Source organism: Acidovorax sp. JHL-9 (assembly GCF_000426205.1).
Taxonomy (GTDB): Bacteria; Pseudomonadota; Gammaproteobacteria; order Burkholderiales; family Burkholderiaceae_C; genus Acidovorax; species Acidovorax soli.
In genome coordinates this window covers 1-164,999 of record NZ_AUEX01000009.1, presented here as the reverse complement: position 1 = coordinate 164,999, position 164,999 = coordinate 1, and the positions used below count along the sequence as shown (strand labels likewise).

Below are 164,999 nucleotides of genomic sequence, written 5' to 3'. Positions count from 1 at the left end.
TGCGGTGACCACGGCCGAGGTGACAGACCGCAAAGGAGCCCTGCAGGCACTGCAGCGCTGCAAACTGGCTTTGAGCCGAGTGCAAGCCTTGCTGTGTGACAGCGGCTATGTAGGCAAGCCGTTTGTCCAGGGCGTGCAAGACATACTGGGCGCACACGTCACCGTACAGATCGCCAAGCGCAGCGAGCTTCACACGTTCAAGGTAATGCCCCAGCGCTGGGTGGTGGAGCGCAGCTTTGCGTGGTTGGAGAAAAACCGAAGGTTGTGGAAGAACTGCGAGAGGTTGCTCAACACCAGCCTGCAGTTCGTCCATCTGGCATTCTTGGCGCTACTACTCAAAAGACTTTGAACAGGCTCTAAGAGGGTGTTGACGATCTCGCAGGGGATCGTCAACAGGCTCTAACGCACGGGGGCATCATCCCGGCACATCGATCCAGTCGCACCGCAAAGTGTGGCGCATGTGCGCGCGCTTGCGCCAGGTCACATACAGGCTGGGCATGTAAATGCCGACCAGGCACACCGGCTCGATCCACAACTCGCCAAAAGCGCAGATGGGAAACCAGCCCACCCAGCCCAGCACCCATAGCGTCAGCACCAGGTCCCAGAGGTGGTATTCCAGCGGGTGGTCTGCCTTGTGCGCAACATGCCACTGCTTGATGCGTTGCAGCTCGTTCAGGGTCACGGTGATCTCCCGAAAAACGGGAAAATCACTGTAAGTTTCCGGTAAGGATTCGTCAAGAAGTACCGATCACCCCCCTGCGCAGGAGTGGCCGTGCCCGGCGGTGGAGCGCAGCAGAATCAAAACAGCGGCGCGGTGTGCGGATCTGCCTTGCGCGCGGGGCGGGTGCTGGCGGAAACGGGCGCGCTGCCTGCCAGCGGGTGCTCGGACAGGCACACCAGCGTCCCCACCCGCACGCCCAGCAGCCGCAGACGCCGGTCCAGCGGCACGCGCTTGAGGCACAGCCCGGCCACGCGGCGGATGGTGGCCGCGTCGTGCGTGGGTTCCGCAATGGTCTGGTCGCGCGTGGCCATCCTGAAGTCGTCATAGCGCAGCTTGATGCCAATGGTTTTGCCCATGTAGCCCTTGCGCTGCAGGTCCTCGGCCACCCGCTGGCACAGGTCGGTGAAGATGCGCGAGAGTTCGGCCTTGTCGCGCACGGCATGCAGGTCGCGCTCGAACGTGGTCTCGCGGCTCATGCTCACGGGCTCGCTCTCGGTCACCACGGGGCTGTCGTCCTGGCCCCAGGCCACACGGTGCATCCAGGCGCCGGTCGATTTGCCGAAATGGCCCATCAGCCATTGCGCATCCTGTGCCGCCAGCTGGCCGATGGTCTCGATACCCAGCCGCGCCAGCTTCTCGCCCGCCTTGGGGCCGATGCCATTGATCTTGCGCACATGCAGTGGCCAGATGCGGGCTTGCAGGTCCTCTGCATAAACGACGGAGATGCCGTTGGGCTTGTTGAACTCGCTGGCCATCTTGGCCAGCAGGCGGTTGGGTGCCACGCCGATCGAGCAGGTCAGGCCCGTGGCGTCAAAAATGCTTTTCTGGATGAGGCGGGCCAGCACACGCCCGCCCTCGCGCTGGCCACCGGGCACATCGGTGAAGTCGATATAGACCTCGTCCACGCCCCGGTCCTGCATCACCGGCGCGATCTCGGTGATGGTGCGCTTGAACAGGCGCGAGTATTTGCGCACCTCGTCAAAGTCCACCGGCAGCACGATGGCCTGCGGGCACAGCCGTGCGGCCTTCATCATGCCCATGGCCGAGCCCACGCCAAACTGCCGCGCGGCATAGGTGGCAGTGGTGATCACACCCCGGCCCACGTAATCCTTGAGCAAGGGGAAATCGGCCACGGGAATAAAGCGCGGCTCACGCGGCCCCGTGCCATCGGGACTTTGCCGCATCCAATCGTCCACCTTGCGCCGACCGCCGCCAATCACCACCGGCAGGCCCTTGAGCTGCGGATAGCGCAGCAACTCGACGGATGCAAAGAAGGCATCCATGTCCAGGTGGGCTATGCGGCGCAGCTTGCCGCCTAAGGCAGGCTGTGCAGGCGGAAGGTCGGCGGGTAAATCGGTCTCGACGGCGGTCACACCCGGTATTGTGCGCGGCGGCTTGCCATCCAGGGGCTTGCGACCCGCCTACCGCCAGCTGCGCGCCATGCGCTCGCCCACCCCGATGGAGCCCAGCATCAGCAACACCCCCACCAGTTGCAAGGCACCCAGAGATTGCTGAAAGTAGGCCCAATCGACCACGATGGCGACCACGGGGTAGGCAAACTGCAGCACCGCCACCCGGGTCGTTGACATCCGTGCCATGCCGGCATACATCAGGGTGTAAGCAAGCCCGGTGTGGATCAGCCCCAGCCCGGCCAGCCATGCCCACGAGGCGCCCCAGGCGGGCCAACCTTGCTCCGCGGGTGCAACCCACAGCACCACCGAGCCCAGCGCGCACTGCCACCAGGCCAGGGTTCCCACGGGCAAGGCCTGCAGGCGTTTGGCCACCACCGTCACCACAGCGGTGCACAGCGCCCCCACCAGGCACAGGGCCACCCCCCGCCAGTAGCCGGGAACCTGCCCACCACCCGGCGCGGCCAGCCCCTCGGCCACACCCGTGGCCAGCACCAGGCCCACCATGGCGCCCAGCACCGACAGCACACGCTGGCGTGGCATGGATTCTTTCAACCACCAGGCGCCCAGCACCAGCACCCACAACGGCTGCACATGGAACAGCACCACCGCCACCCCGGTAGGTACCTGCGCGATGGCCGTGAAGAACAGCCACCAGCCCGTCAGCATGAGTCCGCTGAGCAGCAGCACCCAGGGCAACGCAATCCAGCCCACCCAGAGCCCGCGCCACCACCCGCGCCATCGTCCACGCGAAGGCCTGCGCCAGGCCATCCACAGCGTGAGCCCCAGCAGGCCGAAGGCGCACCGGAACCAGGTCACGGTCGACGGAGCTGCCTGGGCCTCATGCACGAACACGCCAATGCTGCCCAGCAGGGCATTGCCGAGGACAAAGGGCAAAACCCCTTGGTACGCGGGGGTGGCGGGGACAACGGCTGCGGGTGCGCCAGCAACGGAAGAAGACGGTTTGTGCATACCCGCAGTGTGGCTGTCAGCAATCACCACGAAAAGCGCATAATTCATTGATATAACATTCGATAATCAAATTTATCCAAGCCATGGGCTACCGCGACCTGCAACTCGATTGGCTCCAATGCCTGGTGGCCGTGGTGGATGCGGGGTCACTCTCGGGTGCCACGCTGGAGGTGCACCGCTCCCAGTCCGCCGTGAGCATGCAGCTCAAGAAACTCGAAGACGCCGTGGGCCACCGCTTGCTGGAGCGCGACGCGCGCAAGCAGCACCTCACGCCCGAGGGTGAAACCTTGCTGGGCTACGCGCGCCGCATCCTCGCGCTGCATGCCGAAGCGCACGACGCGCTGAACAACAATGCGCTCACAGGCCGCGTGCGGCTGGGGGTGCCTGATGATTACGCCGCCCGCTACCTCACGCCCGTGCTCAAACGCTTTGCGCCTCGGCACAGCGGGGTGGAGATCGAGCTCGATTGCGAGCAATCGACCGCGCTCATCCCGCGCGTGGCCAGCGGCGACCTGGACCTGGCCCTCATCTCGCGCGACCATGCACGCCGTGGCACGCTGCTGTTCCACGAGCCCATGGTGTGGGTGGGGTCGGCACAGTTCGAGTTGTGGCGGCGCGACCCGCTGCCCATTGCGGTGTACGAGTCGGCCAGCCTGGCGCGGCGCGGCGCCATCCACGCACTGGCACAACAGGGGCGCCGCTACAAGGTGGTCTATCACAGCTCCAGCCTGGCCGGACAGATTGCGGCGGTAGAAAGTGGCCTGGCCGTGGCCGCCCTCACTCAATGCAGCGTGCCACCGCAGCTGCAGGTGCTGGGCACCGAACATGGCCTGGGGCCGCTGGCGCCGATGGAGGTGGCCGTGTACCGCAGCCGCGCATCGCACGGTGCGAAGGCGGTGGACAGCCTGCAGAGCCTGCTGGTGCAGACCCTGCGGCAATCGGGTAGCGCCCGCGCCGCTCTGTAAAAGCCCGAGACCCTTAGCTCTTCGACAGCGCTGCGCTGCGCAGGCCCTGCAGCGTGCCCGTGGGCGTGATCGCCTCGGGGTCGATCAGGCAGTGCAGCACGCTGGGCAGGCCGCTGGCGCGGGCGCGGGCCAGGGCGGGGGCGAATTCTGCCGTGCGCTCCACACGCTCGCCGTGGCCGCCAAAGGCCTGGGCGTAGGCCTTGAAGTCGGGGTTCTGGAGCTGCGTGGCGCTGATCCGGCCGGGGTACTCGCGCTCCTGGTGCATGCGGATGGTGCCGTACATGGCGTTGTCGAGCAGCACCACGATGAGGGGCAAGCCGTATTGCACGGCGGTGGCGAACTCTTGCCCATGCATCAGAAAGTCGCCATCGCCCGCAAAGACCACCACCTCGCGCTGGGGCCACAGGCGCTTGGCGCCCACCGCCGCGGGCAGGCCGTAGCCCATGGAACCACTGGTGGGCGCGAGCTGGCTCGCGTAAGTGGTAAACGGCCAGAAGCGGTGCACCCAGGTGGCAAAGTTGCCCGCGCCGTTGCAAAAGATGGTGTCGGCGGGCAGCACCTCCTTGAGGTGCTGCATCACCTCGCCCATCTGCAGGTTGCCGGGGATGCGGATGGGCGCTGGGTCGCTCCAGGCCAGGTATTCGGCATGGGCTGCTTCGGCGTGTGCCTTCCAGGGTACGGCGGCCACGGGGCGCACCGCATGGAGCGCTGCGGCAAACGCCTGGGGCGTGGCATGGATGGCCTGCGTGGGGCGGTAGAGCTTGCCCAGTTCGTCCGCATCGGCATGCACATGCACCAAGGGCTGCGCGGGCGTGGGAATGTCGAACAGTTCGTAGCCCTGCGACGGCACTTCGGACAGCCGCCCGCCCACCACCAGCACCAGGTCGGACGCCTTGATGCGCGCCAGCAGCTTGGGATTGACGCCCAGGCCCAGGTCCCCGCCATAGCAGCGGTGCGTGGCCGGGAACAGCATCTGGCGGCGGAACGAGCAGTACACGGGAATCGACCACGCTTCGGCAAACGCCGTGAACTCGCGCACCGCCTGCTCGGACCAGCGGCTGCCGCCCACGATGGCCACTGGGCGTTGCGCACTCTGCAGGCGCTGGGCCAGCTCAGCCATCTGCGCGGCGCCAGGGTGCGTCTCCGCCACCCCGTAGGGCAGCGCATCCGCCACCGTGGCGGCTTCGGTCAGCATGTCTTCGGGCAGCGCCACCACCACGGGGCCGGGGCGGCCCGAGGTGGCCACATGGAAGGCGCGCGAGACCAGCTCGGGCACGCGGGCCGGGTCGTCGATCTGCACCACCCACTTGGCCATGGTGCCGAACACGGCGCTGTAGTCCAGCTCCTGGAACGCCTCGCGCCCCATCGCGCCGCGCGCCACCTGGCCCACGAACAGGATCATGGGGGTCGAGTCCTGGTGCGCAATGTGAATGCCTGCCGAAGCATTGGTGGCACCCGGACCGCGCGTCACAAAGCAGATACCGGGCTGGCCGGTCAGCTTGCCCTGGGCCTCGGCCATCATGGCCGCGCCGCCTTCCTGGCGGCACACGGTCACGCCAATGTCGGCATCGTGCAGGGCGTCGAGCACGGCCAGGTAGCTTTCGCCAGGCACGCAAAAGAGCTGCTTCACGCCGTGGGTGATGAGCTGCTGCACCAGGATCTGGCCGCCGGTGCGGGGAGTGAGGGACGTTGAGTTCATGGCTACGGTAAGGGATCAAAAAGTAATTCAGAACAGTGCCTGGCAGGCGCGCTGGATGCGCGCGCAGGCCTCTTGCAAATCGGCGGTAGCAGCAGCGTAGGAGATACGGAAGTATGGCGCCAACCCCAGCACGCCGCCAGGCACCACGGCCACATGGTGCTCGCGCAGCAGGTAGGCGCAGAAGTCGGCATCGGTGCGCAGCAGCATGCCGCCCGGTGTGGTGCGGCCCAGCACGCCTTCGCAGCTGGCAAAGGTGTAGAAGGCGCCTTCGGGCACGCGGCAGCGCAGGCCGGGTGATGCGTTCAGCGACGCCACCACCAGGTCGCGCCGCGCCTGAAACGCGCGGCAGCGCTCGGCCACCACGTCCTGCGGGCCGGTCAGCGCCGCCACGGCCGCCGCCTGGCTGATGGACGAGGGGCACGACGTGGCCTGGCTCTGCACCACGGCCATGGCCGCGATGAGCGCCTTGGGGCCTGCGCCATAACCCAGGCGCCAGCCGGTCATGGCATAGGCCTTGGAGACGCCGTTCACCGTCAGCGTGCGATCGCGCAGCGACGGCAGCACGGCGGCGGGCGTGGCAAACGCGCGGCCGTCGTACAGGATGTGTTCGTAGATGTCGTCGGCCAGCAGCCACACCTGTGGGTGGCGCTCCACCACCTCCAGCACGGGGCGCAGCTGCTCGGCGCTGTAGGCCGCGCCGCTGGGGTTGGAGGGCGAGTTGATGAACACCCAGCGCGTGCGCTCTGTGATGGCGGCCTCCAGCTGCTCGGACGTGATGCGAAAGCCGTTGGCCTCGGTGCCTGGCACCACCACGGGCACGCCGCCAGCGATCAGCACCATGTCGGCGTACGACGTCCAGTACGGCGCTGGCAGGATCACCTCGTCGCCGGGGTTTACCGAGGCCATGAGCGCGTTGTAGAGGATCTGCTTGGCGCCAGCGCCCGCAGTGATCTCGTTCAGCGCAAAGTCCAGGCCGTTGTCGTGCTGGAACTTGTGCTGGATGGCGGCCTTGAGTTCGGCCGTGCCATCCAGCACCGTGTAGTGCGTCTCCCCCCGCGCCATGGCCTGCTGCGCCGCCGCCAGGATGTGGGCCGGCGTGTCGAAGTCGGGCTCGCCCAGGCCCAGCACGATCACGGGCTGGCCCTGGCGCTTGAGCCGGTGGGCCTCTTGCGTCAGGCGCACGATTTCCGAGACACCGATGGCGCCCAGGCGATCGGCTGCACGGAAGGCCGTGGCGGGGAGGGGCGCGTTCATTGCAGGTAAGTCTCCAGGGGCTTGTCGTTGGGCGCGGCAAACAGCTGGCGCAGCGTGGTGCCCAGCGGCAGGTTGAGGCTCACGCTCTTGGGCGGGATCGGGTTCACGAACCACTTGGCGTAGATCTTTTCCATCTCGCCGCTTTGCATGAGCCGGGTGAGCACGCCGTCCACCGCCGCCTTGAAAGTGGGGTCGTCCTTGCGGAACAGCAGCGCAATCGGCTCGGCGCCCAGCGGCTCGCCCACGATGCGGTAGGCCGACGGGTCCTTGGAGTTGGCAATCATCCCGGCCAGCAGGTTGTCGTCGAGCACAAAGGCGTCGGCGCGGCCGGATTCCAGCAGCATGAAGCTCTCATGGTGGTCCTTGCCCAGCACCGTCTTGATGGGGGCGCCCAGCGTGCGCTCTTGCCTGCGCAGCAGCTGCACGGCGGTCGTCCCCGTGGAGGCCGCAATAGTGCGGTTGCCCAATTGGCTGATCGATTGGAGGTCCGAATCCTTGCGCACGGCCATGCGCACTTCACTCACATAGGTGGTCACGGCAAAGGCCACCTGCTGCTGGCGCGCGCTGTTGTTGGTGGTGGGGCCGCAGCCAATGTCCAGCGTGCCGTTCTGCACCAGGGGCAAGGTGTTCTGCGCGGTCACGGCCATGTATTCGAGCTTGGCCTGGGGCACGATTTCCTTGAGCACGCGCTCGCACAGCTCGACGTGGTAGCCCACGTACTTCTCGTTCGCGCCCAGCGCATAGGCCATGGGCGGCGAGGTCTCGCGCACGCCCAGCACCACCTTGCCCGATGCCTTGATCTTCTCGAGCGTGCTGGTGGCGGGGGCCTGGGCATGCGCGGGTGCCCATGCCGTGCAGGCGAAGGTCAGACCTGCGACCAGCGCGGTGAGCGTTGCCTTGCGGAAAGATGCCATGTCGTTGTCTCCTTTGTGTGGGGGATGGCAGGTTGAGAAAAGCGGAACTCAGATCACATTCCTTTCGAGCAGCGGCTGGTGGCGCGCCATGCGCTCGATGGACAGCGGCGACAAGTCCAGGCTCTGGTAGCGGCCGGCCAGCATCCATTCGGCCAGGCCGCGCCCCACGGCGGGGCATTGCTGCAGGCCGTGGCCCGAGAAGCCGTTGGCAAACACCAGGTTGTCGCAAGCGGTGTGCAGGCCCAGCAGCGCGTTGTGGTCCCAGGTGTTCATCTCGTAGTAGCCCGCCCAGGCGCCCTGCATGCGCAGGGCTTCAAAGCCGGGGATGCGCTCGGCCAGCGTGGGCCAGATGTGGGCCTCGAACGCCGCGTACTCGGGCTCCAGCGGGGCGAAGTCCGCGTCGTTGTCGGCCTCTGGCGCAAAGCCGCAGATGAAGCCCTTGCCCTCGGGCCGCAGCCAGATGCCGCTGGGGTCGATGAGCAGCGGGCAGCCGGGCAGCGCTGCGGGGCTGGCGAGGTGGAATACCGTGCGGCGCTTGCCGACCACGGGCAGGTCAATCCCCGCCCAGCCCGCAATGGCAGCCGCCCACGGGCCGCCCGCGTTCACGGCATAGCGGCAGGGCAGCACGGTGCCGCTGTGCAGGCGCACGGCGTTCACATGCTGCACGCCATCGCTGGCGGCCAGGTCGAGGCCCACCGCCTCATCGGCCACGTAGCGCACACCCTGGCGCTGCGCCTTCTTGCGCAATGCCGTGAGCAGCAGGTAGCCGTCAAACCAGCCCTCGCCCGACAGGCCCAGCGAGCCCAGCGCTACATCCTGCAGCGCCAGCCACGGAAAACGCTCGGCCAGCTGCTGCGGGCCCAGCAGCGCCACATCGGCGCCATGCCGCTTCTGCAGCGCATGGTTCTCGCGCAGCGTGGCCGCGCCCGCCTGGGTGGCCAGGTACAGGTAGCCGCCTTCGTGCAGGCCGATGTCGGGCGCGTCGCCATGGCAGGCCAGCAGCTGGCCCACGTTGCGCAGGAAGCCGATACCAAACGCCGAGATCTGGATGTTGATGTCGGTGGAGAACTGCTGGCGGATGGAACTGGCCGACAGCGCCGACGAGGCGCGCGCATAGGTCGGGTCGCGCTCGACCACCACCACCTCGCAGCCCGGTTGCTGCAACGTGAGGAAGTACGCAATGGCGCTGCCGATGGCGCCGCCGCCGATGATGACGATAGATGAGGAATCAGTGGTCATGAATACCATTCATACACTGCATGGAACTGAGCCTAGCGGGCTTCATCACTGGCGCTGTGCAAGCCAGCAGCCGCCGCGCAAGGGCCGCCCCGCCGCGCTGGCGGCGTCCCCCCTGGGGGAAGGCGCCGCAGGCGACTCAGGGGGTTACACATCAAACTTCACGCCCTGCGCCAGCGGCAGCGCAGTGGAGTAGTTGATGGTGTTGGTCGCCCGGCGCATGTAGGCCTTCCAGCTGTCCGAGCCCGCTTCGCGCCCACCGCCCGTTTCCTTCTCGCCACCAAACGCGCCGCCAATCTCGGCGCCGCTGGGGCCGATGTTGACGTTGGCAATGCCGCAGTCCGAGCCCGAGGCGGACATGAACTGCTCGGCCTCGCGCAGGTTGAGTGTGAAGATGGACGACGACAGCCCAGCCCCCGCCGCGTTGTTCATGGCAATGGCTTCATCCAGCGTGCTGTAGCGGGTGACATACAGGATGGGCGCAAAGGTCTCCTGCAGCGCGGGGCCTTCGTGCCTTGGCAGCTCCACCAGCGCAGGGCGCACGTAGTACGCATCCGCACCACCAAGGCCTTCCACACGGCCGCCGCCGTGCACCGTGGCGCCCAGCGTGCGGCTCTGCGCCAGGGCCTTCTGCATGCCGTCAAACGCCATGCGGTCGATCAGCGGGCCTACCAGCGTGCCGGGCGTGCGCGGGTCGCCCACCTGCACGTTGGCGTACACCTTGACCAGCTGTGGCACGAGCTGGTCGTAGATGCTCTCGTGCACAAACAGGCGGCGCAGCGTGGTGCAGCGCTGGCCCGCCGTGCCCATGGCGGCAAACGCAATGCCGCGCAGGGCCAAATCCAGGTCGGCCGTAGGTGCCACGATGGCCGCGTTGTTGCCACCCAGCTCCAGGATGCCGCGCGCAAAACGCGCTGCCAGGCGCGGGCCCACGGCACGGCCCATGGCGGTGGAGCCCGTGGCCGACAGCACGGGCACGCGGGCGTCATCCACCAGCACCTCGCCCATGTCGCGCCGGCCCACGATCAGTTCCAGCAGGCCCTCGGGTACGTCGCTGCCCGTCTCACGTTTGAAGCGGGCGATGGCACGCTGCGCAATCGCGTGCGTGGCCAGGGCCGTGAGCGGGGTTTTCTCGGACGGCTTCCACACCACCGAATCGCCACACACCAGCGCCAGCGCCGCGTTCCACGACCACACAGCCACCGGGAAGTTGAAGGCCGAGATCACGCCGCACACGCCCAGCGGGTGCCAGGTTTCCATCATGCGGTGGCCGGGGCGCTCGGTGGCAATCGTCAGGCCGTACAGCTGGCGCGACAGGCCCACGGCAAAGTCGCAGATGTCGATCATCTCCTGCACCTCGCCCAGACCTTCGGACGGGATCTTGCCCGCCTCGATGGTCACCAGCAGGCCCAGGTCGGCCTTGGCCGCGCGCAGCTCCTCGCCCAGCAGGCGCACCAGCTCGCCCCGGCGCGGTGCGGGCACATTGCGCCACGCCTGGAAGGCCGCATGCGCGCGGCCAATGGCAGCGATGGCATCCGCCGCGCTGTGCTGCGGCACCTGGGCCAGCACCTCACCCGTGATGGGGGAACGCGCAGCCAGCGTACCGCCCGTGCAGGCCGCACGGGGCACGCCCAGGCGCTGCAGCAGTGGATCGACTTCGGGCACAAGGGAAGCGGCGGCAAGGGTTGCAGGCATGGCGGCTCGCAAAAGTGAAAAGGGTACGGAAAAACAGCACAGCGCAAGAGAACCCACGCAATGAATGCGCCAATATCCGCCAATACCACTCCAATGGATAGCAAAAAAATGGAACTACTTGATCACAATTCAGAATGAAGTATCTGAAAATTGCAAAGCTGCCAACGCTGACTCCATAGGCGCTGCAACCCAAAACAGGGCACAGGCGGTCAACGCCCATCATTCCCCCAACGCATGATCCACGCATGACCCTGCTGCGCCGCACCTTCCTGCCCTCCACCGCCGACCTGCTGGCCTTTGAGGCCGCCGCCCGCCACCAGAGCGTGTCGCGCGCGGCCGAAGAGCTGCACCTCACGCAAAGCGCCGTGTCGCGCCAGATCCGCCAGCTCGAAGCACAGATCGGCACCGCCCTCTTCCACCGCGTGCGCCAGCGCGTGGTACTCACCGACGCGGGCCGCGTCTATGCTGCCGATGTGCAAAACCTGCTGCAGCAACTGTCGGCCAGCACGCAAAAAGCCATGGCGTTCTCCAGCACCGACGGCCTGCTCAACCTGGCTGTGCTGCCCACGCTGGGCACCCGCTGGCTCATCCCGCGCCTGGGCAGCTTCATGGCGCTGCACCCCGAGGCCATGGTCAACTTCTCGGCCCGCACCGAGCCGTTTGACTTTGCAGGTACGCCGTTCGACGCTGCCATCCACTTCGGCACCCCGCACTGGGCGGGCGCCGTGTGCGAATACCTGATGCACGAAGAAGCCGTGCCGGTGTGCAGCCCCGCCTACCGCGACCGCCACAACATCCACACCCCACAAGACCTGGCGCGCGTGGTGCTGCTGCAGCAAAGCACCCGCCCCACCCAGTGGGCCGAATGGTTTGAGCTGGTGGGCGCCCCCACGGCGCTGGCGCTGCGCGGCCCCCAGTCCGAACACTTCTCCATGATCGCCCAGGCCGCAGTCTCCCACCTGGGCGCGGCGCTGTTGCCGCGCTTTCTGATCGAGCAGGAACTGGCGGCAGAAAGTCTGGTGGAGCTGTCAGACCGGGTGCTGACAAGCACCGATGCGTATTACCTAGTCTATCCCGAGGCGCGGGCGCAGACGCCGTTGGTGAAAGCGTTCAGGGATTGGGTGGTGGGGGAGTGTGCGGGGCAGCGGCAGGGGTGACCCTGAAAACCTGTTGACGATCTCGCAGGGGGTCGTCAACAGGCTCTCACCACCCGCCATGCCCATGCCTTGTCCACTGCCCCGTACTCGTTGTGTTGCCGTGGCAGCCGCCCTGCCGTAGGCCCCCGGCGCAGCCCAGTCGATGGAACGTGGTGCAGCGCTGTACGCTGCGCATTGCAGCAGTTGCCACCGTGCAGACCAGCCTGGAGGCGGCCCCGCCCACCCAGGCGTGGTGGGGCGCCGCGCGGGGGCACTGAAGGGCTTTGACGATCCGCCCGCGCTGCGCGCGGGCAAGATCCTGTGGACGCGTGCCGCGTTCAAACACCTGCCGGCATCGGTGACGGCCACCCGGTGATGGGCCTGTCTGGACTCAGGCGATGGGATAGGTGCCCGGCAGCAGGATGCCACGGTCCACCGTCTGGATGTCCGTATGGCCGCAGAATGCCATGGTGATATCGAGCTCTTTTTGAATGATCTCCAGCGCCCGGGTCACGCCCGCCTCGCCATAGGCGCCCAGGCCATACAGAAAGCTGCGGCCGATCAGCGTGCCGCGCGCGCCCAGGGCGCGGGCCTTGAGCACGTCCTGGCCGCTGCGGATACCGCCGTCCATCCACACCTCGATGTCCTTGCCCACCGCCTCGGCGATGGCTGGCAGCGCGGCAATCGACGAGGGCGCTCCGTCGAGCTGGCGGCCGCCGTGGTTGCTGACGATGAGCGCATCGGCCCCGCTGTTGGCCGCTAGGCGCGCGTCTTCGGCGTCCATGATGCCCTTGAGGATCAGCTTGCCACCCCAGCGCTTCTTGATCCACTCCACGTCGCCCCAGTTGAGCTGCGGATCGAACTGCTCGGCCGTCCAGGACGACAGGGAAGACAGGTCACCCACGCCCTTGGCATGGCCCACGATGTTGCCAAAGCTGCGCCGCTTCGTGCCCAGCATGCCCAGGCACCAGTGCGGCTTGGTGGCCAGGTTGATGAGGTTCGTGAGCGTGGGCTTCGGCGGCGACGAGAGGCCGTTCTTGATGTCCTTGTGGCGCTGGCCCAGGATCTGCAGGTCCAGCGTGAGCTGCAGCGCCGAGCAGCCAGCGGCCTTGGCGCGGTCGATGAGGCGTTCGATGAAATCGCGGTCGCGCATGACATACAGCTGGAACCAGAAGCCGGGGCCGGCATGCTGGGCCACGTCTTCGATGGAGCAGATGCTCATGGTCGAGAGCGTGAACGGTATGCCGAACGCCTTGGCCGCGCGCGCGCCCAGGATCTCGCCATCGGCATGCTGCATGCCGGTGAGGCCCGTGGGCGCAATCGCCACCGGCATGGCCACGTCCTGGCCGATCATGGTGGTGCGGGTGCTGCGCCCTTCCATGTTCACGGCCACGCGCTGGCGCAGCTTGATGCCCTGGAAATCAGCGGTGTTGGAACGGTAGGTGCCCTCGGTGTACGAGCCGGAATCGGCATAGTCATAGAACATGCGCGGCACGCGGCGCTTGGCCACGACACGCAGGTCTTCGATGCAGGTAACTTTGGACAGATTGGGCACGCGGACACTCCAGGTAACAGATGGGTTGGCGTCGAATGGTAGGCCGCGGCGCAAGCCAGGGCCATCAAATTTATTTGTGCAGCCTTGCAACAAATTTCGCGCCAGCAAGCCAGCGGCACGGGATTTCCGCACAAAATTTCACTAAAACCGCCCTCCAGCGCTTGTGCTGCAAGCGCTAAAAGCTCTTATTTAAGGAGCAAACTGGTGCAGCGCCGCTTTCTTGCGCCACCCGCACAGGCTCGGCATCCGTGCCCGCATACAGGCGAAACTGCCGCCGGCCGGCCTGTTTGGCGGCATACATGGCGGCGTCGGCATGGCGCGACAGCGCTTTGAAGTTGTCGCCGTGCTGGGGAAACAGGGCAATGCCGCCGCTCAGCCCCACCGACAGCACCCGGCCGTTGAGCACATAGGGGGCGCTGCATGCCGCCTCGATCTTGCGCGCCACGTGGCAGACCTGCTCGGCAGCGTCGATGCCCGGCAGCAACACCACGAATTCGTCGCCGCCCTGGCGGCACACGGTATCAGAGGCCCGCACGACGCCCGTGAGGCGCTGCGCGATCTGCACCAGCAACTCGTCGCCCACGTCGTGGCCCAGCGTATCGTTGATCTGCTTGAAGCCGTCGAGATCGATGTACATCACGGCCAACGATGTCTGGTCGCGCTGCGCATGAATCAGCGCCTGGCTGGCCCGGTTCTGCAGCAGCACCCGGTTGGGCAGGTCGGTGAGCGCGTCGTATTGCGCCAGGTGGGCCATGCGCTCGGCCATGGCTACGGCGTCGGTCACATCGCGCAGCACGGTGACGGCACCGGTGATCTGGCCATGGCGGTCGGTGATGGGACTGGCCGTTTCCTCCACATCAAAGCGCTGGCCGCTGGTGCGGTGCAGCACCACGCCGCGCGTGGGCTCCACAGGCTTTTGCCCGTGCAGTGCCTGGCGCAGCGGACTGGGCTGGGGCACCTGCCCGTCGGAGGTGTGCAGATGGATCACATCGTCCACCGAGCGGCCGACGGCGTCAAACATCTGCCAGCCCGTGAGGCGCTGGGCCACGGGGTTCAGGTAGGTGACCAGGCCCTGCGCATCGGTGCAGACCACGGCATCGCCAATGGACTTGAGCGTCAGGTGCATGCGCTCTTTCTCTTCGAACAGCGCGTCTTCCATGCGCTTGCGCTCGGTGATGTCGGTCACCTGCACAAAGATGCCGCGCACCTGGTCACCATCCATGTCGGGCACATAGGAGGCGATGGCGTAGCGTGCGCCCCCCTTGGGGTCCACGATGGTGCGCTCAAACAACTGCGCATGCCCCTGCAGCGCCTGCTCCAGATACGGCCGGTTCTTCTCGTAAAGCGCCTCGCCCAGCAGCTCACGGATGTGCCGGCCACGCATCTGGTCGGGCGCCTGGCCAAACCACTCCACATAGGCATGGTTGGCAAAGCGGTTGTGCAGGCTGCTGTCCCAGTAGCCGATCATGGACGGCAGGTTGTTCAGGAGGGTGCGCAGGTCGTGCTCGGCCTGCGCCAGCTGGCCGCTGACCTGCTGGCGGCGGCGCAACTCGCGTGCGAACAGCCACGCCAGCCCCGCACAAGCCGCCATCAACACCAGGGTAAAGCCGCCCAGCAGCCAGGCGCTGCGGTACCAGCCGGCATAGATGGACTCCACCGACTGGGCCACACTCACCATCAGAGGGTAGTCGCCCACATGCTGGAAGGCGTAGAGACGCTCGACGTTGCCATGCGCTGCCCGCCCGGTGAAAACGCCGCTGCGGGCGGACTGAAAGACACGAATGTTGGGCATACCCGCCAGACTGCGGCCCACCGCGTCCTCACTGAAGGGGAAGCGCACGATCAGAACGCCATCGGACCGAAAGAGGTTCAGGCTGCCATCCGGCCCCAGGTTCAGCGCGTTGAACAGGTTCTGGAAGTGCCCCAGCTGGATGGTGCCCGCCACCACCCCCGCCAGCTGCCCCGCCGAGTCATAGAAGGCGCGGCTGACGGGCAGGCTGTACAGGCCGGACAGGCGCGCACGCACCGGCGCCCCCACAAACAGACCGGTGTGGGCCCCGCCGTCGAACACCTGCACATAGTCACGGTCGCCAAAATTGGCCTGGCGTGGCTTCTCGAATTCCGAGTCGATCACCACATTGCCCGCCCGGTCCAGCACCAGGATGGAGCCGATACCCTGCACGCGCAGCGAGTTGTCGAACAGCGCGCGTTGGCGCATTGCCGGGGGCAAAGCCATCACCTGGGGATCGGTCACGCCCTCCACCACCCCTTGCATCGACTGGTCAAAAGACTCCATCGTGCGGGCGATGTTCTCGCTCAGTGTGCGGGCCAGGTTGACATTGGTGCGCTGGGCGTTGCGCCAGGCTTCTTCGTGCAGCGCCCAGATACTGCGGGCAAACAGTCCGCCAATGCCCAGGGACAACAGCAGGGCCAACAGGATCAGACGGGAAGAGACAGACAGGCGCACAAGGGGTCTGCGAAATGAATTTTTACAATTGTATGCACTGGCCTGGCGCGGACGGGCGGACAAGCCGCAGCGTGCTGCCCCGGCACATACCCCGGCGCCCCGCACCTCGTCCAGCACGGTGCCCGCTGCGTCGGTCAGTCGTATCACACGGCAGTCCGGCTGCCTGGGGCCCGCTCCGCAGCGGCTTGCCATCCATGCGCCACGCCAGCGCGCTGCGAAACGGCACAAGGCTGGTTCCACAGGTTGCCCCAGACAGTGGCCGATGCGGCGCACCAATCGCGGCATTGCAGGCGCTTAGAGCCTGTTTACGATGTCGCAGGGGATCGCGTTGGAGCGCAATCGGGATGAGTGGATGCTTCGGATGCGCCGCATGGGCTGGTGCCCATGCCAGCAGCCGGGGCGTGCAATCGCCCGATTTCGCTCCAACCCTTCGGGCAGCGGTCTTGCGGGCGGTCTGCTGTGTTGCGGCGCTTGCCAATAGCGGGGCTATTGACCGCACACCGCGCCTTGCATCCCATCCCGCAAAGACCGCTGCGCGACCCCTGGGAGATCGCAAACAGGCTCTTACGAGAACCGCGGCACCTGCCTGCATCGCACGCCCGGGGCTTCCGGTACCTTGCGTGGGCCGATGATGGCGTGAAGGGCCGCGTTCGCGCCGCCTATTGCGGCACAAACCCGCTGGCCTTGATGATCTGGCGCCAGGTATCGGTGTAGGCGTGTTCGCGCGCGGCCAGTTGCGGCGGCGTCATGAAGCCCACCGTGAGGCCCATGGCGGTGAGGCGCTCGCGCACCTCGGGTTCGCCCACCACCGTGGCCAGCGCCGCGGCGAACTGGTTGAGGAATTTCTGCGATGTCCCGACCGGGGCATAGAAGCCGTAATACGGCAGGTCGGCAAAGCCCTTGAGGCCCAGTTCGTCCAACGTGGGCACCTGGGGCATGGCCGCCTGGCGCCTGGTGCCCAGCACTGCCACCACGCGCAGCTTGCCGGCCTTGTGGTTTTCCATGAAGTCCTGCACCGAGCCCACGCCCGCGCCAATCTGGTTGCCCAGCATGTCGGCCATCATGGGTGCCGCGCCCCGGTAGGGTGCCGACACCAGATCGAGCTGGAATTTCTCGCCCACCAGCTTCACCAGAAATTCTGGCGTGGAGGCCGGCGCCGGAATACCCACGGCGCCCTTGCCGCCCTGCTTACGCACCCATTGCACGTATTCGTCAAAGTTTTTGGCTGGCGTGCCGCCCGACACGGCGAAGGCATTCACAAAGGTGGCAAAGCCGGCCACGGGCACGAAGTCATGGTCGGGCTGGTAGCCGGGATTCTTCACCACCAGCGGCAGGATGGAGATGGTGTGGTCGTGCGTCAGAAACACCGTGGTGCCGTCGGGCGGCGAAGCCTTGAGCACCTGCGCGGCAATCTGCCCGCCTGCGCCAGGCCGGTTTTCCACCACCACCGGCACGCCCAGCGCGTCCTTGAGCCGTTCGGACAGCGTGCGCGCAATGGCATCGGTGCCGCCGCCCGGTGGAAAGCCCACCAGGATGCGCACCGGCTTGGCCGGCTGGGCCAGGGCGGTGGACAGGGCCAGCGCCGCCGCCAGGGCAGCCAGGCCGCGCAGGGCAAGCGACATCAGGGTGCGACGCAAAGTCATATCCCACTCCTCAGGAAAAAACCGGGCGGAGAACGCTGCAAGACGGCATGGAGCGCAGGATGCACCTGGCGTCACGCGCGCTCAAACGCTATTGAATGAAAAGCGTATTGCGCAATACCCCGGAGCGCCAGCGCCACGTTTCATTCAAAAACCGGTCATGCAGCCAGGCGTGCCTGGTGGCGGGCGATCTGCGCACGCACCTGGGCAGGCGCAGTGCCACCCAGCGTATTGCGTGCATTGAGCGAACCGCGCAGGCTCAGGCACTCGTACACATCCTTTTCGATCTGCGGGTGAAAGCCCTGCAGCACGGCCAGGGGCAGCTCCGACAGGTCGCAGGCGTGGGTGGTGGCGGCCTTCACGGCGTGGGCCACGGTTTCGTGTGCATCGCGGAACGGCAGGCCCTTCTTCACCAGGTAGTCGGCCAGATCGGTGGCGGTGGCGTAGCCCTTGAGCGCGGCCTGCTCCATGGCGGTCGCATTGACGGTGATGCCGCCCTCCTTCCGGCCCGTGGCGGGGTTGGGCTGGCCGCCCACCATTTCGGCAAAGATGCGCAGCGTGTCCTTCAGCGTGTCCACGGTGTCGAACAGCGGCTCCTTGTCTTCCTGGTTGTCCTTGTTGTAGGCCAGGGGCTGGCCCTTCATCAAGGTGATCAGGCCCATGAGGTGGCCCACCACGCGGCCTGTCTTGCCGCGCGCGAGTTCAGGCACGTCGGGGTTCTTCTTCTGCGGCATGATCGAGCTGCCGGTGGTGAAGCGGTCGGCGATTCGGATGAAGCCGAAGTTCTGGCTCATCCAGATGATGAGTTCCTCGGACAGGCGGCTCACGTGCACCATGCACAGGCTGGCGGCGGCGGTGAACTCGATGGCGAAGTCGCGGTCGCTCACGGCGTCCAGGCTGTTTTGGCAGACGCCGTCCATGCCCAGGGTACGCGCCACGCGCTCGCGGTCCAGCGGGTAGGTGGTGCCGGCCAGGGCCGCGCTGCCCAGCGGCAGCACGTTGGTGCGGCGGCGCACATCGGCCATGCGCTCGGCATCGCGCTGGAACATCTCCACATAGGCCAGCATGTGGTGGCCAAAGCTCACCGGCTGCGCCACCTGCAGGTGGGTGAAGCCGGGCAGGATCACCTCGACGTTCTGCGCGGCCACATCGACCAGCGCCACCTGCAGTTCTTTCAGCAGATCGCCAATCAGATCGATCTCGCCGCGCAGCCACAGGCGCACGTCGGTGGCCACCTGGTCGTTGCGGCTGCGGCCGGTGTGCAGGCGCTTGCCGGCATCGCCCACCAGCTGCGTCAGGCGCGCCTCGATGTTCAGGTGCACGTCTTCGAGGTCCAGCTTCCACTCGAAGGCGCCGGACTCGATTTCCTCTTTGATCTGCGCCATGCCGCGCTGGATGCTGGCGTGGTCGTCAGCGCTGATGATGCCCTGCGCGGCCAGCATCTCGGCGTGCGCCAGGCTGCCCGCGATGTCGGCCTGCCACAGGCGCTTGTCGAAGAACACGCTGGAGGTGTAGCGCTTGACCAGGTCGCTCATGGGCTCGGAAAACAGCGCCGACCAGGCCTGGGCCTTGGTGTCGAGCTGGTTGTGGGAGGGGGTCGTGGCTTGGCTGGTGGGCATGGCAGGGCAATAATCCGGTGGAACTGACACCCGGAACACCCGGATGCCGCAATGCAAAACACGCAAATTTTATCGACCCAGCCCCTGGACCTGGAATTGGCGCCCGCAAAGCCACGCCGGCTGGGCAAAGTGCAGCGGGCGCTGGTGTTCGATGCCTGCCATGTGGGCGTGGTGCTGCGCGCCGTGCTGTTTGTGGAAATCGTGCTCGGCGTGGGTGCCATGTATGGCGCCAGCACACCGCTGGAGTGGCTGGCCCGCGTGTCGCTGCTCACCGGCGGCGCCCTGCCCGCCACGCTGGTCTGGCTGATTGCCGCCTGCAGCCTCAAGACCCTGCTGCAGCGCCTGGGAACCAACGGCCAGTTTGCGGCGGGCGTGGCGCTCGGCGCCCTGGCGGGGCTGTATGCCTGCGCCATGCTGGCCCTGGTGGGCATGGCAGAGCCGCCACCCTGGCTGGCCAGCGCAGCCAGCGGCGCGCTGCTGTCGGCGGCGCTGGTGGCCGCCCTGGTGATGCGCGCGCGCGGGCGCACCCCGGCTGCCACCACGGCGCGCCTGACCGAGTTGCAGTCGCGCATCCGGCCGCACTTTCTGTTCAACACCCTCAACAGTGCCATCGCCCTGGTGCGCGAAGAACCGGCCAAGGCCGAATCGCTGCTCGAAGACCTGAGCGACCTGTTCCGCCATGCGCTGGTCGAGCAAAGCGAATCGGTCACGCTGGCCGAAGAAATCACGCTCGCGCGCCGCTACCTGGCCATCGAGGAAGTGCGCTTTGGCCAACGCCTGCAGGTGCAATGGAACCTGGACCCACGCACCGACAACGCCCACCTGCCCCCCCTGCTGCTGCAGCCGCTGGTGGAAAACGCCGTCAAGCACGGCGTGGAGCCCAGCGCCCGCGGCGGCAAGCTGCGCGTGCTGACCGAGCTGCGCGGCAGCCGGGTGGTGGTGCGCATCACCAACACCCTGCCCTCCAGGGAAGACAAAAACGGCGAGGGCGACGACACCGCCACCAGGGGCCACGGCATTGCGCTCGACAATGTGCGCGCCCGCCTGGCGCTGCTGCACGATGTGCAGGGCGCGTTCAGTGCAGGCGTGCAGGATGGCCTGTACCAGGTGCGCATCACCCTGCCGGCCCCCGGCGCGCCCCAGCGCACCGCGCCTGCCCACGCAGCCCGAACCCTCACCCCGCGCCGCTCCCATCCATGAACATCCTCATCGTTGACGACGAAGCCCTGGCCCGCGGCCGACTGCGCACCCTGCTGGGCGATTGCCGGGACACCGTGCCATGCACCGTGGACGAAGCAGCCAACACGGGTGAGGCCCTGGCGCAGCTCACCCCCACCGGCGGGCGGGCGTTCGATCTGGTGCTGCTGGACATCCACATGCCCGGCCAGGACGGCCTGTGCCTGGCCCACGCCCTGCGGGCGCTGGCGTACCCCCCGGCCGTGGTGTTCGTGACCGCCCACGCCGACCACGCCGTGAGCGCGTTCGAACTCGACGCCGTGGACTACCTCACCAAGCCCGTGCGGCGCGAACGCCTGCTGCAGGCCCTGGCCAAGGCCCAGCGCAACATCCGCAGCCCCGCACCGGTGGCAGCACCCGGCGTGCCAGAAGGCGAAACCCTGCTGATACAGGACCGGGGCCGCACCGAGCGCCTGTCGCTGGCCGAGGTGCTGTATTTCAAGGCCGAGCAGAAATATGTGACCGTGCGCACCGCCACGCGCAGCTACATCATGGATGGCTCGCTGAGCGAACTGGAGGCCAAGTTCGCCCCGCGCTACCTGCGCATCCACCGCAATGCGCTGGTGGCGCGCCGCGCCGTGCGTGCGCTGGAAAAGCACTACGACCCCGAGGAAGGCGAAGGCTGGGCCGTGCGCCTGCAGGGGCTGACCGAGCTGCTGATGGTGTCGCGCCGCCAGGTGGCGGCGGTGCGCGAGGAGCTGGCGGGCTGAGGCCTGCTGTCCATCCAGCATTTTTAGCCTTGAGCGCTTATACAGAATGCGTCAGATGCTATTTTTTCAATAGCAAAACACCTGTACTCAGTGCAAATGTGACGCACTGCTGACCAGCATGACCAGCCCCATGCCCACCAGCAGCCAGACGATCTGGGTCAGCGTTTCGGGCGCCGAGAGGCGCTTTTGCAGCTGCGGAATCAGATCGGCCAGGGCCACATAGACAAAGCTGCTCGACGCCACGACCAGGAAATACGGCAGCCAGTCGTGCAACTGCCCCACCAGAAAATACCCCACCAGACCGCCCAGGGCCGTGACGGCACCGGCCAGCGACACCTTGACCAGCGCCATGCGCCGGTTCGGGCTGGTCTGGCGCAGCACCACGAGGTCACCCATGTGGTGGGGCACCTCGTGGGCCAGCACGGAAAACGCGGCAATCACCCCCAGCCGCATATCGGCCATGAAGGCAGAGGCAATCAGGATGCCGTCGCCAAAGCAATGCACGCTGTCACCGGTGAGCACGGCCCAGCCCCCGGCCTTGGGGCCGTGGTGATGGGAATGGGGGTGGTCATGGTCATGCCCCTGTGCATGCGCATGGGCACGCCCCTGCTGCGCGGCCACCGCATGGTCGTGCCCTGTCGTGCCATGCCCGTTGGCAGGCAGTGCCCCATGGCTGTGCTCGTGGCCGTGGTGCCACAGCTCGGCCTTGTCGAGCAGAAAGAAGAACACCAGGCCCACCAGCAGCGTGGCGAACAGGTCGTGGGCGTCCACATGGCTTTCAAACGCCTCGGGCAGCAGGTGCATGAAGGCCGTGGCCAGCAAGGCGCCCGCCGCCAGGCTGAGCAGGCGCTGCGGCCCCACGCTGCCGCCACCGCCTCGCAGCCCTGCGCCCATGAGCAGCGCTGCCACCCATACGCTACCGATACCTGCCGCCAGGGTGACCAGAATGATTGCTACCAAAGTCATAGCTATTTGCGCTTTTTGTATATGCCCCAGGGGCATTTTTTGATCAAAGTCCGGTGCCGGCGGCAGTGCCGCCGGCCGGTGTGTTTTTCATCTTAGCAACCATGTCAAGAGGGATGCCGGTGTTTTTTCACCGGCACGGCGAGGATGGGCGAAACCCCGGGCAACGGATCAGCGCGGTTGCGCGCCCGCCGGCCGTGATGGCATGGCCTGGCGCCCCAGATTCAAGCGGTGGCCTGAAAAAAATCGCAAACCGGTCTATTGTCCAATTCTCCGCAGCTTTCCGGCACCGCACCATGCACATCCTTCTCACGGGCTCCACCGGCTTCATTGGCCACACCCTGCAGGCAGCACTGCAGCGCGCGGGCCACACCGTGCACGGTGGTGTATCGCCGCGCCAGCGCACGCTGCAGCCCGGTCAGGTGCCCATGGACTTTGCCCGCGACACCGCGGCCGCCGCCTGGTTGCCGCGCCTGGCGGGCATCGACGCCGTGGTCAATGCGGTGGGCGTGCTGCGCGACACGCGCGCGCGCCCCATCGACGCCGTGCACCGCGATACGCCCATCGCCCTGTTTGATGCCTGCGCCCAGGCCGGCGTGCAGCGCGTGGTGCAAATCTCTGCGCTGGGCATTGAAGGCAGCAGCACCCGCTACGCCCAGACCAAGCGGGCCGCCGAGGCGCACCTGCAGGCACTGGCAGCGCAAGGCAAGTTGCACCCCGCCATCCTGCGCCCCAGCGTGGTGTATGGCAAAGGTGGCGACAGCAGCGCCCTGTTCATGAACCTGGCGCGCCTGCCGGTGGCGCTGTTCCCCGGCCCGGTGCTGGAGGCGCGCGTGCAGCCGGTGTCAGTGCACGACCTGGCCGCCGCCGTGGTCGCCCTGCTGGGCCCGGCGCTTCAGCAAACCGGCACCATCGACTGCACCGGCCCCGAGGCGCTGACCATGGGCGCCTTCATTGCCAGCCTGCGCCAGCAATTGGGCCATCGGCCCGCCACGGTGCTGCGCCTGCCCCAGCCGCTCACCACCTTGAGCGCGAAGCTGGGCGACGCCGTGCCGCAGTCGCCCTGGTGCAGCGAAACCCTGGCCATGCTGGGCAGCGACAACGTGGGCAACCCGGCGCAGTTCGAGCAGCTGCTGGGGAGAAAAGGCGTGCACTACAGCCAGCTGGTGGCCACGGCCTGGCACTGAAGTGCGCCCTATAGATTCAAGAAAATCGACCTCTAGCGCTTGACGGACAAGCACAAACAGCTATTAACTCAATAGCACATCAGAACACGCCCAGCACCAACCCCGTCGCCAGCGCCTCGCCCAGCGCCCGGCAGCGCGCCAGGTCTTCCTCGCCAATCTGCTTGGGCGCCAGGATGGCCTCGGGCGTCTGCGCGTGGGTGCACACGATCAGCGGCTCGGCCACGGCCTTGAGGCGCCAGCCGGTGGCGATGCGCGCGATCTGGCGCGCCGCGTTGCTGCCGTCGCTGCCTGCACAGATCAGGCTGGCATAGGGACGGCCATTGACCTGGTCGAGCACCCCGTAATAGCTGCGGTCAAAAAAATCCTTGAGCTGCCCGCTCATCGCCGCCAGATTCTCGGGCGTGGCGAACACATAGCCCTGCGCCGCCAGCACATCGGCGGGCCCGGCCTGCGCGGCGTGCAGCAGGCGCACCTGGCAACCGCCCTCCAACGCTGCACCGGCCCGCACCGCCTCGGCCATCTGGCGCGTGCCGCCCGTCAGCGAGTGGTAAACGATCAGCAGGGTCTTGGGCACGCTCATGGGATCAAAGCGACATCGAAGGCCTGGCCGCCATGGCCGCGCGCCAGCGCAGCAGGTGCGGGTGCTGTTCGCCGGGCTTTTGCTTGACCACGCGCGCAAAGTCCACCGCCACCACGGCCGTGATGTCGGCCACGCTGAAGCGGTTGGCGGCCACAAAATCGCGGCCCTCCAGGCGCTCGTTCAGCAGCGAGAAAAACTGCGCCACGCGCAGCAGCCCGCGCTCGGCCAGCGCGGGGATCTGCGGGTAGTTCACCGTGCCCGCCAGCGCCCGGTTGGCCATCGCCGGCGAACCATTGCGAAAAGCCTCGGCAATCGCCAGCAGGCCCTCGAACTCCGCGCGCCAGTTCCAGCTGGCGATCTCGGCCTTTTCCGCGGGCGTCTCGCCTAGCAGCGGCGGGTGGGGGTAGCGCGCTTCCACATACGCGGTAATGGCCGCGTTGTCGGTCAGCAGCAAGCCATCCTCGGTGCGCAGGGCGGGCACCGTGCATTGCGGGTTGATGCGCCGATAGGCATCGCCCAGCTGTTCGCCGCTGCGCAGGTCCACCTGCACGGTGTCATGGGCAACGCCTTTTTCGGCCAGCAGGATGCGGGCCCGGCGCGGGCTGGGCGCCGTGGCGCAGTCGTACAGGGTGATCATGGCAACTTCTCCTTCAGTGTATTCCGACGGTTGTGCATTCAAGTGGATAACTAGGCGGGAAGCCGCAGACAGTGCTTTAGCACGGCAAGGCGAACCAACGAGTTATACGGTGGAAGGCAATCCGTATCAGGCGGCAGGCGCCAGCTTGTCCTGGGTCTTGGTGTCGAAATCGCTGGCGTCATGGCGCTCATGCAGCTGGCTGGCCGGGTCGCCCCAGGTGCGGTTGACCTTGCGGCCACGCTGCACGGCCGGGCGCTTGGCAATCTGCTCGGCCCAGCGCACCACATGGGTGTATTCCTGCACCTGCAAAAATTCGCCCGCCTCGTACAGCTGGCCCTTGGCCAGCGCGCCGTACCAGGGCCAGGCGGCGATGTCGGCCACCGTGTAATCGCTGCCCGCCAGGTATTCGTGCGCGGCCAGGCGCTGGTTGAGCACATCCATCTGGCGCTTGACCTCCATCGCGTAGCGGTCGATGGGGTACTCGTACTTCTCGGGCGCGTAGACATAAAAGTGTCCGAAGCCGCCCCCCAGAAACGGCGCACTGCCCATCTGCCAGAACAGCCACGACAGGCACTCGGCACGCTGGGAGAAATCCTTGGGCAGGAAGGCGCCAAACTTTTCCGCCAGGTACAGCAGGATGGCGCCGGATTCGAACACCCGCACCGGCTCGGGCCCGCTGCGGTCCATCAGCGCCGGAATCTTCGAGTTGGGGTTGACCGCCACGAAGCCGCTGCTGAACTGCGCGCCTTCACCGATCGGAATCAGCCAGGCATCGTATTCCGCACCGCCGTGGCCCAGGGCCAGCAGTTCTTCGAGCATGACCGTGACCTTGACGCCGTTGGGCGTGGCCAGCGAATACAGCTGCAGCGGGTGGCGGCCCACCGGCAGTTCCTTGTCGTGCGTGGCGCCGGCGATGGGCCGGTTGATGCTGGCGAACTTGCCGCCGCTTTCCTTGTTCCATTGCCAGATGGCAGGTGGGGTGTAGGGGGTGGTGTCAGGCATGCAGGGAGCTCCGGGGGCAAAGCGGGTGGGGAAGGTGGCTGGATGGCCAGTTGCTGGATGAGTTTACCGATGCGGTTTGCGATCCGCTTTCCCTGCATCCCTACTTTATCGTCCGAAAAGCTGCCTGGCGTGCGCCCACGCCTATGGCGTCCAGTGGAATGGCGGCTACTTCAGTCCTGTGATCAATGAACGCGGACGGGTGAGGTGATCTATTGGGTTGAGGCACTCCATCAATCACCCCCACCACCGCACCGCCCCCGCCACAGCCGCCCCCAGCACCACCACCAGCAAAAACGGCAGGCGCAGCCAAAGCGCCAGCGCGGCCACCGCCAATGCCGCCAACCGCGCATCAATCACCAGCACAGTGCCTGCGGCAAATGTATTCATCACCGTCAGCGCCGACAGCAGGGCCACGGTGATGGCGCCCGCCACGCGGGCCATGCGGGGGTTGCGCAGCCAGCGGGCGGGCACGGCGTAGCCCGCGAGTTTGGTGAGGTAGGTGGCTGCGCAGGCCAGCACGATGGCGGTCCAGAGCGTCATGGCGCGCCCTCCCCGCTGGTGGGCGGCGCATCAGGGCTGTGCACCCACCAGCCCCAGGCGGCACCCACCACAGCAGCCAGCAGAATGGGCAGGCCGGGCGGCAGCAGCGGCACGGCCAGGGCGGTGGCCACACCGCACAGCACGGCCAGCGCCACGGGTTCGCGCTGGCGCAGGCGCGGCCACAGCAGGGCCAGGAAGGCCGCCACGGCGGCGCCGTCCAGGCCCCAGCGGCGCGGGTCGCCCAGGGCATCGCCGAGCACGGCGCCGAGCAGGGTGAACAGGTTCCAGAGCACAAACACGCCGATGCCGGCTGTCCAGAAGCCGCGCCGCTGCTCCGCAGGTTCGGTTTGGCCCGAGGCCGTGGCGGCGGATTCGTCGATGGTGAGCTGCGCCGCCACGGCCTTGCGCCAGCCGGTGGGGGCAACCATGCCGTTCATCTGCATGCCATAGACGGCGTTGCGCACGCCCAGCAGCGCGGCGGCGCCCAGCGCGGCAGAACCCGCGCCGCCGCCCGCGATGACGCCGATGAAGGCGAACTGCGAGCCACCAGTGAACATGAGCAGGCTCAGCGCCATGGCTTGCCATACCGTGAGCCCGGCGGCCACGGCCAGGGCGCCGAAGGAGATGCCGTAGAGGCCGGTGGCGGCGGAGATGGACAGGCCCATGCGGATGGCGGGGGTCCAGGTGGATGGGTGCAGGGTGGGTGGGGGAGATTGCATCTGCTTCTGGTTTGGGCGCTGGTGGCGCTTTCTGATAAGCGCTGGAGGCTAAAAATTCTTAAAAATCTGCAGGACGAATGGTGAATGGTTGGATGTCTGGGGGCTTGGTAATGCTGCGCCTTGTGGTCCGGCAGGGGGTCAGAGCACGAGTTTCGCTGTGCGAAATCGTGATCTGACCCCCTGCCTGCGTCGTGACCTGACCCCTTTGCCTGCGCCGCTGGGGCTCAATGCGCCTTGTCCCAGTTGGGCCCCACGCCCACCTCGGCCAGCAGGGGTACCTTGAGGTCCGCCACGCCAGCCATCAGGCGCGGGATATGGCTTTTGAGCCAGTCCACCTCGCCCTCGGGCAACTCGAACACGAGTTCGTCGTGCACCTGCATGATCATTTTGATGGCGGGCTTTTCGGCGTCCAGCACCTGCTGCACCTTGACCATGGCCATCTTGATGAGGTCGGCCGCCGTGCCCTGCATGGGCGCGTTGATGGCGGCGCGCTCGGCGCCGGCGCGGCGCGGGCCGTTGGGCGAGTTGATTTCGGGGAGGTACAGTCGCCGGCCGAACACCGTCTCCACATACCCCATGGATTTGGCGGCGGCCTTGGTGTCGTCCATGTACTGCTTGACGCCGGGGTAACGCTGGAAGTAGCGGTCGATGTAGGCGGCGGCGGCCTTGGTCTCTATCCCTAAGTTCTTGGCCAGGCCGAAGCTGCTCATGCCGTAGATCAGGCCGAAGTTGATGACCTTGGCGTAGCGGCGCTGCTCGCTGGTGACCTGGCCTACCTCCACGCCGAACACCTCGGCCGCGGTGGCGCGGTGCACGTCCAGCCCGGCATGGAAGGCGTGCAGCAGCGCGTGATCGCCGCTGAGGTGGGCCATGATGCGCAGCTCGATCTGGCTGTAGTCGGCGCTGGCGATCACGCAGCCGGCGGGCGCCACGAAGGCTTCGCGGATGCGCCGGCCCTCGGCCGTGCGGATGGGGATGTTCTGCAGGTTGGGGTCGTTGCTCGACAGCCGTCCGGTCACCGCCACGGCCTGCGCGTAGTGCGTGTGCACGCGGCCGGTGCGCGGCAGGGCCAGTTGCGCCAGTTTGTCGGTGTAGGTGCCCTTGAGCTTGACCAGGCTGCGGTGCTCCAGCAGCTTGGCGGGCAGGGGGTAGTCCTCTGCGAGCTTTTCCAGCACCTCCTCGTCGGTGCTGCGCGCGCCGGTGGCGGTTTTCTTCACCACGGGCATGCCCAGCTTGTCGAAGAAGATTTCGCCCAGCTGCTTGGGGCTGCTGAGGTTGAAGGGCTGGCCCGCGATGGCGTAGGCCTCGGTCTCGAGCTGCACGATGCGCTGGCCCAGCTCGTGGCTTTGCGCGGCCAGCGTGGGGGCATCAATCAGTACGCCGTTGCGCTCGATGCGGTAGAGCGCCTCGCTGCTGGCGATTTCCAGTTCGTAGATGGCGCGCAGTTTGTCATCGGCCTGCAGCAGCGGCCACAGCGCGTGGTGCACGTCCAGCGTCTGGTCGGAGTCTTCGCACGAGTAGGCCGCGGCCTTGTCCACCGGCACCTGGGCAAACGGAATCTGGTGCGCGCCCTTGCCACACAGGTCTTCGTAGCTGATGCCGGTGCGGCCGGTGTGGCGCTCGGCCAGGCTGGTCAGGTTGTGCGGCTTGTGCACTTCGAGCACGTAGCTTTGCAGCATGGTGTCGTGCACATAGCCGTGCACCTCGATGCCGTGGTTGGCGAACACATGGCGGTCGTACTTGATGTGCTGGCCCAGCTTGTGGCGCTTGGGATCTTGCAGCCAGGGCCGGAGGCGCACCAGCACCTCGGCCAGCGGCAATTGCGCGGGCGCATCGGGCCCGGCATGGGCCAGCGGAATGTAGGCCGCCTCGCCGGGCTGCACGCTGAACGAGATGCCGACGATTTCTGCGCGCATTTCATCGAGCGAGGTGGTTTCGGTGTCCAGTGCCACCAGCTCGGCTTTCATCAGGCGCTGCAGCCAGTGGTCAAAGTCGGTCCAGTTGAGGATGGTGTCGTACACCACCGCGCGCTGCTGAGCGGCCTCGGCCACGGGGCTGGCGGAGTGGTCGGCGAACAGGTCGCCACTCTCGCCCGGCATGGCAACCACGGGAGCGGGGGCGGCGGCCGGTACATCGCCCCCCAGCGCGCGCGCCAGGCCCTTGAAGCCGTATTGTTCGTAGAAGTCCTTGAGCCGGGGCGTATCGGGCGTGCCGATGGTGATGGCATCCAGCCGGGGCAGGCCCTCGACCCAGCCGTCGAGGTCGCAATCGGTCTTGATGGTCAGCAGCTGGCGGCCCGTGGGCAGCCAGCCGAGCGCCTTGCGCAGGTTCTCGCCGGCCACGCCCTTGATCTTGTCGGCGCTCTGCACCACGGCATCGAGCGAGCCATATTCCTGCAGCCACTTGGCCGCCGTCTTGGGGCCGACCTTTTCCACGCCAGGCACGTTGTCCACCTGGTCGCCCACCAGGGTCTGAAAATCCACCATCAGCCGCGCGGGCACGCCAAACTCGGCCTCCACGCCGGCCAGGTCGCGGCGCTTGCCATTCATGGTGTCGATGATGGTGATGTGCTCATTCACCAGCTGCGCCAGGTCCTTGTCACCGCTGCTCACGATCACCTCGATACCCTGGCGCGCGGCCGTCACGGCCAGCGTGCCGATCACGTCGTCGGCCTCCACGCCGGGCACATCCAGCACCTTCCAGCCCAGCAGGCGCACCACCTCGTGGATGGGCGGGATCTGCGCACGCAGGTCGTCCGGCATGGGACTGCGCTGCTGCTTGTAGGCGGGGTAGATGGCGTCGCGGAAGGTGGGGCCCTTGGCGTCGAACACGCAGGCGGCGTAGTCGGCATGCACCTCCTTGCGCAGCGCCTGCATCATGTTGATCATGCCGCGGATGGCGCCCGTGGCCGGGCTGGCCGGGTCGCCCGGCACGGCGCGCAGGTCGGGCATGGCATGGAAGGCACGGTAGAGGTAGCTGGAGCCATCCACCAGCAGCAGGGTCTTTTTGTCGCTCATGCGGCGATTGTCACAGCAAGCCGCTGCCAGCGGGCGCCCACGCGCAACGGCATGCCCCGGCCCTCGGCCCAGGGCATGAAAACCGGCAAAATAGCCCCTTTTCCCAGGCACGGCGCCATGCCGCAAGGTGGCGGCGTCTCCATCGAAAAAGGTCAACCCATGAAAAAACTGCTGGCGTTGCTGGTCGGCGCGGCGTGCACGCTGGCGATGGCGGACACGGAGTTCAAGAACGTGCCAGTGCCGCTGCAAAAGGCACTGCGCGGGAACGCGCTCAAGACGGTGCAACTGGACAACGGCGTGCTGCGGCTGCAAATGGACAAGCCGGCCGTCACCGAACTGGTGTATGCGACCTTCGTCTTCCACAACATCTGCGCCGAGCAATGGCACAACCCGGAGCAGTTCGCCCAACTGGCGCTGAAGCGGGTGGAACTGCTCAACGCCAGCGGCGCCCAGGGCTTCGCCTTTGATGCCCGGGGCGATGTCTGCGAGCAGATGGGACGGCTGGGCAAGAACTTCCGCACCTTCATCGGCCAGCGCACTGTGCCATGCGAGGCCGGCACCTGCCCCAAACATCCCTGAGCGGTTTTTCAGGCAGCACTCCGGCGCGCTTGCCACGGGTTGGCCGCCGTGGGAAAACCAAAAGCTCCCCGCTGGGCGGCACCAGGCCATGCGCCGCCTTGCCGGCACGCCCCGCCTACAATAGCGCCATGCGCGCTGTTCACCTCTTTTTGCTGCTGGGCCTGACCGCCAGCCCCCTGCTGGCCCAGACCCCCCCTTCAATTGCCCCTCAAGGCAATGCAGACAAGCGCGAGCAACTCCCAAATCCAGAGAAACTGGACGGCCGCAAGAACCAGCGCACCGAACGCATTCGCGTGGAAGACGAGGGCAGCCGCGTGGACGAACTGCGCGTGGGCGGCCAGACCCAGAGCATCACCGTTCAACCCAAGACGGGCGACCTGCCCGAATACGAAGTGCAGTCCCCCGACGGAGCGCGCAGCCGGGCCGGCAGCCGCAACGGCGCCGAGACCAACACCGCCCCGCGCGTCTGGAACGTCATCAAGTTCTGACACGGCGCGCTGGCTGCCTTCCTTTTCTATTTTCTATCCCGTATCTGCGCTGAGCGATGGCCGTTTTTACCGAAGTCTCGACGAATGAGGCGCGCGAACTGCTGCGCCGTTTGCAACTGGGTGACCTGGTGGCGCTGCGCGGCATCGAGGGTGGCATCGAGAACACCAACTACTTTCTCACCAGCGACCAGGGCGAATTCGTGCTCACGCTGTTCGAGCGGCTCACCGCCGAACAGCTGCCGTTCTACCTGCACCTGATGAAGCACCTGGCCCACCACGGCATGCCGGTGCCCGATCCGCAAGCCGACCAGAACGGCGACATCCTGCACACCGTGTGTGGCAAGCCTGCGGCCGTGGTGAACAAGCTGCGCGGCAAGAGCCAGCTGACGCCGCAGCCCGTGCACTGCGCGGCCGTGGGCACCCTGCTGGCGCGCATGCACCTGGCGGGGCGCGATTTTGACCGGCACCAGCCCAACCTGCGCGGCCTGCCCTGGTGGAATGAAACCGTGCCCGTGGTGCTGCCCCACATCGGCCCGCAGCAGGCCGCCTTGCTGCGCTCCGAGCTCGCCTACCAGAACCATGTGGCCGCATCATCGGCCTACGCTGCGCTGCCGCGTGGTCCGGTGCATGCCGACCTGTTCCGCGACAACGTGATGTTCGATGGCGAAGAGCTCACGGGCTGCTTCGACTTTTATTTTGCTGGCGTGGACACCTGGCTGTTCGACCTGGCCGTCTGCCTGAACGACTGGTGCATCGACTTGGCACAGGGCACCCATGACGCCGACCGCGCCACCCACATGCTCGACGCCTACCAGGCCGTGCGCCCCCTGACGGCGGCCGAACGCGAGTTGCTGCCCGCCATGCTGAGGGCGGGCGCCCTGCGCTTCTGGATTTCGCGGCTGTGGGATTTCTACCTGCCCCGCGAGGCAGCGATGCTCACCCCGCACGACCCCACGCATTTCGAACGCGTTCTGCAAGGCCGCATTGCGCACCCGGTGCACGCCTGAATCCCTTCCACCCGGTGGCCTTTGGGAGCACTGGGTTAAATTCACCGGTGCTGCCCGCCACCCCGGGTGCTGAGCCCTCTCCTGATTGTCAAACCCTCCCCATGAAACTCCACATCGTCCCCGCACGCACCGGCCTGGAATGGGTCAAGCTTGGCATCCGGGCGTTCTGGCGGCAACCCATGGCGCTCGCGGCCCTGTTCTTCATGACCATGGCCGCCATGTCCCTGGCCACCATGATTCCGCTGGTCGGCCCCGCCGTGGCGCTGGCCCTGCTGCCCTCGGCCACGCTGGCCATGATGGTGGCCGCCGCCGAGGCCGTGCAGGGCCGCTTTCCCACGCCTGCCGTACTGCTGGTGGCCTTTCGCACCGGGCGCCAGCGCCTGCGCGACATGCTGGTGCTGGGGGCGCTGTATGCGGTGGGGTTTCTCGCAGTGATGGGCCTTTCAGCACTGATCGACGGCGGGCAGTTTGCCCAGGTATACCTGGGCGGCGCTCCCCTCACCCGCGAGATGGCCGAGACGCCCGCTTTCCAGGGCGCCATGTGGCTGTCCATGCTGCTGTACCTGCCCTTGTCCCTGCTGTTCTGGCATGCGCCGGGCCTGGTGCACTGGCATGGCGTGCCACCGGTCAAAAGCCTGTTCTTCAGCATCGTGGCCTGCCTGCGCAATTTCGGCGCCTTCATGGTCTATGGTCTGGCCTGGATGGGCGTGTTCCTGCTGAGTGGCCTGGTCATCAGCCTGCTGGCAGGCTTGCTGGCCGTGGGCGGCCTCACCGCCGTGGTGGGCGGCATCATGGTCGGCGCGGCCATGATGATGGCAGCCATGTTCTTCACGTCGGTGGTGTTCACGTTCCGCGACTGTTTTGAGCCGCCCGAAAAATCCGGGCCGCAGGCACTGCACAGCCAAGCGTCCGACCCCGCGCCAGGGCCTGACGGCACGGCGTGACAAGTACCGGGCAACGCAGCCTGCTGTCGTAGCGCCCATCTCTGCGGGGAACCCCGCGCTCCGTGACGGCCACGCGCGCGTGCCACCGCGCACCTCCGCCCCCCCTACCGGGCGCTTGCCAGCGCCCGCGCCGCAATAAAAAACCCGCCGACCCGGAGTTGCCAGCCATCTGGCAACCCCAGGCCGGCGGGCCGGCAGGGGATGGAGTTGCAATCGCTCAGGTGCCGATCTTGCCGCCGTCATTCTTGGTGATGACGATGGTGGCCGAGCGGGGGCGTTTGCCTGCACCATAGCCAGCGTTGGACGGCCACTGGCTGGTGTACTTGGTCGGATCGGCCACATCGGCCATCTTGGTGGTTTCGCCCGGGTGCTGGATGTTCACGAAGATCGCCTTGCCGTCCGGCGTTTCGGTCAGGCCGGTAATCTCGCAGCCCTTGGGGCCGACCAGGAAACGCTTGAGGGTGTTCTCCGTGGCGGCCTTGCCCACGGGCGTGACGATGTCGAGCTTGCTGCCATCGGCCTTGGTGTAGCTCAGCGTCTTCTTGGCGCCATCGCCCACGCTGCCGGGCACGGCGGCCAGCATCATGCAGTTCGTGACATCGGTGTAGGCGCCGTCGTCGGTCTGGATCCAGCAGATGCCGGTGGCCTTGCTGAACACCAGGCCGTCGGGGCTGGAGAAGTCCTGGTCGGCCGTCAGTGCCGAAATGTTGACCATGGCCTTGTCGGCACCGGCCTCGGCGCCGAACAGGTACACGTCCCAGCTGAAGCTGGAGACCGAAGCGCCTTCCTTCAGGCGCACCAGGTGGCCGTTGGGGTTGCCGTTCTGTGCGCTGGTGCCCTTCATGTCGGTGTAGACACGGGGATTGGCGGCGTCGGGCAGGTACTGGCCGCTGGTGGGGTTGATGCTGCGGTTGCTGTTGTTGGTCAGCGTGAAGTAGATCTCGCCGTTGGCGGGGTTCACGGCGTTCCACTCGGGGCGGTCCATCTTGGTGGCGCCCACGGCGTCGGCGGCCAGGCGGGTGTTGATGGCGATGTCTGCCGCATCGGCAAAGCTGTAGGTGGTGTAACCCGAAATCGCCGTATTGGTCAGCGCGAGTTCGATCCAGGTGCCCGTGCCATCGGCGTTGAACTTGGCCACATAGAGCTTGCCGCTGTCCATGTACTTGTCACCCACGGCCATGCGGTCGGCAGCGTTGGCATCGGCCGCGCTCCACAGCGCGGTGGAGACAAACTTGTAGATGTATTCGCCGCGCGAATCGTCGCCCATGTATACGGTCAGCGGCTTGCCGGCTTCCACCTTGCCAAACGCTGCGCTCTCGTGTGCGAAGCGGCCCAGCGCGGTGCGCTTCTTGGCCATGCGGGTCTTGTCGTAGGCGTCGATCTCGACGATGTAACCCATGCCGTTCATCTCGTTGCGATAGTCATCGCTGCCGTCCGTCGAAGCGCCCAGCTTGCTGTTGTTCCAGCGCTGGTACTTGTCGTCGATACCGCCCGTTTCCCAGCCATGGCGCGATGTGGCGCCCTGATTGCGGCCATAGCGCTTGAGCGCCGTGACGCTCTTGTCGCCACGGGCTGCGTCGTCGGTCGCGCCGCGGGTGAAGTAGCCAAACCAGTTTTCCTCGCCGGTCAGGAACGTGCCCCACGGCGTCTTGCCGGTGCCGCAGTTGTTCAGCGTGCCACGGGTCCTGGTGCCGTCGGTCGAGTACTTGGTGACCAGTTGCGCATGGCCACGGGCGGGGCCGGCAATTTCGATGGGACTCAGGGAAGTCAGGCGGAAATTCAGCGCAGAGGTGGACACATAGCCCCACTTGTCCGCCGTCTTGGCCACTTCGATCACGGCGATGCCGTGGATATCGGTTTCCTTGTCCACTTCGGCCGCAGGACGTGGCAGGGTCGAGGTGCCGCCATTGGCATGCAGGAAGAAGGACGACAGCTTTTCGTCCGTGGTGGCTTCGTGGTTGATGGCCAGCAGACCGCGCTCGGTGGCGCTGTCGTTGCGCTTGCCGTCGGCACCCAGGCCAAACCATTCCATGCCGTCATGGTGGTCGCCGGCACGCTTGTCGTAGTCGCCATCGGTTCCATCGTTCTTGTAGGCGGCAACGCCTGCGGCCAAGGGGTCGCCCAGTGCAAACAGCACGCTGACGCTATAGCCTGCGGGCACCACCACCGTGTCGGCCAGGCTCTTGGCCACGGCGCCGAAGCCCAGCAGCTTGGCTTCTGGAACGGGATTGGCGTCCGCAATGGGACCATCGCTGCCGCCACAGGCGGTCACGCCAAAACCGCCCAGCACGGCCGTGCCCACCGTGCCCACGCTGCCACGGAGCAGGCCACGGCGCGACAGACGTGCACCCAGCACGGAATCAAACGTAGGGTTGTTGGAGGTGTTGGAATTCTCGTTGTTGAAGTCAAGCGCCTGCTCGGGCGCATCCACGCGGTGGTTCATCGGGGTTCCTTGGGTTGTGGTTTGCAAAACCACTGGAGCGTATGAACCCATCGCGACAACTTCATGACGTTTGCAAGGCATTTTGATGGCAAGCCCACGTGCAGCGCTTGAGTGGCCGTTAGAGCCTGTTGACGATCTCCCAGGGTCGCGCAGCACCGTCGCCAGAAGGTACCGCACTGGGCCGACCCGCTTTGTGCGTCTGCCGCTATTGCCCTGAACACGGTGCTTTTTGTATTCAACGTCCCGCTTGGTGCGGCAATGCAGCCTCCGTCATCAACGCGCGGCTGTGTCCTTGCTGCGGTGCTCATGCAGGTGCACCCGGTCGTCCACGCTGGAGAAAATCACGGCAAACACGATGCCCAGCGCCGCGCCCAGAATGGTGTCCAGCACGCGCTCGACCGGCATGCTCGCGGCCACGGTGGGCGACGCCAGGTAGGTCATGAGCAGCGCCATGGGCGTCACCGTGATCTGGCCCAGGGCGTAGTTATAGCCAATGACCACCTCGGTCAAAAACTGGAACGCCACGATCGCGGCCACCACGACCCAGAACGATGGCTGTTGCGCGAGCATGGCCCAGACGATGAACGAGCCCACGATGGTGCCGGCCATGCGCTGCAGCGCGCGGTTCATGGTGATGTGCAGGTGCCCGCCCTGCAACACCGACACCGCACCGATCGCCGCCCACGCCGGATGCTGCCAGCCGGCCATGAAGGCAATCCAGGCGGCCAGTGCGGCGCAGGCCGTGATGCGCCCCGCTGCAATCCACTGGTGCGACCAGGGCGCCACATGCGCGGGCGGCAAGCGCAGGGCCTGGAGCTCGGTGGCACGCCACCGGTCCGTCACGAGGCAGGTCAGCACCGCCACCCCACCGCCGGCAAGGGTGGCCAGCACCCGGGCCAGCACCTCGGCGCCACTGCCCACGGGATGGTAGGCCGCCCCGGCGGCAAACACGATGATCACCGCCCCGGGCCCGCCCAGGCCCCACCACGACACCGCCACGGTGGCCGCGCCGGCCACCAGGGCCAGCGCGAACACCATCATCCACGGTAGCGCGCCCGCCCACGATGCGAGCGAAGGCACCAGCACCCCCAGCGCCAGCAGCAGCGCGCAGATCACAACGATGCGCATGCGCCGCTCCACCGTGGCAAAGCGCCCGAACAGGGCCGCCAGCGCGCCCAGCGAGGCAAAACCCACCAGCTGGGGCCAGGGCGAGAAATACGTGGCCACGATGGCTAGCAACACCGCCAGCGCGGCCTGAAAGCCGGCAATCGCAAAGATACGCGGCGAAGGCGGCGCGCCGATGGTCATGCTCTCCCGCCACTGCGCCGGGCTGACGAGGTGGCGCGCCGAGCTGCCGTGCGAGGCGCCGCGACGGCGTCGGGATCTCGTTGCAGATGCGTTTTTATCGATCATAGGTGCTCCATCGTGGGCAACGGGGTTCACTCCACCACCGTCAGCTTGGCCACCGACAGCGCCAGCCACTTGGTGCCGTGGCGCGGAAAATTGACCTGCGCGCGCGCGTCGTCGCCCTGGCCTTCGATGGCCAGCACCTTGCCTTCGCCGAACTTGGTGTGGAACACGTTGGTGCCCGCGCGCAGGCCATGCGAAGGCGCGGCTTTCTGCACCGGCACCGGTGGGCTGGCGAAGGTTTCTGGCTTGAAACCCAATGAGTTTCTGGCACTGGCTGGATAGGTGCCTCCAGCTCCTGAATTGGGAGCATACGAGCCAAAACCCTGCTGCCTGGGCGTGATCCACTTGAGGGCGCCCTCGGGCAGTTCGTCGAAAAAGCGGCTCTTGATGTTGTAGCGCGTCTGGCCATGCAGCATACGCGTCTGCGAGTGGCTCAGGTACAGGCGCTTGCGCGCGCGGGTGATGGCCACGTACATCAGGCGGCGCTCTTCCTCCAGGCCATCACGGTCACTGGCGGAGTTCTCGTGGGGGAACAGGCCCTCCTCCATGCCGCCGATGAACACGCCGTCAAACTCCAGGCCCTTGCTGGCGTGCACGGTCATGAGCTGCACGGCGTCCTGCCCGGCCTGGGCCTGGTTGTCGCCCGCTTCGAGAGCGGCATGGGTCAGGAACGCGGCCAGGGGCGAGAGGGTTTCGCCGGTGTCGGCATCCACCATGCCGGGCACGGGGGGTTTCAGGGGTTCGTCGAGCACTGGCGCATTCGGGTCCAGCCCTTGGCTCACGGCACTTTGGGTGAGCGGCGTGCCATGCTCGTCCAGCGGCAAGGCCACCGCATCGCGGCCAAAGCCTTCCTGCGTGACAAAGCTCTCGGCGGCGTTGACGAGTTCTTCCAGATTTTCGATGCGGTCCGCGCCTTCCTTCTCGGTGCGGAAGTGCTCCACCAGCCCCGTGGATTCGAGCATCTGCTCGATGATGCCGCGCAGGTTCAGGCCCTGGGTCTGCTCGCGCAGCACGTCCACCATGGCCACAAACGCGCCCAGGTTGGCGCCCGCCTTGCCGGGCACGGCGCTCACCGCGTCATGCAGCGAGCAGCCCGCGGCGCGGGCCGCGTCCTGCAGCACCTCGATGCTGCGCACACCAATGCCCCGCGGCGGAAAGTTGACCACGCGCGTGAAGCTGGTGTCGTCGTGCGGGTTCTCCAAGAGGCGCAGGTAGGCCAGCGCGTGTTTGATTTCGGCGCGCTCGAAGAATCGCAGGCCGCCGTACACGCGGTAGGGCACGCTGGCATTGAACAGCGCCGATTCGATCACCCGGCTTTGCGCATTGCTGCGGTAGAGCACGGCGATTTCCTTGCGCTCGAAGCCGTCGTTGCGCACCAGCTGCTTGATCTCATCCACCATCCACTGCGCCTCGGCCAGGTCGGAGCTGGCCTCGTACACGCGCACGGGCTCGCCCGCGCCCTGCGTGGTGCGCAGGTTCTTGCCCAGGCGGCGGCTGTTGTGGCTGATGAGGTGGTTGGCCGAGTCGAGGATGTTGCTGTAGCTGCGGTAGTTCTGCTCCAGCTTGATTTGCTGCTTGACATCAAACTCGCGCACGAAGTCGGTCATGTTGCCCACGCGCGCGCCACGGAAGGCGTAGATGCTCTGGTCGTCGTCGCCCACGGCGATCACGCTGCCCCGCGCCTCGTAGCGCCCATTCACCTCGTTGCCCGCCAGTTGCTTGAGCCAGGCGTACTGCAGCTTGTTGGTGTCCTGGAACTCATCGACCAGGATGTGCTGGAACCGGCGCTGGTAGTGCTCGCGGATGGGGTCGTTGTCGCGCAGCAGCTCGTAAGACCGCAGCATCAGCTCGCCAAAGTCCACCACGCCTTCGCGCTGGCATTGCTCTTCGTACAGCTGGTAGATCTCGACCTTCTTGCGGCTGTCGCTGTCGTGCGTGGGCACGTCGCCAGGGCGCATGCCCTCTTCCTTGCAGCTGGCGATGAAGTACGACAGCTGCTTGGGCGGAAAGCGCTCCTCGTCCACGTTGTGCTGCTTGCACAGGCGCTTGATGGCCGAGAGCTGGTCTTGCGTGTCGAGGATCTGGAACGACTGCGGCAGCCCCGCTGCCTTGTGGTGCGCGCGCAGCAGCCGGTTGCACAGGCCGTGGAAGGTGCCGATCCACATGCCACGCACGTTCACCGGCAGCATCGCCGACAGGCGGGCCACCATTTCCTTGGCGGCCTTGTTGGTGAAGGTGACGGCCAGGATGCCGCCAGGCGTGGCGTAGCCGTTTTGCAGCAGCCAGGCGATGCGGGTGGTCAGCACCCGGGTCTTGCCCGAGCCCGCCCCCGCCAGGATGAGCGCATGGCCTGCGGGCAGCGTGACGGCAGCCAGTTGCTCGTCGTTCAGGTTGGCCAGGAGGGGCGATGCGGCCGAGGCCGCACCGGCGTGTGGGGGCACCAGAGGTTCTGGCGCGCCGGAAAACGGGTCTTGTGGGAACATGGGGCCATTGTAGAAAGCACCCCGCCCATCCATGAGAAACCTGGCCGTCACCCTGACCGCCCTGCTGGCACTGCACAGCCCCCCGCTGGCGGCGCAGGCCAGTTGCAGCAGCGACGGCGCACCGCCCCCCGTGGCCTTGTTTGAACGCTTCATCAGCGCCGACTGCGAGGCCTGCTGGAGTGATCCCGCCACGCCGGCGCCCGGTTCGGGCGCGCTGGTGCTGGACTGGATCGTGCCCGGCACCCTGGGCGACGATGCACCGCTGTCGGCCGCCGCCAGCGCGGATGCCCTGGGCCGTTTGCAGGCGCTCGGGCGCCAGGTGCCTGCCACCACCGATGTGCACACCGCACCGGTAGCGGGCGCATCCTCTGGGCGGCTGCGTGTGGCGCATGGCATGGCCTTCAACGACTACCAGGGCACCTCCATCGCATTCACGCCGGTGCGGGCGGCGGCTGGGCGCGACGCGCCACCGGCCCCGTGGCACTTTTTCCTGCTGCTGGTGGAAACCGTGCCTGCAGGTACCGAGGGCTCGCCCGTGGCCCGGAATATTGCCCGTAACCTGCTCCAGGGCCTATGGAATCAGCGCGAGCAGCCATCACCAGCAGACCCAAAGCGCTGGATGGAGGCACGCCCCATGCGCATCCCCGAAGGCGCCCGGCCCGAACGCCTGCGCGTGGTGGGCTGGGTGCAGGATGCGCAAGGGCGGGTTGTGGCTGCTGCGCAGTCGCACTGCGGGGCGCAGCCGGGCGGCCAGCAGGGCCATGACGGAAATCCCGCGCGCGGGTAGAATCAATCACCGGGCCCAAGTTTCTTGCAGCCCGGTTTTTTGTGCCTGCGCACCGCAGGGCCCGGTGCAGCCACCACGCCAGCACCCACGAAGCCGGTTTTCAAGCCAAGCGCCCATCGCGCCGGAAATCCTTCCGCCGCGACCCTTTCACAGGAGCTTGGAATCTCATGGAAATCTTCGACTACGACAACGTTCTTTTGCTGCCGCGCAAATGCCGCGTGGAAAGCCGCTCGGAATGCGACGCCAGCGTGGAACTGGGCGGCCGCTCATTCCGCATCCCGGTGGTGCCGGCCAACATGAAGACGGTAGTGGACGAAAAGATCTGCACCTGGATGGCACAGAACGGCTACTTCTATGTCATGCACCGGTTTGATCTGGACAACCTGCAGTTTGTGCGCGACATGCACGCCAAGGGTTGCTACGCATCGATCTCGCTGGGCGTCAAAAAACCCGATTACGACACCGTGGACCAGCTGGTGGCCGAGGGGCTGTGCCCCGAATACATCACCATCGACATCGCCCACGGCCATGCCGACACGGTGAAGGCCATGATCGGCTACCTCAAGGAAAAGCTGCCCCGGGCCTTCGTGATTGCAGGCAACGTGGCCACGCCCGAAGCCATCATCGACCTGGAAAACTGGGGCGCCGATGCCACCAAGGTGGGGGTGGGCCCGGGCAAGGTGTGCATCACCAAGCTCAAGACGGGCTTTGGCACGGGCGGCTGGCAGCTGAGCGCGCTCAAGTGGTGCGCGCGCGTGGCCACCAAGCCCATCATCGCCGACGGCGGCATCCGCAGCCATGGCGACATCGCCAAGAGCATCCGTTTTGGCGCCACCATGGTGATGATCGGCTCGCTGTTCGCGGGCCACGAGGAGTCGCCCGGCAAGACCGTGGAGGTGGACGGCGAACTGTTCAAGGAGTACTACGGATCGGCCAGCGATTTCAACAAGGGTGAATACAAGCATGTGGAAGGCAAGCGCATCCTGGAGCCCATCAAGGGCAAGCTGGCCGAGACACTGATCGAGATGGAGCAGGACGTGCAAAGCTCCATCAGCTACGCGGGCGGCACCAAGCTGATGGACGTGCGCAAGGTCAACTACGTCATCCTGGGCGGCGACAACGCGGGCGAACACCTGCTGATGTAGGCCGCGCGCCCGGCGGCGGGCGCGTGCAATGCGGCACTGCAAGCTCGCTGACAGGGAGCGCCAGCGAAAAAGACCATGATGGCGGCATAAAAGTAGCTGCCAAGGATGCGCCCATGACCACCACACCGCTTCGCATTGCTGTTCTCGGCATTGGCATGATGGGTCTGCCCATGGCTCGGCGCCTGTGCGCGGCGGGCCACCAGGTGCACGCCTGGAACCGCACCCGCGCCAAGGCCGATCCGCTGGCATCCGCGGGCGCCACGGTGCATGACACCCCTGTGGATGCAGTCCGCAGCGCCGACTTCATCATCAGCCTGCTGGAAAACGGCCCCGCAGTGGACCAGGTGCTGTTCGAAATGGGCACGGCACGGGCCATGCGTGCGGGCGCCCTGTTCATCGACATGGCATCAATACAACCCCGGGAAGCCCGCGACCACGCGGCCCGCCTCGATGAACTGGGGCTGGCCCATCTCGATGCACCAGTGTCCGGCGGCACGGTGGGCGCCGAAAACGGCACGCTGGCCATCATGGCCGGCGGCCGGGCGCAGGATTTTGCGCGCGCACAGCCCCTCTTCGCCATTTTTGGCCGCGCCACCCATGTGGGGCCCCACGGCGCCGGCCAGTTGGCCAAGCTGGCCAACCAGATGATCGTGGGCATCACCATTGGCGCGGTGGCAGAAGCACTGCTGTTTGCCGCCAAGGGCGGTGCCGACATGGCCAAGGTGCGGGAAGCCATCGGCGGCGGCTTTGCCGACAGCCGGATTCTTCAGCTGCACGGCCAGCGCATGGTGGACCGCGACTTTGCACCACGCGGGCGCATGACGGTGCAACTCAAGGATCTGGACAACGCCCTGATCACCGCCCGTGAAATCGGTTTCGACGCCCCCATCACCACACTGTTCGAGGCGCTGTACAAGGACGGCATCGAGCACGGACTGGGCCAGCTGGACCACAGCGGCCTGTTTGTGGAGCTGGCGAGTCGCAACGCCATGCAATAATTTTTTCGTGATGCCTTGTCAGCACGAGAAAAAATGGTGCATAATTCGAGGCTCAGCAGCAACGCTGAAAGATTAAATAGTTTGGGTTCTTAGCTCAGTTGGTAGAGCAGCGGACTCTTAATCCGTAGGTCGAGTGTTCGAGTCACTCAGGACCCACCAAACTGGAAAGCCCCGCCTTCTTCAAGATGGCGGGGCTTTTTTATTTACCGGGCCTGCCAGGCCGACTGCATCGGCACGCGATGCGCCGGCACCTGCCCCATGGATCGACCCAGCTGCTGCGCCACCCCCAGGTGAAATCGCTCGTTGATAATGGACCGGCCCGGCACCGATCATGACGCCCCCGTCGTTTCCGGCCCCCTCTCGATCCATTGACTCCACCACTCCATGAACCCACAAGCCCGCCTGCTATGGCCTGCACCCCAATGGGCGCTGGCCGTGCTGCTGGCTGTGCTGGGCATGCTCGGACCCTTTTCGATCGATACCTACCTTCCCGCGTTCTCGGGCATTGCTTCTGCCCTGGGAGCCACGCCGGTGGAGATGCAGCAGACGCTGTCTGCCTATCTGTTCGGCTTTGCCTTCATGAATCTGTTTCATGGCGCGCTGGCGGATAGCTTTGGCCGCAGACCTGTCGTATTGACCGGTATTGCGATGTTCACGCTGGCATCGGCCGGCTGCGCGCTTTCTCAGACCATTGGACAACTGGTGGTCTTCCGCGCGCTGCAGGGCCTGTCTACCGGCGCCGGCATCGTGGTGTCGCGCGCTGTCATTCGCGACATGTTTCCGCCCGCCCAGGCGCAGAAGGTCATGAGCCAGGTCACCATCTACTTCGGTGTCGCGCCAGCCATTGCCCCGATCGTTGGCGGCTGGCTGTTTGTGCATCTGGGCTGGCACAGCATCTTCTGGTTCCTGACATTGGTGGGTGTGGCGCTCTGGATCGCCAACCTGCGCTTCCTGCCCGAAACCCTGCAAGCGGACCAGCGCCAGCCCTTCAACATACCGCACCTCCTGCGGGGATACTGGGAACTGGGTTCGAGCATGCGTTTTCTCCTGCTGGCCCTCGCCAGCGGTGTGCCATTCAATGGCATGTTTTTGTATGTGCTGTCGGCCCCCGCCTTTCTGAGCGGCCACCTGGGGCTGGCACCTACCCAGTTTTTCTGGTTCTTTGGCCTGACCATCTGCGGCATCATGGGCGGCGCATGGCTGAGCGGTCGGCTGGCAGGACGCATTGCGCCCAAGCGGCAGATACGGCATGGCTTCGCGATCATGTGCGTGGTTGCGGTTGCCAATGTGGTCGCGAATACCGTTTTTGCAGCGCATGCGAGCTGGGCACTCCTACCCGTCGCCCTGTTCGCTTTTGGCTGGGCACTGATGGTGCCGGTGGTCACCCTGCTGGTACTGGATCTGTACCCGCACCGACGTGGCATGGCATCGTCCTTGCAAGCATTTGTGGGCTCTGCCGCCAATGGCGTGGTGGCCGGCGTGGTGGCCCCATTGGTGATGCACTCCACGGTATGGCTGGCTGTGGCGTCGCTGATGATGATGGGCGTCGGCATGCTGGCCTGGATCTGCGTGCACCATCGCTGGCCCGAGATTGGACGCAGCACCCCCGGGCATGGTTGACGGCACTGGCATGCTCCACTGCCAGCTGCCCTTCCACAATCGACCGGAATATCCCGCCCCCTTGAACGACCCACGACACAGATGACGCACCCAACCGGGCTCGACACAGATCGATGAAATGGGATCGATGAAATAGCCCAGTTGCTGCGCACGACCGATGCGTTCATGGCGCGCATCGGCCGGACCACCGCCACCGATGGCGAACAAAAAAGGGCTGACTCCTTGCGGAGCCAGCCCTTTTGAACGCTTGTCAGGGCGTCTGGGCAGCCAAATCAGCGTGCAGGGCGCGCAGGGCGCTTGCGGGCATCATGGGGAGCAAAAGGCTTGCCACCACCAGCGCCGGCTGGCTTGGAGAAAGCAGGCTTGCGGGGAGCGAAATCACCGCGGGGTGCGCCGGCGTCGCCACGGGGGGCAAAGCCACCACGGCCCGCATCGCCAAAGCCGGGCTTGCGGCCGTAGCCCTCGCTGTCGCGACGGGGGGCGCCGAAGCCGCCACGGTCATCACGGCCGGCATAGCCGCCGTTGCCACCCTGGTAGCCATCCCGGGGAGCGGAAGCACCACGGTTGTCGCTGCCACGGCCAGCGAAACCGCCGCCAAAGCCACCCCCGAAACCGCCACGGTCATTGCCACCGCGTGCGGGACCGCCAAAGCGGCCACGCGACGGGTTGTCACGGTTGTCGTAAGAACGGCCCGGGGCGCCACGGCCACCACCGAAATCGCCACCGCGTGGCGCCTGGGGCGAGCGCTGCGAAGGCTCCATGCCGGCAATGACGTCCGACTTGAACTGCTGGCGGCTGTAGCTTTCGATGTCGAAGATCTTGCGGCGGTCGCGGAACTCGGCAAAGGTGATCGCCAGGCCATCGCGACCGGCACGGCCCGTGCGGCCAATGCGGTGGGTGTAATCCTCGGCCTTCATGGGCAGGCCGAAGTTGAACACGTGGGTGATGGTGGGCACGTCGATGCCGCGGGCCGCCACATCGGTGGCCACCAGGATCTGCACCTGGCCAGCGCGCAGCGCCATCAAGCGGCGGTTGCGCAAGCCCTGGCTCAGGGCGCCGTGCAGTGCCACGGCCGAGAAGCCTTCTTGCTGCAAGTCATTGGCCAGGCCGTCGCACTCCACCTGGGTGCTGGCAAACACGATGGCCTGGTTGATGGTGGTGTCGCGCAACCAGTGGTCCAGCAGCTTGCGCTTGTGCTGGGCGTTGTCGGCCCAGTACAGCACCTGCTTGATGTTGGCGTGCTTCTCTTGCGGAGAATCGATGGTCACCTTCTGCACGGACGAGCCGCCGTCGTGCATCACGCGCATGGCCAGTTGCTGGATGCGGGGTGCAAAGGTGGCACTGAACATCATGGTCTGCTTGCGCTGGCTGGTCAGCTGGTTCAGTTCGGCCAGGTCGTCCGAGAAGCCCAGGTCGAGCATGCGGTCAGCTTCGTCAACCACCAGGAACTGCACCTTGTCGAGCTTGATCTGCATCGAGCGCTGCAGGTCCAGCAGGCGGCCGGGGGTGGCGACCACGAGGTTGGCGTTCTGCAGCTTGGCGATCTGCAGCTGGTAAGGCATGCCACCCACCACGTTGGCCACGCGCAGGCCGCGGCAGTGCTTGACGAGGTCGATGGCGTCGTGCGCGACCTGCTGCGCCAGTTCACGCGTGGGGCACAGGATCAGGGCGCCAGGGGTGGCGGCCTTGAAATTGCGCGAGTTGGTGGGGTCCTTGCGCTTGGCGCGCTTGGGAGCGGGCTCGCCCCGGGCAGCGGCTTCGGCCACAGCACGCTCGAAGGCGGCGCGTTCTTCGGCTTCGGCCTCGGCCTGTTGCTGGATCAGCGTGTTCAGCACGGGCAGCAGGAAAGCAGCGGTCTTGCCGGAACCGGTCTGGCTGGAGACCATCAGGTCGATGAACTTGGTGGCGTCGTTGCCACCACCCATGGCCAGAGGAATGGCCTTGCGCTGCACGCTGGTAGGCTGGGTGTAGCCCAGATCGGCCACAGCTTGCACCAGTTCAGGCGCCAGTCCCAACTCGATGAAACCATTGGGCTCGGCAGTGACAGCCTCGCTGGTGGATTCCACAGAAGATTCAAGGGTAGGCTGCACGGCAATATCGGCAGCAATAGAAGTATCGGCAGGCGCGAAATCGCCCTGCACCAAAGAGGTGTCGGTCATGAATTTTTCTCTCACGAAGACGTTCGCAGGCGTAACCCGCGATGGCTTCGTCAATGGTTAAAAAACATCAACCATCAAACGAAACCTGCATGCGCTCTGGGCGGCATGCGGGTGGGCGTTGTTCGCCAGTCCTGCGCTGTCTGAGACAGCCGGCTGGCAAGCCCGGTGTGTGAGGGGAGATGCACAATCTGCGTACAGTTTCCTGCGCAGCCAGCGATTGTCGCACAGTTAAGGGTTTCCCCGCAAGCCCTCTTTGAATTGCACCCGCATGCCGGGCCATCAAACTGTCACTCGCCCGGCAATGCGGCGCCCGGCCGTCGTCAGACGGACAGCAGGTTCTTGCGATAGTGCGCCAGTTCGTCGATGCTCTCGTGCACATCGGCCAGCGCGGTGTGCTTTTGCGCCTTCTTGAAGCTGCTGTAGGCCTCGGGCTTCCAGCGCCTGGCCAGTTCCTTGAGGGTGCTCACGTCCACATTGCGGTAGTGAAAGAAGCGCTCCAGCTTTGGCATGTAGCGCACCAGAAAGCGCCGGTCCTGGCCGATGCTGTTGCCGCACATGGGCACCGTGCCCTTGGGCACGTAACGGGCCAGGAAATCCAGGATCTGCTGCTCGGCCTCGGCCTCGGTCACCGTAGAGGCCTTCACCTTGTCGATCAGGCCGCTACGGCCATGCGTGCCCTTGTTCCAGGCATCCATCCTGTTCAGCAGTTCATCCGCCTGGTGAATGGCCAGCACCGGGCCTTCGATGCGGGGCTCCAGCTGGGGGCCGGTCACGATCACGGCAATCTCCAGCAAGCGGTCGGTATCGGGCTCCAGGCCGGTCATTTCGCAGTCCAGCCAGACCAGGTTCTGGTCCGATTTGGAAAGCACGGGGGGTACGGGGTTGTTGGCTTCAGACATGGCGCGCATTGTCGCTGATGGCCTAAACTCGCCCCCTCATGCCCACGCCCGACGCTTTTTCGCCCTCCACCGCACTCACATTCGCCTTTGCTGCGATCGTCTGCGCTGGCCTGCTGCTCAAATTCTGGCTAGCCTCCCGCCAGATTCGCCATGTGGCCGAGCACCGGTCCAGCGTGCCCGAGGCCTTTGCCACGCGCATTGCGCTGGCCGCCCACCAGAAGGCCGCCGACTACACCATCACCAAGGCACGTTTTGGCCTGCTGGAGATGGCGCTCGGCGCCGCTGTCTTGCTGGGCTGGACGCTGCTGGGCGGCCTGGACGCCCTGAACCAGGCGCTGCTGGGCGCCCTGGGTGGCGGCATGGTGCAGCAACTGGCCCTGCTGGGGGCCTTCGTGGTCATCAGTGCCGCCATCGACCTGCCGGTAACGCTGTACCAGACCTTCGTGATCGAGCAGCGTTTCGGCTTCAACAAGATGACGCTGGCCCTGTGGCTGGCCGATCTGGCCAAATCGGCCCTCGTGGGCACCCTCATCGGTCTGCCCATTGCAGCGCTGATCCTGTGGCTGATGGGCGCTGCCGGGCCCTTGTGGTGGCTGTGGGCCTGGGGCCTGTGGATGGGCTTGAACCTGCTGCTGATGGTGCTGTACCCCACCTTCATCGCGCCGCTGTTCAACAAGTTCCAGCCGCTCGAAGATGAATCGCTCAAGGCCCGCGTCACGGCGCTGATGCAACGTTGCGGCTTTGCGGCCAAAGGGCTGTTCGTCATGGATGGCAGCCGCCGCAGCGCCCATGCCAATGCCTATTTCACCGGCTTTGGCGCCGCCAAGCGCGTCGTTTTCTATGACACCCTGCTGCGCCAGCTCTCCCCGGGCGAAGTCGAAGCCGTGCTGGCCCATGAGCTCGGGCACTTCAAGCACCGCCATATCCTCCAGCGCGTGGCGAGCCTGTTTGCCCTGAGCCTGGTCGGTTTTGCCCTGCTCGGCTGGCTGTCCACCCAGGTGTGGTTTTATACCGGGCTGGGCGTGCGCCCCAATATCTCGCTGGACCTGTCCGTGGCTGCCGCGCCCAACGATGCGCTGGCCCTGCTGCTGTTCCTGCTGGCGGTGCCTGTTTTCACGCTGTTCATTGCGCCCCTGTTTGCCCAGTTGTCGCGCCGCCACGAATTTGAAGCCGACGCGTATGCGGCATCCCAGGCCAGCGGTGCCGATCTTTCTTCGGCGCTGCTCAAACTTTACGAAGACAACGCCTCCACACTCACCCCCGACCCGGTGTATGTGAAGTTCTACTACTCGCATCCGCCCGCTTCCGAGCGGCTGGCCCGCATGCCCTCACCTGCCCGACCATGACATCGATGTTAAAGAAAAAAGACTGGTCAGCGCTTACCCGCCGTGCGCTGACAGCCACAGAAATTGTGGCCAATCTGGCCAAGATCGAGGGCTGGTCCCTGAGCGGCGATGGCGCCCAGGTGGCCATCGAAAAGACCTTTCATTTCGCCAACTACTACGAGACCATCTCGTTCGTGAATGCCGTGGCCTTCGTGGCCAACGCGCAAGACCACCACCCCGATCTGTCGGTGCACTACAACCGTTGTGTGGTGCGCCTCAACACCCACGACGTGCAGGGCATCTCCGCCACCGACTTCGATTGCGCAGCCCGATTCGACGCCCTGCTGGCATGAACCCTGCCAATCGTCCGCATGACTGAACGCAGCGCCCTGATGGAAGGTTTTGTGGTGGCCGGCCACGGGCGCCACTGCATGGTGGAAACCGCCGATGGGCAGCGCCGCATCTGCCATCCGCGGGGCAAGAAGAACCAGGCCGTGGTGGGCGACCGGGTGCTGTGGCAAGCCCCTCCACAGGGCCAGGGCGAGGAAGGCACCATCGAAAAGGTGCTGGAGCGGCGCAACCTGTTCTACCGCCAGGACGAGATCCGCACCAAGTCCTTCGCCGCCAATCTCGACCAGATCCTGATCCTGATCGCAGCCGAACCGGTGTTCTCGGAAAGCCAGTTGGCCCGCGCATTGATCGCCGCAGAAGCAGCTGGCATCAAGCCCCTGATCGCGCTCAACAAGAGCGATCTGGTGGAGCCCTTTGCCCGCGCCTGGGAGCGCCTGCTGCCTTACCGCCACATGGGGGGCGGGCACCACTATGGCGTGCTGCCGCTGTCGTTGTCGATGTCGGGCGACGTGGACCGCGCCTTGCTCATGCAACACCTGCAGGGCAAGACCACGCTGGTGCTGGGTCCCTCGGGGTCAGGCAAGAGCACGCTGATCAACCTGCTGGTGCCGGGCGCCAGCGTGCTGACAGGCGAGATTTCACAGGCACTGAACTCGGGCAAGCACACCACCACCAGCACCAACTGGTACTGGGTGGACAGCGCCCGCACCACCGCCCTAATTGATTCGCCGGGTTTTCAGGAGTTCGGCCTGCAGCACATCGCTCCCATGCAACTCGCATCCTGCATGCCCGACATCGCCGTCCACGCCACCGACTGCAAGTTCTACAACTGCAGCCATCTGCACGAACCGGGTTGCGGCGTGATTACAGCACTCGAAAAGAATGCCAGCGCAGAGGGAATCAGCGCAAATCGCTATAAGATTTATAGCGATTTATTCGCCGAATTGAGCCACACGCGCTACTGAATCACACCCCACACCTCGGCCACCTGGCCAGGGGACGGCCATCAGCCCAGCAAGCGCGCCAGGGTCAGCAGCGCCAGCAGCAGCATCCACACCACCACCGAGCGCCAGACCAGGCCCACCACGCTGCGCAGATGCACCACCTCCGGCTCGCGACCGGGGGTGCTGTCGCTGTCGCCCATGTCGGCCTCGATTTCCAGTCCCTGGGGTGTCTTCGGATCGGCGCGGGCAGGCAGGGCCTCGCCGCCCAGCTGCACATTGATGGCGCCTGCGGTGGCGGCCAGCACCACGCCGTCGTTGTCACTGGGAAAGCGCTGCGCATGAAAACGCCAACCCTCGATGGCCTCCTCAAAACTGCCCACCACCGCAAAGCTCAAGGCCGTCATGCGCACGGGCAACCAGTCCACCAGGGTCCAGGCCTGGGCCGAGGCTTGCTGCAATGCCGCGCTGGCGGGCTGGACGCCAGTACGTTCCTTGTACTGCCAATAGCGCGAGACAAATTCTGCCAGCCGGTACAGCACCGCACCCGTGGGCCCCAGACCCAGCGCTGCCAGCACGGAAAACCACGCCAGCACGCCGAACACATGGCGGTGCGCCGACAGTACCGAATATTCGATCACATGGCGCACGATCTCGCTGCGCGGGAGCGCGCCGACATCCACCTGCTGCCAGTCGGCCAGGCGCTCGCGCGCCCGGTCTTCATCGCCCTCCTCCAGCGCATCGCGGATGCCGGTGAAATGGTGGCTGAACTGGCGAAAGCCCAGCGTGACATACAGCACCGCCACACTCCACACCACCGCAAACGGCCAGCCCAACCCCAGCAGCAGCAACCAGTGGACAGCCAGTGTGACCAGCGCCGGCACCAGCACGGCCAGGCTCCAGGCCACCCAGCCGTGGTGAGGCTTGCCCGCGTCGAAATTGCGGCTGACCGACAGAGCCCACGCGCGCAGTCCCGCGTGGATGGGGTTGGTGCGGGCCAGAGGGCGGGCCTGCTCGATCAGCAGAGCGAACAGGATGGCAAAGAAACTCATGGAGGGCAATGATACTGGGGCTGCGCGCCTTTGGATCATGCGGGCGCCGGCCCCTCCATCACGCCTGCATGAATCGATAGAAATTGCGCAGCATGCCGGCAGTAGCGCCCCAGATAAACCGGTTTTTGGTGCCATCCTGGTAAGGCATGGAGAACCATTCCCGGTGCACGCCTTGCCACTCGAAAACATGGCGCTGGTGATGGGCAGGATTGAGCAGGAACGCCAGCGGCACCTCGAACACATCCGCCACCTCGTAGGGGTTGGGATGCAGCACGCAGTCCGGTTGCACCAGCGCCACCACCGGCGTGATGATGAATGAGGAGCCGGTGACATAGGTGGGCAGCACGCCCAGCACCTCGACAAAGCGCCGCGCCAGCCCGACCTCTTCCTCGGCCTCGCGCAAAGCCGTGTCGGACGTGGAGACATCTTCTGGATCTGCCCGCCCACCCGGAAAGGCCACCTGGCCCGAATGGGTGGAAAGATGGGCCGTGCGCTCCGTCAGCAGCACCATGGGCTGTTCGCGCAGCACGATGGGCACCAGCACGGACGCGTGGGCCGGCTCGCGATGCATGAACTTCTTTTCCAGCACCACCTCGGGCGTCCATACAGGCGGGTGGGCAAAACGCGCCCGCAGGGCCTGCGGCGTCTGCGCCTGCACCGGCACTGCGGGCAGGTGCCCATCCACGCCCACCACCGGGACGGCACGCGGGTCGAAATCAGGCAGCGCCGAAAGCGACGCCGGGTTGGCCGATGGAACAGGGGCGGATGAGGGATTCACGACAAGCCTGGAACGCAGACCCAAGGGGGCCGCAAAAAACAAAAAGCCGCTACAGGCGATGCTGTAGCGGCTCCGGTCAGGGATGGCCTGTGCCTTATGCGGCGACGGGTGCAGCCACCTTGGCGCGCGAAGGCAGCTTTTCCTTGATACGTGCCGACTTGCCGCTGCGTTCACGCAGGTAGTACAGCTTGGCGCGGCGCACGTCGCCACGGCGCTTGACTTCAATGCCGGCGATCAGCGGGCTGTAGGTCTGGAACGTACGCTCCACGCCTTCGCCGCTGGAGATCTTGCGCACGGTGAAGCCGCTGTTCAGGCCGCGATTGCGCTTGGCAATCACCACGCCTTCGTAGGCCTGCACGCGCTTGCGCGTGCCTTCGACCACGTTCACGCTCACGATGACCGTGTCGCCAGGGGCGAACACGGGAATGGTCTTGTTCAAGCGGGCGATTTCTTCCGCTTCCAGGGTCTGGATCAGGTTCATTTGGGTATCCAACGATCTTGTCCGCGCCAAAAATGGCAGCGTCGGGATTGACGATTCAGGGTTTCGCGGCAGGCTTTGCAAGCAAAGCCACTGGGCAAAACGGCCGGCCAGAGGATCGAAAAGCCTTTGATTATAGCAATTCAACCCAGCTTGGCCAAGACCGCCTCATCGGCGGGCGCCAGGCGCCCTGCCTTGCGTGCGACATCGATCAGGTCGGGACGGTGCTTTGCCGTGGTGGCCAGGCGCTGATCACGGCGCCAGCGCTCAATCTGCGCGTGGTGCCCGGACATCAGCGGCGCGGGCACCGGGCGACCCTGCCATTCGTCGGGGCGGGTGTAGTGGGGGCAATCGAGCAGGCCGTCGAGCGCCGGGTTGAAACTGTCGAGCTGGTGGCTGCCCTCGTCATGGAGCACCCCTGGCTGCAGCCGCGCCACGGCATCGAGCAAGGCCATGGCCGCAATTTCACCGCCCGAGAGCACGAAGTCACCCAAACTCATCTGCAGATCGACATGGGCGTCGACGAAGCGCTGGTCGATCCCTTCATAACGCCCGCACAGCAACACAGCGCCAGCGCTGGCAGACCAGCGCTCCACCGCGGCATGGTTGAGCGATTCGCCGATGGGCGAAAAAAGCACCAGCGGCGCCTGGCCGTCTTGCGGCTCGCCACGCTCCGCCCGGATGGCTGCAAGGCACCGCGCCAGCGGCTCGGCCAGCATCACCATGCCCGGGCCGCCGCCAAACGGGCGGTCGTCCACTCGCCGGTAGTTGCCCTCGGCATGGTCGCGCGGGTTCCACAGATGCACTGCGACCTGTCCGCTGGCATAGGCGCGGCGGGTCACGCCGCTCACCAGGAAAGGCGCAAACAGCTCGGGGAACAAGGTGATGATGTCAAAGCGCATGGTGCGCGGCGTGCCAGAGCGCAGGCCGGTCAGTAGTCAGGCTGCCAGTCGACCGTGATGCGCTTTTCGGGCAGATCCACCTTGTCGACAAACGCCGACACGAAGGGAATCATGCGCTCCCGGGCCTTGCCGTCCTGCTCGTAGGCCAGCACCAGCACGGTCTGCGGGCCGGTGGACATCAGCTCCTGCACCTGCCCCAGCGCCACGCCTTCACGGTTGAGGACCTGAAGGCCGATCAAGTCAACCCAGTAATACTCGTCCTGCGTGGTGACGGGAAAGCTCGACCGCGGCACGAAGATGCGCGCACCCCGCAAGGCCTCTGCGGCATCGCGGTCATCGATGCCCTGCGCCCAGGCCACCACCGTGTCGGAATGGTCCTTGGCCTGGCGGATCGGCAACAGCACCGTGCCAGAAAACGTCTTGGCACCGCGCTCGGACGGCTGCAGATACCAGTGCTTGGCGGCAAACAGCGCCTCGGGCGTGGTGCTGTGCGACACCACCTTGAACCAGCCCTTGACGCCCCAGGCATCGGCAATGCGCCCGACCTCGACGGCATCGGCAGGGAGTACGGCGGATTCGAGCGACAGGGGTGCAGCCATGGTGTGTCTCGTGCAAAAAGAAAAGGGCGGGTTCCGCCGGGCAAGCCCACGGAACCCGCCCTTTTCGGGGAGCTTTAAGCAGCCTTCTTGGCGGCTTGCTTGATCAGGCGGTCCACCGTGGGCGAGGACTGGGCGCCCACGCTCTGCCAGTAGGTCAGGCGGTCTTGCACGATGCGCAGACCTTCTTCGGTTTCCTTGGCGGTGGGGTTGTAGAAGCCGATGCGCTCGATGAAGCGGCCATCACGGCGCACGCGCTTGTCGGCAACGACGATGTTGAAGAAAGGACGGCCCTTGGAGCCGCCGCGGGAGAGTCGAATGACGACCATGATTTATCCTTCGGGTGGTGAACTCCGGCAACATTTGCCCGGAGCCACAGTGTTCGCAACCATATTCGCAACGCTTGAGACACGCGACATGGCCACCCGGCCAGCGACACGCTGCAAAGCCCGCGATTATATCTATTTGTTCCCATGTCCACCATCCGCCCCAGCACAGACCGCGATATTCCCGCCATCACCGCCATTTACCAGCACCATGTGCTGCACGGCACAGGCACGTTCGAGATCGATCCCCCCTCCGAAGCCGACATGGCAGGCCGCCGCGCCGACGTGCTGGCCAAGGGCCTGCCCTGGCTGGTGGCCGAGAAAGAGGGCCAGGTGCTGGGCTTCGCCTACGCCAACTGGTTCAAACCACGCCCGGCCTACCGTTTCTCGGCCGAAGACTCCATTTACGTGGCCGACAGCGCGCGCGGCATGGGCGTGGGGCGCAAGCTGCTGGCCGCACTGGCGATGCAGGCCGAGGCCGCCGGCGTGCGCAAGCTGCTGGCGGTGATCGGCGACTCGGCCAACGCCGGCTCCATTGGGGTGCACCGGGCGCTGGGGTTTACCGATGTGGGCACCATGCGCTCGGTGGGCTGGAAGTTCGGTGCCTGGCGCGACATCGTGCTCATGGAAAAAGCCCTGGGTGCCGGTGACACCACTTCGCCTGAATAATTGGGGCATGAAAAACAAAACCGTGGCGGCCTGGCTCGCCTTCGTAGGCGGGCCCCTGGGCCTGCACCGCTTCTATCTGCATGGCCTCTCCGACATGCTCGGCTGGCTGCTGCCCATTCCCACCGCCCTGGGCCTGTACGGCATCCAGCGCGTGCAGGCGCTGGGGCAGGACGATCACACCAGCTGGATACTGATACCGCTGCTCGGATTCACCATTGCAGGCTGCGCACTCCAGGCCATTCTGTATGGCCTGACGCCCCCCGAGAAATGGAATGCCCGCTTCAATGCGGCGGCCGCGCCGGATGCGCCTGCCGGCCGCACCCGCTGGGCCACCATTTTTGCCATCGGACTGGCGCTGATGATAGGCACCACCGTGCTGATGGCCAGCCTGGCCTTCAGCTTTCAGCGCTATTTCGAGTACCAGATCGAGGAAGCACGCAAGATCTCGCAGTAAGCACCGATTTCAAGCAAAAAGAGCTGCCAGCGCCTGATTGGGAAGCGCTGGCAGCTCTTTTTTAATAGCGTTTGCGACCTCAGTACAACTGCAGGCTGACCCAGTAAGCCATGGCAGCAACGAACGCACTGGCCGGAATGGTCAACACCCAGGCCCAGATGATGTTGCCCGCCACACCCCAGCGCACCGCGCTGGCGCGCTGCGTGGAGCCCACGCCGACAATCGCCCCGGTGATGGTGTGAGTGGTGGACACCGGAATCCCCAGCGCGGTCGCCAGGAACAGGGTCAAGGCCCCGCCGGTTTCGGCACAGAAACCGCCCACGGGCTTGAGCTTGGTGATTTTCTGCCCCATCGTTTTCACGATGCGCCAGCCGCCGAACATGGTCCCGAGGCCGATGGCCAGGTAACAGCTCACGATGGTCCAGGTGGGCGGAGAGGCATCCGCAGCCGACGCATAGCCGGTGGCGATCAGCAGCAGCCAGATGATACCGATGGTCTTTTGCGCGTCATTGCCGCCATGCCCCAGGCTGTAGGCGCCGGCGGACACCAGCTGCAGGCGACGGAACCACTTGTCCACTTTATTGGGACGGGTGCGCCGGAACAACCACGCCACCAGCACCATCATCGCCGAGCCGAGCAGAAACCCCAGCAGCGGCGACACAAAAATGAAGGCCACCGTCTTGAGGATGCCTGCGGACACCAGCGAGCCCGCCCCCGCCTTGGCAATGACCGCGCCCACGATACCGCCGATCAGCGCATGCGACGAACTGCTGGGAATGCCGTAATACCAAGTGACCACGTTCCAGGTGATGGCGCCCACCAGCGCGCCGAACACTACATGGGTATCGACCACACCCGGCTGGACGATGCCCTTGCCCACCGTGGCCGCCACGCTCAGGTGGAAGACAAAAATGGCCACCACGTTGAAAAACGCGGCAAACAGCACGGCCTGGGCCGGCTTGAGCACACCGGTGGAGACCACCGTGGCAATCGAATTGGCGGCGTCATGGAACCCGTTCATGAAGTCGAACAGGATGGCCAGCGCCACGAGCAAGACCACAACCCACAGGGCCGTCTGTACGGTTTGCATGGTGATGGGCCCTGCGGATCAGGAGTTTTCGAGGACGATGCCCTCGATGCAATTGGCCACGTCCTCGCACTTGTCGGTGATGGTCTCCAGCAGCTCGTAGATGGCCTTGAGCTTGATCACCTCGCGCACATCCGGCTCTTCACGGAACAGCTTGCTCATGGCGCTGCGCATCACGCGATCGGCATCGCTTTCGAGCCGGTCGATCTCTTCGCAGGTCTTGAGGGCGGCTTCGGCCACGGCCGGGTCGGCAATCGTGCCAAGCAGCTTGACCGCATCGCGCAGGCGTTCGCAGCATTTCACGCTGAGGTCGGTGAGGCGCGTGATTTCCTCGGTCATGTGGTGCACGTCATACAGCGCCATGGTCTCGGCCGAGTCCTGGATCAGATCGGCCACGTCGTCCATGGTGTTGATGAGCGTGTGAATCTGCTCACGGTCAATGGGCGTGATGAAGGTCTTGTGGATCAGGCGATTGACGTCCTGGGTAACGCGGTCGGCGGCACGCTCGGCGTTGTCCACATCCTCGTTGTACTTGTCGCGCAGGTGCAGATCGCTGTAGTTGGCCACCAGTTGCGAAAAGGCCCTGGCGGCCTCGACGATGCGATCCGCATGCTGGTTGAACATCTCGAAAAAATTGCCTTCGCGCGGCAACAGCTTGCCAAACAGCATGAGGGGGAGCTCCTGGTGCGGAATCGGAATAAAAAATGGTCATATACCGCCTGTTCATGACAGGCGAGTGACCTATTTGTGACTTTGAAAACCCGCGAAGTTTAACCGCCCGCCGCTTCTCGCCGGGCGCCCACCTCGCACCCAAGCGGCGCGAAGCGCCCCCAATCACCCGCTGCGGAAGATGAAATACACCGCGCCGACCATGCACAGACCTGCCCAAAGGTAGTCCCACTTGAGGGGCTGGTCGAGATAGAACACCGCAAACGGCACAAACACCGACAGCGTGATGACCTCTTGCAGGATCTTGAGCTGCCCCACATTGAACTGGGTGTAGCCAATGCGGTTGGCAGGCACCTGCAGCAGGTACTCGAACAGCGCAATGCCCCAGCTGACCAGCGCAGCCACGTACCAGGGCGATGTCGCCAGGTTCTTCAGGTGGCCATACCAGGCAAAGGTCATGAAGACGTTGCTGGCCACCAGCAACACGATGGTTTGCAGGCTGACGGGAAGCGATTGCAGAGAGTTCATGGACACCATGCCACAGAGCAGCCAACACGAAAACACAAGCCAGATATGGTTTTATCCCTTGCCGGATAAACGCCACGAGCTATCCATCGTGGAATATTCCACACCCGGCACAGGATCAACAAAAAAGGCACTGCAGCCAGTGCAGTGCCTTTGGAATAACGCCTGCACCCGCAGGCACCACGCTCACTCGCCCAGATAGGCGGCGCGCACGCGCGGGTCGCTCAGCAGTTCCTGGCCGGGGCCGGTCATGGTGATGAGGCCCGACTCCATGACGTAGCCACGGTCGGCAATGGCGAGGGCCCGGCTGGCGTTCTGCTCCACCAGCAAGATGGTCACTCCCAGGGCGTACACGTCGCGCACCACCTCGAAGATCTTGTCCACCATGATGGGCGACAGGCCCATGGAGGGCTCGTCGAGCAGCAGCACCTTGGGCTGGCTCATCAGCGCCCGGCCCATGGCCAGCATCTGCTGCTCACCACCGCTCATGGTGCCGGCCAGCTGGTCCTTGCGCTCACGCAGGCGCGGGAAGATGGAGAACATCTTCTCGATATCGGCCGCGATGCCCGCCTTGTCGTTGCGGATGTAGGCGCCCATCTGCAGGTTTTCGGTGATGGTCATGCGCGCAAACACGCCGCGGCCTTCCGGCACCATGACCAGGCCCTTCTTCACCAGGTCCCAGGCGCCCTTGCCCCTGATGCTCTCGCCCAGGTATTCGATGTCGCCATCGTTGATGGGCAACGTGCCGGTAATGGCCTTCATGGTGGTGGTCTTGCCGGCGCCGTTGGAGCCGATCAACGACACCAGCTCGCCCTCACGCACTTCGAAGTCCACGCCCTTGACGGCCTGGATACCGCCGTAGGCCACCTTCAGGCCCTTGACCTGCAGCAGTACCTTGTTGGATTTTTCGGCCATTCTCAGTGTCCTCCGGTGCCCAGATAGGCCTCAATCACTTTTTCGTTCTTCTGCACTTCGGCAGGGTTGCCTTCGGCGATCTGCTTGCCGTAGTCGAGCACCGTCACGCGGTCGCACAGGCCCATCACCAGCTTCACATCGTGCTCGATGAGCAGGATGGTGCGGTTGTCGTTGCGGATGCGGTCGATCAGCTCGCGCAGCTGCACCTTCTCGGTGGCATTCATGCCGGCGGCGGGCTCATCGAGCGCAATCAGCTGCGGGTCGGTGGCAAGCGCACGGGCAATCTCCAGGCGGCGCTGGTCGCCATACGAGAGCGTGCGCGCCTTGTAGTCGGCGAACTTGCCAATGCCCACGTAGTCGAGCAGCTCCTGTGCGCGCTTGGCGATGGCCGCCTCTTCCGCCTTGAAGCCCTTGGTGCGCAGCACGGCGCCCAGCAGGCCGGACCTGGTGCGGATGTGGCGGCCTACCATCACGTTCTCCAGGGCCGTCATCTCGGCGAACAGGCGGATGTTCTGGAAGGTGCGGGCGATGCCCGCCTTGGCCACTTCGTGCACGGCCGTGGGCTCGTAGGGCTTGCCGGCCAGCTCGAAGCTGCCGCTGTCGGGCGTGTACAGGCCGGTGATCACGTTGAAGAACGTGGTCTTGCCCGCGCCGTTGGGGCCGATCAGGCCATAGACCTGGCCGCGCTGGATGGTGATGCCCACGTCGGACAGGGCCTGCAGGCCGCCGAAACGCTTGGAAATGCCGGCGACCTTCAGCACCACATCATTGGATTTCTCTGTCATTGCGAACTTTCGGTGGAGTGCTTCAGGTCTTTTGCGTCAGGCTCTTGCCGTGCTCGGGCGTTGGCCACAGGCCGCGGGGGCGCAGCAGCATGATGATGATCATGGCCAGGGCAATCAGCAGCTGGCGCAGGATGGCGGAGTCGATGCGGCCGTCGGTCATGGCCTGCAGCGGGCCGGCCACGTAGCGCAGGACCTCGGGCAGGGCCGACAGCAGCACGGCGCCCAGGATCACGCCGGGGATGTGGCCAATACCGCCCAGCACCACCATGGCGACGATCATGACCGACTCCATCAGGCTGAACGACTCGGGCGACACGAAGCCCTGGAAGGCTCCGAACATGGAACCCGCCACACCACCAAACGAGGCGCCCATGCCAAAGGCGAGCAGCTTCATGTTGCGGGTGTTGATGCCCATGGCCTTGGCGGCAATTTCGTCTTCGCGGATCGCCATCCAGGCACGACCGATGCGCGAGTCCTGCAGGCGGTAGCAAATCACCACGCTGACGACCACCAGTACCAGGAACAGGTAGTAGTAGAGCGTGACGGAGTTGATGTCAAAGCCGAACAATTCGAGCCGCTTGCCCAGATCCAGTCCGAAGATCTTGACCGAGTCGATCTGGCCCATGCCCTTGGGGCCGTTGGTCAGGTTGACGGGATGGTCCAGGTTGTTCAGGAAGATGCGGATGATTTCACCGAAGCCCAGGGTCACGATGGCCAGGTAATCGCCGCGCAGCTTGAGCGTGGGCGCCCCGAGCAAGGCGCCGAAGAACGCCGCCACCAGCGCCGCCAGCGGTATCACCAGCCACAGCGAGGTGTGCAACCCGTTCGGGAACATGGCGGCAAACGCCGCGAAATTGTCTGCCAGGTGCGGCGACGCCATCAGGGCAAACAGGTAGGCACCCACGGCGTAGAACGCCACATAGCCCAGGTCGAGCAGGCCGGCGTAGCCCACCACGATGTTCAGGCCCAGCGCCAGCAGCACATACAGCAGGGCCAGGTCGGCAATGCGCACCCAGGCGTTGCCGAAGGATTGCAGGATCAGTGGCAGCACCAGCAGCGCCACGGCGCCGATGATCCAGTTGGTTTTGGTGTTCTTCATGGCAATAGGTCCTCAGGCGCGGTCGGCCACGCGTTCACCCAGCAGGCCCGAGGGGCGCAGCGTCAGGATGATGATGAGCACGATGAACGCAAAGATGTCGGTGTAGTGGCTGCCCAGCAGGCCGCCCGTGAGCGCGCCGATGTAGCCCGAGCCGATGGCCTCGATCAGGCCCAGCAGGATGCCGCCCACCACGGCACCGGCCAGGTTGCCGATGCCGCCGAACACCGCCGCCGTGAAGGCCTTGAGTCCCGGCAGGAAACCCATGGTGTGCTGCGCCGTGCCGTAGTTGGATGCATACATGATGCCGGCGATGGCCGCCAGAACGGCACCGATGATGAAGGTGGCCGAGATCACCATGTCAGGCTTCACGCCCATGAGCGAAGCCACACGGGGGTTTTCTGCCGTGGCGCGCATGGCACGGCCTAATTTGGTGTAGTTCACCAGGTACATCAGCGCAGCCAGGGCCACCACGGTCACGCCCAGAATCAGGATCTGGGTGGAGGTGATGACGGCCCCGCCCACCTGGAACGGCGTGGCCGGCAGCAAAGTGGGATAGGACTTGTAATTGGGCTTCCAGATGATCATGGCCAGCGTCTGCAGCAGGATCGACATGCCGATGGCCGTGATCAGCGGCGCCAGACGCGGGCTGCTGCGCAGCGGTTTGTAGGCCACCTTCTCGATCGTGAAATTGAGCGCGGCGGCCACCACGCAGGCAATGATGGTGGCCAGCAGCAGAATGAGCCAGCCCGGTGCTCCCGGCATGGCCTCCTGCATGAGTCCGATACAGCTCCAACTGGTGAGAGCGCCGACCATGAGCACTTCGCCATGGGCAAAATTGATCAGCTGAATAATGCCGTACACCATGGTGTAGCCCAAGGCTATCAAGGCGTACATGCTGCCGAGAACCAGACCGTTGATGATCTGCTGCAGCAAAATGTCCATAAGAGAAGTCCTTCGTTTGTGACGTACCCACCGCTTTGGCACCGAAATCGGTACAGCCTTGTGGGCCCGACTGCCATGTAGCAAAAAACCCGCCAGGAATGCAGCTGTGCGGGTTTGAGGACGCGATTGTAGCGAGTAGTTTTCGGCCGTCCGGGCCTTGTCTGGCGGGGTTTTCCCTTGGGTTTGGGATCCATCAGCCGGGGACGCAACGCATAAGAAAGATTGATGGATCTATCTCAAAAACGGAGTAAATGGATTGCCGGCGGCAGGCCGGGCCGGACGCACCGCTCGGCGGCCCGGTCGGTACTGTGACTCAGGGGTTTTCCGGGTCCGCGCTGGCAGCCGCATTGCGCACCCGCAGGTCCCGCAGCTTTTGCGCGATCTTGATTTCCAGGCCCCGCTCCACCGGCTGATAGAAGCCCGGTTCCGCCATGCCTTCGGGCAGGTAACGTTCGCCAGCGGCAAAACCGCCCTCCTCGTCATGGGCGTAGCGGTAACCCTTGCCGTAGTCGAGCGCCTTCATGAGCTGGGTGGGCGCATTGCGCAGGTGCATGGGCACGGGGCGCGTACCGTCTTGCTTCACATGGGCGCGCGCGGCGTTGTATGCCTTGTACACGGCGTTCGATTTGGGCGCCACGGCGAGGTAGATCACGCACTCGGCCAGCGCCAGCTCGCCCTCAGGGCTGCCCAGGCGCTCGTACACCTCGCTGGCGTCGAGCGCCAGGCGCAGCGCGCGCGGGTCGGCCAGGCCCACATCCTCGGCCGCCATGCGCACCAGGCGGCGCGCCAGGTAGCGCGGATCGGCGCCACCGTCGAGCATGCGCACCAGCCAGTACAGCGCGGCGTCGGGGTCGGAGCCGCGCACCGACTTGTGCAGCGCGCTGATGGTGTCGTAGAACTGCTCTCCGCCCTTGTCGTAGCGGCGCATGCGCTCGCCCAGCACGCGGACCACCCAGGCGTCGGTGATCTCGGCCAGCTGCTCCTGGGCGGCCGCCATGGACAGCGTCTCCAGCGTGTTGAGCAGGCGGCGGGCATCGCCATCGGCGTAGGCCACCAGCCGTTCTATTGCTTCGTTTTCAATAGCTGGAAGCGCTTGCTCCTTCTGCGCCAGAGCCACAATTTTTTTCAAATCCGCGATGGACAGCGGTTGCAGCACATACACCGCCGCACGCGACAGCAGGGCCGAGTTGACCTCGAACGACGGATTCTCGGTGGTGGCGCCGATGAAGGTGAACAGCCCGCTCTCGACATGCGGCAAAAACGCGTCCTGCTGGCTCTTGTTGAAGCGGTGCACCTCATCCACAAAGACGATGGTGCGCTGCTGCATGAGGCCGCCCTTGGCCGCCTCGGCACGCTCCACCGCCTCGCGGATGTCCTTGACCCCGCCCAGCACGGCACTGATGCTGATGAACTGCGCATCGAACGCGTCGGCCATCAGGCGCGCAATGGTCGTCTTGCCCACACCGGGCGGGCCCCAGAGGATGCAGCTGTGCGGCCGGCCCGACTCGAACGCCAGGCGCAGCGGCATGCCCGGCCCCAGCACATGCTGCTGGCCGATGACTTCGGAGAGCTGGTGCGGGCGCAGGCGCTCGGCCAGGGGCTGGTGGGAGACGGTGGGCGGTTTCACGTTAGGCGAGGGGCTGCCTTCAATGGTAGCCGGCAATCCAGCCAATGACCGCCGGCTTCTAGAATGGCCCGCATCGCGTCAGCAGCCCCGGAGGATTTCCATGCCCGTGCGCATCGTTCAACTCGGCAGTCCCCGTGCCCCCGGCGAGGGCACCCGCATCGGCACCGTGCGCCGCCCGCCGCGCGGTGTGCCCAAGGAGCAGTTCGCGGCGCAGGACTGGTACGACGTCTGGTACCCCAACCTGGCGCCGGGCCCCGAAACCGTCAAGCAGGCCCAGGCTGCCGCCACGCCCCGGGAATGGGCGGCCTTCGCGCGCAAGTACCGCGCCGAAATGGCCACGCCCGAGAACCGCCACACCCTGGCGCTCCTGGCCCGGATGTCGCGGGACGCGAATTTCTCCGTGGGTTGCTACTGCGAGGACGAGGCCCACTGCCATCGCTCGGTATTGCGCCAACTGCTGGCCGAGGCCGGAGCGCAGATATCCAATCCCCCCTGAGTCGCTTCGCACCTTCCCCCGGGACGCCGCCAACGCGGCGGGGCGGCCCTTGCGCGGCGTCTGCTGGCCTGGGCCGCACCGGTTTCGCATGCGGCGCCGTGCCATGAATCACTGAGAGCCTGTTTACGATCTCGCAGGGGATCGTAAACAGGCTCTGAGATGCACCCACACGACCAAGAACCGCTCGACGCCCTACTCACGCGCGTGCGTGCCTGCCAGCTTTGTGCGGCTCAGTTGCCGCTCGGGCCGCGCCCGGTGCTGCAGGCGCATGCAGATGCGCGCATCCTCATTGCGGGCCAGGCGCCGGGCCGCAGGGTGCATGCCTCGGGCGTGCCCTTCGACGACGCCAGCGGTGAACGCCTGCGCATGTGGATGGGCATCCCGCGCGAGACCTTCTACGACCCACGCCAAGTGGCCATCCTGCCCATGGGCTTTTGTTACCCTGGCCGGGGCACATCGGGCGACCTGCCGCCGCGCCCCGAATGCGCACCGGCCTGGCGCCAACCGCTGCTGGACCGTCTGCCGCAGGTGCGGCTCACTCTCGCGATCGGCCTGTACGCCCTGGCCTGGCACCTGCCCGCCCGCAAGGGCCAGCCGCTGGCGGAGGCAGTACAGAGCACCTGCGCACGGCCGGATGCGCCCGTCCTGGCCCTGCCCCATCCGAGCCCGCGCAACAATGGCTGGCTCCAGCGCCACCCGTGGTTCGAGATCGAGCTGCTGCCCCTGGCACGGGCACGCGTGGCGGCCGCGCTGCCCACCTTGCGCAAAAATGGATCCAGCGCCTGAAACCAGCAGCGATCGAAACTGAAGCGCTTACTGCTTGAGCACATCCGCCCCTGCTGGCGGCTTGAACTGGAAGGTGCCCGGCGGCAGCGCGGCATTGGTCTGCATGCCCGTGAAGCGGATGGCTGAACGCTGGCCAAAGCTGTCCAGGATGTCGAGCGCGGCCAGTTGCTCGCCCGAAAAACCCACGCGCACGCTCTGCAACTGGCCGTCCTTGGCCTTGGGGCGGGCCAGCACCCATTGCAGGCCATCCTGGTCAGGGGCCGCTTCGAGCGTGAACTCGGCCTTCAGCGCCGACAGGTCGGGCGCCGAGGCCACCAGGGCCGCGGGCGTGCTGCCCAGGGCCTGGGCCTGGGTGCGCTGTGTCACCTGGTTCAGGTCGGCGTCGTACAACCACAGCGTCTGCCCATCAGCCACGATGGTCTGCTCAAAAGGCTTCTTGTAGATGAACTTGAAGCGCCCCGGCCGCTGGAACTCGAAGCTGCCGCTGCTGGTTTTGGTGCGCGCGGCCTGGCCGTCCTTCGGGGGCGAGGTGACGACCTGGGTGAAATCGGCGCGACCCGTCTGGCTGCCCTTCATGAAGGACTCCAGGCTTTTCAGGCCGTCAGCGCTTGCCAGTTGTGCACCAGTAGCTATCAAGAAAGTAGCAATCAATTTCTTCAACGGAAACTCCTGTCAGGGGGCAGAAAGCCCGTTCGCGGTCACTCGCTGCGGGTCGGCACCAGCACTTCGCGCTGGCCGCTGGTGGTCAGTCCGCTCACCAGGCCCGCCTTTTCCATGTCTTCGAGCAGCCGCGCCGAACGGTTGTAGCCAATGCGCAGCTTGCGCTGCACGTAGGAGATGCTGGCCTTGCGGTCCTTGAGCACCACTTCGACGGCCTGGTCGTACATGGGGTCTTTCTCGCCCCCATCGCCGCCGCCGTCCCCTGACAGATCACCGTCGCCGTCCACAGTTCCGCCTTCGAGCACGCCATCGATGTAGTCCGGCTCCCCTTGTTGCTTGAGGTAACTGACGACACGGTGCACTTCCTCGTCCGATACGAAGGCCCCATGCACACGGATCGGCAGGCCGGTGCCGCTGGCCATGTAGAGCATGTCACCCATGCCCAGCAGGGCTTCGGCGCCCATCTGGTCGAGGATGGTGCGGCTGTCGATCTTGGAGCCTACCGAGAACGCGATGCGGGTGGGAATATTGGCCTTGATCAGGCCGGTGATCACATCCACGCTGGGGCGCTGCGTGGCCAGGATCAGGTGGATGCCGGCGGCGCGCGCCTTTTGCGCCAGGCGGGCGATCAGCTCTTCGATCTTCTTGCCCACCACCATCATCAGGTCGGCCAGCTCGTCGATGATGACCACGATGTGCGGCAGGCGCTGCAGCGGCTCGGGCTCCTCGGGCGTGAGGCTGAAAGGGTTGTAGATGAACTCCTCGCGCGCCATGGCCTCGTCGATCTTGGTGTTGTAACCGGCCAGGTTGCGCACACCCAGCTTGCTCATGAGCTTGTAGCGGCGCTCCATCTCGCCCACGCACCAGTTCAGGCCGTGCGCGGCCTGCTTCATGTCGGTGACCACGGGGGCCAGCAGGTGCGGAATGCCTTCGTACACCGACATTTCCAGCATCTTGGGGTCGATCATCAAGAGGCGCACATCGCGCGCCTCGGCCTTGTACAAAAGCGAAAGGATCATCGCGTTGATCCCCACCGACTTGCCCGAGCCCGTGGTACCGGCCACCAGCACGTGTGGCATCTTGGCCAGGTCGGCCACCACCGGGTTGCCCACGATGTCCTTGCCCAGGCCCATGGTGAGCATGCTCTTGGCCTCGTGGTAGACCTGCGAGCCCAGGATTTCGGACAGGCGGATGGATTGGCGCTTGGCGTTGGGCAGCTCCAGCGCCATGTAGTTCTTGCCCGGGATGGTCTCCACCACGCGGATCGAGACCAGGCTGAGGGAGCGCGCCAGGTCCTTGGCCAGGCCGACGATCTGCGAACCTTTCACGCCGGTGGCGGGCTCGATCTCGTAACGCGTGATCACGGGGCCGGGCATGGCCGCGACCACGCGCACTTCCACGCCGAAGTCCTTGAGCTTCTTCTCGATGAGGCGGCTGGTCATCTCCAGCGTCTCGGGCGCCACGGTTTCCTGGCGCTGCAATGCGCTGTCGAGCAGATCCACCAGCGGCAGCTTGCTGTCGGGCATTTCGGTGAACAGGGGTTTTTGCCGCTCTTTCACCACGCGGGCGCTCTGCGGCACATCCACCAGCACCGGCTCGATGATCTGCACCGGCTGCGGGTGGTGTTCTTCGCTTTCGGTGCGTTCCTCCAGCACCACCACCGCGCGCTCACGCGCAGCCTTGCGGCCCACGGCCACATCCTTGGCCACTTCGCGCTGGGCGCGGCGCGACTGAACCAGGGCATCAATCCGCGCACCCAGCACCTCGGCCACATGCCCCCAGGAAAAGCGGAACACCAGCGCCACCCCCAGCACCAGCAGCACGATGCCCAGCAGGCCCGAGCCGGTAAAGCCCAGCCATTTCACGCTGGCAGGCCCCACAAGGTAGCCCAGCACGCCACCGGCATGCCCCGGCAGCAAGGCTTCGAGCCGGTACAGGCGCGACCATTCGAGCGCGGTGCTGGCGCCCATCAGCAGCACCAGCCCCCCCCAGAACAGGGAGCGCCGCACGGCAGGGCTGACGGTGCCCGCCGCCGCTTCGCCACCACGCATCCACCGCGCCAGCGAGGCAATCCAGGCTCGCACCCCTGCCGCCACACACCACCACACCGAAAATCCCAGTGCGAAATAGCTGCCATCGGCCAGCCAGGCACCAAAACGCCCCGCCCAGTTGGCCACCAGTGGGTCGCCGCGCGTGCCCGAAGTGGACCAGGCAGCGTCCTGTGCGGAATAGCTGACCAGGGCCAGCAGCCAGAAAACCAGCGCCAAAAGGCCCACGACCAGGCCTATTTCGTGGCCAAAGCGGGCCGCACCGGTGCGAGGCGCAGACTTGGCCGAAGAAGATGCATTCAGGGTATTGAGGGAGTAGGTCATAAGCGTGCCGGACAAGCTTACCCCATGCACGGCGGGGCTTGCCCCACCCCCCGCCGCCACGCTGCCACACCGCCACGCACGCTCACACTCTGTAACGCAAGTGACGCTATCTTGCTGTTTTGCCGCGACCACATGGCAGCCAGGACCCCGTCCCCCTTGATCCGGCAAGCAGTATCACCAGGGCTTTTCCATGGGTTCTTACAATCGCGCTGATTGATAAGGCGTCACCAGAAAAAGCCGCGCGCGGTGGATACTTCATAGCTGATTCCGCATTTTTTCAACAGCAGCTGCCTTGAGGCAACTGCACCACACAGGTTTTGTCCATGTCCTCCACCCAACACGCGAAAGTTCTGATCCTCGGCTCCGGCCCTGCAGGCTACACGGCGGCCGTCTATGCGGCACGCGCCAACCTGAACCCGGTGCTCATCACCGGCATCGCGCAGGGCGGCCAGCTCATGACCACCACCGAGGTGGACAACTGGCCCGCCGATGTGCACGGCGTGCAGGGCCCCGACCTGATGCAGCGCTTTCTGGAGCACGCCGAGCGCTTCAAGACGCAGATCATCTTTGACCACATCAACAAGGTTGATTTCAGCCAGCGCCCCTTCACGCTCACGGGCGACAGCGGCACCTACACCTGCGACTCGCTGATCATCGCCACCGGCGCATCGGCCAAATACCTGGGCCTGCCCTCGGAAGAGGCCTTCATGGGCAAGGGCGTGTCAGGCTGCGCCACCTGCGACGGTTTCTTTTACCGTGACCAGGACGTGTGCGTGGTGGGCGGCGGCAACACGGCCGTGGAAGAAGCCCTGTACCTGTCCAACATCGCCCGCAAGGTGACGCTGGTGCACCGGCGCGACAAGTTCAAGGCCGAGCCCATCCTCGTGGACAAGCTCAACGAGAAAGTGGCGGCCGGCAAGATCGAACTCAAGGTGTTCCACACCCTGGACCAGGTGCTGGGTGACAACACCGGCGTGACCGGCATCCGCATCAAGAGCACGCTCGACGGCAGCACCCAGGACATCGCACTGCAGGGCTGCTTCATTGCCATCGGCCACGCGCCCAACACCGAGATCTTCCAGGGCCAGCTGACCATGGAAAACGGCTATATCGTCACGCAGGGCGGGCTCAAGGGCTTTGCCACCCAGACCAGCGTGCCCGGCATCTTTGCCGCGGGCGACGTGCAGGACCATGTCTACCGCCAGGCCATCACCAGCGCCGGCACGGGTTGCATGGCGGCACTCGATGCCCAGCGCTTCCTGGAACAGGAAGCTTGACGAGGCGAAGGCCCCCACGCTCCGCCGCCGCGCGGGCCGCTGCCCCCGGGGGCTTTTTTGTCTTGGGGCGGCCCGGCGACAAAAACTGGGCATCAGGCTATAATCTGCGGCTTTGCTGAATTCGGCCCGCTTTGCGGCACCCCGAAACAGCAAATCGGGTTACCGCCACCCTTTCTGGCGAGGTGAGGCCGCAAGCCATCCTGGGCAAACAAACAGCCCAGGGCTCAGCGAACGGCCGTTTATCAGTATCGGAGTGTCCTCATGGCACGCGTCTGCGACGTAACGGGCAAGAAGCCCATGACGGGGAACAATGTTTCCCACGCCAACAACAAAACCAAGCGCCGGTTCCTGCCGAACCTGCAATACCGCCGTTTCTGGGTCGAGACCGAAAACCGCTGGGTGCGCCTGCGTGTTTCGAGCGCTGCCCTGCGTTTGATCGACAAGAACGGTATCGACTCGGTGCTCGCAGACCTGCGTGCCCGTGGCCAGGCTTAAGGAGTAGCACCATGGCAAGCAAAGGCGGACGCGACAAGATCAAGCTGGAATCCACTGCGGGTACCGGCCACTTCTACACCACGACCAAGAACAAGAAGACCATGCCCGAGAAGATGCTGATCATGAAATTTGATCCCAAGGCTCGCAAGCATGTGGAATACAAGGAAATGAAGCTGAAGTAATCCAGCCTCAGGTCTTTCGGAAAAACCGCCCCGCCGCAAGCTTGGGCGGTTTTTTCATGCCCGCAGGCGGGTGCAGGCCACGGGCGTGGCAAGGAACCTGCATGCAGCTCAGGCGCTGGGCTGGCACTCAGGCCTGCGCCGCACGCAGGCGCATCGAAAAATCACGCAGCACGGCAATGCCGCTGTCCTCGGCCCGGCGGCACCAGGCCTGCAGGTCCGCCGTGAGCTGCTCGCGCGAGTGCGAAGTGTTGAGCCACAGCTGGCGCAGTTCTTCGCGCATGGAGATCATCTTGTCGAGCACCGGTGATGCGGCGCGCACCTGGGCCAATTGCGGCAGAACCACGGCAGGCACCTTCTCGACATCCCGGTGCAGCCAGCGCATGGCGACGTTCAGCACCGATGCATCGGCCTGGCGCGCCTGCAATGCGGCCATTTCGGCCTTGCAGGCCTGGCGCACACCGCGCGCATAGGCGGCCATGACCTCGTAGCGGTTGGCAATCAGGGCCTCCAGTGTCTTTGCATCGGCCACGGGTTTCACATCGCCCAGTTGCAATCGGGGTGGCACCTTCTTGACCGTGGCCCAGCCGATCGCCTGCATCAGGCGGATGTAGGCCCAGCCAATGTCCAACTCATAGGGCTTGATCGAGAACCTGGCCGACGTCGGATAGGTGTGGTGGTTGTTGTGCAGCTCCTCGCCACCAATGAGGATGCCCCAGGGCGAGAGATTGGTGCTGGCGTCCTGCGCCTCGAAGTTGCGGTAGCCCCAGTAGTGGCCCACGCCGTTGACCACGCCAGCCGCCCAGAAGGGAATCCAGGCCATCTGCACCGCCCACACGGCTGCGCCGAGCGCGCCAAACAGGGCCAGATCCAGGACCAGCATGAGCGCCACCCCCTGCCAGCGCAAGCGGCTGTATAGATTGCGCTCGATCCAGTCATTGGGCGTGCCGTGGCCGAACTTCTGGATCGTTTCCATATTCGTCGACTCGGCGCGGTACAGCTCGGCGCCACGCCACATCACGGTGCCAAGGCCGCGTGTCTGGGGGCTGTGGGGATCGTCCACGGTTTCGCATCTGGCGTGGTGCTTGCGGTGGATGGCCACCCATTCCCGGGTGACCATGCCCGTGGCTATCCACAGCCAGAAACGGAAAAAATGCGCTGGAATGGGATGCAGGTCCAGCGCACGGTGCGCCTGGGCGCGGTGCAGGAAAATCGTGACCGCGGCAATGGTGATGTGGGTGGTGGCCAGGGTGTACAGCACGATCTGCCACCAGGCCAGGCCCCACAAGCCATGGGCCAGCCAATCCATGGCGGCGTTCAGGGCCACCCCATCCGGCAACAGCATGTTCAAGACTCCTTGTTTCCCATACCCCATCCACCACGCCCCACGGCCGCTGGTGCGGAAATACCGCGTCCCGCTGCGGTTCAGCCCTTTTTGACCCAGACCGCCGCGAAAAATCCGTCGGTCTGGTGGACATGGGGCCACAAACGCAAATAACCACTGCCGGTATCACCACCGCTGCACAGCCCCCTGGCGCCCTCCACCTTGAGTTGCTCCAGCAATTCACCGGCGTCCAGCAGGCGGAAGTCCGTGTGCGCGGCGCTGAAAGCCTCGGCAATGGCCTCATTTTCCTGCGGCAGGATGCTGCAGGTGGCATACACCAGCCGTCCGCCCGGCTTGAGCAGGCGGGCGGCGCTGTCCAGAATGGCCGTTTGCTTGACCACCAGTTCGTCCACCGCCTTGGGCGACTGGCGCCACTTGAGATCGGGGTTGCGGCGCAGCGTGCCCAGGCCCGAGCAGGGTGCGTCCACCAGCACGCGGTCGATCTTGCCGGCCAGGCGCTTGATGCGCTCGTCCCGCTCGTGGGCGATGGCTGCCGGGTGCACATTCGACAGGCCGCTGCGCGCCAGCCGCGGCTTGAGCGCATCGAGCCGGTGGGCCGACACGTCAAACGCATACAGGCGGCCGGTGCTGCGCATGCTGGCGCCAATGGCCAGCGTCTTGCCGCCCGCGCCCGCGCAAAAATCCACCACCATCTCGCCGCGCTTGGCGTCCAGCAGCAGGGCCAGCAACTGCGAGCCCTCGTCCTGCACCTCGATGGCGCCGCGCGTGAACGCATCGAGCTTGGTCAGCGCAGGCTTGTCGTCCACGCGCAGGCCCCAGGGCGAATACGGCGCGGGATGCGCCTTGATACCGGCCTTGGCCAGCTCCTTTTGCACATCGGCGCGCTTGTCCTTGAGCGCATTGACACGCAGGTCCAGTGGCGCGCTCTGTGCCAGGCTCTCCACCAGCGGCCAGAAACCCTCCCCCAGCTGGTCCTTGAGGGGCTTGACCAGCCATTCGGGCAGGTTGTGGCGATGGCGCTCCATCAGGTCATCCACTGTGACCGCATCACACTGGTCCAGCCAGTTCTTCTCCTGATCGGTCAGCGCGCTCTTGAGAAAATCGCGCGGGCCATGAAAGCCGAGGATGGCCAGGCGGCGCTCCTTGGGGCCCGAGCCCGAGGGCGCCATGTGGTCGAACAGCAGCTTCTTGCGCAGCACGGTGTAAACCGTCTCGGCCAGCGTGGCACGTTCGCGGGGGCCCAGGCCCCGGTTATCGCGGAAGAATCGTGACACCACCGCGTCGGCGGGGTGTTCAAACGTAAGGGTGAGCCTGACAAGTTCGGCGCAGGCGTCGAGAAGGACTTTGGGATGCATGCCCCGATTGTCCCACCGACACCCTGATCGGTGCATGCACCTCACCCCGAGACGCAGCGGCACAGCGGCCCTTCTGCGTCAGCCGGCACTGCCGCAGCCGCCTGCGGGACGGCTCGTTGCGAGCGCACCAGGCGCGCACAATCTGCGCCTCCCCTCTGTACTGCTCTGATTCACCGCCCTTCCCCCATGACCGACGAAGACCTGCCCGCACTCATCCGCACGCCACCTGGCCTCTACCGCCACTACAAGGGAATGCTCTATCAGGTGATCGACACCGTGCGCCACAGCGAGACGCTGGAGCCCATGACGCTGTACCGCGCGCTTTACGGCCAGCGGGGCCTGTGGGTGCGCCCTGCAGCCATGTTTCTGGAAAACGTTTCGGTGGATGGGCAGTTGCGGCCCCGCTTTGAGCGCTGCAGCGATGCGACCCCTGACATGGAGAGCTGACCCTCCGTTGCGCCAACGCAGTTACAAGGCTTGCACCAGCGCCCGCACAGCGCGCGGGTAGATCACATGTTCCTGGGTGAGCACACGCGCCGCCAGCGTATCGGCCGTGTCCCCCGGCAGCACAGGCACCACGGCCTGGTCCAGGATCGGGCCCACGTCCAGTTCGGCCGTCACCTGGTGCACCGTCACACCGGCAAACCTGCAGCCCGCATCAATGGCGCGCTGGTGCGTGTGCAGCCCGGTGAAAGCCGGCAGCAGCGAGGGGTGGATGTTGATGAGCCGCCCCGCGTAATGCGCCACAAAACCCGGCGTGAGGATGCGCATGAACCCGGCCAGCACCACCAGGGCGGGCTGATGGCGGTCGATGGTGGCGGCCAGTTCGGCGTCAAAGGCCTCGCGGCTGGCAAAGGCCTTGTGGTCCAGCACCTCGGTGGCAATGCCCTGCGCGCGGGCAAAAACCAGCCCGCCGGCATCGGCTTTGTTGCTGACCACGGCGGCCACGCGCGCGCCATAGCGCTGCTCCCAGTTTTCCTGCTGCGCGGTTCGGACGATGGTGGCCATGTTGGAGCCGCCGCCAGAGATCAAAATCACAATGTTTTTCATTGCCTGCAATTATCCCCGCCATGCCGTTCGACCCTCGTACCCGCCCCCTCACACCCCAAGAAGCCCGCGTGCTCGCCACCCTGATGGAGAAGGCCCGCACCGTGCCCGACAGCTACCCCATGTCGCTCAACGGCCTGCTGACCGGCTGCAACCAGAAGACCAGCCGCGACCCGGTGATGCAGCTGAGCGATGCCCAGGCGCAGGAAGCGTTGGATTCGCTCAAGCTGCTGAGCCTGGCGTTCGAGAGCAGCGGCAACCGCACCACCCGCTGGGAGCACAACTTCCAGCGCGGCGTGGGCGTGCCCGAGCAGTCGGCGGTGCTGCTGGGCCTCTTGATGCTGCGCGGCCCGCAGACGGCGGGCGAGCTGCGCATCAACGCCGAGCGCTGGTACCGCTTTGCCGACATCTCCTCGGTAGAAGCCTTTCTGGACGAACTGCAGGAGCGCAGCGCCGAAAAAGGCGGCCCGCTGGTCGTGCAGCTGCCCCGCGCGCCCGGCGCCCGTGAGCAGCGCTGGGCGCATTTGATGTGCGGGCCCGTGGACACCACCCCCAGCCATGTGCCCGCAGGCAGTGTGGGCTCAGCCCCGTCGCCCGCCCTGCAGGCCCGTGTGGATGCCCTGGAGGCCGAAGTGGCCATCCTCCGAAATACCGTGCAGCGGCTGTGTTCCGAACTGGGCATTTCCCCTGACTTCAGTCCAATGTCGCCACCCGGACAGGAGTGAAACGAACGCCCGTGCTACAACAGCGGAATCATTTGGAGACAAACCGATGGATCTCGCATTCACACCCGAAGAACAGGCCTTCCGCGAAGAAGTTCGCGCATGGGTTCACGCCCACCTGCCCAAGGAAATTTCCCACAAGGTGCACAACGCCCTGCGCCTGACCCGCACCGACATGCAGGGTTGGGCCAAGATTTTGGGCCAAAAGGGCTGGCTCGGTTTTGGCTGGCCGAAGGAGTTTGGCGGCCCCGGCTGGACGGCCGTGCAAAAGCACCTGTTTGAAGAAGAATGCGCCCTCGCCGGCGCACCCCGCATCATCCCCTTCGGCCCCGTGATGGTAGCCCCGGTGATCATGGCGTTTGGCAATGCCGAGCAGCAAAAGCGCTTCTTGCCCGGCATCGCCAGCGGCGAAGTGTGGTGGAGCCAGGGCTACAGCGAACCGGGCTCGGGCTCGGACCTGGCCAGCGTCAAGACCCGCGCCGAGCGCGTGGGCGACAAATACATCGTCAACGGCCAGAAGACCTGGACCACGCTGGGCCAGCACGGCGACTGGATGTTCAACCTGGTGCGCACCAGTACCGAGGGCAAGCCGCAGACCGGCATCTCCTTCCTGCTGCTGGACATGAAGTCCAAGGGCGTGACCGTGCGCCCCATCAAGCTGCTGGACGGCGAGTGTGAAGTCAATGAAGTGTTCTTCGACAACGTCGAGGTGCCTGCCGAGAACCTGATCGGTGAAGAGAACAAGGGCTGGACCTACGCCAAGCACCTGCTGAGCCACGAGCGCACCAACATCGCCGACGTGAACCGCAGCAAGCGCGAGCTGGAGCGCCTGAAGCGCATCGCCCGGGCCGAAGGCGTGTGGGAGGACCAACGTTTCCGCGACCAGATCGCGCTGCTGGAAGTGGACATCGTGGCGCTGGAAATGCTGGTGCTGCGCGTGCTATCCAACGAGAAGTCGGGCAAGAACTCGCTCGACATCGCCGGCCTGCTCAAGATCAAGGGCAGCGAGATCCAGCAGCGCTACGCCGAGCTGATGATGCTGGCCGCAGGCCCCTTTGCCATGCCCTTCATCGAAGAAGCCATGGAAGCCGGCTGGCAGGGCAACTTCCCCGGCGGCGTCACCGCCAACGCGCCGCTGGCATCCACTTACTTCAACCTGCGCAAGACCACCATCTACGGTGGCTCGAACGAGGTCCAACGCAACATCGTGGCGCAGACCGTTCTGGGCTGACGCCCAGTACGGTCCGCGCCTTGCGCGACAGAACTGCTCCCCCGTGCCCCCTCCGGGAGGGGGTTCCCGATAGAGCTTCGCTGGTTGTTGAGGGCGCCACGGCGCCACAACCAGCACAAGGAGAGACACATGGATTTCGATTTTTCTGACGACCAGGAACAGCTGCGCGACGCCGTGCGCAAGTGGGTGGACAAGGGCTACACGTTCGAGCGCCGCCGCGCTGCCGTAGCCGCGGGTGGTTTTGACCGCGCCGCCTGGAACGAACTGGCCGAGCTGGGCCTGACCGCACTCACCGTGCCCGAAGCGCACGACGGCATGGGCCAGGGCGCGATCGACGCCATGGTGGTGGCCGAAGAACTGGGCCGCGGCATTGTGCTGGAGCCCATTGCCCAGGCCTTCATCGCCTGCAGCGTGCTGTCGCACTACGCACCGGCCGACATGCAATCGGCCTGGCTGCCCCGCGTGGCCAGCGGCGAGGCGCTGGTGGTACTGGCGCAGCAGGAGCGCAAGGCGCGCTACCGCCTGGATGTTTGCGAGGCCAAAGCGGCTCCGGCGCAATCAGGCTATGCGGTAACAGCTACTAAAAGCGTAGTACCCGCTGGCGACAAGGCGGACGCCTTCATCGTGCCCGCACAGCTCAACGGCAAGATCGCCCTCTTCCTGGTCGAGCGCACTGCGAGCGGCGTGACCACGCAGGGTTACGTCACGCAAGATGGCAGCCGCGCCGCCGAAGTGCAGCTGAGCAATGCCCCCGCCACGCTCATCACCACCGATGGCCTGGCCGCGCTGGAGCTGGCCGTGGACACCGGCATCGCCGCCACCTGCGCCGAAGCCGTGGGCGTGATGGGCAAGACCGTCGCCATCACCGTCGAATACATGAACCAGCGCAAGCAGTTCGGCGTGTTCATTGCCAGCTTCCAGGCGCTGCGCCACCGCGTGGCCGACATGAAGATGCAGCTGGAGCTGGCCCGCTCGATGAGCTACTACGCCAGCCTCAAGCTCGGCGCGCCCGCGGACGAACGCCGCCGCGCCATGGCCCGCGCCAAGGTGCAGCTGGGCCAGTCCATGCGCTTCGTGGGCCAGCAGGCCGTGCAACTGCATGGTGGCATCGGCGTGACGGACGAATACATCGTGAGCCACTACTTCAAGAAGCTCACCCAACTCGAAGTGGCTTTTGGCGACACGCTGCACCACCTGGGTGAAGTGTCGGCGCGCATGCAGGACACCGCGGGTGTGTTTGCCTGAGGCCAGGTTCCCGCCGCCCGAAAAACCGCCTTCGGGCCAATGCCAGTCAGTTAAGCTTGGCTTGATCTGATTGGCAGTAAAAAGGGAACGTGTTTCACGTTCCCTTTTTATTTTGTCGATCCTGCTGCAAAACACCTTGAATGAGACTCTGGCGGCCATGCCCGCCAGTGGGATGGCCGAGTTGGGATCGTTGATTGATCCTGCCTGGATAGAGCAAGCCTTGCACGCCACCGGCAAGGCCTCCATCCGTCGCCGCAAGCTGCCCGCCGAACACGCCGTCTGGCTGGTGATTGGCCTGGCCTTGTTTCGCCACATGCCGCTGTGGCAAGTCGTGCAGGAGATGGCGCTCACGCTCAATGGGCAAGACCTGCCCGTACCCAGCAGCAGCGTTCAGGCTCGCCAAAGACTGGGCTGCGAGCCCTTGGCACATCTGTTCGGCTTGCTCACCGATGCCTGGGGGCGATCCCACCCGGTGCATCCAGAGTCTTTGCGCGTCTTGGCAGTCGATGGCGTGGTCTGGTCTGCGCCCGACAGCCAGGACAACCGCCAAGTGCTGGGCAGTGGGATGACGCAATACGGCGCTCAGCCTTGGCCCATGGTGCGAGGCGTGTGCCTGCTCGATACCGACAGCCACGAGTTGCTTGATGCCAGACTGGGGGACTACCACTGCGGCGAGTTGACGCTGGCAGCCGATCTGCGCGGACTGGATCAGTCCATCACACTGTTTGACCGCGCGTACTTCTCAGCGGCATTCTTGTTGGACTGGCAGAACGCAGGGGCTCAGCGCCATTGGCTCATGCGCGCCAAGGACAATCTGCGCTATGAGATCGTTCAAACCTTGGGCGAAGGCGACTGGCTGATCCGCATGCCGGTGTCGCAACGCGCCAGGCAACTGCGCCCAGAGCTGCCCAGCCATTGGCTGGCCCGCTTGATCCAGGTGCATGCGGGTGGCAAGACCAGGCGCTTCATCACCTCGCTGAGTGACCCCTCGCGGTTTGCCGCACCCGAGTTGGCGCAGCTGTACCGTCAGCGTTGGGAGATCGAGCTGGGGTTTCGTGAAATCAAGCAGTCGCTGCAGCAAGGCCAGGGCGTGTTGCGCAGCAAGCAGCCCGAACTGGTGATGCAAGAGGTCTGGGGCGTATTGATTGCGCACACGCTGCTGCGGCGCTGGATGCGTCTGATGGCTCAGCATGTCGGTGTGGCACCCACCCGCATCAGCTTTCACACCGCGCAGCACGCGATCGTCGGTGCACTCAACACCATGCACCTGGCGCGCGCGGGCGCCTTGCCCCAGCATTTGCAGCGCCTTCTGGATCAGGCTCACTACTTCGTGCTCCCGCCTCGACGACCTGATCGAAGCTTCCCGCGCGAGGTCAAGCGATCGACACGCAGCAAGTACCCACCAAAAAAATGCCAGTCAGGGCTTAACTGACTGGCATTGGCCTTCGGGCGGTTTTTTCTTGCTGGCCTGTCGCTCAGGTCAGCTGGAAGTTCACCGGCTCCAGCGCGGGCGGCAGGTCTTTCTCGCCCAGCGATTCGCGCAAATGGATCTCGATGGCCCTGCACAGGGTGTCGAGCGGCAGATCGTTGCTTTCCAGGCCGAAGGGTTCCTCGATCTCGTCGCCCAGCGCGTCCAGACCGAAGAAGGTGTAGGCCACGATGCCCACCACAAAAGGCGTCATGAACCCCGTGGTGTCCACCAGACCGAAGGGCAGCAAAAAGCAGTACATGTAGGCCGTGCGGTGCAGCAGCAGCGTGTAGGAAAACGGCACGGGGGTGTTCTTGATGCGCTCGCACGAGGCGGCCGAGGCGGTCAGGGAGGACAGCGTGGCATCCACCGATGCCGCCAGGCAGGGCTCGATCTGGCCCTGGCGCACGCACTCGCCCAGGTCACGGCCCATGTGCAGCATGATGGCGTCGGCGGGGTTCGAGGTGCTGCGCGCTTTTTCAAACTCTGCCGTTGTCAGCCAGCGCTGCAGCACGGCGTCATCGCGCTGGTCGCGCAGCTGCAGCCGCAGCGCATGCACGAACGCGATGGCGCGGTGCACCATGCGCACCCGCACATCGTCGTCACGCTGGGCGGGGTTGAGCGGCGCAGACAGCTGGATCAGGCCTTGGCACTGGCGCGAAAGCGTGCGCGTGCGGTGCACGATCTCGCCCCAGAGCTTGCGGGCTTCCCAGTAGCGGTCGTAGGCGGTGGTGTTGCGAAAGCCCAGAAAAATCGCCAGCGGCAGACCGATCAGGGTAAAAGGAATGGCGGTGAGCGTGATCTTGAGCGTGAACAGGTTGCCATGCACCAGCGTCACCAGGGTCGCCAGCAAGATGTTGAGCAGCAAGGTGAGGCGAATGCGGTGCAACACCGAGCCGCGCAGGACCAGAAACAAGCGCAGCCCCGACGGACGCTCACGAACAATCATGCTGGAAAACCAAGGGAAAACCCTTATTTGACCACAGCCCACCCCGTGGCGCCAAGGCGGTGCATCCCCCGATGGGCCACGGGCGGGACGGCCCGATCAGACCAGCAACCGCGACGATTTGGGCACATGGGCCATCAAAAACTCCATCTGGTCGGCCAGGATGCGCCGGTTGCGCAGGATGAAGTCTTCCCACAGGCTGGGCACATAGGGCGCATACAGCAGGGGCATGTGGGCCTGCTCAGGCGTGCGTGGGCCCTTGCGGTGGTTGCAGGGTCGGCAGGCCGTGACCACGTTCATCCAGTGGTTCTGGCCGTTGCGCGCAAACGGCACGATGTGCTCGCGCGTGAGGTCTTCTTCGTGAAAATGGCCGCCGCAATAGGCGCACACATTGCGATCGCGCGCAAACAGCTTGCTGTTGGTGAGGCTGGGCTTGAGATCGAAAGGGTTGATGCCCGGCACGCCGCGGGTGCCGACGATGCTGTTGACGGCAATCACCGATTGCTCGCCCGTGATGGCGCTGTAGCCGCCCCGGAAACGGGCGATCTGTCCGCCCGACTCCCAGCGCACCTCCCCGGCGGCATAGTGAATCACCGCCTGCTCCAATGTGATCCACGATTGGGGCAGCCCTTGGGCCGACAGCTTCAAGACCTTCACAACACGCCTCCTGGAACAAAAGTACACAAGGATTCGGAACACGGATGGCACTGCGATCACAATATACTCCGTTTTCATGACAAATTGGCGTCTTGCGCTTGATACATCAGCGCAAGCTGCTATCAAAACAATATCAAACCGATGAAGATCTTTCGCGGCTTCCACCACCCGGACATCGCCCGCGCCTGCGCGCTGACCATTGGCAATTTCGACGGCGTGCACAGGGGCCACCAGGCCATGCTGGCCCTGCTGAACAGCGAGGCCGCCCACCGGGGCGTGGACAGCTGCGTGCTGACCTTCGAGCCCCATCCACGCGACTATTTCGCCGGTGCGCTGCGCAAGCCGGACCTGGCTCCGGCCCGCATCGGCACGCTGCGCGACAAGCTCACCGAGCTGCAGCGCTGCGGCGTGCAGCAGGCCGTGGTGCTGCCATTCGATGCGCGGTTGGCCGCCCAGCCGCCCCAGGCCTTCATCGACGAGGTGCTGGTGCGCGGCCTGGGCGCACGCTATGTACTGGTGGGCGACGATTTCCGCTTTGGTGCCCAGCGGGCGGGCGACTACACCATGCTGGACTCGGCGGGCCAGCATCTGGGTTTTGACGTGGCCCGCATGAACAGCTATGAGGTCCATGGGTTGCGCGTTTCCAGCTCGGCCGTGCGCGATGCGCTGCAGCGCGGCGACATGGCCGCCGCCGCCGGCCTGCTGGGCCGGCCCTACACCATCAGCGGCCATGTCGTGCACGGGCGCAAGCTCGGGCGTGCGCTGGGGGCCAGCAACGCTGGTGCCGACGACGGTTTTCGCACCCTGAACCTGCGCTTCGCGCACTGGAAGCCCGCCGCCAGCGGCATCTTTGCCGTGCTGGTGCATGGCCTGGGCCATGCGCCCCTGCCCGGGGTCGCCAACCTGGGCGTGCGGCCCTCGCTCGATCCAGCGGATGTGAACGGCGGCCGCGTGCTGCTCGAAACCCATTGCCTGGACTGGCCCGCCGATCTGGGGCCCGAGGGGGCGTACGGTAAAATCATCCGCGTGGAACTGCTGCACAAACTGCACGACGAGCTGAAATACGACGGTCTCGATGCCCTGACGGCGGGTATTGCCAAAGACTGCGCCGATGCACGTGCCTACTTTGCGTCGGCCCACGCCCCCTCCGATACCGAGACCCGGCGCCAGACCACGCGCGACCGAATTTGAGGTGGCTGCCCTGCGCAGCACCTGCACGGGCGACCCATTCGCCTCCCGTGCCCTCCTCCCGTTTTGACCCGGGCCCGCCCCGGAATGCCCTGTTTTAAGGCTTATCCATGTCCGACAACGCCAGTCCCGCACCCACCGACTACCGCAGCACACTGAACCTGCCCGACACGCCGTTCCCGATGCGCGGCGATCTGCCCAAGCGCGAGCCGGCCTGGGTCAAGGAGTGGGAAGACCAGGGCGTCTACAAGAAGCTGCGCGATGCGCGCTGCGGCAAGCCCAAGTTCATCCTGCACGACGGCCCGCCCTATGCCAACGGGCAACTGCACATCGGCCACGCGGTCAACAAGATCCTCAAGGACATGATCACCAAGGCGCGCCAGCTCGAAGGCTTTGACGCGCTGTATGTGCCCGGCTGGGACTGCCACGGCCTGCCCATCGAAAACGCCATCGAAAAACTGCATGGCCGCAACCTGCCGCGCGACGAGATGCAGGCCAAGAGCCGCGCCTTTGCCACCGAGCAGATCGCGCAGCAGATGCAGGATTTCAAGCGCCTCGGTGTGCTGGGCGAGTGGGACAACCCCTACAAGACCATGAACTACGCCAACGAGGCGGGCGAGCTGCGCGCCTTGAAGCGCGTGATGGAGCGCGGCTACGTGTACCGCGGCCTCAAGCCCGTGTACTGGTGCTTCGACTGCGGCTCGTCGCTGGCCGAGTTCGAGATCGAATACCAGGACAAGAAGAGCCAGACGCTGGACGTGGCCTTCAAGGCGCACGACCCAGCCCGGCTGGCTGCGGCCTTCGGTCTGCCAGGGCTGGAAGGCCCCTCCGGTAGCGTGCCCAAGGACGCCTTTGCCGTCATCTGGACCACCACCGCCTGGACCATCCCCGCCAACCAGGCGCTCAACCTCAACCCCGACCTGCCCTATGCGCTGGTGGACACCGAGCGTGGCCTGCTGATCGTGGCCGAAACGCTGGTGGAATCCTGCCTGCAGCGCTGGAACCTGCAAGGCCAGGTGCTGGCCGTGACCCAGGGCAAACAGCTCGCCGGCCTCGAATTCGAGCACCCGCTGCACGATGTGGATGCCGGCTACCGCCGCCTCTCGCCCGTGTACCTGGCCGAATACGCCACGGCCACCGACGGCACCGGCCTCGTGCACTCCTCGCCTGCATACGGCGTGGAAGACTTCAACTCGTGCGTGGCGCACGGCATGCAGTACGACGACATCCTGAACCCCGTGCTGGGCAACGGCCGCTACGACGAATCGCTGGCGCTGTTCGGCGGGCTCAACATCTGGAAGGCCTGCCCCATCATCATCGAGGCGCTGCAGGCCGCCGGGCGCCTGCTGGGCACCACCACCATCACCCACAGCTACCCGCACTGCTGGCGCCACAAGACGCCGGTGATCTACCGCGCCGCCGCCCAGTGGTTCGTGCGCATGGACGAGGGCGAGGGCGTGTTCACCACCGACAAGGCCCCCGGCACGCTGCGCCAGACCGCTCTGGCCGCCATCGAGCAGACCCACTTCTACCCCGAGAACGGCAAATCGCGCCTGCGCGACATGATCGCCGGCCGGCCCGACTGGTGCATCTCGCGCCAGCGCAGCTGGGGCGTGCCCCTGCCCTTTTTCCTGCACAAGGATTCGGGCGAGCTGCACCCGCGCACCATGGAAATCATCGACCAGGCCGCTTCCATCGTCGAGCAGGGCGGCATCGAGGCCTGGAGCCGCATGACGGCCGAAGAGGTGCTCGGCGCCGAGGACGCCGTGCACTACACCAAGAGCACCGACATCCTCGAAGTGTGGTTCGACTCGGGCTCCACCTTCTGGCATGTGATGCGCGGCACGCACGGCAGCATGCACCACGACGAAGGACCCGAGGCCGACCTCTACCTCGAAGGCCACGACCAGCACCGCGGCTGGTTCCACAGCTCGCTGCTGCTGGCCAGCGCCATCTTCGGCCGCGCGCCCTACCGCGGCCTGCTGACGCACGGCTTCACCGTGGACGGCCAGGGCAAGAAGATGAGCAAGTCGCTGGGCAACACCGTCTCGCCGCAGGAGGTAAGCGGCAAGCTGGGCGCCGAAATCATCCGCCTGTGGTGCGCCGCCACCGACTACTCGGGCGACCTGGCGATTGACGACAAGATCCTGGCGCGCGTGGTCGATGCCTACCGCCGCATCCGCAACACGCTGCGCTTTTTGCTGGCCAACGTGAGCGACTTCGACCCGGCCAAGGACGCCGTGCCGTTCGAGCAGATGCTGGAGATCGACCGCTACGCGCTGGTGCGCGCCGCGCAGTTCCAGGAAGACCTGCTGGCCCACTACCGGGTGTACGAGTTCCACCCCGTGGTGGCCAAGCTGCAGCTGTACTGCTCGGAAGACCTGGGCGGCTTTTACCTCGATGTACTCAAGGACCGCCTCTACACCACGGCCCCCAAGAGCCTGGCGCGGCGCAGCGCCCAGACCGCGCTGCACCAGATCACGCACGCCATGCTGCGCTGGATGGCGCCATTCCTGTCATTCACGGCCGAAGAAGCGTGGAAGATCTTTGGTCACTCCGAGTCGATCTTCATCGAGACCTTCTCGGCGCTGGGCCACAGCGACGACGGCCTGCTGGCCAAGTGGAGCCGCATCCGCGAGATCCGCGACGCCGTCAACAAGGACATCGAGGCGCTGCGCGCCGCCGGCCAGGTGGGCGCCTCGCTGCAGGCCTGCATCACGCTGACAGCGCCCCCCGAGGACCACGCGCTGCTCGCCAGCCTGGGCGATGACCTGAAGTTCGTTTTCATCACCTCCACTATTGAATTAATAGCTGGAAGCGCTTTAAAGGCAAACGCCAGGGCCAGTTCGGATGCCAAATGCGAGCGCTGCTGGCACTACCGCGACGACGTGGGCCACGACGCGGCCCATCCCACCCTGTGCGGGCGCTGCACCAGCAACCTCTTTGGCAGCGGCGAAGAACGGAAGGTGGCCTGATGGCCCGGGGCAGCACCTCATTCATGCGCAGCCCAGGCGCCAGCCTGTGGCCCTGGCTGGCCTGGGCGGTGGTCATTTTGCTGGCCGACCAGTTCACCAAGACGCTGATCCTGGGCTACTACCGGCTCGGCGATGCCACCACCATCACCAGCTTTTTCAACATCGTGCGCGCGCACAACACGGGTGCGGCCTTCTCGTTCCTATCCGACGCGGGCGGCTGGCAGCGCTGGCTGTTCACGGGCATCGGCGTGGCCGCCACGCTGTTCATCGTCTGGCAGCTGCGCGCACACCCGGGGCAAAAGCTGTTCTGCTTTGCGCTGTCGAGCATCCTGGGCGGCGCCGTGGGCAATGTGGTGGACCGGCTGATGCACGGCTACGTGGTCGATTTTCTCGACTTCCATCTGCGCGGCTGGCATTTTCCGGCGTTCAACATCGCCGACGCGGCCATCACCGTGGGGGCGGTCTGCCTGATCCTGGACGAGCTGCTGCGCGTCAGAAGCGCACGCTGATACGTTTTTGCCTTCCAGCGAATAACGGGGCGGAAAGCCGAAGGCAGTGCCGTGGCAGGCGGCGCGCGCCTGCCCCCGTCAATCACCCAGACGCCCCGCCACCAGCCGCACCACGCGGTCGCAGCGGGCGGCCAGAGATTCATCGTGCGTCACCATCACGAACGCCGTGCCCTGCTCGCGCGCCAGCTGCAGCATCAGCGCAAACACGCTGTTCGCCGTGCTGCGGTCCAGGTTGCCGGTGGGTTCGTCGGCCAGCACGCAGGCCGGCCGCGTCACCAGGGCGCGCGCAATCGCCACCCGCTGGCGCTCGCCGCCCGAAAGCTCTGCCGGGCGGTGGTGCAGGCGGTCTTTCAATCCGACGGAGGTGAGCACCCGCCCGGCCTCGGCATGGCACTGCGCCAGCGGCAGGCGCCGGATGCGCAGCGGCATGGCCACGTTGTCGAGCGCGCTGAACTCGGGCAGCAGGTGGTGGAACTGGTAGATGAAGCCCAGGTGCCGGTTGCGCAGCTGGCCCTGGCGTTCGGCCGACAGCGCTGACATCTCCTCGCCCTTGAGGCGCACCGTGCCCGTCGTGGGCGCATCCAGCCCGCCCAGCAGGTGCAGCAGCGTGCTCTTGCCGGAGCCCGAGGCGCCGACGATGGCCAGGGTTTCACCGGCATGGATCTGCAGGTCCACACCCTGGAGCACGGTCACATCCAGGCGGCCCTCGGTGAAGCGCTTGGTGAGGCCCCTGGCCTCCAGCACCACTTCGGCGTCCAATCCAGCGTGTGCAGGGTTCATGACCGAGCCGCCGCCGGGCCGCCCCAAGGCGGCGAGCGCCCCGGGATCGCGGGAACCCGGGAGCCCTTCCCCGGATGGGGGCAGCGAGGACACGCCAGTGCCAAGCGTGGGGGTGGTGTTACTCATAGCGCAATGCCTCGGCGGGATTCACACGGCTGGCACGCCAGCTGGGGTAGAGCGTGGCCACGAAGGCCAGCACGAGCGAGATGACGCCGATGGGCACGATGTCGCTGCTCTGCGGCTCGCTGGGCATCTTGCTGATGAGGTAGATGTCCTTGGGCAGGAAGCTCGCGTTCAAGGCCTTTTCAATCGCCGGCACGATCACGTCGATGTTGAGCGCGATGCCCAGGCCCAGCAGCAGGCCCACCGCCGTACCGATCACGCCCACCATGGCGCCCTGCACCACAAAAATGCCCATGATGCTTTTGGGGCTGGCGCCCAGCGTGCGCAGGATGGCGATGTCGGCGCGCTTGTCGGTCACCGTCATCACCAGCGTGCTCACCAGATTGAAGGCCGCCACGGCCACGATCAGCGTGAGGATGATGAACATCATGCGTTTTTCGAGCTGTACCGCGGCAAACCAGGTCTTGTTCTGCTGCGTCCAGTCGCGGATCAGCAGCTGGTCGCTCAGGCTGCCGGCCAGTTGCCGGGTCACCTCGCGCGCCTGGTGCAGGTCCTTGAGCTTGAGGCGGATGCCCGTGGGGCCTTCGAGGCGGAAGATGCGCTGCGCATCCTCGTGGTGCAGCAGCACCAGGGCCGAGTCGTATTCGTAGTGGCCCGAGTCGAATGTGCCCGCCACCGTCATCTGCTTGAGGCGCGGCACCACGCCCGCGGGTGTGACCTGCCCGGCTGGCGCGATCAGCGTCACCACATCGCCCGCACGCACGCCCAGGGTGCGGGCCAGCTCGCCACCCAGCACCACACGGAACTCGCCGGGCACCAGCAGCTTGAGTGTTTCCTCGTTGGTGGCAGCCAGGTCGGTCACCGCGCCTTCGAGCGCCGGGTCGATGCCGCGCACCAGCGTGCCCTTCATGTCCTCGCCGCGGGCCAGCAGGGCCTGCGCCCCCACGAAGGGCGCGGCGCCGATCACGTTGGGGTTTTGCCGGGCCTCGGCCAGCGTGCGCGCCACATCGGGCAGGGCCGCGCCCTGGGGCGCAAAGATCTCGATGTGCGAGACCACGCTGAGCATGCGGTCGCGCACCTCTTTCTGAAAGCCGTTCATCACACTGAGCACGATGATGAGCGCCGCCACACCGAGGGCAATGCCCAGCATGGACACGCCCGAGATGAACGAGATGAAACCATTGCGCCGCGTGGCGCGGCCAGCGCGCGTGTAGCGCCAGCCCAGGGCCAGTTCGTAGGGAATTTGCATAAGCTGGCGATTGTGGCACCGCACGCCAGCGCGCCCGGTCTTCAGCTGCTCGCGCGCAGCCCACGCCCGCCCCGGCGCCGGTCGGCCTTGGGCAGGTCGGCGCCGCACTGCATGGCATCGGCCTGGGACTGCAACACTGCCAGCAGCGCGTCCAGCTGGTCTGCCTCGACCGGGCTCAAGGGAGCCACCAACGCCTGGTGGATAGCCATCACCCGGGGCAGCACAGCCTCGTACAGGGCACGGCCCGCGTCGCTCAGGTGCAGGACCACTTGACGGCGGTCGTGCGGGCGGGGCACACGCACCACCAGTTGCCTGGCCACCAGCGCCGTGACGGCCCGCGAGGTGCGCGCCCGGTCCAGCTGCGCCGCGTCGGCCAGCTCGGACGACAAAATGCCGTCACGCTTGCCCAGTTGCGCCAGCACCCGCCATTCGCGCCGGGTGATGCCGAACTCACCCTCGCAGATGCGGGTGACCAGGCTGCCGGCCTTTCCCAGTACCCGACCCAGGCGGTACAGCAGCATGTCGTCGATGCTCTGGGGGTTGAGGGTTTTCACGGTAATGAATTGATTAGAACAATGATCCACATCAATCTTACAGTCGATGCAGCTTCTTCATTTTTGCGAGCGAGACACCAAGATGCGCACTGTTTTTCCCACCCGCCGCCTGGCCTTGCTGGCCCTCAGCACCTGCGCCCTGGCCCAGGCCCCGCTGCTGCACGCCCAAATCGCTGACTACCCCAGCAAGCCGGTGAAGTTCGTCAACGCCTTTACGCCGGGCGGCCCGACCGATGTGTTGGCCCGCTCACTGGGCGAAGCCCTGCAAACGCAGTTCAAGCAGCCCTTCATCGTCGAGAACAAGCCCGGCGCAGCAGGCAACATTGGTGCCGACATGGTGGCCAAGAGCCCGGCCGATGGCTACACCGTGATGATAGGCATAGACACCACCTTCACCGTCAACCCGCACATCTACCCCAGCATGCCCTTCAAACAGGGCGATCTGAAGCCGCTGATGGTGCTGGCCACCTCGGGAATGATGGTGGTGGCGCACCCATCCACCGGCTTTAAAAGTCTGGCCGACATGGTCACCGCCGGCAAGAGCAAGGGCGTGAACTTCAGTTCCGCCGGCAACGGCAGCCCGGGCCACCTGGCCGCCGAGGTGCTTGGCAACGCCACGGGCACGAAGATTCAGCACATTCCCTACAAAGGCAACGCACCCGCAGCCAATGCCGTGCTGGCCGGTGAGGTGGATGGCGGGGTGCTGGCGGCGCCCACGATGCTGCAACACATCAAGGCCGGCAAGATCACGGCCCTGGCCGTGACCAGCCGCCAGCGCTCCAAGGTAGCACCCGACGTGCCCACCGTGGCAGAGGCCGGTTACCCCCAGCTGGTGCAGGAAATTCTGTACGTGGCCATGGTGCCCGCCGCCATGCCCGAGCCCCTTATGCAAACCTTGCAGCGCGGCATGCTCGAAGCCCTGCGCAGCCCCGACATCCAGGCCCGCCTGACGGCGCTGGATTTGCAGGTCGATGGTTCCGTGGGGGCGGCTGCCAGCAAACGCCTGGCGGATTTGTCAGCGCAATATGGCCGCATCGCCAAAGCCACCAACATGAAGGTGGATTGAAAGCACCCACCATGCAAAAACCCAATCTGATCTTTATCGTGGCCGACGACCTGGGCTTTGCCGACCTGGGCTGCTACGGCGGCCGCGATGCCGCGTTCGGCCCGGTCTCGCCAGTGCTCGACGGTCTGGCCTCCCACGGCCTCAAGCTCACCCAGGGCTATTCCAACTCGCCGGTGTGCTCGCCCACCCGCTTTGCCATGATCACCGGGCGCTACCAATACCGCTTGCGCGGCGCGGCGGAAGAGCCCATCAACAGCCGCAGCAAGGGCAGCACGACGCTGGGCCTGCCGCCCGAGCACCCCACCCTGCCCTCGCTGCTCAAGGAGGCGGGCTACCGCACCGCGCTGATCGGCAAATGGCACCTCGGCTACCCGCCGGCCTTTGGGCCACTGCAGTCGGGGTATGAGGAATTCTTCGGCCCCATGTCGGGCGGGGTGGACTATTTCAGCCACCATAGCAGCGCGGGCCACCACGATCTGTACTTGGGCGAAGAAAGCCACACCGAAGAGGGCTACCTGACCGACCTGCTCTCGCAGCGCGCGGTGGACTGTGTGAACCGCATGGCCGGGCAGGATGTCCCCTTTCTGCTCAGCCTGCACTACACCGCGCCCCACTGGCCCTGGGAGACGCGCGACGACCAGGCGCTGTCCGAAGAGGTGAAATCCAACCTCTTTCACCTGCATGGCGGCAACATCCACCAGTACCGCCGCATGATCCACCACATGGACGAGGGCGTTGGCTGGCTGGTGGAGGCCCTGCGCACCAATGGTCAGCTGGACAACACGTTGATCGTGTTCACCAGCGACAACGGCGGCGAGCGTTTCTCGGACAACTGGCCGCTGGTAGGCGGCAAGATGGACCTGACCGAAGGCGGCATCCGCGTGCCCTGGATTGCCCACTGGCCCGCCGTGATCGCCCCAGGCCGCGAAAGCACCCAGCAGTGCCTGACCATGGACTGGACAGCCACCATGCTGGATGCCGCAGGCGTAACAGCGCACCCCGACTACCCGCTGGACGGCGTCTCGCTGCTGCCCGTGCTGCGCACGCCGGGACAAGAGTTTGACCGACCCGTACATTTCCGCATGAACCACCGTGGCCAGCGGGCGCTGCGCGATGGCGACTGGAAGTACCTGCGCGTCGATGGCAACGATTACCTGTTCAACATCCCGCAGGACGAGCGCGAGCGCGCCAACCTGGGCATGCGCCAACCCGAGCGCCTGGCCCAGATGCGCGCCAGCTGGGAAGCCTGGAACGCCACCATGCCCCCCATCCCGCAGGATGCCACGGTATCGCTGGGCTATTCGGCCAAGGACATGCCGCAGCGCTGACACGCCCATGCGCCTGTGGCAGGGCGCGCTTGAAGCCCCGGTCTTGGCGCAATGAAACAACTGCTTCCTTTTCTGCAATGGCCCCGGCCCGATGCCGCCCTGCTGCGCCAAGAGGCACTGGCCGGGCTGACGGTAGGCCTGATGGTCTTGCCCCAGGGCGTGGCCTACGCGGCACTGGCGGGCATGCCGCTGGTGACGGGCATTTACGCCTCGATCCTGCCCGCGCTGATCGCCGTACTGTTCAGCGCTTCCACGCGGCTGTCGGTGGGGCCGACGGCGCTCAGCTGCCTGCTGATCAGCGCATCCCTCAACGGCCTGGCCACGCCGGGCAGTGCGCAATGGGTCAACCTGGCGGTGTGGCTGGCGCTGCTCAGTGGCCTGCTGCAAACGGCGCTGGGGCTGCTGCGCTTTGGCTGGCTACTGAACCTGGTCAGCGCCCCGGTGCTGATGGCTTTTACCCAGGCGGCGGCGGTGCTGATCGTGGCCTCGCAATTGCCCGCGCTGCTGGGGCTGGGCAGCACGGGGCTGCGGGTGTGGGAAGGCGGCTGGCCCGACCTGTACGCCATGGGATTTGGTCTGGTCAGCCTGGCCCTGCTGGTGCTGGTGCGCCGCTGGCGGCCTGCGTTTCCTTCGGTGCTGCTGATCGTTGTGCTGAGCGCTGGGGCTTCGTTAGCCATCGGCTTTGAGGCGCTGGGTGGCAAGGTGGTGGGGGTGCTGCCGCACGGGCTGCCCTCGCTGTACCTGCCAAGCTGGCCGGGCTGGGAGACGCTGGGCCAACTGGTCTTGCCCACGCTGGTGATCACGCTGGTGAGCTTTCTGGAGACAGCCTCCAGCGCACGGGTGGACAGCGCGCGCGCGGGCAAGCCCTGGGACCAGAACCAGGACCTGATCGGCCAGGGGCTGGGCAAGCTCGCGGCGGGCCTCAGCGGGGCGTTTCCGACCAGCTCATCGTTTTCGCGCTCGGCACTCAATGTGTACGCCGGAGCACGCACCGGCTGGGCTACGGTGGCCTCGGTGCTGGTGGTGGTGTTGGCGCTGCTGGTGTTCATGCCGGTGCTGCAGCAGGTGCCCAGCGCTGTGCTGGCGGCGATTGTGGTGGTGGCGGTGATCGGACTGCTCAAGCCGCACGAGTTTGTGCGGCTGTGGCGCATCTCGCGCGTAGAAGCGGCCATTGCCGGCACCACCTTTGCCGTCACCCTGCTGGCAGCGCCGCGCCTGTACTGGGGCGTGCTGACCGGAATATTGATGGCACTGAGCCATTTTTTGTACCAGCGCCTGCACCCGCGCATCATTGAAGTGGGCCAGCACCCCGACGGCAGCCTGCGCGACCGCCACCTGTGGCATCTGCCGCCGCTGGCCCCGCACCTGTATGCGCTGCGCATGGATGCCGCACTGGACTTTGCCGCCGCCAGCAGTTTTGAGCGCACCATCGTCGAACACCTGGCACAGCACCCGGGCACGCAGCATGTGTGCCTGTTTGCCCAGCCCATCAATCGCATCGATGCCACCGGCATCGAGGCCATGGCCCAGCTCTGTGCCCAGTTGCACCGGCAAGGCACCACGCTGCACCTCAGCGGCCTGAAGCTGCCCGTGGAAACGCCCCTGCGCCGGGCGGGTGCCCTGCCCTCGGACCACTGGCTGCGCCTGTACCGCACCGATGCCGAGCTGCTGGCCGCGCTGGCCCGGCTGGACGGGGGGCCAGACGAGCTTGCGGTTTAAAACGGCATGCACAACTCGGCCATGCGATTCTGGCGCCGAGACAGTACAAGGAGATGGCAATACGCGGCAACGGCGTCAGGAGAGGTTTTTAGCCGCCCTGGGCCCATCCGGGACAATAGCGCCCCATGTCCGACCCGATCCATGTGCTTGTTCCCTACGCTGCCAGCCAACACCCCGGCTGCCAGCACGCGCTGCAAACGCTTTCCCTGCCCCACCTCGACTGGCTGCTGCGCCACCTGCAGCGCACCGGCAGCGACACCTTCGACGAAGACCACCCCGCCATGCCCCACGAGCGGGCGCTGGCGCGTGCCCTGGGCCTGCCGGGCGACGGCGTACAGGCCCCCTGGGCGGCCTGGCAGGTGCAGCGGCAAACACAGGCGACGGATGCGCAGGCCTGGGCCTTCGTCACGCCCTGCCACTGGCAGGTGGGCACCGACCACATCACGCTGCTCGACCCGCAAGCGCTGGCTCTGGACGAGGCGGCCTCGCGTGCCCTGCTGGACATCGTGGCGCCCTGGCTGCAAAGCGATGGCATCGCCCTGACCTACGACCAGCCCACGCGCTGGCTGGCCAGCGGCGCGCTGCTGGCCCACCTGGCTACGCCGTCGCTGGAGCGCGCACAAGGCAGCGATGTGCGCGGCTGGCTGCAGCACCAGGCACAAGCCAACGGCCGGCACAACGCGCAGGCGCAGGCTGCGCAAACCTGGCAGCGCCTGCACAGCGAGTTGCAAATGCTGCTCTACACCCATCCCTTCAACGACACCCGCAGCGCCCAGGGGCTGCTGCCGGTCAACGCCTTCTGGGTGCATGGCGCAGGCCGCCTCGATACCGCCCCGCAGCCCCGCGCAGTGCAGGTGCAAGACAACCTGCGCGCCAGCGCCCTGCGCCAAGACTGGGCTGCCTGGGCCAGCGCCTGGGCCGCACTGGACGCTGGCCCCCTGGCCCAGTTGCACGCCCAGGTGGCGCGCGGCGCCAGCGCACAGCTCACGCTGTGCGGCCTGCACAGCGCCCTTACCTGGCACACCAGCCAACGCAGTCTGCGGCACAAGTTTTCCAGTTTTTTTCGGCCCCAGAGATTTGTTGACGTACGCGAAGAGCTATGAAAATAATAGCTAGAGACATTCCCCCCCGCGCCGCCTGGGCGCTGGAACAGGCCGGTGTGCACCCGCTGCTGGCGCGCCTGTACGCCGCACGCGGCGTGCGCACCAAGGACGAGCTCGACGATGGCCTGGCGCGCCTGCTGCCACCCAGCGGCCTGAAAGGCATTGGGGAAGCAGCGCGGCTGCTGGCCGATGCCATGGCGCAGAACCAGCACCTGGTCATCGTGGCCGACTACGACTGCGACGGCGCCACCGCCTGCGCCGTGGGCGTGCGCGGCCTGCGCCTGCTGGGCGCAAAAAACGTGGATTACCTGGTGCCCGACCGCGTGACCGACGGCTACGGCCTCACGCCCCCCATCGCCCGCCGCGTGGCCGAGCGCGGCGCCGACGTGCTCATCACCGTGGACAACGGCATCGCCAGCGTGGACGGCGTGGCCGAGGCCAAGGCACTGGGCCTGCAGGTGCTGGTGACCGACCACCACCTGCCCGGCCCCGAGCTGCCTGCAGCCGACGCCATCGTCAACCCGAACCAGCCCGGCTGCCCGTTCGAGAGCAAATCCATGGCCGGGGTAGGCGTGATGTTCTACGTGCTGCTGGCCCTGCGCGCCGAGCTGCGCGCGCGCGGAGTCTTCGACGCCGCCAGCCAGCCCAAGCTCGACCCGCTGCTCACCCTGGTGGCGCTGGGCACCGTGGCCGACGTGGTCAAGCTCGACGCCAACAACCGCCGCCTGGTCGCCCAGGGCCTCAAGCGCATCCGCGCGGGCCAGATGCCCGCGGGCATCGCCGCCCTGTTCCATGCCGCCGGCCGCAAGGCACCCGTGGCCACCACCTTCGACTTTGGCTTTGCCCTGGGCCCGCGCATCAACGCCGCAGGCCGCCTGGCCGACATGACGCTGGGCATCGAATGCCTGCTGACCGACGACGCGGGCCGCGCCGCCGAGCTGGCCGCCACGCTGGACGCCATCAACCGCGAGCGCCGCGAGATCGAGGGCGGCATGCGCGACCAGGCCCTGCTGATGGCCGAGAGCCTGTTCCAGGAGGACGAAGAGCCGCCGCCCGCCATCAGCGTGTTCGACCCCGACTTCCACGAAGGCGTGGTGGGCATCGTGGCCAGCCGCATCAAGGACAAGCTGCACCGCCCCACCTTCGTGTTCGCAGCCAGCAGCGCGCCGGGCAAGGCGCATGAGCTCAAGGGCTCGGGCCGCTCCATCCCCGGTTTTCACCTGCGCGATGCACTCGACCTGGTGGCCAAGCGCCACCCGGGCGTGCTGCTGAAGTTTGGCGGCCACGCCATGGCGGCGGGCTGCACCGTGGCCGAAGAAGCCTTTGAGGTGTTTGAGCGCGCCCTGGCCCAGGTGGCGCAGGAATGGCTGGACGCCGCCACCCTCACCCGCCGCATCGAGACCGACGGCCCGCTCGCACCCGAATACTGCCGCGCCGACATCGTGGACACCCTGCACCGCGAGGTGTGGGGCCAGGGCTTTGCACCGCCCACGTTCAGCGAAGAAATGCAGGTGCTGAGCCAGCGCCTGGTGGGCGAGGCCAAGAACCACCTGTCGATCAAGCTGATGCACCAGGGCAACCCCATCGACGCCATCTGGTTCGGCCACACCGAGCAGCTGCCCGCCCGCGTTGTGCTGGCGTTCCGCCTGGATGTGAACGAGTGGAAGGGCGAGCGCAGGGTGCAGTTTCTGGTCGAGGGGGCCCAGGTTCCGACAGGAACGAGTTCATCCACTGGTGTATGAAGTCTTCACAGTCGTATAAAACTCTGCGGCATAACGCCCCTGTTCGCGCGGTCCATAGCTGGAGCCCTTTCGCCCACCAAATGGAACGTGATAATCCACACCCGCTGTAGGCAAGTTCACCATCACCATACCCGCTTGGCTGTGCCGCTTAAAGTGCGTTGCAAATTTGAGCGATGTCGTTGCGATGCCCGCCGACAACCCAAATTCAGTGTCATTCGCGAGCGCCAGCGCTTCATCGTAATCGCGCGCACGAATGACGCTCACCACCGGGCCGAATATCTCCTCTCGATTGATTCGCATGCTTGGCGAAGTTTCAGTGAAAAGCGCTGGCCGGAGGTAGTGGCCAGGAGCGCCATCTGGGTTCTTGCCAAATGCCTGGCCACCTGTAACAAGTTTCGCGCCTTCGGCCTTGCCAATCGCAATGTATTCAAGATCCTGTGCCAACTGCCTCTCATCGACCACTGGACCGATGTCGGTACCAGCTTTGCGGGCATCGTCAACCTTTAATGACTCGATCTTGCGGACAAGCTCAGTAACAAAGCGGTCATGGATGCCTTGCGTCACGATCAATCGGGAGGATGCCGTGCAACGCTGACCCGCAGAGAAGAAGCCGCTGTTTACAGCTGCTCCAACAGCCACGTCAAGCTCCGCATCATCCAACACGATCATCGGGTTTTTACCGCCCATTTCCAGCTGGAACTTGGCCCTCCGTGCAACACAAGCCTGCGCGATTCGTTGCCCGGTGGCGACGGACCCCGTGAAACTGATGGCTTGGACTCTTTTGTCTTCCACAAGGATCTGCCCGACTTCGGAGCCACGCCCCATCACCAGGTTGAAGACTCCCGCAGGCAATCCGGCACGATGAAGGATGTCGGCAAGCGCCCATGCGCTACCTGGCACCAGTTCCGCCGGTTTGAAAACGACCGTATTGCCGTACGCCAGTGCTGGCGCAATTTTCCAGGCGGGAATCGCAATCGGAAAATTCCAGGGAGTGATCAACCCGACGACACCCACCGGTTCGCGCGTCACTTCGACACCAACCCCGGGGCGTACGGAGGGCAAGGTCTCACCACCTGTGCGCAAAGCTTCTGCGGCAAAAAACTTGAAAATATTTCCTGCGCGAGCCACTTCGCCGATGGCTTCAGGCAGTGTCTTGCCTTCTTCCCGCGCAAGAAGATCTCCCAATTCGTTGCGACGGGCCAGGATTTCAGCGCCAGCCGCATCCAGGATGTCGAACCGTTGTTGCGGAGTGGACAGTCCCCATTTCTCTTGGATCTTCGCGGCTGCAGAGATCGCTTCCAGTACTTGGGAGGCATCCGCCAGCGCGTATTCACCTATCAAGTCCCGGGTGTCAGACGGGTTGATGTTGCGATAGATTTGGGAGCCGCCAACCCATTCGCCGTTGATATAGTTCTTGAACATGAAAATGGCCCGAAGCTTTAAGTAACTGCGCCCAGAGACCATGGGACAAATTCGTTTTGCCCGTAGCCATGCAGTTCGCTCTTGGTTTTCTCACCTGAAGCGACTCTCAGGATAGATTGAAAAATCTGCTCGCCCATCGCGTCCACCGTGACGTCACCGTCTGCGATGTTGCCGCAGTTGATATCGATGTCTGATGCTTGCCTGCGCCACAGAGCGGAGTTTGTCGCCAACTTCATCGACGGCGCAGGCGCACAGCCGTAGGCCGAACCGCGCCCTGTCGTAAAACAAATCAGGTTGGCACCACCGGCAACTTGTCCGGTCGCACTGACGGGGTCGTAGCCAGGAGTGTCCATAAACACCAAACCACGGCGCGTTACCCGTTGGGCGTACTCCACCACCTCGACCAGGTTGGTGCTCCCCCCTTTGGCAACGGCACCCAGCGACTTCTCAAGGATGGTGGTGAGCCCCCCCGCCTTGTTACCTGCGGAGGGATTGTTGTTGAGGTCTGCCCCCATGCGATCACAGTACGCCTCCCACCAACGAATGCGCTGAAGCAGCTTTTCAGCGATCTCCTGACTTTCTGCGCGACGCGTCAACAGATGCTCAGCCCCATAAATTTCCGGGGTTTCAGAGAGAATGGCTGTTCCACCGTGGCGAACAAGGCGATCCATCGCTGCACCCAACGCAGGATTGGCCGTGATGCCGGAATAGCCGTCAGAACCTCCGCACTGCAAACCGACCACGAGGTGACTGGCGGAAACGGGGATGCGCTCGACCGCATTGGCCCGCTCTAAAAGGCCACGCACCGCCTGCACGCCCCGTTCCACCGCAAGCGCAGTACCTCCACTGTCTTGAATGGTGAAGGTCTGCAAGTTCATACCGGTGGTCAAACCCTCGACTTCAACCCAACGTTCGATCTGATTGGTTTCACACCCCAAGCCAATGACCAATACCGCAGCGAAGTTCGCATGCAGTGCGTACCCGGCAAGTGTTCGGCGCAGGATCGCGAGCCCCTCCCCTTCGGCATCGACGGCACACCCTGAACCATGCGTCAAAGCGACGACTCCGTCGATGTTGGGGAAACCGTCCAACTCTTGAGGATGAATATCTCGCCGGAACCGGTCGGCGATGGCACGGGCGACGGTGGCGGAACAATTCACGGACGTCAGGACGCCGATATAGTTTCGCGTCGCAACGCTGCCATTCGGCCGTACGATTCCCCGGAATGTGGCAGCATGATCCACACCCACTGTGGGGCGCGCATCTGCACACGCCATGTCAGCGGCGCCGCGCTCGAAGACCCCCATGGCCAGGTTATGAACGTGCACATGCTCCCCGCAACGTATTGCCTGCGATGCAAAGCCGATGATCTGGCCATAACGCCGTACCGGCGCTCCGACGGCAATGTCACGGATTGCAATTTTGTGGCCAGGTGGCACCAGCCCTAGAACCCTCACCTGCTCGTCGGGCAAGACAGCGCCCGCGATCAGCTGTTGGCGTGCGATGAGCACATCGTCATCAACATGCAGCCGGATGGTGAAGGACATCAGAGCGCTCCATTTCCCAGCAACCCGCGAGCGGCCAGGTTGTTGATGAATGCTCGCAAGCCAAACTGCCAGGGTGCAGCCTGTTCGCTGTGCGCAACCCGGTTACACAACGCCCCAAGATGACTGCTGCGAATTGAAACCCTGTCACCCACCTTGTGTGTAAAGCCTGCACCAGGTTCGCCTCGGTCCTGTGTGGGCGCAAACAAGGTGCCCAGGAACAGCATGAAACCGTCCGGATACTGGTGGGCTGCGGTGGTTTGAGCGACAAGTTCTTGTGGATCACGGCTGATCTGAGACATCGAATTGATGCCATGGAGCGCAAAGCCATCCACGCCTTCCACGGTGAGATGAACAACCTCTTCGCGAACATCGTCGAGATTGAAGGTTTCATCAAAAAGGCGGATGAACGGGCCAATCGCACAGGAGGCGTTGTTGTCTTTGGCCTTGCCCAGCAACAAGGCACTGCGTCCTTCAATATCTCGAAGGTTGACATCGTTCCCTAAAGCTGCGCCAACAATGCGCCCCTGGCTATTGACTGCCAGCACCACCTCCGGTTCAGGATTGTTCCAACTGGAGTCAACGCGGATACCGACGTCAGCACCAGTACCCACACTCGCCAAAACCGGCGCTTTGGTAAAAACCTCGGCGTCGGGACCGATCCCCACCTCAAGATACTGCGACCAGATTCTTTGCTGCAACAGCAAGCGCTTGAGGGCCTGTGCTTGTTCCGAACCAGGTTTGATGGCCGACAAATCACTGCCGATTTGCGCCTGCACCGTCTCACGAACGGTCTGGGCTTTGGCGGGGTCCCCCCCAGCCTGCTCCTCAATGACGCGTTCAATGAGACTCGCAGCAAAAGTCACCCCGGCAGCCTTCACGACCTGAAGATCACACGGCGCGAGAAAGAATGGGGCTCGCAAGTCTCGCTGCGACTCGTCACTGTTGGCCAGAATATCTTCCACGCTTCCGATACGCTCACCAGCCACGGCACGCAGTGCCTGTACCGGATCCTCTCGCTCCAGCAGCGTACTGACAGTAACGAAGTCCGCAGTAACGTCATACACCCCATCACTTCGCACCACCACCACCGCCGGTCCTGCCTGGACGCCAGGGCGCCAGACACGCGCCACCAACGTACCGGCATATCCGTCATCCGGCAAGGCGCGCGTGAGACTCATATTCAGTGCCTGCATGCTCATTGCGCGATTACGCGGGCCTCGTCCGCGAGTTTCTTCATGTCAGGCAATGCAATGCCCATGTGCTTCTGGTAAATCTTGTTCAACTCACCATTGGCCGCATTCTTCTCTACCCAATCGTTGACCCACTTCATCAGCTCGGCATCGTTTTTGCGCAGACCGATAGCCAGCGGGGTGGCACTCAGCGCAAACTTGATCTCCAAATTTTTGGCAGGATTCTTTTGGACCAGCGTTTGCACAGTGAACGACGGCGTCGCGATGGCATCCACCTGACCAGCGATGAGCGCTGTATTCGCTGTGGCATCGTCCTCATAGCGAACCAAAGTGGCCCCCTTGGGGGCTTGCTTGGTCAGCACCAAATCTTGCAAATTTCCCCGAACAACGGCAACGCGCTTGCCATTGAGATCGTCCAGTTTTTCGATCGATGTGCCCTTGGATGCCCCCACGACGAGTTGATTCACGCTGTACGGTGCGGAGAAAGCGACCACCTTGGCACGCTCGGCCGTCACGGCAAACGAAGAGATAACAATGTCGGCCTTGCCTGTCATCAAAAATGGGATGCGGTTAGGTCCACTGACTTGAACGATTTCAAGTGGGACGCCCATGTCTTTTGCCAACGCACGTGCGACGTCAACGTCAGCCCCTTGGGGTTGCATCTGGGCATCGGTCATACCGTATGGGGGGACACTCAAGTCAATGGCCACAAGCAACTTTTTGCGTGCCTGGATTTCCTTGAGTGAGTCCGCGAAGGCCAACGGCGCCGTTCCTGCCAATGCCAAAGCCACAGTGGTCAAAGCAAAAGTTCGGCGGGAAATGAAGGTCATGTCTCTCTCCTTGAGGGTGGTGTGGTTCAAAGACCACTGCTGATGAATTGCGCGAATTCAGCGGTGCGCGGCCGCGTAAACAGCTCTTCCGGTGGGCCCATCTCCCACACCTGGCCCTTGTGCATGAACACCACGATGTCGGCGACACGCCGCGCGAAAGCCATCTCATGCGTCACGAGGACCATCGTCATTCCCTGACGCTTGAGGTCTTCCATGACTTTGAGAACTTCCCCGGTGAGCTCTGGATCAAGGGCAGAAGTCACTTCATCGAAGAGCATGAGTTGGGGCGCCATCGCGAGCGAACGGGCGATCGCCACACGCTGGGACTGTCCGCCCGACAATTGCTCCGGATAGCTCTGGGCTTTTTCGGACAATCCGACCAAAGCAAGCACCTTGTGAGCGACTTTTTGAGCCTCGTGCTTGGACAGCTTCTTCACAGAAGTGAGCGCAAGGGTGATGTTGCGCTCCACCGTGAGGTGTGGGAACAGGTTGTAGCTCTGGAAAACAATTCCCACGTCGCGTCGCAGTTCCCGCACCACCAGCCGATCACGAGAGCTGACATCGTGACCACAAACCTGTAGCGTCCCCTCATCAATGGTTTCCAGGGCATTCATGCATCGAAGCAAGGTACTTTTGCCCGAGCCAGAGCGCCCGACAATGGCCACCATCTGACCCCGCTGTATCTCCAGCGACACGCCGTCAAGAACCTTGAGGGTTCCGAAGCGCTTGACCAAGTCGCGCACGATAACGGCGGCACCCGCACTGGTTTTCGACATGGGTTTGGTCATGGACGTGGTCTGAATTGCGTCGGCGAGGGGGTAATCATTGGCGACCAACATGGAGTTTCCTTTCGAAATGGCGGCTGGCCAGCGAGAGTGGATAGCACAGAGCGAAGTACATCAGCGCAATCACAATGAAAACGGTGAATGGCTGAAAAGTGGAGTTATTCACAATTTGGCCGGCACGGGACAACTCCAAAAAACCAATCACAGAGGCCAGAGAAGTGTTTTTGACGACCTGCACCATGAAACCCACCGTAGGCGGAATCGCCATTCGGCCTGCTTGGGGAAGTACAACATGCAAGTACTGCCCGAATCGACCGATCCCCAGGCACTCTGCGGCCTCCCATTGAGTTTTTGCAACAGCCTGAATACAACCGCGCCAAATCTCACCGAGAAAAGCGCCGGTGTAGAGCGTCAGAGAAAAAGCGGCAGCCAATAATGGCGGCACATTGAACCCGACAATACTGATACCAAAATAGGCCAAAAACAAGAGAACCAGCAGTGGCGTACCCTGCACAACCTGAATATAAGCCCCCGCAGCAAATCGCAACGCGGAAATTCTAGAAACACGGGCCAAGGCGAGGGCCAGACCGAGAATAGCGCCTCCCACAAAAGCAAGGAGCGACAGAATCACCGTCCATTGCGCGGCAACCGCCAGGTAGCCTAAATGCGTCAAAGAAAAGGAGTTCATTTTTATTTCTCAGAGAGGCGTTCCGAGGCGGCGGCGGCGGACAAAAACCAGTTGACCAACCCCCCAGAATGCAATACGAAAGAGAAGAGACAAGATCAAGTAAATCACGGCAACAATCAGGTAAACCTCGAAACTCCTGAATGTTTCGGATTGCAAGACATTGGCAACTGCCGTCAACTCCTCTGCCGATATTTGCGAGGTGACGCTAGAAGCAAGCATCAGCAAGACATACTGGCTAGACAATGCGGGAAATACTCGCTCAACGGCGGGAAGCAGCACGATATGCCAATAGACCTGCAACCGCGATAATCCCAGACACTCTCCCGCCTCGATCTGGCTTCTTGCCACTGACTGAATTCCCGCCCTCAAAATTTCAGTTGAGTAGGCCCCTATATTGATGGTCAAAGCCAGCGCGGCAGATGCTTCTGCTGAAATCTTCAGGCCAAGACTTGCCAAACCGAAATACACCAAAAACACCTGCACGAGCAATGGCGTATTTCTGATCGTCTCAACGTAGCCTCCGACAATTCTTTTAATACCGGGGGAACCGCTGGTACGCCCCAGCGCGCAAACAGCCCCCAATATGAAGCCGAGCACAATAGCGGCGGTGGCCAGTTGCATCGTTAACCAGGCGCCATGCACAAAGCGCGGCCAGGTGTCCGCAAAAAATGAAAAATCGAATTGATATTGCATGATCCGCTGTTTGACTTGTTAGGACCAAGCTGTTGTACCGTTGGCCTTTTGGATGGGAGTGGCGGCCTCTTGCCCGGCAACATTTGCCAATTCCCAGCCCCGCTCCAGCGCTGCACGCACCGTATCCAGGTGGTGAACCATCGCCGCCCGCGCTACTTCAGGCTGGCGACTCTCAATTGCCTCGACCAACCTGCGATGCTCATCGATAGCTGCGGCATGCCGGTCGGGGCTGTCAAAGTGTTCGTCAAGCTTGCGAAACATCGCGCTGTAGCGGAAGCTCCACAACTGATGAACCAAGTGCACCAATGCGCTATTTCCAGATGCCTCGGCAATGCGCAGGTGAAACTGCGCATCGGCATTGAGTCCAACTCCGCTCGCATTAACCTCATCGGCCATCCACTGCAGCGTCTCGCGAATTCTGGTGTGCTGCGACTCCGTCCCGTTGCTCGCAGCCAGCGCAGCAGTTTCCCCTTCAATCAAGTACCGCGCGGAGAGCACCTCAAACGGGCCTGGCTCTCCTAACTCATCGGTCACCGAATTGGCTGCGGGTGCGGCATTCACAAAGACCCCTAGACCTACGCGGACGTCGATAAGACCATCAATTTCCATTGCTATCAAAGCCTCGCGTACCGAAGCACGGCTGACGCTGAGCTGAGCCGACAAATCACGCTCCGACGGCAACCGGTCACCTGGCCTGAACTCACCTTTCCGAATGAGATCGGCCAGCTGATCGGCGATTTGCCTGTATAGCCGCTGGGAAGAAATAGCTTGAATTGGCATATCGAGTTACCTAGTGTTCTAGTGGCCTGACCACATGAACGAAGGATAGATGAGCAGTTAAACCTGCACACCTAGCATTTACCCTAGAGATACCTCTTTTCGAAAACCACCGATGCCATTCACATAAAGGGGACAGACGTCTTTGGTGACGCTGGTTACCAAGGCGCACTCAAGCGCCCGGATGCCAGGAAGGACGCCACCTGGCATGGAGCGATGCGCCCAGGCAAGCGCACCTTCACCGAGCCGTCTTTCTTGAGCAACTGCAATGCCATGCGCCGCAGCAACGTCTGGTTGTGCGGACCCTGGTCCTTGTAAGACTGCGCAGCATCCTCGCGCATCGCCACGTCCAGGCTCCAGTGCAACTGGTTCTCCACCGCCCAGTGCGAGCGGATGCTGTGCACCAGCACATGCGCTGGCGTGTGACCTGCACCACGCTCGCCAGCCCCGGCCATTGGGCTGGCGCTCGCTGCAAGGCCTCGGGTACGGGGCTGACCCGGTAGCTGCGCAACTCCTCACGCCCATGGCCGCTTGAGCGCTCGGCATAGGTGTTGGCTCCTGGCTGCGGTGCTGCTGCCGGTGCCTCAAAGTGCTTTCGCACCACCGCATGCATGTGCCGCTGTTTGCCTTTGACCGACAGAACATAGCCCGCGCCATGCTCATGCAATTGCTGGGCGATGGCCTTTTGGCAACCTATGGCATCGATGGTGACGATGCAGCCCTTCAGGTGCAGCAAGCTCAGCAGCTCGGGGATGGCGGTGAACTCGTTGCTCTTGCCATCGACCTGGCACTGGCCCAGCAACAATCCCATGTCGGCGGCCCAGGCGCTGACCCTGTGCAGCGGCTTGCGGGCATCTCCCTTGCGGCTGCCGCGCACGCTTTTGCCGTCAATTGCCACCGTGCCATGCACCTGCCCAGCCACCTGCACCAGCCACCGCTGGCAGGCCAGCTGCAGTTGCCTGGCATCGAGCAAGCGAAACACCCGGGCAAAGGTGTCGTGCGAGGCGATACCCGAGGGCAGCGGGACGAAGCGAATGAACCCGTCGTGGTGCGGCGCGCCGAACGCGGCCACTTCCACCCAGTTGTCCGCGCCCGCAATGGTGGCGCATCGGGTGATCGAACGCTGTAGTTTCGCTGTGATGGAGGGCTGGATTGAGATGCGATCGCCCTGGCGCCTGACGCAGGCCCGGTGTGCGTCAACCCCAAGGCGGCTGCGTGGCTCTCCAACGCCAGCGCCCGACACGGCAAACCCGTAGAATCGATTGGTGACCACCTACCTCAATGCCGACCTGCACTGCCACTCCGTGGTATCGGACGGAACCATGGCGCCCGAGGACCTGGCGGCGCGGGCCAAGGCCAACGGGGTCGAGCTGTGGGCCCTGACCGACCATGACGAAATCGGTGGCCAGCACCGCGCCGCTGCCGCCGCCCGCAGCCTGGGCATGGCCTACCTCACCGGCACCGAAATCTCGGTCAGCTTTGCCGGCACCACGGTGCATATCGTGGGCCTGGGGTTCGACCCCGACAACCCGCAACTCGTGCAAGGCCTGGCCGCCACCCGGGGTGGCCGGGGTGCACGCGCCCGCGAAATGGCCACTCAGCTGGCGCAGGCAGGCATTCCCGGCGCCTATGAAGGTGCCCTGCAGTTCGTGGGCAACCCCGAACTGGTTTCACGCACCCACTTTGCGCGTTTTCTGGTGGACACCAAGGTCTGCCGGGACACCGCCGAGGTGTTTCGCAAATACCTGATCGAAGGCAAGCCCGGCTATGTGCCGCACCGCTGGGCGGCGCTGGGGGACGCGGTGCGCTGGATCACCGAGGCCGGCGGCGTGGCCGTCATCGCCCACCCGGCCCGTTACCCGCTCTCCGCCAACGAGGAATACGCGCTGTTTTCCGAGTTCAAGGCCCATGGCGGCCAGGGCGTGGAAGTGGTCACCGGCAGCCACAGCGCGGCCGAATACGTCACCTACGGGGCCATGGCCCACGAGTTTGGCCTGGCCGCCTCGCGCGGCAGCGACTTTCACAGCCCCGAAGAATCCCACACCGACCTGGGCGCCCTGCCCCTGCTGCCCGGCACCCTCACCCCCGTGTGGGAACTGCTGGCCGAGCGGGTGCGGCCCGCCACCTGACATTGACCTGGAGGCATTGACTGCCATGGCCCAGTATTTCGAAGTCCACCCCGACAACCCGCAACCCCGCCTGCTCAAACAGGCGGCGGCCCTGCTGCAAAAAGGCGGCATCGTGGCCGTGCCCACCGATTCGAGCTACGCGCTGGTCTGCCACCTCGACGACAAGGACGCCGTCGATCGCCTGCGCCGCATCCGCCAGGTGGACGACAAGCACCACCTGACCCTGCTGTGCCGCGACCTGTCGGAGCTGGCCAACTACGCCCGTGTGGACAACCGCCAGTACCGGCTGCTCAAGCTGGGCACGCCGGGGCCCTACACCTTCATTCTGGAAGCCACCAAAGAGGTGCCGCGCCGCGTGAGCCACCCTTCGCGCAAGACCATCGGCCTGCGCGTGCCCAACCGCAAGGGCCTGCAACTGCTGCTGGAGCTGCACGGCGCGCCGCTGCTGGCCACCACCCTGATTCCAGCCGGCGAAACCGAGCCCCTGAACGACCCGCAGGAAATCCGCGAACGCTACGAGAAGCTGATCGACGCCATCGTGGACGCGGGCGCCTGCCCCCTGGAGCCCACCACCGTGATCGACCTCACGCCCATGGGCAACGGTGGCGAGCCCGAGGTGCTGCGTGAAGGGCGCGGCAGCGTGCAGGCCCTGGGGCTCTGAGAGCCTGCCGTGCACGCCAAGGTTCAAAGCCCCGCGGGCGGGCGGCCCGCCGGCGTCTGAGACAATCTGGCCGGTGGACATCTCCAATCTCATCCAAACCGTTCTGATCTACGCCCTGCCGGTGCTGTTTGCCATCACCGTGCACGAGGCGGCCCACGGCTACACCGCGCGCCACTTTGGCGACAACACCGCGTACATGCTGGGGCGCATCACCCTCAACCCCCTCAAGCACATCGACCCGGTCGGCACCATCCTGATGCCGCTGCTGCTGTACTTCGCCACCTCGGGCGCCTTCCTGTTCGGCTATGCCAAACCGGTGCCGGTGAATTTCGGCAACCTGCGCAACCCCAAGCGCCACATGGTGTGGGTGGCCCTGGCGGGGCCGGCCTCCAACTTCATCCAGGCCGTGCTGTGGGCCATATTGCTGGTGGCCCTGGTGGGCACGGGCGTGGACGAGCGCTTCTTCATCGAGATGGCGCGCGCCGGCGTGCTGGTCAACCTGGTGATGTGGGCGTTCAACCTGTTTCCGCTGCCGCCGCTGGACGGTGGGCGCATTCTGGTGGGCCTGCTGCCCTGGAAGCAGGCGCACATGGTGTCGCGCATCGAGCCCTATGGCTTTTTCATCGTGATGGGCCTCGTCATCGCGGGCATCGTGGGCGCGCTGTGGCTGCGCCCGCTGATGTCGCTGGGCTACAGCGCCATCAACCTGCTGCTGACACCCCTCACCGCACTCCTGCGCTGACCCCCTCTCACTCTTTCTGCGGCATCGTTTCATGAGCACCACCCGCTTTCTCACCGGCATCACCACCACGGGCACGCCCCACCTGGGCAACTACGTCGGCTCCATCCGCCCCTCGGTGGCGGCCAGTCGCGCGCCCGGCGTGCAGAGCTTTTATTTTCTGGCCGACTACCACGCGCTCATCAAGTGCGAGGACCCGGCGCGCATCCAGCGCTCGACGCTGGAGATCGCCGCCAGCTGGCTGGCCGCCGGCCTGGACCCGGAGCGCGTCACCTTCTACCGCCAGTCCGACATCCCCGAGACCACCGAACTGACCTGGCTGCTCACCTGCGTCACCGGCAAGGGCCTGCTCAACCGCGCCCACGCCTACAAGGCCGCACAGGACAAGAACGCCGCCGCCGGCCGCGAGCCCGACGATGGCGTGACGGCGGGCCTGTTCATGTACCCCGTGCTGATGGGGGCCGACATCCTGATCTTCAACGCCCACAAGGTACCCGTGGGCCGCGACCAGATCCAGCACATCGAGATGGCGCGCGACATGGCGGCCAGCTTCAACCACCTGTATGGCGAGCATTTCACGCTGCCCGAAGCGGCGATCGACGAGCATGTGGCCACGCTGCCGGGGCTCGATGGCCGCAAGATGAGCAAGAGCTACGACAACACGATCCCGCTGTTCTCCTCGCGCGAGCAACTGCGCAAGCTGATCGGCGGCATCCTGACCGACTCGCGCGCGCCCGGCGAGCCCAAGGAGGCCGAGGGTTCGGCCCTGTTCCAGATCTACCAGGCCTTTGCCACGCCTGAAGAAACCGAGGCGCTGCGCAAGCACTATGCCGAGGGCATTGCCTGGGGCGATGCCAAGCAGATGCTGTTCGAGCGCATCGACCGCGACGTGGCCCCCCTGCGCGCGCGCTACGAGGACCTGATCGCCCACCCCGAGAAGATCGAGCAGACCCTGCTGGCGGGTGCCGAGCGCGCGCGCCAGATCGCCACGCCCTTTGTGCGCACGCTGCGCGCTGCAGTGGGCCTGCGCAGCCTGGCCCAGGGCGCCACCGCCCCCAAGACCGCCAAGACCACCAAGGCCGCCCTGCCCAGCTTCAAGCAATACCGCGAAGCCGACGGCCAGTTCTACTTCAAGTTCGTGGCCGCCGACGGCCGCCTGCTGCTGCAAAGCACGGGCTTTGCCGCACCCAAGGACGCAGGCCAGGCCATCGCCCGGCTGCAGCAGCAGGGTGAAGGCGCCCTGTCCGGCCTGCTGGCCCCCGTGGAGGGCGTGCTGCCACAGGACGTGGCCGCGGCCCTGCAGCAATTGGCCGAAGCCGCCAACAGCTGATGGACAGCACTGGATGCTATTATTTATATAGCAATTAGCGCTTGATGAATAAGCACCGGAGGCCAGAATGAGTGACAAGCCTGCCCTCCTCCTGCTTTGTGCGCTGGCGCCCGTGGCTTGCGCCGTGGCGGCGCCGCCCAAGGCGCCTGGCCCCCAGGTCTGGACCAATACACTCGGCATGGCCTTCGTGAAGGTGCCGGCCGGCAGCTTCTGGATGGGCAGCGATGATTCCCCCGACACGCTGGCCCAAGCCTTCCCCCAACTGGAGCGCAAGCGGTTCACCGAGATCACCGACGAAGGCCCGGCGCACCGCGTGCGCATCCGCCGCGCTTTTTACATGGGGCAGCATGAAGTCACCGTGGGGCAGTTCCGGCGCTTCATCGAGGCCTCGGGTTACCGCCCGCAAGCCGAGGCCGATGGCTCGGGCGGCTATGGCTACAACCCCGATTACGACCCCGCCACCACCACCCGCGGCGACGCCTTCGAAGGGCGCGACATGCGCTACTCCTGGCGCAACCCCGGCTTTGCCCAGGATGACGACCACCCCGTCGTCAATGTGACCTGGAACGACGCCCAGGCGCTGGCCGCCTGGCTCAGCCGCACCGAAGGCCAGCGCTACCGCCTGCCCACCGAAGCCGAATGGGAATACGCCTGCCGTGCCGGCACCCGCACCCGCTACCCGCACGGCGATGCGCCCGCAGGGCTGGAACGCGCGGCCAATGTCTTCGACCAGGCAGCCGCGCCCTATTGGCCGCGCTGGCGGCAGCACGCCCTGGCCGGCAGCGATGGCTACGCCTTCACGGCACCCGTAGGCCGCCTGGCGCCCAACGCGTTCGGGTTGCACGACATGCTGGGCAATGCCTGGGAGTGGGTGGCGGACTGGCATGATGACCACTACTACGCCCAGTCCCCCCGCACCGACCCGCAAGGCCCCGCCGATGGCAGCGTGCGGGTGCGCCGGGGCGGCTCCTGGCACACCTGGGCGTTTTATGCCCGCTGCGGCTACCGCAACTGGAACAGCTCCGCCACGCGCTACACGCTGGTGGGCATGCGCCTGGTGCGCGAAATCGGGCGGCCCTGATGGCTTGCAAGGATGCCTGCGCTGTTCTGCCCGCCGCCAGCGCAGGCGACAATGGCCTGCATGCCATGGGACTATCCACAACCGTTCACGCAGGCCGCGGCACCGCAGGCGCACGACATTGACGGCCTGAACCACACCAACAATGCCGTCTACGTGCAGTGGTGCGAAAAAACCGCCTGGGCACACTCGCAGGCCCTGGGGCTGGACCTTGCCGACTACCACCGCCTGGACCGGGCCATGGCCATCCGCCGCAGCACCTACGACTACCTGCTGCCCTCGGTGCTGGGTGACGAGCTCACCCTGGGCACCTGGCTGACGGCCAGCGACGGCAAGCTGACCATGGAGCGGCGCTTCCAGCTCATCCGCAACCGCGACCAGGCCACCATCTTGCGGGGCCACTGGGAACTGGTGTGCATCGAGCTGGGCGGCGGCAAACCGCGGCGCATGCCCGAGGAGTTTTGCCGCATCTACCTGCCCGCCCTGGCTGCACCAGCCGCCTGCTGAGCAGCGCAGGGGCCCCGCCACTGCCGGCGGTGTCGCCCACCCTGTCATCACCGTGCCATCCGCACGGGCGCTAATCCCCTTGAACTTGCGGAGACTCTACCGATGCTCAAGGAAAAAGCGGTGGCATCCCTGGGGCAGCCCTCGCTGCTGATGCCCGCGTGGATCCAATCCGCCCTGGCGGCCAATGACCGGCTCAAGCTGTACCTGACCCTGCTCCAATCGGCAGCGCAGCGCGCATCCACGCCCGATACGCCGACGGGGCCGTGGGAAAAAGGCCTCGCGCGCACAGAACTGCAGGACGCGCCCTGGGCCCGGGAGCTGGTGGGCGGCGCCTACTGCGACGACGACCTGCTAATCCTGCCGCACCTGGAGAACCTGCTGGAGGCGCTGTCCAACGACCTGACCACCATGGCCCGCCCCCTGTGCGACACCGGGCAGCCCAGCGCCTCGGCGCTGACCGTGCGGCGCGACCACTGGCTGCAGCAACTGCACGCCCTGGCCGACGACGAGGGCTTGCGCCATGCCGCCCTGACCGAACTCACCCACGGGGATCGCCAGCGGGGCGACAGCCTGCACCTGCTGGTGATGGACCTGCACAGGCAGATCAATGCGCTGTCAAGCGAACTCGCCACCGAAGACATCGATGGCGCCCACGCCTGGCAGGTGCAGGACGACGACCGGCCGCTGATCCGCGCCTTCATGCGCGGGCTGCACCGCACGGCCGCCCTAAAGTTCTTGCATCCCGGCCTGGACACCGCCGTGACGCGCAACGGCCAGCGGCTGCTGATCCAGAACGATATCGGCACCAACGACGTGCATGTGCTGGTGATCGCGGTGCAGGACAGCACCATCTCGCTCACCTACTCCGACCTGCATCCGGGCCGCTTCGGCTTTTTCCGGCAGATGCTCGAAGACATGGGCTTTGCCTGGCAGGTGTTCGACCCCCGGGTCTCCGACGGGCTCAACGCCGGCAAACCCTACCTGGTGGGCCAGGCCCGCCTGGAGGCGCAGGACAGCGCCCAGCTGCAAACCGGGCTGGACAACGTGGCCTCGCGCATCGTCTTCGTGATCGACTGGAACCGGGCACGCAAACGCCTGCAGCATTTCGTGAGCAAGGCCCGGGCCATCGAACTGCTCACGCAGGCGGCGCGCAACGACTGGGGGCACATGGCCTGGCTGCTGGCCGGCGCCGATCACCTGGTCTACAACGCCATGCAGGCCGTGGACAGCGAAGCCTTCCACGTTGGCGACCGGCTCGATGACGTGCTCGGCGAGGCCGCCGCCAGCGCCTACCTGCTGGAGTTGCTGCGCATCTCCAGCATGCTGCTGCGCCAGCAGCAGCCCGTGTCGCTGGTGGCCGATGAAGCCCGCCTGCTGCTGGCCCGCGTGCTGCGCCAGCGCACCTTCGAATTCGACCTGCTGGCCGAGCACGCCGCCTTCACGCACGCGCTGGCCGAGGGCCTGTGCGATGCCCTGGAAAACCCCGGCGATGCCGCCCAGACCCAGGCCCAGGTGCTGCGCGCAAAAAACTGGGAACGCCAGGCCGACCACCTGCTCATGGACGCCCGCCAGCGGGCCGAGCGCCGGCCCCGCTGGCTGCCGGTCGTGGACTGCCTGGCCCAGGCCGACGATGTGGCCGATGCGCTGGAAGAAGCCACCTTCATGCACTCGCTCACCCTCATCCATCCGGCGCCAGGCCTGCCCACCGAAGTGCGCGCCGCCCTGTGCCAGCTGGCGGCCACCACGCTGTCGGCCATCCAGGATCTGGTCAAGGCCATCGAAATTGCCCGCCAGGTCAGCCAGCGGGCCGACGGACCCGACAGCGAACTGTTCCTGCAGACGCTGTGGCGCATGCTGCGCGCCGAACGCCAGTGCGACGACCTGTTTCGCCAGGCCCGCACCACCATGGTCAAGAGCCTGCGCAGTGCCCCGGTGGACCTGATGCTGGCCAACGACCTGGCCGCCACGCTCGAAAAAGCCACCGACAAGCTGCTGCGGGTGGGCTACGCACTGCGCCAGATGGTGTTCAACAAAACCGGAATGTCGGCATGAAATCCAGCTCCAGTTTGCCAAAGCACCTGTACCTTCTTGCCACACCGGCCAGTACGCAACTGCACAAGCCCTCACCGGAAACCATGGGCTCCAAGGGTTTCAATCTGCACCGCATGACCCAGGCCGGGCTGAACGTGCCGGTGGCGCTGGTGATTGGCACGCGCTACACCCACGCCCCGCAGGACTGTTTTCTGCCGGTGTTCTCCGTGGGCCTGCACGCGCTCGAAGAGAGCACCGGCCTGCTGTTTGGCGACGAGCGCAACCCGCTGATCCTGTCGGTGCGCTCGGGTGCACCGGTATCGATGCCGGGCATGCTCGAAACCCTGCTCAACATCGGCCTGAACGACCACACCCTGCCCGGCCTGGTGCGCCAGACCGGCAACCCCCGCATGGCCTGGGACGCCTACCGGCGCCTGGTGGCCAGCTACGGCGAGGTGGTGCAGGGGCTGCCGGCCGCGCTTTTTGAAACCGAGATCGAACGCATCACCCAGGGCCAGGACGAGCGGCTGCTCGACTTCGGCCAGCTGCGCCAGCTCACACGCAGCTTTCTCGCCCTTTATGAAACCCATGCCGGCCGGCCCTTTCCACAGGACGCGCGGGAACAGCTCTCCGGCGCCATCGGGGCGGTGTTTGCCTCGTGGCATGCCGACAAGGCAGCGGCCTACCGGCGCATCCACCAGATCGACCATGGCATGGGCACCGCCGTGATCCTGCAGCGCATGGTGTTCGGCAACACCGGCGGGCATTCCGGTGCTGGCGTGGGCTTCACGCGCGACCCCAGCACCGGTGAAAGCCGCCTGTGGGTCGACTTTCTGGCCAACGCGCAAGGCGAAGACGTGGTTTCGGGCCGGCGCAACGCGCACGGCCACGCCACCCTGGCGGCCGTGGCGCCCGAGGCCTGGCAGCAGCTGCAAGCCTCAGCCCAGGCACTGGAGCAGCATTTCAAGGACATGCAGGATTTCGAGTTCACCGTGCAGGACGGCGTGCTGCACCTGCTGCAAACGCGCGCAGGCAAGCGCACACCGCTGGCCGCCGTACGCATTGCCCTGGACCTGCTGGACGAAGGCCTGATCGACAGCACCGAGGCCTTGCGCCGCACCGAATCCATGCACGAAGACGCGCTGGGCACCGTGCGCATGGTTGCCAGCGACGACGCCGACAGCACGCCAACGCCCCTGGCCGTGGCCAACCCGGCCTGCTCTGGCGTGGTGTCGGGCGCCATTGCGCTGGATGCGCAGGCGGTCGAACGCCTGGTGCAGCAGGGCGTCCCGGCCATCCTGGTGCGCCAGGACGCCGAAACCAGTGACATTGCCGCCATGCAGGGCGCGCAGGGCCTGCTCACCCAGCGCGGCGCCCGCACATCGCACGCCGCCGTGGTGGCCCGGCAGATGGGAAAAACCTGCCTGGTGGGTTGCACGGCGCTGCACATCAACGAAGCAGATCGCACCCTGCAGCTGGGCACCCAGACTCTCAACGAGAACGACATGGTCACGCTGGACGGCAACGACGGCGCCATCTATGCAGGCCAGGCCACCAGCGCCCTGGTGCCCGACACCGCGCTGCGTACGCGGCTGTCAGAACTGCGCAGCCTGCACGCGGGCAAGAAAGCACGCCGCCCGCAGCATTGATGGCGGCAGGCAAGCGACCGCAGGCGCACACCGCGCTGCGCCGCATGCCCGCTGGATGCCATCTGCAGCCGCCCTTGTGTCCCGGTCTCCGCGAGGGAAATAGAGCGCCTGTTACGATTCAATTCCGGGCCATGTTCGTGGCCCGAAATCTCAATGCGCCCTCCATGCCCGCATGGCATTCCACTGCACAAGATGCAGCTGACCTCGCATTGGAAACTACCCACTTCGGCTTCCGCAAAAAACTCTCTGGGTTGACTCCACGTCATCCGCAGAGAAAACCCAACGTCATGAATCGCATCTTTTTCGCATTGGTTTGTATTTTTTCCACCCTGGGTTCCATGGGTGCCATGGCCCAAAGCATTACCGGTGCCGGCTCTTCGGCCGCCGCCCCCATTTACCGCAGCTGGGCCAAGGCATACAACCGTTCGACGGGAGCCGTCGTGGAATACGATCCCGTGGGCTCCTCGGGCGGCATCAAGAAGATTCGCCAGAACGAGGTGGGATTCGGCGCATCGGATGTGGCGCCTTCCACCAAGGAGCTCACAGAGAGTGGTCTGGTCACCTTCCCTGTGGCCATCACCGGAATATCGCCCGTATTCCACCTGGCCAAAATAGCCGACGGCCAATTGCGCCTGTCTGGCGAGGTATTGAGCCGCATTTTCATGGGCGAGATCAGCCGATGGAATGCACCAGAAATCACCGCCCTCAATCCCGGCGTAGCCCTGCCCAACGAGGCGATCAAGGTCATCGTGCGTTCGGACGGCTCAGGCACCACCTACAACTTCACGGACTATCTCGGCAAGGTGTCTGCCAAATGGAAGAATGCCTACGGCGCCAAAACAAGCATCCAATGGCCCGAAGGTTTTATGGGAGCCAAGGGCAGCGATGGCGTTGCCAAGGCCCTGCAGGAAACCCCCGGCTCCATTGCCTATATCGACCACGGTTATGTCAAGGAATATGGCCTTGCCACTGCCCAGATGAAGAATGCAGAGGGCGAATTTATCCGTCCGTCGGTCAGTGCATTCAAGGCCGCACTGGCCAACAGTGAATGGGCCACCTCCGGCTCCTTTTCGGAAACGCTGACCCAGAAGCCCGGAAAAGGCTCCTGGCCCATCACCATGGGTACTTTCGTTGTTGTCCCCAAGGTTGCAAGCAACCCCGGGCAAACATTGGCAGCGCTCAAGTTCTTTGCCTGGTCATTCCTCAACGGCGATACGCTGGTGCAGGAAAACAATTTCGTGCGCCTGCCAGACCGCGTGCAGGCGGCCGCCTTCAAGGCCATTACGTCCGTCAAGGACAAGTCGGGCGCTCCCATTGGCATGGCCCTTATTTCCTCGCTGCTGGGCGGCAAATAAAACAGCGGTACGGAGAGGCCCCTGACCGAGCCGCTCCGATGGGTGGCCGGTGGTGGCACTCCCGGCACTGCAATGGCGGCCCTGCTGCCCCCACGTTCGTGGCGTTGTAGAGCGCATCCTCCACGAATTCCGGTGGCGTCTCCAGCTGCACTACCCGGAACAACGCCTCACTTGCATTGCACTTGTTCAAATGCACCCTTTACCTGCATGCGAACTTGCGAGAAGAGGGGGCAGAGTGTTGCCTAACCAGAGAATTCAGCCGCGTGGCAGCACCACCAGTTTGCCCATAGCTTGGCGAGTGGACAGGCGAACCATGGCCGAGGCCGCTTGCTCCAGCGTTACACGTTCGGTCACAGGTGGCTTAACCTTGCCTTGCTGGAACCAGTCGCTGAGTTGCTTCAGATCCACCTCCAGTTGCTGTGGGTCTTTGCGCATGGCCGCGCCCCAGAACACACCCAGAATGGCACGTTCCTTGAGCAGGATCAGGTTCAACGGCAGCTTGGGGATCTCGCCCGCGGCAAAGCCCACCACCAGGTAACGGCCGCGCCAGGCGGTGGCCCGCAAGGCCGTCTCGGCATACGCACCGCCGACCGCGTCGTACACCACGTCAGCGCCTTCGCCATTAGTTAAACGCTCAACTTCGCGACGCCAGTCGGGTTGCGTGTAGTCGATAGTTTCGTCAGCTCCAGCCTGCTTGGCCAATGCGCGTTTTTCGTTGCTGGAGGCGGCGGCGATCACACGGGCGCCCATGGCCTTTGCAATCTCGACCGCTGCGATGCCTACGCCACCAGCAGCCCCCAGAACCATCAGGGTTTCATCAGGCTGGAGGCGGCCGATGGTTTGTAACGCATGCAACGAAGTGCCATAGGCCAAGACGAATGAAGCACCGACGTCGAAATCCATGCCCTTGGGCAGTGGCAGTACCCGGCTGGCTTCAGCCAAGGCCTGTTCGGCAAAAGCCCCCGTGCCTGTGGAGCAGACCACACGGTCACCGACTCGGATGTGTTGAATCCCTTCGCCCACGGCGGAAACGACACCGGACAGTTCCGCGCCCGGTGTGAATGGCAACGGCGGCTTGACCTGATAGAGGCCTTGCACCATCAAGGTGTCGGGGTAGTTGATGGATGCAGCATGCACGTCCACCAATACCTGACCGGCAGCCGGTACTGGCGTAGGAATGTTTTCCACCCGCAAGTTGTCGATGGGGCCGAAGGCGTGGCAGCGCAGTGCGTTCATGGTGGTTTGGTCTCCTATTGGTGAATCGAAAGGCATGTCAGATGATGGGGAAGGCCATTTCCGACACGTCCATATGCCAGAGCATGATCCCATCAGAACGTGACTCTTGCTTCTATAAAATTCCACCAAGTAGAAACATTGGTGCAACAAGCACCGGACAGGTATCGAGCAATGCCATCCAGTATCAAGTCATCACGGCAACGGACACGAGAAAGCGGAGTCTTCATACGAGACTCGGTGGGCTGCCGATCTCTGGAGCGGGGTCTATCGCTGCTGCGCGCATATCGGAAAGGCATTACTTCTCTTACTAATGCCGAACTGGCCGAGTTCAGTGGCTTGCCGCGTTCCACCGTCAGCCGGCTGACACAAACCATGGTGGCGGCCGGCTTCCTCGAATTCGATATCGCGTTCGGAACCTACCGGCTTGGCCCACCATTTCTGACTTTGGGCGATATGGCGCGAGGCGGCTCCGTCATACTCAAAGCCGCCATGCCCATCATGCGCGAACTGGCAGAAAGCCAATCCGTGAACGTCGGCTTGGGCGTTGCGGACGGAGGCGAAATGGTTTATCTCAACTCAGTGCGCAAGAACAAAATGGGCGCGTTTCGTCGCGTCGTGACAGGTTCGCGGGTTCCCATCGCCGAGACAGCGCTAGGGCGCGCATGGTTGGCAGCCACCGACTTGGAAAGCCGCGAGAGAGAGTTCGAGGCCATGGCGCAACGCTATGGCGATCGCTGGGTCAAACTACGCCGTGAGCTTGCGAGAGAAATCAAGCACGTCGAACAAAATGGCTGGTGCAGTGCCAGGTACCGACTTGAACTGGCAGCTATTGCAACCCCTGTGGTCGTGCCCGGGTTGCGGATTCACACGCTGAATCTCAGCTATCTGGCCGATGAAGGCGGGCCTCTTCAATACGCACCCATGCTGATGGAAGCACGAGAGAAGCTCAAAGAGATACTGATGAACAAGATGAGTCACCGCAGCGCGGCATAGGCCTAAGCCCTGCTGCTTCATCGGCCTTTCTTTTATTGCAACGGAATCTTTGCCACTTCAGCGAGCCGCTTCCAGCGGGCGATTTCATCCTTCTGGAATTGACGCATCTCTTCCGCTGTGGACACCAAGAGTTCGGCCGACTGATTGGCGTAGTAGTTTCTGATTTCTACCGAGTGACCCGCTTTCGCAAAAAGATCAAAAATTTTCCTCACGAGAGCAGGCGGCGTCTTGGCCGAAACTGCTGCCGCCACCCAGTTATCGGCAAGATATTCTGGAATACCAACTTCCGAGGATGTCGGCACGTTGGGCATCAAGGGAGAACGCTTCTTTGCCGCTTGAAAAAGCGCGCGTACCCTTCCGCCCTTCACCAGTTCCACCGAACCACTTCGGTCCGTCACCCCAAAGTGCACTTCACCGCCTGCGACTGCCTTGATGACATCGCCAGCACCTTTGTAGGGAACCTCGGTGGTCGTGATACCGACGAGGTGATTGAACCATTCGGTATATAGCCTGTACGAGATCGAACCTGAACCATAATTGAGTACTCTCGGGCGCTTCCGGGCGTCATCTATCAAATCCTGCAGAGATTGATACGGCGAGTCGGGTGGAACGATGAGCACACAGGGACCGCGCGTCAAGATCGTAATCGGCTCGAGATCTTTCAATGGATCGTAAGGCAAAATTTTGAAAACAGCCGCGTTGGTTGTCAACGTAGAGTTGCTGCCCACGAAAATGGTGTACCCGTCTGCGGGCGCGTTCAAAACAGCATTGACCGCAATGAACCCATTCGCCCCCGGCTTGTTTTCCACGGCGATGCCCTGCCCCGTTATCTCTCCGATCTTCTTGGCAAAGGTGCGGGCCGCGTTGTCCGTACCGCTTCCTGGCGGAAACGGAACAACGATCTTGATGGGCCGGTTGGGATAGGCGGCAAAGTCTTGTGCATCGGCACACGGCGCCATGGACGCTAGTGGGCCGCAAGCCAAGGCCATGTTGAAAGCGCGGCGAGAAACCTTCTTCATACGTTGTCTCCTATAGGTTTTCTGGGAATCCGTACAAGCGGCAGGGGTTGGAAACAAGAATCTTGTGCTGCGTTGCAGGATCGAGGACGTTGCGTTGGAAAACCTCAATCAAGGTGCTTTCCTGCGGCACGTCTTCTGGCTGATGCCCCACATGAGGCCAGTCGCTGCCCCAGACCAGCCGATCAGGATTTGCCGCCGCCAGCGCCTGCATAAAAGAATCGGTATCGCTGTAAGGTGCGCCGATACGCGTGTTGCGATCCGCGCCGGACAGCTTGCACCAGAAACGACCACGGCGCAGTTGCTCGCAGAACCATTGGAAGCCGGCGTAGTTGACGCCCTTGTCCGCCATAGTGCGCGTCTGGTGGTCGATGACGATCTCCAAGGGCAATTTCTCGATCTCGTCGGTTAACGCCATGAGGTCGCCCGACTCTACCCACAGTTGCGCGTGCCATCCCCGCTCGGCCAATCGGGGCGCCAGAGCTTTGAGGTCGTTCAAGCCCGCCCCGGAAGTGGAAACGATTTGTCCGTCCTGGCGCAGCAGGTTGATGCGTGTCCCCTTGAAGCCCGCGTCGGTCAACCTGTCCAGTTGCCGATCGCTGACATCACTTTTCAATGCGGCCACAGCGCGCAGGCGATCCGGGTAGCGGCGCAGGGCATCCAGGGTGACTTCATGATCCGCCCCCGCGTTGGCCGCATGCACGATCACGCCACGAGACACGCCGATCTGGTCCCACACCTCGAACAGGCGCTCAACTGGATATTCCTCACGCGGGGCAAACTTGCCTTCCCGGTCTGCAGGAAAGCGGTCAAAAGGGCCATACAGGTGCACATGACAGTCGCAGCTGCCGGCGGGCAAGGTGGGTGAATGCTGTTGTGCCATGGTCGTCATTTCCCGATGAAATTACCGGAGCGTCGCTCGGCCGAGGACTTCACGCCTTCGGCAAAGTCGTTCGTGGTCTTGAGCCGGTCTTGCACGGCCAGTTCATGCCGCGTGGCGGCACGGATGCGATCGACCAGACCGGCACGCATGGTGGCCCGTGTGGTCAACAGACCCAAGGGGGAACACTCGGCAATTTCATGGGCCAAAGCCGTGGCACGCGTACGCACCTGATCGAGCGCCACCAACTCGTTGGCGAGGCCCAACTTCAAGGCTTCCTGTCCATCGATGCGTCGGCTCGTGTAGAACAGCAGTTCGGCATTGTTGCACCCAACCAGTTCGGGCAAGGTGACGGTCAGGCCGAAGCCCGGATGAAAGCCGATGCGTGTGAAGTTGGCCGCGAAGCGGGTTTCCGCGCAGGCAATGCGAAAGTCCGCCGTCAGCGCCAAGCCAAGCCCCCCGCCAATGGCCGGCCCTTGCACGGCGGCGACGATGGGTTTCTTGCAGGCAAAGATGCGCAAGGCCTCTTCATACAGGTGCAAAGCGCCAGAAGCCCCGGACGGCTGGGTTTTGGGCTGCGTGAAATTCGCACCGGCGCAGAACGACTTACCCTCGGCGGCCAGCACCACGCTGCGCAGGTTCACATCCTCATCAATGTGCTCCAGCGCGCTGGCAATGTCGCGGATGAGCTCCACGTCGAAATAATTGTGCGGCGGGCGGTCGATGACGATGGTGGCCACATGGCCTTCGTGCGTAATAGAGATATCGCTCACGAATTGTCCTGTGTAGTGAAGGTTGTTCAGCGCAGCCCCAGGCCGCGCGCGATGATGCCGCGCAGGATCTCGGTTGTCCCGCCCTGGATGGTCAGCTTGGGGGCGATGCGGGTTTCGTGCAGCAGGCGTTGTTGCAATGCCTGCACGCCAGGAAGATCTTCTTCAAGGAAAGCCGCAAGCTCGCGCACGCGGTGCGGCAGGGCTTGCTCCCAGACGGTGCCCAGGTCCTTGACGATGGCGGCCTCGACGACCGGCTCCTTACCCGATGCCAGCATGCCGGCAACAGACACCGACATACGGCGCAAGGTGTGCAACTGCCCGACCAGGCGCCCCAGACCGACCGCGAGGCGGGTATCGGCGCTCTTTGCATCCACGGCATCGACCAGAAGCCGCAGTGCATCAAAGGTTTCCAGAAAGCGTTCCGGCCCACTGCGTTCGTAGGCCAGTTCACTGGTCGCCTGCTTCCAGGCCGCATCGACCTCACCGATCAGGTGCGATCGGGGGATGAATGCATCCTGGAACACGACCTCGTTGAACTCATGCGCCCCCGCCATGTGCATGATGGGGTTGCAGGTGATACCCGGCGTCTTCATGTCCACCAACAGAGAGGTCAGGCCGTGACGGCGATCCTCCCTGGTCGCTGGAGATGTGCGGAAGATGCCGATCATGTAATCGGCGTTGTGCGCGTTGCTGGTCCAGATCTTGGAGCCATTGAGCAGCCACCCGCCCTCGATTGGCGTTGCCTTGGCGCTGGCGGCGAACAGGTCCGACCCGGAATTGGGTTCGCTCATGCCGATACAGAAGCTCACTTCGCCGCGCACGATGCGCGGCAACACCTCCTGCTTAATGGCTTCGCTGCCGTAGCGGATCAGCGTGGGGCCGCTTTGGCGGTCTGCCACGAAGTAATGACGGACCGGGGCACGGGCCAACAGCATTTCCTCGGAGACAACGTAACGCTCCAGAAAACTTCGTTCTTGTCCGCCATAGGCCTTGGGCCATGTCATGCCGATCCAGCCCTTGGCCGCCACCTCTTTCGCAAAGGCCTTGCTCTGGACAATGTCCACAACGGGATTCTTGGGGTCGAAAGTTCCAGCCTGGATTTCCTCGGCCAGGAACTGCCGCACCTCTTCGCGTAGTGCCTGGCAATGAGGCGGTAAGCGAAGGGGATCAAATTGCAATGCCATGTTGTTTCCTGTTGTTCATCGAGCCGAAAGCAAGCGCTGCAGATCGATGCTGGAGCCTTGACTTACCCATTCACCCAGGCGCTTGGCCCAGGCCGATTCACTGCCGAATTCGTCGCGCCACGCCAGGGCTCGCAAGGTGTAGCGGTGCAGGATGTGCTCTTCGGTAAAACCAATGGCGCCGAGCACTTGGTGGGAAATGGCTGCCGCAGTTTCTGCCGCTTCTCCACAGCGCAGCTTGGCCGAGGCGACTTCCAGCAAAAGCTCTGCGGCTGGCATGTTCGGCTGCGCCAAGGCATCGGCAGCAGACTCCGCAACGGCCACGGCGGCAGCGACCTCACCGCCCAGGCGTGCCAGGTTTTGCTGCACAGCCTGGAATTTGGCGATGGGTTTTTCAAAAGCCACGCGCTCTTTGGCATAGGCCACGCTCATGTCCAGGATCTCTTCCAGAGCGCCCGCGATCTGGAGAGAGCGGCAGGTGGCGAGTACATAAAGGGCCTGATCCACAGACAGGGAGGGCGCCTTGGCCCATGTGCCGGAAACAGCCTCTATGCACACACCGTCGGATGCATCGCCTGCCAGATTGCGCCCATTGCTCATCTGGCAATCGCTGGCAGCAACCACGTCGACGCGCGTGCCCCCATGGTCATGGCTCACGACAACGATGGTTTGCACTTCGCTGGCATAAGGCACATTTCTGGCTCGCAAGCTAAACTTGTTGTGGCCATCGAAATGAACCTGTGCATGGTTGCCCGCGATGACAACGGTGGCCGCCCCGGATGGCAGGCTCAGGCCAGCCTGACCTGCGATCCAGCTGGCCGCCAAGGTGTCCACCAAAGGCACGGCCAGCGCGGCGCGGCCCGAGGCGCGCACCACGGCAAATCCCTCCGACAATGAAAGGCCCAGCCCCCCTAACGCTTCAGGTATCCACGCCTGTGGCAGGCCCATTTCCTCCAAAGCCTGCCACAACGGTGTTTTCCAGTTGGCCTGGCCAGCCTGAATAATGGTCTGAGGATCAGCCAAATCCTTGAAGACGCGTTCGGCTGCATCGACCACCATGCTGTCTGCTTGTGTCACGTAGGCCTCGCTCATTTCGATGTAGTGGGTTGACTTGCTGATGCTGGGCCGAACGCACCAGCGGCCTGCAAATCTTGGAATTCATCCCTATTGATACCGAGCACAGAGGTCATGACCTCCTCCGTGTGCTCGCCCAGTCGGGCGGAAGCTGCGGGTGGCAAGCGGTCCGTGCCGTGGATGCGGATGGGGCTGTCCGCGATGGCAATGCGACCAAATCGTGGGTGCTCGAACCACTCGAGAAAGCCGCGTTCATGCATGTGCCGGTCGTTAGTGACCTCCACGATATTGCGCACGGGCGCATAAGGCACCTTGTTGGCGTCGAGCAGCGCACAGGCTTGATCCCGTGTGAAATCTCTGAGCCCCTCCGCGACGACGGCATCGGTTTCATCGATGTGCTTGACGCGGTTGACCTTGTCAGCAAAACGCGGGTCCGCCGTCAGGTCTTCCCTACGTATGACCTTGAGCAGACCTTGCCAATGCGCATCATTGACGCCGATGATGGCGATGTGCCCATCCTTGACGGCATACACGTTGTAAGGAGCCGCTGAGCGCCCGCCATGCTGGTTGCCTGTACGGGGTGGTACTTCGTTGTGGTCGTAGTAGAAATTGAGGTTGGACGCCATCGTGTGATAGACCGACTCCTGCATCGACACCTCCACCAGCCTCCCAACGCCCGTGAAATGGCGCTCATACAAAGCGGTAACGACGCCTGCGTACAGGTGTACGCCGCTCATGAGATCAACCACGGCAGGTCCGGCCTTCACGGGCGGGCCATCCTCAAAGCCCGTGACACTCATCATTCCAGATGCAGCCTGAACGGTGATGTCCATCGCAAGCTTGTCCCTGTCCGGCCCCGTCAGACCGTAACCTGACCCCGAGGCATAGACCAGGCGTGGGTTCATCGCGTGCAGAACATCCCAGCCCACGCCCAGGCGATCCATGACACCGGGGGCATAGTTCTCCAGCAGCACGTCAGCCTTCGCGGCCAGACGCTTGAGCACAGACTTCCCTTGCTCGGACTTCAGATCGAGCGTGATGCACTGCTTGTAGCCATTGAACAGCGCGAAGGGAACCCCCGAGCCCTTGCTTAGGTCTTCGCGTCGACGTACCGGTTCTCCGCCCGGCGGTTCGATCTTGATGACCGTGGCTCCCGCCTTGGCCATCAGATAGGTGGCGTAAGGGCCTTGATAGACCTGTCCCAGATCCAGTACGACCACGCCATCCAGGGGACGGTTCTTTCTCTTCATGCTTCCTGCCTGTTCTTTCTTGAACGCTTTACTGCGGAGGAATGCCCAGATTTCTGGTCATCTCGATCCACAAGGGGGCTTCTGCCTTGGCGCGTGTCACGGTCTCGGCATACAAGGTGGGCTTGGTACCGATGCCGTATTGCTGACGGAATCTTGTCCCTTCGGGCGTGTCAGCCCACTCGACCGTCAACTCAGAGAGTTTTTTGAGGATCTGAGCCGGCGTGCTTGCCGGAGCGACCATCGACGTGAAAGATTCCTTGCCGAATATCTCGTCTCGCAAACCGGATTCCCAAAACGTCGGCAGATCCGGAAATTTGGGAGAACGCGCCAAGGTCGTTACTCCCAGCGGCCGCAAGCGCTTGGCGTCATACAGGGCGGCAAACGAGGCATAGTTGCCGAATGCAGCATCGATGGTGCCCGCTGCTGCATCGACCCACATCGGTGCTTCGCCCTTGTAATGCACGGGTTCGATCTTGGTACCATGACTGCGATTCAACTGGTCGATCATGATGTGCGCGTAAGAGCCTTGCGCATAGGTTCCGACGCTCGTCGGATGCTCCTTCGCGTAGGCAATGAATTCCAGAACGTTGCGAAACCTGGCGTTGAGATACGTCGCAAAGATCGCCGGGCCGACTGGCAAGAACGAGAAAGGCTGCACGTCCTTGTCGGGGTCGAATGGCATCCTCTTGTAGAAGGCGCGGTTGCCCCAGTACACGCTGGTCGGGCACAAAGCCAGCGTGTAGCCGTCGGGCGCCGAGCGCGCGAGTTCATTCAAGCCGATCAGGCCATTTCCACCCGGCTTGTTGTCAACGACCACCGCTTGCTTGAGCATTTTCTGGAAATGCAGGCCGATAGAGCGCGCATACGCGTCCGCCGTTCCGCCGGCCGCGTAGGGAACCACAATGCGCAGCTGTTTCGCGGGCCATTCCTGGGCCAAAGCGAGAGAAGGGGTGACGCAGCCGAGTACACCAAGCCCGCCGGCTTTCAGCAGGTCGCGTCTGGAGGTATCGATTCGATTCATGATGTTCCTTTCAGGTACCGGTGAACTGGGGTTGTCGTTTCTGTATGAAGCTGGCGATGCCTTCCTTGAAGTCATCCGATACGCGGCATCGGGTCACTTCGGCATCGGCAAGCAGCGTGGCCTGTGCCAGGCTCTGGTGCCTGGCTTCGCGCATCTGCCGCTTGATGATTTGCACAGAGCGCGGCGAGGAGAGCTGGGCGATCTCCACCGCCCGCTGCCGAACCTGGGCCCCAAAATCATCCTCCGGCAAGACGCGAACCAGTCCCAGCGTCTGCGCCTCCTCGGCGGTCACCGTGCGGCCGGACAGCAGCAGGTCCGCCGCATTCATGGGACCGATCAGTCGCGGCAGCAGCCACGCGATGCCGTGTTCGGCAATGAGGCCGCGCCGGGCAAATGCGGTGGACAGCCGGGCACCTTCGGCCATGAAGCGCAGATCGCAGAACAAGGCCAGACAAAGGCCAACGCCAGCCATGGCGCCATTGATGGCGGCAATGACGGGTTTTTCGATGGCCAGGATCCAGCTGTAGCGCTGTTCGTAGTCCCCTGAACGGGTCACTGCCGGCACCGGGACGGCCTGGCTTGAAGCGCTTTGCTCCAGTTTTTCCATGTCCGCGCCGACGCAGAAGGTGCTACCAGCCCCCGTGATCACGATCACCCTGACATCGGGATCGGATGCCGCCTGCTCCATTGCCTGGCGGAACGCTTGTTCCAGCTCCAGGCTCCACGCATTTCTTCGCTCGGGACGATTCAAGGTCAATGTAGCCACGTGGTCGGCGACATCGACATTCAAAATTTTTTGCCTCAAAGCTGTCTCCTTTTCATGGCCTTCACTTTATCCACGAGGAGATCTCAATCGCAATCTATTAATTCCATTGAATGGAATTATTGGATCTTCGAAAAATGCAAGCGCAGGTACATTCGGAACTCACAAGGGCTTGCATGCAATACGGCCCGCGCAAGGAATTCGCACCATGAACACGAGCACCAACGTCACGCGGTCTTTCATTGGCACCAAACCCATCGAACCCCAGCACGCCTTCGATCAAGACAGGCTGCTGTCCTGGTTGCGCCCACACATGTCTGGCCTAGACGGGGATGTGCGCATTGAGCAGTTCAAGGGTGGGCAGTCCAACCCCACGTTCCTCATCACTGCCGGCGAGCGCCGCTTTGTCATGCGCCGCAAACCTCCCGGGCAACTCCTGCCTTCCGCGCATGCGGTGGACCGTGAGTTCCGGGTCATCAACGCACTGGCGGCCACGGAAGTGCCCGTGCCAAAAGCCCATGTCCTGTGCCAAGACCCGGACGTGATCGGTACGGACTTCTATGTCATGGACCACGTGGAGGGCCGCATTTTCTGGGACGGAAAGTTGCCAAGCATGTCAAGCACCGAACGCAGCGCGATCTATGACGAAATCAACCGTGTGATGGCTGCGCTTCATCGCGTGGATCCTGTTTCGGTTGGATTGGCCGAATTCGGGCGGCCGGGCGCCTATATGGCCCGCCAGGTGGCGCGCTGGACCAAGCAGTACAAGGCAACCGAAACAGAGCCGATTGCCGCGGCCGACGCGTTGATGGAATGGTTGCCATGGCATCTGCCCGCAGAAGGTGAGACCAGGATCGTTCACGGTGATTACCGGATCGACAACGTGATTTTTCACCCCACTGAACCGCGCATCCTCGCGGTTCTGGACTGGGAGCTGTCCACGCTCGGCGATCCCTTGGTCGACTTCGCTTACCACTGCATGACTTGGCGCATGCCTCAGGGTGCATCCCGTGGTTTGGCGGGCGTGGACCTGGCGGCGCTAGGGATTCCTGCCGAGGCGGATTACCGCACGACCTACCTGGCACGCACGGGTCGCACGACACCCATCTCCGAGGCAGACTGGACCTACTACCTCGTGTTCAACATGTTCAGGCTGGTGGGAATTCTTCAAGGCGTTGCCAAGCGAGCCCAATTGGGCAATGCCTCGAATGCCAGCGCGGTGGAAACCGGCAAGCGCGCTCGGCCATTGGCCGAGCAAGCCTGGGCACTAGCACAAACCCTGTAACCAAAGAAAGACCCTCATGGATTTCGATCACTCCCCCAAAGTTCAAGAACTTCAAAAGCGCCTCGCGGCGTTCATGCAGGAGCATGTCTATCCGGCAGAGGATCGTTTTGAAGCCGAGATGGATGCCTTTCGTGCCGCAGGCAATGCCTGGCAAGCGGCGCCCGTCATGGAGGAACTCAAGGCCAAGGCCAAGGCCGCCGGACTGTGGAACCTATTCCTGCCCGAATCCGCGCTCGGCGCAGGACTATCCAATGCTGAGTACGCTCCCCTGGCAGAAATCATGGGCCGCTCGCCCATCGGCTCAGAGCCATTCAACTGCTCGGCGCCCGATACCGGCAACATGGAGACGCTGGTGCGCTATGGCTCGCAGCAGCAGCAAGAGCAGTGGCTCAAGCCTTTGCTGGCTGGTGAGATCCGCTCAGGTTTTGCGATGACCGAACCGGCCATCGCATCCAGTGACGCCACCAACATCGAGGCACGCATCGAGCGCGACGGCGACAACTACGTCATCAACGGCAGGAAATGGTGGACCAGCGGCGCCAACGACCCACGCTGTAAGATCTTGATCTTCATGGGAAAGACCGATCCCACGAATGCTAATCGCCACAAGCAGCAGTCCATGGTCCTGGTACCCATGGATACGCCTGGGGTGAAGGTGCTGCGCCACCTCACCGTGTTTGGCTATGACGACGCCCCGCACGGCCACGCCGAGGTGGACTTCACCAACGTGCGGGTGCCAGTCAGCAATGTGCTGCTGGGCGAAGGGCGTGGTTTCGAGATCGCCCAGGGTCGTTTGGGCCCCGGCCGCATTCACCACTGCATGCGCGCCATTGGCCGCGCAGAACGCGCCCTGGAGGAAATGTGCCGTCGCAGCGCCTCGCGCACGGCCTTCGGTCGGAAGCTGTCGGAGCAAGGCGTCTCGCGCGAGCGAATCGCGCAGTCACGCATTCTGATCGACCAGGCTCGGTTCCTGGTACTGCATGCGGCCTGGAAGATGGACAAGGTCGGCAACAAGGCCGCCAAGCAGGAAATCGCCATGATCAAGGTGGCGGCGCCCGCCATGGCTTTGCAGGTGATTGACTGGGCCATGCAGATGCACGGCGCTGCCGGCATCAGCCAGGACCACGGTTTGGCACGCGCCTATGTCAATACCCGTACCTTGCGCTTTGCGGATGGCCCCGATGAAGTGCACCGCAATGCAATCGCCAAGGCAGAACTAGCACGCTACGCAGTTTGATCGGGGATCTTGGCCTTGTCGTATCCCAGGGGTAGCAACTAGGCCCTTCTCACGCCCTGCGTGAACTCGTGCCGTATCAGTCAGTCACTTCCTTGCTCAGGGTCTGGCGTGCGAATTGGAGTTCTGCCGTGGGAAGTTCAGCGGAGCATAGTCCGCCTGGGTGTCATGAATGTCCGGTAACGGCGATAGTAGGCATGGGTTCTCCAAAACTGAACGACAGCAAGCTGATCCGACGTTCGGGCCAGGTGCCAGGCCGTCAAACCCGAGTATGCACCTTGCTGTGCAAAGGGCTCCATCAGCATCGAGAGCGCGCTGCGAAACTTGATTGGCTTGCCCCCGGCGGCCTCCGCCCTGGACTGCGGGATCTTGTCTGGATGGGCAAGCAAAGGCCAGTAATAGAGCAGCCAGCGCTCAGCGATACGATGGATCGGGACGCCGACCGTGCCGGCTCCCGACCAAACAGCGGAACGCGCTTCCTGGGTGGCGATCTCGGCCAACGCACGGATGAGGGCCAGCTTGTAGGTATGGCCCAGAGCTTCAGTCTGGCCAACATGGTTCCCCAGAACGCCCAGCATAACGGTGGCCCCTGGGCCAAGATCGAGCAGGACACACGGCACTATGTGCGCCGAGCCAAGGGCGATGTGTATGTCATTACTGGGCCGGTGTTTACCGAAGACGCTCCTCGTATCGGCAACAACGGCGTGCTGGTGCCGACCTACCTGTTCAAGCTGGTGTACGACCAGCACACGAACAGGGCCTGGGCACATTGGCAAGAGAACCGTGAGGGCGAACGCGTCGGGCGACCCATCAGCTACCAAGAACTAGTGAAGCGCACAGGAGTGGAGTTCTTGCCGGGTCTGAGCAGGTAGGAATGCGAGTGCCAAGCAGGCGCGGGACTTGAAGGGAAGCCCTGCTATCGGGCGCGACTGTGCACATACCCGCCCTTGCAGATGAAGCCACGGGTCAGCCGTGCAAAGCATGGTCGACTATTCCGACAGCAGTTGAACTCCGAATAAGTCCAAGAAAGCCCGAAAACAGCTAGTATGCGACGGCATACCAGATGGCATACTGACAAAGCCGAAAAACAAAAAAGCCTAAGTGAATCAATCACTTAGGCTTCTATGCTGGCGGAGAGGGTGGGATTCGAACCCACGGTAGTGTTGCCACTACGCCTGATTTCGAGTCAGGTACATTCGACCACTCTGCCACCTCTCCTGTGTGTCGAAGCCTGCGAGTATAGCAAGGTTTTCAGGGCGTGAGCACGGCCTTGCCGCCCAGATAGGGGCGCAGCACCTCGGGCACCACCACGCTGCCATCAGCCTGCTGGTAGTTTTCCAGCACGGCCACCAGGGTGCGGCCCACGGCCAGGCCCGAGCCGTTCAGGGTGTGCAGCAGCTCGTTCTTGCCTTGTGCGTTCTTGAAGCGGGCCTGCAGGCGGCGGGCCTGGAAGGCTTCGCAGTTGCTCACCGAGCTGATCTCGCGGTAGGTGTTCTGCGCGGGCAGCCACACTTCCAGGTCGTAGGTCTTGGCGGCGCCAAAGCCCATGTCGCCAGTGCACAGGCTCATCACGCGGTAGGGCAGGCCCAGCTTCTGCAGCACGGCTTCTGCATGGCGGGTCATTTCTTCCAGCGCTTCGTAGCTCTTGTCGGGGTGCACGATCTGCACCATCTCGACCTTGTCAAACTGGTGCTGGCGGATCATGCCGCGCGTGTCACGGCCATAGCTGCCGGCCTCGGAGCGAAAGCACGGCGTGTGGGCCGTGAGCTTGATGGGCAGCTCGGATTCGGCCACCACCACGTCGCGCACGAAGTTGGTCAGCGGCACTTCGCTGGTGGGGATGAGGTACAGCGCGGCGTTGTCAGGCACGGGCTCGCCGTCCTGGCCACCCTTCTTGGCGGCGAACAGGTCGCCCTCGAACTTGGGCAATTGGCCGGTGCCCTTGAGCGAGTCGGCATTCACGGCGTAGGGCACATAGCACTCGGTGTAGCCATGTTCCTGGGTCTGCACGTCCAGCATGAACTGGCTCAACGCACGGTGCAGGCGGGCAATGGGGCCCTTCATCACGGTGAAACGCGAGCCCGAGAGCTTGACGCCCATGTCGAAATCCAGGCCCAGCGGCGTACCCACGTCCACATGGTCCTTCACTTCGAAGGCGAAAGCGGCGGGCGTGCCCCAGCGGCGCACTTCCACATTGCCGGCCTCATCGCTGCCCACGGGAACCGATGTGTGCGGCAGGTTGGGCACGGCCGCCAGCATGGCCTGCAGCTCAGCCTGGATCTGGTCCAGGCGGGCTGCGGATTGTTCCAGTTCTGCCTTGCCCGCAGCCACCTGGGCCTTGACGGCCTCGGCGCCGTCCTTGTCACCCCGGCTCATCAGCATGCCGACCTGCTTGGACAGCTGGTTGCGCTGGGCCTGCAGTTCTTCGGTGCGGGTCTGCAGCGTCTTGCGCTCGGACTCCAAGGCCTGGAAAGCGGAGACGTCCAGGAAGGCCTGGGGCTTTTTACGGGTTTCCAGGCGCGCGATGGCGGTGTCGAGGTCTTTGCGAAGGAGAAGGATGTCAAGCATGGGCTGGATTTTAAAGGGGCAGTCGGTGCCGGCTCAGGCAAGCGTTCCAGGATCAAAGTTGGCGCCGCACAGAATGAGGGCGACCGTCTCCTGCGGCTGGGGCTGGTAGGCGCCGGTCTGCAGCGCCGCCAGGCCCAGCGCGGCAGCGGGCTCCACGGCCAGCTTCAGCTCCTTCCACAGCCAGCGCTGGGCGGCGCGAATCGCGTCGTCGGGCAGCAGCAGCGCATCGTGCACATGCCGCTGGCTCACTTCCCAGCCGATGGCGCCGATGCGGCGGGCGCCCAGCGAGTCGGCGGCCACGCCACCCACCTCTACGTCCACCGGCTGGCCCGCAGCACGCGCGGTGTGCAGTGTGGGCGCGCGTTGGGGCTCCAGCGCCACCACATCGGCGCGGCTCTCCACCCACGCAGCCACACCGCCGATGAGGCCGCCGCCGCCCACGCTGACCAGCACGCTGTCGGGCAGACGTCCGGCCTGTTCCTCCATCTCCAGCGCCAGCGTGCCAGCACCCGCCACCACCTCGGGCTGGTCATAGGCGTGGGCCTGCAGGGCGCCGGTGACCTGCTGGCGGACCACGCAGGCTTCAAACGCCTCGGCATAGGTCGCCCCCGTGGCGACCACCTCGGCCCCCAGGTCGCGCAGGCGTGCACGCTTGGCCTCGGGCGAGGTCTCGGGGACGAATACTTCGCAGCGCACGCCCAGGGCCCTGGCGGCAGCGGCCACGGCAATGCCGGCGTTGCCGCCGGATGCGATGATCACGCCGCTCTCAGGCACGGGGTTGGCCAGCAGGCGGTAGAGCATGCCGCGCGCCTTGAAGCTGCCGCCCACCTGCAGGTGTTCCAGTTTCAGCCAGACCTCGCCGCAGCCCACCCCCAGGGATCGGCCCGGCACGCGCATCAGCGGCGTGGTGCGCAGAAAGTCAGGCTGGGCGGCCAGTTGGCGGCGGGCAGCGGCAATGGCGTTGCGGTCGATCATGCAGGGGCTCCGGGCGGGCAAGGACAGGCAGTTTAGAGGGTGGTGCTGCGCGAAGCCTGGCAGAGCAGACCCACGAACCGGCGCCCCCAAACTTTGCGCACGCGCAGCGCGGAAGCGAGCGACATGCCGTCGCCGGCCATGCCCGGCAACCAGCGCGCGCAGGGTGCGGTCAGCGCCTGTGCGCAGGCCGGGCAAGGACCCCAGCTGGCACGCAGCCCCTGGCCAAGTTGTGCAGCGTGATGACCAGGGCCGCCTTGAGCGTGCCCCCCGATCTGCGCGTGATCGGGCTGCCGCTGGATCTGTGGAGCGGGCCGGCGGTGCCGCTGTAGCAAGCGGGGTGCGGTATTTGAATCAAAAAGACCGCCAGCGCATGTCCATCAAACGCAAGAAGCTCTCAATCAAGAAGCAATCGCAAAGAAATCACTCAATGCCCCGCCGGCCCCGTCTCGGGCAGGCGCTCGGAAATTTCCAGGCCGGTGGCTGCATCGATCTTGAGGCCTTTGGGCAGCGGGAACTTGATGGTTTCCTCGATGCCCTGCATCTTGCGCACCGACACCGCGCCCAGCGCCTTGATGCGCTCGATCACCTGTTGCACCAGGATTTCGGGGGCCGAGGCGCCCGCCGTGAGGCCCACGCGCGCAATGCCGTCAAACCATTCGTGGCGCAGCTCGTCCACGCTGTCCACCATGTAGGCCGTGGTGCCCAGGCGGGCCGCCAGCTCGCGCAGGCGGTTGCTGTTGGAGCTGGTGGGGCTGCCCACCACGATCACCAGGTCCACCTGCGGGCTCAGCAGCTTGACGGCGTCCTGCCGGTTCTGCGTGGCATAGCAGATGTCCTGCTGCTTGGGCTCGCGCACCTTGGGAAAGCGCGCGCGCACGGCGGCGGTGATTGCGGCGGCGTCGTCCACGCTCAATGTGGTCTGCGTGACCACGGCCAGCTTGTCGGTCTGCGCGGGCTGCACAAGGGCCACATCGGCCACTTCTTCCACCAGGTGGATGCCATGGTCGAGCTGGCCCATGGTGCCTTCCACCTCGGGGTGGCCCTTGTGGCCGATCATGATGAACTCGTAGCCCTCTTTCGCGAGCTTGGCCACCTCGACATGCACCTTGGTCACCAGCGGGCAGGTGGCGTCGAAAATGCTGAAGCCGCGCGCCTGGGCCTCCTGCTGCACCGCGCGGCTCACGCCGTGGGCGCTGAACACCAGCGTGGCACCGGGCGGCACGTCGGACAGTTCTTCGATGAAGATTGCGCCCTTGGCCTTGAGGTCGTTGACCACATAGGTGTTGTGCACGATTTCATGGCGCACATAGATCGGGCGGCCAAATTTCTGCAGCGCACGCTCGACGATCTCGATGGCGCGGTCCACGCCGGCACAAAAGCCGCGCGGCTCGGCCAGCAGGATTTCCTGGGGTTTGTTCATGGCTCAGAGCACGCCAATGATCTGCACTTCAAACGTCACCGGCTGGCCCGCCAGGGGGTGGTTGAAGTCGAACAGCACGGCGCCGTCGTCGCGCACCTGCATCACCGCGCCGGCATAGCTGCCCTGCCCGTCGGGCGTGGGGAACTGCACCACGTCGCCCACGCTGTATTTCTCGTCCGGGTCGCCCAGCTCGTTCAACAGCTTGCGCGCCACCCATTGCTGCATGTCGGCATTGCGCTCGCCAAAGGCTTCGCCGGCGGCCAGCTCGAACGTGGCGTGCGTGCCTTCGGGCAGGCCCAGCAGGCGCTGCTCCATCGCGGGCGACAGCTCACCCGTGCCCAGCGACAAGGTGGCGGGTTTGTCCTCGAAAGTGTTGATCACATCCCCGGCCGGACCGGCCAGGCGGTAGTGCAGCGTAAGGAAAGAGCCGGACTGGACGGCGGGAAGGGAGGCGGCGGTAGTGGTCATGAAAGTCCCGATAAACTGCCCCGATTGTAGAAAACCGGGCAAACCCCTACCGGCAGCACCCACCGGTGCCCAGCCCTGTACGCACTTTCCTCGCGCCATGCCCCTCAAAGACCTGCCCGCCGATGCCCAGCCCCGCGAAAAACTGCTGGCGCGCGGCCCCGCCGCACTGGCCGACGCCGAGCTGCTGGCCATCTTGCTGCGCACCGGCATCGTGGGCAAGGGCGTGCTGCAGATGGCGCAAGAGCTGCTCGACCCGCCCGGCATCGACCCGGCCACGGGCCGCATCACCGGTGGCTTCGGCGGCATTGCCGGGCTGCTGCACACCAGCGCGGCCGACCTCGAACGCATCAAGGGCCTGGGCCCTGCCAAGCGCGCCGAGCTGGTGGCCGTGCTCGAACTGGCCCGCCGCGCCCTGGCGCAGCAGCTGCGCGAGCGCGAGGTGTTCGACTCGCCCGACGCCGTCAAGCACTACCTGCAGCTGCACCTGGGCGCCAAGGGGCATGAGGTGTTTGGCGTGCTGTTCCTCGACAGCCAGAACCGCCTGCTGGCCATGGAAGAACTCTTCCGGGGCACGCTCACGCAGACCAGCGTGTACCCGCGCGAAGTGGTGCTGCGCGCCCTGCACCACCAGGCCGCCGCCGTGGTGCTGGCGCACAACCACCCCAGCGGCAGCGTGCAGCCCAGCCGCGCCGACGAGGCGCTGACCCAGACCCTCAAGACCACGCTGGCGCTGGTGGACGTGCGCGTGCTCGACCATGTCATCGTGGCACCCGGCCAGGCCTTGTCGATGGCCGAGAAAGGGCTGGTGTGAAGCCACCGGCCCAGGCCCCGCGCGCCCCGGACGGGCAGCGCCGCCCCAGCCTGCGCCTGCATGACCTGCGCGACCTGGCGGCGGTGGGTCGCCTGCTGCGCGAAGCGCAGCAGCGTGCCGCAGCCGAGGCCCAGGCCCGCCGCGAAGCCGCGGCCCGGCAAGAGGCCGAGCGCACCCTGTTCAGCCGCAGCGTGGGCCGCATCACGCCCCTGCGCCCGTCCAACCTGGCGCAGCTGCAGCCACAGCAGCCCCCGCCCCTGCCCGTGCAGCACTGGCTGGATGAAGAGCGGGTGCTGCTCGAATCCATCAGCGATGACTTTGACGTGAGCACCCTGCTCGACACCGATGACCAGCTGAGCTTCCGCCGCCCGGGCATCGGGGTGGAGATCACCCGCCGCCTGCGCTCGGGCCACTGGAGCATCCAGCGCCAGCTGGACCTGCACGGCCTGCGCGTGGACGAAGCCCGCGAAGCCCTGGGCAACTTCATCCGCCTCGCCCACAAGACGGGCCTGCGCTGCGTGCGCGTGGTGCACGGCAAGGGCCTGGGCTCGCCCGGCAAAAGCCCGGTGCTCAAGGGCCGCGTGCAAAGCTGGCTGGTGCAAAAGAAAGAGGTACTGGCCTTCGTGCAGGCCCGCCCCATCGATGGCGGCGCCGGGGCGCTGCTGGTGCTGCTGCAGCCAGCGGGTGGGGGCAACGCCTGAAGTCGAATGAAAACTGACTATACCAACCGTACGACAGGCATCAATAGCTATTATTCAAATAGCAAAACCACCCCGAAGATGCCCACGGGACAGTTTTGAACGACACGGCCTGCCCGGCCCATGGGGTAGGCAGGCCGGTCTGTTTACCTGGACAAGTCCACCGCGTACTTGGACGTTCCCTTGCCGCTACCGTCATCGGCGGCCACCAGGCTCACATTGTTCAGGCCCGCGGCCTGCGCCACGGCCAGCGCGTTGGCGCCGGAGCTGAACACCACCGGCCCGGCCACGCTCACCGGGGCAAAGCGCCAGCTCTTGGCGGCGCCGTTGGCGGCACGGGTCACGGCGGGGTTCTTGCGGATGTAGTCGATCACCACATCGCGGTTGGTGTCGGGCGAGGCCCAGAGGGTGGCCGTACCGTCCAGCTTGCCCAGGATGCTCTTGCCGCTGGTGGCGCGGTAGTTGTTGGTGGCGATCACGAACTCTTGCGCCGCGTTGATGGGTTGGCCCAGGTAGGTGAGGTTCTTGATGCGGCTGCCCACAGGCTGGGTCACGTCGATCTCGTACTGCACGTCGGGCGTGGTGAACATGTCGTAGTTGTAGCCCGGGAAACTGCTGATGAGCTGCTGCTCACCGGTCTTGGCCGGGTCGATTTGGTTGAAGCGCTTGGCCACGGATTCCAGCCAGGTCTTGATGTCCGCACCATTGACCTTCACGGCATACACCGTGTTGGGGTAGAGGTACAGGTCGGCCGCGTTGTTGATGGCCAGCGGGCCTACGGCCACGTCGGTGTAGTCCGACCCGCCCTGGAAGCCGCTCTTGAACGGGGCGCTGACCGACAGCACCGGCAGCGCGGCGTACTGCGGCAGGCTGGCCTGGATGTAGGCCGCCACGTAGGCCTGCTGCGCCTGGTTCACGATCTGGATCGCGCCGGGGTCGCCCACGTCGGCAAACAGCGTGCTCATGCGGAAGTCGGTCTGGCCGATGGGCGTCTTCACATACTGGATGGCGGCCTGGTGCTGCGTCTCGATCAGCGGCGCCACGGTGGCATCGGGGTCCACGTAAACCGTGGTGCCGGCAGCGTTCTTGCTCTGGATGTTGCGCAGCTCGCTCTTGCTGGCCGCCTTGTTGACGACCCACTTGGAGCCGTCCCACAGCAGTGCGAGCTGGATGACGCCCAGCGCCTTGCCCCAGGAGCTGGCCATCACGGCGGGCACGCCGTTGATGGTGCCAGCCTTGTTGTCCACGCCCGCCTGGCTGTAGGCGGGCGTGGCCGCCGTGTCGGGGAACACGCTGTGCTGGTGGCCCATCACCATGGCGTCGATACCCGCCACCTTCGACAGGTACAGGCCGGGGTTCTCCATGGTGGGCGAATAGGCCGAGCTGTCCAGCCCGCCGTGCAGCAAGGCCACCACGATGTCGGCGCCCTTGGCGCGCAGCTCGGGCACATACTTGTTGGCCGCCTCCACGGCGCCTTCGGTATAGACCTTGCCTTCGAGAAAGCGCTTGTCCCAGTTCATGATGCCGGGGGTGGTGAAACCGATCACGCCCACCTTGATGGGCAGTTTCACTTCCTTGCCGTCCGTGCCCTTGGCAATGAGGGAGCGCTCCAGCAGCGTGTAGGGCTGCACCAGCGGCTTTTGGGTCTTGCTGCTGTACACATTGGCCAGCGCCATGGGATAGCCGGCGCCCGCGCATTTCCTGGTGGCATCGACCCCGTCCACATCCAGCCCGCCGCCCAGCACCTGGTTCAGGAAAGGCAGGCCGTAGTTGAACTCGTGGTTGCCCAGCGTGCCGGCGTCAAAGCCTAAAGCGCCCATGGCCTTGTACATGGACAGCTGCTGGGTGCAGGGGATGGGGCTCACGGTGGCCTCGTAATCGGCCAGCGCCGTGCCCTGAATGGTGTCGCCGTTGTCCACCAGCAAGGTGTTGGCAAACTCTTTGCGCGCGGCGCGCACCAGCGTGGCGGTGCGCTCAAAACCGTAGGTCTTGTCTTCGGCCAGCTTGAAATAGTCGTAGCTGCGCACATTGAAGTGCAGGTCGGTCGTCTCCAGCACGGCCAGCGTGGCGGTGGCACCGGCGTTGGTGGAGCCGTCACCGCCGCAGGCGGTCAGGAGGGCCGCCGCAGCGACCACGCCGAGGGTGGCCACACGGCGCGAAATACGGACCGGGTCGCGAAAAGAGGGTTCCAGCATGAAAAGGCCCATGGGTTGAAGAAGGGCCTGAGTGTCTGGACACTGTTTGACAGGGCTGTGACCTGTGCAGACGCGGGCGCCGAAATGCCCCTGCCCCCGGTGCCCGCCAGCGACACCAACGCACTGCTCGGGTCACTGGGCATGCCACGCCAATCGACGCCGGCGGGCGGGCTAGAATACGCGGCTTCCAATCGGGAGACTTGGGTGAGTGGTTTAAACCAGCAGTCTTGAAAACTGCCGACGGGCAACCGTCCGTGAGTTCGAATCTCACAGTCTCCGCCAGATAGCCAAGAAACAAGCGCCTCTCAGGCGCTTTTCCTTTTTTACCCACAGCCGGTGTCTGGTACCAGCAGCGGGTTTACTTCGCGGTATCTTTATGCAGGAGTTAAACATACGTCCTGAGGGGTGGGGGCATGGGCGGGGTGTGGAGCCCCAACGCTCCCGGAGATCGACGCGAATGGCTGGGTAGCGAAGATGAATCGGCGTTGTTTACGAGCGCGGCTTGGCTGCGTTGCCCAAATGAACATGTCTGCTTCAGGCTGGTTGCTGCCGGTGACCGAACATGCCTGAGTATCAGGTTGTCGAGGATGCAGGGGTCGAATGACCGCCGCCATCTGTCACGGGCCACTCAAAACACGCCAGCATGGTCGCGCTTCGAGCACGACTCGTCGCGCCCGAAGTGGGCGGCTGTGACGGCCCGCAGCGGAAGTTGCACACGTCCGCTCCAACCTCCTCTGTTTCGCAGATCACACGCGCTTCAGGTTCGGAGATTGCGGTTGCAAAATTTGTCTCCAAAAATTCAGCCGCGGGCCGACCTTTCCTCAACACCAGGTCCGCTATCGCTTTGGTATCGGAGAGCTCCAGTTTGAATGTATCGGAAGGCAGCAGATGCAATGCGTCACTGGCCGTCGCGACAATACCCGGCCAGCTCCTGCCCAGCGGCGGCTTGCTTACCGCGGCTCGCCAGACCTCCAGCGTCGGGAAATCGCCACTCTTGAAGCCTTCGAGCAGCACCACGTCACACATTTGAAGACGTGCCAGCAGGTACTCCAGTGGTGGTTCAACGGCGCCGCGCAACTCGTGCATCAGTGCCCAGCGGTTGTGCCCCAGCAGCATGACCTCCGTACACCCGGACTCCCGCAGGCGGTAGGAGTCTTTGCCGGGACGATCGACCTCGATGTCCTTGTGGCTGTGCTTGATCAGGGAGACCTTGAGCCCGCGGGAGCGAAGCTCGGGAATCAGCTTTTCGAGCAGGGTGGTCTTGCCCATGCCCGAGTGGCCCGTGATGCCGAAGATTTTCATGGTCTTGTGCTCGCGTCGTGAAACGGAAGTGCCGGCGCAGTGCCGACACTCCCGATGCAACGCGCCGTTGTGCGTCAGGGCACGATGGCGTCCTTGGCGTTCTTCTCCAGGAAGTCCAGCACCACCTTGCGCTGGAGATCGTCCAGTCCTGCCCGCGGGAACATGCTCTGCGTGATGCCGTGCCACTGGCTCTTGGTGAAGTCGCCCGGCTCGCGCGGCACGTGACACACGGTGCAGCGCTCGTAGAACAACTTCTCGCCCGGCAACATGGCACCCATGGTCGCGCCCTTGACGATGTTGGCGCGCTCGCTCAGCTTGAGTGCATCGACATCCAGCTTGCTTTGCGCCACCCGTTCGATCACTGGCGGCTCGTACGCGCGGTTGACCGACTCGGCGTCATCGCAGCGCTTGAGGTTGGCAATACAGGTGTTGGCGCTGGTGGCCTGGCTCAGGCCGCTCGATGCCACGCTGGTCGTGATGATGTTGATTGCACCGCTGTTGCAGCGGCCCTTGGAGTCGAGCTGGATCCAGTTGCCCTCTTCCAGGCTGACCACGCCCTTCATGATTTTTTTGGTGACCACCGCACCGGCAATCAGCGCGCCACGATCGTTGTACAGCTCGACCAGGTCACCGCTCTTGATGCCCTTGGCGGCGGCATCTTCGACGCTGATGAGCACATGCTGGCGCCCCTTCACGTTCTGCTCCAGACGCACGTCGGCGTTGGCCATCTGCGAGTGCACCCGGTTGTAGGGGTGCGGACTGACCACATGCACCTGCCCGGGCTTGGCATTGCCCAGGAACTCCACCGGCTCCAGATACTTCGGAACTGGCGGACAGTCAGGCACGTTGAAGCGCGCAATCTCGGAGCAGAACAGCTCGATCTTGCCGGACTTGGTGTGCAGCGGGTTTTTCACCGGGTCGGTATAGAAGTCGCCGTGGCGCACCCACTGGCGCATCTTCTCGGGCACGTCGATGCGCACGATACCGTCTTTCCAGAACTGGTCGAACGGTAGCTTCTGGCCGGTCGCTGCGTACGAGGCCTTGAGAATATCCATGACCGACTTGCCTTCGGTGAAACCGTACTCGACACCCATCAGTGCAGCCAGGCGGCGGAAGATCTCGAAGTCGTCCAGGCTCTCGCCGTAAGGCTTGATGACCTGACGCATCGCGTAGATCTTGTCGTTGCTGTAGGTGCCGCCGGTGCTCATGTCGTCGCGCTCGAGGGCCGAGGTGGCAGGCAGCACGATGTCGGCAAAGCGCGAAGAGGCGCACCACCAGGGGTCCTGGCAAATCACCGTTTCGACCTGCTGATTCATCGCACGCAGCAACTCGTTGGTGTTTTGCTGGTGCGACATGAAGTTGTTGCCAGCGGTGTAGATCAGCTTGACCAGCGGATACTTGTGCGTCGCGCCATCGCGGGTGTATTCCTTGCCGGGGTTCATCAGCATTTCGCTGATGCGCGAGGCCGGGCAGCGTGCCTTGATCGGGTTGCGCCCCTGGGACAAGCCGACCGGCATGATGGCGTTGGACTGCACCATGCCGCCACCACCGTAATGCCAGCTGAAGCCCACGCCTTCGCCCGGCTTGCCGATCTTGCCGAGCATGGCTGCGAAGTTGATGATCGCCCAGTGTGCCATCTCGCCGTGGTGTGCGCGCTGCAGCGACCAGGCGCCAGCGAACTGTGTGCGCTTGGAGGCAAACAGCTCGGCGAGCTCGACGATCTTGGCGGCTGGAATGCCGGTGATCTTGGCGGCCCACTCGGGGGTCTTGGGCGGCGTGCCGTCACCATCCTCGCCCAGCAGGTAGGCCAGGTACTTGTCGAACCCAACGGTGTACTTGGCCAGATAGGCCTTGTCATGCTTGCCGGTGGTGTAGACATGGTAGGCCATGGCCGAGAACAGCGCCACGTCCGTGTTCGGAACGATCTTGACCCACTCGGAGCCGACGGCATCGTCGGTCGGCGTGTACTGCGGGTTGATGGATATGAACTTGACACCGCGCTCCTTGATCTTCATCCAGCGCGGGAACATCTGGTGGTCGGCGACCGTGAACTCGATACGGTTGTTTTTGAACGGGTCGCAGCCGATCCAGACCATGACCTCGGTGCGCTCGGCCATCACTTCCCATGAAGTCTGGGGCGAGTACACCTCCATGTCGCCAATGATGTGCGGCAGGCTGACCTGCGAAGCGCCGCCGGAATAGTCGCCGGTGGTGACCGAATGACCACCGATCAGGCCGAACAGGCGGCCCTGCAGCACCTGCGGACGCAGCAGGCCGGCGTGCGACCAGCCGCCGTAGGAAGCGCTGAACAGCGCCTCGTTGCCATGTTTCTCTGCCGTGCGCACAATGGCATCGGCCGTGAGCGCCAGCGCCTGTTCCCAGCTGACGCGCACAAAGGGCTCCTTGCCGCGCAGGTGAGGCTTGGTGTCGCCCGTGGGGTTGGCCAGATAGGACTTGCGCACCATCGGGTACTTCACACGGGTCTTGTGATAGACGCGGCCGATCAGGCCCTCCGTGAGCATGGTGGTGGGTGTGGCGTCCACGTCCTTGAGCGGCTGGATGCCGACCAGAACGCCATTCTTCACCACGGCCTTGAACGGGCCCCAGTGGCTGGCACTGGGAATCACCTGCGTGTCGGCGGCAAACACTTCGTCAGCTGCGAACCAGGTCAGGCCGGTGGTAGTCACTGCCGAGGCAACCGAGGCCTTCAAAAGGCCGCGTCGGGTCATGGTCATGGTGGATCTCCTTGCGAATAAAACAGACCGATGGGGTATGTCCTGATGCTAGGAATCGCAGATCAATGGCGCGCTCGGATTTGTTGTGCTGTGCCGTGCCTTTGTTAACCGCGTTAACGGGCAGTGCGTCAGTTCGCCGCGTCGGGCCGATGGTGGAACTGGGGCATCAGCAGGGGTGGTGGCAGCGACTCGTCGATGTGGAGCTCGCCCAGATTGCCTTGCTCCACAGTGCGAATCACCGGGCCGATGTGCCGGCGGGTCGGCCGCCGCTCCAGCAGATCGACCGCCAGGCCGATCGACATCCGGCCCTGGAGCACGGGGGCATCGGTCGGGGCGGCGAGGATGCGGCCTCGCAAGATGCCCCGGTGCACCGCCGGCGTGAAGTAGGTCGATACGATGCCTATCCGGTCCTGCAGGCCGCGTTCGCGCAGCACGCTAATGGCGGCTTCCGCCATCAGGGCATTGCCGACCACAAAGTCCAGGTCCTTGTGATCATCGAGCACCTGCTGCAGCAGATTGCGCTGCACGGCCTTGCCGGTGTCGCCCCATGCGGTCCTGCGGATGACGACGCGGCTGCCGGCGATGGCCTGGCGAAAGGCGCGGTCCACGCCTTCGCTGACACTGTGCGGCCCCGGGAACCAGGCCACCTGCACTGGAGGGCCGTCGCCCCGCGTCTGGCGAACCAGAAAGCGGCCAGCCGCCTGGCCCATGTCGTCCCAGTCCACGCCCACCTTGCCCGAAATGCCGACGTCGTCAATGGCATTGACGGTGCCAATGACGGGCATGCGCGCTGTCAGCTGGCGCAGGTACGGGGTCATGACATCATGGGAGACGGCACCGATGATCAGGGCGTGCACGCGGCGGTCTGAGGCACAGGCCTGTATCTGGGCGCGCTGGACCGCCAACTGGGCATATCCGCCGGCCTCGGCAAATCGCACCTCCACACGCAGGCGGCGCGCTTCCTCCACCATGCCGTAGTTGACTCCCAGCCAATACGCATCCTTGATGTGCGGCACCACCACGCAGAGCACCCAGGACTGGCGGGCGGGCGCGGCCGGCGTGTACTCGGCCCGCACGGGCGCGGGCGCCATGAATGGCGGCTCCCAGCTCAGGATGGGTTGGGCCGCAACGGGTGCGACCACCACGGACCAGGCCATGCACAGACCCCACAAGGAAGCGGCGGCTTGTCGCAACGGATGAAGGGAAAGAAAGGCGGACGTCATGCCCGCGGACTGTAATCCGGTTTCCGAATCAAAATAGCATGGCAGATGGCTTTGGCCGGTACTCGAACGTTGGACTGGAAATGATGCTCCCCTGGATCAAGCGGCTCGACCGCCGGCTGGGCTTGATCGGCAAGATCGGGCTGGCGTTGACCGTGGGCGCGCTGCTGACGGCGGCGGTGGCGGCCACGGCCTGGCTCAGCTTTAACCAGGTGGTCGGGCTGCAGCGCCGCATCATCGACAACACGGTGCCGGCACTGGAAGCGGTCGGTGCGGTTATCCAGCTCAACAACCGCACCCTGGCGCTGGTCGATCAGCTCCGGCTCGCGCAAACCGTCGATGAGGTCGATGCCTTTCAACGCCAGGGCGACGCGCAACTGGCCCAGGTGCGCAACCTGCTGGGGCGTCTGGAACAGCAGGACTTCGAGCCCCAGTTGGAACAGGCCCTGGCGGTGACGGTCCAGGAGATGCACACCAACCTCGGGTTGCAGGCCAGCAAGGCGCGGCAGTCACAGCAGGTGCAAGCCGAGATTCGCCAGGCCCAGCAGGCGCTGCACCGGGCCGTGGCCGAGCTGATGTTGCTGGCGGAGGCGCTGGCGGCGAATGCCTCGACCTTTTCCGCGGCCACCGTGTCCAGTCTCTACCCCATGGTGGAGCGCGGCGCCAGCCGGGACGAGATCCTGGAGTCACTGGACCGCCTGATCGAGGTGGACATCGATCGCATGGAGCGCATGTCCGAATTGCAGCTCGTTTGCTTCCGGATCAAGACCACGCTCGATCGCGTGGAGAGTGCCCCCACATCGCCGGCCTTGGGGGGGCTGGGCAAAGATTTTTCAGCCGACCTTGCCATCCTGTCGCATCGGCTGCAGGACTTCCGGGACCCGACCCGCAAGGCCACAGCGCAGCGGCATGTCGACATACTGAAGGCGGCATTGACGCCGCGGGGCCTGTTTGCCTTGCAGGCTCAGCGCGTGGCGCTCGACGGGCAGCTGGCCGCTGCGCGGGATACGGGGGCTGCCCTGGCACTGCACCTGAACGAACAAGGGGCCGCACTGCTCCAGGCCAGTCAGCAGGCCATGGCGCAGGTGGGCACAGGCTCGCGTACCGCGATCGCCCGCGGAGCCGTGGGCTTTCTGGCCGTCGCCGGTGTCCTCTTGCTGACTTTGCTGGCCACGTTCTGGTGGTTCCTGCGTTACGAGTTGCTGGGTCGGCTCAAGGGCATGGAAAACGCCATGCGTGCACTCATGGCCGGCGATCACAGCGTGGCGATCACCCATCCGGTGGCCCGCCACGATCCGCTGGCGCCGCTGGTGCAGGCGCTGGAGCAGTTCCGGGAGCACGCGATCGAACGGCAACGCCTGGAGCAGTCGTTGCGCCTACACCAGCAGCAACTGGAGCAGCAGGTGCAGGACCGCACCGCGGCACTCAGCCGCAGCAACGAACTTCTGGAGCGCGAAGTCGCGCTGCACGCGCAGGCACGGAGCGAGGCCGAGGAGGCCCACCGCGCGAAGAACGAGTTTCTCGGCAGCCTCAGTCACGAGCTGCGCACGCCACTCAGCGGTGTCAGCAGCAGCGCGCACCTGCTGCGCGACACCACGCTGGACGACCGTCAACGCGAGTACCTGCGAATGATCGAGTACGCCAACGGCACCCTGCTGGAAACCCTGGAGGACATGCTGGGTTTTTCCCGCCTGGAGGCCGGCAAGCTGGAAATCACGCGGGAGCCTTTCGCGGTACGGGATGTCATCGACGACATGCTGGCACTGCAGTCCGTCGCGGTGCGCAGCAAGGGCTTGGCACTTGTGCGTGATATCGCCGATGACGTGCCAGAGTGGCTCTTGGGCGATCGCCGCAAGCTCAACCAGATCCTGCTCAACACCATCGGCAATGCCATCAAGTTCACCGACGAAGGCGAGGTCACGGTGAAGGTGGTACGTGCAGCGGACCACCCGACGGGTGTGGTGCGTCTGCAGTTTCAGGTGCTCGACACCGGCATTGGCATTCCGACTGACCAGCAGGAGGCTGTTTTCAAACCGTTTGTCCAGGTGGAGGACACGGCGCATCGTCGGCACGGCGGGACCGGACTTGGCCTGGCCATCTGCCAACGCTTGGTGGAACTGATGGCGGGGCGCCTGTGGCTCAAGAGCACGGTCGGTGAAGGCACGGAGATCGGCTTCGAGCTGCCGTTCGAGCCTGCTGCGGCGGGGACGTCGCCGGCTCCACTGCCCGACATCGCCGACCCGATCCCATCGCTGGATGTGCTGGTGGTCGAGGACGACGACATCAACCGCATCGTCTGCCAGCGTTACCTGGAAGCACTGGGCCATCGGGTGCGCCTGGCCGACAGCGGCCCCACCGCCATCGATTTGCTGCGCCATGGGGGACACACGGACTGCATGCTGATGGACATCAGCCTGCCCGGCGATTCGGGGCTGGAAGTCGCCCAGGCGCTGCGCACCCTCGACGGCGGCCGGTGGCGGGCTCTGCCCATCGTGGGCATGTCCGCACATGTCACGCCGGACATGCTTGAACACCCGGCCGCTGCCAACATGGTGGGCTTTCTCAGCAAGCCTTTCCAGCGCGGCGAGCTTGCGCGTGCACTGGCTCGGGCGCTGCAGGCCTCCTCACCCCCGACGGGTGCCCCAACATCCCCCCCACCGGTCAAGGACATGGCAGCGGCAGGCGATGCACCAACGCTGGACGAGGCCTATCTCACACAGGAGCGCGAAGACCTCGGGCTCGGTGTCCTGCGGCAATTGCTGGGCCTGTTCCGCCAAGTCTCCGATGCGTCCGCAACATCCCTGCACGATGCAGCGCAGGCCGCCGACGCCGAACAGATCCGACGGACCGCCCACCAGCTGCGCAGCGCAGCGAGCAACCTGGGGCTGCTGCGCGTCATGCAGGCCTGCCGACGCCTGGAGGACGCGGTCGGTGAAGGAGTGTTGACGACGGCGCAGCGTGTACTGCTGATCAGCCAGCTGCTGGAGGCCATTCCCGAGGGGATCGAGGCGCTCGAACGCTGGCTCCCCCCCACCGGCGAAGGGCGTCAGGATGCGGCGTTGTCGGCCAGCAGGTAACCGACGCCCCGGACGGTGACGATCAGCTCCGGGTGTCGAGGGTCTTTTTCCATCTTCTCGCGCAAGCGGGCCACCAGCACATCGACGGTGCGGTCGCCCGGGTCCCACGAGCGGTGGAAAATTTGCTGCATCAGGCGCTCGCGTTCCACCGCAGTCCCGAGGTGCCGGGCCAGGGCGGCAAGCAGATCAAATTCGCCCCGGGTCAGTATCTCCTGGCGCCCATTCGCCGCGGTGAGCTTGCGCTGCGCCAGGTCCAGCGTCCATTGGCCCAGTTTGCATTGCAGCCCGGACGCGCCTGCGGCCGAAACCGGTCGGAGGCGCCGCAGGACGATCTTCACCCGCGCGAGCAGTTCGCGCGCGTTGAAGGGTTTGGTGACGTAATCATCGGCACCGGACTCCAGGCCCACGATCTTGTCGATGTCGTCATTGCGGCCGGTCACCAGGATGAGACCGATGCTGGCGTTGTGAGTGCGCAGCTCCCGCGCCAGTTCAAGACCGTCACGACCGGGCAGGCCGATGTCCAGCAGCACCACATCGGTGGGCTGCTGGCGCAGGCAGTCCCACATTTCATCGCCATTGGCCGCCACCCGGACGCAGTAGCCTTCCCGCTCAAAGTAGGCCTTGACCCGTGTACAGGTCATAGGATCGTCGTCGACGACAAGGAGGCTGTGTGCGGCAGACAAGATGTTCGGATTTTCCCGTGTTTTGACCGGATCGAAAGTCGTCATCGGTTCCGAAAATTATATGGAACCGGAGTTTGACCGAAGGTGAATGATGGCGAAACGGCAGCCGTGGTAGAAGCTTTTTCTCCTTGGGCGGACCATGGAGACGATTCACTCGCCGACTCATGCGCGAGGCGCGTGAACACTGGGCCGCCAGGCATTGACGATTGCCACCAGCGAGAGCATCACAGGCACCTCGACCAGCACGCCGACCACCGTGGCCAGGGCGGCGCCCGAGTTGAGGCCGAAAAGCGAAATCGCCACTGCCACGGCCAGCTCAAAGAAGTTGGAGGTACCAATCAGACAGGCAGGGCCGGCGACATCGTGGGGCAGCTTGAGCAGCCTGGCGCCCCACCAGCCGATGAAGAAGATGCCGTAGGTCTGCAACACCAGGGGAATGGCAATCAAGCCGATGACCGCTGGTTTTTCAACGATGGTGCCCGCCTGAAAGCCGAACAACAGCACCACGGTTGCAATGAGGCCCACGATGGACCAGGGCTTGAGCTTCGCCACCAACGCGCCTACCGCCAGGGGAGATCTCCTGGCCAGCAGGTGGCGGGTCGCCATGCCGGCGGCCAAGGGCAGCACCACATACAGCACGGTGGACAGAACCAGGGTTTCCCAGGGCACGGTGACGTTGGTCACACCCAGCAAGAACGCCGCAATGGGCGCAAACGCCACCACCATCACCAGATCGTTCACCGACACCTGAACCAGCGTGTAGTTCGCATCGCCTTTGACGAGCTGGCTCCAGACGAACACCATGGCGGTGCAAGGCGCAACGCCCAGCAAAATCATGCCGGCGATGTACTCGCTGGCCGATTGGGGATCCACCCAGGGGGCGAAAAGGTACTGAAAGAAAAGAACGCCCAACGCTGCCATGGTGAACGGCTTGATGAGCCAATTGACAGTCAGTGTCAGCAGCAGCCCCTGCGGCTTCTTGCCGACGTCCTTGACGGCGGCCCAGTCAATCTGAATCATCATCGGATAAATCATCACCCAGATGAACACCGCCACCACCAGATTGACCTGCGCAAGCTCCAGGCCCGCGACGGCCTGAAAAAAATCCGGAAGAACCAGCCCCAGCGCCACGCCGGCGGCAATGCCCAGCGCAACCCAGATCGTCAAATACCGCTCAAACAGCCCCATGGTGGCCCTCTCCCTCTTTCAATGCAAAAGGCCTGGACCATGCACGGTCCAGGCCCGTCAAGATGTGAATGCCTTAGCCTCTGGTTTGCCCGATCTGGGCCAGCTCTTTCTGCAACGACATTTTGTCCAGCTTGTCGATGGGCAAGCTCAGAAAGAGCGCAATGCGGCGGCTCATCACGATGAACGCGTCCTTGAACGCCTTGTTCACGGCTTCCTCATCGCCTTCCACTGCCGCCGGATCTTCGACACCCCAGTGCGCCGACACCGGCTGGCCTGGCCAGACGGGGCACACCTCGCCCGCCGCCTTGTCGCACACCGTCAGCACATAGTCCATGACCGGTGCACCGGGGGCCGCAAACTCATCCCAGTTCTTGCTGCGCAAGCCCGCCGTCGGAAACCGGTTTCTTTCCAGCAAATCCAGCGCGTGCGGGTTGACCTGGCCCGCGGGGTGGCTGCCGGCGCTGAACGCACGGAATCTGTCTGCGCCGTGCTGGTTGAGTATGGCCTCGGCGAGGATGCTGCGCGCGGAGTTGTGCGTGCAGATGAAGAGCACGTTGTAGATGCGGTTTGACATGGAAAGAGCCACTTTCTGAAGCAACGGTGGAGAGGATGGCGGTTCACGCCGCAGCCGGCGCCTTATGGCCCGCAGTCAACGGCAAAGCCAGCGTGACCAGCCAGCAGATGGCCAGCATCACGGCGGACCCGATGAGGGCATACAGCAGCCCGCCCCACTGGTACAGCAGGCCGGACATCAGCGTGCCCATAAAGCGCCCCAGGGCGTTGGCGGCGTAGTAGAAACCCACGTCCTCAGCGGCTTTCTCCGAGCCGGCGTAGGCGAGAACGAGGTAGGAGTGCACGGAAGAGTTGATCGCAAACGCAAAGCCAAACAGCCCCAATCCGCCCACCACCACCCACTCCAGATAAGGTGCCTGCAGGGCTACCGCCACGGCCATCGCAACGGGAACCACCGCCAGAATGGCCGACCACAGGCGCGCGGCGGGCACCTCGGTGCTCAGGCCGTCCTGGCTGCGCCGGACCAGTTGCGGCGCCATGGCCTGCACCAGTCCGTAGCCGATGGTCCAGGCGGCCAGGAAGCCGCCCACCATCGTGAACGTCCATCCCTGCGAATACAGAAACACCGGCACGCCCACCACAAACCACACATCGCGCGCGCCAAACAACACCACCCGGGCGGCAGCCAGCGCATTGATGCCCGCGTTCTTGGCGAACAGCTCCTTGGCCGATTTCGAAGCCTTGTTTTTGCCCATCATCTGCGGCAGTGAGGTGACCACGCCCACCAGCACCAGTGCCAGCAGAGCGGCCATGGCCCACAGCGCCTGCCGAAAACCCAGCGCCTCCAGCAGCAATCCCCCCAGAAAGAATCCCACGCCCTTCATGGCGTTCTTGCTGCCCGTAAACCAGGCCACCCATTGGAAGAGCTGGCCCGCGCCCTGCTCTTTCGCTTCTGCCGAGGTGACCTTGATGGCAGATTTGCTGGCGGTTTTTGTGAGGTCTTTGGCCACGCCGCAGATGCCCTGCGCCAGCACCACCCAGGCCACCGACATGGCTACCGACCATGCGGGGTTGAGCTGCGACAGCAAGGTGAAACCGATGATTTGGGTCACCAACCCTACCGTCAGCATGCGCGTGATGCCATAGCGCGTGGCCAGCCAGCCGCCAATGAGGTTGGCCAGCACGCCGGCCGCTTCGTACAGCAAAAACAGGAAGGCCAGCGTGAACGGCGAATACCCCAGACGGTAGAAATGCAACAGCACCAGCATGCGCAGCGCGCCGTCGGTAAGTGTGAAACCCCAATAGGCCGCGGTGACGATGGCGTAGTTGCGCGTGGCGTGGCCCTGCATTTCAGAACCCCACGTCGCGCATGTGGCAGGCCAGATCCACCATGCGGCAGGCATAGCCCATTTCGTTGTCGTACCAGGCGTACACCTTCAAGAGCGTGCCGTCCGTCACCATGGTGGACAGGGCATCGACGATGGAACTGCGCGTATCGCGGGCGTAGTCGGCGCTCACCAGAGGCAACTCTTCATAGCCCAGAATGCCCGACAGGCAAGACGTGGCGGCTTGCTGGAACAGCGCGTTCACCTCCTCCGCCGTGGTCTCGCGCTGCAGCTCGAACACGCAGTCCGTCAGCGAGGCATTGAGCACCGGGGCGCGCACCGCATGGCCATTGAGCTTGCCCTTGAGTTCGGGGTAGATCAGCGCGATGGCGGTGGCGCTGCCGGTGGATGTGGGCGCCAGGCTTTCCATGGCACTGCGGGCACGGCGCAGGTCTTTGTGTGGCGCGTCCACCACCAGATTGGTATTGGTGGGGTTGTGGATGGTGGTGATTTGCCCGTGGCGTATGCCCAGGTTTTCATGCACTACCTTCACCACTGGCGCCAAGCAGTTGGTGGTGCACGAGGCGGCGGTGACGATGCGGTTTCTGGTCGGGTCGTACAGCGCGTGGTTCACACCGACCACGATGTTGAGCACATCCCCCACCTTCACGGGCGCGGCCACGATGACGCGCTTGGCACCACGATCCAGGTGGCCCTGGATGGTGTCGGGCGTCAGGAACTTGCCGGTGCATTCCAGCACCACGTCCACCCCCAGATCGCCCCAGGGGATTTCTGCCGCAGTGGCGTGCGCGCTGAACGAAAGCCGCTGGCTGCCGATGGCGATGGCGCTGTCGCCCTCGGCGTGAATGCGCTCGCGCCACTTGCCTTGCACCGTATCAAACGCCAGCAGGTGGGCGGTGGTCGCTGCGCCGCCTTTGATTTCGTTCAGGTGCACCACCTCCAGGCGATTGCCGGCACGGGGGTCATCCAGCGGGCGCTCTGCCGCACCCATGGCCGCACGCAGCGCCAGGCGGCCAATGCGGCCCATTCCGTTGATGCCGACTTTCATGGCATGCCTTCCTTTATTAATTCTACATTCATTGAAATATTGTATTTTTTAATGACAGCTGCATGACAGACACCGAAGCGGCCGAGTACCGCCGCGAGCCACCCTGCTGTCGAAGGCCTGGCTCAATAACTTTTCAGCATGGACCCGGTGCGCAGCAAGCCGACGACGCCTTTTCACGGGCTGGCGCGGGCGCACAGCATGCGCCGTCCGCAGTGGTTTTGCCCGGTTCGTTGAACACCGGGATATTGCCCAGCGTGTGGAAATGCTCCCACGCAATGCCCTGCGGATCGGTGACCCAGTGCTTCTCGCTGCGGGCATAGCAGCAGCTGGTGGCGCCCTCGTCCAGCAGCGCCATGTCGGCCGATTCCGCCCGGGCCTTCAGTTGCGCCAGCTCGGCGGCGTCGTCGACCTGGAAACCCAGGTGATCCAGCCCCGGCTGGTTGCCCCGGGTGGAGATGGCAAAGTTCACGCGCGGGTCGTCCAGCATCCACTTGGCGTAATCGGCTTCAACGCGTGCGGGCTCGGCCGCGAAGAGCCTGGAATAGAACGCAATGCTCTTGGCGAGGTCATCGACATGGATGTGGACGTGGAATCTTTTCATGAGGGTCTCCTTGATTTTCAGCAAGCGCAGGACCTTGCCTGGGGCGCCAGGCAGTCCGCGCCCTGGCAGCAGTTTTCGGTGAGAAAGCCCAGCAGCTCGTTCATGCTGGTGATCGAGGCGCGGTAAATCAGGTGGCGGCCCTGGCGCTCCTGGCTGACCAGGTCCGCATGGGTGAGCTCCTTGAGATGGAAGGACAAGGTGTTGGGCGCCACCTCCAGCAGCTCGGCCAACGCACCGGGTGTCAGCCCCTCATTGCCGGCAACGACCAGCGCACGAAACACCCGCAGGCGCATTTCCTGGGCCAGGGCAGCGAGGGAACGGACAGCGTCGATTTCGTTCATTCTATAACTATACAACGATTATCGAATTAATGTAAAGTGAACCATCTTGTCCCTCTGCAAGCCCGGCGGTTCAGCGCCACCAAGGAATTCCATGCCCGCCTCCATTCGCCTACTCGACCAGCCCACCAAATACCTGTTCTTCACCGGCAAGGGCGGCGTGGGCAAGACCTCGGTGTCCACGGCGGTGTCGATCGCGCTGGCCGATGCGGGCAAAAAAGTGCTGCTCGTCAGCACCGACGCGGCCTCCAACCTCGATGAAATGCTGGGTATCACGCTGAGCAACCAGCCCGTGGCGGTGCCGGGCGTGCCCGGCCTGCAGGTGCTCAACATCGACCCCGATGCGGCTGCGGTGCATTACCGCACCCGCGTGGTCGAGCAGATGGGTCCACAGGCCAGCGACCAGGACATTGCCACCGTGCGCGAACAACTGTCGGGCGCCTGCACCACCGAGATCGCCACCTTTGACGAGTTCTCCAGCCTCCTGTCGCAGGGCGGTGCCGCCTATGACCATGTGGTGTTCGACACGGCCCCCACGGGCCACACGCTCCGGCTGCTGAGCCTGCCCAAGGCCTGGAGCGGTTTTCTGGAGGGCAACGACCGGGGCGCATCCTGCCTGGGGCCGCACTCGGGCCTGAAGATGCAGGAGCAGCTTTTCAACGCGGCCCTGGCGGCGCTCAACGATGCCATGCTGACCACCGTGGTGCTGGTGGCCCGGCCCGAGAAAGGCGCGCTCGAAGAGGCCGCCCGGTCGTCGGACGAGCTGCGCGCGCTGGGCCTGGTGAACCAGCGGCTGGTGGTGAACGCCGTATTCCAGCGCAGCCACCCGGACGACCCGATGGCCGCCGCCATCGAAGCGCTGGGGCGCAAGGCACTTGACGAGATGCCCGCCGCGCTGCGGCCCCTGGCGGCCGACCATATTCCCCTCAGGGCCGTGGATTCGGTGGGCCTGCCCGCACTGCGCGGGCTGCTGGCCGCCGAGCCCACGCGAACGACGGGCACAGCCACCCCGTCAGCACCCACCCTCGACCACCACAAGCTGTCCGAACTGGTGGCCGAGCTTGCGCAGGGCGAGCGCGGCCTGATCATGGTCATGGGCAAGGGCGGGGTCGGCAAGACCACCCTTGCCGCGGCCATTGCGCTGGGCCTGGTCCACCACGGCAAGTCGGTGCACCTGACGACGACCGACCCGGCTGCGCACCTGGCCGCCACGCTCAACGCCGAAGTGCCCGGCCTGCGCGTGGGCCGCATCGACCCCAAGGCCGAAACGCAGAAATACGTGGACAAGATCGTGGCCGCCCGCGCCGCCACCCTGACCGAGGACGAGAAAGCCCTGCTGCTGGAAGACCTGCGTTCGCCCTGCACCGAGGAAGTGGCGGTTTTTCACGCCTTCTCGCATGTGGTGGCGCAGGCACGCAGCGCGTTTGTGGTGCTGGACACCGCGCCCACCGGGCATTCCTTGCTGCTGATGGACGCCACCGGCGCCTACCACCGCCAGATGGTGCGCGAGTTCGAGGGCAAGGCCGCAGGCCGCATCGTGACGCCACTGATGCGCCTGCAGGATGCGGACTACACCCGCATCATTCTGGTCACGCTGCCCGAGGCCACCCCCGTGTCCCAGGCCGCTGCGCTGCAGAACGACCTGCGCCGGGCCCACATCGAGCCCTTTGCCTGGGTGGTCAACAAATCGCTGCTGGCCACGGGCACGGCCGACCCGCTGCTGCAGGCCCGCCTGGACAGCGAGCGCAAACAGATGGAGCGGGTGGCCGCCTACACCCGCCACCCGGTGCTGGTGGTGCCCTGGACGGTGGAGCCCCCCATTGGCCCCGGCGCGCTCGACCAGCTGCTGGGTTGACGGCACGCATTGCCCCTTGCAACCGTCTCCAAGACCGCAAAGCAACACGGTTACCCGTGGTGACAGCCAAAGGCTCTGGCGCAAGATAAGGTGTCCCCTCACCCGGCGCGCCACGCCCCAGATTCCCACCGGAGAAAACCATGCAGATAAGCCGAACCTTCACCCTGACCACCTGCCTGTGCGCCGCCTTGCTGGCGGGCTGCTCGGGCTTGCCGGGCGGGGCGGCGCCTCCGGCCTCGGTGGGCCCTGGGCCACGGGGCGGTGTGTGCAATGCGGCGCCCGCCCAGAGGGTGATCGGCAAGCAGGGCACGCCCTCGGTGATCGAGCAGGCCCGGGTGGCTTCGGGCGCCGCCATGGCACGCCTGCTGCACCCGCGCCAGGCGGTGACGCAGGAGTTCAACACCGAGCGCCTGAACCTGGTGGTGGACAGCAATGGGCGCATCACGGCGGTACGCTGCGGCTGAACAACGCTCCGCCGCCAGAAGCACCACGGGTGCCATCGCCCTTTTGCTCCCGTTGAAATGGCTTAAAGCGCTTGCCACGCAAGCGCTGGAGGCCAATTTCATGCCAACCACATCCCACAGAATGGGACGGTGTGCCAGGCGGTCAGTCGGCCAAAAACAACGCCTGCAGATCGTTCAGAAAATCGAATCCACGCTCGGTGGGGCGCACATGGGCCATGTCGCGGGTGATCAGGCCCTTGCGTTCGGCTTCCTCCAGCGCGTTGGCAATGGCGGTCAGGGGCAGGCCCGTGCGTTCCACAAAGTCCTGCAGCGCAAAGCCCTCGCGCAGGCGCAGCGCATTGAGCATGAACTCGAACGGCAGGTCGGCACGGCGCACCTCCTCGTCCTGCGCCAGGGCGTGGCCCGCCAGTGCGTTGTCCATGTACAGGCGCGGATCGCGAAAGCGCGTCTGGCGCACCACGCGGTGGGCAAAGCTGAGCTTGCTGTGCGCACCCGCGCCCAGCCCCAGGTAGTCGCCAAACTGCCAGTAGTTGGTGTTGTGAAAACACGCATGGCCCGGCCGGGCGTAGGCCGAAATCTCGTAGCGTGCCAGCCCGGCTTGCGCCGTCATCTCGGTGATGCGGTCCAGCATGGCGTAGGCGTCATCGTCCGCAGGAATGGCGGGCGGAAACTTGGCGAAGTAGGTGTTGGGCTCGATGGTCAGGTGGTAGATGGAGATGTGCTGCGGCGCCAGCGCCAGCGCCGTGGCCATGTCCTGCTCCAGTTCGGGCAGCGTCTGGCCCGGCAGCGCGTACATGATGTCGAGGTTGAAGGTGTCGAAAGCGCTGGCCGCCTCCTGCACGGCGGCCAGGGCCTGGGCGCGGTCGTGCACCCGGCCCAGGGCCTGCAGGTGCCTATCGTTGAAGCTTTGCACGCCCACCGACAGGCGCGTGACACCCGCCGCGCGAAAGGCGCGGAACCGGTCTTTTTCGAAGGTACCGGGGTTGGCCTCCAGGGTGATCTCGCAATCGGCGGCCAGCGGCAGGCGCGCGCGGATGTCACCGATCAGCCGGTCGATGGACCGGGGTGAAAACAGGCTGGGCGTGCCACCGCCGATGAAGATGCTGTGCACGCTGCGACCCCACACCAGGGGCAGCGCCGCTTCGAGGTCGGCCACCAGGGCGTCGAGGTAGCGGGCCTCGGGCAAGGCGCCCGCAGCGCCCACGCCACCGGCATCGCGCCACTCGTGCGAGTTGAAGTCGCAATAGGGGCACTTTTTCAGACACCAGGGCAGGTGCACATACAAGGCCAGCGGCGGCAGGCTGGTGAGCTGCAGCAGCCCCGGTCGCATGTAGTGCTGAATGTCGCGCACCACGGCGGGGGCGGCATCCGTGGTAGGAAGGATGGGGATAGCCATTGAAAGCATCAAAGGTTCAGAGCGCTCACGCCGCAGCAGCCGCTTGCGGCATGAGCGGCCCTACGCGCGACCGCCGCGCAAGGGCCGCCCCGCCGTGCTGGCGGTGTCTCCTTGGGGGGGAAGGCGCGAAGCGACTCAGGGGGGTACTTCATACAAACCAGCGCTCGCGCATCAGCGCCAGCATCTGCTGCGCCGCACGGCCGCGGTGGCTGTGGGCGTTCTTGACTTCGGTGGGCAGCTCGGCAAAGGTCTGACCGAACTCGGGGATGAACATCACCGGGTCGAAGCCGAAGCCGTTGCTGCCACGCGGCGCGCGCGTGATCTCGCCCACCACGCGGCCCACGGCAATCAGGGGCTCGGGGTCCTGCGGGCTGCGCACAGCCACCAGGGTGCTCACCATGGCGGCGCGGCGGTTGTCCTGGCCCTGCATCTGCTCCAGCAGGGCGCGCACGTTGGTGTCGTCACCCTTCTCGTAGCCGAACTGGGTGGCGTAATAAGCCGTGTCCACACCGGGCAGGCCGCCAAAGGCGTCCACGCACAAGCCGGCGTCGTCGGCCAGCGCGGGCAGGCCGGTGTGCGCGCTGGCAAACCGCGCCTTGGCCAACGCGTTCTCGACGAAGGTGCGGTGCGGCTCTTCGGCCTCACCCACGCCCAGGTCGGCCTGGCGCACCAGCTCAATGCCCAGCGGCGCCAGCATGGCCTGCAGTTCGACCAGTTTGCCGCGGTTGTTGGAGGCAAGAACGAGTTTCATAGTAAAAATGGCCCATAGCGCTTATGCAAAGCGCAATTAGCTACTACTTTAATAGCGATTGTTGTTGCAGACTCACCAGTTCGGCAACGCCCTTGTCGGCCAGTGCCAGCAGCTGGTCCATCTCGGCCCGGGTAAAGGCCACACCCTCTGCCGTTCCCTGCACTTCCACGAAGTGGCCCGCCCCCGTCATGACCACGTTCATGTCGGTGTCGCAGCCCACATCCTCCACATATTCCAGATCCAGCAGCGGCATGCCCTGCACGATGCCCACCGAGATGGCGGCCACCGGCCCCAGGATGGGGCTCGCCGCGATCTTGCCGCTGGCCAGCAGCTGGCTCACGGCGTCCTGCGCCGCCACCCAGGCGCCGGTGATGGCGGCGGTGCGCGTGCCCCCGTCGGCCTGGATCACATCGCAGTCGAGCTGGATGGTGCGCTCGCCCAGCAGCTTCAGGTCAAACACCGCCCGCAGCGAGCGGCCAATCAGGCGCTGTATCTCCTGCGTGCGACCGCTCTGCTTGCCCTTGGCCGCCTCGCGGTCGCTGCGCCGGTGCGTGGCGCGGGGCAACATGCCGTACTCTGCAGTCACCCAGCCCTCGCCGGTGCCGCGCTGGTGCGGCGGCACTTTTTCTTCCACCGAGGCCGTGCACAGCACCTTGGTATTGCCAAACTCGATCAGCACCGAGCCCTCGGCATGCATGGTGTAGTGGCGCGTGATGCGCACGGGGCGCAGCTGGTCGGCGGCTCGGCCGTCGGTGCGGTTGAAAGTGGTCATGTGGTTTCCGGTGTCAAAAATGGGCAGACCTCCTGCATGGCCCCAGGCCCCTGCCATGCTCGCGGCCCAGGCCTGCAACCGCCGCGCTGGCAGTACCCCCTATCCCGAACTGCCACGCCAATCGAGAGAAGGGGGCGGCGCGAAGCGGCTCAGGGGCTTGTCATGCTTTGCGTGCGGCGGACTGGCGGATGGCTTCGTTGATCTCGGCAATGGATCGCTCAATGGCATCATCGTCGAGGTCATCCACCAGCCCATCGAGCGGGCCGGCCTGGATGGTCGAGGCGAAAACATCGTCGCTGATACTGTCGGTCGATACCCCTTGCGTGGACTCGAAGGTGTCAGGGGTTTCCCACTCGAATGCCACCACGGTGACGTTGTCACTGCCCTCGCCGGCCTTGCGCAAAGCGTTCTCGACCAGATCGGGCACCGCATACGACACCGTCTGCTGGCTGAGCTGGGTGGCAATGTCCTCATCGCTGAGCGAGCCCCACAGGCCGTCCGAGCACAGCAAGATGCGATCGCCCTGCTCCAGGTAAACGGGGCCGGTGACGTCGTAAATGGGCTTGGTGGGCGAGCCCAGGCAGGTGAACAGCACGTTGCGATTGATGCGGTCCAGCCCCGGCGGCGGCGCATTGCGCAATTCGAGGTAGGAATGGTCGCGCGTGCGGCTCAGCAACTCTCCATCGCGCACCATGTACAGGCGCGAGTCGCCGCAATGGATCCACGACGCGGCGCCGGCCTGCACCACGGCAGCCACCAGCGTGGTGCGCGGCGTGTCGAGCATGCCTTTGTCGGAGGCATAGCGCAGGATCTGGTGGTGGGCCGCCAGCAGGGCGGACGACAGGAACTCCTGCACATTGTCGAGCTGCGGTTTGGCCTGTCGCTGGAACAGGGACGCAATGGTTTGCAGCGCTATCTGCGCAGCCACCTCGCCCTCGGGGTGCCCGCCCATGCCGTCGGCCAGCACGAACAGGCCCGCTTCGCGCGTGTAGCAGTAACCCATGCGGTCTTCGTTCTTCTCGCGTCCCCCGCGGCGGCTGATCTGGAATACAGAGAATTTCATTTGGGTTTGGCCCCGATTCCCGTGGCTTCACCCACTTTTTGCACATTTTTCTTGGTGTCGGACACCAGGGTGTCGAGCTGCAGACGCATTTTCTCGGTCACCGAAAGCTTGGTATAGCGACGTTCGCCTTCGCGGCTGAGCTCTTTTTGCAGCGCAAACACCGACTGCGGGCGCGACAAGGGATCGAGCGCCATGCACCACTCCACTACCTCGATGAGGTTGTCCGAATACACGCCACGCAGCTTGGTCAGCGCCAGCGACAGGCGGTCTTTCTCGATGCGCTGGGGCGCCTCGTTGGGCGGAAAGCCCTGCATGCAGGCGTAGATGCAGGCGCCAATCGCATAAATATCGGTCCAGGGGCCCATGGACGAATCGCGCCGGTACATCTCGGGCGCGGCAAAGCCGGGGGTGTACATGGGACGGATGAAGTTGCCCTCTTTGGACAGCACTTCGCGCGCGGCACCGAAGTCGATCATCACGGCCTTGTTGTCGTCGGTGATGAAAATGTTGGCGGGCTTGATATCCAGGTGCAGCATCTTGTGCTGGTGCACGATGCGCAGGCCGCGCAGCACCTCGTCAAACAGCGAGCGGATGGTGGACTCGCGAAACACCTTCTGCGTCTTGAGGTCGCGCGCGGTGATGATGAAATCCTGCAGGGTGGCCCCCTCCAGGTAGTTCATCACCATGTAAACGGTTTCGTTTTCACGGAAGAAGTTGAGCACGCTGACCACCGAGGCGTGCGAGATCTGGGCCAGCGCGCGGCCTTCCTCAAAGAAACTCTTGAGACCCAGACGGTAGAGCGACAGCTTTTCGGGTGGCACCCTGGGCAGCAACTCCCCCGGGGCACGGGTGGCCAGGGAGGATGGCAGATACTCCTTGATGGCGATCTGCTGGCCTTCGGCATCCAGCGCCAGATAAACCATGCCAAAACCACCGGAGGACAACCGGCGTACCACACGGTAGCCCCCAATGGTGGTATCGGGAGGCAATGGCGCCGGCTTGATTTTTGACATATTTTGCGAAGATGACGCGGGTGTAGAGCGGAACCCGGATAATCGCCGGATCGCAAGCAACCATCAAAAAGTCCAATGCCAGTTTACAGCATGACCGGATACGCCAGCGCTCAGCATGGCGCCTCTGCCACTGGCGCTGATACCGACACCCGCGCCCCCCACGGCCGCCGGCTGGGGCTTGAAATCCGCTCGGTCAACAGCCGCTTTCTGGACCTGTCGTTCCGTCTTCCCGACGAACTGCGCGCCCTGGAACCTGTCTTGCGCAGTCTGCTGACCGCGCAGCTCAAGCGGGGCAAGGTGGAAGTGCGTGCCGCGCTGGAAAACGACGATGGCAGCAGCCTCCAGGATCCGGCGCCGCGCCTGCTGCAACGCATCAACTCGCTGCAGGATGCCGTGAAATCCTGGTTGCCCCAGGCGGCGCCCCTGACTGTCGCGGATGCGCTGCGCCTGTGCGCCAATGCCGGCGCTGGCCCCGAGGACTGGAGTGAGGCCGTGCCCCCCCTGGCGGAGCAGGCCCTCGCACAATTGCTGGCGGCACGCGCACGCGAAGGCGAGCGTCTGGCCGCCATGCTGCACGACCGGCTCGGCCAGCTGCGCAGCCTGGCGCAGCAGGCGGGGCCCATGGTGCCCCTGCTGGTCGAGCAGCAACGCCAGCGTTTCATGGAGCGCTGGAAAGAAGCCATGGCCCTGACCGACGGCTCCACCCTGCCCGAAGCGGCACGCGACCGCGCGCTCACCGAGGCCACGGCCTTTGCCATCCGCATCGACGTCGCAGAAGAAATCACGCGCCTGAACTCGCACCTGGACGAAATCGAGCGCTTGCTCCAAAAAGGCGGCGAAGTCGGCAAACGCCTGGATTTTCTGATCCAGGAACTGCACCGCGAAGCCAACACCCTGGGCTCCAAATCGGCAGCCCTGGACCTCACCCGCATCAGTGTCGACATGAAGGTGTTGATCGAGCAGATGCGCGAGCAAGTGCAAAATATCGAGTAATACTCATTTTTTGATAGCACCCAGCGAACATCACCCATGGATTACCCTGGAAATCTCTTTGTCGTGGCGGCTCCCAGCGGTGCTGGCAAATCCAGCCTGGTCAAGGCACTTCTCGAACTCGACTCCCACGTTCACCCGTCCATTTCGCACACCACCCGTGCACCGCGCGGGCAGGAAAAGCATGGCCGCGAGTACTTTTTTGCGTCAGAACCGGAGTTCGACGCCATGGTGCAGGGCAACGCCTTTGTGGAATGGGCCAGGGTGCATGGCAACCGCTATGGCACCTCCAGGAAGGCCATCGAGGAGCGCATCGCACAGGGCTCGGACGTGATCCTGGAAATCGACTTTCAGGGGGCGCTGCAGATCAAGAAAGCTTTTGCCAACGCCATCCTCGTCTTCATCCTGCCGCCGAGCTGGGAAGAGTTGCGCTCGCGCCTGGAACGGCGGGGTGAAGATTCGGCGGATGTCATTGAAGTTCGCCTCAAGAACGCAGCCATAGAGATGGCCCAGGTGAGCAAATTCGACTTCGTTATAATCAACGAGTTGTTTGAGCGCGCGCTTTTCGACCTGAAAGCCGTAGTTCACGCCCAGCGACTCAAGTACGCCGCCCAGCGCCGCGCCCGTGCTGACACCTTCCAGTCGCTCAATATCACCTGATTCCCGGAGAACACCGATGGCACGCATCACCGTAGAAGACTGTCTGGAAAAGATTCCCAATCGCTTCCAGCTCGTGCTCGCCGCCACATACCGCGCGCGCATGCTGAGCCAGGGCCATGCCCCGCGCATCGAAAGCCGCAACAAACCCGCCGTGACGGCCCTGCGCGAAATCGCCGAAGGCAAGGTTGGCCTGGAAATGCTGAAGAAGGTTCCCGGTTGATTGTTCAACCGGCACCTTGGAAAAAAAGCACCGCACAGCGGTGCTTTTTTTTGCGCTATGGGCGTCTCCTGCACTGCCGCGCTACATTTAAGGCATGAACGCGGTGCTCAATTCATTTTCTGCAACGCAAATTCGGCCCGACGACAACCCCGTCTCGGGCACGGTCAGTGCGTCAGCGGCAGCCGCCAATGCAGCGGCGGCCAGTTTTGCCGCGCTCACAGACCGCCTTGATTACCTGGACCCCGCCAGCATCGAACTGGTGCGACAGGCCTACCGCTTTGCCGACGAAGCACACCTGGGCCAACTGCGCAACAGCGGCGAACCCTATATCACCCACCCGATCGCCGTGGCTGCGTTATGCGCCAGCTGGAAGTTGGACGCCCAGGCATTGATGGCGGCACTGCTGCACGACGCCATGGAAGATTGCGGCGTGACCAAGGCCGATCTGATTGACCGCTTTGGTGCCCCTGTGGCCGAACTCGTGGATGGACTCACCAAGCTCGACAAGCTTCAGTTCAATACGCGCGAGGAAAACCAGGCCGAGTCCTTCCGCAAGATGCTGCTGGCCATGGCGCGCGATGTTCGCGTGATCCTTATCAAGCTGGCAGATCGCACGCACAACATGCGCACGCTGTCCGACATGCCGCGCACCAAATGGAGCCGGATTTCTTCTGAAACGCTGGAGATCTATGCACCGATCGCCCACCGGCTGGGCTTGAACCAGACGTATCGCGAGTTGCAGGATCTTTCCTTCCGGCATTTGCATCCGTGGCGTTATCACACCCTCTCCAAGGCGATCAACAAGTCGCGCAACCGGCGCCGTGACCTGGTGCAGAGGGTGCAGGCGGAAGTGGATGCTGCATTTTCCCGCATTGGCATGTCGGTTCGCCTGGCAGGGCGCGAGAAAACACTGTATGCCATCTACCAGAAGATGGATCTCAAACATCTGAGCTTTGCACAGGTTACGGACATCTATGGCTTTCGGGTGATTGTTCCCAACGTCACGGACTGCTACACGGCCCTGGGCATCCTGCACCAGATGTACAAGCCGGTGCCAGGAAAGTTCAAAGACCACATTGCCATTCCCAAGCTCAATGGCTACCAGTCACTGCACACCACCCTGGTAGGCCCTTCGGGCGTGAACATCGAGTTCCAGATGCGCACTGACGAAATGCACGTGGTTGCGGAGGCAGGTGTTGCGGCACACTGGCTTTACAAGGCCCAGGACAGCGACGGCAACGCGGCCGAGCGCCTGGGCACGAAGTGGCTTCAATCGCTGCTCGACATCCAGAACGAAACACGCGATGCCGCCGAGTTCTGGGATCACGTCAAGGTCGACCTGTTCCCGGATGCCGTGTATGTCTTCACGCCCAAAAGCCAGATCATGGCCATGCCACGGGGGGCGACCGTTGTCGACTTCGCCTATGCCATCCATAGCAACGTGGGTGACCGCACCACTGCGGGCAAGATCAACAATGAATTGGTGCCGCTGCGCACCGAGCTGAAAAATGGCGATGTGGTGGAAATCATCACGGCCCCCGTCTCTACACCCAATCCGGCATGGCTCGGGTTTGTACGAACGGGCCGTGCACGGTCCAAGATACGTCACTATCTCAAGACCCTGGCGCAGACAGAATCGGAAAGCCTGGGCGAAAAGTTGCTGACCCAGGCCCTGCGTGCCGAAGGCCTGGTGAGCCTCCCACCCATGGATGCCGAAACCCAGCCCATGTGGGACAAGTTGCTGCGCTTCACCGGAAACCGTACGCGCAATGAGCTGATGACAGACCTGGGCCTCGGCAAGCGCATCGCCAGCATTGTGGCCAAGCGCCTCATGGTTCTGATGTCGGAGCATGGACACCGGCCCGATGCGCTGCTCATGACCCGCGAACGCTATACATCCCATGAAACACTGTCTCAGGGTGCGGTGACGCTGGATGGCAGCGAAAATGCTTCAGTCCAGTACGCACACTGTTGCCGCCCCGTCCCCGGGGACAGCATTGTCGGATACCTCGGCCGCGGAGAGGGTCTGGTGGTTCACAATGCGCATTGCAGCGTAGCCAAACGGCTGCAGCACAAGGACAGCGAACGCTTTATCGCCGTGGACTGGTCAGACGAACCCGCTCGCATGTTTGAGACGGGAGTGGTGGTTACCGTAAGCAACGGCAAAGGTGTGCTGGCACGCGTGGCCGCAGAACTCGCCAATTCGGAAGCCGATATCACCCACGTGGACATGGACGACGAGGCAGCGCTGGACACCACAGATCTGCGCTTCGTGGTGGCGGTGCGGGATCAAGCCCATCTCGAAACAGCATTGCGGGGCCTGCGGCGCACACAGGCCGTGATTCGAGCGTCTCGCGTCATCCCGCAGGCCTGATGAAACAACGGAACATCGGCAATACAGTGTCAGATCCCCTTTTGCACTGGTTTGCCGGGGTACCGGACGCCCAGCACTTCCAGGCGATGCAAGCCGCTCGGTGCGGCCAGTGAAATTTCGTCACCCACCCTGGACTTCAGGAGCGCACGCGCTACCGGGGATATCCAGCTGACCTGACCACGTTTGCCATCGGCCTCATCAATCCCCAGGATGGTGACAGTACGCTCCACACTGCCATCTTCCAGGTACGTAACGGTCGCGCCAAAAAACACCTGGTCGCCTCCTTGGTGGATGGCTGGATCCACGATCTCCGCGATCTCCAGGCGTTTGGTCAGAAACCTGATACGCCGGTCAATTTCGCGCAACCGCTTCTTGCCATAGAGATAGTCCCCGTTCTCGGAACGATCGCCATTGCTGGCAGCCCAGTGAACGATGTCCACGATCTTGGGGCGCTCGGTGTCGATCAACGCCAAGAGCTCCGACCGCAGTCGAGCGTAACCTTGCGGGGTGATGTAGTTTTTTCCACCGACCGGAAGCGGTGGTGAAGTCAGATCACCATCGTCGTCGGCATCCGCTTCCTTGGTAAAGGCTTTGCTCATGGCTGCATCTTGCCCGAAAGAAGAAAAGCAATCGGCAAATGAAAAAGCCTGCAACTTTTCAGTTGCAGGCTTTAAACATTGGTGCGGCTGGCAGGAATCGAACCCACGACCCCTTGGTTCGTAGCCAAGTACTCTATCCAGCTGAGCTACAGCCGCTAAGCTTTGAATTATAGCATGAAAATCAGATCTATCTGAACTTCACACTATTTTTGACAACCACTCACAGCATCAGCTGCGCCAGCGTTCAATCATTCAAATCACAGCTGCAATTGTAATGCAACCGGACGGGGCCCTCCTCCAGATTCATGAATTTTCTTGTTCAAGAAAGCTGGGGTCGAGGCCCTGTCCGACTCCACGGTGATCAGGCTCTGCTCGGCCTTGATGGTGTCGCCGGGTGGAACCAGCACTTCGATGATGGCCACTTCGTCGATGTCGCCGATGTCGGGCACCTTCGCTTCTACGATACCCATGCATTCACTCCCATGTCGGCCAGGGCGCGTGCCACGATGCTTTCCGCATCGACCTTGAAGAAAGAGCGCAACGCCGCGCGCGTGTCGCTACGGCCAAAGCCGTCGGTGCCCAGCGTGCTGTAGCGCCGGCCCTGCGGCATGAAGGCGCGCACGCTCTCTGGCACGGCGCGCACGTAGTCGGTGGCGGCCACAATGGGGCCTGCGCTGGCGGCCAGCAATTGCGCCACGTAGGCATCAGCTCCGCGGGCCTCCTGCGCCATGCCATCGCGCGCCAGCTCGCTCCAGCTGGTGATGCTGAACACGTCCACGCCAATGTTGTGGTCAGCCAGCTGCTGGGCGGCCTGAACCACTTCGGTGACGATGGCGCCCGAGCCCAGCAAGGTGACGCGCTCGCCACCCTGTGGCCCGTAGCTGCCGAAGTGGTAGCCACCGCGCAGCACGCCCCCGGCCGCGCCTTCGGGCAGGTCAGGGTTGGCGTAGTTCTCGTTCATGAGCGTGACGTAATAGAACACGTCCTGCTGCTCGACCAGCATCTCGCGCATGCCCGCGTCGATGATCACGGCCAGCTCTCCCGCAAACGCCGGGTCGTAGGCCTTGCAGTTGGGAATGGTGGCCGCCACCAGGTGGCTGCTGCCGTCCTGGTGCTGCAGACCTTCGCCGCTCAACGTGGTGCGGCCCGATGTGGCCCCCAGCAGGAAGCCGCGTGCGCGCTGGTCGGCGGCGGCCCAGATGGCGTCGCCCACGCGCTGGAAGCCGAACATGGAGTAGTAGATGTAGAACGGCAGCATGGCCAGGCCATGTACGCTGTAGCTGGTGGCCGCGGCCGTCCAGCTGGCGATGGCACCGGCCTCGCTGATGCCTTCTTCGAGGATCTGGCCTTCCAGCGCCTCGCGGTACGAGAGCACCGAGCCGATATCTTCGGGCGCATAGCGCTGGCCGACGCTGCTGTAGATGCCGACCTGCTTGAACAGGTTGGCCATGCCGAAGGTGCGCGCCTCGTCGGCCACGATGGGCACGATGCGCGGGCCCAGCTCCTGGTCCTTGAGCAGGGTGCCGAGCATGCGCACGAAGGCCATGGTGGTGCTCATCTCCTTGCCATCTGCCTTGAGCGCGAACTGAGCGTAGCGGTCGATCGCGGGTACCGGCACCACGGCGCACGCGGTCTCGCGCTGCGGCAGGGCGCCGCCCAGCGCCGCGCGGCGCTCGCGCAGGTAGTGCATTTCGGGGCTGTCATCTGCGGGCTTGAAGAATTCCAGCCCCTTGGCCTGCTCGTCGGTGAGTGGCAGATTGAAGCGGTTGCGAAATTCGATCAGATCGGTCTCGTCCAGCTTTTTCTGGCTGTGCGTGGTCATCTTGCCCTGGCCCGCGCTGCCCATGCCGTAGCCTTTTTTGGTTTGCGCCAGGATGACGGTGGGCTGGCCGGTGTGGGCCGCCGCAGCCGCATAGGCGGCATGGATCTTCACCAGGTCGTGACCACCGCGCTTGAGGCGGTCGATCTGCTCGTCGGTCATGCCCTGGGCCAGCGCTGCCAGCTCGGGGTTCTGGCCAAAGAAGTTGTCGCGGTTGAAGCGGCCATCCTTGGCGGCAAAGGTCTGCATTTGCCCGTCCACCGTATTGGCAAAGGCGCGCACCAGGGCACCGGTGGTGTCGCGGGCAAACAGGCCGTCCCAGTCGCTGCCCCAGACCAGCTTGATCACATTCCAGCCCGCGCCGGCAAAGAGCTTCTCCAGCTCGTCGATGATGCGGCCGTTGCCGCGCACCGGGCCGTCCAGGCGCTGCAGGTTGCAGTTGACCACCCAGACCAGGTTGTCGAGCTTCTCGCGCGCAGCCAGCGTGAGCGCGCTCATGCTCTCGGGCTCGTCCATCTCGCCATCACCGAACACGCCCCAGACCTTGCGCGCGCCGCAATCGAGCAGCTGGCGGTGCGTGAGGTAGCGCATGAAGCGCGCGTGGTAGATAGAGCTGATCGGGCCGATGCCCATGGAGCCGGTGGGGAACTGCCAGAAGTCGGGCATCAGCCACGGGTGCGGGTAGCTGGAGAGGCCGCGCGCGCCGCTCTCAGGCGCGGTGATCTCCTGGCGGTAGTGCATCAGATCGGCCTCGCTCAGACGGCCTTCGAGGTACGCGCGGGCGTACACACCGGGCGCGCTGTGCGGCTGGAAGAACACGAGATCACCGCCGTGCGTGGCGTTGCGCGCATGGAAGAAGTGGTTGAAACCGGTCTCGAACAGATCGGCCGCGCTGGCGTAGCTGGCGATGTGGCCACCGAGTTCGCCGTAGGCCTGGTTGGCACGCACCACCATGGCCAGCGCGTTCCAGCGCATCAGCGAGGCCAGACGCTCCTCAATGGCAAGGTCGCCGGGGAACACCGGCTGCTGCTCAACCCCGATGGTGTTGATGTAAGGCGTGTTCAGCTCAGGCTGCCAGCCCATGCGCTGCGCGCGTGCCAGGCGGGCAAGTTCATCCAGGATCTGCCGCACGCGTGCCGAACCTTCGGTGGCGGCCAGCGACAGCAAGGCATCGCGCCACTCCTGGGTTTCTGCTGGATTGGTGTCTGCCGCAGTCAGCTGGGTGAAATGGCTCTGCTGGGTCATATCGTTCATGACAAGGGTCTCCTGAGAAGATCACGACTGTAGGGATCAATGGCAGGCAGTTGATATTGAATTGCGATGCATAAAATAGAAAAAAGGCATAAAACACCGCCAATACCATGAGGCAAAGCACAAATCACTTCGATGCTACCGATCTGAAGATTCTGTCCGAGCTTCAGGCTGACGCCAGCCTGTCCAATGTCGAGTTGGCCCGCCGGGTTCACTTGTCGCCCTCTCCCTGCCTGGCCCGCGTGCGGGCGCTGGAAGCACGGGGGTTGATCCGGCAATACGTGGCGTTGCTCGACGCGCAACAGCTGGGGCTGCATCTGAACGTGTTCATCTCCATCAGCCTCAAGCAGCAGAGCCGCCAGACTCTGCAGGAATTTGAAGAACGCATCACCATCCGTGATGAGGTAATGGAGTGCTACCTCATGACGGGGGATGCCGACTACCTGTTGCGTGTGGCAGTGCCTGACATGCCCACGCTGGAGAGCTTCATCCTGGAACAGCTCTCGCCCATTGCCCAGGTAGAGAAAATCCGCTCCAGTTTTGCACTCAAGCAGGTGCGCTACAAAACTGCGTTGCCACTGCACAACCTGTGATGAACCGCCCCGGAGCGAGGGGATGGCGAGTCTTTGAGCATCGTGTGCACGATGGGTGTCGTGGACACGATCTTGCGCAGAGGGATGTGCCCCATCAAGATGGGATCGCCAGCTGCTTGCGTTAGATGAAGGGTTTCCTCGATCTCTCTCCGAAGCTGCTGCTCTCCAGCCAAATCATGCACACAAGCCCGCACGCCGCGGCTCGCCTTCAACAGAGAGCCATTCCCCCACTGCCCGTTGGTTTGCTGCTGGAATCTGGGGTGAGTGTGCACTCTGGCCAGACCATTGAAGGCCCCACCGAGGAACTATTTCGTTGCCGGTGCTGGCGCTGCATTTGGGCAACTTGCCTACAGATGGCCGACAAGTACCGGAAAAGAAAAAACCCCGCTACTTTTTAGATAGCAGGGTTTCCTTATCTGTCTTGGTAGGGCGTGGCGGACTTGAACCGACGACCAAAGGATTATGAGTGGTAGTGAGCACTCACTTACGCTGCCATCGGCACCAGCAAAGAAAGAAGTATAACGACTCCGCCTAACTGCCGTACACCTCAAGAAACTCAAGGGCGCATGCAGTCTGTTGATTTCCATGCAACCGTAACCCACCATTTCCATCTCGATCTGACCCACCCTGGTTCGTGAACTTGATATTCACGTTGTGGATAAGTTCTTGACTGTCATCTCCTTCTTGGTGGTCTGTGGTGGTTGCTGTGCAGAGCTGTTCTTGAACCGGAAGCTGTCATTGCCGGTTTCCAGAATATGGCAGTGATGCGTGAGCCGGTCCAGCAGTGCCGTGGTCATCTTCGCGTCCCCGAACACACTGGCCCATTCGCTGAAGCTCAGGTTGGTGGTGATCACAACGCTGGTGCGCTCGTACAGCTTGGACAGCAGGTGGAACAGCAAGGCA

At 64.5% G+C, this 164,999-nt stretch carries 150 protein-coding genes, 4 tRNA genes and 3 pseudogenes; 64 read left to right on the top strand and 93 right to left on the bottom strand.

All coding sequences use genetic code 11. The features are described 5' to 3' along the window. On the top strand, window positions 1-349 hold a 349-nt coding region (locus K225_RS0107985), incomplete at its 5' end, for a transposase (protein WP_026435017.1). Window positions 350-415: 66 nt separating this feature from the next. On the opposite strand, the gene K225_RS0107980 is transcribed toward K225_RS0107985, so the two are convergent. From K225_RS0107980 to K225_RS0107970, 3 genes are all read right to left on the bottom strand, one after another. Further along, entirely contained in the window at window positions 416-682 is a 267-nt protein-coding gene (locus K225_RS0107980) for a hypothetical protein (protein ID WP_026435910.1), read from the bottom strand. Window positions 683-798: 116 nt separating this feature from the next. Then, the gene (locus K225_RS20580; RefSeq protein ID WP_051248785.1) at window positions 799-2,004 is read right to left on the bottom strand and encodes a DNA polymerase IV; all 1,206 of its coding nucleotides are present in this window, start codon (window positions 2,002-2,004) and stop codon (window positions 799-801) included. Window positions 2,005-2,142: 138 nt separating this feature from the next. Continuing rightward, a complete protein-coding gene (locus K225_RS0107970; RefSeq protein WP_051248773.1) occupies window positions 2,143-3,027 on the bottom strand; it encodes a DMT family transporter in 885 nt (294 codons plus the stop codon). Between the two features lie 158 nt (window positions 3,028-3,185). Here K225_RS0107970 and K225_RS0107965 point away from each other — a divergent pair, with 158 nt between their 5' ends. Further along, window positions 3,186-4,067: a LysR family transcriptional regulator gene (locus K225_RS0107965; RefSeq protein ID WP_026435908.1), complete on the top strand. Its 882-nt coding sequence runs from the start codon at window positions 3,186-3,188 to the stop codon at window positions 4,065-4,067. Between the two features lie 13 nt (window positions 4,068-4,080). Here K225_RS0107965 and K225_RS0107960 read toward each other — a convergent pair whose 3' ends face one another. From K225_RS0107960 to K225_RS0107940, 5 genes are all read right to left on the bottom strand, one after another. Continuing rightward, on the bottom strand, window positions 4,081-5,766 hold the full coding sequence (locus tag K225_RS0107960) for a thiamine pyrophosphate-binding protein (RefSeq protein ID WP_026435907.1): 1,686 nt from the start codon (window positions 5,764-5,766) through the stop codon (window positions 4,081-4,083). 27 nt (window positions 5,767-5,793) lie between these two features. Then, complete coding sequence (locus tag K225_RS0107955; RefSeq protein WP_026435906.1) at window positions 5,794-7,020, bottom strand: pyridoxal phosphate-dependent aminotransferase; 1,227 nt, start codon at window positions 7,018-7,020, stop codon at window positions 5,794-5,796. Next, a complete protein-coding gene (locus K225_RS0107950; protein WP_026435905.1) occupies window positions 7,017-7,934 on the bottom strand; it encodes an amino acid ABC transporter substrate-binding protein in 918 nt (305 codons plus the stop codon). Before K225_RS0107950 ends, K225_RS0107955 begins: the two co-directional genes overlap by 4 nt. Window positions 7,935-7,982: 48 nt before the next feature. Beyond that, window positions 7,983-9,173, bottom strand: coding sequence for an FAD-binding oxidoreductase (locus K225_RS0107945; protein ID WP_034712090.1), 1,191 nt, complete (start codon window positions 9,171-9,173; stop codon window positions 7,983-7,985). 144 nt (window positions 9,174-9,317) lie between these two features. Further along, on the bottom strand, window positions 9,318-10,865 hold the full coding sequence (locus tag K225_RS0107940; protein WP_026435903.1) for an aldehyde dehydrogenase family protein: 1,548 nt from the start codon (window positions 10,863-10,865) through the stop codon (window positions 9,318-9,320). A 245-nt stretch (window positions 10,866-11,110) separates the two neighbouring features. Between K225_RS0107940 and K225_RS0107935 the strand changes: the two genes are divergently transcribed. Both K225_RS0107935 and K225_RS20575 read left to right on the top strand, forming a co-directional pair. After that, on the top strand, window positions 11,111-12,022 hold the full coding sequence (locus tag K225_RS0107935; protein ID WP_202900031.1) for a LysR family transcriptional regulator: 912 nt from the start codon (window positions 11,111-11,113) through the stop codon (window positions 12,020-12,022). 142 nt (window positions 12,023-12,164) lie between these two features. Then, window positions 12,165-12,377 carry a cytochrome c family protein gene (locus K225_RS20575; RefSeq protein ID WP_081679621.1) on the top strand — a complete coding sequence of 71 codons (213 nt, stop codon included), beginning with the start codon at window positions 12,165-12,167 and terminating at the stop codon, window positions 12,375-12,377. Window positions 12,378-12,392: 15 nt separating this feature from the next. Here the strand turns inward: K225_RS20575 and K225_RS0107925 are convergent, their stop codons facing one another. From K225_RS0107925 to argH, 4 genes are all read right to left on the bottom strand, one after another. Beyond that, the gene (locus K225_RS0107925) at window positions 12,393-13,556 is read right to left on the bottom strand and encodes an alpha-hydroxy acid oxidase (protein ID WP_026435901.1); all 1,164 of its coding nucleotides are present in this window, start codon (window positions 13,554-13,556) and stop codon (window positions 12,393-12,395) included. Between the two features lie 175 nt (window positions 13,557-13,731). Then, window positions 13,732-16,023 carry a diguanylate cyclase domain-containing protein gene (locus K225_RS20570; RefSeq protein ID WP_034712056.1) on the bottom strand — a complete coding sequence of 764 codons (2,292 nt, stop codon included), beginning with the start codon at window positions 16,021-16,023 and terminating at the stop codon, window positions 13,732-13,734. 659 nt (window positions 16,024-16,682) lie between these two features. Further along, window positions 16,683-17,666 carry a Bug family tripartite tricarboxylate transporter substrate binding protein gene (locus K225_RS0107915; RefSeq protein WP_026435900.1) on the bottom strand — a complete coding sequence of 328 codons (984 nt, stop codon included), beginning with the start codon at window positions 17,664-17,666 and terminating at the stop codon, window positions 16,683-16,685. Window positions 17,667-17,821: 155 nt separating this feature from the next. After that, complete coding sequence (gene argH, locus K225_RS0107910) at window positions 17,822-19,282, bottom strand: argininosuccinate lyase (RefSeq protein WP_026435899.1); 1,461 nt, start codon at window positions 19,280-19,282, stop codon at window positions 17,822-17,824. A gap of 51 nt (window positions 19,283-19,333) precedes the next feature. Here argH and K225_RS0107905 point away from each other — a divergent pair, with 51 nt between their 5' ends. Both K225_RS0107905 and K225_RS0107900 read left to right on the top strand, forming a co-directional pair. Next, entirely contained in the window at window positions 19,334-20,482 is a 1,149-nt protein-coding gene (locus K225_RS0107905) for a sensor histidine kinase (RefSeq protein WP_026435898.1), read from the top strand. Continuing rightward, the gene (locus tag K225_RS0107900) at window positions 20,479-21,228 is read left to right on the top strand and encodes a LytTR family DNA-binding domain-containing protein (protein ID WP_026435897.1); all 750 of its coding nucleotides are present in this window, start codon (window positions 20,479-20,481) and stop codon (window positions 21,226-21,228) included. Before K225_RS0107905 ends, K225_RS0107900 begins: the two co-directional genes overlap by 4 nt. A gap of 87 nt (window positions 21,229-21,315) precedes the next feature. Here the strand turns inward: K225_RS0107900 and K225_RS0107895 are convergent, their stop codons facing one another. Further along, window positions 21,316-22,194, bottom strand: coding sequence for a ZIP family metal transporter (locus K225_RS0107895; RefSeq protein ID WP_034712053.1), 879 nt, complete (start codon window positions 22,192-22,194; stop codon window positions 21,316-21,318). 293 nt (window positions 22,195-22,487) lie between these two features. On the opposite strand from K225_RS0107895, the gene K225_RS0107890 reads away from it, so the two are divergent. Next, window positions 22,488-23,378 carry an NAD-dependent epimerase/dehydratase family protein gene (locus tag K225_RS0107890; RefSeq protein WP_026435895.1) on the top strand — a complete coding sequence of 297 codons (891 nt, stop codon included), beginning with the start codon at window positions 22,488-22,490 and terminating at the stop codon, window positions 23,376-23,378. A 79-nt stretch (window positions 23,379-23,457) separates the two neighbouring features. On the opposite strand, the gene K225_RS0107885 is transcribed toward K225_RS0107890, so the two are convergent. The 6 genes from K225_RS0107885 to polA all read right to left on the bottom strand — a co-directional run bounded on the left by K225_RS0107885 (window position 23,458) and on the right by polA (window position 29,873). Further along, on the bottom strand, window positions 23,458-23,958 hold the full coding sequence (locus tag K225_RS0107885) for a flavodoxin family protein (RefSeq protein WP_026435894.1): 501 nt from the start codon (window positions 23,956-23,958) through the stop codon (window positions 23,458-23,460). 4 nt (window positions 23,959-23,962) lie between these two features. After that, the gene (locus tag K225_RS0107880; RefSeq protein WP_026435893.1) at window positions 23,963-24,595 is read right to left on the bottom strand and encodes a glutathione S-transferase family protein; all 633 of its coding nucleotides are present in this window, start codon (window positions 24,593-24,595) and stop codon (window positions 23,963-23,965) included. Window positions 24,596-24,721: 126 nt separating this feature from the next. Then, complete coding sequence (gene yghU, locus K225_RS0107875; RefSeq protein ID WP_026435892.1) at window positions 24,722-25,597, bottom strand: glutathione-dependent disulfide-bond oxidoreductase; 876 nt, start codon at window positions 25,595-25,597, stop codon at window positions 24,722-24,724. 234 nt (window positions 25,598-25,831) lie between these two features. After that, on the bottom strand, window positions 25,832-26,137 hold the full coding sequence (locus tag K225_RS0107870) for an AzlD domain-containing protein (protein WP_026435891.1): 306 nt from the start codon (window positions 26,135-26,137) through the stop codon (window positions 25,832-25,834). Beyond that, on the bottom strand, window positions 26,134-26,856 hold the full coding sequence (locus tag K225_RS20565) for an AzlC family ABC transporter permease (RefSeq protein ID WP_051248771.1): 723 nt from the start codon (window positions 26,854-26,856) through the stop codon (window positions 26,134-26,136). Before K225_RS20565 ends, K225_RS0107870 begins: the two co-directional genes overlap by 4 nt. Window positions 26,857-27,080: 224 nt before the next feature. Continuing rightward, window positions 27,081-29,873, bottom strand: coding sequence for a DNA polymerase I (gene polA / locus K225_RS20560; RefSeq protein ID WP_034712049.1), 2,793 nt, complete (start codon window positions 29,871-29,873; stop codon window positions 27,081-27,083). Window positions 29,874-30,032: 159 nt separating this feature from the next. Here polA and K225_RS0107845 point away from each other — a divergent pair, with 159 nt between their 5' ends. The 4 genes from K225_RS0107845 to K225_RS0107830 all read left to right on the top strand — a co-directional run bounded on the left by K225_RS0107845 (window position 30,033) and on the right by K225_RS0107830 (window position 32,891). Then, entirely contained in the window at window positions 30,033-30,452 is a 420-nt protein-coding gene (locus K225_RS0107845) for a hypothetical protein (protein WP_026435890.1), read from the top strand. Between the two features lie 128 nt (window positions 30,453-30,580). Then, window positions 30,581-30,940, top strand: a complete 360-nt coding sequence (locus K225_RS0107840) for a hypothetical protein (protein WP_026435889.1) — start codon at window positions 30,581-30,583, stop codon at window positions 30,938-30,940. 56 nt (window positions 30,941-30,996) lie between these two features. Then, a complete protein-coding gene (locus K225_RS0107835; protein WP_026435888.1) occupies window positions 30,997-31,947 on the top strand; it encodes a homoserine kinase in 951 nt (316 codons plus the stop codon). A gap of 101 nt (window positions 31,948-32,048) precedes the next feature. After that, window positions 32,049-32,891 carry a BPSS1780 family membrane protein gene (locus tag K225_RS0107830; protein WP_026435887.1) on the top strand — a complete coding sequence of 281 codons (843 nt, stop codon included), beginning with the start codon at window positions 32,049-32,051 and terminating at the stop codon, window positions 32,889-32,891. Between the two features lie 217 nt (window positions 32,892-33,108). Here the strand turns inward: K225_RS0107830 and K225_RS0107825 are convergent, their stop codons facing one another. The 3 genes from K225_RS0107825 to K225_RS0107815 form a co-directional block, all read right to left on the bottom strand. Next, on the bottom strand, window positions 33,109-35,334 hold the full coding sequence (locus K225_RS0107825; protein ID WP_026435886.1) for a PhoX family phosphatase: 2,226 nt from the start codon (window positions 35,332-35,334) through the stop codon (window positions 33,109-33,111). Window positions 35,335-35,607: 273 nt separating this feature from the next. Then, window positions 35,608-36,747 (bottom strand): FUSC family protein, encoded by a 1,140-nt coding sequence (locus K225_RS0107820; RefSeq protein WP_026435885.1) that lies wholly within the window; start codon window positions 36,745-36,747, stop codon window positions 35,608-35,610. A 26-nt stretch (window positions 36,748-36,773) separates the two neighbouring features. Continuing rightward, window positions 36,774-39,227, bottom strand: coding sequence for a UvrD-helicase domain-containing protein (locus tag K225_RS0107815; RefSeq protein ID WP_026435884.1), 2,454 nt, complete (start codon window positions 39,225-39,227; stop codon window positions 36,774-36,776). 31 nt (window positions 39,228-39,258) lie between these two features. Here K225_RS0107815 and K225_RS0107810 point away from each other — a divergent pair, with 31 nt between their 5' ends. The 5 genes from K225_RS0107810 (at window position 39,259) to K225_RS0107790 (ending at window position 43,777) form a co-directional block, all read left to right on the top strand. Then, complete coding sequence (locus K225_RS0107810; protein ID WP_026435883.1) at window positions 39,259-40,014, top strand: hypothetical protein; 756 nt, start codon at window positions 39,259-39,261, stop codon at window positions 40,012-40,014. Window positions 40,015-40,181: 167 nt separating this feature from the next. Beyond that, the gene (locus K225_RS0107805; protein WP_026435882.1) at window positions 40,182-41,159 is read left to right on the top strand and encodes a GMP reductase; all 978 of its coding nucleotides are present in this window, start codon (window positions 40,182-40,184) and stop codon (window positions 41,157-41,159) included. 113 nt (window positions 41,160-41,272) lie between these two features. After that, a complete protein-coding gene (locus K225_RS0107800) occupies window positions 41,273-42,157 on the top strand; it encodes an NAD(P)-dependent oxidoreductase (RefSeq protein ID WP_026435881.1) in 885 nt (294 codons plus the stop codon). Between the two features lie 83 nt (window positions 42,158-42,240). Then, a tRNA-Lys gene (locus tag K225_RS0107795) sits at window positions 42,241-42,316 on the top strand. A 225-nt stretch (window positions 42,317-42,541) separates the two neighbouring features. Next, on the top strand, window positions 42,542-43,777 hold the full coding sequence (locus K225_RS0107790; protein ID WP_026435880.1) for a multidrug effflux MFS transporter: 1,236 nt from the start codon (window positions 42,542-42,544) through the stop codon (window positions 43,775-43,777). A gap of 272 nt (window positions 43,778-44,049) precedes the next feature. Here the strand turns inward: K225_RS0107790 and K225_RS0107785 are convergent, their stop codons facing one another. Then, a complete protein-coding gene (locus tag K225_RS0107785) occupies window positions 44,050-45,936 on the bottom strand; it encodes a DEAD/DEAH box helicase (RefSeq protein ID WP_026435879.1) in 1,887 nt (628 codons plus the stop codon). A 320-nt stretch (window positions 45,937-46,256) separates the two neighbouring features. Next, window positions 46,257-46,835 carry an oligoribonuclease gene (gene orn, locus K225_RS0107780; RefSeq protein WP_026435878.1) on the bottom strand — a complete coding sequence of 193 codons (579 nt, stop codon included), beginning with the start codon at window positions 46,833-46,835 and terminating at the stop codon, window positions 46,257-46,259. Between the two features lie 38 nt (window positions 46,836-46,873). On the opposite strand from orn, the gene K225_RS0107775 reads away from it, so the two are divergent. Genes K225_RS0107775 through rsgA form a run of 3 tightly spaced genes read left to right on the top strand, consistent with a single transcriptional unit; the run spans window position 46,874 to window position 49,476 of the window. After that, a complete protein-coding gene (locus K225_RS0107775) occupies window positions 46,874-48,181 on the top strand; it encodes a M48 family metallopeptidase (RefSeq protein WP_026435877.1) in 1,308 nt (435 codons plus the stop codon). Then, on the top strand, window positions 48,178-48,513 hold the full coding sequence (locus K225_RS0107770; protein ID WP_026435876.1) for a 4a-hydroxytetrahydrobiopterin dehydratase: 336 nt from the start codon (window positions 48,178-48,180) through the stop codon (window positions 48,511-48,513). Before K225_RS0107775 ends, K225_RS0107770 begins: the two co-directional genes overlap by 4 nt. Before the next feature lie 18 nt (window positions 48,514-48,531). Next, window positions 48,532-49,476, top strand: coding sequence for a ribosome small subunit-dependent GTPase A (gene rsgA, locus K225_RS0107765; RefSeq protein ID WP_026435875.1), 945 nt, complete (start codon window positions 48,532-48,534; stop codon window positions 49,474-49,476). Window positions 49,477-49,517: 41 nt separating this feature from the next. On the opposite strand, the gene K225_RS0107760 is transcribed toward rsgA, so the two are convergent. The 6 genes from K225_RS0107760 to rpsP form a co-directional block, all read right to left on the bottom strand. Further along, window positions 49,518-50,504: a CobD/CbiB family protein gene (locus K225_RS0107760; protein WP_026435874.1), complete on the bottom strand. Its 987-nt coding sequence runs from the start codon at window positions 50,502-50,504 to the stop codon at window positions 49,518-49,520. A 58-nt stretch (window positions 50,505-50,562) separates the two neighbouring features. Then, window positions 50,563-51,282, bottom strand: a complete 720-nt coding sequence (locus tag K225_RS0107755) for a CoA pyrophosphatase (RefSeq protein ID WP_026435873.1) — start codon at window positions 51,280-51,282, stop codon at window positions 50,563-50,565. A 94-nt stretch (window positions 51,283-51,376) separates the two neighbouring features. Next, window positions 51,377-51,763: a 50S ribosomal protein L19 gene (gene rplS, locus K225_RS0107750; RefSeq protein ID WP_026435872.1), complete on the bottom strand. Its 387-nt coding sequence runs from the start codon at window positions 51,761-51,763 to the stop codon at window positions 51,377-51,379. A 140-nt stretch (window positions 51,764-51,903) separates the two neighbouring features. Next, the gene (trmD, locus tag K225_RS0107745; RefSeq protein WP_026435871.1) at window positions 51,904-52,662 is read right to left on the bottom strand and encodes a tRNA (guanosine(37)-N1)-methyltransferase TrmD; all 759 of its coding nucleotides are present in this window, start codon (window positions 52,660-52,662) and stop codon (window positions 51,904-51,906) included. 29 nt (window positions 52,663-52,691) lie between these two features. Beyond that, window positions 52,692-53,261, bottom strand: a complete 570-nt coding sequence (gene rimM / locus K225_RS0107740; protein WP_026435870.1) for a ribosome maturation factor RimM — start codon at window positions 53,259-53,261, stop codon at window positions 52,692-52,694. Window positions 53,262-53,335: 74 nt separating this feature from the next. After that, window positions 53,336-53,587 (bottom strand): 30S ribosomal protein S16, encoded by a 252-nt coding sequence (gene rpsP, locus K225_RS0107735; RefSeq protein WP_010463504.1) that lies wholly within the window; start codon window positions 53,585-53,587, stop codon window positions 53,336-53,338. A 144-nt stretch (window positions 53,588-53,731) separates the two neighbouring features. On the opposite strand from rpsP, the gene K225_RS0107730 reads away from it, so the two are divergent. Continuing rightward, window positions 53,732-54,253 carry a GNAT family N-acetyltransferase gene (locus K225_RS0107730; RefSeq protein WP_026435869.1) on the top strand — a complete coding sequence of 174 codons (522 nt, stop codon included), beginning with the start codon at window positions 53,732-53,734 and terminating at the stop codon, window positions 54,251-54,253. Window positions 54,254-54,260: 7 nt separating this feature from the next. Next, window positions 54,261-54,707 (top strand): hypothetical protein, encoded by a 447-nt coding sequence (locus K225_RS0107725; RefSeq protein WP_026435868.1) that lies wholly within the window; start codon window positions 54,261-54,263, stop codon window positions 54,705-54,707. A 79-nt stretch (window positions 54,708-54,786) separates the two neighbouring features. Here K225_RS0107725 and K225_RS0107720 read toward each other — a convergent pair whose 3' ends face one another. The 8 genes from K225_RS0107720 to K225_RS0107685 form a co-directional block, all read right to left on the bottom strand. Continuing rightward, entirely contained in the window at window positions 54,787-55,797 is a 1,011-nt protein-coding gene (locus K225_RS0107720; protein ID WP_026435867.1) for an inorganic phosphate transporter, read from the bottom strand. Between the two features lie 18 nt (window positions 55,798-55,815). Then, complete coding sequence (locus K225_RS0107715; protein ID WP_026435866.1) at window positions 55,816-56,463, bottom strand: DUF47 domain-containing protein; 648 nt, start codon at window positions 56,461-56,463, stop codon at window positions 55,816-55,818. A 165-nt stretch (window positions 56,464-56,628) separates the two neighbouring features. Next, a complete protein-coding gene (locus K225_RS0107710; protein ID WP_026435865.1) occupies window positions 56,629-56,991 on the bottom strand; it encodes a DMT family protein in 363 nt (120 codons plus the stop codon). A 183-nt stretch (window positions 56,992-57,174) separates the two neighbouring features. Continuing rightward, window positions 57,175-57,903 carry an ABC transporter ATP-binding protein gene (locus K225_RS0107705; protein WP_026435864.1) on the bottom strand — a complete coding sequence of 243 codons (729 nt, stop codon included), beginning with the start codon at window positions 57,901-57,903 and terminating at the stop codon, window positions 57,175-57,177. 2 nt (window positions 57,904-57,905) lie between these two features. Further along, window positions 57,906-58,688 carry an ABC transporter ATP-binding protein gene (locus tag K225_RS0107700; protein ID WP_026435863.1) on the bottom strand — a complete coding sequence of 261 codons (783 nt, stop codon included), beginning with the start codon at window positions 58,686-58,688 and terminating at the stop codon, window positions 57,906-57,908. 22 nt (window positions 58,689-58,710) lie between these two features. Beyond that, on the bottom strand, window positions 58,711-59,787 hold the full coding sequence (locus K225_RS0107695; RefSeq protein WP_026435862.1) for an ABC transporter ATP-binding protein: 1,077 nt from the start codon (window positions 59,785-59,787) through the stop codon (window positions 58,711-58,713). Window positions 59,788-59,799: 12 nt separating this feature from the next. Beyond that, window positions 59,800-60,729 (bottom strand): branched-chain amino acid ABC transporter permease, encoded by a 930-nt coding sequence (locus K225_RS0107690; protein WP_026435861.1) that lies wholly within the window; start codon window positions 60,727-60,729, stop codon window positions 59,800-59,802. A gap of 313 nt (window positions 60,730-61,042) precedes the next feature. Further along, window positions 61,043-62,356 (bottom strand): replication-associated recombination protein A, encoded by a 1,314-nt coding sequence (locus K225_RS0107685; RefSeq protein WP_034712041.1) that lies wholly within the window; start codon window positions 62,354-62,356, stop codon window positions 61,043-61,045. A 100-nt stretch (window positions 62,357-62,456) separates the two neighbouring features. Here K225_RS0107685 and K225_RS0107680 point away from each other — a divergent pair, with 100 nt between their 5' ends. Together K225_RS0107680 and K225_RS0107675 are read left to right on the top strand one after the other, a co-directional pair. Beyond that, a complete protein-coding gene (locus tag K225_RS0107680) occupies window positions 62,457-62,852 on the top strand; it encodes a DUF488 domain-containing protein (protein ID WP_026435859.1) in 396 nt (131 codons plus the stop codon). Window positions 62,853-63,011: 159 nt separating this feature from the next. After that, window positions 63,012-63,638, top strand: coding sequence for a uracil-DNA glycosylase family protein (locus K225_RS0107675; protein ID WP_026435858.1), 627 nt, complete (start codon window positions 63,012-63,014; stop codon window positions 63,636-63,638). A 27-nt stretch (window positions 63,639-63,665) separates the two neighbouring features. On the opposite strand, the gene lolA is transcribed toward K225_RS0107675, so the two are convergent. Continuing rightward, a complete protein-coding gene (lolA, locus tag K225_RS0107670; protein ID WP_026435857.1) occupies window positions 63,666-64,298 on the bottom strand; it encodes an outer membrane lipoprotein chaperone LolA in 633 nt (210 codons plus the stop codon). Window positions 64,299-64,336: 38 nt separating this feature from the next. Beyond that, on the bottom strand, window positions 64,337-66,670 hold the full coding sequence (locus K225_RS0107665; RefSeq protein WP_026435856.1) for a DNA translocase FtsK: 2,334 nt from the start codon (window positions 66,668-66,670) through the stop codon (window positions 64,337-64,339). Between the two features lie 323 nt (window positions 66,671-66,993). On the opposite strand from K225_RS0107665, the gene trxB reads away from it, so the two are divergent. From trxB to rpmG, 3 genes are all read left to right on the top strand, one after another. Then, window positions 66,994-67,947, top strand: coding sequence for a thioredoxin-disulfide reductase (trxB, locus tag K225_RS0107660; protein ID WP_026435855.1), 954 nt, complete (start codon window positions 66,994-66,996; stop codon window positions 67,945-67,947). Between the two features lie 261 nt (window positions 67,948-68,208). Continuing rightward, the gene (rpmB, locus tag K225_RS0107655) at window positions 68,209-68,442 is read left to right on the top strand and encodes a 50S ribosomal protein L28 (RefSeq protein ID WP_010463481.1); all 234 of its coding nucleotides are present in this window, start codon (window positions 68,209-68,211) and stop codon (window positions 68,440-68,442) included. 11 nt (window positions 68,443-68,453) lie between these two features. Next, entirely contained in the window at window positions 68,454-68,624 is a 171-nt protein-coding gene (gene rpmG / locus K225_RS0107650; protein ID WP_008904999.1) for a 50S ribosomal protein L33, read from the top strand. 127 nt (window positions 68,625-68,751) lie between these two features. On the opposite strand, the gene K225_RS0107645 is transcribed toward rpmG, so the two are convergent. Then, on the bottom strand, window positions 68,752-69,966 hold the full coding sequence (locus K225_RS0107645; protein WP_026435854.1) for a fatty acid desaturase: 1,215 nt from the start codon (window positions 69,964-69,966) through the stop codon (window positions 68,752-68,754). A gap of 80 nt (window positions 69,967-70,046) precedes the next feature. Continuing rightward, entirely contained in the window at window positions 70,047-71,321 is a 1,275-nt protein-coding gene (locus K225_RS0107640) for an RsmB/NOP family class I SAM-dependent RNA methyltransferase (protein ID WP_026435853.1), read from the bottom strand. A 186-nt stretch (window positions 71,322-71,507) separates the two neighbouring features. Here K225_RS0107640 and K225_RS0107635 point away from each other — a divergent pair, with 186 nt between their 5' ends. Then, window positions 71,508-71,768 (top strand): DUF1653 domain-containing protein, encoded by a 261-nt coding sequence (locus K225_RS0107635; RefSeq protein WP_026435852.1) that lies wholly within the window; start codon window positions 71,508-71,510, stop codon window positions 71,766-71,768. A gap of 21 nt (window positions 71,769-71,789) precedes the next feature. On the opposite strand, the gene purN is transcribed toward K225_RS0107635, so the two are convergent. After that, window positions 71,790-72,371 carry a phosphoribosylglycinamide formyltransferase gene (purN, locus tag K225_RS0107630; protein WP_026435851.1) on the bottom strand — a complete coding sequence of 194 codons (582 nt, stop codon included), beginning with the start codon at window positions 72,369-72,371 and terminating at the stop codon, window positions 71,790-71,792. Window positions 72,372-72,391: 20 nt separating this feature from the next. On the opposite strand from purN, the gene K225_RS0107625 reads away from it, so the two are divergent. The 4 genes from K225_RS0107625 (at window position 72,392) to K225_RS0107610 (ending at window position 76,998) form a co-directional block, all read left to right on the top strand. Continuing rightward, window positions 72,392-73,093 carry a YceH family protein gene (locus K225_RS0107625; protein ID WP_026435850.1) on the top strand — a complete coding sequence of 234 codons (702 nt, stop codon included), beginning with the start codon at window positions 72,392-72,394 and terminating at the stop codon, window positions 73,091-73,093. Window positions 73,094-73,139: 46 nt separating this feature from the next. After that, on the top strand, window positions 73,140-74,321 hold the full coding sequence (locus K225_RS0107620; RefSeq protein WP_026435849.1) for an acyl-CoA dehydrogenase family protein: 1,182 nt from the start codon (window positions 73,140-73,142) through the stop codon (window positions 74,319-74,321). Window positions 74,322-74,450: 129 nt separating this feature from the next. Further along, on the top strand, window positions 74,451-75,566 hold the full coding sequence (locus K225_RS0107615; RefSeq protein ID WP_026435848.1) for an acyl-CoA dehydrogenase family protein: 1,116 nt from the start codon (window positions 74,451-74,453) through the stop codon (window positions 75,564-75,566). Window positions 75,567-75,702: 136 nt separating this feature from the next. After that, entirely contained in the window at window positions 75,703-76,998 is a 1,296-nt protein-coding gene (locus K225_RS0107610; protein ID WP_238323203.1) for an IS4 family transposase, read from the top strand. Between the two features lie 43 nt (window positions 76,999-77,041). Here the strand turns inward: K225_RS0107610 and K225_RS0107605 are convergent, their stop codons facing one another. Both K225_RS0107605 and K225_RS0107600 read right to left on the bottom strand, forming a co-directional pair. Beyond that, on the bottom strand, window positions 77,042-77,983 hold the full coding sequence (locus K225_RS0107605) for a bestrophin family protein (protein ID WP_026435846.1): 942 nt from the start codon (window positions 77,981-77,983) through the stop codon (window positions 77,042-77,044). A gap of 96 nt (window positions 77,984-78,079) precedes the next feature. Beyond that, entirely contained in the window at window positions 78,080-78,637 is a 558-nt protein-coding gene (locus K225_RS0107600; RefSeq protein WP_026435845.1) for an HNH endonuclease, read from the bottom strand. Between the two features lie 141 nt (window positions 78,638-78,778). Between K225_RS0107600 and K225_RS0107595 the strand changes: the two genes are divergently transcribed. The 3 genes from K225_RS0107595 (at window position 78,779) to lspA (ending at window position 83,309) form a co-directional block, all read left to right on the top strand. Further along, window positions 78,779-79,828: a bifunctional riboflavin kinase/FAD synthetase gene (locus tag K225_RS0107595; RefSeq protein WP_026435844.1), complete on the top strand. Its 1,050-nt coding sequence runs from the start codon at window positions 78,779-78,781 to the stop codon at window positions 79,826-79,828. 107 nt (window positions 79,829-79,935) lie between these two features. Continuing rightward, entirely contained in the window at window positions 79,936-82,800 is a 2,865-nt protein-coding gene (ileS, locus tag K225_RS0107590; protein WP_026435843.1) for an isoleucine--tRNA ligase, read from the top strand. Then, window positions 82,800-83,309, top strand: coding sequence for a signal peptidase II (gene lspA, locus K225_RS0107585; protein ID WP_026435842.1), 510 nt, complete (start codon window positions 82,800-82,802; stop codon window positions 83,307-83,309). The genes ileS and lspA overlap by 1 nt, the downstream gene beginning before the upstream one ends. 78 nt (window positions 83,310-83,387) lie before the next feature. Here lspA and lolD read toward each other — a convergent pair whose 3' ends face one another. The 3 genes from lolD to K225_RS0107570 form a co-directional block, all read right to left on the bottom strand. Further along, window positions 83,388-84,089, bottom strand: a complete 702-nt coding sequence (gene lolD, locus K225_RS0107580; protein WP_026435841.1) for a lipoprotein-releasing ABC transporter ATP-binding protein LolD — start codon at window positions 84,087-84,089, stop codon at window positions 83,388-83,390. 118 nt (window positions 84,090-84,207) lie between these two features. After that, window positions 84,208-85,461 (bottom strand): lipoprotein-releasing ABC transporter permease subunit, encoded by a 1,254-nt coding sequence (locus tag K225_RS0107575; RefSeq protein ID WP_026435840.1) that lies wholly within the window; start codon window positions 85,459-85,461, stop codon window positions 84,208-84,210. A 41-nt stretch (window positions 85,462-85,502) separates the two neighbouring features. Further along, on the bottom strand, window positions 85,503-86,015 hold the full coding sequence (locus K225_RS0107570) for a MarR family winged helix-turn-helix transcriptional regulator (protein WP_026435839.1): 513 nt from the start codon (window positions 86,013-86,015) through the stop codon (window positions 85,503-85,505). An 82-nt stretch (window positions 86,016-86,097) separates the two neighbouring features. Here K225_RS0107570 and K225_RS0107565 point away from each other — a divergent pair, with 82 nt between their 5' ends. From K225_RS0107565 to recJ, 5 genes are all read left to right on the top strand, one after another. After that, entirely contained in the window at window positions 86,098-87,081 is a 984-nt protein-coding gene (locus K225_RS0107565) for a tripartite tricarboxylate transporter substrate binding protein (protein WP_026435838.1), read from the top strand. 11 nt (window positions 87,082-87,092) lie between these two features. Further along, entirely contained in the window at window positions 87,093-88,409 is a 1,317-nt protein-coding gene (locus K225_RS0107560) for a sulfatase (RefSeq protein ID WP_026435837.1), read from the top strand. Window positions 88,410-88,460: 51 nt separating this feature from the next. Then, window positions 88,461-90,128 carry a SulP family inorganic anion transporter gene (locus tag K225_RS0107555; protein ID WP_026435836.1) on the top strand — a complete coding sequence of 556 codons (1,668 nt, stop codon included), beginning with the start codon at window positions 88,461-88,463 and terminating at the stop codon, window positions 90,126-90,128. A gap of 125 nt (window positions 90,129-90,253) precedes the next feature. Further along, window positions 90,254-91,231, top strand: coding sequence for a phosphoglycerate mutase (locus K225_RS0107550; RefSeq protein ID WP_026435835.1), 978 nt, complete (start codon window positions 90,254-90,256; stop codon window positions 91,229-91,231). After that, window positions 91,228-92,973: a single-stranded-DNA-specific exonuclease RecJ gene (gene recJ, locus K225_RS0107545; protein ID WP_026435834.1), complete on the top strand. Its 1,746-nt coding sequence runs from the start codon at window positions 91,228-91,230 to the stop codon at window positions 92,971-92,973. Before K225_RS0107550 ends, recJ begins: the two co-directional genes overlap by 4 nt. Here recJ and K225_RS0107540 read toward each other — a convergent pair. From K225_RS0107540 to K225_RS20555, 8 genes are read right to left on the bottom strand one after another with little or no spacing between them, the layout of a single operon-like run. Beyond that, complete coding sequence (locus K225_RS0107540; protein ID WP_026435833.1) at window positions 92,956-94,395, bottom strand: aldehyde dehydrogenase family protein; 1,440 nt, start codon at window positions 94,393-94,395, stop codon at window positions 92,956-92,958. The genes recJ and K225_RS0107540 overlap by 18 nt on opposite strands. A 17-nt stretch (window positions 94,396-94,412) precedes the next feature. Continuing rightward, window positions 94,413-95,942, bottom strand: coding sequence for a UxaA family hydrolase (locus K225_RS0107535; protein ID WP_026435832.1), 1,530 nt, complete (start codon window positions 95,940-95,942; stop codon window positions 94,413-94,415). Further along, window positions 95,942-97,135, bottom strand: coding sequence for a fumarylacetoacetate hydrolase family protein (locus K225_RS0107530; protein WP_026435831.1), 1,194 nt, complete (start codon window positions 97,133-97,135; stop codon window positions 95,942-95,944). Before K225_RS0107530 ends, K225_RS0107535 begins: the two co-directional genes overlap by 1 nt. 2 nt (window positions 97,136-97,137) lie before the next feature. After that, the gene (locus tag K225_RS0107525; protein ID WP_051248777.1) at window positions 97,138-97,962 is read right to left on the bottom strand and encodes a transporter substrate-binding domain-containing protein; all 825 of its coding nucleotides are present in this window, start codon (window positions 97,960-97,962) and stop codon (window positions 97,138-97,140) included. Between the two features lie 26 nt (window positions 97,963-97,988). Next, window positions 97,989-98,750, bottom strand: a complete 762-nt coding sequence (locus K225_RS0107520; protein ID WP_369794843.1) for an amino acid ABC transporter ATP-binding protein — start codon at window positions 98,748-98,750, stop codon at window positions 97,989-97,991. 34 nt (window positions 98,751-98,784) lie between these two features. After that, window positions 98,785-99,435, bottom strand: coding sequence for an amino acid ABC transporter permease (locus K225_RS0107515; RefSeq protein ID WP_026435828.1), 651 nt, complete (start codon window positions 99,433-99,435; stop codon window positions 98,785-98,787). A gap of 9 nt (window positions 99,436-99,444) precedes the next feature. Then, window positions 99,445-100,128 (bottom strand): amino acid ABC transporter permease, encoded by a 684-nt coding sequence (locus K225_RS0107510; RefSeq protein WP_026435827.1) that lies wholly within the window; start codon window positions 100,126-100,128, stop codon window positions 99,445-99,447. 18 nt (window positions 100,129-100,146) lie between these two features. Beyond that, window positions 100,147-100,908: a FadR/GntR family transcriptional regulator gene (locus K225_RS20555; protein ID WP_051248769.1), complete on the bottom strand. Its 762-nt coding sequence runs from the start codon at window positions 100,906-100,908 to the stop codon at window positions 100,147-100,149. Window positions 100,909-101,025: 117 nt separating this feature from the next. Here K225_RS20555 and K225_RS22440 point away from each other — a divergent pair. Then, a pseudogene (locus tag K225_RS22440) lies at window positions 101,026-101,139 on the top strand (IS5/IS1182 family transposase); the annotation flags it as partial. Between the two features lie 4 nt (window positions 101,140-101,143). Here K225_RS22440 and K225_RS22790 read toward each other — a convergent pair. Continuing rightward, on the bottom strand, window positions 101,144-101,977 hold the full coding sequence (locus tag K225_RS22790; RefSeq protein ID WP_369794842.1) for an ISAs1 family transposase: 834 nt from the start codon (window positions 101,975-101,977) through the stop codon (window positions 101,144-101,146). 193 nt (window positions 101,978-102,170) lie between these two features. Between K225_RS22790 and K225_RS0107490 the strand changes: the two genes are divergently transcribed. From K225_RS0107490 to pstS, 9 genes are all read left to right on the top strand, one after another. Continuing rightward, a complete protein-coding gene (locus K225_RS0107490; protein WP_026435824.1) occupies window positions 102,171-103,034 on the top strand; it encodes a 3',5'-nucleoside bisphosphate phosphatase in 864 nt (287 codons plus the stop codon). A gap of 25 nt (window positions 103,035-103,059) precedes the next feature. Next, window positions 103,060-103,695, top strand: a complete 636-nt coding sequence (locus K225_RS0107485; protein WP_026435823.1) for an L-threonylcarbamoyladenylate synthase — start codon at window positions 103,060-103,062, stop codon at window positions 103,693-103,695. A gap of 73 nt (window positions 103,696-103,768) precedes the next feature. Further along, a complete protein-coding gene (locus tag K225_RS0107480; RefSeq protein ID WP_026435822.1) occupies window positions 103,769-104,437 on the top strand; it encodes a site-2 protease family protein in 669 nt (222 codons plus the stop codon). A 31-nt stretch (window positions 104,438-104,468) separates the two neighbouring features. Then, the gene (locus K225_RS0107475) at window positions 104,469-105,764 is read left to right on the top strand and encodes a tryptophan--tRNA ligase (protein WP_026435821.1); all 1,296 of its coding nucleotides are present in this window, start codon (window positions 104,469-104,471) and stop codon (window positions 105,762-105,764) included. A gap of 67 nt (window positions 105,765-105,831) precedes the next feature. Beyond that, the gene (locus K225_RS0107470; protein WP_034712035.1) at window positions 105,832-106,845 is read left to right on the top strand and encodes a formylglycine-generating enzyme family protein; all 1,014 of its coding nucleotides are present in this window, start codon (window positions 105,832-105,834) and stop codon (window positions 106,843-106,845) included. A gap of 60 nt (window positions 106,846-106,905) precedes the next feature. Beyond that, window positions 106,906-107,349: a thioesterase family protein gene (locus K225_RS0107465; RefSeq protein ID WP_026435819.1), complete on the top strand. Its 444-nt coding sequence runs from the start codon at window positions 106,906-106,908 to the stop codon at window positions 107,347-107,349. 102 nt (window positions 107,350-107,451) lie between these two features. Next, complete coding sequence (locus K225_RS0107460; protein ID WP_026435818.1) at window positions 107,452-109,401, top strand: hypothetical protein; 1,950 nt, start codon at window positions 107,452-107,454, stop codon at window positions 109,399-109,401. Continuing rightward, a complete protein-coding gene (locus K225_RS20545) occupies window positions 109,398-111,029 on the top strand; it encodes a PEP/pyruvate-binding domain-containing protein (protein WP_051248767.1) in 1,632 nt (543 codons plus the stop codon). The genes K225_RS0107460 and K225_RS20545 overlap by 4 nt, the downstream gene beginning before the upstream one ends. 131 nt (window positions 111,030-111,160) lie before the next feature. Next, a complete protein-coding gene (pstS, locus tag K225_RS0107450) occupies window positions 111,161-112,384 on the top strand; it encodes a phosphate ABC transporter substrate-binding protein PstS (protein ID WP_238323201.1) in 1,224 nt (407 codons plus the stop codon). 255 nt (window positions 112,385-112,639) lie between these two features. Here the strand turns inward: pstS and K225_RS0107445 are convergent, their stop codons facing one another. Beyond that, window positions 112,640-113,620, bottom strand: a complete 981-nt coding sequence (locus K225_RS0107445) for an NADPH:quinone oxidoreductase family protein (protein ID WP_026435816.1) — start codon at window positions 113,618-113,620, stop codon at window positions 112,640-112,642. A 171-nt stretch (window positions 113,621-113,791) separates the two neighbouring features. Between K225_RS0107445 and K225_RS20540 the strand changes: the two genes are divergently transcribed. Further along, complete coding sequence (locus tag K225_RS20540) at window positions 113,792-114,613, top strand: IclR family transcriptional regulator (protein WP_081679619.1); 822 nt, start codon at window positions 113,792-113,794, stop codon at window positions 114,611-114,613. A gap of 32 nt (window positions 114,614-114,645) precedes the next feature. Here the strand turns inward: K225_RS20540 and K225_RS0107435 are convergent, their stop codons facing one another. Genes K225_RS0107435 through K225_RS0107400 form a run of 8 tightly spaced genes read right to left on the bottom strand, consistent with a single transcriptional unit; the run spans window position 114,646 to window position 122,613 of the window. Further along, a complete protein-coding gene (locus K225_RS0107435; protein ID WP_026435815.1) occupies window positions 114,646-115,632 on the bottom strand; it encodes a tripartite tricarboxylate transporter substrate binding protein in 987 nt (328 codons plus the stop codon). 10 nt (window positions 115,633-115,642) lie between these two features. After that, the gene (locus tag K225_RS0107430) at window positions 115,643-116,512 is read right to left on the bottom strand and encodes an amidohydrolase (protein ID WP_026435814.1); all 870 of its coding nucleotides are present in this window, start codon (window positions 116,510-116,512) and stop codon (window positions 115,643-115,645) included. Between the two features lie 5 nt (window positions 116,513-116,517). Next, window positions 116,518-117,282: an enoyl-CoA hydratase/isomerase family protein gene (locus K225_RS0107425; RefSeq protein ID WP_026435813.1), complete on the bottom strand. Its 765-nt coding sequence runs from the start codon at window positions 117,280-117,282 to the stop codon at window positions 116,518-116,520. A gap of 26 nt (window positions 117,283-117,308) precedes the next feature. Beyond that, window positions 117,309-118,466 carry an acyl-CoA dehydrogenase family protein gene (locus tag K225_RS0107420; RefSeq protein WP_034712026.1) on the bottom strand — a complete coding sequence of 386 codons (1,158 nt, stop codon included), beginning with the start codon at window positions 118,464-118,466 and terminating at the stop codon, window positions 117,309-117,311. A gap of 15 nt (window positions 118,467-118,481) precedes the next feature. Continuing rightward, window positions 118,482-119,555, bottom strand: a complete 1,074-nt coding sequence (locus K225_RS0107415; protein WP_051248761.1) for an acyl-CoA dehydrogenase family protein — start codon at window positions 119,553-119,555, stop codon at window positions 118,482-118,484. Next, window positions 119,552-120,787, bottom strand: coding sequence for a CaiB/BaiF CoA-transferase family protein (locus K225_RS20535; protein ID WP_034712023.1), 1,236 nt, complete (start codon window positions 120,785-120,787; stop codon window positions 119,552-119,554). The genes K225_RS0107415 and K225_RS20535 overlap by 4 nt, the downstream gene beginning before the upstream one ends. A gap of 28 nt (window positions 120,788-120,815) precedes the next feature. Next, complete coding sequence (locus K225_RS20530) at window positions 120,816-121,808, bottom strand: tripartite tricarboxylate transporter substrate binding protein (protein WP_162143887.1); 993 nt, start codon at window positions 121,806-121,808, stop codon at window positions 120,816-120,818. Between the two features lie 10 nt (window positions 121,809-121,818). After that, window positions 121,819-122,613: an enoyl-CoA hydratase-related protein gene (locus K225_RS0107400; RefSeq protein ID WP_034712019.1), complete on the bottom strand. Its 795-nt coding sequence runs from the start codon at window positions 122,611-122,613 to the stop codon at window positions 121,819-121,821. A 166-nt stretch (window positions 122,614-122,779) separates the two neighbouring features. Between K225_RS0107400 and K225_RS0107395 the strand changes: the two genes are divergently transcribed. Both K225_RS0107395 and K225_RS0107390 read left to right on the top strand, forming a co-directional pair. Further along, on the top strand, window positions 122,780-123,856 hold the full coding sequence (locus K225_RS0107395) for a phosphotransferase (RefSeq protein WP_026435809.1): 1,077 nt from the start codon (window positions 122,780-122,782) through the stop codon (window positions 123,854-123,856). Between the two features lie 16 nt (window positions 123,857-123,872). Then, window positions 123,873-125,093, top strand: coding sequence for an acyl-CoA dehydrogenase family protein (locus K225_RS0107390; protein ID WP_026435808.1), 1,221 nt, complete (start codon window positions 123,873-123,875; stop codon window positions 125,091-125,093). A gap of 137 nt (window positions 125,094-125,230) precedes the next feature. On the opposite strand, the gene K225_RS0107385 is transcribed toward K225_RS0107390, so the two are convergent. Beyond that, a complete protein-coding gene (locus tag K225_RS0107385; RefSeq protein ID WP_162143884.1) occupies window positions 125,231-125,668 on the bottom strand; it encodes a hypothetical protein in 438 nt (145 codons plus the stop codon). Here K225_RS0107385 and K225_RS20525 point away from each other — a divergent pair. Next, window positions 125,615-125,962: pseudogene (locus K225_RS20525) on the top strand (DNA/RNA non-specific endonuclease); the annotation flags it as partial. The gene K225_RS0107385 and the pseudogene K225_RS20525 overlap by 54 nt on opposite strands. A 256-nt stretch (window positions 125,963-126,218) precedes the next feature. Here K225_RS20525 and K225_RS0107375 read toward each other — a convergent pair. From K225_RS0107375 to K225_RS0107345, 5 genes are all read right to left on the bottom strand, one after another. Continuing rightward, a tRNA-Ser gene (locus K225_RS0107375) sits at window positions 126,219-126,308 on the bottom strand. A gap of 33 nt (window positions 126,309-126,341) precedes the next feature. Further along, on the bottom strand, window positions 126,342-127,658 hold the full coding sequence (gene serS / locus K225_RS0107370; RefSeq protein ID WP_026435806.1) for a serine--tRNA ligase: 1,317 nt from the start codon (window positions 127,656-127,658) through the stop codon (window positions 126,342-126,344). Between the two features lie 33 nt (window positions 127,659-127,691). Next, entirely contained in the window at window positions 127,692-128,633 is a 942-nt protein-coding gene (locus tag K225_RS0107365; RefSeq protein ID WP_026435805.1) for a threonine/serine dehydratase, read from the bottom strand. 424 nt (window positions 128,634-129,057) lie between these two features. Continuing rightward, window positions 129,058-130,053: a 4-hydroxy-3-methylbut-2-enyl diphosphate reductase gene (gene ispH / locus K225_RS0107350; protein WP_026435804.1), complete on the bottom strand. Its 996-nt coding sequence runs from the start codon at window positions 130,051-130,053 to the stop codon at window positions 129,058-129,060. A gap of 3 nt (window positions 130,054-130,056) precedes the next feature. Next, window positions 130,057-130,521: a peptidylprolyl isomerase gene (locus K225_RS0107345; protein ID WP_026435803.1), complete on the bottom strand. Its 465-nt coding sequence runs from the start codon at window positions 130,519-130,521 to the stop codon at window positions 130,057-130,059. Between the two features lie 97 nt (window positions 130,522-130,618). Here K225_RS0107345 and radC point away from each other — a divergent pair, with 97 nt between their 5' ends. Continuing rightward, window positions 130,619-131,332: a DNA repair protein RadC gene (radC, locus tag K225_RS0107340; RefSeq protein WP_026435802.1), complete on the top strand. Its 714-nt coding sequence runs from the start codon at window positions 130,619-130,621 to the stop codon at window positions 131,330-131,332. A gap of 50 nt (window positions 131,333-131,382) precedes the next feature. Next, window positions 131,383-132,033, top strand: a complete 651-nt coding sequence (locus tag K225_RS0107335) for a Smr/MutS family protein (protein ID WP_026435801.1) — start codon at window positions 131,383-131,385, stop codon at window positions 132,031-132,033. 143 nt (window positions 132,034-132,176) lie between these two features. Here K225_RS0107335 and K225_RS0107330 read toward each other — a convergent pair whose 3' ends face one another. Then, window positions 132,177-134,225, bottom strand: coding sequence for a bifunctional 2',3'-cyclic-nucleotide 2'-phosphodiesterase/3'-nucleotidase (locus K225_RS0107330; protein WP_026435800.1), 2,049 nt, complete (start codon window positions 134,223-134,225; stop codon window positions 132,177-132,179). 194 nt (window positions 134,226-134,419) lie between these two features. Here K225_RS0107330 and K225_RS0107325 point away from each other — a divergent pair. Beyond that, window positions 134,420-134,507: transfer RNA gene (locus tag K225_RS0107325), tRNA-Ser, on the top strand. 291 nt (window positions 134,508-134,798) lie between these two features. Here K225_RS0107325 and mobB read toward each other — a convergent pair. The 3 genes from mobB to torT all read right to left on the bottom strand — a co-directional run bounded on the left by mobB (window position 134,799) and on the right by torT (window position 139,419). Then, complete coding sequence (mobB, locus tag K225_RS20520) at window positions 134,799-135,527, bottom strand: molybdopterin-guanine dinucleotide biosynthesis protein B (protein ID WP_081679617.1); 729 nt, start codon at window positions 135,525-135,527, stop codon at window positions 134,799-134,801. 74 nt (window positions 135,528-135,601) lie between these two features. Beyond that, the gene (locus K225_RS0107315) at window positions 135,602-138,262 is read right to left on the bottom strand and encodes a molybdopterin-dependent oxidoreductase (protein WP_026435799.1); all 2,661 of its coding nucleotides are present in this window, start codon (window positions 138,260-138,262) and stop codon (window positions 135,602-135,604) included. Between the two features lie 128 nt (window positions 138,263-138,390). After that, complete coding sequence (torT, locus tag K225_RS20515) at window positions 138,391-139,419, bottom strand: TMAO reductase system periplasmic protein TorT (protein ID WP_162143886.1); 1,029 nt, start codon at window positions 139,417-139,419, stop codon at window positions 138,391-138,393. Between the two features lie 146 nt (window positions 139,420-139,565). On the opposite strand from torT, the gene K225_RS22755 reads away from it, so the two are divergent. After that, a complete protein-coding gene (locus K225_RS22755; protein WP_162143885.1) occupies window positions 139,566-142,559 on the top strand; it encodes an ATP-binding protein in 2,994 nt (997 codons plus the stop codon). Here K225_RS22755 and K225_RS0107300 read toward each other — a convergent pair. From K225_RS0107300 to K225_RS0107270, 7 genes are all read right to left on the bottom strand, one after another. Further along, window positions 142,529-143,287 (bottom strand): response regulator, encoded by a 759-nt coding sequence (locus tag K225_RS0107300; protein ID WP_034712011.1) that lies wholly within the window; start codon window positions 143,285-143,287, stop codon window positions 142,529-142,531. The genes K225_RS22755 and K225_RS0107300 overlap by 31 nt on opposite strands. A gap of 117 nt (window positions 143,288-143,404) precedes the next feature. Beyond that, a complete protein-coding gene (arsB, locus tag K225_RS0107295) occupies window positions 143,405-144,430 on the bottom strand; it encodes an ACR3 family arsenite efflux transporter (RefSeq protein WP_026435796.1) in 1,026 nt (341 codons plus the stop codon). Window positions 144,431-144,503: 73 nt separating this feature from the next. Continuing rightward, entirely contained in the window at window positions 144,504-145,004 is a 501-nt protein-coding gene (locus K225_RS0107290) for an arsenate reductase ArsC (RefSeq protein ID WP_026435795.1), read from the bottom strand. A gap of 43 nt (window positions 145,005-145,047) precedes the next feature. Then, window positions 145,048-146,292, bottom strand: a complete 1,245-nt coding sequence (gene arsJ / locus K225_RS20510; RefSeq protein ID WP_034712006.1) for an organoarsenical effux MFS transporter ArsJ — start codon at window positions 146,290-146,292, stop codon at window positions 145,048-145,050. Between the two features lies 1 nt (window position 146,293). Beyond that, a complete protein-coding gene (locus K225_RS0107280) occupies window positions 146,294-147,337 on the bottom strand; it encodes an ArsJ-associated glyceraldehyde-3-phosphate dehydrogenase (protein ID WP_026435794.1) in 1,044 nt (347 codons plus the stop codon). Between the two features lie 133 nt (window positions 147,338-147,470). Beyond that, window positions 147,471-147,938: an ArsI/CadI family heavy metal resistance metalloenzyme gene (locus K225_RS0107275; RefSeq protein ID WP_026435793.1), complete on the bottom strand. Its 468-nt coding sequence runs from the start codon at window positions 147,936-147,938 to the stop codon at window positions 147,471-147,473. A gap of 17 nt (window positions 147,939-147,955) precedes the next feature. Next, window positions 147,956-148,279, bottom strand: a complete 324-nt coding sequence (locus K225_RS0107270; protein ID WP_026435792.1) for a helix-turn-helix transcriptional regulator — start codon at window positions 148,277-148,279, stop codon at window positions 147,956-147,958. 91 nt (window positions 148,280-148,370) lie between these two features. Between K225_RS0107270 and arsA the strand changes: the two genes are divergently transcribed. Then, entirely contained in the window at window positions 148,371-150,131 is a 1,761-nt protein-coding gene (arsA, locus tag K225_RS0107265; RefSeq protein ID WP_026435791.1) for an arsenical pump-driving ATPase, read from the top strand. Window positions 150,132-150,271: 140 nt separating this feature from the next. Then, window positions 150,272-150,595 (top strand): I78 family peptidase inhibitor, encoded by a 324-nt coding sequence (locus tag K225_RS0107260; RefSeq protein WP_051248755.1) that lies wholly within the window; start codon window positions 150,272-150,274, stop codon window positions 150,593-150,595. A gap of 142 nt (window positions 150,596-150,737) precedes the next feature. On the opposite strand, the gene hemW is transcribed toward K225_RS0107260, so the two are convergent. The 5 genes from hemW to K225_RS0107235 form a co-directional block, all read right to left on the bottom strand. Then, window positions 150,738-151,991 (bottom strand): radical SAM family heme chaperone HemW, encoded by a 1,254-nt coding sequence (gene hemW, locus K225_RS0107255; RefSeq protein WP_026435789.1) that lies wholly within the window; start codon window positions 151,989-151,991, stop codon window positions 150,738-150,740. Window positions 151,992-152,139: 148 nt separating this feature from the next. Next, complete coding sequence (gene rdgB / locus K225_RS0107250) at window positions 152,140-152,742, bottom strand: RdgB/HAM1 family non-canonical purine NTP pyrophosphatase (protein ID WP_026435788.1); 603 nt, start codon at window positions 152,740-152,742, stop codon at window positions 152,140-152,142. A 43-nt stretch (window positions 152,743-152,785) separates the two neighbouring features. Continuing rightward, window positions 152,786-153,514, bottom strand: coding sequence for a ribonuclease PH (gene rph / locus K225_RS0107245; protein ID WP_026435787.1), 729 nt, complete (start codon window positions 153,512-153,514; stop codon window positions 152,786-152,788). A gap of 160 nt (window positions 153,515-153,674) precedes the next feature. Continuing rightward, complete coding sequence (locus tag K225_RS0107240) at window positions 153,675-154,577, bottom strand: PP2C family serine/threonine-protein phosphatase (RefSeq protein ID WP_026435786.1); 903 nt, start codon at window positions 154,575-154,577, stop codon at window positions 153,675-153,677. Next, on the bottom strand, window positions 154,574-155,590 hold the full coding sequence (locus K225_RS0107235; protein WP_026435785.1) for a serine/threonine-protein kinase: 1,017 nt from the start codon (window positions 155,588-155,590) through the stop codon (window positions 154,574-154,576). The genes K225_RS0107240 and K225_RS0107235 overlap by 4 nt, the downstream gene beginning before the upstream one ends. Window positions 155,591-155,665: 75 nt before the next feature. Here K225_RS0107235 and K225_RS0107230 point away from each other — a divergent pair, with 75 nt between their 5' ends. The 4 genes from K225_RS0107230 to K225_RS0107215 all read left to right on the top strand — a co-directional run bounded on the left by K225_RS0107230 (window position 155,666) and on the right by K225_RS0107215 (window position 159,834). Continuing rightward, complete coding sequence (locus K225_RS0107230) at window positions 155,666-156,583, top strand: YicC/YloC family endoribonuclease (RefSeq protein ID WP_202900029.1); 918 nt, start codon at window positions 155,666-155,668, stop codon at window positions 156,581-156,583. A 36-nt stretch (window positions 156,584-156,619) separates the two neighbouring features. Next, on the top strand, window positions 156,620-157,240 hold the full coding sequence (gene gmk, locus K225_RS0107225; RefSeq protein WP_026435783.1) for a guanylate kinase: 621 nt from the start codon (window positions 156,620-156,622) through the stop codon (window positions 157,238-157,240). Window positions 157,241-157,256: 16 nt separating this feature from the next. Then, window positions 157,257-157,460: a DNA-directed RNA polymerase subunit omega gene (gene rpoZ / locus K225_RS0107220; RefSeq protein ID WP_005794722.1), complete on the top strand. Its 204-nt coding sequence runs from the start codon at window positions 157,257-157,259 to the stop codon at window positions 157,458-157,460. Between the two features lie 94 nt (window positions 157,461-157,554). Next, window positions 157,555-159,834 (top strand): bifunctional (p)ppGpp synthetase/guanosine-3',5'-bis(diphosphate) 3'-pyrophosphohydrolase, encoded by a 2,280-nt coding sequence (locus K225_RS0107215; RefSeq protein WP_026435782.1) that lies wholly within the window; start codon window positions 157,555-157,557, stop codon window positions 159,832-159,834. 29 nt (window positions 159,835-159,863) lie between these two features. Here K225_RS0107215 and greB read toward each other — a convergent pair whose 3' ends face one another. The 4 genes and pseudogenes from greB to mdeB form a co-directional block, all read right to left on the bottom strand. Next, window positions 159,864-160,433, bottom strand: coding sequence for a transcription elongation factor GreB (greB, locus tag K225_RS0107210; RefSeq protein WP_026435781.1), 570 nt, complete (start codon window positions 160,431-160,433; stop codon window positions 159,864-159,866). A 79-nt stretch (window positions 160,434-160,512) separates the two neighbouring features. Next, a tRNA-Arg gene (locus tag K225_RS0107205) sits at window positions 160,513-160,589 on the bottom strand. A 179-nt stretch (window positions 160,590-160,768) separates the two neighbouring features. Next, a pseudogene (locus K225_RS0107200) lies at window positions 160,769-160,903 on the bottom strand (biotin/lipoyl-containing protein); the annotation flags it as partial. Continuing rightward, window positions 160,891-163,506, bottom strand: coding sequence for an alpha-ketoglutarate dehydrogenase (mdeB, locus tag K225_RS0107195; protein WP_026435779.1), 2,616 nt, complete (start codon window positions 163,504-163,506; stop codon window positions 160,891-160,893). The gene mdeB and the pseudogene K225_RS0107200, both read right to left, overlap by 13 nt. A gap of 107 nt (window positions 163,507-163,613) precedes the next feature. On the opposite strand from mdeB, the gene K225_RS0107190 reads away from it, so the two are divergent. After that, complete coding sequence (locus K225_RS0107190) at window positions 163,614-164,096, top strand: Lrp/AsnC family transcriptional regulator (protein WP_026435778.1); 483 nt, start codon at window positions 163,614-163,616, stop codon at window positions 164,094-164,096. 647 nt (window positions 164,097-164,743) lie between these two features. On the opposite strand, the gene K225_RS0107185 is transcribed toward K225_RS0107190, so the two are convergent. After that, window positions 164,744-164,999 (bottom strand): ATP-binding protein (locus tag K225_RS0107185; RefSeq protein ID WP_026435777.1); only part of this gene is annotated, 256 nt, incomplete at its 5' end.

Coding starts and splice junctions, on each gene's coding strand:
- K225_RS0107955 (WP_026435906.1), bottom strand. CDS start 7,020: ATGAACGCGCCCCTCCCCGCCACGGCCTTCCGTGCAGCCGATCGCCTG.
- ispH (WP_026435804.1), bottom strand. CDS start 130,053: ATGAACAAACCCCAGGAAATCCTGCTGGCCGAGCCGCGCGGCTTTTGT.
- orn (WP_026435878.1), bottom strand. CDS start 46,835: ATGTCTGAAGCCAACAACCCCGTACCCCCCGTGCTTTCCAAATCGGAC.
- hemW (WP_026435789.1), bottom strand. CDS start 151,991: ATGGCTATCCCCATCCTTCCTACCACGGATGCCGCCCCCGCCGTGGTG.
- K225_RS0107950 (WP_026435905.1), bottom strand. CDS start 7,934: ATGGCATCTTTCCGCAAGGCAACGCTCACCGCGCTGGTCGCAGGTCTG.
- K225_RS0107790 (WP_026435880.1), top strand. CDS start 42,542: ATGAACCCACAAGCCCGCCTGCTATGGCCTGCACCCCAATGGGCGCTG.
- K225_RS0107535 (WP_026435832.1), bottom strand. CDS start 95,942: ATGTCCTTCACCATCCGGCTGCATGTTGATGACGATGTGCTCATCGCA.
- K225_RS0107900 (WP_026435897.1), top strand. CDS start 20,479: ATGAACATCCTCATCGTTGACGACGAAGCCCTGGCCCGCGGCCGACTG.
- lolD (WP_026435841.1), bottom strand. CDS start 84,089: ATGAACCCTGCACACGCTGGATTGGACGCCGAAGTGGTGCTGGAGGCC.
- rimM (WP_026435870.1), bottom strand. CDS start 53,261: ATGGCTGCACCCCTGTCGCTCGAATCCGCCGTACTCCCTGCCGATGCC.
- K225_RS0107330 (WP_026435800.1), bottom strand. CDS start 134,225: ATGCTGGAACCCTCTTTTCGCGACCCGGTCCGTATTTCGCGCCGTGTG.
- arsB (WP_026435796.1), bottom strand. CDS start 144,430: ATGGGGCTGTTTGAGCGGTATTTGACGATCTGGGTTGCGCTGGGCATT.
- K225_RS0107775 (WP_026435877.1), top strand. CDS start 46,874: ATGCCCACGCCCGACGCTTTTTCGCCCTCCACCGCACTCACATTCGCC.
- K225_RS0107665 (WP_026435856.1), bottom strand. CDS start 66,670: ATGACCTACTCCCTCAATACCCTGAATGCATCTTCTTCGGCCAAGTCT.
- K225_RS0107270 (WP_026435792.1), bottom strand. CDS start 148,279: ATGAACGAAATCGACGCTGTCCGTTCCCTCGCTGCCCTGGCCCAGGAA.
- K225_RS0107275 (WP_026435793.1), bottom strand. CDS start 147,938: ATGAAAAGATTCCACGTCCACATCCATGTCGATGACCTCGCCAAGAGC.
- radC (WP_026435802.1), top strand. CDS start 130,619: ATGCCCCTCAAAGACCTGCCCGCCGATGCCCAGCCCCGCGAAAAACTG.
- K225_RS0107565 (WP_026435838.1), top strand. CDS start 86,098: ATGCGCACTGTTTTTCCCACCCGCCGCCTGGCCTTGCTGGCCCTCAGC.
- K225_RS0107825 (WP_026435886.1), bottom strand. CDS start 35,334: ATGAACCACCGCGTGGATGCGCCCGAGCAGGCGCTTGACTTCAACAAC.
- K225_RS0107215 (WP_026435782.1), top strand. CDS start 157,555: ATGAACGCGGTGCTCAATTCATTTTCTGCAACGCAAATTCGGCCCGAC.
- K225_RS0107465 (WP_026435819.1), top strand. CDS start 106,906: ATGCCATGGGACTATCCACAACCGTTCACGCAGGCCGCGGCACCGCAG.
- K225_RS0107815 (WP_026435884.1), bottom strand. CDS start 39,227: ATGTTCCCACAAGACCCGTTTTCCGGCGCGCCAGAACCTCTGGTGCCC.
- K225_RS0107730 (WP_026435869.1), top strand. CDS start 53,732: ATGTCCACCATCCGCCCCAGCACAGACCGCGATATTCCCGCCATCACC.
- yghU (WP_026435892.1), bottom strand. CDS start 25,597: ATGCCTGACACCACCCCCTACACCCCACCTGCCATCTGGCAATGGAAC.
- K225_RS0107390 (WP_026435808.1), top strand. CDS start 123,873: ATGGATTTCGATCACTCCCCCAAAGTTCAAGAACTTCAAAAGCGCCTC.
- K225_RS0107640 (WP_026435853.1), bottom strand. CDS start 71,321: ATGCATCCCAAAGTCCTTCTCGACGCCTGCGCCGAACTTGTCAGGCTC.
- purN (WP_026435851.1), bottom strand. CDS start 72,371: ATGAAAAACATTGTGATTTTGATCTCTGGCGGCGGCTCCAACATGGCC.
- K225_RS0107880 (WP_026435893.1), bottom strand. CDS start 24,595: ATGATCACCCTGTACGACTGCGCCACGGCGCCCAGCCCGCGCCGGGCC.
- K225_RS0107595 (WP_026435844.1), top strand. CDS start 78,779: ATGAAGATCTTTCGCGGCTTCCACCACCCGGACATCGCCCGCGCCTGC.
- K225_RS0107260 (WP_051248755.1), top strand. CDS start 150,272: ATGCAGATAAGCCGAACCTTCACCCTGACCACCTGCCTGTGCGCCGCC.
- K225_RS0107515 (WP_026435828.1), bottom strand. CDS start 99,435: ATGAACTCCTTTTCTTTGACGCATTTAGGCTACCTGGCGGTTGCCGCG.
- K225_RS0107300 (WP_034712011.1), bottom strand. CDS start 143,287: ATGACGACTTTCGATCCGGTCAAAACACGGGAAAATCCGAACATCTTG.
- K225_RS0107835 (WP_026435888.1), top strand. CDS start 30,997: ATGGCCGTTTTTACCGAAGTCTCGACGAATGAGGCGCGCGAACTGCTG.
- K225_RS22755 (WP_162143885.1), top strand. CDS start 139,566: ATGATGCTCCCCTGGATCAAGCGGCTCGACCGCCGGCTGGGCTTGATC.
- K225_RS0107680 (WP_026435859.1), top strand. CDS start 62,457: ATGCCCGTGCGCATCGTTCAACTCGGCAGTCCCCGTGCCCCCGGCGAG.
- lspA (WP_026435842.1), top strand. CDS start 82,800: ATGGCCCGGGGCAGCACCTCATTCATGCGCAGCCCAGGCGCCAGCCTG.
- torT (WP_162143886.1), bottom strand. CDS start 139,419: ATGGCCTGGTCCGTGGTGGTCGCACCCGTTGCGGCCCAACCCATCCTG.
- K225_RS20540 (WP_081679619.1), top strand. CDS start 113,792: ATGCCATCCAGTATCAAGTCATCACGGCAACGGACACGAGAAAGCGGA.
- greB (WP_026435781.1), bottom strand. CDS start 160,433: ATGAGCAAAGCCTTTACCAAGGAAGCGGATGCCGACGACGATGGTGAT.
- rpmG (WP_008904999.1), top strand. CDS start 68,454: ATGGCAAGCAAAGGCGGACGCGACAAGATCAAGCTGGAATCCACTGCG.
- K225_RS0107240 (WP_026435786.1), bottom strand. CDS start 154,577: ATGAAATTCTCTGTATTCCAGATCAGCCGCCGCGGGGGACGCGAGAAG.
- K225_RS0107430 (WP_026435814.1), bottom strand. CDS start 116,512: ATGGCACAACAGCATTCACCCACCTTGCCCGCCGGCAGCTGCGACTGT.
- K225_RS20565 (WP_051248771.1), bottom strand. CDS start 26,856: ATGCAATCTCCCCCACCCACCCTGCACCCATCCACCTGGACCCCCGCC.
- K225_RS0107520 (WP_369794843.1), bottom strand. CDS start 98,750: ATGACCAAACCCATGTCGAAAACCAGTGCGGGTGCCGCCGTTATCGTG.
- mobB (WP_081679617.1), bottom strand. CDS start 135,527: ATGAAAATCTTCGGCATCACGGGCCACTCGGGCATGGGCAAGACCACC.
- K225_RS0107845 (WP_026435890.1), top strand. CDS start 30,033: ATGAAAAAACTGCTGGCGTTGCTGGTCGGCGCGGCGTGCACGCTGGCG.
- K225_RS0107675 (WP_026435858.1), top strand. CDS start 63,012: ATGCACCCACACGACCAAGAACCGCTCGACGCCCTACTCACGCGCGTG.
- K225_RS0107475 (WP_026435821.1), top strand. CDS start 104,469: ATGAGCACCACCCGCTTTCTCACCGGCATCACCACCACGGGCACGCCC.
- rpoZ (WP_005794722.1), top strand. CDS start 157,257: ATGGCACGCATCACCGTAGAAGACTGTCTGGAAAAGATTCCCAATCGC.
- K225_RS0107620 (WP_026435849.1), top strand. CDS start 73,140: ATGGATCTCGCATTCACACCCGAAGAACAGGCCTTCCGCGAAGAAGTT.
- K225_RS0107945 (WP_034712090.1), bottom strand. CDS start 9,173: ATGACCACTGATTCCTCATCTATCGTCATCATCGGCGGCGGCGCCATC.
- trxB (WP_026435855.1), top strand. CDS start 66,994: ATGTCCTCCACCCAACACGCGAAAGTTCTGATCCTCGGCTCCGGCCCT.
- K225_RS0107435 (WP_026435815.1), bottom strand. CDS start 115,632: ATGAAGAAGGTTTCTCGCCGCGCTTTCAACATGGCCTTGGCTTGCGGC.
- K225_RS0107915 (WP_026435900.1), bottom strand. CDS start 17,666: ATGACTTTGCGTCGCACCCTGATGTCGCTTGCCCTGCGCGGCCTGGCT.
- K225_RS0107485 (WP_026435823.1), top strand. CDS start 103,060: ATGGCCCAGTATTTCGAAGTCCACCCCGACAACCCGCAACCCCGCCTG.
- K225_RS0107540 (WP_026435833.1), bottom strand. CDS start 94,395: ATGTTCAAGAACTATATCAACGGCGAATGGGTTGGCGGCTCCCAAATC.
- K225_RS0107510 (WP_026435827.1), bottom strand. CDS start 100,128: ATGCAATATCAATTCGATTTTTCATTTTTTGCGGACACCTGGCCGCGC.
- K225_RS0107560 (WP_026435837.1), top strand. CDS start 87,093: ATGCAAAAACCCAATCTGATCTTTATCGTGGCCGACGACCTGGGCTTT.
- K225_RS0107820 (WP_026435885.1), bottom strand. CDS start 36,747: ATGATCGATAAAAACGCATCTGCAACGAGATCCCGACGCCGTCGCGGC.
- trmD (WP_026435871.1), bottom strand. CDS start 52,662: ATGCGCTTTGACATCATCACCTTGTTCCCCGAGCTGTTTGCGCCTTTC.
- K225_RS0107190 (WP_026435778.1), top strand. CDS start 163,614: ATGAGGCAAAGCACAAATCACTTCGATGCTACCGATCTGAAGATTCTG.
- gmk (WP_026435783.1), top strand. CDS start 156,620: ATGGATTACCCTGGAAATCTCTTTGTCGTGGCGGCTCCCAGCGGTGCT.
- K225_RS0107555 (WP_026435836.1), top strand. CDS start 88,461: ATGAAACAACTGCTTCCTTTTCTGCAATGGCCCCGGCCCGATGCCGCC.
- K225_RS0107715 (WP_026435866.1), bottom strand. CDS start 56,463: ATGCTGTTTGGCAAGCTGTTGCCGCGCGAAGGCAATTTTTTCGAGATG.
- K225_RS0107760 (WP_026435874.1), bottom strand. CDS start 50,504: ATGAGTTTCTTTGCCATCCTGTTCGCTCTGCTGATCGAGCAGGCCCGC.
- K225_RS0107695 (WP_026435862.1), bottom strand. CDS start 59,787: ATGAAGAACACCAAAACCAACTGGATCATCGGCGCCGTGGCGCTGCTG.
- K225_RS0107690 (WP_026435861.1), bottom strand. CDS start 60,729: ATGGACATTTTGCTGCAGCAGATCATCAACGGTCTGGTTCTCGGCAGC.
- K225_RS20575 (WP_081679621.1), top strand. CDS start 12,165: ATGGAACGTGGTGCAGCGCTGTACGCTGCGCATTGCAGCAGTTGCCAC.
- K225_RS0107605 (WP_026435846.1), bottom strand. CDS start 77,983: ATGATTGTTCGTGAGCGTCCGTCGGGGCTGCGCTTGTTTCTGGTCCTG.
- K225_RS0107415 (WP_051248761.1), bottom strand. CDS start 119,555: ATGAGCGAGGCCTACGTGACACAAGCAGACAGCATGGTGGTCGATGCA.
- rplS (WP_026435872.1), bottom strand. CDS start 51,763: ATGAACCTGATCCAGACCCTGGAAGCGGAAGAAATCGCCCGCTTGAAC.
- K225_RS0107420 (WP_034712026.1), bottom strand. CDS start 118,466: ATGGCATTGCAATTTGATCCCCTTCGCTTACCGCCTCATTGCCAGGCA.
- serS (WP_026435806.1), bottom strand. CDS start 127,658: ATGCTTGACATCCTTCTCCTTCGCAAAGACCTCGACACCGCCATCGCG.
- K225_RS0107365 (WP_026435805.1), bottom strand. CDS start 128,633: ATGATCGACCGCAACGCCATTGCCGCTGCCCGCCGCCAACTGGCCGCC.
- K225_RS0107710 (WP_026435865.1), bottom strand. CDS start 56,991: ATGAACTCTCTGCAATCGCTTCCCGTCAGCCTGCAAACCATCGTGTTG.
- K225_RS0107290 (WP_026435795.1), bottom strand. CDS start 145,004: ATGTCAAACCGCATCTACAACGTGCTCTTCATCTGCACGCACAACTCC.
- K225_RS0107345 (WP_026435803.1), bottom strand. CDS start 130,521: ATGACCACTACCGCCGCCTCCCTTCCCGCCGTCCAGTCCGGCTCTTTC.
- K225_RS0107895 (WP_034712053.1), bottom strand. CDS start 22,194: ATGACTTTGGTAGCAATCATTCTGGTCACCCTGGCGGCAGGTATCGGT.
- K225_RS0107635 (WP_026435852.1), top strand. CDS start 71,508: ATGACCGACGAAGACCTGCCCGCACTCATCCGCACGCCACCTGGCCTC.
- K225_RS20545 (WP_051248767.1), top strand. CDS start 109,398: ATGAAATCCAGCTCCAGTTTGCCAAAGCACCTGTACCTTCTTGCCACA.
- K225_RS0107805 (WP_026435882.1), top strand. CDS start 40,182: ATGGAAATCTTCGACTACGACAACGTTCTTTTGCTGCCGCGCAAATGC.
- rph (WP_026435787.1), bottom strand. CDS start 153,514: ATGACCACTTTCAACCGCACCGACGGCCGAGCCGCCGACCAGCTGCGC.
- K225_RS0107530 (WP_026435831.1), bottom strand. CDS start 97,135: ATGCAGGCACTGAATATGAGTCTCACGCGCGCCTTGCCGGATGACGGA.
- K225_RS0107965 (WP_026435908.1), top strand. CDS start 3,186: ATGGGCTACCGCGACCTGCAACTCGATTGGCTCCAATGCCTGGTGGCC.
- K225_RS0107840 (WP_026435889.1), top strand. CDS start 30,581: ATGCGCGCTGTTCACCTCTTTTTGCTGCTGGGCCTGACCGCCAGCCCC.
- arsA (WP_026435791.1), top strand. CDS start 148,371: ATGCCCGCCTCCATTCGCCTACTCGACCAGCCCACCAAATACCTGTTC.
- K225_RS0107940 (WP_026435903.1), bottom strand. CDS start 10,865: ATGCCTGCAACCCTTGCCGCCGCTTCCCTTGTGCCCGAAGTCGATCCA.
- K225_RS0107315 (WP_026435799.1), bottom strand. CDS start 138,262: ATGACCATGACCCGACGCGGCCTTTTGAAGGCCTCGGTTGCCTCGGCA.
- K225_RS0107230 (WP_202900029.1), top strand. CDS start 155,666: ATGCCAGTTTACAGCATGACCGGATACGCCAGCGCTCAGCATGGCGCC.
- K225_RS0107830 (WP_026435887.1), top strand. CDS start 32,049: ATGAAACTCCACATCGTCCCCGCACGCACCGGCCTGGAATGGGTCAAG.
- K225_RS0107575 (WP_026435840.1), bottom strand. CDS start 85,461: ATGCAAATTCCCTACGAACTGGCCCTGGGCTGGCGCTACACGCGCGCT.
- K225_RS20580 (WP_051248785.1), bottom strand. CDS start 2,004: ATGGATGCCTTCTTTGCATCCGTCGAGTTGCTGCGCTATCCGCAGCTC.
- K225_RS0107720 (WP_026435867.1), bottom strand. CDS start 55,797: ATGCAAACCGTACAGACGGCCCTGTGGGTTGTGGTCTTGCTCGTGGCG.
- K225_RS20530 (WP_162143887.1), bottom strand. CDS start 121,808: ATGAATCGAATCGATACCTCCAGACGCGACCTGCTGAAAGCCGGCGGG.
- K225_RS0107645 (WP_026435854.1), bottom strand. CDS start 69,966: ATGCTGTTGCCGGATGGGGTGGCCCTGAACGCCGCCATGGATTGGCTG.
- mdeB (WP_026435779.1), bottom strand. CDS start 163,506: ATGAACGATATGACCCAGCAGAGCCATTTCACCCAGCTGACTGCGGCA.
- K225_RS0107705 (WP_026435864.1), bottom strand. CDS start 57,903: ATGGCCGAAAAATCCAACAAGGTACTGCTGCAGGTCAAGGGCCTGAAG.
- K225_RS0107885 (WP_026435894.1), bottom strand. CDS start 23,958: ATGAGCGTGCCCAAGACCCTGCTGATCGTTTACCACTCGCTGACGGGC.
- rdgB (WP_026435788.1), bottom strand. CDS start 152,742: ATGAAACTCGTTCTTGCCTCCAACAACCGCGGCAAACTGGTCGAACTG.
- K225_RS20555 (WP_051248769.1), bottom strand. CDS start 100,908: ATGCCAATTCAAGCTATTTCTTCCCAGCGGCTATACAGGCAAATCGCC.
- K225_RS0107890 (WP_026435895.1), top strand. CDS start 22,488: ATGCACATCCTTCTCACGGGCTCCACCGGCTTCATTGGCCACACCCTG.
- rpsP (WP_010463504.1), bottom strand. CDS start 53,587: ATGGTCGTCATTCGACTCTCCCGCGGCGGCTCCAAGGGCCGTCCTTTC.
- K225_RS0107960 (WP_026435907.1), bottom strand. CDS start 5,766: ATGAACTCAACGTCCCTCACTCCCCGCACCGGCGGCCAGATCCTGGTG.
- K225_RS0107445 (WP_026435816.1), bottom strand. CDS start 113,620: ATGAACGCACTGCGCTGCCACGCCTTCGGCCCCATCGACAACTTGCGG.
- arsJ (WP_034712006.1), bottom strand. CDS start 146,292: ATGCAGGGCCACGCCACGCGCAACTACGCCATCGTCACCGCGGCCTAT.
- K225_RS0107615 (WP_026435848.1), top strand. CDS start 74,451: ATGGATTTCGATTTTTCTGACGACCAGGAACAGCTGCGCGACGCCGTG.
- K225_RS0107550 (WP_026435835.1), top strand. CDS start 90,254: ATGTCCGACCCGATCCATGTGCTTGTTCCCTACGCTGCCAGCCAACAC.
- K225_RS20535 (WP_034712023.1), bottom strand. CDS start 120,787: ATGAAGAGAAAGAACCGTCCCCTGGATGGCGTGGTCGTACTGGATCTG.
- K225_RS0107935 (WP_202900031.1), top strand. CDS start 11,111: ATGACCCTGCTGCGCCGCACCTTCCTGCCCTCCACCGCCGACCTGCTG.
- K225_RS0107395 (WP_026435809.1), top strand. CDS start 122,780: ATGAACACGAGCACCAACGTCACGCGGTCTTTCATTGGCACCAAACCC.
- pstS (WP_238323201.1), top strand. CDS start 111,161: ATGTTCGTGGCCCGAAATCTCAATGCGCCCTCCATGCCCGCATGGCAT.
- rsgA (WP_026435875.1), top strand. CDS start 48,532: ATGACTGAACGCAGCGCCCTGATGGAAGGTTTTGTGGTGGCCGGCCAC.
- ileS (WP_026435843.1), top strand. CDS start 79,936: ATGTCCGACAACGCCAGTCCCGCACCCACCGACTACCGCAGCACACTG.
- recJ (WP_026435834.1), top strand. CDS start 91,228: ATGAAAATAATAGCTAGAGACATTCCCCCCCGCGCCGCCTGGGCGCTG.
- K225_RS0107280 (WP_026435794.1), bottom strand. CDS start 147,337: ATGAAAGTCGGCATCAACGGAATGGGCCGCATTGGCCGCCTGGCGCTG.
- rpmB (WP_010463481.1), top strand. CDS start 68,209: ATGGCACGCGTCTGCGACGTAACGGGCAAGAAGCCCATGACGGGGAAC.
- K225_RS0107770 (WP_026435876.1), top strand. CDS start 48,178: ATGACATCGATGTTAAAGAAAAAAGACTGGTCAGCGCTTACCCGCCGT.
- K225_RS0107785 (WP_026435879.1), bottom strand. CDS start 45,936: ATGACCGACACCTCTTTGGTGCAGGGCGATTTCGCGCCTGCCGATACT.
- K225_RS0107700 (WP_026435863.1), bottom strand. CDS start 58,688: ATGACAGAGAAATCCAATGATGTGGTGCTGAAGGTCGCCGGCATTTCC.
- K225_RS0107460 (WP_026435818.1), top strand. CDS start 107,452: ATGCTCAAGGAAAAAGCGGTGGCATCCCTGGGGCAGCCCTCGCTGCTG.
- polA (WP_034712049.1), bottom strand. CDS start 29,873: ATGAGCGACAAAAAGACCCTGCTGCTGGTGGATGGCTCCAGCTACCTC.
- K225_RS0107725 (WP_026435868.1), top strand. CDS start 54,261: ATGAAAAACAAAACCGTGGCGGCCTGGCTCGCCTTCGTAGGCGGGCCC.
- K225_RS0107235 (WP_026435785.1), bottom strand. CDS start 155,590: ATGTCAAAAATCAAGCCGGCGCCATTGCCTCCCGATACCACCATTGGG.
- K225_RS0107800 (WP_026435881.1), top strand. CDS start 41,273: ATGACCACCACACCGCTTCGCATTGCTGTTCTCGGCATTGGCATGATG.
- K225_RS0107385 (WP_162143884.1), bottom strand. CDS start 125,668: ATGCTGGGCGTTCTGGGGAACCATGTTGGCCAGACTGAAGCTCTGGGC.
- K225_RS0107625 (WP_026435850.1), top strand. CDS start 72,392: ATGCCGTTCGACCCTCGTACCCGCCCCCTCACACCCCAAGAAGCCCGC.
- K225_RS0107525 (WP_051248777.1), bottom strand. CDS start 97,962: ATGACCTTCATTTCCCGCCGAACTTTTGCTTTGACCACTGTGGCTTTG.
- K225_RS0107810 (WP_026435883.1), top strand. CDS start 39,259: ATGAGAAACCTGGCCGTCACCCTGACCGCCCTGCTGGCACTGCACAGC.
- argH (WP_026435899.1), bottom strand. CDS start 19,282: ATGCCCACCAGCCAAGCCACGACCCCCTCCCACAACCAGCTCGACACC.
- K225_RS0107470 (WP_034712035.1), top strand. CDS start 105,832: ATGAGTGACAAGCCTGCCCTCCTCCTGCTTTGTGCGCTGGCGCCCGTG.
- K225_RS0107905 (WP_026435898.1), top strand. CDS start 19,334: ATGCAAAACACGCAAATTTTATCGACCCAGCCCCTGGACCTGGAATTG.
- K225_RS0107870 (WP_026435891.1), bottom strand. CDS start 26,137: ATGACGCTCTGGACCGCCATCGTGCTGGCCTGCGCAGCCACCTACCTC.